This is a genomic window from Vibrio sp. SSH13-20, assembly GCF_040104475.1.
In the GTDB taxonomy this organism is placed as follows: domain Bacteria; phylum Pseudomonadota; class Gammaproteobacteria; order Enterobacterales; family Vibrionaceae; genus Vibrio; species Vibrio harveyi.
The window spans coordinates 460,535-691,220 of sequence record NZ_JBECOU010000001.1 but is presented as its reverse complement, the minus strand read 5'-3'; the positions used below and the strand labels follow the sequence as shown (position 1 = coordinate 691,220).

Genomic DNA, 230,686 nt, shown 5'->3' with positions numbered 1-230,686 from the left:
GTCATCACCTGCGTTTTTGGTCAGTAATCCCCAATCAGAAATCCATCCATTTCCATGCAAGAAAAACATATCATCGATGGCACGACTAACCGGCAGCACGACTTTATTCCCACGCCAAACAAATTGATTTCCGCGAATACGATTCGCCATTGGCAGCATGGGAAACATACTTGAATCTCCGGCAAAGCCGTTGGAAGTATTGACTCTGGCTCTCAACACATCAAAGGTGAATCCGTTAATATGCTGAAATGAATCAACGCACCCTCCAGCCTCATTCACGACCAACTTCAACTTGCCATTATTCAGAGTGTGAGTAGCCATCGATAAACCTTCACTTCATTATGATATGTTTGTTTATAGCTACTTTATGCAGTTAGATATTCAACAACTGATAACAAAGTCACAGAGATAACTAAACAGAATTTAGTTAGCGCCTTCTACGTTAAATCATCCAAGAGCCATGTTCGAACAATGCCTAACAAACCATTTCAATCTGGCGCCCATAAGGGGTTGAATAATCAAAAAGTTCGACACTACAACTGTCGCCTTGTGATGGCATTGCTGTATAAAAGCAAAGGCATGACCAAATCAGAGTTAGCTCGTGAAACGCAACTTAGCATTCCTGCTATTAGTAAGATTGTTGATGCTTTAGTTGAGCAAGGTCGAGTAGAAAACTTCAGTGTATCCAAAGCAACAAAGGGTAACTTTGGCGGCTTGTACAAAGTATCAAGTGATCGCCCTTACACCGTGTGCATGAGTGTTTCTCCTACCCGTATCCAAGCGGTAATGGTCGATAATGAAATGACGCCCTCTTCGGACTTTATTGATCAAGCCATTACCCCACAAACACCTGACGAACTAATTGAGGATATCGTGACGGCTATTGTTGCTTGCCGTCAGTCCAAGCCAAGTACCAGTTATCGACTCTCTATTGCCGTACACGGACAAGTGGATACTCATGTAGGATCTTCCATGCGAATGCCGCAAGCTCCTTGGACACAACCTATCGAGCTAAAATATCTTCTTGAACAACGCTTGCTCGTTGAGGTCCTCGTCGACAATGATTGCGTCATGCTAGCCTTAGCTGAAAAGTGGTTAGACGGGCATCACGGTGAAGATTTTTGCGTACTCAACGTTGATTACGGTATCGGTTCTTCTTTCTTGATCCACAATGACATATACCGAGGAAAGATGTTTGGCAGTGGGCAGATTGGTCACATTAAAGTCGCGAATAACGGCATCATTTGTGGCTGTGGTCGAGAAGGTTGCTTAGAGACGGAAGCCAGTTCCACAGCGCTTTGTAAGCAATACCTTTCCCGTCAGGAAAACGCATCCAAGCTTGTGCATATCGATGACTTTGTATTCGATGATTTTGTTAAGCTGTATCAAAACGACGACCCAATTGCACAGGAAGTTGCAATGCACGCAGCCACAATTCTTGGACAATCTCTCTATAACTTTCTTATCACACTCAACATCAACAAAATCATCTTGTATGGAAACACTTGTGCTCTAGGTGAATGTTGGTTAAAGACAATCACACAACAAACACTCATTAATCCATTCGAAGACGAGAATGCTCGTAAACAAGATCTCACCGTAGTCTCGTTCGGGCATTTAACGCAAATTGAGCGAATAGTCGGGATGAGCTACCTATGGGTTGAGCAAGAGTTAGATAACCTCTATACGTAACTCCCAATTTAAACGCAAAGAAGGTCACCTTAATAGCGACCTTCTTGAAGCTTACTCTGTTATTTTCACTCTATAGAGAGCACTGAGTGAGTTATGCGTTCACCTCTTTACCTACCGCAGCTTCACGAGTAACAAGGATTTTTTCCAGTTCTTCCAAAGAGCGCCCTTTCGTTTCTGGAACGCGTTTGTAAATGAACACAAAACCACAGGCACAGATAACACCGTAAAGTAGGAAGGAACCTGAAGCACCTAACCCCGCATTAAGCAGTGGGAACGTATAAGTGAGTGCGAAACACGCGACCCAAAGTGCCAACGTGCTGACCGACATCGCGGTGCCACGAACCTTATTCGGGAACATTTCAGAAAGAAGAACCCAAGTCACTGGTGCCAACGTCAAAGCGTAGATAGAAATCGCGATAAGGACGAGCATCAATACCGGCAAACCAAGCATTCCATAGGCATATGCGGCTGACATCAAACCATAAATCACCGTCAAGCCAGCCGACCCGATAATCATCAACTTACGTCGACCAATTTTATCAACAAAAGGAATCGCCAAAATGGTGAACACGAGATTGATCAATCCTGTTGCAACGATCGACTTCAAGGTATCGTTGATATCAAAGCCTGCAGAGGCAAAGATTTCCTGTGCATAGTTAAAGATGACGTTGATACCACACCACTGCTGGAAAGCAGCAAGAACAACACCGATCACCAAAATTGGCTTCACATCTGGCTTAAACAACGCACTAAACGGAAGTGAACGAGTTTCTGCAGACAAGGTACTTTCGATCTCTTGCACAGTGCGAGACGCATAACTTTCGCTACCAATACGCAGTAATGTAGCTTTCGCTTTGTCTACCATGCCCATTTTTACTAACCAACGTGGAGATTCAGGCACAACAAACATGAGCAGTAAAAACGCAAATGCAGGCACAAGTTCGGCGCCAAACATGTAACGCCAACCCATTTGACCATTCCATGATTGCAAAATATCCGCTTGCGCTGCATTGGAAGCAACAGGCTCCGCAATCAATAAGTTAATGATTTGAGCAGCAAGCACACCAATAACGATGGTCAGTTGGTTTATCGCGACAAACTTTCCTCGTTTATCAGCAGGTGCAATTTCAGCAATGTACATCGGTGACAATGCTGACGCTAAGCCAATACCAACACCACCTATAATTCGGAACACCACAAACGCATTAAAACTATCGGCAGCGGCCGTTCCCCATGCAGAAATAACAAATAACAGTGCCGCTAAAATTAACGGACGTTTACGCCCATATTTGTCAGACACGGTGCCGGCAATAAATGCCCCAACCATACAGCCGATTAACGCTGAGCTCATTGCCCATCCAGACAATGACGCATTCGTAATGTTGAAATAAGCCTCATAGAATGGTTTGGCACCACCGATTACGACCCAATCATAACCAAATAATAATCCACCACAGGCGGCCACCAGACTGATGAGCCATATGTTTCTCATATTGAGTTGATCGCTTGTTTTACGCATAGTAAATCCTTGTAGAGGTACATATCTATTAAAGTTATTGTTTTAGAGTCACCCCAGGTGATAGGTCACCCGGAGTGACCTATCCATTAATTTTGACTGTTACAGCCAAACGCATAGCGATGTTGTGCGATTTCTTTTAATAGATTCGCTTTTGTATGAGCAGGCGCTTGTCCTAACAGTGCCTGCAATGTAAGTTCAAAATCTTCAAATCCATGACGTTCATCTATCAAAGCTAAGCCAAATTGACCCATTGCTTTTACAAATAAACAGTGTTGCTGATGTTCTGTTGTTAAATTGCTATCAAAGACAATTAACGATGGGAGTGATACAGCAAAAAAGTCGACCTCTACGGGCGCATTCCATTCTGAGTCCGCCCAAGACACCATATCCTCAAACAGTGATACTGCTTGTGCGGTATCTCCCAATTGGTGCATTGCAGCCGCTTGATAGAACAAGTAATCAGCGGGTTGATCGTTATAGTAACGGCTTTGGTTAATCTCTTGTTTACCTTGAGTTGCAAGAGCAAAGTGCTGATTGGCACACTCTCTTTCGCCTAACTCTTGGTAGCAACGCCCTAAGAAATAGTGGATATCATTGTCAGTTTGACCAACGAGGCGACCTTCACCCAAATTTGTTGGATAAGTCAGAGCGTCATTCAATAACTCAAGCGCGTTATTGAAGCTTCGTTGTTGCATAAACTGCAATGCGTATCTCAGCTTATTGACGATGAACTGCCCTGTCACCTTGCCTTCTCCCCCTTCCCAAGGGTGGAACTGCCTTGTAGATAAGCATGTCTGTGCAAGTTCGAGCTCACCACAGATGTTATACAAATTAAGCAGCTCTGCAGTTAAGTCATCTCGCTGATTGACCACTTCTAGATTTGCCCTCAAGAAAGCAAGTCGCTCTAATGGCGTATCACCCGCCGCTTTTTTCAAGTAATCCAGTTCATAGAGAACTCGGGCATCGCTCGGAGACAATTCGAATGCTAACCCCATCAAAGAAATCGCTTTATCCAGCTCTCGACGCTTGTTATAGGCATGGACAGATAGATTTCGAAGTACGGGCGCATAGTGTGAGTTGAGCCTTAGTACTGTTTCCCAATGATATACCGCTCTTGAATAGCTTCGTTTCGCATAGAAGAAGCAACCCAGTAGATATTGGGTAAAGTAATGCCCTGAAAAAGCACTTAAAACTTCAACTTCGGCTAAGGTATTCGGAAATAAAACATTGTCGTTAAATCGATCGGCAGCGACATCTAATAAGGCTTCCGCCTGTTCGGGTTCATCGACTAAATACGCTTTATAAATCAAACTCATTGAACCTGTGCTCTCGTTCAGAGCTAAGACCGCTTTAGCGCGTTCTTTTGCATCAATCGAAAGATAAAAGTTAACAAGATGAATCGTGTTAGCTTCTCTTTGATTCATGAGTTGCTTAAACGCCAATAAGTCAATATCAGAGCGAGTTAACTGATACTTTTCGAATGAAATACCATAACCAAGAGGCTGCATCTCACTTTGTTCATCAATAAAACGAAGAGCCTCTGCGTGTCGGTTCAATGCACTAAGCAAAAACACCTTCAATGTTGCAGCTTGGTAGTGAGTACCATTCAGTTCCAGTGCTCTTTCCGCGTATTCTAATGCTTCATTTAAACGGTCTTGCTTTGTGGCAATGCGAGCAGCGGCGAAAAAGCCAGTATCACGACAATTACTACTCCACGTTGCTTTAAATACATCGCTAAAGGCAGAGTCAAGACGCCCCAGTTTTTCATTTGCACAGCCACGAAGGTAGCTTGCTCTGCCGCATAAAGGGTTTTTGTTGAGCTTGTGAGCACGCTCCAAAGCGGCATCAGAATATTTAAGTGTGCCTTGATAATCCGCACGATCATAAGCAAGCGAAGCCATCGCGACGTTGGTTGCATAATGATTTGGGTCGCGTTTGAGGGCTTCTTGGTAGTAGTCCGCAGGATCACTCGTTGCATGGTGATATTGCTGTAAATGCTGTCCAATGAAATACAGTTCTTCTACGCTCGATACATCTTCAGGTTTTTCTGGTGCGGAGGCAGGATCGGGCGTTGGTTCATCTTTAGCGTCAATATGCTCTAGATAGGACAGGCATACTCTCCCCTCCTCATTCAAGATTGTGATGGTTAAGCGCGTGCTCTCAGCAAGCTCTATGCTTTCTTCAACCACATCACCTGGAGTCATTGTCAGTTGGTGTTTAGCAAGTACACTCGCTTTGTCCGAAATAACCACCTCGTAGTTGGCAATCTCAGAAATAGCGTAAACTGCCCATTCAACGAAACTCCCGCTTCGATCCAACTTAATCGCGACTTCCGTGTTCGCATTATGAACGTTGTCTAAATTGCTATATGGAAGGAAATGTTGAGTGAATTTTTTCTCTTCATGACTATCAATCCAAGTAAAATCCGGTTGGTTATCGGTGTAAACCCCAGTCATCAATTCGATGTAAGGTCCATTGCTGTCGGTCAACTGGCGATCCCAGGCTAATCCAAAATCACAGTTTCCCCATGTCCATTGCTTTTTGCCAGGAGAGACATGGTGATTAGCCACATGCAACAACCCTCCTTTCTCATCATGACTGTAAGCGCCAACAAAGTCATAAGCGGACTTATCTGCCATATAAGAAGTAGGAACAGGCAAATTCTTGTAGCGCGAGATGTCCGTACCCGGCGAATAGTCGACTTTGTAATATTCCCCAGTCGCTATTGGGAAATCCGAAACATCTCGTTTGCCATGGTCATATACCGCAGTGACATCTGGTGGGAAGATACTTTGATGATCATCACCACCTTTTACCGCTGGGTTAGACCACCATAGGAACTGTCGAGGAGTATCGTTGCCGTTATATACCTTGCCTGTTATCTCGACAAGCGCCTTGTTCGGATAAAGTTTGAAGCCAGCGGTTACTTGCAAACCGTACATATGTTCAACTTCACCAATCCAAACGGTAACGGCTCCATCTTCATGCTCTTCAATCTTAAAATCTGTAGGCATGAACGTTGTCGGACGATGATGTTGAGGCCAGTTAAACTCGATGCCACCAGAAATCCAAGGACCAAGTAGTCCAACTAAAGCTGGCTTAACGACTTCGTTGTAGTAAATAAAATCGCGCTTTTTCATCTTGTCATACGCACGATGAATGCGCCCACCAAGCTCAGGCAATAGCATGATTTTTATATAATCATTTTCGATATATACCGCTTGATATGTCTGTTCTATTTGATGATCAGATATACTGTCGATCACGCCGTAAGGGTATACGGAGCCAGAAGAGCCTTGATAAACACGGTTTTCCAAAAATAACGGATTCGAGTCAACTTTGCCCGTCGGGTAAGTCGGTAAAACAATCTCTTCTACCCATGCTTTTGCATTCGTACTCATAATCTAAAACTACCTGTAAGTCGTTGTGATTGATTTACAGGCAGTATAAAAAGCGAACAGCAAAAAGGATGTATGAAGCAATCACGTGGTTAACTAAACGAAGTTTAGTAATAAATGTGACACTAAGACACTGGCTTTATAGAGCAACGTATATAGTATTTTTATTCATAGGTATTAAAAAAGCGCCTTTCGGCGCTTTCTATACATCTCTTACCCAAACGTCTTTGACATCTTTTTTAAGAAGGTCAATCACACTCTGATGAATAAACACTAAACCAAAGTCTTCTTCTAGCTTAAATATTAATCGTTCTTCTAAAGGAACATTGTCTAGTTTAGAAAAATCAAACTCTGTTGATTCAATGTCTAGCCAGTTTAACTTGCCGTATTGTTTTTCTTTGTCCGTCAATTTATAAGTTTGATGGATGTAAGGCATACGATAATCTTCATAAACTTTAATTTGATCATCTGTTGGTTGGCTTGGAGAACAATCGACACGAGCATCTAACCACTCTACTCCGTGTACGACCAGTTCCTCCACTTTTGACGCAATATCACTGATGATAAATAGCTTTGGAGAAAAGGTTATTTCAAGCAGTAAATCAGGCTCAACTGGCACTATTGGCTTAGGGCTTTGTTGGAATGGAAAGTTAGTTAAGCTTTGCTTTGTTAAAATAATATAGTCTTCTTTCATTATTTTTCCCTAAAACTTAGGTGCACGCGTAGATGTATTCTTCTTCATTTTCCTAACTAGAGAAAATCTTGAATCATTACTAATCAAATCATAGATTTCTGGTGCAAAAAATACTGCAGTATCCGCTCCTTCAGCCCTATACACCACCCGTTTATGGAAAGGGATATTTAATATTTTTTCTGGACTTAAAAACAATCGGTGGACGATTAGGTTCCCACTGTTTGGTGATACTTCTATAACGCTTCGTTCAAAGTCGACAACATCTTGAATGTTGTTTAAAGCTAATATGTATCGCTCAGTGATTTCTCCGTCTTTAGTCAATAAGGATGCCGGATAAAACTCAACGCCATAAGGGTCAAAACTCATTACAAGTTCTGCAAGTTCTTTCGAAACACATATGTCGCCATTATCCGATATCGGGTGAACCATGGAGGAAGTTATGTTTTTGTCCTCCCATCTTATTGGATTCTCCGAACTCGTTGGGTGAAAATTATTTGTACTATATAGAAACTCTCGGTCATCCACACTTTGGAATGCCGATGAACTTCTCATAAAGTCCTCAGAGATTACCGAAAATTCCATCTTATACCTCTTTATTATTTGGTAATTATCTGGCTTTGCTCTCTTACACTCATCAGGCGATATTTTCCAGGTATATAGCTAAATGCATCTACCGTTTCTTGTTCAGGAACTCGCTTTTTGAGCTTAAAGAGTGATCTAAAGCGCTTTGTGTAATGCGTATGCCGGAAACCTTTTTTAATACAACGCACACACCCTTTATCACCCTCTTCCATTAGTTTCCCTTTACTTATTAACAAAAGGTCAAAACTTGCTATATCACCGAGGATTTCAATAGAAACATCATCTATTGTATCAATATAGCTTTTAGGTAACGTGTCACAATTGATTGATTTGAGCCTTAAAGCCAATTTTTTAGCAACAACTTTATGGTATCCGAGTGCACCATTAAGTGATTGAACATCTTCTATAACGGACTCTTCAGTAATATTTTTTCTCGGCTCTCTTTTTAATCTCGCTGATTTGTTTGCTCCTTTCAAGTAGGTGCGAAATTAACTATATAGTTTCTCGCACTCTTCATCCGGGATTTCTTTGGGCTTAGCTGTACTTATCTAAAACGAAGTCGTAATCAAGACCTCGTTTGTGATTGGAGCGATGAACATGTGTTTCTACTTGGCAAGCAGCAAATCAGGCTCAACTGGTCCTATTGACTTAGCGCTTTGTTGGAACGGGAAACTAGTAATGTCCTGCTTTGTTAGTACATGATATTGTTCTTTCATCTTAAGCCTCAAAACTTTGGAGCAAGGTCATCAGTGCTAATCTTAGCTTTTCTCAAAGAGTCAAATTCTGCCATAAAGTCAATCACATCAAACAATTCTTCACAAAAAAACATCGCCGTTTCAGCACCTTTTACTCGAAATGCTACTCTATTAGATAACGGAATTTGCTTTAACTTTTCTTCAGAAATAAATAATTCGTGGACTATCAGTTCACCGCTTCTTGGAGAGATTTCGATATCTGAACGCTCTTCATCTAGTACATCTATAATATTATTGATAGCTAAAATGTATCGATTCTGTACTTCTCCATCCTCCAACTTCAGCTGAGAAGGATAATATTCAATACCAAAAGGGTCGAAACTCATTAAGATTTCAGCAAATAGACGACTTACCGATAAATCACCACAATCAACTATCGGTCCAACGTTTTTTATACTTCCTCCTTCACTATCCGCCCACACAACAGGGTTTATCGATGAAGTTGGATGATAATGGTTTGTACTGTACAACAACTCTCTGTTATCTACAGAAGCAAAGTTAACACTTGAAGAGAAGTAGTTTTCGGAGATCAATGAAAAATACATATATACCCTACTTTATTTTTTCCAGCGACGACTACTATAGAAAAATGCTTTTACTTCTATAGTACTGGGAGCATTATCTTAGCTATTAAAATGGTTTATTTTCCTACCTTTAGACTCCATCTTGTAACAAATGAAAAAGCGCCTTTCGGCGCTTTCTATACATCTCTTACCCAAACGTCTTTGACGTCTTTTTTAAGAAGGTCAATCACACTCTGGTGAATAAACACTAAGCCAAAGTCTTCTTCTAGCTTAAATATTAATCGTTCTTCTAAGGGGATATTGTCTAATTTAGAGAAGTCAAACTCTGTCGATTCGATGTCTAACCAGTTCAACTTACCGTATTGTTTTTCTTTGTCCGTCAATTTATAAGTTTGATGGATGTAAGGCATACGATAATCTTCGTAAACTTTAATTTGTTCATCTGTTGGTTGGCTTGGAGAACAATCGACACGAGCGTCTAGCCACTCTACTCCATGTACGACCAGTTTCTCTACTTTTGACGCAATATCACTGATGATAAATAGCTTTGGAGAAAAGGTCATTTCCAAAAGCAAATCTGGCTCTACTGGCACTATTGGCTTAGGGCTTTGCTGGAATGGGAAGTCAGTCAAAGATTGTTTAGATAAAACTATGTAGTTAGTCATTATTCTATTTACCTACTTACACTAGACTCGGGGCGTCTCTTCGGATGTATCAAATGAAAAGGCAACGATACTAGTACTTATTTTACCCTCCTCATCTAAACGGACAAGCGCTTCAAACAACTCGATTGAGAAGAACGTTTTTGTCATTCCGACAGGTTTAAAAACGTGCCTCTTGCTATCCGGAAGTTCCTTAATCTTTTCATCAGATAAGTAAAAACGGGTAGTTACGTCAGTCACTTTTATGCTTTTATCATAATCAACGACATCTACTAAGTTATCTACTGCTATTATGTAGCGCTCAGTTAACACTCCGTCTCCGGAACAGGTTAATTTTGCGGGATAAACTTCAACACCGTATGGGTCGAAACTCATAATTAGTTCAGCAATAGGCTTAGTGACATTAAAAGCACCACCTCTGATTAAATCTAATGCTTCAATTTCATAGATATCATCATCTTTCCACACAATCTCACTTATACAAGAAGTGGGAGTGAAATCATTATCATCATAGAAAGACGACCGACTATCAACGGCAGTAAATAATGATTCACCCTCGTTAAAGTCCTCATTTATGTATGCTATTTCCATCTTAAACCTATAATTTACTAGCAACCTTTAGATAATTGAACTTAAGGGCTTTCTTATAAAAAAGTCCACTCCATATTTCTTCTATCTCCGGCCAAGTCGTATTTTTGTGTGTTCTTTGCTGACAATCTGAGCTTCTACAACCATTTCCTTTTGGAGAAAAGTCATCTCCTGTATTGTGAAGCAATATCGTAAATTCACTTATCATGTCACAAATTCTTTCCGAAAGATCATTCAGTTCTTTTCGATATACAGGAGGTGGCATTTCACAGTGTAGCTTTTCCAACGTCTCTAGCAATTCTTGCTTTACAAACTTATGATAGGCTTTAGAAGGATATGCTTTAATCTTATTTTTGTCTCTGTTCAGCATACTAGCCCTCTTCATTGGATTCCCCCCATTTAACATCGAGGTAGGCTTTGAATTAGAGTACACTTGTTCATCACTCTTAAGATTCAGTTTACTTACTGTATTTCTACCCGTATGACCACTAGAATGCCAAGGCAAACGATACTTGCACGCAACCTTTTTAGCAGTACCTTTGTCACTGCTGGGAAGTATTACTATATTGTCTAAACTGTTCCAACTGTATTCTTTGTTTCGCATCTGTTCTGTTCGCTGAGTTGATAGCTTTTCGAACAAATTAAAGCTAATCAGATGATGTCCAGTAAGAGGACAATCACATTTTTCAGCTAATATATGATTGGCCTTTAATAATGCTTCACCAGAAACATGTCGAGAAAAACCGTTATTGCTCATACTCATTTTTTCCTTCCTGGAAGGACACATTTTTTCTTATGTCGTTTATCGGCAATTGCCCGCTTACACACTCTACAACGAACTGTTTTAGTCCCTTTCTCCTCATTTGCCTTCGCAGAGTTCTTTCCTGACTGAGCAGACTCACCGGTATTATGTTTTACTTTTGCTGGATACGTTTTCTCGCCCTTACCTAAGATGCGAGCAAAAAGATCATCAAACTCGCCCATCGCTTCTTTAAGCTTATCCGGTACCATCTTATCGATGATTTTTACCTCATCCGCTAGCTTCAAGAAATACGCACCAAGCTCATCTGCGCCCATTCTGTTTGCGTATGAAGCCAACTCAGTTGCCACTTCAATACAAGGTTTTAGAACATCGCTAACAATCTGGCTGGTTTGCTTGGCGTAATCCATCCAATCTAACGTACGCAAGAATTTTTCTGGATCGCCTTTACCCATGCCTCTTAAAACAGCTAACAAAGTATCTTTTGATGTTCCTTTACCGCCTTTTAGCGCAACTTTACACGTACCTTTTACTGCACTACCAAATGTAGGAACACAGCCGACAAGGGTAAGTGAAAGCGCTAACCAGTTTTCAGGCTTATCGCGCTCTTCTTCAGTCAACAAAGTCATAATGTTCGCAGATAAATCGCGCACGTCAGCGGCTTGGTCTACAACAGGGATCATTGTCAGCGCCGTATTGGCGATGATCTGCTCAACGGAAGCATCATCGTTGAAATCACCAAGAATCACGCCCCAAATCCAACTGGCGGCACCAGACATTCGCGTCCAAGCATTTTCCCAGAAGCCAACTTCACCTTTCTTTGTTTCTTCAATGATCAGTTGAGCGTTCGCACTTGGATTAAAGTTTGGATTGGTCTTCGTTGGGACATTCGGCATAAAGTCTCGGCTGTCCTCGCCGTACTCTATGGCAAACTCACCCGGAGCAACGCCACCGACCGAAGCCTTACCGTTGTTGTCTAGTGTTCCTTCAAATACGGCGCCAGATTGATCTGTGAGAGTGTAAGTTGCGCCTTGAACGGGTTCACCGTCTGAGTAAGAGAGGTACAAATCAACCGTATACGTCCCTTCCTGATCTTCCGTAACAGAAACCGATGGGTTTTGTGCGCCACCCAAACACATAGTGTTGGCTTTGTTCATGGTCATTTGGTCAGACAGACGACATACGCCCTTGCCTTCAAACTTAACCGTTGGTGAGGCTGAGATGAATTTTGCTTCGGCTTCTATAGTGCCGGATGCGACGCCTTTTTTATCGCCGCCCGCATCACCGGTACTTTTTGAGAACGTACTGCCTTTGATTGCGACACTGTTGCCGCCATCCATTGAGATAGTCGTTGTGCCACCAGCAAGGTCTGCTGATTTAGCATTGTTGCCATAAGGGATAGGAACGATCGGCTTGCCGACCTTCGTTAAACAAACATCTGGGAGCGTTGCATTCGCTTCACCACCTGAGCCTTTATGAACTATCGAAAGTCCATTTGCACCAACTGTTACGCCCATAACCAATCCATTTGAATTTTGTTGATTGAATAATAAAAGAGATCGCATATTGCAATCTCTCTAAATACCTAGTGAATTTCACTAATAAGCTAGTAATACTCACGATAAAGCTGAAAACTGGCAGAAGATCTCATTTTGAGATCTCCTTTTTATCGATACACTTCAAGCAGTTGCTGGAATTTTAAATCGATGACGATGTAGGTCGCGGCATACATGATTGCGAAGGTAATCGCGCTGATACCTAAAATCAGCTTGGGTGAGACAACCCTTTTTAACGGCTTCTTAAGATACTTGGCCTTAAGGTTAACGAGAGAGACTTTCTCTTGCTCTGCCAAGCGTTCGTCTCGTACCAAGCGATAAATGGTATTGCCAATTTCAGCGAGCTTTTCGTTACCGCGTTCTTCACGACCGTATTTTCCCTGAAAACCGAGTTGAAGCAGTAAGTACAAAAATTCAATAACGTGACGGTATTTTCGTGGGTCGGCTTTTAAACGTTCGAGAATGACGAAAAACTTATCACCGCCAGATGTTTCATTGTGAAACTCGGATAGCAAACTGTTCTGGCTCCAATGACTGTTAGCGCCCCACTCTTGTCGGCAGACCGACTCATCAATCGCGGCACACAAACAGTAGCGGATGACCAAAATGGATGCGCGATCCAATTCCATTTCATTGAGCTTACGCTCGCCTTTTCTTATCTCACGAGCCACTTGCTCACGAAACGGCATTGGGTCATCAAGCCAAGGAATCGAAGACATACAAGATAAACTGGCGATCAACCATGAGAACTGGTCGACCAAAGGGTTGATGCCCATGTTTTCGATGTTTAAGTCTTGTACCGCGATATTACGAGACAGGTCCGGCGCTGGCATCACCTCCATAGGTTTGCCAGGCTCTGGTTGGAATAAAACTACGGTAACGTCGGTTTCTGCGTAACTCATAGACGAACAGCCCATAGTTGCAATGATAAGTTAGCAAAGTCGCCGGCTACGTGAACCGCTATCGCAGCAGTGTTTTTCAGTGCCGCCCACTCTTCACCTGTCTTATCCAGTTCGAAATAGGTGTAGCCAGCGTGGTAAGGCAACGCACGAGGCACAACTGGCATTGGTTTTATCTCGATACCTGGCAGTTGCAGATTGATCAAGTCACGAATGTTGTCGATAGAACCGATCTTCGTTTGGCTAACAAACTGGGTGTGAAGAACATCCAAAGTAACATCTGCTTTAACCGCAAGGATAAAGGTCGTTGTGTCGATGATCTTACTGTCTGGAATCGCTGCAGTTCTAATACCGTAGTTTTGGTCTTTCAACGTCAGTGGGATTGCGCGTTGCTCTGACATCACACTCAATGTCATTTTTGCGCTATCAAGGGTTCGCGATAGACAGTTGGTCAAATCGCCGTGATTGTACTTGGTAAACTCAACTGGTCGACGAGATGCCGAACACAAAGTTGAAAGCTCTCCTTCTGCTTGAAGAAGAATGCGGTAAAACGATTCAGGATGAACGCCTTCTGCACTCGCAAAATGCCAGAATAATGGCTCGTATCGGTTTAAAGCTTGGAGCAGCATGAAATCAGAAACTGAAGATACGCCTTGTTGGTCGACAACACCTAGTCGTTGAACGATAGACTCTGCACGGTGTTTCAGCATAGAAGCAAACTCGGTTGCGAACTTGTTCAGTACGGTCGAAGCATGGATATCAATACAAGTCGGAATAAAGCTCTCATCTAGGATAACACTGCCGTCTGGCTTCACTTCTGAAATCTTTAGAATTGGGATCGATGTGTACGCACTCTTGTCTTCGTGGTCGTACATCAAGCAAAAGTTAAGCTTACCGACTACGATGTTTGCCATGTCTTCCGAATCATAGCAAGCGTCAACCGCTTCTTGCGATTCCATCGTGTAACGTGCGCCGTCTTTCTTGGTGCCGAATAGCTCTGAACGTTCAGAAGGTAACGGACAGCAAAGGTAAACCACTTTATCGGCGATTGAAGGATCGACATCTTTTACTTCTGGTAGTTCAGCGAGCAGTGGCAGATCAAAAGGGGTTCGGTCTTGAAGAATGCCTTCAGCGCGAGTAATACCAATTTTACCCAACGCCAGCAGTTGCGAGTTAATATCTAAACGCTTAATTCCCCAATGCAAAGGCGATGCATTAGCGCTCAACATACTCGACAGTTTACTTTGCGAACGATCGAGTTGCTGAAAGTGCTGCGGCTTCATGAACATTCCATCTTGCCAAACAACTGGATTGTATAAAGACATGATTTTATTCCTTAAAAGTAAACTTGTTCAATGCCGCGAGTGTTGTCAGAAATTAACTCACTGCCTTCTAACTTAAGTTTGATGTAGTACTCACTCTTCTCTTCAATCACTTCAACTTTGCGCCAAGAAGAGCCATCAATATCGCGAAACGCTACCGAAAATCCGACAGCGCGAGTGGCAGGGTCAAGCTCCAAAAATTCATGGATTTTGTCACCCGGTTGCATTTGGTATTCGTAACGTTTGATGTATTCATCGCCTAACGACGCTTTGTCGTTTTCAAACAGTGCGAAGAAATCTAAGCTGCGAAATAGCACTGGTGATGTCAGTTCATGAACACGCAAAATAACTGGGGAGGATTGACCACCTTCACGAACATTAAGCACAGAAGATGCCTCAATCACTAATTCGACTGAGGACGTTTCGGGTGTAATTCCCGTTGACTCTTTAAATTGGTCCCACATGGAACAACCGGATAGCAAAGCACATCCGAGCAACATCGCAATACTACGCATGACTTCCCTTAATCGCTTTGGTGTAGTTTTTCTTGATCAGACCTTTCAATGACATCTCATTCATCTGGCGACGGTTATTGGCGTAAAACTCCACATATTCACCCCACAACTTTGATTTAGTGGTGAACATAGATTTACTTGCCACATCGCTTGCAAACGTGACAGGGTCATTCGTCTCTGACTGCTCGATCAGCAACTCATTGAGTGCCTTATTAAAAATAATTTGATGGTCGTTGAGCTCATCCAACATTTGCTCTACCAATTCGTTAGGAGATAGAAGGTTCTGGCTGTTTAGCGTCAACATCAGTTCCGCAAGATTCGAATCCGCTTCACTTAATCCCTGTTCACCTTTAAGTGATTCCACCTCATGAAGGTCTTTTTGCAAATTGTCGATACACAGACGAAGACACGTTCCCATTTGCTTAAACAGCAAGGCTTCGTCGCTGATCAAATCTGGATTACTGATCCCTAAACCTTCGTAGAAGGCTTTACTAATGTCAGAGGAAGCGCCTTCTTTCTCTGGGTTCAACGATTCATTGCTAACAAAGCCCACTTTCGTTTCTGTAGTTTTCACTTCTTGTTGAGACGATTGTGTCGAAGGAATAAAGGCTTGTGTTACCTCTTCCCACTTGTGACCGGCAGGCTCTGATCTTTGTGGAGACGGCTGAATTGAGGGATTAGCGCGTTGCTCGAATGGTTGCGAACCAGACTGATGGATTTCAGGTCGCCCCCTCTCTGCTTGAGATGCAAGAGGTTCGGAGTTGGCAAAATCCTCTGGGATAACTGTGCGATTTTGAGCGGACACTATTTCTGGTCCAACTGATGCCTGGCTCGTCTCTGTACCTGCCATCCAATCTTCTGGAATCAAATTAGGGATATCGAATTCTGAGTGAATGCTAAAGCTATCATCAACAACTTGTCGTGTATTTCCGATTGGTTTGGAATGAGAAGCATCTGGCTTTTCGACGTCACGAATAAGATGGTCGTCGTCGCGTTGCATCGAAAACTTCAGGTGAGCGATCGGGTCATCACTGTCCACATCGTCTTGTTTTGTTTCCATGAACAAATCTTCCAATGCACCGACTTTTTCCTCTTCCTCGACCACAGCCTCGCCAAGATTAACAAGAGGGTCATTGGAAACACGCTCTGGAGCAATATCCGCAGCAATGTCTTGAGCAGCCGAAACATGCTCCAATGCCACACCAATCTCGTATTGACCAAGAGAAATCACATCACCGTCCACAATCGAAACCGGCTGGTTCTTGAGGATCTTGTTACCGTTGACCATAGTGCCATTTGTAGACACATCACTGATGTAAAAAGTGTCTCCGTATACGCTGACCAAGCAGTGTGTACCAGAAATAAAACGGTTGTGATCTGTCAAAGCGAGAGTACAGCTTGGCGCTCTACCTACTGAACCGCCACCTTCTGGCATTTCAATATGCTTGGCACCCGTGTATTCCTCTGGACATTTTGAAATGAATAGGACTAGCTGATGTGTTTGCATTGCTAAACCTTAAAATAGTAAAGAGACAGAAAGCTCTACCCCACCAACTCCGTCATTGACTACCGGAAGAATGTAGGAAGCTTGAGGAATAATCTGAATATGTGCATCTGGGTTACTGCCCAGTTTGATTGCAGTGCCGAGAGTAACAACTGCACCAAGTTCGAATTGGTCGATGTCATCAATACTTTCGTAACGAAAGCCATCCGAGTCTACTTTCCAGCGATTCGAATACTGCGAGTAACCAAGAGAAAGCCCGGCGCCAACGTATGGAGTAAAGATACTCCAAGAGCTCAGTGCGTATTGAGGAACGACACGAAGCTCATAGTTTGTGACCTCTTGGTAAATCCCATTTGAAGGAGCGTCAACATCCTCTGTAAGGTAATTAAGACCAAGCCACCAGCGCCAGCGGTTGTTGTTTTCGTCGATCGGACGTGTGTGCACAAGACCATACCGCAACGTATCTACGTCTCCGCTAGAACCTTCGTCATAGTCAATGCTCTCAATCGTAAGCATACTGACCGAGCCACCATACCGCTCACCTTTCGCGACAGCAAAAGTAGAGAACAAACACATGGCTGAGATTAGCCCAACTTGACTTGGTTTTAGCATTTCATCCCTCTTGGAAAACCTAGTAATAATATTCAGGGACGAAAGATATCAAGTCTCTTTTCTTTTTCAATATGGTTAAAAATAGCCCCATTAAATAAGGCAAATTACCTATAAATAAAAGCAATATAACTACTGATATATTCATAAAATCGGCAAAGGTTATTTGTACAGATATTGTGGTCACAATCAAAACAACTAAATTAGCGCACTCTTAATTAGAAAACCCACTATCATCTAGATTCAGAAATGTTAAACAAATGATTAGTTTTCGATATTGAGACACTTTCGAGACCGACATTGTCTTAATTTTAATAATTTGATCTTAATTCAAAAAAATAACTTTTCTCATAACTACGCTTAATATTAGGAAATCCATTAATTTCATTTTTTGTCTCAACAATTGGAATATACATCACTAAAGCTAATACCAAACAAATCAACATAACCGACTTTTTTTGTGAAGGAACATCACACTAAGTTAATTTATATTGATTTAGATATTATTTAAGATTCAAATTCTTTCTTTTGCCTATAAAATCCCTCAAAAAAAAGATGATAGCAGTGCATTTATAATTAAATGGTCAACTTCTGCCTTCCATATAATCAGTTGGAATTAAAAAAATATGTTTTTCAGCGACTTCACTCGAAGACCGATCGATGAAAGTAACCCTAGTGGATCAAATCCTAATGGCTTAGATGATTTTGACGAAATAAAGCGTCAAATAAATAACTTAAATAAAGTAACCGGAAGAGTCTCATGGAAGACTGTTCAGACTCTGTCAAAGAAGATTCTTAGCACTCAAGGTAAAGACTTTCGATGTAGCTGTTACTTTACGGTAGCCGCCACCCACAACGATGGCTTAAAAGGCTTAGTTGAGGGTTTGAACTCGTTGCTTGATTTGTGTGTCGTGTATTGGTACACCGCCTACCCTGAACACGCAAAGGCTAATGCTCGTATCAGTGCCATCGAATGGATGGTTGAATACACCGAGAAACGAATCAAAAAACAACGAGTTTTACCAGAAGAACTTCCTCTCATCGAAGCGGCACATCAATTATGTTTACGCATCGAGGAAGAGTTGCGTCTTCACTATGGCATTAAGGCTCCATCTTTTGGTCGTATTCGTCGTATCTTGAATCAATGGATTGAAGAGATTAAGGAAGCGAAAGCCAAAGAAGTCATGGCATTAGAAGCGAAGCAAACTAAGCCAGAGCCGCCTAAACCGGTCGCTGGAATTAAAGTTGATATCGCACCACCACCGAAGACCAATGCGAAACATATACCACCAGCTCAAGAGCCTGAAACATCCAAATCAAGCCGCGTTGTGCTGCTCTCCGTGGTTGGACTACTGGGTGCGGCTTTGGCTTCTCACTTTATTTATAAGCAACATCAGTTTCAGACACTAAAAGTTGAGATTGAGCATGCCTCTTTGACAGAGCTGACGAACATCGTCGGCTCATTTAGCGTTGAAAACAAAGATCACTCCCTCTCTTTACGTTCAGCAACGATAGAACGATTAGATACGTTGATGACGGATTGGACGCTCGATCCTGTAAAAGTAAGCAGAGTAAATACGATTGATGAGCTCACTCATGAATTGACGGAAATCTACCCTGACTCATCTTCGGCTCAACAACTTCGTGAGAATTTTTTAGATCAACGTTCTCGTTTCGAAAATGAATTCGATGTCATATACAAACGCTTTACCTATGCTAGGACGGTATTCGCTAATGTCGCTAATCAGAATTCAGATAAAGACTCTAAGAAGGCGTATGAGTATAGCAATTCGCTATTTCCCCTTCTGGGTCGAATAGAGTTTGCAGAAAAAAATGCGCAGCAAAAGGAAATTGAGCGCTCCCTCCTTTTACTGAACACCTACCTATATAAGATTAATCAGTTAAAAACTGCGTCAAACGACAATAAATAACAATACAAGTAAAGAAGTTATAGGCTTATGTTCAAACAAAAAATACTAAGAAACCCGATCGTGGTTTCTACCATAGTGGCTTTAATCTTGGCTGTAATATTTGCAGCAGTATATTTATTCTTACTCGAAGATGCAGATAAGCTTTATCTATGGATTGGTCTAGGAGTCATTGCTACCTTTTATCTTATATTCCAGTTTTCACTGTGGCTTAAGAAAAAGAACAACTCAAAAGCACAACGTTTAGAAACCGAAGAAGAGGCGCTTTCAATGGTGATTCGCCCTCTTCTTTCTAACGCTGGAAAAAAGCCAATTTATCTAATGATTGGTAATAAAGGTTCTGGACGACGCCAATTTTTGTTTAATTCCAGTGCGATTAAACCGATGGACCGTTCTCGTACGGCAAAAAATGACTTCTTTGAATGGTATGAGTCTGACAGTGCCGTTTATGTCAAACCAGACCAACGCCTCGTATTTCAAGAGGTATCCAGTAGCGACGCATCACTGTGGAATACATTCGTTGATGAAGTTATTCGTCATCGCCCAAGAAAACCATTTTCTGGATGTCTATTCTTTACAGACTTTGAATTCATGATCGTTTCAGAATCAGAACAAAAAGACTACACGATTACTGCCCTGTTGCAGAGACTAAGCTCTATCAGCGAGAAAACGTCTTCAGCACTGCCTGTTTACATGATGATGTCTAAGCTTGATAAGCTAGATGGTTTCAAAGAATACGTTCATTTCAGTTCTCTTAAGACTCGAGTAGAGTTTCTTTCCATTCCTTTAAAAGAAGCGAAAGGCGTAATCACTGAGTACTATCGTGACGGATTCCGTAACTTAGTGAAAGTGCTGGAAACGAATGCGTTAGACGCATCCGCAAACTCAGCGGATATCGACGAAAAACAAGCCATTCTTGCTTTCCCAAAACAGTTTGAACTTTGCCAAGCAGAAATTAGTTATGTACTTGAACGCCTTTGTGATACAAACAGTGGTGTTTACTCTCTCGATATTCGTGAGATCTTCTTCTGTTCTAGCTTGCAAGGCGGTCGTAAGTACAACTTGTTGGCGAAAAGCTGCAGCAATTACTTCAATTTGCCGATCATTGCTTCTGAGCACACACAACTTACAGAAACCCCTTACTTCTCTCGTTTCTTGATTGATTCTCAGATCTTACCGGAGAGCGACTTTGCGGGAGAAAACAAAACGTATCTGCGCTTGATTCAGCGCCAAAGCCATTTAGCTATGCTGGCATCAGTTATTCTATTAGCTGGCGGCGGCTATTTCTTTGTCACAACACTAGATAGCAACTTGCGTGTGATTAACCAACTGCTCGGCATTGACGACAAAGGGCAGGTAGAACAAGAAGCAAGCTTTAATCAGCTATTAGTGAGTGCGACTCGTGCAATTCAACCTTCATACAGCGCATGGTTAGAAGGTTCTCGTGCGCTTGATGAAGAAGTACTACCTTTGAACATCAGCCGCTTGGACCAAACGACAAGACTGGCCTACGAAGCACTGCTCAAAGAAGTCTCACAACAGCTCATGCCAGTTGTTGAGAAAGGCTACCGTCTGGAACTGACTCATAATCAGCACGACATTACTGCGACACTGCCTTTACTCAAAGGCTACTTAATGCTGAATGATCCATCCAAGCGCGATATTCAATTCCTACGTCGTCAGACGCTACAAACACTGAACGATTTGAGTGACAAACCAGATGTTGTGAATCAGGCAATGCGTTACTTGGATGCTTATTTCCGTACCCAGTTTGCCCCTGTCGACATCAACATGGACATTGTTCGCGCTACTCGACGCTCATTGCTTGCTCACTCTAACGTAGATCTTGTTTATGCTGGTATATTGAACCAAGCAGATGCCATCGACCTTGGCACGCTCGATCTTCAACGCGCGGTTGGCTTCGAATTCAATAACGTTTTCAACGAACCACTCGACGATAACCGCTTGGTCATCGATAAGGTTTACACTTCAACAGGCTTTAGTACCTTCTATCGCCCTCGTGTGGATTTGATGTCACAACAAGTGATCAGTGACAACTGGGTTCTTGGTTTATCTAACCATGTGATCCCCACGAAACAAGAACAAGAAGCGTTCAAAACTCAAGTCCGTAAGAAGTACACCGATGACTACATCAACTACTGGCGTAATGCACTGAGTGAACTGAAAGTCCACCATTACAACAATGTCGGTGATCTAACCAATGCTATCGACTTAATTTCAGGTCCATCTTCGCCGATGACCACAGTGTTAAAGCAAGTCTACGCCAACACTCAGTTCTCCCCTGTCGGCGAGAAGAATGCATTGATTGCTAAAGTAAACCCGAAACTGGCAGAAGCAGCAGATTCGGCATCAGAAGCGGTAGAAGAAGCAGTGAAGCCTGACTACTTGTTAATGAAGCGTGTCGAACAAGCCTTCCACCTGTTGAACCAACTTCAAGTCAGTGAAACACCTAACTCCCCTACTCCGTGGGATGAAACGATTGCAGCATTAAGCCGTGTTCGTACTTACATGAAAGACATCGCTGATGCGCCAGACCCGCAAATGGCCGCACTTGCTGCAGCCCAGCACCGAATGAACAGCACTGAAGCCGATCCATTGATTAAACTTAAGCAGATTGCTCAGAAATCGCCAGAGCCAGTGCGCAGTTGGTTACTTGATGTCGTTCAGCAAAGCTGGTCAGTGATGATCAAAGAATCAGCAAAAGGCATTCAAACCCAATGGTACAGCGAGATTTACACCAAGTTTAAAGAGCTAGGGCTTGGTAAATACCCATTTGATCTGAACGCGACAGAAGAGATCTCAATTGAAGACTTCGAGCTGTTGTTCGCATCAGGTGGTTTATTAGACACGTTTATTCAGAAGAACTTCGCACCGTTCTACGATACTAACTTGTGGACACCAAAACAGGTAGATGGCGAAACCATGCCTCTTTCTCCTGCCCTATTGGTGCAATTGCGCAACTACAACGTTATCCGCGATACGTTAATCAATAAGAGCACAAACCGAGTTTACATCCCGTTCAGTGCGAAAGTACTAGACCTTGATTCGAGTGCTATCAGAGCCAGTCTGAAAATTTCAGACACTGATATCAACTACTATCATGGTCCGAGCCGAATTCGTGAAATGGAGTGGCCGCCGCAGAACGGTGACTTCAATATAAGAATCACGATCCAAGATGTGACAGACGAAGGCAAACAACACGTTCTAAATAAGAGTGGTCAGTGGGCGATATACAGATTGCTAGGTGATTCGACCCTGACAAACACTCATAACGGTAGCTTCGTCAGTGACATAAAAGTGTCAGGAAGGGATTTGAGCCTTCGTATCACCCCTTTGACACAGAAAAACCCATTCACTCTAGCTGAGCTGTATAACTTTACACTCCCAGAGTCGATTTAATAACAATATAAAAACCAGAATAGGCAGAACACATGATTTCAAACATGACTTTACAAGGCTTAGACAAGTTAGATCGTAAAATACTTTCCAGTCTGTTATCTAACGGGCGAGAGTCGATTGCGAATCTATCTCGAAATATCGGTTTGTCTCGTACTGCTGTTGCAGAAAGAATTAATAGATTGGAAAAAACGGGGATTATAAAAGGCTACACTGCACAAATCCGCGTTGAAAATGAAGGTCGCAAAGCTGCCAGCTACCTGCTGATTTCTTGCGAAAAGGGCAAAAAAAACGACGTAACAAATGCCCTTAAAGAAATTCCAGAGGTACGACTGACAAGCGTTGTAGGTGGTAGCTTCGATATTATCGCGCTTATAGAAGCACCAGACCTTCAGTCTATTCACCATCTATGTAATGAGATTGAATCTTTTAGCGGTATTCAGAAGCTCGACACGACGGTTGTTCTTCATCAACCAATCAGCCGATAAGTTTTTGGTTCCCGCCAAATATTCTATACAGACGAAAAAGCCGCGAACAACTCGCGGCTTTATTGTAACTGGCGTTTTCCCCATCATAAGCTAAGCATTAGATGCTGCCAATCAGGCGAATCTTGGCGTCTTTGTCACCCGGATTACCAAGCCAAAATGTTTGCCCTAACTGGTTCCCTTCCCCATTCCCCAGTTGGTTTTCAGGGATAGTATCGAGGTTAACCGTTAACTTAAGATCCCAAGACATCGGGTCACGCAAAATAAAACGCATCAAACCTACTAAGGTTTTATGTAACTCACCATCGTAAGAAAACTGCTTAAAAGTTTCAAAATCAATGTTGTCGATGCACAAATTAAACTTACCGTTTAAGTCTGCAATGCTTTGCCCTAAATGTAAGCTTTGACCCAACACACAATTGGAACGATTTAGTTTGTTTCGCTGACTCTCAGCAATTTCAACACGCCTATATACCCACTCTTCGATACGGACACTAGGTAACGAAAAGTAGTGTGAAACTATACCAGAAATCAACTTAGGAGAACGTGTGCGTGTGGACAGTTGGTTCACGTAAGAGAGAATTTTCGCTCGATCTAACTCAGCGACGTCGCAATCTTGCATTACGCCGGATAGACCAGCCAAATGCAGTATACGCCCGGAAAAAGCGTCGTTCGCACCACTTTGATACTGTACATGGTAACGGTATTTCTTCCATACGCGATACAGCAAACTGGTATAGCGATTATGGAAGAAATCAAAAAAGTCTTTTACCGGATTGTCATCTGGGTCTCGCCCTGCAAGTTTCTCAGTATAAGAAGCTGGCAGTGGTGAGCTAGAACCATGCAATCCAAGAAAGTTCGTTTCTACGCGTGAATACTGCTGCCCGTTTCTTTCCATATGGGTGATAAATTCCATATCGCTCTTTGGAAAGCAAAGGTTTGACGACACACTGAACTCGATACGTTCTTGATGAAAGTATTTGTTCTCACCGACTGCGATAAAGTTAGAATTTGGTTCAAGCTGGTAATGCTTCTCAAGCAGCAACACCGCTTGGTAGAAGCTAAACTCATTCGACTTATCAGAAAGTGTATTAATCATAGAATCGTCTGCTGCCCAATGAGGCTTGCCCAGTTGTAAACTTCCCCGGTTGCTTCATCAAACACTTCCAGCTCGGTAAAAGAGTTCACACTCGAATACAGACGAATGAACTCGTTCAGTACCGTTGCCATGAGAAACATATCGCCTTCGTTTACGAAGAATTGAGAGTTAGTAACCAACTTAAATTGATTACCACGTACTGAAACGCCTCTGAACACACGGTCGATTGGTTTCATCTCTGAAGAAATAATGCCATCAAGCCGATGAATCGACGCGCGATGTGCTTGCCTGTCTACACGAGAATGAAAGTCGTAAGTAGAGAGCAGAACTTTCAACACATCGATATTCGCTAAAGACAAATAGTTGAGCGACATATTGGCGATCAGCTGCCATTGAAGCTCGCCGTTTACCTGAGGGTTGACCGATTGGGTCGGTTTTGTGATGTTTCTAAACGTCGCATAGGTTGGTGATTTATGGGTTGCATAAGTGATGTCACCGACCGACAGACGCTCGGCTAGGTCCGCGTTACTGCATTGCAGTTTCATCAATACTGTTTCGGTACCTAAATCCGCAATGTCACCATTGTGAGTATGGAACGAGATATAGCGCTCTAAACCCCTTCCGCTTACTCGCTCACCTACCTTCGATTTATAGAACTCTCGTTTGTCACGTTGGTTGATTTGGTGCTCAAAAGACTCGAATTCGATAAGCGGTTTGCGACGGCGCTCATCTTTACTCCAGCTCTCTACTTGCTCAATCGAATACACTTCATAGTGTTCTTGGGTGCTGCTCTGCGGGCGAACTTTGTATTCATTCCGGCGGTGCTCTAAACGAATTGGGTCCCCATCCTTTTGGAACAAGTTTACGGCGGGTGTGCAATGCAGCCTTAAATGTTTATCTTTAAGCACGACTTCTGATGGCAATGCGCGCTTAAAGTGGAATTTGATTTTCACCGTACTGCGCTGTGGGATGCCTTTTAGCCACTCGAGTCCTTTAATATCGAAGAACATAAACTTATCTGGCAAAGAAAAGAACTCTTGCAGCAAACGATAACCCGCAAATGAGTTTTTGCTATAAGGCAGCAGCGCCTCATCTTCTTCATGCCCTACTGGCTTAACGTATTCTGGACCAAGACAATGTTTGTAGCCGCCACCGACATCCAGTTCAACGTAATCCAAATAACGGAATAACCATAAAAACACTGTGCGAGTGATATGAATCTCACCATGCAGGTGTAGACGCAACGTATCCAAACCGATGCGGGACAATTCAAGTCCATGCTCGGTTGACACCGTGACATCAATCGCCGAGCTGGTGCGACTGTTGGTTTGTTCAATGTTGGCAATCGTGATTGGGTATAGATTTACATCGTAACAAGTGCGGAAAAGGCACTGAGTACCTTCCACCTGTTCGCTTGCCATCTCTGCGCCCCGTTTTACTAGGGTTTTCTCAGTAACACTGCCCGTATGTGGTTTGAGTTCACTGATACACAAAGACGGAATCGAGCGCATGTAGTGGGGCCAAAGCAACGTCATTAACGATTGTGTTAACTCTGGTAGCTCATCGTCTATCTTTTCTCGAATACGCCCGGTCAGAAAAGCAAAACCTTCAAGCAGTCGCTCGACATCTGGATCGAAGGTTCCTTCAGAGAGAAAGTGAGTTAACTTCGGGTGATATTTGGCAAACTCACTCCCCGACTCGCGCAAATACGTGAGTTCATCTTGAAAGTATTTACTGTTACTCAAGTGGCACCTACTAAACGTTAAATTGACCGTCGGTTCCCATGTAGACATCGATCGACATTGGGACTTTACCGCCGTTATGGGAAACTTCGCCGTGAATACCAAAACCGAGTTGTAGTGGGTTATGGTGATCTTCACGGTAATGAACCTCGACATTCAGAAGCCTCGGCTCAAAGCGTTCTATGGTTGATGTGATGTTCTTTTGAATATGACGAACGAGGTTCGTATTGTTGGAAAGCACGTCGTTAAAATCTGGCAGCCCATAATCACTGTCTATCATCGCGTTACCAGAATGCGTGTTCAGCAAATCAGCAAGATGAGAATGAATGGACTCGATCAAATGCTTGTGAGACATCACTTTCTCGTAGCAATTCTTTGGTTCACCTAGCTCGATCCGCTCTAAAAGACGATAACCTTTTTCCATGTTCGGTCCTACGAAAAAAGCAGCCAGTCTTCACTGGCTGCTTGTTGGTTTAAGCAAAGGGCTATTGGTCTAGTTTACCAACTAGAGACAAGTCGAAGCTTGCGCCCATGTACTTAAAGTGAGGGCGCACAGACATTGATACTTTATACCAGCCTGGGTCCCCTTCTACGTCTGATACTTCAACCTTAGCAGCACGCAGTGGACGACGACCACGAACTTCCGCTGGCGGGTTCTCCTGGTCAGAAACGTATTGACGAATCCATTTGTTCAGTTCGATTTCTAGGTCAGAACGCTCTTTCCAAGAACCGATTTGCTCGCGTTGTAGCACTTTGATGTAGTGTGCTAGACGGTTGATGATGAACATGTAAGGAAGCTGAGTTCCCAGCTTGTAGTTCATCTCTGCTTGTTTGCCTTCTGGCGTATTCGCAAACACTTTTGGTTTTTGAACTGAGTTTGCAGAGAAGAATGCTGCATTATCAGAACCTTTACGCATGGTTAGCGCAATAAAGCCCTCTTCTGCTAGCTCATACTCACGACGGTCAGAAACAAGGATCTCGGTTGGGATCTTGGTTTCGATTTGACCCATTGCTTCAAAGTTGTAAACCGGTAGGTCTTGAACTGCACCACCACTTTGAGGACCAATGATGTTAGGACACCAACGGTACTTAGCAAAAGATTCACTGATCTTAGACGCCATTGCGTACGCTGAGTTACCCCATAGGTAGTTGTCGTGGCTATCTGTCACTTGCTCATCGTAGTCAAACGCCTTAATTGGGTTATCTTCTACAGAGTAAGGCGTACGTAGCATGAAGCGAGACGTACATAGACCTAGATAACGCGCATCTTCGTGCTCACGCAGACCACGCCATTTCGCGTACTGTGGTCCTTCGAATACAGATTTAAGATCTTTTAGGTTTGGTAATTCTTCGTAGCTGTCTAAACCGAAGAATTTAGCCGATGCTGACGTGATAAATGGAGCATGAGACATTGCACCTACGTTCGCCATGTATTCCATCAGTTTGATGTCTGGCGACGACGCTGACATGTCGTAGTCACAGATTACCGCACCAACAGGTTTACCACCGAATTGACCGTATTCACGCGTGTAGATTTGTTTGTAAAGACCAGACTTCACCACTTCTGGTGCGTCTTCGAAGTCATCAAGAACTTCATCTTTCTTCGCTGAGATCAGTTCAATTTGAATGTTCTCACGGAAGTCGGTGTGGTCAACAAGGTACTTAAGACCACGCCACGTTGATTCAATCGCTTGAACTTCTTCGCTGTGAAGAATCGCATCAACCTGCTTAGACAATTTTTGGTCGATTTCAGAGATCATCAAATCAACTAAAGATTGATCTACTTTCTCTGTGTTCGAGCTGCTTAGTAGCTCACTGATGAATGCTTCTACGCCGCGTTTCGCAACGTCAAAACCTTCATCACTTGGCTTTAAACGAGTTTCGTTAAGAATGCTATCCAGAAGTGAGCCTGATTCAACTAAGGCTGCTTCTTGTTCTGGCGCTTGTGCTTCTGCAGACATGGTATCCCTTACTCTTCTTTCGCTTCTTGGTCATCGCCAATGCTTAGTTCATCCAACAGTTTCTTTCTCGCTTCTTCATCTTGAAGAACCGATGCAATCTTCTTACGGAACGCTGGAACGTTACCTAGAGGACCTTTAAGTGCAACTAAGGCCTCGCGAAGCTCAAGCAGGCTGTTTAGCTCTGGTACGCTTTTCGCGATCGCTTCAGGAGAGAAGTCCTTCATGTTTTGGAACGTCAAATCAACGCCGATTTGACCACCTTCTTCATCAGAAAGACGGTTTTCAACGTTAACTTTAACGTTTGGAGACATGCCTTCTAGCACTTCGTTAAAGTTGTCTTTATCGATATTGATTGGAGTACGTTCTTCGATTGGTGTCTCATCTGCACGTGCAGTAAAATCACCAACAACCATCATGCTCAGCGGCAGCTCTACGTCATCTTGCGTATCACCAGTTGCTGGAACATAACGGATATTAATTCGCTCTTTAGGAGCCACCGAGCCGTCACGTGACATAATTAGTTCCTTATTTAACTCTTTAATTAGTCATAAATTGCTTTCCACTCTTCATACTTCTCAGGCAAAAGGTCCTTACTTCTGAATAACTGATGGAGTGTTTTTCGAATCAGGTCTTCTAACTGTGACGATAAGTGGGGTTCCCAGCTCGCGAGATTAAACGCTTTTTGTACTTCCCAACCCTTCTCAAGATAAGGCAGACACAACGGGTATAATCCAACAGACTGGTAAGCTGCTATCAATTGTAAATACAGCATGAACTGTCCACGTCCCGAGCTATCCAGCTCAAGTTTGCGGGCAAGTTCAGCGGCATATTCCCCTAGATTTTCTAGAGTGATATCCTCCATCGGCAGCGAATCTTCTTCAGAAATCACAACCGTTTGAACAACGGGTTGAGAAGACGAAGAAGTTGCATCTTGAGTCGATAACCAGCTCAAGGTAGCTTCATCTGCAAATGGCAAAGAATTCTTAAATGTGAGGTACTCGATGCCCTCTAGCGAATCAACAAAACGCTTCACTTCCTGTTTCACAGCAATTGCTGCGTCATCAAAACCCAAGTTATTGAGCATCAAAGACACCAAGTAGTGACCCGTCAGCCAAAACGGCGCATCAGTTAATGTGCGCTCCAAGCGTTTGATGGTGTCGATATCGCTTTCTTGATTGGCTTTATCTCGGTATTCCGTTTGTTGATCGGACGATACCGCCAAACTCAAAGGCGTTTGATTGTTTTGATGATCAGGCAGACCGTCAATGTCATCCCACGTTAGATGACGATAAATTCGGTAAGCCAGAGGATCACTTGGGTTGGCATGAAGCATCACTTCCGCGACTTTCTTCAAGGTGCGTTTCGAAGCAGTTGGCGACGAGAAGTCCGTATCGATATCGACTTCTTTTGTGACGGCTTTCTTAACTGGTGCAGGTTTAGAAGTTTGCAAAACCGTGTTAGATGCCGTAGTTTGCACATCACTCTGCGCTGGCGTTTCTACCACTTCGGCTTTGGCAGGCTGTGCTGCTGGTGTCGCTTGTTCTATAGCTGCTGTTGCATCGTCGCTCTGATTGTCGACAGCAACTTGTTGAGACAACACATTTAACTGCGTACGAATCTCGAAGAAGTCCGCTTCCGAGTCTTGATAAACGTCGTCGTACTGACGCTGTACATCTTCGATGGTTGAAATACAACTTGAAACTAATTCCCAAGACTGAGGGCTTTCAGCCAACTTGCTGCTCACCAACTTAAATTGATGGTTCAGCCACTCCACTGCGCCATCTCTACCTCGCTTTCGCGACGGATACAGTTCAACACCAAAACGATTTAACGCCTCACTAAGCAGCTTCAGACCTTGTTCAAAGCCTTGCAGTCCAAACTCTTCTGTTAGAGCGCGAACGAGGTAACAAATTGCTTTTAAATCTTTGCTGTGATGCTCTAGAACTTCAGTGGCATGTGTTTTTACGACGCTCCAATCTACCGTTTCACCAAACAATGAGCCGAATTTCTTTACTTCGGATTCCATCATTTCATAGCAAAATTCGTAGCGAGCATCCTCACCTACAGGTGCGGAATCAGAGATGGGAGCGAGCAAGCGTTCAATTTCAATGACTGACATTAACTTCTCCCCTCTGCTAAGTAGTCTCTCAGAGCGCGTTCAACCGCGATTGCACCACGCGCAGGACGAGAAAGTTGATGACTTTTATCAATGGAGTCTCTAGCCATGCTCTCAAGCAGGTCGGTAATTTCGCCAAATTTCTTTGGGGCATTTCGCTCAAGGTCGGATAGTGAATCGTGCAGCTTTTGCTTATCAAATACGGATTGCTCAGTGACGGTACTAAACAAAATGAACTCGCTTCGAGCAACAATGAGATCCGTCACCTTTTTGTTGAGCTCTGGCGTATTACCAAAGTAAGCTTTAGCGGCTTTAGCCTCTTCAATGGCTTTGGTATAAAAGTGATCTTTTGCGTGTGAATCGATAGACGCATTGATATTTTCCATCACTTTGTTTGGCAAGACTTGGCTATAGAAATAAGCTTCAGATTGATTTAATAACCAAGCAGCTTTCATTTCTTCGTCTGCAAGCTTTGCTTCGCCATCGAGGATTAAGTTCGCAATCTGTTCGTCTTTACTTCCTGCAACAGCAGAGATCTTCATTGAATCTATCGAAGCAACATTCAAACCAGCCATCACTTTGGTCAAGGTTTTGTCTGCGTATGGGAATAATGCTCCATCATCAACGAGTTTTTCTCGCAGCGTGACCAACTCTTTGCGTAAATCCACCAGCGTTTTTGGTAACTCATCCGCCAAAGCTTGATAAGACGTCAATTGAGTCTGATTCTTTTTGTACAACTTAGACAGTTTCATTTGTTGTACTTGGTAAGCTTCACGATAAGGCGCAGTCGAAATCACGTCTTTTTCCATATCGTTAAGTGCAGTTTCAATCGCCCAAGGGGGTTGAGCCAAAAAAGAAGCCGTTTGCGCTGGTTTAATGGTGCTCACCAGTGGTGTTTCCGTTTGCGAGATAGGCTGCGACTTAACGATCGTTTTCCACTCTGGCTGATTCTGCTGGTACAAGTAATGACCCGTTACTGCCACCACACTCAATACCAAACTCGCTTCTAGCACTTTAAAGCGACCGTAACTCGCTTTATCTTGAGGTTTACAGTGTGTCAGTAATAAATCGGCATTGCGTAAACTGCTAAAAATAGGTGCATTCGATTGTGAATCAATAGATTGAGTGTCAATACGTGCAAGTTGCTGGGCAAAGGAAATTGCCGTGTAGCCGTGCCCTCTTGGGTTATTAATCACCTGCTTAAGCAGTTTCCAAATATGGTTTGGAATTAATGCCGGACGTTTGCGATCTTTTAACTGTTTGTGCCAAGCATCACCAAAGATCGAACCAATAAATAGATGACCAGTTAATAGCGCGAGCGAATAAACATCGTCTTGTGGTTCTGTCGTACCTGTCTCGAGATACAGGGGTGACGCATAACTCAAACTCGCTTCAGCATGAGACTCGTTTTCACCGATGTAGCGCGCGGCACCAAAGTCGATCAACTTAACGTAGTCGCCCTCACTAACAAGAACATTTGACGGCTTAATATCAAGATGGCAAATACCTCGGGTGTGCATAAACTCCAGCGCACCCGCAAGTTGGTACACTAACCAAGCAATGTGGTCGTGGCGAAAACCTTTAGAGGAATGGCGTTCCATCTTCTCTGCCAGTGATTCACCTTGAATCCACTCGTACATTAAATATGGGCGTTCGAATTCGTTACCGATCTTAATAAAATCAGCGACGCTTGGGTGCTGAGAGAGCTCTAATCTGCTTGCTTCATTGACCAACATTTTATTGGCAATATCTGGGGCGTCTTCATTGACGACTTTACAGCAGATTTGTTTTTCTGGTTGACCCTTTTTGGCGAGATGATAGACGGTCGTCCTACCATTTTTCGATAACAGTGTGTCTAGCACATCAAATTGTGAAAAAAGTACATACTCAAGCTTTGGCTTATTTTTTTGCGCCAATCTTTGCTCGTTCTGTTTCTTTTTCTCAATGGCTTTAACAACCAATTGATCAATATAACCTTTGGCTGCTCCCTGCTTATCTGACACTTTGCACTCTTTTATCGAACAAATATTATTAGGCCGAAATAATATTTGCTGAAACATCCTTGTTTCAAGGCTGGTATTTAAAACGAACGGTAAACCTATTACTTTAGTGATAATTACTAAGTTATTAGACTCATTAACTTACGCTTTCACTACATCAATTATGTTGTTTTTATCGAGTAAAGGTTCTTGAAAAGACTTCAAGGATATTACTTTAAGAATCACACTAGCATGCCAATAATTGAAGCATCCCTTTGTCGCCATTAAAATCAAACATTAATAACGATGCCGGGTGGTTAAAGTGATGATTCTTAACCGTAAACGCAATCAGCGCAAGTGACGAACAACTGCCCATCGTTCCCCATAACTCATTGATAAGATTAGGTTGTTCTGGATCAATGAAGCGTTCTGCTTTAGCACCTAGAGCAAAACCATAATCTTCCGTATGCGCGCGCAGGTTTGTCATGTCTGAATAAACTTCACCAAACGAATCAAGTTTTTTACTCACTCGCTGCACAAGTCTAAACATGCCTCTTCGGTCTGCGGTATTCAGTTCTGTGTCGATATAACCAAGCTGTGCTTGAGGCTTAAGTTTCAGTGTTTCTAAAGTATTTCTTCTGCAAAGAATTAACCCCGCTCCCCCCTCACTCGGAATAACACCCCATGGGTTATTCGTACTCATTACCATCGCATCGTCAATAAGCTCTTGCATCGAACTCACCGTAGAGTCCACGCTAATGCACATCATGGCGTCGTATTTATCCATAGACTTCATTGCCTGTAGCACGAAGCTAGGACCGCTTGCATGCACGGCTTCAACCACAGAAAGAAAGTCAGAATAGTCACTTTCACCGAGCCACTCTTGTATCTTCGCTAATGAAATTGTCGTTGGCACAGAAATAAGTAACGGAATCGGCTTCAAGGAGCGAGGTAGTTGGACCAAAAGGGAATCCAGTAAGTGAGCCGTTAGCTCACAGGTTTTTCCAAATAATTCGCTCTCTTTCGTATATTCGATTGTGGCAAACGTAAATCGTTCAATACCGTCTTTACCAACCATTTGATCAAACCTAGCTAAGTCCGCCTTTGCCACGCTAGTAGCAACGTCCAGGTTCATTCCTGTAGGCGTCATGACTTCCATGCCTAACACGTAACGACCGGTTGAGTTAGGCATGCTCGCTTACCTCTTCTAATTGGGTGATAGACGTAGAGACCAACAAATGTTCTTTGTTCTGACAAGGAAACGCGGCTGTATAACTGATTGATACGGCTTTCTTTTCAGTATCAACGAACAAGGTATACATCACCATATCGACCTGGTAGCTGCCGTCTTTGAAAGTGGCGGTTGCACGATACTTCTCTTTAGGAATGCGAAATGAAAGCGTGTCATCATGACAAAAGCCGCTCATCATTAAACGCTCGCCTCCATGAAGAAAACCTTTGCATTGTTGGTCGGTGGGCGCGCTTTGAAAAAAGCGCCTATCGAAGTCCAGCGGTAGCATTGGTTTGCGATTTTCAATCCAATCTTCATCAAACGTACCAGCCAGTTTTTGGCGAGACTCAAAAAATGGGGGAATAGGTCCAAAGCCCGCCACTCGCAGATTTTTTGAAGTAGCACTCCACTCTTCTCTCGGGTAGAAAACCGAGGGCACTTTCTGCTCAAGTAACGCTTTATTGGAATCAGCGACACCACCGCCAATTCGGTTACGTAAGTCACCACCGATCGCGCAGGTGTAATCAATATCTCTTTCTATAAAGGGCGTCGGTTTACTGAGTGTGATACTCCCCCCGTGTTCAACCCACACGCGCTCTCCGTGGATAGCGAGAGTCTTATCGATATGACCATCAATCAGAACTCGGCACTCTTGGTATGTCACTGGCTTTTTCGCGTAGCTGCGCGCTTTGCCGTAAACAAGTACATCTGTGTTGTCTTTGGTATACGCAAACTCGTGGTCAACTTTCATCGCAGAGAAGCCTTCTTCGCCCAAATATTGGGGATCATCGAAGATTTCACTTTCACCTAATTCGTGCCAAACCACACCATCGAATTGCCAAGTACGTTTAGCGACAACAACCCACACTTCATCGCCGTTTTCATCACGTTGAAAACGCCCTTTAAGTGATAGCTCTGGGTTGGCTTCAATATCCCATAACTGCATTGCTATTCCTTAAGTTGAATCGTTCGATCGCCGAAGGTGCGGCTTTTAAATTGTTAAAGTTCCAGTCTTGCTGATGGATCGGCATAGCCATATCCCATGGCACATAAGCTCTTGATTGAATACAGATTTGACGCCATAACCAATCGCGGAACATGACATCAACATTGGCATCTTGCATCGCCGCTAAAGTAGATTCGAAGCTCAATGCATAACCCATACGACTGGGTAGGTTTTGGACATACTTTTCATCTTCCACCCACTCGTTAAGCAAATCGATAATCTCTCCCCACTCATGCTCAACGCCAATGTCTTGCGGAGTCAGGGGAAGAAGTTTTCCGTAGACCACATACAATGCTTGAATCCAAACTTCGCCTTCATCTTCTTCTAAACTTTGCAAGTGATCGATGATTCTAGGTACTAGCCTGTGATCCCCACTCAGTGCAAAATCGACAGGAGCTAACGAAGAAGAAATATCAAACACTTCAAACTCTCTAAGCTCCAATAATTTTGCAAAAGTGAGTATTTGATCAGAAGGCAACTGACTCCGTTCAGTACAAAAATACTGACGGAACCAAGTGCCTCGGTCGCGTTTAGTAATCAAACGTTCAAACAGATACTGTTCGCCATTAGCATTGTCGTTGATCCATTCAATACCCTCTTCCACATCCTGCAACGCCAGTAATGGCAAAGCGATATTGGAAAGGATGATTTCCGCTTTGTGCCAACGTTTAATCAACGCAACACTCAATGCTTGGCGGACACGTAGGCACTCAAAATAATACGCGCTGGCTTTCACTTTACCTTCGATAAGTTCAGACATCACACTATCGATATGCTCTACTGGCGATTGCGTAACAATCACCATAGCGGTATGCCTGTCTAGCTCTTCGAGTAAACTCAGACCACACAAAAGGTTATCAAGCTCTGAGCCTAACTCTCCTTGAAGCATGATCCAGGTATAGATTTCTGGCTCTTGGTTTCTTAATTGATGAATCAACCCCGGTGCTAATCGATAAAACGATAAGTAAACCTGCTTGAGCTCAGCAATTTGGCGCTCAATGAGCTTGAGATACTCCAATTCACGACTTGGATAACCACGTTTATGAATTTGGACTCTTTGCCTAATTAAGAATCCGAGGCTCTCTGAGGCGATAGAAAGCTTTTCGTTGCAAAAGGTCAGCCATGTTGCTGGCAGTTGGGAAAGGTCGCTCACTGCACGTTCGGCTTTCGCCAACGCACCTTCAACGTCTTGATTGGTTATAGGTGCCTTTAGGTGCTCGACACCGATTCTTTGTCGCATCTACTTATCCATTGTTAGCGTACGAGAACGCGATAGCAGTCAACTAGTAGCAATTAGTTAGTAATGGTTAGTTATTAACAATCAGCTCATTGTGCTCAGTTAATTGCTATCGTTCCACCTTGAATTTTTTGTGCTTTTTCTGCTTGAGAGGTGACGTACTTAGCCTTTGTGGTGATACGACCATCGCGCCCGCTATAACGAGTTTCTGTCTCTCCGCTTTTAACGATCAGCTCCTGTTCTGTCTCAATCACCATCTTTTTGGCTCTTAATACAAATTCGTCAGAATCATCCAAAATGGAAAAGAATATGTCCGTCACGAATGGCAAGCTTAAGTCTTCGTTCAGGAATTCAATTCGACAACTCAACTGGTTATCGATGGCCATTTGTAACTCAGAACGACGAAAGCCACGCCCTAACCTTGCGGTAAGTGGCTGGTTAAATGGATTTCCATCAAAATCAACTCGAACACTGCCTGTGGATTCGTTGATGGCGACTATGGTTCCAAAGCGCGAAAAGCAAGCCGGAGTATCGGCTTGCTGTTTCGTGATAGTTTCTGTAGTAAGTGGTTGTTTTTCCATCATTAGTTAATCGCTACGTTACCACCCTTCACGACGACTTTATCGCTGCCCTCAATGGTGATTGAAGAGCCAGACAGCTTGATTGAGCCATCACTGTTCATCACTAATGAAGAGCCGCCTGTTTTCAACACAATCTTGTCACCACTGATGATTTGCGTCGCACCGTCGGCTTTGTATGATGTGTTACCTTTGACCGATACCGTTAAATTGCCGCCTACGGTTTGATTGTCATCGGCACCGATGTCCGAACTCTTAGACGCCCCTACCGTCAGGTTACTGTTTTCACCCACGTCCAAATCGTCGTTTTTACCGATCTTAGTTGTGCGGTTATCGCCAATTTCTAAATCAGAGTTATTCTTTACATACTGAGTTTCGTTGGCGTTGTAAGTGACGGTTACATCTTGCTCTACGGTCTCGGTAAATGTGCTGTTTACTTGCGTAGTCTTATGACCATCAATGGTTTCTTTGTGGTCACCATGCACTTCGTTGGTTTGATGACGCGCTACCTTTAAGAACTCATCCTGACCGATATCGCGGTAACGGTTGTTGAGTACTTTAGTCGACATATCTTTTTGAGCATGAATGTAAACTTCTTCTTGGTTTGCTTCGTCTTCAAAACTCAGCTCGTTGTAGCCTGTCCCCTTGTGTGTTTGGGTTCGGAACGTAGTACGCGTTTTGTTCTCAGGTAGCGCATAAGGAGGGAAATGCAGACCGTTGTACACAGCCCCAGTCACTAACGGACGATCTGGGTCACCCTCAAGGAACGTGACGACCACTTCATGACCAATACGCGGCAAATACACAGCCCCCCAAGTTGGCGCTGCCATCGATTGACTTACACGAATCCAACAGCTTGAGTGCTCATCGTTATCACCATAGCGATCCCAATGGAACTGAACTTTAATTCGTCCGAGTTTATCGGTGTAGATCTCCTCACCAGCAGGACCAACCACAACAGCGGTTTGTGGACCATCAACAACAGGTGCAGCCAATTTAGGCGCTCTAAATACCACATCGCGTGGAATACAAGAGAACTGGTTGTAGTAAGTGGTTGGCATACCACTCGTTTCGTCTTCATGCACCTGTGGATCTTGCCCTGTGTGCATGACAGATAACATGAGGTAGTCACGGTTGATTTCAGCGCGAGGATGTTCACTGACATTAAAGCTGTAACCAGATGCTAAACGCATCACATCACTGCTCGCTTCAACCTGTTGATTATCAACAATATGTTCAGACATCCATTCCGTCGTTCTTACCTGCCCCATCGCAGGGTCCACGTAACGACCAGGGTAATCAAACTGCTTCAAGTCTTGGTCAAGATCGCCCGCATGCGTCATCTCTTGCGGGATCTTTGGTTGCTCATAGTTATAATCCGTGTACGTAACCTGACCCGTTCGCACCCGGTTAACTAACTCTAGATCGGAGATGTGCTCACGATCGGCAACGCCACCACCATCAGCATGATAAACAATCGGCCCAATGTAAGAAGCATTGATTGGCGAACTCACCAAAGGTGCAATCGCATCATTACTATCCACTATTACCATGGTGTGATTTGCATCAGTATGGTCAAAGTAGTACCACATACCGTGCTCAGCCATCATGCGCTGAACGAAATGCAAGTCCGATTCACGATATTGAAGAACGTATTCTTTGGGAGGATATATGCCTGAAAGCTCGAAGCGATAATCGGTGACTGCTCCATCATCCAGCACTTCAGTAATAATATCTTGCGCAGACTTCTGCTGGAAAATTCGACAATCTTGACGCTGAGATAAAAACCAAGCTTGCGGCACCAAAACCAATTGGTATCGAGAGAAACGGCGCCCAGTCCCCAAATAGCGAACTTCATTCACGACACCGTTAAATACACGTGCAGCACCAACACCTTGTCCATAAAGGGTTAATGTGCCCGCTTTTCGTATTAACGCATCAAAAGAGATATCTGGATCAAGTGAAAGTAATGAGAGACTGATGTGAAAAGGTTTCGAAAGCTCTTCATTCACTTGAAAACTTTCTACTCGAAATTCATGCCCACATCCAGGCACTTCAAATTTAAATTCTACGTCATTCACCATATCTTTTACCTGATACAAATAATCGGATTAGGGCCAACAATTGTTGGCCCTGAATCTTTACGCAAAGAGCAATTAAGCTTCGCGTGGAGCACGCCAGTCGTCGTTACCCGCTGTACCACAGTTTTCGTGAGTCACTTCAATTGCACGGTAAGTGAACTTAAGTACTTCTTCTGTCACACGGTCTGCGGTTGCTGCGTCTTGACAGTGGTTCATACGAGTTTGGATATCTACAAGTAGCGCATCAATCAGTTTGATTGAGTAGTAGTGCTCTTGCTTACCTTGAACTGAAGTGCGGTAGAAACGAATCACACATTCAGGAAGTTTTTCACCAGATACTAGTGCGTTGAATAGTAGTGGAGAAGAACGGTCTTGAACTTTAGTTACAACAAGTGGGCGGTGTACACGCTGACCAGTTGGCTGACCGCTTTGTGGGTCACGTGGAACAGTTAGCACGTGATCAAGCTCTTGCACTAGGAACTCATCAACGTGAGCTTCTTGCCATGTGTTACCTACAGAGTCCGCAGAGTAAGTATCTTTTGTAATGTGACCTTGAGTTTCACCGTTGATAGACATATATGCTGGAGTTGGCATCGCTATTTCCTTTTCTAAAATCTGTTTTGTTTAATCACCAAATCGCTTATCACCGCGACTACTTGGTATATTCAAACTCCATGCCAACTAAAATAAACAATAAAATACAATAACTTACAAAAAATCAGCCATTGTTTACCTATTTGTTAAGTACAATTTATTGGTTGAAAAACCAAAAAATTGGATTCAAATAATAATAAATTGTTTCGAATATAAAAAGTGGAAATAACCATATAACAACAAGACAATAAAGTTAATAAACCTAGCCTTTTAGTTATATTAACTAATAATTAATTCAAAATAACAAAGTATGATTCGCCACGATAAATATTACCACTAATACTCTCATTAAAATCACCAATAAACGCTAGTTAAAATATCTTGATAAAAAAAGAACATTGTCACTTTTAGTATAATAGCTATTACATCTTTTCCTCTAAAGAATTAAATGGTCATGATAAATATAAACCTTTCCTCATTAATTCAGCGTCTACACCCGATAGCAAAAGTTGCACTAGAAGACGCAGCTGCACTTGCAGTTTCTGAAAAAGCAAACGAAGTTCAAATTGAGCACTATTTATTGAGTCTATTAGAAAGGCCAAATAGTGATTTTGACGTCTTATTAAGTCATTTTGATTGTTCAGAGAACTTATTAAGACAATCGGTTCGATCTACTCTCGATACCAACGCCAAAGGGAATGGCAGCAAACCCGTTTTTTCTGCTTTATTAATTGAATGGTTACAAGAAAGCTGGCTGGTTTCTTCTTTAGATCTGTCTGAAACACAAATCCGCTCCGGTGCTCTGCTCCTTACTCTTGTTAGCAACCCTCTACGTTACGGTCAACACGGTTACGCCTCTATCCTTGAAGCCCTAAATCCTGATAGTCTCAAACGCAACTTTGCAGAGCTAACGAGCCACTCTATCGAAGCGCAAGTCGCCACGTCAGAAAACACTCAAGCTCGTGAAGATGGCTCAGCACTGAGCAAGTTCACGACCGACTTCACTGGTAAAGCACGCAAAGGCGAAATCGATCCAGTATTCTGCCGTGACCAAGAGATCCGCCAAATTGTGGACATTCTTGCCCGTCGTCGCAAAAACAACCCTATTGCGGTTGGTGAGCCTGGCGTTGGTAAAACAGCCGTCGTTGAAGGACTAGCACTTAAGATCGTGCAAGGCGATGTGCCTGACAACCTAAAAGGTGTCGAGCTTTATGGCTTGGATATGGGACTTCTACAAGCCGGGGCAAGCGTAAAAGGTGAATTCGAGAAACGCCTAAACGCTGTATTGGATGAAGTGAAAAACTCGCCAACCCCTATCATTCTTTTCATCGATGAAGCACACACACTTGTTGGTGGCGGTAACCAAGCAGGCGGCAGCGATGCTGCAAACTTGCTAAAGCCTGCACTAGCCCGTGGTGAAGTCAAGACAATCGCAGCAACAACCTGGTCGGAATACAAAAAGTACTTCGAGAAAGATCCTGCCCTTGCGCGTCGTTTCCAACTTGTGAAACTCGACGAGCCTTCTCCGGAACAAGCGGCATTGATCATCCGTGGTTTGCGCCCTGCTTACGAAAAATCACACAATGTATATGTTCGCGATGATGCCATCACCGCAGCTGCAGCGCTCTCTGCTCGTTACATTTCGGGTCGCCAACTGCCAGATAAAGCCATTGATGTTCTAGATACAGCATGCGCGCGTGTGAACATCAGCCTAAATGCCATTCCGGCGTCTGTAGAAACACTTCAACAAGAGCTTGCTGCACAACAGCGCGAGCTCGAAGCCCTTGAGCGAGATGCGCTTCAACAAACGGGCGATAAACACAGTCTTGCTAATATTCCAGACCTAAAACTGGCAATGGAAGCAACAAAAGAAGAATTAGCAGAACAAGAAGCACAATGGCACAAAGAGAAAGAGCAAATCGAAGAAATGATTGCACTACGTTCTCGTTTACATGAGTTAGTGTCTGCTGAAACCGACGAAGAACAGCAGATTACTGATGAAGAATCAGAACATGAGCAAGACATTTCTCCATGCGCAGAAATGGATGAAGAAGCGGTTCGCATTGCAATTTCAGCCTGCCAAGAACAGCTAGACGCAATCCGCAATGACAACCCACTGGTTCACTTTGAAGTGGGTCCAGATGAAGTCAGCCACGTGATCTCGGACTGGACTGGTATCCCAATGGGTAAGATGCTTCAAGACGAAGCAGAAACCACTCTTAAACTAAAAGAAAGCCTAGCACAAAGCATCAAAGGTCAAGAATACGCTATCGATGCACTGTCTGAAGGTATCCAAACTGCAAAAGCCGGCCTAGGAAACCCAGACGCACCGACAGGTGTATTCCTGCTCGTTGGTCCAAGCGGTGTGGGTAAAACCGAAACCGCTCGTGCAATTGCCGACCAAATGTTTGGTGGTGAGCGCTTCATGACGACCATCAACATGTCTGAGTTTCAAGAGAAGCACACGGTATCTCGCCTAATCGGTTCACCTCCGGGTTATGTAGGGTACGGTGAAGGAGGCATGCTCACAGAAGCCGTTCGTCAACGTCCATACTCAGTTGTGCTGCTTGATGAAGTTGAAAAAGCCGATCCAGAAGTGTTGAACCTGTTCTACCAAGTGTTCGATAAAGGTACACTGAACGACGGTGAAGGTCGTACTATCGACTTCAAGAACACGCTAATCATCATGACTAGCAACCTTGCAACGCATGAGATTGAATCTTTGGTTCATCAATCAAAAGACATTGATGCCAACATCATCGCAGAGGCTATCCGCCCTACTTTGAACCAGCATTTCAAACCAGCGCTATTGGCACGTATGTCGGTACTCCCGTTTGTGCCTCTGTCTGACGAGGCAATGACAGAAATCATCCACCACAAACTCAACAAAGTCTCTCAGCGTCTACAGAGTCATCATAAGTTGTCTTTGAGCTACGAAGATAACTTGGTTGAGTTCGTACTTGGTAACTGTCGTCTTGCTGAAACAGGTGCGCGTAACATTGATGCGGTCATCAACCGTCAACTACTGCCTCAGCTATCGACTCAGCTACTAGTGCATGACAAGGATGATTCACATACGCAAATCGAAGTGTCTGTCGATGAGCAAGGAACACTAACCTATGCGTTCAGCTAACCATAGCGAACTTAGCAACGCCCTACTTGCGATCAGTCAATCTTTGGCTGATCGCAGCCAGCTTACCCAAACCTTAGATGCCGTGTTGACTGCTGCGAGACAAATGACCCTCGCAAAGCACGGCATCATTTATGTTTTGGATCAGACTGGCCAGGCGTTGATTCCAAGTACCGCTCACCATAACGATAAAACGATTGTTTCCCACCCTTGGGAGGCATTGCAGATAGATTCCGCTAGTGAGAACGACCCATTTAACTTTGCCATTCGCAATGGTGAGGTGGTGTTGATTAACGAGTTGTATAAGTACAACGGCTACGACTGTGACAGCATTTATCTAACTGAGCAGACGCTTGGATTAAAGAGCGAGAATTTACTGGCTTGGCCTTTGATTGATAGCGAAAGTAAGACCATTGGACTCTTGGTCTTGCTCGACTTAAGTGTTATCGACAACGAAGCCGCACTCACCGAGTTCTGTCGCATGGCCGCAAGCAATATTCGCCAAGCGGTTTGGTTAGAGCAATATGGGCAAGTGATCAAAAGCCTGAGTGCCGATAACCAAGCACTGCTTCGTGAGAACACTCAACTCAAAAAGCGTAGCCAAAAAACCTATCAGGGTCCTATTGCAGAGAGCGAAGAAATGCTCAATGTCTTGAATCGACTTGATAAGGTGTTATCCCTTCCTGTCGATGTTTTATTGCGTGGTGAAACGGGCGCTGGTAAAGAAGTGATCGCGAAATACATTCACGAAAACTCTAACCGAGCAGAGCAACCTTTGATCGTTCAGAACTGTGCCGCAATCCCAGAGCAATTATTAGAATCGGAACTCTTCGGTCATAAGAAAGGCTCATTCACTGGTGCAGATAAAGACAAAGTCGGTCTGTTTGAAGCAGCCAATGGTGGTACGCTTTTCTTAGATGAGATCGGCGATATGCCAATGCTACTGCAAGCAAAGCTTTTGCGTGTGCTACAAGAGCGTAAGGTTCGCCCTATCGGTGCTAGCAAAGAGATTGAGGTAGACGTTCGCGTAATCGCGGCCACCCACTGTAATCTCATGCAGCAAATCAAAGATGGTCGATTCCGTGCCGATTTGTTCTACCGTTTGAATGTATTCCCGATTACCTTACCGCCGCTGAGAGCACGTCAGTCGGACATTATTCCACTTGCGGAACATTTTGTTCAGCACACGACTAACACGTTAGGTTTACCACAGGCACCAGGCTTAAGTGCCAACGTCCGTAAACAGCTTCTTGCTTATCCATATCCAGGTAACGTGCGCGAGCTTAAAAACATCATTGAACGCTCGGTGCTGCTGTCAGATTTTGAAACCATCACTCACATTGAGTTTGGTGAACAAATACTAGAAGATGTGCCAAGCTTCGAAGTTAATGCTGTCTCCCCTGTTACCGAGCAACCTGAACAGCCAGTCCAAGAACCAAGGCGTTCTGATTCTGACGATGGCTTGATGGGTCTTAAGGAAGTGGTCAGTCAGTACGAGCGCACAGTGATCATCGACTGCTTAAATGCCTGCAACTGGCACACCAAGAAAGCCGCCGAACAGCTGGCTCTACCAATGAGTACCCTCAACCACAAAATGAAGAAATACGATATTTCTGCAGCGGGTTGATTGGAGAAGCGAGAACTCCTACTTCAGTTTTCATTGATAAGAAAAGAAAAACCGCCCGAAGGCGGTTTTTTTATATTTGTTATTTTGCCTGTAAAAGAGCGATTTCCGGAGCATTAAGTGAAGACGCTTGTTTCGTTATCCAGTTCTCAACATATCTTTTCTGCTCGTTCTGTACCTCTAGGTTTTTCCAGTGTAAGTGATTCGCCTCACTTGTCGCCTTTTCCTTTTCAACCGTTTCTATCCATGGCTTACCCGTCATGAAGTCTTTCACCGCAGGAACTCGAAGCTCAAACTTCGGTAGTTCATAACCTTCACTCGTATCCATTTGTTCAAATGAAGCCAGCTCGAGTCTGATAGGTTTTAGATCATTACCATCTAGAACATCACCAAAAGGTCTTAAACCATTAACTAATTTGCCTGTAGGCGACACATAAGAGTACTCAAAGCGAATGATATAAAGGTGCTTTTTCTCGCTTGAAGTTAATAAACTTGAGAAATTAGCGTCATTTTGATCAATAAATTGAACGGCGCTTTGCTCCAGACCTGTACGCTTAGTAGCGTCGCTATCGTCAAGCTCTAGATCAAAAACGGTTCTTGTTTCTATTCCGTTATACCCAGAATTTGACTTCTCGGTAACAAGACGAGAACGAATGTTGACCACTCCAGCATAATGCATCACGTCATGTTTAACTGGACCATCTTTGATCTGCAGTTTCACCCCACACTCAATGGCGTTGAGTAACATTGTATCGTAGTCGTCACTCGCACGATCATCCCCTAACACCGCAAAACAAAGTGAGAACCTTTGCTCTTTCGACCAATCAAAGTTGTTACTTATCAGTTTATTCGCATTGCCTTCACTCCAAGCAAGATCACCGTCAATTTCAATACCAGGCAAAATAATAAGGTTGCCATCGATCACCTTCGGTGTACTGTCTCGAGATGACGCAGACTCACTCATGACAAACTCTTCGATCAAAAAGTCAGTGTCTGTGAGTTTCGTCTTTTCCAATGTTCGACCGTTAAAGTTTTTCGCTTCTTGTGCAGGGCTTTGACCATCGACCCCAAAGTTTACTTCAGTAATATCTAGAGTGTAATTTTTATATGTACCCAAGCCCTCTAACTTACCCACTAGCAAATCATGCCCTCCTAGTGAGAAGACATATCTCATCTGCTCAAAAGCACCGGTGTCTCGAACATATTCAAACACGCTTTGACCTGTAAAGAAGGCTTTCACCTCATCTATCACTTTAACATTTGGGCATAACGGCTTGATGCCATGGATTAAAAACTCACCAAATCCATATATTGGCTCAAATTCAAGACCATGCAATTCCTTATCCTTAGCACCTTTACTATCAAAGTGTTTTTTAATCGCTCCATCAGGATCTTCGAATTGAGAGGCATCCATTTTGGTGAACAATACATCAAAGGTTGGCCCGTGAGAATCCAAGCCAACAACGGCTGCGCGATAAGCGACCTCCTGTAAAAACAGTGTTTTAGATGAGACATTGTCTTTTAAAACCACCTGTAGTTTCACGCGAGTTTGTGGGCGTAGTTTTCGTCCATTCTGCGCAAATGCCCACTCTACATATGGCGTCCATTTCTCACCGTCCCGAACCAGCAAGCGGCTGAACTCTATATCATCATGCCCAAGTTCTACTTTAGCTAAGTTGAAGTCGTGACAAAATGCCTTTAGGCCTTCTCGGATAGAAGCTCTTTCTTGCAAGGAGTCATCTGATTTTCGGTCCAAGAATAGGCGTGTCTGTACAGGGAACCCCGTATTAAATGCGCCACCTATTTTTTCACCATAGCCCCATTGTAGCGAGCTATTGGCATCTGAGTTAGAGAACAAACCAGATTTTTTAAAGCGGTTTACCCAGTTCAGGGCCAGTGTATTACCATCATTGACTGGTATTTCCCAGTTATCACTCATGACATACAGCTGAATAAACTCGTCAACTCGATAATCCTCAATGAAATCATCAAAGTCACCCGTCAGGCTCCACTTAGCGCGGAGAAGCGTTAATAACTCAATCAAAGAATTCAAAGCATAGGATCGCAACAAAAAGCGCTTCAACAACTCATCATGATTCACCTGTTTTTTGAGAAAGTCAGCTAAGCCAACAGCATCAATGACCTGAGGTTGAAGATCTTGACTGATCCCCTTATACAGAGAGATAAGCTCTTTATTGATGCTACTGAGTGTCTTTAGCATGCTTTTGTTGTTGTACTGAGCTTTGATCTCCTTAAACGTGGCATCACCAAAAAGGTCGCCATAGAAATCAGTTGCTGCGCCCAAAAGATCTGCACCCACTTTACCGGCAAAATAATATGCAGCCACTGGTGCGGCAGGCGTCCAGATTGCTACGCTTGCCATTGCATCAACGGCGGCAAGAATCATCTTATCTTCAGCTTCCTTTGCCGCAAGCTGATACCCTTCCCAAATTTGATGCGCGCGATTTAATGCCATCGTCCCAGACCGACTCGGTGGTAGAGAAACTGCGAAGTCAGGGATGATCAACCTTACCTCTACACGTCGGTTCACAGCGATATCCGCATTATCTGATCGGTCATTAACATCGGCATAACCGTCGATATCATCAATCAGTTGTGACTTACCCTTAAATTCAATCAACAACCTTGATTCTAGGTTCGCTCGTTCTTCTCCGCTTGCTTTGGCAAGGATGGCATCTTTAACTACATCCGCACGCATTTTAGATATCTTTAAGTTATTTTCATGCGTTCCTATTGGTCCCGCATGGCCAATAATGGCGACTTGGTAATCCGGGTTTTGTGATAAAAGATGGCATAATTTTTTACATACTTTTATATAGTCGATATGCAGCACTTGAACTTCGTTCTCAAACTCAGCGGAGTTAAACTTGAAGTTCATTCGAACAACAACCCCTTGACCATCAGCAAAGATCTGAGCATTCCCCTCTTTACCAAGTGCCTCCTGCACCTTTTCTGCCTTATCTTGCCACTGTTCTTTGTTATCAAAGCGGCGAACAAACGTCAAAGAAGAAAGATAATTCTCAGCATACTTACCCAAAGTGTCTTGCGCTTCTTTCGCATTTTTAATTTGTTCTGTGAACGCCGAATATTGGTCGAGCGTTTCCTTACCACTTGCGATCACACCGATTGCTGGCAGTGCGCGATTTGTTCCGCTCAAAAAATCACTGCTTAATCGTCCAACGCCACGCATGATTTTTGACTCTGGGTCTGCCGTTTTAAAAGCACGTTTGATATAAGGAATATCGATGACATGCTTTCTAAACACTAACGCTTGTGCTTGTTTCAGCGTTAGCTCTTTACGCGCAAAAATCTTTGCAAGGCTGACGCTCTTTTTAACACCACTGGTTGCGGCAAGTGCCGAATGTAACGCGATACCACTCATCAGAAATGGAGGTAAGGACCCCGATTCACTGTTTTCCCATAGCGCCTGCCCGATGGTTTTCGCCATTTCTGCAGGTGGGCCATAAAGCTTTGCGCCCTCAATAGAGAGAAAGTCACTGCTCAGCGATTCGTAGGTTTTGTTGATCGCAGCATGCAAAGATAACGGTGCGACGCCCGGTTTTTGCTTAGTTTGATAGGTTAGTCCCTTTGTCGCGTAGTCTGCATAAGATGGCAGCTGATTAGGGAATTGTTGGATAAGCGCTTCCTCTAAGGTGATCATATCACCACATACGCACGCCATTTTGCCAATACCTGCTGTCTCAATAAATATTAGCTTTTCATGCAGCTCATAGGTATATACATTCTGCTCCCTACCTGTTTGAGGGTGTTTCATGAACTGCTTTGTGGCATTAGCCTTCAGCACACTTTCAGGTAACTTTTTACGTGTGTTATCGAATGCTAACCATTCATTTTCCCAAAACTGGACACGAAGCAAGTAAAAACCATCTTCAACTTGGCTAGGGTCAAGATGGAACAGTACGCTTGGTAAGACATCGTTCTCTTCAAGATCATCACACCAAATAGGAGTCTGTTTTTGTATGGTTAGATGACCTAGTTTTCTCTCTGATGCATTCTCTAAATCGCCAGCTTTAATATCTTTAACTGGGCGAATCAACGAAACCTCAGCGCCACCATAAAGCTTGTCTGTGAACAGTACCGCACAACTGTGCATTCTTGGCACGACGAAACCTTTCAGGGGTAGATTTCTTTTTTTCTGGCGTTCCAACCAATTATTGTAGCGTTCTTCCTCTGGCGTAAGCTCCCCCCCAACATAAGCAGGTGCAAGTTGACTCAGGGCAATTTCAGTAAGTTGGAACTGCACACCAGTTTGGTTTGTTTCGTTAGACCCATCATCAATGTACTGAGCAAAATGCTTAATGTTTTCAGCAAAGCTTGCCAGATCTTTTGCGCCCCCCGTACTTTCTGGATCATTCTGCGGCGCAATCATCTGCGCCAGCAAACGCAATGGCGGAAAGCTTAATTCATAGTTTGTCCCTTTGCGGATCCCTTCCGGTCGGTTGCCCAGCTTGAGTACTTCAAAATTGTCGGCATCGCTCGGTACTGAACTTTCAGAATCGACTTTTTCTCCCGATAAAGGTTGCTTACCCGTTGCTCGTGGTGGCTCGCCTAAACCTAACTCGACTAATTTCCCCTCTTTGGTGGTGCCCCACAGTGCGGGCTCGCCTCCCGACATGGCATTGACCATTACTGGGGTTAAAGGAATGGGACGAATCTTACCCGTTAACTCATTTACTTGGGTGAGATCGGGCTGGGTATGCCAGTCTGGGAATTTATCCACACCATCTATCTTTATTGCAGTAAAGAAGGCACCAAACAGATAGACTTCATTATCGAATATACGAGCCATTACTCACCCTCCTTAAACCAGTTACCTTGGTTTGCGGAAAGGTTATACACAATGGCCGGATCTCTTGTGCGGCTATAACCCAACGGAGACCAGCTCCACGCTTGTTTAGTCAGGTTATTCTGCACCGACATCAGCATCGCGTTGTAATTCGTTAAAGAGAAGCGATTATTCAGGCCAATGGCGTATTGCATTGCCCCATCACGTTCAATCTGTTTACCATTTGCTAGATCAACAACAAACACATTGTGATAGTTGCGATTAGCTGCCCAAACAATGTCCCCCTCAGGGCTTATCGCTTTGTAATGCGCTTTAGATTTGTTCGTCGCTAACTCCTTATCCCAATAAACTATTTTTTCTTTTTTGTTTGTCTTTGCATCGTAAACAAGTGCGGCATAATCATTTACCTGATATCTTTTCCCGTCCTTTATAAAGCCAGTATCGCTGATGTAAAGATCAGTCTTTTCCGCCTCACCTTTAGCAAGGTCCCACTTATAAACCACACGACCAACCATACCCGTACGGTAATAAACGTAGCTACTGTCTTCAGCCCACAGGAAACCGGCAGGCCCTTTTCTCTTATGCGGTAGTTCGATCATTTGTTGAGTTTTTATGTCGAAAAGTTTGTTAAAACTTCCATAACCTACTGCAACATAACGATTGTTTGGCGAGCGACTAGTTTTACCAACACTTGAATCATCCTTACCCAACCAAGGCAAATCGGTAACCAAGCGGAGATCCGTGCCATCGGTCTTCATACTCCAAATCTTTTTACGCCCTTCGTATTCATTATACATAGGGTCTGGCTCATAGCCTGAGTCGTTTGATAAGTTGGCCCAGGTAAACTGAACGCGTGGCAAATCGTAAGAGCTCGCGTCATTTAAGTCTTCCCTTGGCCATTCTTTAGCACGATGGATGAAGTAACGAGGAAAGTCACGTTGTTGATAAGTCGCAAAGTCAGATTTAAAGAGCTCACTTGGCTCTAGGGTGTAATAGTTGTGTTCACCAATGTAAGTGCGGCCGTCATCCTTACAACCCGCTATCGATAAAGCAGCAAGCAACAGTAATAGTATTTTCTTCATGGGTTAACCTAGCAATTCTGAAATGGGTACATTTTCTTCTACAACGACAAGACGTTGGCTACCGGTGGAGAGGCTCGAGTGGACACCTCGAATAATATCGACGTTCTTGACCTCCTCCGGCGGGAATGCAAAACGCAGCGTCATATAACCATCGTCGTCTTTCATTGCTGAACGAAAGTACGATTTGTGAATCCAATCGTGTTCTATGTTACGAAGCCCAAAAAAATCGTCCGGCTGATCTGTCAAAGGCTCGTGAAGGTAACGTATAGAAGGCAAAGCGCCTCTTGGAGCCAACTTAAGACCCGCAATATTGCTTTCTTTATGTTCGTTGATGATTCCACTGCCAACCCCTGTTGATGCGGTACCGGAAACTGGAATAATATTCTCACCCGCATTATCAAAGCTTTGAGATGAGGAGTATATTTGTAACTCTGAAAGAGGCTTAGCAATTGAAGCAGGATCACTCTCTAGCTCAGACAGTTCCGTGTTTGTCAAAGCCAACTCGGAATAATGGATATAGCATTCTTGTGCCTCTCCCGCGACTTTATATGGCACCCAAATATGCGGTAGAGGAACACCTTGTGCAATACGCAAACCATCTTTACCAGCTTTATAGGGGCTTAATACCGTTTTAACAGTGATAGGATCAATATCTAATTCTGGAAAAACAACATCTACTTCATCATCTACAAGTCGGAATATCCTAGCACCTTGATCAAGGCTTAGGTGTCCCGAATATACTTTCTGTCCGGATTGATAAATCTCAAATGCTTCTTCGCCAATATAATAGTCTGGTACAAGGTTTGCTCCATCAATATTGACATGCCGCGTTTTCATCGAAGATTCAGGATCATTATTTCTGTAGTACTCTAAATCAACATCAGCAAAGTAGCCTTTTGGTGTAACTTCAACCTCTCGCCAAACTTTGTTATTCCAGATTACATAGAAATAACCTTCTGCAACTAACTCATGTCCATTTGTGCCTTCTAGCATAGGTAACACAGGCACCAACACGTTATCCCACTCATCCATCTGAGTTTCTTTATCAACGGGCTGAAGGTCTTCGGCGAGTTTAAGCAAGATTGGCTGAGGCTGGTCGGAGCAAGGGATTTTGATATAAAGCGTTTTGCCTTCAGCATCGAGATCTTTAAACGTCGCGAGGCTGCGGTGTTTATTCTCGGTATCGGCCTTGCCTACAGTCACTTTTTCTTTTTGAGCTTCGGTTTTACCCAACATCAAACATGCTGCATTGCTAGACCACTGCCCTGCAAATTCGACAACGATTTTTTGTTCTGGGCTTGGCTCAGAAGGTACATGCGTGTAACTGCGGACTAGAGCTACATCATCAGTAACCTGCTTATAACCCGCTTTGAAAACTTTGCTTTCATTCGAAGCAGAAACAGAGTCAACGAGTGTTTTAAGCCTAGGGAAACTTTGCAACTGAGAATCCGTTAATGGCGACCTACGAGCGAAGGAAGATAATGGAACCCAGCTACCTTTGCCCAATTCGATTCTGATCGCAGCTAACAATCCGCTGGTCGTTTTCTTGGCAGAGAGAGAAATCTTTTGCGCAAACTCTTTAGGGAGGTTTCTAAGAATGTCATCTGAATTTCGCAAACGCGAAAGCTGCCCTATACACTCGTCTGGCGTAAGAACATAAGATAGCTCGTTGGAGGATAGCTTCGAGCTAGGTATAAATTTGCAAACTAAATGCATTTGGATTCTCCACAACCAACATCGTAAATATGGTTGCGGTGACATTTAAGCTGATAAGGCTTACAAGTACGATTTGGTGGCTCAATGCTACTAATTAAATTTATAACATTCAATCAGATAGAGAAAACGACGAAAAGGTTAAAACCATTAAAAACAACAGAAAAACAGGCTTATTGGTAATTATCACTAGCAATAAAGACACAATAACCACCCAAACCTTTCAAAAGTTATATTTTCAGAAATCGGTTTTTTTTCGTTTTTGGGCAGAAGTTAACAATTTCAATAGACCAAAATATAGCGGCAAGCCAAGGCTCTAAAGGGAGCAGCTTCCCCAGTAACAATACGTTGGTTAATTACTACTGAGAAAGCGTGAATAAAAAGGTGAGTGCTTATCACACCCACAAAAACGCATAACCGTTTTGACGTGATGCTAGGTTGGTGTCACTTCAATACGATTACACAAGTGATAGGTTGTACCCTATCGTTTGCAGAACTCTATACTTGGGGTATAGCAATCAGCCGTAACTATATAATATTGCGACATATTCTCAACGTGGCATATTCACCATTACATATCTAAATTGACCACCACAATCACACCAACACCATCTAAAAACAAAATACTTATAGGTATTCTAGATAATTCACCTTGTAGAAAGACCATTGAATCATCCGGTTAAATTATTATAAAAAGCGAATCGTTTGATTTAGATCACTTAAATCTAGGTAAAAAAAGCGAGCTAAGAGCTCGCTTTCAATTAGGCTGCATTGAGCAAGGGGATATCACCATGATGTTTATCCCAAGACGTTGGAATAACAAGAGCCGTCGTACTGTCGTAATTGAATGTTGTGCTCTCCTCATCAGCTGTCGCAGATAACGCGTTAGTGCCTTTTGCGGAGACAGTAATGACACCATCTTTTAGGGTTGAAAGGTCTAAATCGATCGTCCATGCTCCGCCGACAAGCACAAGTGTATTCCCTGTTACTTCTACGCCAGCACTATCAACAGCTTTGATTTCGATTGTGTCATCTACCTCAAAACGAGTACTGGTACCATTGACGGTTACCGTTGTCGCACCTGATACATCATTGATGGTTTTGAGCATAATAGTTGGCGTGATAGCTAACGCTTTGCTTGATGTGAACGATTCACCAGCATTGCCAGTTGCATCCTCAAAGCCTTGCAGCGTTAACGACACGCTCTTCACTGAATCGGCTACTGCTGCCACTTGGACAGAGCCTACCCATTGGGTGTGAGTGCCAACCTGTGGCGTCCAGTTGATCGCCGCAGTACCTAGAGTTGAACCTGTTGGAGTCATCACTTCTTTATCGAATGTAGCTGTCACTGTGACGGTCTCACCCGCCGCAGCGTACTGCGGTGAAATAGTCGTTTGGCTATCATCAACCGTTGGTTTGGTTTGCGTCAAAGTGAACGTTGTAGACACCTCTTTCGCCACGGCTTTCAAATCGTTCGTGCCATTAACAGTCACGGTAATAGTGCCATCTTTTAGACTTGTGACATCCAAGGACGTATTCCATTGACCTAGAGCATTCGCAGTAGTGGTTTTCGTGACTTCTTTACCGTCCATATCAACCGCTTTGATGGTTAATGTGTCGGTGGTCGCGAAGCGCGTGCTACCGCCACTGACTGCTACTGTCGCAGCGCCAGTTGAATTGACATCACGGATATTCTCAACCGTTAAAGTTGGTGTCATAGCTAACGCCTTACTCGATGTGAACGATTCACCAGCATTGCCAGTTGCATCCTCAAAACCCTGAAGTGTTAACGATACGCTCTTCACTGAATCGGCTACTGCTGCCACTTGGACAGAGCCTACCCATTGGGTGTGAGTGCCAACCTGTGGCGTCCAGTTGATCGCCGCAGTACCTAGAGTTGAACCTGTTGGAGTCATCACTTCTTTATCGAATGTAGCTGTCACTGTGACAGTCTCACCCGCCGCAGCGTACTGCGGTGAAATAGTCGTTTGGCTATCATCAACCGTTGGTTTGGTTTGCGTCAAAGTGAACGTTGTAGACATCTCTTTCGCCACGGCTTTCAAATCGTTCGTGCCATTAACAGTCACGGTAATAGTGCCATCTTTTAGACTTGTGACATCCAAGGACGTATTCCATTGGCCTAGAGCATTCGCAGTAGTGGTTTTCGTGACTTCTTTACCGTCCGTATCAACCGCTTTGATGGTTAATGTGTCGGTGGTTACGAAGCGCGTGCTACCGCCACTGACTGCTACTGTCGCAGCGCCAGTTGAATTGACATCACCGATATTCTCAACCGTTAAAGTTGGTGTCATAGCTAACGCTTTGCTTGAAGTGAACGATTCACCAGCATTGCCAGTTGCATCCTCAAAACCCTGAAGCGTTAACGACACGCTCTTCACTGAATCGGCTACTGCTGCCACTTGGACAGAGCCTACCCATTGGGTGTAAGTGCCAACCTGTGGCGTCCAGTTGATCGCCGCAGTACCTAGAGTTGAACCTGTTGGAGTCATCACTTCTTTATCGAATGTAGCTGTCACTGTGACGGTCTCACCCGCCGCAGCGTACTGCGGTGAAATAGTCGTTTGGCTATCATCAACCGTTGGTTTGGTTTGCGTCAAAGTGAACGTTGTAGACACCTCTTTCGCCACGGCTTTCAAATCGTTCGTGCCATTAACAGTCACTGTAATACTGCCATCTTTTAGACTCGTGACATCCAAGGATGTATTCCATTGACCTAGAGCATTCGCAGTGGTGGTTTTCGTGACTTCTTTACCGTCCGTATCAACCGCTTTGATGGTTAATGTGTCGGTGGTCTCGAAGCGCGTGCTACCGCCACTGACTGCTACTGTCGCAGCGTCAGTTGAATTGACATCACGGATATTCTCAACTGTTAAGGTTGGAGTTATTGGCAATGCGTTTGAGGCATTGTTTTCGCCCACATTACCCACTAAGTCTTTATATTGACTGACAACAAGACCAACGCTAGCTTCCGGTACATTCGGAACCTCAACTGTGCCTGTCCACACCTTCTTATTTGCGGTCACCGCTAGTGATGTAACGTTATTACTTCCTAGTGATGCAGTCGCTTCTTGCAACTCTTTGTCGAACTCAAGCTGGATGTTGACAGATTTGCCGATTTCCTGATGTATCGGGTCAAACGTTACCTTAGTCAGTGTTGGCAACACACCTTCAACCCCTAGAAGCAAACTATCCCCAATTCCGGGGATAGTATTGACGCTCTCATAGCTACCATCATCGACCCGTATGGTTATATCTTTATCCGCCCTTTCTGGAGTTAAGTAGTTGACAGTCCATGTTTTGTCATCAGTTTTGTTCCAAGATAGAAGCTTCAGCTCTCCAATATCACTTCCATCACTTGCTTCGAGTTTTACATCAGAGAACTCAAAGTTTTTGACGTCTTCCGTAAACTTAAACGTAAGCTGAACTTCAACACCACCAGCTAATGGAGCACTCCCAGAGCTCGATATTGTGAGTTCAGGGACACTTGCAGCTTCCACTGTCGGCGTTATCGTTTCTTCAGCCTTATGGTTGACGAGGTCCGACGCCACTACTTTTATCGTGTAGTCTCCTTTTGATAATAGGTAGTGCATTACATACGGGTCGCTATCGTTGGCAGGCTGTGTGATTGATTGTGGACCAACAATTACCCCTGCCCCATTATCAGCCGTTGATGTGACTGAACTTAAGTTTTTATCTGAAACATAAGCGGTTACATCCAAATTGTATTTATCACCTGTCGGAGTCATAGAAACTTGATCAGCGCGAACACCCGTGATAACTGGTATCTCATGGTCAACAACAGAGTCGAGACCTTTGGCATCATAAGATTTATCGAAAAGCTCAAAGTCTGTAATCGAACGTCCTATGGAATCTATGACAGTGACTTTGTACGTGTACTCAGCCTGGTCATCGGCATCAAACACCATAGTGCCTGACGCCGTTGATGACGTTATATTTCCCTTGAAATTAAGCGTATCCCCAACCTTCGGAATCATATCTACAGAGTAGCTAGAAGCCTTGACGTGCTCACTATCTTTAGAGGTAATCGTAAATGATTGATTCTCATCTACAAATGCTAGCTTGTTTCCTTGCAAGCCAGCAATGCCATCAAAAGCAAGTGTTACTGTTGGCGCTTTTAAATAAACAGTTTTTGTTGCGGACTCAAAGTTTTCGACAGCATCAGTCGCGATAACCTCAACTCTGATTTCATCACGACCTGCGATCTGATCTTTAGGCAACTCGAAATAGGTCACATTCTCCGTTTTTTCTTCTTCAAAGTTGAGCACACGCACTGTGTATTTAACCGTAGCGAGTCCACTGACTTCATCTCTCATCTCATCAAAAGTGAACCTAACCTTATCGTTTGGTTGCTCTGAAACCGTGATCACATCCCCAATAATTGGGGCAGTGTTATCGAATCGAATGTCTTTAACTGCTGCACTTCCACGGTTATCCCAAACATCTGTGGCAGTCACATTTACAGTCAGTGCTTTGTTTTCTAGAGAGCTTTCTAATTGGTCACTATGGAAAATAGAACAACGATATTCTCCATCAACACCACAAGGCTTGAACTTTTCAAAGTTATCATCCGTTTTGAGATTGTAGGACTCGTCACCGAAGGTGACTTCTACGTTTTCTAGTTCTGAATTTTTACTCAGTTTCACTCTAAACTCTACATCAAGAGTTTTACCATTTAGAACGTTGCCTTCACTTGGGCTGATAATTTCAACGATTGGATCTTCAGTCGGTAACAAAAATTCAAACTCATGATCTAGGGCTAAATTACCTGCATTGTCTTTAATGTTTGTTACTTTGTAATCATGTGTAACTGCGGTCTTTTGGATAATGTCGGAGTACTTTTCCTTGTAGCGACACACAACCTGACCATCCGCATTTAATACACAACTTTCTGCGCTAAAAGGAATCGCTCCCGCTTTCCGAATTATTTTAGGGTAGTTGTCTTCATTGGTGATGTTCACTCCTGATAATTCATCTTTAAACATAAGCTCGAACGCTAGAAACTTCGTGTCATCACCAGGGTTGTGGGTTACTTCACCACCAGAGAATTGATAAGTATCAGTAGCTGGTTGAGTGACTACTGGGGAATCTGAGTCCATCATTTTAAAGTCAAATTTCTGAACCGCTACCGCGCCATTCGTCCCCTTAGTTTGAACAATCAATATTGCCGGTGACAATGAGGTACTTTCAGAGTCAACGGTACAACTAGGTTCTTGTCCTGGAGATATATTCTTCTTGCCAGAAGTTGGCTTTTCGTTCTCATCAGGGGCTTCATTACCATCGTACTCTTGACGAACCCAGCACTGAATTTGCTGCGCTTTAACTTCACTTAGCGTTGTGAATGTGACATCCAGCACACCATTAGAGACATAGTTTTGAAAGTCTTGAGTTGGTTTTAATACATCAAGAGCAACACCATTACGCTGAACACTAAGCGTGTGGTTTATCTTACTGACTAATGGATTATCGTCGCTGTTATGTTGGACATTGTTGTAAACACTAATACTGAGTTCATAGTTACCATCAGCTTTTAACTCAGACTCTTTCAAGGTAGCAGTCCACGTACCCTCTTCACCCACAACTTCATCGAATTGAAAGTCCGTAGCTTTGCTCTCACCGGAGTATTTATAAGTAGAAACAATGTTCTTTACACCACTCACATCCGTTACTTTTAACGTCAGCTTTATGTCACCTTCGTCATATACGACGCGATCTATTGTTTCACCGTTCGCAACGTTAGTAATTTTTAAATCCAGTTGAGGAACCTTGTTACTTACATTAAACCGGAAATCTTTTTGGGAAGAGTTACCACGAACATCAAGACCTTTGATCCTAATAGTATGCTCACCATCACTCAAACCACCTAAAGGAACCTTTAGAGTTTCGGCATTAACTATGTCCGTACCTTGCGTACCAAAAGGCGGCTCTGCATCCTCAAATATCCAGAACTCTAGATTTTCTCTATCAACACCTTCAACAGAAACATTACCGCTTGCGCCCAAGTCAACGGCTCTCAGCTCAAACACATAATCGTTGACGTAATAGCTACTTTCATCGTGACCAACCAAGTTAAAATCTGGACCTTGATTGTCAAAAATGACGCTATTTGTGTTGGATTGACTCTCAAAGCCATGAATATCTTTCGCTTTGACGTAAAGGCTGACACTGTTCCCTTCACCCGGCATATCAATTTTGTCAGTATCACTCTCGACAAGTGGCATTGGAAACTTTTGGCTTGGTTCTGCGGGTTTGAATGTTTTCAGCGCATCTGCTTGTCCAACTTGGAATAACGAGACCTCCGTGATTTTCGAATCATCTGTCACTCCATCAAAAAGCACGTTGAAATTACGACCAACGACTGCATTTTCCTTTGTTAAAGCGTCTTCAACCCAAGGGGTAGAAAGTAAAATAGTTGGTCCTTCATTATCAACTTTGAAGGTAAACGTACCTTTTCTACTTTCATTTTTCGGATACGCTTTATCTGTCGCCGTCACGTAGAATTCATTGGTAGCATCATAACTAAAGGCATTTGCAACCAACTGAACTTTAATATCTGGCTGCTCGCCAATAAGGTACGGTTCATCACAACTACTTGCTACAGGGTCACACGCCTCTAATGTCTGGGTCTGACCCGAACCTTTGCTCAACTCAATCTTTACGTTACTTCCCTGACTGAGTTCGCCCCAATCAATGATCGGTGTCCAAACACTGTTGCCACCCAATCGTTCAGCAATATTCGCATCATTAACAACTGGAGCTTCAGAATCGATGTAGATGCGGAACCTTGGCGCACCGCTATCAGCATCAGATACGACATTGCCCAAGTTATCTTCTGCGCTAGCGACTGCGAACCAGTTACCATCCCCTGGGTTGATGGTGACTCCTTGACCCGAACAGTCTTTCTGGCTGCATAGTCGTACTACAAATCGTTTTGTTTCATTCTTATAAAACTGCTCATACGAAACTGGATATTTTTCGCCTGAACTTTTGTAAAGTAAAAGACTACGCTTATCGAGCTTATCGCCAACGACATCATCTAAGATAAAAGTCAGATCGTGAATGTTATTCTTAACGCTTAGATAAACACCATCTTTGATTTCTTCATCATTGATGTCTTTGGGAGGCTCATAACTCGCCTTCGGATAATCGTTATCTACATAAAGGCGTTCTACATGTGGGTTGGACTCAGAATAACCATTGCCTTTGGTATCAAACGCACTTATCTCCAGTGCAAATTCAATAATATCCTTTAAGTCTGATGACTCTGAGTTAAGCGTAAAGAAGTACTCTTTTTTGAACTTCCCACTCTCGCCTGACTCTTCTATGTTTAGATCCAGTGGAATAGCCGTATTTGGATTGCTTCCCGCATACCACATACTTTTGAATTTAGGTGCATTATCGCCCTTTTCGACAATACCTGATGGGTCTTCCAAAACGACTTGGGAAACCACTTCCCCCGCGACATAACGTTTGTTACCAACCATCGTTTGGCGACCAGTTACTATCTTCAACGTTTTCTCCGGTGGATATACATCAATACTTCCACCTTCACTATCAAAAATACTGTCACTGCCAAGTTTTGGGTTTGCCTGTGAAATATCATCAGCATATAGCTGAGCAATATTATCAGGAATCTGATACTTACCCGTCATGATGTTGTAATACGACTGAGCAAGGTCTTTCCTGTAAGTGTCAGAACTGAACTCATAATCATCTAGTTTGATTTTGTTACCACCAGCTCCAAGACCATTTGCTTTACCATCGTAGCTAAGATCATCATAGATAGCAGAGGCAAAATCAGAAGAGTTGTTTCTCGGCAGGTTTTGCGCCAAACCATCGATGGCCTCAACAAGGAATCGATGTAAGTAGTCATTGGTCAAAACATTAGGTATTGGTTTCTCTAACATCTCGTTCGTGGCATAAGCCGTCACGGTCGGGTCAAAGCCAAAGAATGAGCTGTTGTTACTGTTGGTACCCGACAAAGCGTATTTCACATCAGTAAGAATTTGCGATGCACGTTCTGACGTTTTATCTCCTGCTTCTACTTGGTTCCAACGATAATCAAACAAACCCGTTTGGTAGGTTGCAAGCTCAGTGATGTAATAAGTGTTTGAGCCATCAAGCTCAAAATATGCGCCTATATTGGCGTTGTTTAAGTTTACACTTGCCTTTTTACCCTCATCATCTTTCCATTGGTAGTAATGAGGACCCATCCCTTCTACACCGATTAAACGTACGCGCATGAATTCGTAATTCACCACATCAGTTGTGGTTTCACACACCGCGACGTCAAGCGCGGTTGTCTGATCACTTTCAGGTTGCTGGATGGTGGTACAACTAGCTAAAGATGTGAATTCGCCATTGGGGTTCAACCCTTCTAATTGCACTCGCGCACCAATAAAAGGCGTCACGACAGTCATTGTCGGCAAGTCAAAACTGCTTCTGAAGTAAACGACTTGCGCAGCACTCACGTTTTCAGATTCATCGATGGTTTGGATTTCCAGCTTTTGGCTCGCATTTTCAGAAACGTTCTTAAAGCCTTCACCAAGGATTTCTCTTACGAAAGGAACATAATAGATAACTTCGCTGACTCGACCGTTGCTGTCCATGATCGTTTCGTGAGGAATATTTGCGGTAACGTCTTCTGTTGAGGCTACTGTTTGTGTTCTCTCTTGGAAGGCATATTGACCATCATTGTTTGGGCTTACATAGTACTTGACCACTAGCTTCAGTTTGTCAGCACTCGTTCCCAAGACAGTGTCTGAACTCACATCGGAAACTCGAACCTTTACATAAGGAATTTTCTTTTCTTTTAATAAGTTAACGTTAAAGTTTGCGAAGTCGACACCATCAAGAGATTTCAAACCTGAGCTTGCGTAGACGTAGTCGATCTTCAAGTAGTCACGACTCGACTGCACGTTATCGGAAGTATAAGTATCTTGTGTGTAAACCCCCTCGTATGTCGATCGCTCCCCATCAAGGTTTACATTGACGTAGTTCATCGACGCCCCTTCAGGGTAAGCAACGATCTGAGCTGGAGCTTGGTCATCGCGACTGACGGTAAATGTTAGCTTACCGACATTATCTTTAGTGTCCTTCGCCGTAATATCAAACGTGGTCGTAGATAAGAATTCTTCTGTCGAATATGGTTTACTTGTGAATTCACAAGCACTGCCTGACTCAGTGATAACCGGAGTACAACTGAGATCTTCTGGTAAACCGTTTTTGAAGGAGACGTTAACCGATTTAATGTCTTGAGATGCCTCTTTAACAGTCCCTTTTAACACATATTCGGGAAGCTGCTTGTTGATCGCGCTCGCTGAACTCACCGTAATAACAGGCGCGTCATTATCCCAATAAAAATTAACGTAGTGACCTTTGTTACTGCCAGGAACAAGTTCATTACCTAAAACGTCTGCAGTGTAAAAGACCAAACGAGCATCCGATACATTAGAAAGACCAGTATCCGAATCACGCTCTACAGCATCAATCGCATTGGTATCAATGCTTACTTTGATGTTTGTTTCACGAACACCAACTTCAAAACCGCTAGCATCTACCGAACAGAACTCACTGCCGGAAGTTTGCTGGTCACTACATTTAAATTCTCCTGACCAAATGCCGTTTAGCTTGTATTCAACATAAGCAGAAATAGATTGAACGCCAATATCGTCGTTGATTCTGAGATCGACGTTATCTGTGCCAGCTAAAACGTCACTATCTGTGCGAGTAACAGTTGGCGGAATTGTGTCAATTTCCGTCTCGTCGCGAGGCGGAATAACGCCATCAGCCTGACCATGAGTCCCCAAATCATTGACTTGTTGGCTAAACGCCACGTAATCATCAGCATCGGTTCCAGAAACATTGAGCTTGGGATCGTTCACCACAATTAAAATTTGCTGCGAAAGATCTTGCGTATAAACGTCACTGGTGACTTTCTGTTGACCGAACGTAAGTGGAGTAACGGCACCTGTAGACTCACTAATTTCTAAGCCATCTAAAAGACCGTCTGCAATAACATCGCGGAATTGAATGTCTGCAAGATGCATTGAGGTATATATATTGTCTTTAGACTGACCGTATTTCTCTATCAAATCATAAGAGTAAGAAGAATAAGCCGTTAGCAACGCACCGTACTGATGTCCGGGTGTAGCAAAGCTACTCTGACCGCCTTTAGTTATGTCAATCGGTGTGGTTTCATTGACATTGAACCCATACATACCATTGATACTACTCAATGCTTTAGAAATAGCATCCGCCCCAGATGCCCCTTCTGCAATTTTGTACTTTGCCAAACCAGAAACAATATTAGTTAAAGGCGTCAGCATTAATGTCTGGTTGCTGCCTTCACTAAAGTTGACGACACCTTCTAGGCGCAAAGTCTTACCTGCACTTGACGACACGATCTCTTTCGTAAGCGGATCGGTATAGCTTCCTTGTTGCGCAACTACATACAAAGGCATCGATGAAGATTCGAATTCAAGCTTGTAATCACCGAAGGCGTTAGAAGTCGTGTTGGCAAGCAACCTGCCAACTTTTCCGTTCTTGTATTCAAACACCTCGATCTTCGCACCATTGACGGGAGCGTCAAAAACGTTTCCTGAGATACTTCCTGTCTTCCTAGCTGGCGGCGTGCTGTCACCCCCACCCCCACCGCCACATGCACTCAATAATAGTGAAGCAGCCATGAGACCTAACGTTGGTTTTAGCGTATTTTTAGTGATCATAGTAATTTGGCAGAGTATATTTTGCCGCGATTATATTATTGTCTAGAATTTTCTCAACGTGACAAAATAACCATAAAATCAAACATAAACGCTAAGGAAATAGGCAGTTTTCAATCTCTTTAGCAGCGCCACTTCACATCTATCGTTATTTAATTAGTAAAAACACAGGAATTGCCCTTAACGGCGTGTAAGATTTTATTTTAAATATTATACTCCCCTCAATTTTTCGCCTATGAGCATAATTTCGATTTAATGACAAGTTTAATATTAAGACAGCAGACTCAGCATATTGCTTTACCCCTTGTTCTTATTGCATTCGTTATCATTGCTGGCGTATCTTTGACTCATTACTTTCTCACCCCAGAACTTCAGACCACTCCCACAAAATCAACTGCAAAAACAGAAAGTTACAATAAGATAAATAGTAATAGTATCGAGCAGACTTATGAAGCACACTTTCAACGCACCAAGATCACCACAGGCATTATTGATTACTCCTTTGTTGCCTCTTTAATTAATTCCGGATTATCCCCGCATGAGATCAAATCTTTGTTCAGGTTAATCGAAGATGAGTTCAACATTATTGGTTCAGCACAGAAAGGCGACCGATTTTCAGTAAAAATCAAAACCAATAGTTATAATGAAAGATACATTAGTTCTTTTTACTACTCAGGTAGTAAAAGAGACTTTTTCATTATTAATGATGGTAAAGACAATGCTTACGATGAATATGGAAATAAGCTAATTCAAAAGCCTTATTATTCATTTCCACTAGCGAAAGCTTACAAAATTAGCTCCGGCTTTAATTTAAAGAGAAGACATCCAGTAACCGGTTTGATTGTTCCTCATTTAGGGACAGATTATGCAGTCCCAATTGGAACGCCGATAAAAAGTATTGCAGACGGTGTCGTCATCAAATCACGCTACAATCGTTTTGCAGGCAACTATATAAACATCCGTCACACAAATGGCTCTATATCCCGCTACTTGCACTTATCACGCAGCAACGTTCGCGTAGGTGACCACGTAACGAAAGGACAAGCTATTGGTCGCTCAGGTAACACAGGCAGAACAACCGGACCTCACCTGCACATAGAGTTGATCGTTGATGGCGTTCCTGTTGATTACGCACAATACATCAGAAAAGCACCCTCTCCTCTGGTGAACATGCAAATGATGTTAGCAGCAAGGACTGAACGCGCAGAGCTGATCAGAGAATTAAACAAACATGCCTCATAACGCACCTTGTTGGTCTGACGCTCGAATCACCCAGATGTCATTTTCTTTATCGTGATAAGGCACATCATTACCGAGGCATTGATATTCGATTCGAAACTAACCAAAGCCAAAGCAACGCTCAAGCCCTTAAATATCGCGATGTCAGCTTGCTCTAACATTTCCGCCCATCCAATAAAGTGTTAAGATCCTCACATGACTCGCTGTAGTGGTATTGAGTGGGGAAACATACCCCGCTCCCCTTAACATCCTCGTTAGTGATGTAGGTAAATTGATTAACCCACCAGCATAACCATGAAACAATAAGGCGATTTTTCAGATGGTTAACAACTCTATCCAGTGGTTTCCTGGCCACATGCACAAAGCGCGTAAAGAAATCGAAGAAGCAATCCCGCAAGTGGATGTGATCATCGAAGTACTGGATGCTCGTATTCCTTTCAGTAGTGAAAACCCGATGATCTCCCAAATTCGCGGTGATAAACCAGTAGTAAAGGTACTGAATAAACGCGACCTTGCTGATCCGGAGTTAACTCAAGTGTGGATTGATCACCTTGAGAAAGAGCAAAACGTAAAAGCAATGGCAATCACTACGTCAGAGACGAGTGAAGTACATAAGATTATGGAGCTTTGCCGCAAGCTAGCGCCTCACCGTGAAGAAATTGGTAAGAACATTCGTACCATGATCATGGGTATTCCAAACGTTGGTAAATCGACCATTATCAATACTCTTGCAGGTCGCACGATTGCCGTAACAGGCAACCAACCAGCGGTCACTCGTCGTCAGCAGCGTATTAACCTACAAAATGGCATCGTACTTTCAGATACCCCAGGAATTTTGTGGCCAAAAGTTGAAAACCCGCACAGTGGTTTCCGACTCGCAGCAACAGGTGCGGTGAAAGATACCGCAATGGAATACGATGAAGTGGCATTTTACACGGTCGAATACCTAGCTGCTCATTACCCAGAGAAGCTTAAAGAGCGTTATCAAATCGAAGAGCTTCCAGAGTCTGATATCGAAATCATGGAAGAAATTGGTCGTCGTCGTGGAGCACTTCGTGCGGGTGGCCGTGTTGACCTACACAAGGTATCTGAAATCCTTCTACACGAACTTCGTCAGGGCACCTTAGGGCAAATCACCCTTGAGTTGCCAGAGATGATTACTCAAGAGCTGATCGAAGTAGAAATCGAAACCGCTCGTAAAGAAGAAGAGAAAGCAAAACGTAAAGAAGAACGTCGTAAGCGTTACCTACGAAACAAACGATAGTTCCTATTCAATCACTGTTTTAAAGCGCGTTTTATACGCGCTTTTTTTCGCCTATTTTCCAGGTTTATAACAATCTGAAAAGAGCTTGATACTCCACTTGATGGTTGTACTTGCTCTCAAATCCATGACAACACTCTGAAATCCTCATCTTGAAGACATCATCGCGAAGTCACGTGGGTATATCTTTTTTATCAGCTTGAAAATCCACAGACTCGTTAACCACATTAAATGGAACGAACCACTCTAAAACGCCACAAAATGGCGTTGTGATTTGACATCTATTCGTTAATTTTTGTAGAAAAAACCAAACAAATTCATAGTGATTTACTATGTATTTTAACGGTTATTTTCTAAGCTCCATCATAGTTAGACTCCCGAAAGGTAAGGAATTCCAAACCGCACCCAACCCTTAAATACCGAGTTTGCAAGCGTACGCAAACTTATGCAACATTGGCAATGACACATCTCTCATATCAGTTAAAACTATATAACTGTCAGCGCTGGCGTTTTTCGTATTACTAAGAGAAATTATTATGAGTGATAAACTGAAAACGAAACCTCTTCCTTCTTTTGTTGAGGAACGCCTAGACTTTTATATTCAAGACTTGATCGAACAAAACGAGAACCAGAAACACTTGGTTTTGGGTAAGCGACCACAATCCGGAGCGGTGGTCATGCAAAGCAACGACTACTTATCGTTATCCCACAACCAACTGATTCAAAAGGCACATCGTGATGCAATTACCGAGCATGACGACAACGTAGTAATGTCTGCAATCTTCCTGCAAGATGATACTTCCAAGCCTGCATTTGAAACCCAACTCGCCGATTACGTGGGAATGGGAAGCTGCTTGATCTCACAATCAGGATGGGCAGCAAACATCGGGTTGTTGCAAACGATTTGCCCACCAAATACGCCCGTCTATATCGACTTTTTTGCGCATATGTCGTTATGGGAAGGCATTCGAGCAGCGGGAGCACACGCGCATGCATTTATGCACAACAATATGAACCACTTGCGTAAACAGATCCAACGTCATGGCTCTGGTGTGATTGTTGTCGATTCAGTTTATAGCACGATTGGTACTATCGCCCCACTTCACGACATCTACGAAATGGCACGTGAATTTGATTGTGCATTGGTCGTCGATGAATCCCACTCACTTGGAACTCACGGTCCAAATGGCGCGGGTCTTGTAAAGGCGTTGGGGTTAACCGATCAAGTTGATTTCATTACGGTAAGTTTGGCTAAGACATTCGCATACCGTGCGGGGGCTATTCTTGGTCCTGAAAAGCTAGCCAAGACACTCCCATTTGTCGCGTATCCAGCGATTTTTAGCTCGACGGTATTGCCGCAAGAAGTGATTCGCTTAGAAAAAACGCTTGAGGTGATTAAGGGAGCTGACGATAAACGAACCTTACTGTTCAACCGAGCTAAAGAGCTAAGAACAGGATTAAAACAAATTGGCTTTAATATCCGTAGTGAATCTCAAATTGTCGCTTTGGAGTGCGGTAGCGAGAGAAATACGGAACGTGTACGTGACTTTCTTGAAGAACGTAATGTGTTTGGTGCAGTATTCTGTCGCCCAGCAACAGGTAAGAACAAAAACATCATCCGATTTTCAATCAATGCAGATATGACTTCTCGCGATGTGGACCACGTACTTACCGCTTGTCAGGAAGCATTTAACCATCCAGAACTAGAATTCGCATAACGAATCGATAACGGCACAATTGAATGGAAGCTTGTCGCTGCCGAAAAACAAAGAGCTCAGCACAATGCTGAGCTCTATCGTCATTCCGTTCTTCAATAATGATGGTAGGCAATGAGTACGTTAGGCGATGGAATTAAATCCAGTTCGCTATCTTATCGAACAGTCTGTTTTTATCTGCCGGTTTGACAATAAAATCTGACATGCCAGATGAGCCAATTTTATCGAGAGTCACTGGTGAACTGTCTCCCGTATGCGCAATGATAGGCACGGAAGCATAAGGTTTGTTTGACGCTCGAATTCGACGAGATGTCTCTACCCCATCCATCACTGGCATTTCGATGTCCATTAAGATGAGATCGATGTCATTTGTATCTAATGCGCTTATAGCTTGCTGACCGTCTTCGGTTTGGATCACTTCAAACCCTTGCTTCTCAAGCAGCATTGCCGTGAACTTACGCAAGGATTCGTTATCATCAACAACCATAATCGTTCGTTTGTTCGTTGCATCTAGCGGCTTCGTTGATACCTGAGGAACCACATAGTTGGCGTCGTATAGCAAACGATCAATGGTTGCTTTTGTGTTGAGTAACCATGCTTGTGTTTCCACCCAAATCGGCGCAAAAGATGCCTTTCTGGCTCTCTGAATTGGGTGGTGCTCAAACAGATAAACAATACGAGCTTCAGTGAATGAAAATAGTGACTCCACTTTGTCCATATGACTGCCTCGGGCGTCTAGGCTTTCGATATCGACAAAGATCAAATCGTATTCAAATTCATATTCTTTCTTCTTGAGCAGAGCATCAACGTCTAACACCGTAAGGCTAAAGCCCATAAACCGAGCAATGTCCGTCATTTTAGACACTAGAATGTTTTGCTCACTCACAAAGAGTGTGGTTTTTAGCTTGGTTAACTCACTTTTGATCTCTTTGACTTCATTTGAGTTAATCGCCGGGAAGGTCATTGTAAATTGCGACCACTCGCCCACTTCTGACTGACACCGAATGTCCCCCCCAAATGAACGCATCACCTTTTTACAGAAAGGCAAACCTAAGCCGTAACTACCCGATTTGCCTGTAGTGTAGAAGTCTTGGAAAATGCTTTGCAACACATCAGGCGCGATGCCTGAACCATTATCCGTAACCACAATTTGATTGCTGAAATCGTCACTGTACATGGTGACGTGAATATGAAAATCTTCCGAACTTCGGTGGTGAAATGCATTCTTAAACAAGTTGTACATGACGTACTTCAACAGCGTATCACTGCCCAAGAAATCAAATTCACTACGCACATCCAACGAAATGGCAAAACGGTCAGTCGCTCGTTTGTAGCTAAAACTTTCAATTGCACTTTCAACGACAGATTGAGCCGAGTGTTTCTGGAACGTCGAACGCGACACTCGGTTTTCATCAATTGAAGTTAGCAGTAAATCAATGGTCTCATTACCTGAGTGAATGATTTTCATTGCATCATCACTGACTTCACGCAATAAGGTCACATCTTCGTCACTCAGCTCGTATTGCGCTTTTCTTCCCTCTTTCGGGTTGGGCAACACTGATTGAATCACATCAATTGAAGTCAACAAGCCGCTGAGTGGGTTTCGCATTTCATGGGCGATGCCCGCACCAAAAGACTTAGCCAAGGAAACTTTTGCTTCGTGCTCCACTTGATTTCGGAAGTAGAACAAGTTACCAAATAGATAAATGAACAAGAAGATTGGTACATGCGTCCAATCCATGGTGAGCTCAATATGAAAGCCTTGAGCTACCCAAGCGAAAAACGTCGCCAAGCCAATACCAGCAAAGGTCTGGGCAAACATAACCCAAGTAATATGAACCAACAAAATATGAAGGAATATCGCCGACATAAACGACATTACCCAAACATTTGACCAGTTGTTCATCAACAACATATAGAAGAAGAAACAAGGTAAACAAAGGGTAATTGCGACTTGATAAAAAGCCGGCAGATACTTTCGCCACTCGAATGGTAGGCGGTTACGATAAATGATACCAAAGAACAAGAAAGAGCAGAGAATTCTCAGTGGCAAGTTTTCGTACGGTTGTGGGAACATGAATTCCCATACCACGTAATAAATTGGGAAGCCCACAAAGCCCATCCACCCTACTAAGGTAAGGTTTGGCTCTGCGTACTGATAAACTTTGCGAATCGCGTCCATATTATTACTTAATTAACTCAGCCCTAACGTTTAACTGTCTATTACATTGTTTTCTTATAATTATATATTAGTTATCGCACATAAACAGCGAGGTGTTGTTCAAAAGTTTATGACGGTCTGCTTTAAATTCAATCCGTTACATTCATAAAGGTGATAATTAGTCAAATAACATCGAAAAGTATTTGAAAAACCGGATTATACGCAACAATTTTTACATAAACATATTGCAATTAAGATATTGCCGGAATTTGAACACGTACCTAATCAAATTAACCCAAGGATACCTATGCAAGCTAACTCAATTAAGAATGTCGTATTTGATATCGGCAACGTCATGGTGAGATGGTCACCTTTAGAAATCGTCAGATTGACATTGGGCAACCACGTTGATGCTGAGGCAAAAGCTAAAGCATTATTCGCAAACGATATATGGTTAGATTTAAACAAAGGCTTAATCACAGAAGCTGAGGCGAAAGAGCGTTACCAATCAGAGAAACAGCTGTCTCACAACGAATGTGAGCGATTCTTTTACTATGTTAAGCAAACACAACTTCTGATCTTTGGCAGCGTAGAACTCCTCACACGCATCAAAAGTGCTGGTTATTCCGTGTATGCATTAACCGATAATGTTGTTGAGATTGTTGAACACTTAAAAACAACCTATGAGTTTTGGCCTTTATTTGATGGAACGACGGTTTCCGCCGAGCTTGGTTTGCTAAAACCTCAGCCTGAGATCTATCAGAGCTTGCTTGATACTCATCAACTTATCGCCGCTGAGACGGTTTTTCTTGATGATATGCCTTATAACGTAGAAGGCGCTCGAAAACTTGGAATCTCTGCGATTCAATTTGAGAATGCTGAACAATGTGAACAAGAACTCAAAGCACTAGGACTCACCTTCTAAGTGGTATCCCTATGCAGACAAAAAAGAGCAGCGACGTGCTGCTCTTTGTATGCTTGAAGGAAACTCAATCTAAGTTACGAGTAAATGACATTCTCTTCAATGCCACTCACTAGTGATTGCGCGTTAGACCAACGAAACACTTTTTCGAGTACTTCATTTCCGCCCGGAGTTTTCCAGTTTCGCTCCTGACACTCTTGCCCGCCAATATGTTGATAAAACTCAACCGCAGGTTCATTCTGAGAGACGACTTCAAGATACAAACCACTGTCCTTAAAGTATTGCTGGTGCCATTCCGCTACCGCAAGAAGTAGCTGTTTGCCTATACCTCTTCCGCGATAACTGTCATCTACGTGCAATGCTTCAATAAAGCTGCCACGTTCAAAATCATGATTACCAAACACACAAACAAAACCAAGAAGAAGACCACCCTCTTCGGCTAAAACAATGTGTTGGTTGAATGGTGGATTGGTTAAGCGCGTTTGCCATATCAACAGTTTGTCGTCGATGGCTTCGCTATCCAAATAGCCATCACTCAACACACCACGGTAATGGCGCTTCCAACTGTCTGCGTGTAACTGCGCGATGCGTTCATAATCCTTATATTCCGCTAATCGTAATTCCATTACGTATTCCTATGTTCTTGTATTGCTTCTCTAACGAGCTTTGGCATTTTCCACCTCATTAACTGCATATTATTGGCAGATTTTACAAATCTATAGCCACAGCTCATTGATTAATACTACTCATTATTCGTTTAAAAGCAAAATATCCCACCAACGAAACCCAATTATTGCGAGTTTTCGCTTAACGATAGAAATGTCACAACTCGAAACAAAGTCATCGAACTTTAGTTTGACTTACACGTGTACGCTGATATTCTGGCGTACAGTTGTTAGCTCAAAGTTAGGGACACATTGTGAAGCATAATAAACCACCACTTATCTGGTTGAATATATTGATATTTTCCGCCAGTTTTATTCTCACCTTTATTGTACTGCCTTGGTATGCATACCACTTCGGTTTAGGCTGGGAGCATCTGATCTGGGGCATTATTGCCTTTAGTTTCACCAACCTCTCTATTACAGCGGGCTATCACCGCCTTTGGAGTCACAAAACCTACGAAGCTCACCCAGTTTTACGATTCATCTTTGCCATCGGTGGTGCTTTCTCTCTTCAAAACAGTGCAATGCATTGGTCATCCGATCATCGTGTTCACCACAAACATGTCGACGACAACGACAAAGACCCATACTCAGCAAAACGTGGGTTCTGGTATTCACATATCGGTTGGATGCTTCGTGATTACAACAAATCAAAAGAGAATGAGTACACTAATTGTCGAGATTTGAAGCGAGATAAAATCGTCGTGTGGCAGCACAAATATTATGTCCCTTTGGCTATCGCAACGAACATTGGTTTCCCACTGGCTCTTGGGCTTCTATACGGTGATATCTGGGGAATGTTCCTAATTGTCGGTGCTGCTCGTCTGTTCTTGAGCCATCACACCACTTTCTTTATCAACTCATTGGCGCACGTTTGGGGTAAACAAACCTTCACCGATAAAAACACAGCTCGTGACAATGGCATTTTGGCATTCTTTACCTTTGGTGAGGGCTACCACAACTTCCATCACATCTTTGAGAACGATTACCGTAATGGCGTTTACTGGTGGCACTACGATCCAACCAAATGGCTGATCAAATCTTGTTCTTGGCTGGGGTTAACAACGAAGCTTCGTACGACGTCAACGTTTCGCATAGAAAAAGCACGCGCGACGCAGTTATTGAAGAAAGCCAAAGAAAAACTAGAGAGTAAGCCAAACAGCCAGTCGATTCGTGATCAGCTTCAGAAGGAGTTCGACGCATTAGTACATCACATGCAGGAGTACTACGAAGCGCGCAAAGAAGTGCTTGGTGAGAAAACTGCAACAGTAGTGAAAAAGTACGAGCGATCCGTTTCCAAATTAAAATACCAACAAATTAAGGAAGAATTTGAACGTCAACAACGCAGTTGGAATCTCTTAGTGCGTCGCTACGCGTAACGTGTAACTCGCGCTTCAATATAAAGACGTCAAAACAAAAGCTCCGTTAATTCGGAGCTTTTTTGTTCAACCAAGCTCCTTTAACGTGATCTAGCTCGAACTATCGCTTTTCTCACTTTTTAATCATTTAGTACGATTTTTATTCGATTGAATGTTCATATTTTCGTTTCTTTAAAATCCAGAAAACTAGTACATAACACCTAAAAAACGTAATTTAAACAATATAATCCAATGCAATTATTTATTAATCTATTATTTGTTTTAGATCATACTAGCTCTAATTTAGTCTCGTGCCACAGGAAAGAATTCTGTAAATTCCCAGACATAAACTGAAACAGTTTCTTTCTTTTTTTCATAATATCTGGAGACAACCCTATGTTAGAGCTCTTAATTGGCTTGGTAGTGACCATTGCTGTGGGTTATTTCATTGTCAAAGGCTACAAAGCTGCTGGCGTGTTATTAACCGCAGGTATTAGTTTGCTTCTTATGACTGGCATTCTTGGCCATGACGTTCTGCCATCAAAAGTAACCTCAACGGGTAATATGGTGACGGACGCACTAGAGTACGTAAAATACATGCTTCAATACCGTGGCGGCGGTCTTGGTATGCAAATCATGCTACTTTGTGGTTTTGCGTCTTACATGACACATATCGGCGCAAACAATGTTGTTGTAAAACAGTTCTCTAAACCGCTTTCTGTTATCAAGTCTCCATACGTCCTTTTGGTAGCGGCTTACATCGTGGCATGTTTGATGTCTCTTGCAGTGAGTTCAGCAACAGGTCTGGGCGTGCTATTAATGGCTACCCTATTCCCTATGATGACGGCAATGGGTATTTCTCGTCCAGCGGCAGTGGCAGTGTGTGCTTCACCAGCGGCAATCATTCTTTCGCCAACATCAGGTGACGTGGTTATCGCAGCAGAAAAATCTGGTCTCGCGCTTGACGTATTTGCGGTTCAAACCGTACTTCCTGTTTCTATCTGTGCAATCATCGTAATGGCGGCAGCCGCTTTCTTCTGGAACAAATACCTAGATAAGAAAGACAACACACCAATGGAAAGAATCGACGTATCTGAGATCAAAGCAGATGCTCCAGCATTCTACGCTGCGCTACCTTTCCTACCTATCATCGGTGTTTTCCTATTCAACGGTCGCACAATCCCTGGCCTAAGCCTAGATATCTACACGATCGTGGTTGGCTCGATTTTCTTAGGTGCGGTTATTCATTACGTTGTTAATAAATTCGACGGTAAGAAATCTCTTGAAGATCTAGACTCGTGCTACACAGGCATGGCGGATGCGTTTAAGGGTGTAGTAATGCTTTTGGTTGCTGCTGGTGTGTTTGCTCAAGGTCTTATGTCTATCGGTGCGATCGACAACCTTCTTCACCTTGCGGATAACGCAGGCGCAGGCGGTATCGCACTAATGCTTATCCTAACAGGTCTAACCGTGGCGGCAGCAATTGCAACGGGTTCTGGTAACGCACCATTCTACGCGTTCGTTGAACTTGCTCCTTCACTGGCTGCAAAAATGGGTTTGAACCCTGCGTTCCTAATCATCCCAATGCTACAAGCTTCTAACCTAGGTCGTACTATCTCGCCAGTATCTGGCGTAATAGTTGCTACTTCAGGTATGGCAAACATCAGCCCATTTGAGGTAGTAAAACGCACATCAGTGCCAGTTCTAGCGGGTCTGATTACTGTGATCATCGGTACTATGGTTCTTGTACCAATGTCAGCGTAAGCGCTAATCACAATCATCTAGTTCGTAAAAGCTCGGCAGTTTTGTCGGGCTTTTTTATTTGTATTCCACAGACCTTGTCACCACCTTTCCCCTCTTTGATACCTCGTACTGAATACGCAATACGTCCCATAATTACAAAACATTGCACATTATAAGTAAGTCTAATTTGCTTAATATCTCAACTACTTATATAAAGTCCAAATACATTCACAAAATGGAACTTACTATGACTTCACTTATTGTTTTCATCGTCATCATTTTGCTTATCGCGGTGTTTGCGGTCAGCATTTACAACAAACTAGTGACGCTGCGTAATCGCTTTAAAAACAGCTTTGCTCAGATTGAGGTTCAGTTAAAACGTCGTTACGACCTGATCCCAAATCTTGTCAGCACAGCGAAAGGTTACATGGAACACGAAAAAGAAACCTTCGAGCGAGTCATCCAAGCGCGTAACCAGGCAATTTCGGGTTTGAAAGCAGCAAGTGACGCGCCAGACAGCGATGCGGCAATTAGCCAACTGGCACAAGCAGAAGGCATGCTACAAAATGCACTAGGTAAGTTAAACGTCGTCGTTGAAGCTTACCCAGAACTGAAAGCCAACGAAACCATGACTCAGTTGCAAGAAGAACTAACCAGCACGGAGAATAAAGTCGCTTTTGCTCGCCAAGCTTTCAATGATGCTGTTACCAGCTACAACACTTACAAACAGACTTTCCCACCAGTCTTGTTTGCCAATATGTTTGGCTTCCAAGATGGTAAGTTGCTGGAGTTTGCAGACAGCGAAGCAATCCAAGAAGCGCCAAAGGTTGAGTTCTAATGGATTTTTTCGACCATCAAGATACCGCACGTCAGCGTACCGGGCTTTTGGTGTTTCTGTTCTCCTTAGCAGTATTAATCATCACAAGTTTGGTCAGCGTACTGTCCATTACTATTTATTACGTAGTAACCGGCGAGCCGTTTGATCAACGCACCGCGATTACTTACACCTTACTGTGCTTTGCAGGTGTGGCACTGGTCGTCGCAATCAGCTCTATGTTCCGCCTATCTGAGCTTTCTTCCAATGGCGGTCGTGGCGTCGCTGAAAGTATTGGAGGTAAGCTTATTTCCTCAAATACAACGGACACAAAACACCGCCAATTGCTTAATGTGGTAGAGGAGATGGCGATTGCTTCTGGCATTCCTGTCCCTCCTGTTTATGTGATGCCAGAAGAGCGAGGCATTAACGCTTTTGCTGCAGGTATGAGCATTGATGATGCCGTTATAGGTGTCACGCAAGGTGCGCTCGACAGCTTTTCTCGTGATGAACTGCAAGGCGTCATTGCCCACGAGTTCAGCCACGTATTGAATGGCGACATGCGCATGAACACGCGCTTGATTGGCGTCTTGTTCGGCATTACTTGTATTGCGCACTTGGGTCACTTGGTTCTCGACAATACACACTACACTAGTCGTTCATCAAGAAGCTCTTCCGATTCCGATAAAGGCTTCGCTGTCATCATGCTGATCGCGGTTGTGTGTTTGGTGCTCGGTTGGGTTGGTACTTTATTTGGCTCAATGATCAAAGCAGCTATCTCACGGCAACGTGAGTTCTTGGCGGACGCGAGTGCAGTTCAGTTTACTCGTAATGACCAAGGTATTTCAGGTGCGTTGAAAAAGATTGGCGGTCACGCATCTGGCTCTAGCTTGGATGCGCAAGCGAGCAGCCAAATGAGCCACATGATGTTTGGACAAAGCAGCTTGTCTGGCTTCACCGGTTTCTTTGCTACTCACCCGCCTCTTGAAGAACGAATCCGTCGCATTGAACCCAACTGGGACGGCAGTTTTTCGCGCAGAAATCATAGCCAAACTTCGACGTTTGCTCATGAACAAGTCAGCGGATTTGCTTCGGATGCCGATTTCGGCTCTCAAGACCATGAACCACAAAGTGTCACTCCAACTTCCTCAGAACTAAGTGACACAGGAAAACAACTGATCAGCCAATTGCCCCAAGACTTGGTAGACATTGCGCGTGAACCCTACAGTTCGCGCTTTATTGCATTGCTCCTGATCTTTGATGGCAGCGATGTGCAACGTGAGATGATCAAAGGTCATATTCCAATGGTCTCGCACGCAAAGCTGTTACCATGGCTGGATTACGATTTGCCCCTGCACTTAAGACTTCCTCTGCTAGAGCTCGCCATCCCAGCACTTAAATCAATGAGTGAAGGTCAGAAAAACAGACTTTGCCAAGTGTTGCGAGAGTTGTCTCAAACGGACAATCACTACTCACTGGGTGAATGGTGCGTCATTAACTTGCTGGAAAAGCAGCTTCTTGCGCCTTTTGGCTCTACTCGCCAAAACAAGACATTCAAGCAACTCCAAGAAAGCGTGCACTGGTTGCTACGTGAATTGGCGTGGGTCACGCATTCAGAACGAGAAGGCGCACAACGCGCATTCAACGCTTCGCTCACCTCGCTAGGATTTGCAGAAACGACATTGGAAGCGCCAAACAACAACTGGCGTTTAAGTCGCGCTGCATTGGAGCTGTTGTTGCAACTTAAACCCCTTCAACGGCGACAGTTCGTTAAGGCGTGTCGTTTAGCAATTGAGTCTGATGGTAAGATCACCGTCGCGGAAGGCGAATTGTACCGCGTGATAGCGTGTTTCTTGGAAGTTCCAGAACCGCCGCTTACCGTGACGCTTTAACTGCAAAAAGTAAAACGCCAGCGATGATCGCTGGCGTTTTTGTATTCGGCTATAAGTGACGCTGATTAAGCAGCTTTAAAGCGCTCTGGAATCTTAGTGATGCTTTGACGATAGCTGAACCACAAGTAGGTTACCGCTAATGAGAAGAACAAGTAAGACAAAGCAAACACGATTGGAGATGTAATCAGCTCGGCTGACATACCCCACATTACGCCAATTACCGTAATCGTCAATTTAGATAACATGCCACAGATCAGTAAGAACAAAGCAAGCTGTGGGAAACGCGAACTACGGAATGCGAAGAAGTAGCAGCTACCTACTGCAAGCGATGCAATAGAAAGACCTAGCATGAATGAATGGATGTGATCTGCTGATGCGACACCTGCAGAAACAGAAGCCATAAGTAATAGGAACAATTTCATAAGTCACCTCACTACGAGTAGAGAAAAGCATCCTTTCATTAATGAAAACTCATTTTGCGCCCTATTTTGCTTATCTATTTAGCAATTACAAGCACATTTTTCGCTCAATTTATGTTCACTCCCTCCTTTTGAATCAAGTTATTACAAGCAGTTAACATTCTCTAATTTATAAACCCTTTAGATCCTGCACTTACAGAAAACAGTCTCTATTTTGCCCACTTTTGTTACAGAACATTAACACTAAAATATTTTGAAACTTTTTGCTTAAACTGTGAGCCAAATACCCATGCTCTAGCTATAAACCTTGTTTCACTTAGGATCTCACTACCAAACCAACGATTCTTTACGTTAGATCAACATTTCCTTCATATATAAAACGCTCTCATTACAACCATTTTTAATGCTTCGAATTATTTTTAGTAATAGGGGTAAAAAGAGATTCCAATCACACATTTATTGGTTATAATCCGCGCTCATTACGTTATGCGTTGAAAAATGCAAACTTATTTTGAGTAAACCCTATCTTTAAACCGACTCCTCTTTGCTATCTGCCAAGAGGTATTACTGAGAACAAAAATGAGCAAGATTGATAAAGCTATGCGCATCCTGCTAGCAGGATTCTGTATCAACCTTTGTCTTGGCATCCTGTATGCTTGGAGTGTATTCAACAAAGCACTAGTGACTGAGTCAGGCTGGAGCGCAGCAGAAGCATCTGCACCTTATGCGACTGCAACTATTACTTTCTCTATCTGTCTTCTTGTTGCAGGTATTCTTCAAGACCGTATGGGTCCACGTTTGATCCTTATTCTAGGTACTGTTCTAACAGGTCTAGGCATGATCGCGTCTGGTTTTGTTAACTCACCACTAATGCTGAACATCACTTTCGGTGTGATCACTGGTGCAGGTATCGGTTTTGGTTATGCGTGTCTTTCTCCTTCAGCAATGAAGTGGTTCCACGCATCTAAGAAAGGTATGGTTAACGGCATAATCGCAGCAGGTTTCGGTCTAGCAGCTATCTACCTAGCTCCTGTGACTTCTGCGCTGATTGACAGCATGGGCATCCAAACGAGCTTCCTAGTTCTTGGTGTTGGTATCCTTGCTATCGCAGTTCCTCTAGCTGCAACAATCAACAACCCACCATCGGATTACACGCCAGCAGAGCCTAAAGTAAAAGAAGGTCAAGCGCCTAAGGTTGTGAAGAAGTCTGACGACCTAACTTGGAAAGCAATGCTTAAAACGCCACAGTTCTACTCTCTATGGATCATGTACGCGTTCGCAGCTTCTGTTGGTCTTATGATCATCGGTAACATCACTACTATTGCAAGCGTTCAAGCGAACCTGCCAAACGCGGTTTACCTAGCGTCTATCCTTGCGGTATTTAACTCAGGCGGTCGTGTAGCAGCAGGTATGCTTGCAGACAAGATCGGTGGCGTTCGTACTCTTCTTCTAGCGTTCGTTCTACAGGGCATCAACATGGTTCTGTTCGCAACGTTCAAAACTGAGTTTACGCTGATCATAGGTACAGCAATCGCAGCAGTAGGCTACGGTACGCTTCTAGCAGTATTCCCTACTCTAACGGCTGAATTCTACGGTCTGAAGAACTACGGTACTAACTACGGCGTGCTATACACAGCATGGGGTATCGGTGGTGCAATCGGTGCTGCTGTTGTTGGTTTCTCAATGACTAACGGTGACGGTTACACGCTTGCTTACACTATCTCAGCGGCAATGATGGCGGTATGTATCGTACTGGCGTTCATCACTAAGCCACTGACTGAAGCGAAAGTAGCACAACTGAAAAACGCTTAATTGCAGTCCAGTTCTATTTATCTAGTAGATCTGCAGAAATTGATTCGAAAAAGGCTTAACCTATGGGTTAAGCCTTTTTTATTATTAGTTGGTTATGGAAAACACCGTCGAACTCGCGCCAGATTACTATCTCGATAACTTCTTTAAGCTCACACAGCACGCTACCAAGTGGTACAGCGATTTACTTAGCCAAGATGAACATCAATGGCTATCCGCGTTTGAGAGCTTAAGCAAACCTGCGCAGTGTCTTCTTGTTCGTCTATACAGCCGTAAAGGGTGCTGGTTTCGCAGCGACAAACTCAACTATCAAGAAATCGAGAATATCCAGTCTGCTTTGGATGAATTGGCAGCTCATGATTTTGTCTCGCTCTCCCCTGACCTAACAACGCAAGAATTAGCAGCGAATCTACTGACCAAGCCAGAGATCGTCACGCTCTATCCTGAGCATCTTAAATCCCTCAAGAAAGAGGCGTTAGTGGCATGCCTAAGTGAAGAGCGTTTCGAGCTATTTGAGGCTCTGGATTTCACGGTGATTAAGCTGAACTCCGCACACATGATTGATGTTTTGCTGACGCTGTTTTTTGCTAATACCCATCAAGACCTCAGCCAGTTCGTGCTCGATGATTTAGGCTTACACCAATTCGAACAATACCAGTTAAGTAAAGCGCGTCGATTTTTCGAGAGCAGAGAGCAAATCGACCGTCTTATTGAGCTCAGCCAGCTCTCCAACCTTTATTGGCAATGCGACAGAAAACAAAAAGCGAATCTCGATGTTCTTATCGAAGCGATGCCAGAACGGGTTGAACATCGCTACGTCGACCGTAAACGTGAACACATGATTAACGACATTGCCCGTGATTACGAGCGCATAAACGAACTTGAGATTGCAATTGCGTTGTTTGAGACGACCACACTCGCCCCAAGCCGAGAGCGTCGTGCTCGCATCTACGACAAATTAGAACAAAACGATTTATTTAGTGACATTGTCACGGAAATACTCACCCACCCTATTGATGTCTCCGAGTTTGAAGTGGCACAAAAGCTTGAACAACGCGTTAAACGTAAACAGGGCTTTAAAGTCCCGAGAGCCTCCAAGCCTAAATGCAGCGAATACCACATCGAATTGGATCTATCACAGCAACGTGTTGAACTGGCAACCAAAGCACATTTCGAAAGTTTAGGTTGGACCGTTTTCTATTCTGAGAATACCCTACTCAACGGCTTGTTAGGCTTAACTTTGTGGGATGCGATTTTTGCACCAATAGAGGGGGCATTTATTAACGCTTATCAACATCGACCATTGGATTTGTATCACGCCGATTTTGCCGACAAAAGAAAGCAACTTATCGACAATGCGCTTGAGCAAGTTCAACAAGGGAAGACGCAGGCGTTGTTTGATACATACCGGGATAAAGTTGGGATCAGTAATCCCTTCGTCAGTTGGGCATACGTGAACGAAGAGCTGATATCCCTAGCTCTTGAACACATCCCTAATGACCTGTTGGTCGAACTGTTTAACGTGCAGTTAAGTGATCTGAAACTCTATCGAAACGGCATGCCGGATTTGATTGCATTTAAAGAAGGGAAATTTGAATGGATAGAGGTGAAAGGCCCAGGCGATAAACTCCAAGATAACCAATGGCGTTGGATCAAGGAGTTCAATCGCCTCAATGTACCGTTCTCGGTCTGTTATGTATACCCAAGTGACTTCAAGATGCAGGATTCAGAGCGTTGTCATTGATTCGAGGTCAAGGAAAACGACGCCGCGTAATAGCCAGCTCTTTCCAGGTTGTTTGACGCAGAGATCGGGGCAATGACACGCTCCCGAAGGGCGAGCTGTCTTGGCTTGTATACTTTGTTGTCGATTCTTGATTTAGAGTGACTAGATCTTTAAATCGCCGCCGCGTCTACAAACCAAGTCATTCTCGCTGAACCTAGCATCTTGAGGTTACTTGGGTATAACAGCACAAGCTTAGAAAAGAGCCAGAATGGTCTTAGCTACTTACTTTGGCGTTCTTCTGCCCTTTCTTCTCTTTCAATTGATCAATCACGTAGCTTGGTGCGACTTTCTCTAGTTCGCCCAAGCACTCGTCTGTTTTCGGGTTGTCGTAGCGAACATAAATGTCACAAACCGCATAAAGTTGCTCCGGCGCGCCAGAAATCAAATACGCTTGCTCAAAAGACTTCACCGATTTGTCTAGGTTGTACTCTTCTTGCAGTACACCATTGAGGTACCAGAAGTAACTGTTATCTTTCGCCATGTTGGCTGCTTTCTCAATCTCTAAAGCTGCACTCTTCTTGTCATCAAGACGCACAAGCGTTAACGCTTTCGAGTAATGCAAAGATGCGTTGTCAGGATGAAGCTTAATTGCAGAATCCAGCGTCTTTACTGCATCGGCATCGCGTTGCTGCGCTCGGTAGTTGTCCGCCAAGCTTAACCAGATTTGTGGATTCTCCGGCTGATTGATCACCAAAGCTTGATAGATTTTATCCGCTTTATCCCATTCATGATGCCAACGATAGACATCCGCCAATAACAGTTTGGAACCGTTATCTTGCTTGTTCTCTAAATAGCTGATCAGTTCAGCAACCGGGGCTTCAAGCGTTTGCTTCTGCTCGCTGCTCACGTTAGAAAAGTCACGCACTAAGTTGGTCGCCGCAGTAATGCGAACCATGGTTTCTTGGTCACTCAATAATGGCTCAATCATGCGCCAACGATGTTCAATCGTATATGGCTCTGCTCCAACAATCGCGGCTTCACGAACCGCAGGATCTTGGTCTTGAAGGCTGCGTGCAACCGCTACCAGCGCGTTTTGACTTGGGTAATTCGCCAACTCGTGCAGTGCTTCAATACGCTTTTCAACGGGTTGTTTGATGTCCTGCGCTTGGTAAGACAGCTTCGCAACCATTTGCTGTGGCGACATCTGCGCTGAGTTTGCTTTTTGAGCGCTTGTCACGCTCGCTGATGAGACTTGGTCTGGTGCGAGCAAGGTTTCATCTTGTGCAATGACAGATTGGCTTACGGTGATACCTAAAGCGACAACTAACAGTGTTTTTGAGAATGTCATATCAATCCCCTTAAAATTTGGTTTCGAATACAGGACGCTTCGCCGCTTGTTGGCGTAGCACTGAATCACTGTATTTGCCATGTGCCACAGGGTTACCCGTTGCACGAAGAATGTATGCCATTGCCTTATCAGCATGAGAGAAGAACTTTTTCCAACCTGCACACAGGTAGTTCAACCCGGGTTCACCGTCTTTGGTGCGGATGAAACGGTTTTTCGGACACTCACCGTAGCAAGCAAATTGGTAATCACACTGTTGGCACTGCTTGGTTAACGAGCGAGTCTTGGCAAAGCCAAACTTTTGCTGCTCAGGACCATAGGCCAACTTGTCTAATTTTTCGTGGTGGATGTTGCCAATCTTGTACTCTGGATAAACGTAGTGGTCACAAGCAAAAACATCACCGTTTGGTTCCATTGCCAAGCCTTTGCCACAAATCTCGCCAAGTGTACAAAGTGGGTTTTTGCGCCCCATCCAAGTCTCTACACTCGCTTCAAAGTACTGCACAAACACTTTGCCAATGTCGTGTTGAATCCACTCATCAAAAATCGCGATAAGGAAGTTACCCCACGCCTCGTCTGCCACACACCAAGGCTCTACTACAGAGTCTTTGTGACCAGGAATAAGACGCTTGTCGCCTTGTTTCAGTTGCTCTTGCGGCTGCCATGTTTGAGGTGCGGTAGTACGGAACGTTTTTTGTTCCACGATGGGAATGAACTGCATTTGCGGTGAGCGTACTTCATCACGCAGGAATCGGTATACCTCAAGAGGATTGCGGCTGGTTAGATTGTTTACACAAGTCAGCGTTGCGAACTTCACGTCGTGTTTGTGCAGCAGTTCAACAGCCTTCATCACTTGGTTAAAGGTACCACGACCTGCGCGGTTGGTTCGGTAAGCGTTGTGCATCATTTCTGGGCCGTCGATACTCAAACCGACCAAGAAGTTATTTGCTTTCAGAAATGCACACCAATCGTCGTTGAGCAATGTGCCATTGGTTTGTAGATCGTTAGAAATGACCACGCCTTCAGGCTTGTACTTAGATTGAAACTCAACAATCTTTTTAAAGTAATCCAAGCCCAACATTGTTGGTTCACCACCCTGCCAAGAGAAGATGATTTCCGGCGTGTTCTGCCCTTCAATGTACTGACGAATGTAGGTTTCTAGAGTCTCTTCATCCATCACAGGCGTGCAGCCTTTTTTGTACTCAAGTAAGTCCTGTTTGCTGAGGTAATAGCAGTAAGTGCAATCAATGTTACAAGCCGCCCCAATAGGTTTTGCCATGACATGTAAACGCTTAGAGGCTTTACCGTTGAACTGAGGACCTTGAGTAATGTGCATACGTCACCTTTTTCGTTATGAAATGCAGCTGAGAACGCTCATAAGCGTGCCATTCTCACCTTGATGACCTAATCATAAATCCCATTAATACAAGAGGCTTGTTATACCGTTTATAACCTTTTTTCATAGCGTTTATTGCTAATATTTATCGTGACTTTTTTGGCGAGAAACTATTGATGAAATCATTTAAAAGCAAATCGTTAACCGCACTTTCCATTCTATCATTCAGCGTATTAATGAGTGGTTGTGCAACTCAATCACCGCACCCTATCGCGCTCAACATTGATCAAAACATGGTGTTGGTGGAAGGCGGTTCATTTGTCATGGGATCGGACAGCGACTCCGCCAAGAAGGCAGAAACCCCAGCACGCGAAGTAAAGGTAGACGGCTTCTACATTTCCAAATTCGAGGTCACTCAAGAATTGTTTGAATCTGTCATGGGTTCTTCAATGAGTTACTTCCAAGGTGCAAACATTCCGGTTAATAACTTGAGTTGGCAGCAGGCAAATTACTTCATCGAGAAGTTGAACGAGCTGACCGGTGAAAGCTACCGCTTACCGACAGAAGCGGAATGGGAGTTTGCCGCGAAAGGCGGTAACAAGAGCCAAGGTTTCACTTACGCAGGCTCGAACAACATTGCTGATGTGGCGTGGTATGCCGACAACTCTAAAAACCAAGCTCACCCCGTTGGTCAAAAGCAACCCAATGAACTCGGTCTTTATGACATGACAGGCAACGTTGGTGAATTTGTTATTGATGCTTATGACGACACCTTCTACCGCTTTGGTCCAACCGAAAATCCAAACAACGCTAAAGACGAAAAAGCAGGCTTAGCACACAAATCCGTACGAGGCGGCAGTTTTGCCTATGATTCTGATGAATCAGAGAATTTCCGTCGAGACTTCGCCAGCCAGTCTATAATTATGTCGGACATGGGACTTCGCCTTGCGAAAGATGCTGATTAAGCACGACTACGCATGAGAAACGACGTGACTGCCCCTTTGCGCATTCTTACCAATTAAGACGTCTCTTGGTTAGGGAAATGGTTAGGGAAAGAGGCTAAATCTACGTTGTTCTCATTTAACCTCAAATGTATACAAACAATACATTCAAACTTAGGTAAATAATAATATGAAGAAACACATCTGTGCCCTTGCAGTCTTATCTGGTTTATCATTCTCAGCGATGGCTTTAGATTGCGATCCAAACTTACTACCTTCTTGGAAAGATGGCGCGAGTAAATCCGCAATTGTTAACTATGTTGATCAATCTACTGATGCTTCGAAAAAAACCTTCATTGCGGAACAAGACCGCATCGCGGTGTTCGACAATGACGGTACGTTATGGTCAGAAAAACCGTTTTACTTCCAACTGGCGTATGCGCTAGACGAAGTGAAACTGATGGCAAAAGACCATCCAGAATGGAAGACGCAAGAACCGTTTAAATCTGTACTGAATGACGATATTGAAGGTGTTTTCAAAGGCGGTGAAAAAGCACTACTTGAGATCGTCAAGGTCACTCATAGTGGTATGACGGTAGAGGAATATCAGCAAAAAGTCGCCGATTGGCTGAAAGTCGCGAAAGATCCACGCTTTGGCAAAGCTTATACCGAACTTACATACAAACCAATGCGCGAAATGGTCACCTACCTGCAAGAGCATGGTTTTAAGACTTACATCGTATCAGGTGGCGGTGTGGACTTTATGCGCGTTTGGGCACCAGAGGTGTACGGTATTCCCGAAGAGCAAATCATTGGCAGCGCGCTAAAATACAAGTACGACTACAACGACGGTAAGCCAACCGTGACCAAGTTAGGTGAAATCCTCACGATTGATGACAAAGCCGGTAAAGTTGAGAACATTCAGCACATCATCGGTAAGAAACCCGTTCTCGCGATTGGTAACTCAGACGGTGACCACGCGATGATGCAATGGGCAACCAGTCAACCAAACTCTATGGCGATGATCGTTCACCATACCGACGAAGAGCGTGAGTGGAAATACGACCGCAAGTCCAGTGTGGGTCATTTAGATAAAGCAATGGATGAAGCCAATCAGCGTGATAACTGGCACCTCATTGACATGAAAAATGAGTGGTGCACGGTGTATTAACCATACCTTTGCAACTGACAAACTCCTCCTTAGTGAGGAGTTTTTTTATTAATTTTCAAACGTTAGTCTTTTCTTCACGAACACTTCACGACTCTTCACACAAAATGCCTCCCATCGAAACGAAGAGGTAAATATATAATGAAAAAAACAGTCCTGACGATTCTCGCAGCAAGCTCATTTTCGGTTGCAGCAGCACCTTACGTGGGTTTGGAATACGGGTTCGGCACCACAGTTCACGATTTTGAACCATCTTTTCAAGCTGACGGTGTGAATCTGAATCCTGAATTGGAAGACGGTATTTTTGGTGGCTTCATTGGCTACTCTATCAATGATTCTTGGGCTGTAGAACTGGGTTATAACCAATTTGATCTCGATGACAGTCGTTCACGATTTGATAGCTTTGATTCTTCAACCGGAATCAAAAAAGAGATGGAGTGGGATTCGTCGATTAAGGCAAAACAAATTACGTTAGCACCAGTATTTAACTACACATTAAACCAAAAATGGTCTGCTAAAATGAAAGCCGGTTTGACTTACACACAATACAAGGCTCACGCAGGTAAATACTTAGAGACAGAAAATGAGCTAACCGACCACGAAAGTTCAGTTGCTCAAGGACCTGTAATCAAACATGACACTAATGAAGTGGGCGCGATGCTATCTATCGGTGCGGAGTACAAAATCTTCCCTCAATTGACCATCGGCGCGAACGCAAAATACCAGCTTGATAGCTACGCAAACACAGCATCAATCAACGTAGGCTCTACTTACTACTTCTAACTTAGGAAGCCATTAGCATGAAAAAACTGATTATTACGACAACATTAGCCCTAATTTCTGGCTCTGCATTGGCTGCCTTCAACGGTCCTGAAACCGCAGCAATCAGCACTGTAAAAGCGGCGCAAAATGCATCTGATGATAGCTATGTACTGTTGACAGGTAACATCGTTCAAGCACTTGGTAATGAGACTTACCTATTCAAAGACAACACAGGTGAGATTCAAGTCGAGATCGATAACGAAGACTGGATGGGTCAAGACGTATCACCGCAAGATCGCGTTGCCATTCGTGGTGAAGTAGACTCTGAATGGACAAAGACTCAAATCGACGTCGATACGATTCAAAAGCTATAAGCCACACGTTCAAACGAGATCCTTACTCTTGTTAAGTACAAAGCCACCGCATTGGGTGGCTTTTGTGCGTCTCTTAACAAACGCTCAAGCATGGGCAATTGGGCGGAAGGACCAAGCGAATACTTTTAGATCTAACATCAAATCGAATTTTACGGGAACGATAAGGCTCACCATCAAGATTTAAAGGCAGTGCTTTAGGGAAATCGATCTCCAACCAACTCGCCTGAGTATGCTTAACAAACTGCCCAGTCTCAGTTGGATTTTGAATTTCATCAATGACCTGAGGTAGCTCATGGGGCAAGAATGGATGCACCAAAGTAATGTCCATTAAGCCATCATCTATCAATGCATTTGGCGCAAGCTCTTGACCTCCTCCCGCAAGGCGACTATTACAAAACGCCCCAACCAAGATCTCCCCTTGATAACTGCCCTGCTCAATTGTGAGGGAGCCATCATAAGGTTTAAAGCCAAGCGCCTTCACTAGACCGGTTAATGTGTAGGCACCACCACCCAAAAAGTTTTTCAGTTCAACTGGTGTTTCAGCGGTAATTTCTGCTCCAAAGCCAGCTGCAGCAATGTTCATAAAATAGCGATCATTAGCTTGAACGCAGTCTACCGCAACAGCGTCACCATTGACGGCAAGTTCGATGGCTTCTCGAATCATGATTGGGATTTTCGTAGCAGTCGCGAAGTCATTCGCCGTACCCATTGGGATAATGGCCAATTCTGGACGAACGTTCGCCTCAATCTCATTCAAAGCCGTTACCGCTTCGTTAACGGTGCCATCGCCACCAGCAACAACAATACGTTTCATTCCTTGATTGACCGCTTCACTCACTAAACGAGTCATGTCTTGTGATTCCCAAGTGACCCGAACTTGCAGATCCACACCTTGTTCTCGCATTCGCATGATCTCACTGCGAAGCTCAGGCGTTCCGGCTTTCTTACCGTTTAGAATGGCTCGTATTGTCTTCATACTGGTCCTTTACTCTTCGATTGCTTTCCCTGCTTGCTTGAGTTGAGCTCTCAACCATTGATGCGCACTTTCATTGTGACGACTAGAATGCCAGATTGCACAAAGGTCATGAATTTTGTCACTAAAAGGAAGCGGGACGGCTTTAATATTATACGTTTTTGAAAAGTGTTGAATGGTCGACAACGGCAGCATACCGATGTATTCACTACCATTAATGACTGGCAGCATTTCCATTGCACCAGATGCGCGATACACGATATTCCTTTGCGCTAGGTCTGCAATATCTTCCTCATTCATCAAACTTTTACGCGCATGCCAACGCGAAACCACGACGTGTTCTTCCGCCAAAAATTGTTCTACAGAACAAGCATCATGAATTCGTGGGTGCTCGGCACTGCACACGACCATCAAACGCTCGGAAAACACTGGCTCTACTTTGAGGACAGTACGACCACGCGGTGGCATATCGATAATCAAATCATATCGTTGTAAACGCAGATCGCTTTCGTAATCTTCCGTAAACAAAGGATGCACTTCCAAACCGACATTCGGTGCGTTTTTACGGATTTGGCGCAGGAGCTGCGGCATTAACTCATAACTGGCAACTGAGACGCAGGCGATGGAAAAAATACGATTGGATACTTTAGGATCAAAACTGCTCGAGGCGGATAAGGTAGAAGTAAAGTTTTTCAGCGCAGCGACCATCGCAGGATAAATATCCATAGCAAAACTGGTCGGCTCGACACCCGATGTGCTGCGGTGGAACAGTGGCTCATCATAAATGTCACGCAAACGAGCGAGTGCTTTGCTCACCGCAGGTTGGCTGATATCAAGACGAGCAGCAGCCTTAGACAGGTTCTGCTCTTCATAAATCGCCACGAAAATGGGGATAAGGTTTAAGTCGGTGCTCTTCATTTTGCAAACATAAAACAGGACATGACCTTATTTTAGCTAACAGTATGATAGTTAACGACTCAGAACTCTAGATTTGAGCGTCTATGCATGTTTTCGCGAGTTTTAACCTTGCATTGACGAAGAATATTCTGAAAATCACTCAGGATTTTCCTAGGTAAGGGGTCAAGAATGCACTCGCCTCTTCACCGCATAAGCCAACTTCTACTTCAACGCCACCTTCTTTTAGGATTTCGATACCGCGACCAGCATTACGAGGATCAGGATCAAGCATAGCAACCACTACTTTTCTGATACCACAAGTCACTAAGGTTTTAGCGCAAGCTGGCGTACGACCCACAAATGAACATGGCTCTAGTGTTACGTACGCAGTGACGTCACTTAGGTCTCCGTTGTATGCGTTTAGGGCTTCCACTTCTGCATGATTACCACCAATCGCTTGTGTGTGCCCTTCTGATACGATTTCACCGTTTTTGACCAGCACACATCCGACAGGCGGGTTTGGCTGACAGGCAGGCAGCGCGTTGCGTGATACTTCCAACGCACGAAGCATAAATTGTTGGTTCATTTGAATTTGATACTCGTTATTCAGAATTTGGGTGATGGATTCTAACGCCAGCATGCTTTCCTCGCTATATAAAAGTGTTTGCAATACTGATACGTCTTATCTCAACAAACGACTCATTGCTAAACCTAATCCCCATAAAAAATAAAAAAACGGGGCAAACCGTAGTTGCCCCGTTTGGTTACCCTTCAGACCGCATTCCGAAGTGTTGACTAACGAATTCTCATCGTTAGTTCAACTGCACGAAGCTGAGCCAATGCTTTGTTCAACTCCATGTGTGCCTGTGCAAAGCTGATATCGTCTACATGAGCACGAATGTTTTCTTCCGCTGCTCTACGAGCTTCTTCAGCCCTTGCTTTGTCGATGTCTTTACCGTGAAGCGCAGTATCCGCTAATACAGTAACCACATCAGGTTGGACTTCGACCAAACCACCAGAGACATACAGGATCTCTTCAGGCTTGGACAAGTCACCAGTAATACGAGCAACGCCCGGCTTGATTTTACTGATAAGCGGTGAGTGACCCGGACGAATACCTAACTCACCATCCGCACCCGCTACCGCGATAGCATGTGCCGGACCTGAGTAAAGAGTGCCCTCCGCACTTACCACATTTAGTTGAAACGTATTTTGTGAAACCGCTATGGCCATATTGCCTCCCGCGCTTTACAGTTTCTTCGCTTTTTCAAGCACTTCGTCGATGTTGCCACAGTACATAAATGCCTGCTCTGGGATGTCATCGTACTGACCATCAAGCAGCGCTTTAAAGCCTGCAATGGTGTCTTTTAGTGGAACAAATACACCCGGTTGGCCCGTAAACACTTCAGCTACGTGGTAAGGCTGAGTTAGGAAACGTTCGACTTTACGAGCACGAGATACCAAGCGCTTATCTTCTTCAGACAGTTCATCCATACCTAGGATGGCAATGATGTCTTTTAGCTCTTTGTAACGTTGCAGCGTTTGCTGAACTTTACGCGCCACATCGTAGTGCTCTTGACCAACCACTTGAGGGTCAAGCTGACGTGATGTCGAATCCAATGGGTCAATCGCTGGGTACAGACCCAAAGCAGCGATGTTACGAGATAGAACAACGGTCGCATCCAAGTGCGCAAACGTGGTTGCTGGTGAAGGGTCAGTCAAGTCATCCGCTGGTACGTAAACCGCTTGGATAGACGTGATAGAGCCATTTTTAGTCGACGTGATACGCTCTTGCAGCACACCCATCTCTTCTGCCAGCGTAGGTTGGTAACCTACTGCAGATGGCATACGACCAAGCAGCGCCGATACCTCAGTACCTGCCAATGTGTAACGGTAAATGTTATCCACGAATAACAATACGTCACGACCTTCATCACGGAAACGCTCTGCGATGGTCAAGCCTGTTAGCGCAACACGTAGACGGTTACCCGGTGGCTCGTTCATCTGACCGTAAACCATGGCTACTTTGTCGAGAACGCCCGCTTCCTTCATTTCGTAGTAGAAATCGTTACCCTCACGAGTACGTTCACCTACACCGGTAAATACCGACAAACCTGAGTGAGCTTTAGCAATGTTATTGATAAGCTCCATCATGTTTACCGTCTTACCTACACCCGCACCACCGAACAAACCGATCTTACCGCCCTTCGCGAACGGACAAATCAAGTCGATAACTTTAACGCCCGTTTCCAGTAGCGCAGTGCTGTTAGATTGCTCTTCATAGCTTGGGGCATCACGGTGGATCTCGTAAGACACTTGCTCACCGATTGGACCACATTCATCGATTGGGTGACCCAACACGTTCATGATACGACCTAGGGTTTCTTCACCCACAGGTACCGTGATTGGGTTGCCCGTAGATTCCACTTCTAGGCCACGTTTCAGACCATCCGAAGAACCCATTGCGATACAGCGAACCACACCGCCACCCAACTGTTGCTGAACTTCCAGCATCAGTGAGCCGTTGCTACCATCGTTGATTTTCAGTGCGTCGTAAACTTTCGGACCTTTGCCTTGTTCGAACTCGACGTCGACCACCGCACCGATGACTTTGACGATTTTGCCAATACTCATAATTTAAACCTCAAATTCTCTCTCTAAACCGCTTGTGCGCCGGATACAATTTCACTCAACTCTTGAGTAATCGCCGCTTGACGCGCTTTGTTGTAAACCAACTGTAGGTCTTCAATCAGTTGCGCTGCGTTATCCGTCGCGGCAGACATTGCCATCATCCGCGCGGCTTGTTCACAAGCGATACTCTCAACCACCCCCTGATAAACCAGTGATTCCACATAGCGTTGAATCAGGTGGTTGAGAATGTCTTGAGGAGACTGCTCGTAGAGGTAATCCCAACGAGCCTCTTTATCACGTGAAATGTCTTCTTTCGGGAACGGCAGCATTTGCAATACCGTTGGTTTTTGCACCATGGTGTTTACAAACTGGTTGTAAACAAGGAACAAGCGGTCGATTTTGCCTTCGGAGTAGTGCTCCATCATAGCGTTAACCGCACCCAACATATCTTCCAGTTTTGGTGCATCACCAAGCCCAGAAGTCTGCGCCATTACTTTCCCGAGGGACTGGAAAAAGCTGATTGCTTTCGAACCAATGAGCGTCGTATCTACTTCAACGCCCTTCTCTTGCCAGTCCTGCATTTCTGCCAATACTTTTTTGAACAAATTACTGTTCAGGCCACCACACAAACCTCGATCGGATGAGATGATGATGTAAGCCACTCGCTTCACTTCGCGTTCTTGAAGGAAAGGATGGCTGTACTCCAGCGTACCGGACGAGACGTGACCGATAACCTTACGCATGTTCTCCGCGTAAGGACGGGACGCCTGCATGTTCTCCTGCACTTTGCGCATCTTGCTGGCGGCGACCATTTGCATCGCACTCGTAATCTTTTGCGTGCTACTCACGCTAGCAATTTTGGTGCGAATCTCTTTGGTATTTGCCATAACGGACTCCTGTTAGTGGTCCTACGATTGCAGCGCAGTGAACTCTTTCAGCAAGCTGTGTAGCTCACTCTCGATCTCGTCGTTGTAATCACCGGATTGGTTGATCTTGTCCAGTAGCGGCTGCGCGTTTGTACGACCAAATGCCATCAACTCATCTTCAAAGCGAGATATTTGGTTTAACGCCACATCAGTGAGGTAACCCTTCTCTGCTGCAAAGATCGCCAGTGCTTGCTCAGCAACGGTCATTGGTGCGTACTGCTTTTGCTTCATGAGTTCCGTTACTTTCTCACCGTGGTCAAGCTGACGACGTGTCGCTTCATCTAGGTCAGAAGAGAACTGAGCAAATGCTGCCAATTCACGGTATTGCGCCAACGCGGTACGAATCCCCCCCGACAGCTTCTTGATCACTTTGGTTTGCGCTGCACCACCTACACGAGATACCGAAATACCTGGGTCAACCGCTGGACGTAAGCCTGAGTTGAATAGCTGAGTCTGTAGGAAGATTTGACCATCGGTAATCGAGATAACGTTGGTTGGTACGAACGCCGATACGTCACCCGCTTGGGTTTCGATGATTGGCAGTGCGGTTAGAGAACCGGTTTTGCCTTTCACTTCACCGTTAGTGAATCGCTCTACGTATTCTTCGTTAACACGTGCTGCACGTTCTAGTAGGCGTGAGTGGAGGTAGAAAACATCACCTGGGAAGGCTTCACGACCTGGTGGGCGTTTTAGAAGTAGTGAGATTTGACGGTAAGCCACCGCTTGTTTTGATAGATCATCGTATACGATCAACGCATCTTCACCACGGTCACGGAAGTATTCGCCCATGGTACAACCTGCGTATGGCGCTAGGTATTGCAGCGCTGCCGCTTCTGATGCTGACGCAACCACCACAATAGTGTTTTCTAGTGCACCATGTTCTTCTAGCTTGCGAACCACGTTGGCAATCGTCGATGCTTTTTGACCAATTGCGACGTAAATACATTTAACGCCCAGTTCTTTTTGGTTGATGATGGCATCAATCGCCATCGCGGTTTTACCTGTCTGACGGTCACCGATGATCAACTCACGTTGACCGCGACCAATTGGCACCATGGAGTCTACCGCTTTGTAACCAGTTTGGATTGGTTGGTCGACAGACTTACGGTCGATAACACCAGGGGCAATAACCTCTACAGGGTCCATACGATCGAATGACACTGCGCCTTTACCATCGATTGGTTGACCTAGCGTGTTCACTACACGACCTAGCAGACCGTTACCAACTGGCACTTCAAGAATACGACCGGTGCCTTTTACTTTCATTCCTTCTGACAAGTCCGCATATGGACCCATCACAACAGCACCGACTGAATGACGCTCTAAGTTCAGAGCCAACGCAAAGCGGTTATCTGGCAGTTCTAGCATCTCGCCTTGCATAACGTCTGCAAGACCGTGAATTGTGATGATGCCGTCACTCACAGAGACGATAGTACCTTCATTTCTCGCTTCACTTTCGAGGTTGAAGTTAACAATTCGCTCTCTGATTAATTCACTGATTTCATTTGAATTTAATTGCATTTCTATACCCCGTTACACATGTAGGTTGGTCGCCAATCGGCTCAGGTTGGTGAGGACACTGCCGTCATACACGGTCTGCCCTGCTGTGATCACCACACCACCTACAAGGGATGGATCCAGTTGTGTTTCTAGTGTGATGGCTTTACCGTACTTTTCGGTTAACGCTTGTTTAAGCCTTGCCATCTGTTCCTCATCCAGAGGTTCTGAAACACGCACTGTTACTGTCATGGTTCGTTCGTAATCCGCTTTCATCTCTTGGAACTGAACGTTTACTTCACTGAGCGCTTTTAGACGCTTGTTCTCTTCCATAATGCGAAGAAAATTCTCGAAGTTTTGATTCAACCATTCACCACCAGCATGAAGAATCAGATCCAACAATGGTTGTTCAGAACCGTCTTCATCGAGGTCATTCAAGACCAGAAGCGTGTTAGGTTGTTCCAAGACCACTTGGGTAATCGCAAACATTTGTTGCCAATCGTCCAAGCATTCTGCGTCGCGTGCGTAATCAAACGCCGCTTTTGCGTAGGGTTGAGCTACCACTGTCAATTCGGACATGTGCCCTCCTACATTTCGTTGATGAAGCGGTTCACCAAGTCGCGGTTAGCCGAGCTATCCAGATTGCGATTGATCAGCTTGCTGGCACTTTCAATCACCAGATCCGCCATTTCATCTTTCAGCTCTTGGCGAACTTTACTGCGTTCGCTTTCCACTTCTGCTTTGCCTTCTGCGACAATGCGCGCTTTCTCTTGATTTGCCAGATCAACCGCTTCCGCAACCATCTGTTCTTGACGTTGCTTACCTTGGTTGATGATAGCTTGAGCTTTTGAGCGAGCTTCTGTCAGCAGCGCTTCACCGTTCGCTTTTGCCAGTTCTAACTCTTGTGCTGCTTTTTCTGTTTGCTCAAGACCTTGGGCAATTTCAGCACGACGCTCATCAAGCAGTTTTACAAGTGGTGGCCAGACATATTTCATGCACAGCCAAACGAAAATCACGAAGGAGATCGCCTGACCAAACATTGAGGCATTTAAGTTCATAGCACCCTCTCTTCTATAACGTTATGAAAATTATTAATTCGAATTACGCTACAGCGAAGATGATGTACAAGCCGATACCAACACCGATCATTGGCACCGCGTCCACAAGACCCATCATGATGAAGAATTGAGTACGAAGCATTGGGGTCAAATCAGGTTGACGAGCCACACCTTCAAGGTATTTACCTGCAAGGTTACCGATACCTGCTGCGGCACCCGCTGCACCAAGACCGATCAGTAGTGCACCCGCCACGTAAAGAACTGCGCTAACGATATCCATAACAACTCCTAGAATTGAATTTTTTAATTAAGAAACAAGATTTTTGAAATTAATGCTCTTCAACAGCCATGCCGAGATAAACCACGGTCAGTACCATAAAAATAAATGCTTGAAGAACAACAATAAGAATGTGGAACAGTGCCCAAGGAACACTTAGTGCCCATTGCATCCACCACGGCATTAATGCAATTAGAATGAAGATCATTTCACCTGCATACATATTGCCAAATAATCGAAGACCTAAAGATATTGGTTTAGAAATTAACGTCACCAATTCAAGAACTAAGTTCACTGGATATAACAACGGATGTGAAAATGGTTGAGTAGTTAACTCTTTAATAAAACCTTTCACGCCTTTGTTTTTAAACGTATAACCTAACACCAAAATAAATACGCCTAATGCCATCGACATCGTAATATTGACGTCAGCGGATGGTAAGTCACGGAAGTGTTCAACCCCTACAGCACGAGTAAGTGCAGGAATTAAATCAATCGGTAACAAATCCACGGCATTCATTAATAACACCCAAACAAATATTGTCAGTGCCAAAGGACCAATTAACTTGTCCTTCGCTTGAAATATTTCTTTTACAATGTCATCGACGAACTCAAATATTATCTCGATCAAACACTGGAATCGTCCTGGTACTCCTTTCGTTCCTTTCGTCACCGCATAACGGAATGAAAGGATGAAAACGAGCCCCGTCAACCAGACCATGATCATGGAATCAAGGTTAATTCCAAACCAACCGTCGCCGGCGGTGAGAAAGGTCAAGTGGTGCTCAATATATTCATGAGCGGACTGGACAGTCTCCATTTATGCCTTCCTTTCGAAGCGGTCTCTGAACAGCGGCGTTAAGAAGTGACCAAACATCGTCACACAAAAGCCTATCAGGACCACGATGTTGCGAAGAGCCATAAATCGAAACGTCAAAACAAACATCACTATGGTGTAAATGACTTTGATATTTCGACTCAGATGCATGAGGTCACGCAAACTCTCTTCTGGTTTCACCCTAGATTTAATGGACGCGAATACCATGCCAAACAGAGATGGAAGAATCGCAATCAGTACCCCAGTGATTGCTGATTCAGCGCTTAGAGTCCCGCTTCGCATGTACTCATACGCGATGAATACCAGACCCAAAGCTGCTTGAGCAATCAGAATCCTCTTGCCTGCCACCAATATTGGGTCGTCGTGAATATTAGCTTCCATAAATCACCCTTTAAAATAATATCGAATTAAAACTTCTGATAATTAAACTTCACAAAATAAAGCTGCCTAGTGACGATGAATTATATTAAGATAAATTTAATACACAGAATCAAATTTAATCTGATAATTATTATTCACATATTTAAAAATCAAAACGGAATCACTCCGTATTTCCGTTTCCCCAGAAATATACACCGATAATTTTAATAATCTAAATCGAAAAACTTGCAAATTATCATTCCATTTTTGAAGTGTTATTTTATTTGAACAAATCAAAAATGAAATATACATTGAATAAGCCGTCTTTATCAGGGTTAAGACGAAAAGCTTGTCACATGGAAGTGACACTCCATCACGAAAGGAATTAAAGTGATTTATTGGTTATATAATCTTAAATATACTATTTTTAATATATAGCCGATTAATAAACCTGTTTAATATAAAGATAAAATAGATCAAAAGCAGAACGTCGAAGTGACAAGAATTAAATATATGTAGAATATATTATTTTGTCACGCTCATTGTAGCACGCAAAAATAACAACATGACGTTTATTAAAGGATATAAAAACGGACGCTTTACTAGCGTCCTTTTCGTTTTTATTTCTTATTGCTTGCCTGCTTATCGAGTTGTGGCAAGGCTTTAGGTATCACCCACTTGAAGCGTTTTGGCTTCAACGCTTGTATCCCTTTCCAAAGAGCATTCATCAAGCTTACGTCCTCCTGCCCCTCTTGTAGGCGCTGTGAACGCTTCTGCCAAACGTCAGAGTCACTGGCTTTACTCATTTCAAGACCACCTGTGTTGCTTCTCAACTGCTTATACAAGCTTGCTCGAACATCACCCCATCGGTTTGCTTTCACCATTCGTCTGAACACTAACCAAGGAGGCGTAGGACGAGAACGATAATAACGGTGAATGCTCAAGACGGCGATAACGAGAACAAATAGCGTCACTGCGCAGCCAATCAACCAGCCAGAATAAGCTCGAACAAAGGATTTGAATGTATGCTTGGCTTTGAAGGTCTTACCCTCAATCACCACCGTTTCCAGCTGTTTACTCTGGCTATTCCACCATTGGAACGTATGCTCAGGCAAGGTGAACTCACCACCCTGTTGGATCACATACACGCTTTCTTCGATACGACTCGATTGGTAATCGCCACGCGTTTGCTTATCATCTAAGCGGTTTGGTTGAGGATAGGCTTGATAACTGGCAGTAGAATCATTGGATAACAAGTCTGGAAGCAATACTGACAGGCTGTCTTGTGCATTGATCGTAATGGTGCGAGTGATTGCATCGCCGACTTTCAGCTCATCGTTAGACGTTGTCCATTTCTGATCCACACTCACCTTAGTCGCAGTAAACCATGCAGACTCATCACTGAGCAATCCAGAAGGCATAGACGCTTCAAACTTAATTGGCTGCGTATAAAGCGTACCAGCGACCTTCGAACCATCAGGCGCAGAGACTTGCACACCAACAGCGACAGGTGGAATCACAAACTGACCCGAGGCTTGCGGATACAAAGTTATTTCCCAACGCTGACGAGACCAAGTCTGTCCCCCTTTGCGCTCGGTATAGTTGGTTGCTAATTGGTTACGCTGCTTTGCAATCACGTTAGGGATTTCTACGCTGCCAATGCGTGTACCACCTGTGAACCAACGAGGCGTTGCGACTTCGATGTACAAAATCACCTGCTCATTCACACTGAACTTAGGTGCTTCCTTCCTATCGGTCCCTGCTCCCTGCTTACCAACCCATGCTAACAATTCAACATTATCGCTGCGCTGCAAGTCTTGAATGTCTTGTGCGTTCGCCAAACCAGTAAAAAACAAAGTAAACACCATCAAGATAGTGCTTAGACGCCCAACAATAGAGTCAGCGCCAAGCTTGAATACATTCATCATTGTGCTTGCTCCTCTTCTTGTTGTCGTTGCGGTCGTGGCTTCGGCTCCGTTTTCACGGGCTCACGCAGTTGAATTTGGAACTTAGCACGCAAGAAGTACTTGGGATCAGCCTCTACGCGTTTTAACCACTTATCCGCCAGCTCTTGGCTGCCAAGAATTTCGTTCGCATTGAGTTTCTCTTTCAGCATTAACTCAGCAGCGGTTTTTTCGTCTGCCCCATCTGCCGTTTGCGGGTTGTCACCCAGTTCAAATGACTCTTCGGGTCCATCCGTTGTCCCTGCTTGACTTTCACTGGTGCGGTTAATCTCTTCAACAATGCCGCCGATGACTTTTAGGTTATGTTCAACGTCTGGTCGCAATTGATCGCTCAAGGTGTCTTTGTCTGCCAGTGTTTGCAATAAATTACGCGCTGCCAAGTACTCACGTTGACGCGCCAACGCACTCGCAGCGTTGTACAAGCCATAGTCTTTTACCGCATCTGATGGATCGTTTTGCATCTCCAAGAAAGCCGTATGAGCCAGTTTGTATTCGCCAGCGTAGTAATAAGCCGTCCCTTTTCGCAACGGATCCGTAAAGTGCTTTGCTGCCTCAAGGTATTCGTTTTTGTTGAACAGGCGCTGCCCTTGTTGGTTTGGCGTGAGCCATAAATCCCACCACCATTGAGACGCTTTATCCCAGACCGTAACCTCTTGCACCACTTCAAGCTTATCCGCTTTGAGCGAGACGGTTTCCGCCATGACTTTTGGCGTCATAAACAAAGACGTTGACACCATCGCGACAACACACCATTGCACTAACCACCCTTTGCGGAACCAAAGCATCATGATGAGCGCAATTGGGAACAACAGTTGATAACCCATGTCTTTCCAAGGCATTGAGGATTCACCATTGAGTTGCATGTTTCGCTCAACAAAACGATTCAGCTTCTCTATGTCACTATTGTCTACCGTCACTTCCACAAGGCGTCCACCAGTCGCGCTGGCAAGATTATTTAACGAGTCCAAATCGACCGGGTTGTTAGAAACAATGTCTGAGTTACCCGCAGCCAAGATAAGCAATTGATAAGGCTTGTCAGCGAAGTAGTTTTTGTAAGCGGTAATAGTTGCAGGATTAACCCCATCCGTGACCAACAGAACCGTCGAACCCGGTTGGTCTTGTAATTGTCGGTCAATCAAAGGCAGCGCCGTTTCAGCAAGTTTACCTTCAACCGGCATGATTTCTGGTGTTATCGCAGCAAGAAACGGTTCGAATACTTTACTGTCCTGCGTCACAGGCATCGCAACATGAGCAGACCCCGCATACACAACTAGCCCAGTACTGCCTCCTTTTCTTGCTGCCAAGAGGTCTCGGATCTTTTGCTTAGAGCGCTCCAAACGGCTTGGCGGAAGGTCTTTTTGCAACATCGAATCGTTGTTATCCAACACCACCAGCATGGAGGCTTTATCCTCGCCAAATGGAGAAGCTTGGCGCTCCCACGAAGGTCCAGCACAGATGATGATAGCAATCGCCACTATCACCATAAGTAGCTTGAGCGGCAGTTGCTTTCGCCAACCATAATCACCAATCGTTAAGGCTTTACGTAAGTGCTCTGGAAGAATGTCTTTCCAGCTAGGTTTGGCTTCTTCTCGCCACCTTAACCAAAGCAAAAGAAACATTGGGATGAACGCCAATAGCCACATTGGACGAATGAAATGGAACTGTGTGAAGAACTGTTCTAGTCCCATGCTAGAGAAAGGAGAATCAAACATGGCGCTCTCCTTTTCCGTTTTCTGCTTGCGTGGAAGCTCCACTAGTCACTGATAGTCGACGACGCTTAAATGTCGCTAACGTGAACGCGGTCAAGTACATCACAACGACTAAAGCCATTAAATAGTGATGCAAGCTTTGCTTGGGGCGATACGTGGTACTTTCATAAAGCTGGGGCTCTAACTTACCAATCTCATCATAGGCTTTAGCAAGTTCGTCACGGTTGAGCGCTTCAAACGCCTCACCGCCGGACTCCTTCGCAATACGTTTGATCGTATTCATATCTAGCGCAGTTTCACCCACGGTTTGTGGATCACCCATGGCAATCACGTGGATACGTACATCTTTCGCTTTCGCGACTTTCGCCGCATCAATAGGCTCAACGAAGCTTCCAGTGTCATTACCGTCCGTTAGAACAATGGCGACTTTCTCTTTGTTCTCTTCTACGTCGGTACGCGACTTTTCGCTTTGCTCAAACACCTTAATCGCTAAACCAATTGCATCACCTAAATGAGTGCTTTGCCCTGCCATCGCTACATCCGTTTGGTTAAGCAGCTCTAACCACACTTTTTGATCGGGGGTGAATGGAGTTTGGACAAATGCTGCGTCGCCAAACAAAATCAGACCTAAACGGTCGCCTTTGCGCGTTTTGGCAAAGTCACTCAACACTTCTTTAGCGGCGTCAAGGCGAGTGATCTTTTCTCCGGTTTGGGATGTAAAGTCTTGCTCTGCCATTGAGCCAGACAAATCAACTACAACCATGACATCACGCCCTAAGCTTTCACGCACCTGTGGCTCGCCAAGTACTGTCGGTTTTGCCATTGCGGTCACGACCAAAAGCCAAGAAATGATGAGCGTTGCACGCTGCCACCAGCTCGGAGTCAGTTGACTTGCACCTTCTGATGGCGTTTCACCTATGGCATCCACAAGCTGACTAAAAAACGGCACTTTGATGGCCATTTGTTTGGTGCGGTAAGCTGGAACGAGGAAATACACTACCAAAGGCAGTGGCAAGATGATGAACCAAAGCGGATGCTCAAACTCAAAACTGCTCATGCCCAGCCATGAAGCCAGAAGATCACCCATGGCGACCTCCTTTTAATACACGCGCTTTGTAGGCAAGCGTGCGCTTTTCAATATTTTGAGCGTTCTCATCATGCTCTTTCACCCACTTAGTGGCGCGTTCAAGAAGTTGTAAACACTCTGTTTTTTCCAGTTCAACACTTGGGTCAACGATACTTTGCAGCCATCGCTTCGAGACTTCGTCATCAAACATTTTATGCTTAGGGTTAAGCTCATCTAACTTGCGCAGGAACGCCGTATCAAACAAGCGAGCATGGGAGCTATCAAGATGAATCAATACAATTTTCAAAATCGAGAACAGGGCTTTGGGCATACTCGCGTCATCTGGATTCAAACGAGAAATGGCTTCAATAGCTTCTTTACGGTAGCGGTTATCCCACCAATGGTGCAGCAATCGGTAACCCAGATACATAAATACAATCGCACCAATGACGGCAAGGATCTTCCAACCAATGGTTTGTGGTACCCAGCTTACGCTTTCTGGCACCGCAACGTCATGCAGCTCACGCAGAATATACGTGCTTGGAGGCGTGTGTAAGTCTGTCATTTATCGACCTCCAACGAGTTTTTGGAATTGAGTAATGTGGTCACCTGATGTATCGATTTCGATATGAGGCAGCTTTTTCATCGCCATTAGTTGCGCCAGTGATTGACGTTTTAACTGCGCTTTCTCAACCAAACTGGCACTGGCGGCGTCGACTTTGGCTTTGCTGTCTAAGTTGAGCTGGTAACGACCGTCACCAATCACCCATTTCACTTTTGCCAAATCTTGAGGAAGCGACTGCTCTAAAGGGTCGCTCACCATTACCGCGAGAACATCGTTGTGCTGTTGAAGCTGCTTAAGGTGATCTAGGTGGTGCTCTTCGCAATCACGCCAATCACTAATAAAAATTAATGTGGATTGTTTTAGTTTCATGCGTTTGATGAGTTCTATCCATTTACTGAACGTCACGTTATCTGCATCAATCGAGTCCACATTTAAGCGCTGGTTGACTTGAGAGAGTCGTTTCAGTTGTGCAAGCAGATCGTTTTGCGAACGCTGGGCTTTGCTGTGATATAGAGCGGAGTCAGAAGCGATAACAAATCCCACTCGATCACCGTCTTTCAATACTCGCCAACCACACATAGAAGCGACTTCAGCAGCGACTACGGATTTCATGACCTCGGTAGAGGCGAAAAACATCGCACTGCGCTGATCAACGCAAACAATCACATTGCGGTCTTTTTCTTCGGTGTAACTGCGCACATGAGGCTTGCCTGTGCGCATGGTGACTTTCCAATCTAGGTTTCGGATGTCGTCCCCTAGTTGGTAGTGACGCAGCTCTTCGAAGTTCAGACCACGCCCACGGAATAATGAGTTGTGACGTCCAGAAAGCACACTGCCCGCTTTTAAGTGAGGCAGCAGGCTAAAGGATTCGGCTTGTGCTTGTAAACGCACTAAGCGAGCGTAATCACAATACAAGCGAGGATCGAGCCCTTGGGATTGAGGAGCAAGCGTTGGCTTTGCCATAGTCCCTCCTGCTTATCCGATTTCTACACAATCAAGCAGCTCTTGCACCACTCGCAGGTGATCAACACCATCGGCAAGTGCATCGTAAGAAAGTGAGAATCGGTGTCCAAGTACCGATGGCACCATCGCACGTACGTCATCAGGCGTTACATAGTCACGCCCTTGTAACCATGCGTAAGCACGAGCACATTTGTCCAACGAAATTGATGCGCGAGGACTTGAGCCGATTTCGATCCATTTTTGTAGCTGGGAATCGGCGTAACGCTCTGGTTTACGTGTCGCCATCACAAGCGCCACAATGTAGTTCTCAACCAAATCGGAAACCGCAACGTTTGGCAGTTGACGTCGCGCTTCAATCACAAGCTCTGGCTCAATGTGTTTTGGCGTCACTAATTCACTACTGGTTTCTGAGCCCAGCTCTTCACTGCGCACTAAACGAATAATGTCACGCTCAGCTTCATCTTCTGGATAGTCCACGGTCACTTTCATGATAAAGCGGTCCATCTGCGCTTCTGGCAATGGGTAAGTGCCCTCTTGTTCAACTGGGTTTTGCGTAGCAAGCACCATGAACAACTCTGGCAAGACGTGCGTCTTATCACCCACTGTAATCGTACCTTCTGCCATCGCTTCTAGCAGTGCAGCTTGTACTTTTGCTGGCGCACGGTTTACCTCGTCCGCCAATACGATGCTGTTAAAGATTGGACCTGGTTGGAAGTGAAGTTGAGGCTTGCCATCTAGTTCTTGGTACACTTCGGTACCTGTAACGTCTGAAGGTAACAAGTCGGGGGTAAACTGAATACGACCAAAGCTGGTATTAAGTAGATTGGCAAGCGATTTCACCGAGCGCGTTTTTGCCGTCCCCGGTAAACCCTCTAGAAGTACGTGACCATTGGTCAGTAACCCTATCACCAAAGCCTGAACCACATGGCTTTGTCCAATGACGCTTTTTTCAGTTTGTTCGATTAATTCATTAATGGCTTGTTGTGCGTGGTTCATAATGTGCCCTCAAAATGCGTAATTTTTGCTGTGTACATCCTACTCACAAGCCCTATAACTATTGGTTATAAACTTAATACCCAACTTATTTGTAACCATTTATAGCCAATAACTTACCGCCAATTTTAATTTGAAATTGTAGCTCGTAATTGTTGAATAACCTCCGCTGGAGCCACTTCTGCAAGCTGCTTAATACATTGTTCAAAAGCAAAAGCTACGGCGCCTTGTTTATAGTTGCGCGCTAACACTTCACACTCGGCGTACAAATGCTGCGGATTTCCACCCACTTGGTAGGCTGTGCTCAGTGCTTTGCTTGCCGCGAGTATGTCACTCTTCTCTAACGCCAAACCATACACATACCAATACTGCGGGTTGTGTTCTGCCGTTTCAGCCGCTTGTTTCAAATATTGGTTTGCCTTAACGCCATCTCCAACACGAAGCCATGCCAAACCAGCGCTGTAAGGCAAAGCACTCGATTTAGGTTGCGCTTCAATCCCTGCCATCAAGGTTTCTAGTGCTTTTCTGTCGTTACCTTGTGTACGGTACAAATCCGCTAAGTTGGCGTAGCTGTTTTCAAAGTAAGGCTCTATTTCAATGGCTTTTTGATAAGACGCAATGGCTTTACCTGTTTCTCCAAGAGCTCGATAGACATTTGCTAGGTTGGTTCGTCCAAAACCTCGATCCGCATTGAAACGCTGGATTGCCATGTAGTCTTCCAACGGCTGTTTGATCTTGTCGCGTTGCAGCGGATTCATTTCTGGATAATGACGAACCAAAGCAGCCGCGGCTTCAGCGCGAACGGACAATACTGGGTCAGTTAGTAATGGTTCGAGAATTTGCCAACGATCGCTAAATTCATAACCAGAAGAACCAGCAACGGCACCCAAACGGATCATATCGCTTTCATGTTTTACTGCCCTCGCTAATGAAACCAAAGTGTTCTGTCCGGCATTGCCACCCATACGTTCTAAAGCAGACGCACGAATAATATCGCTTAACGATGCGTCTTGAGCCGAATATGCTAATGCATCAGGCGCACCACGATGACCAATAGAATCCGCGTAAAATGCGACCGCGAAGTGTTGTTGGTTTCGGTATTTTGAATTCGGGAACCATTCGCCTATTTTCTTATCTGCCCACTGATTGGTTTCGTCTTCATGACAAGACGTACAGACGTTTGGCGTATTAATATGCATACTCAAATCTGGGCGCGGCACATGCCAACTGTGATCACGACGCGGGTCCACTTGCATGTAAGTCGTTTCTGGCATGTGACAAGTTGTGCATTGCGATGCCTCAGTATTTGCCTCATGGAAAGTGTGATTTTCCGGCATGTAGCCAGACGCAATATGGCACTGAGCACAAACCGCTTCTTCTGGGATCTTCAACTCTGCGGTATGCGGATCATGGCAGTTAGTACAAGTAACGCCTTTTTCTGCCATGGCAGATTGCAAAAATGAACCGTAGACGTAATCTTCATCATAGATTTGACCATCGTGATAATAGAGCTCTGGTGTGATTAAGCTAAGACGATATTTATCTAGGAACGAACCTTTTACGTGATCTTCAGTTTCGTTGAGCTGCGTACGACGACTATGGCACTGCGCGCACGTTTGAACTTGGTGCGTCATCGCTATTTCTTTTGGCTGGAGCGTACTGTGCCCTTCTTCGTAGACCCATTCTTTTACAGCCAGACCTAAATCTCGGTCAAAACCATAGTGATTCGCTGAGACGATGGTATTTCCAGATTTTTCCGCTTGTTTGGCAAGCTCTACATGTTCGCTGGCAGGACCGTGGCACGCTTCACAACCCACATTGATCTCAGACCACGTGGTTGAATACGTATTGGTTTTGGCGTCGTAGTTCTTTTCTAGATTCGTTGAGTGGCAATCGGCACACATGAAGTTCCAATTCTGCCCCGTATTCGTCCAATAGAATTCATCTTTTGGCGTGGTATCTGGATATAGGTGAAACCAGCGCTGACCACCTTGTTGCTTGGTTCTCGAATCCCATGCAAAAGGAATGAGTTGGACTCGCCCATCTTCAAACTCCACCATGTATTGTTGAAGCGGTTCCCATGCAAAGGTGTAGCTAATTTTGTAGTCGTGCCACTCTCCGTCTGGACCTTGGATATTGACCCAATACTCGTCCCCTTTTCGATAAAAACGGTTTGGCTTTCCTTCGAATGTAAACGTGTGCTCGTTAAAGTCACCCAATACGGACTGTGCATCAGCATGCCTCATCGCCATATCATGATGAGATCCTTGCCACGCTTTGGTTTCTTTTTGGTGACAATCTACGCAAGCTTCACTGCCTACGTAAGTTAGCGTTGATGATTCGGTTGATTGCGGTGTTTCCTGCGCAAACAGAGAAAAACTGACGAGCGCTGCAAGACCAGTTAAGGTCTGCTTCCAACTTGCCCACTGAGTCATAACTGTCCTTGTGTGATTCTTTTTATTCTCTGATCAAAGATAGAAGTGTTTTTTCTTTTTAGACAAGCAATTACATAGGTTTTAAGAAAAACTCAAACGAGGCGCAAAAAAAGAGGCTCCGAAGAGCCCCACATTTGGTTGCAATCAATCTATTTATTGTGACTTTCTTGCAGTTTCTCCATCACCTGATCAAGTGAGAAGCTCGCAGCTTTCTGCCTTGGAGGGAATTCTTGGAATGTTTCTAAGAACTTGCCCACATAAGCCTGTGCAGGAACAAGCATATACGCATGGTCGATCAACCAATCGTAATACGTGTTCGACGTAATATCTGCGACTTCGTATGGGTCCATGCGTAGATTGAAGATCTTAGGCACACGCAACGGTGTAAACGGTTCAGCCCAAATTTGCAACGTACCTTTCGCGCGCTGCTCTAGGAATACAATCTTCCAGTTGCGGAAACGCAGTGAGCTCAAATCACCATCGTCTGTAAAGTAGAAGATTTCTTCACGTGGCCCTTTGTCCTCTTTACCAGTTAGGTAAGGCAGGAAGTTGTAACCATCAAGATGGTTTTTGAACGTCTTATCTCCTGCTTTATAGCCTTTCAGGAGTTTCTCTTTGATTTGATCATCGCCTGCTGCCGCTAGGAATGTTGGCATCCAGTCCATATGATGCATGATCTCGTTAGACACGCTTCCCGGCTCAATTTTACCCGGCCAACGAACCATAGCGGGAACACGGAATGCGCCTTCCCAGTTAGTATTTTTCTCACCACGGAATGGCGTTGTACCTGCATCTGGCCACGAGTTCATGTGTGGACCGTTATCAGTGGAGTAAAATACGATGGTGTTATCTTGAATGCCAAGATCATCCACTTTCTTCAATAGCTGACCAACATGGTTATCGTGCTCAACCATGCCGTCGGCATAAAAACTGATGCCAGTTTTGCCCAAGTTGTCTTCTTTGACGTGAGTGCGGAAATGCATGCGTGTGGCATTCCACCAAACGAAGAACGGTTTGTCGGCTTTCACCGCCCGATCCATAAAATCAAGTGCCGCATCTAGCGTTTCTTCATCTACGGTTTCCATTCGCTTACGAGTGAGCGGCCCCGTATCTTCAATTTTGCCATCAGCAAAGGATTTAATGACACCACGAGGACCAAATTTCTTACGGAATTCTGGGTCTTTCGGGTAATCAACATTTTCCGGTTCTTCCTCGGCGTTCAAGTGATAAAGGTTGCCAAAAAATTCGTCGAAGCCATGATTGGTTGGAAGATGTTCGTCTTTATCGCCTAAGTGGTTTTTACCAAATTGCCCCGTCATATAACCTAAAGGTTTAAGCATTTCTGCAATCGTTGCATCTTCTGCTTGCAAGCCTAGGTCAGCCCCCGGAAGACCAACTTTACTCAAGCCGGTTCGCAGCACTGTTTGACCCGTAATAAAGGTGGAGCGACCCGCGGTACATGATTGTTCGCCATAGTAGTCGGTGAACATCATACCTTCTTTTGCGATTCTATCGATGTTTGGGGTTTTGTAGCCCATGAGGCCGAACGTATAGGCGCTGATATTCGACTGACCAATATCATCACCCCAGATAACCAGAATGTTCGGTTTTTCTGCTGCGATACTGCTACTTGTCGCGCCGATAAAAGCAGCGGCAAGAATCGCTAATCGGCGTTTAACGCCATAATTCGCTGTCATATAAACCTCTGTCTGTATTAGAAAAGTGCATCCTGCACACAAACGTATAGCTCACAAAACAGACTAATGCGAATCCAATAGCATAATTAAAATTAAGTTAAAACTAAGGTCTTATAAGCTCTAAACCAAAGGGGAATTAACGTGACCCAAGTCTCGCTTCAGTTTTCCATACAAAAGGTAAGGTTTGAATATTAAACCAAGAAAACAAAGAGTTACGCGTCTGCATAACTTATGGTTATAAACACTATAAAGCGACATTCTTCAATTGCATCATTAACTTAATAGCCAACGAAGCGTAGGCGGTCCCTAAGCTTCTCTTCCAACTTTCAACCAATTTGGAGTTTTTATGGCTAACCAAATGAGCAAGCTGGCTGTCGGTCTCGGCGTACTGGCAACCTCAAGCGCAGCAGTGGCGGCAGACAAACCGAATATCCTAGCGATTTTTGGTGATGATGTTGGTTACTGGAACATCAGTGCATACAACCAAGGTATGATGGGTTACGAAACCCCGAATATCGACCGTATCGCAAACGAAGGTGCACTATTTACTGATCACTACGGTCAGCAATCTTGTACTGCAGGCCGTGCAGCATTCATCACAGGCCAAGAACCGTTCCGTACTGGCTTGCTTACAATTGGTATGCCAGGCTCAACTCACGGCATCCCTGATTGGGCACCGACCATTGCAGACTTGTTAAAAGAGCAAGGCTACATGACGGCTCAGTTCGGTAAGAACCACTTGGGTGACCAAGACCAACACTTGCCAACTAACCATGGTTTCGACGAGTTCTTTGGTAACCTTTACCACCTAAACGCTGAAGAAGAGCCAGAAACATATTACTACCCGAAAGACCCTGAATTCCGTAAAAACTACGGCCCTCGCGGTGTAATCAAGTCATTTGCTGACGGTAAGATCGAAGACACAGGTCCTATGACACGTAAGCGTATGGAGCATGCCGATGAAGAATTCCTAGAAACGTCATTGGCGTTCATGGAAAAAGCCGTAAAAGCGGACAAGCCTTTCTTCATCTGGCATAACACAACACGCATGCACGTATGGACTCGCCTTCAAGAGAAATACCAAGGTAAATCAGGCATCAGTATCTACGCCGATGGCATGTTAGAGCATGATGATCAAGTGGGTATTCTACTGGACAAATTGGATGAGCTAGGCGTCGCAGACAACACCATCGTTATCTACTCAACCGATAACGGTGCAGAGACTGTATCGTGGCCTGACGGCGGTGCAACACCATTCCACGGTGAAAAAGGCACGACATGGGAAGGCGGTATGCGTGTTCCTCAGCTCGTTCGTTGGCCTGGCGTAATCGAACCAGGTACTAAGATCAACGAAATGATGGCGCACCAAGACTGGTTACCAACACTGATGGCAGCAGCAGGCGTTCCTGACGTGAAAGAGAAACTGGCTAAAGGCTATAAAGCAAATGGCAAAGACTGGCGCGTACATATTGATGGCTACAACTTCATGCCTTACTTCCAAGGTAAAGAAGAGAAAGGTCCGCGTGAATCACTACTGTACTTCACAGCAAACGGTGAGCTAAACGCAGTTCGCTGGAACGATTGGAAACTGCATTTCGCAACACTAGAAGGTAACATTACGGACGCGGTACGCTTCGCACCAAACTGGCCGAAGATCATCCACCTACGTGCTGACCCATTCGAGAAAGCGCCTCACGAGTCTGGTATGTACTTGCGCTGGATGGCTGACAACATGTGGTTGTTTGTACCTATCCAAGACGTGCTAGGTGAGTTCTTCAAGACACTACCGGATTACCCAATGCAGCAAGGTCAAATGATGAACCCTGCATCAATTAGCTACCAATCTCTTGGTCTACAAGGGAAAATGAAACAGCTAGAACAACTTCAGCAAGAAGTTAAGAAAATGAAATAGTTTCTTTTGCTACTACCGAAAAAACCCGCCAGCCTTGGTGGGTTTTCTTTTTTCACTTTTATCCGTTAGCCGCTTGTTCTTTACTAATTGACCGACCTATATCACACGTTCGCATCACCTCCCTCTCAGATAACGAAACTTCTAATTAGGTCGCACTTTGACGCTCTATTACTAATAACTGATAGCTTTCTCATTCAGCACATTGATTTTCACTAGTTGATTTTTGATAATAGTTCGCATTATCAAATAATGAGTAATGCATCAACATGTTCAGTCCAACGTCAGCCGCTAGCACTTCTCATCAAAACTGGTCGTCTAGTGCTCCCTCAACTGCTCCTTCTATTTTGTTAGTTGAAGATGATCCCGACCTCAACCTTCAACTCACAGAACTACTCAAAGAGCAAGGTTACAACGTGAGTTCTATGTACAGTGGTGACGATGGAGTAAGCGCATTTCATCAACAAACGTTCGACTTGGTGATTTTAGATGTGAACCTACCTAACCTTGATGGATTTGAAGTGCTCAATGTGATTCGATCTCAGTCGCAAACCCCCGTTGTCATGCTCACCGCTTACGGTGCGGAAGAATATCGAATTCAAGGTCTTAAATGTGGTGCTGATGATTACATTACTAAACCCTGTAACTTCACCGAGGTTAGCTTACGTGTTGAAGCGATACTGCGCCGAACCCAACTGATTCAACAACCTAACTCTGCCACAAAACTCACTGATAGAGAGCTTCTTCTCAGTAAGCAGACGCATTCCGTTACGCTTCATCACCGCCCAGAAATGGAACCTGTTCAACTCACACCGATTCAGTTCAAGTTACTTTGGACTTTAATCGAACATCGCGGTGAAGTGTTAAGTAAACCCTTTCTCTATCAGACCGTTCTAGAGCGTCAGTTCAGTCAATACGACCGTGCTCTTGATATGCACTTAAGCCGAGTACGCAAGCGCCTCATCGCAGAGGGAATGTCTAACGACCGCATCCAAACCGTTCATGGCAAGGGATACATTTTTAAATGAAAAAAATGCTGTTTTGGCGGCTATTTATCGTCTTATCCCTTGGAGTGGTGATCTTTTTCTCTCTGATTCATAGTGCTGCCATCCTCTCTAACGAGAAAATGAGCTATTTAAAGAAGTCTCATCGTCAACAAATTTTAGATTGGGGCAATACCGCACAAACCTTCATTGACCAACAAGATTGGCACGGACTTGATGTTTGGCTGGAAGAGCTTGCTATCAAAGAATCAACTTGGGCAACCGTGTTGCAATCCCATCTTGACGTAAAAGGAGGGAACCCGCTCAACCAACGTTTTTGGCAAGGTTATGGAATTGGTCGAAGTGTAGAGTGGAAGATTCACCTCGATTTCCCAGACAACCCAATTATGGAAGTCCCACTCTCTCCATTCGGATACCACTTTTTGATTCTGCTACCAGATCGAATGCGACCGGGAACCTACATGTCTCACGCGTTTTGGTTGTTTCGCTTTGTGATTCCCTTTCTTTCTCTACTAGCACTGACTGTGTATTTGTACCGTTATGTCATGCGCCCCTTGCAGCAGTTTCATCGTGCCAGTCAAGCTTTTAGTCAGGGCGATTACTCTGCCCGTATTGGGCATACCATGAAACTAGGCAACGACGAGATTAGCCAAGTCGCTCGTACTTTCGACAAAATGGCGGAACGAACGTCAGATGTGATTCAGCACAACCGCAACCTTATTGCGGACATGTCACATGAGATACGTACCCCACTCGCTCGAATTGAGATGGCAATTGACTGCGTAGATAAAAATATCGAACGCGAGCAAATGCTAGAACGAATCAAAAGCGATACTCAAAAAATGCGAGCGACCGCCGAAGACACACTGACCCTTGCGTGGATTGAAAATGAGCAACCAAACTTAAGAACCGAGTCGTTTGATCTCGCCGAGCTAATTGAAATCATCGTAGAAGATGCGCGTTTTGAATACCCGGATAAACAGGTTTCATTGCTGCAAGATCATTCTCTTCCTCTACAAGATTCGAACCAAATGGCGCTCAGCCAATCTTTGGAGAACATCATTCGTAACGGCCTGCGATACACGCAAACAAAAGAAACGTTAGACATTCGTGTTCTCACCAAATCCAATCATTATCAAATCTTGATTACTGATTCAGGTCCGGGTATCGACCCTAGTCTGTATCGACAAATCTTCAAACCCTTCTTTAAAGCAAATAACCAAGTCACATCCCGAAAAGGCTTTGGTGTAGGTCTTGCGCTCGCCAAGCGCCACATCGAAGCAGTAGGCGGCAAGATCACCGCTTACAACGCAGAACCAAAGGGATTGACGATGGATATTTCATTACCTAAACGACGCTAACTCCAGCTCACTGCAAGGATTGTAACAGTTGTAAAAGTCGTTTACTCAGAGTGTAAGAATCACCAAAATCTCACTCGATAATAATTCTCATTAACAATGGAGGTTACGGTGTCTGCTTCAACCGTATTTAAGCTAAGCCCACTTACCATCGCGCTTTTGGTTGCATCACAAGCGACATACGCCAAGGATGACATCGAAATTGTCGAAGTTACTGGGCACACGCCTGAAGGCGTCGATATCACAATCGATTCCGATCAGCTCGCTAAATCCCAAGCGCAAGACTTGAACGACATTTTCCGTAAAGATGCAGAAGTTAGCGTCGGTGGCTCTTCTGGCGTTTCTCAAAAGGTCTATGTCCGTGGTCTGGAAGATACCATGTTGAATGTATCTATCGACGGTGCGGAGCAATCCGGTAACCTATTCCACCATCAAGGTCGACTCTCTATTGAACCTGAACTTCTCAAGCAAGTTGATGTGAGTGCTGGTACAGGTCGTGCAACAGACGGACCAGGTGCACTCGGTGGCGCGATTAAGTTCACCACTAAAGATGCACACGATCTCCTTGCCGCAGGTGAAACCTATGGTGCGATGCTAAAAGGCGGTTATTACACCAATAATGAGGGTTACAAGGTTTCAGCAAGTTTATACGGAGAAGTCGCTGATCAGCTTGGTCTTCTGGCTTCATTTGGTTACGTCGACGGCGATAACATCGAAGACGGTAAAGGTCAGGAACAACCCTACACAGCGTTAGAGCAACAAATTGCGCTTCTAAAGCTTTCTGGTCAGTTGAATGACGAACATTACTTATCTATCAGTTACGATTACCGCAATGATGATGGTCGACGTTTAAATCGCCCTCACTTCCAGCCAAGCTTTAAAAATGCGCCTCTCGATCAAGAAACCGATCGTTCTACTTTTACTCTGAATCACAAATACACAGCAAGCGAATTGTTTAATTTAGACACCACGCTCTACTACACCGATAGTCGCTTAGCTCATAAAGATCACCCCCGCTGGGGCACCAGTGATGGTTCGATCCAGACTACTGGTATAAAGATATTCAACACGAGTAAATTGACTGACCACACTTTGGTCTATGGCTTGGATTACAAGAAAGACAAATCGGAATTTGAAACCAACTACGATGGTAAAAAGGATGATGAAGAAAAAGGCACAGTCTATGGTCTGTTTGTCCAAGATGATTGGATGTTAACAGAAACCATCATTCTAACCGCTGGTGCTCGTTACGATTGGTACGAGTTAACCGATAACAAGGACCAAGACTTCGACTCAAACGGTTTTAGCCCTAACGTAGGTATTAATTACAATGCATTGGAAGGCTTGAACCTATTTGCTAGTTATGCGGAAGCGTTCCGTGGTCAACAAATCAAAGAACTGTTTGTTATCGATTACCGCGAAAATGACCCAAATCGTAAACCTGAAGAAGCACGCAACTTAGAGCTAGGGGCAAATTACCAATACGATGATTTCTTTGCTGGCGTCACCTTCTTCGATAGCACAATCAAAGACGTGGTAACAAACCAAGGCGCGGTTTACACCAACGTGGGCGATTTAGATAACCAAGGTGTTACCGCTTACTTAGGCTATGCAATTGCTGATGTATCAGCTCGATTGAGTTACAACCAATCCCGTCCAGAGCTAAACGGCTCACCGCTTTCTGATGAAGATTCCACATTGGGAACATCGATTGGTGATACTTGGGTACTTGATCTTATCTACCAACCAATGGAAACCCTTGAGTTTGGTTGGAATGCACGATTTGTTGAACGCTTGACCGATGTAGCGGATCCAACCGTCCATCCAGAAAAGCCAGGCTATGGTGTGCATGACGTTTACGCATACTGGATGCCATTAGCTGATGAAGAACTTTCCTTAACCCTATCGGTGAAGAACGTCTTTGATAAGTACTACTTCGACCATGCCTCATACATGGCATACATCGGAAGCCCAGTAGCACAAGGGTATGCGAGCCCAGGTCGAGACTTCCGATTTAACGTCACTTACGCGTTCTAGATTCGAGTGAGTACATTGCCATTGACCTAACGATAACAACTCAGAAATCGGGGCGAATTGCTCCGATTTTTGGTATTTAGCGGCGTATTTTGCTTTAATTAACGCAAATTCAATTTACTCAAAATAACTCAATGAATTTACGTTTAATTTTTACACTGTCTATTGCCACTCTATTTGCGGGTTGTGCGACCTATGCAGGACTAAACTACGATAAACTGTTTGGTCCTGAGCAAGTTCGCGAGCGAACCGCAACGATTGATACGCCACAAGCGGATTTCTTTCAACATGACGTCAAACCTATTGTTGATAATCGCTGTGTGGTTTGCCATGCCTGCTACGATGCCCCTTGTCAGCTCAAACTTTCTTCCGTAGAAGGCATAGACCGCGGAGCAAGCAAAGCTTTAGTATATGAAGGCACTCGCCTCACTGCCGCTGCCCCAACTCGTCTATTTGAAGATGCACAAACCACTCAGGAGTGGCGTGACGCTGGCTTCCATCCTGTGCTTAACGAACGTGAGCAGAGCATGGCGGCTAACATGGATGCGGGTCTAATTGCACGAATGCTGCAACAAAAGGAACGTCACCCTCTTCCCGACCAAGTTCAGTTAGAAGGCTTCGATTTTTCTATCGATCGTGAACAAACCTGTCCGACCATTGAAGAATACGCGCAATATGAGCAAGACAACCCAACATGGGGAATGCCTTTTGGTATGCCGAACTTAACTTCAGCGGAGTATCAAACATTGATGCTTTGGTTAAAGAACGGCGCGATCATGAACGCACATGTACCGTTAACCGAGCAACAACAAACAGAAGTAGACAAGTACGAAGCGTTACTCAACAAGGGCTCTCGTAAGAATCAACTTGCTGCTCGTTACATTTACGAACATCTGTTCTTATCTCACCTATATTTCTCTGAATTAGATGGAGAACAACCTCGATTCTTTATATTAGTTCGCTCTGCGACGCCTCCCGGCGAGCCTGTAAAACGCATTACCACACGTCGTCCATATGATGCCCCCAAAGTGGAACGCGTTTACTACCGTATTATTCCAGAGCAAGGCACTATCGTGGATAAGACCCACATGCCGTTTGCCTTGAATAAACAACGCATTGATAACTGGAAAAAGTGGTTTATTGATGCCGATTACAAAGTGGCACAACTGCCAAGCTACGAGCCAGAAGTCGCTGCTAACCCAATGACTGCATTCATTGACCTACCAGTGAAATCTCGCTTCAAGTTCATGCTGGATAATGCACAAAACACCATTATGGCTTACATCAAAGGTCCGGTGTGTCGCGGTCAATTAGCATTGAATGTAATTAACGACCGTTTCTGGGTGTTCTTCCTCGATCCAGACAAAGCGGATATTCCCGAGGTGAACGAGTTTTATCGTTCACAAGCAGACAATTTGAAGCTTCCGGGCGAGTTAGAAAGCAATACTGTACCAGTAACAAACTGGGTGAAGTACTCACGCCAGCAAGCTCGTTACCTAGAGGCTAAATCAGACTTCATCAACAAATGGTTCAAAAACGGCGAGCATCTTTCTACGGATGTGATTTGGGATGGTAACGGCACCAATCCGAATGCAGCGCTAACGGTATTCCGCCACTTTGACAGTGCATCTGTCGTGCAGGGTTTAGTCGGAGAACAACCAAAAACAGCTTGGGTGCTGGACTATGCCCTACTTGAGCGAATTCACTACCTTCTCGTTGCTGGGTTTGATGTTTACGGCAACTTTGGTCATCAGTTGATCACTCGTATGTTCATGGACTTCCTTCGTCTTGAAGGGGAGAGTAATTTTATTGCCCTATTGCCTGCCGATATGCGTCATCAAGAGCATTCAAGTTGGTACCAAGATCAACCGCGTCAGCTAAGCGACTTCTTGCAGCGTAATGTCGCACCATTTAGCCAACCGACTAGCGTTGTGTACCATACTGACGACCCGAAATCCGAACTGCTCGACATCTTGCACAAGCAGGTTTCACCTATCCTGTTACCACGTTATGACATTGTAGATACCTCACTAACGGTGGAGAGTGAGCAGCAGTTGGCAAGCATCAACCAAGTTCGTGGAGAGGGACTCCAAACTGTGCCGCAAATCACCATACTGATGGTGCGCAGTAATTCCGGTCAAGATGAGCTGTTTACCCTGCTGCATAATAACGCGCATATCAATATTTCTAGTTTGTTTGATGAAGAAAGTAACCGTGACTTCGCAAATGATGATATGACCATCGTTCGAGGTGTTGTTGGCAGTTACCCAGCTGCGTTTTTCTCAATTGACGAAAATCAGGTAAAAGAATTTGTCGATCAATTTAGTGCTCTAAAATCCGAGTCAGATTACGTTAAGTTACTGGATAATTTTGCGATTCGCCGAAGCTCAGAAAAGTTCTGGCCGTTTAGCGATCGTATCCACGATTGGTATCGTACAAATCAACCGATCGAATTTGGTTTACTTGACTATAATCGTTTTGAGAATCGATGATGATTTAAGGGGGTTCTCATGAGTATCCGAGACAACATTGCCGCTCTCGAGCAACAGATTTACGTTGCTTGCTCAGAGGGGGATTACGATACGGTCAACATGCTTGAGCACCAACTCGAATACTTGCGTGGCAGAATGGAGCATCCGTTCGAAGATGATCCTTATGCATTAGACACTCGGTTTGAGTGGGAAGATGATCTGACCGAATAGAAAAAAACCTCCGGCGTAAACCGGAGGTTTTTGTTTATCGGCATTGATCTGCTTGCTCGAATTTACCTTCTGGCTCAAGCAGGTAGCAAAATAGACGTTTATTCAGCCATCAGGTTATCAAGGGCATGAATCGACTCATCAACTTGCTCTTTTAGTGCACCTTGGTGTGTGGCGTACGCCTCCAATGGCTCAGCGGCAATTTCAACACATTGGCATGTATTCATTAATGCCGTCAGACCTAAACTGCCTGCGCTGCCTTTCAATTTGTGGGCAAGATCTTTCACGCCTCGGCTGTCACCACTTTCTGAAGACGTTTCCATTTGGCTTAGTACATCAGCGCTGGTTTGTCTGAACAAATCAATGATGTGCAGCATCTTTTCTCTGCCCAAAATCTTCATGTCTGACTGAATCACATTAGGGTTGATGATAACCATTGCTGGCTCCTCTGCTATCGTGTCTGTTGTGACCGCCGATTCGTTGTTGTCGGTCGTTGTTGTTATTTCATCATGTGGGATGCATTCCCCGCTTTGAGGAAGCAGCAGCTGTTTGCCATCCAACATATCTTGGATGAGCGCAGCAAGAGCTTCTTTTTCCATAGGTTTTGGTAAGTAGCCATCAAATCCCGCCGCCAAATAGCTTTCCACTTCTTCAGCAAATACATGAGCAGAAACCGCCACCATTGGCGTTGGTGCAAGTGCTTTATCCGCTGGTTTGTTGCGCTCTATGCGTTTAAGGCGGTGGATTAAATCAGCACCGTTACAATCTGGCAAGTTGATATCGACCAGTGCAATGTCGAAATCGTGCTTGTCAATGATCTGCTCCGCCTCTAAGCCATTTTCTGCCATGATAACTTGGTGTCCCATGCTCTCTAAGAAACCTTCCGCCACAACACGGTTTACAGGATTGTCTTCTACTAGCAGAACTTTCGCTTTCACTTTACAACGAGCGCTCGCGATGGAAACCGTCTCTACAGGCTCACTCTCTTCTAAAGGAATGGAGAACCAGAAACGGCTACCATGTCCTTCATCCGAATCCACATCCAAACGGCCCCCCATTGCTTGAATAATACGGCGGCTAATAGCAAGACCTAACCCGGTACCACCAGTTTGATTCAAACCGCCTTCAGCTTGTGTAAAGGCATCGAATAAGGTTTTTTGGTCTTTCTTTGCAATACCAATACCGGTATCCGAGACTTCGAACAGAACTTGCGATTCATCTTCTGGGTTCAAGCTGACATAGATGTCAATCTCACCTTGTTCGGTGAACTTAATCGCATTACCCACTAAGTTATTTAGAACTTGATTGATGCGCGTAACATCCCCTTTCCAGTAACGCCCTACATCACTTTCGATATGGTAAGAGAACAGCAGTTTTTTCTCTTGCGCTTTGCCGTTCATCAACTGGAATGTGTCTTCTATCATTTGGTGCAAGTCGAAACCTAAACTGCGGATCTCCAAATGTCCGGCTTCGATTTTCGAGTAATCAAGAACGTCATTCAAAATCGCCAGCAACGTTTTACCACTGCGGTTGATGATTTCTGCGTAACGCTTTTGAATTGGGTTCAGGCCGGAATCAATCAGCAGACGTGCCGTACCAAGCACACCATTCATCGGCGTACGAATCTCATGACTCATAGTAGCAAGGAAGGCAGACTTCGCTCGGCTGGCTTGTTCTGCTTGCTTACGTGCTTTCGCGTGGTTCAACACCTCTTCATTCAAACGGCGGTTTGCTTGTTTCAGCTGAGAAGTTCGTTGCTCAACCAGCTCTTCGAGGTGCTCTTTATGCTCTTCCAATTCACGCTTGGCTTTCGCTTCGCCCTCAGCAACCACCTTGAGGGCTTGCGCCGTATTACGAGCAGTAATGATGGCTTGCCCCATATGCGCCAGCTCATCTTTTCCTTTCACTTCCAGCTCTACCGCTAGGTTGCCCTGCGCAACAGAAAGCAGCGCCGAAGAGTATTCTGTCAAGCGCTTCACGACCGACACGTAAACCACACGCCAAAGAATAAGCACAACAATGATCAAACCAATGATCGAAATGACCGTCAGCGACCACTGAGCAAATTTCAAGGTACTTGTCAGTTGTTCAACCGCAATACGGGTAGTCTGGTTAGAATCATCCACCAGCTTGTTTACGGTGCTGTTTAACTCAGAGAAAAGCTCAAGCGTTTTTTGCATTAGTTGCTGAGACTGCTCGTTGTTCTCATATTGTTGAAGCAAAATGGTGAAGACAACTTGACGTTTACCCAGTTCAGTAAGAAGTTGGCTCATTTGCTCTGAGCGCGTTGGGTCTTCTACCGCTAACACTCGGCGTTTCATGATTTTTAGGTTGTCTTCGAACGCTGTTTGGATCTGTTGAATACGGTCTACGTTAGTCAGTGTGCGCGCTTCTTCAATTTGGTTGAGCATCTTGAAGGCGAGTAAATGCAGCTCGTGAAGTCGTTCGGTCAGGTCTAGGTCGACTTCCACTAACGCATCTAGCGCTTGATACACTTGATCTTTCTTGTTGGATTCAAGCAAATCATAAATATGCGTCACGTTCGCAACGGCAATGGTACTGGTGTTTTGCACTTGAGTACGCGTAAGTTGCTCCAACTCTTCACTCAATAAGCGCATTTCTTCTACACGCGTATCGATCTCTTTCGCTAGCCAAAGCTTGCGTTCTACCGTGACACCTAACTCCGCCAGGTTGTTAATGACGTTCTGGACGTTATTTTCCAATGCCTCTAGCAATTGTGAATCAAAAGACTCTCCACCCAGCTCTTTGATGTGAGTAAGTAAGGACTCAAGCTGATCAAATAAGACGCGCCCCGCCTCTTTACGCTCCTGTTCGTTTTGCGCATTGGACAACATTTGAACCGATGAAATGATGCGGGTACTGAGCTCTGACACTTGTCGAGCTTCAATCATTGCTGGTATGGCAGCATCTACCACGTTCCTTTCCGTTTTTGCCACCAGAGAAAACCCTGATACACCGATTAATGCTGATAACATCACCAACATTGCCATCGCAATGAAGGACAATAACAGTTTACGACCGATGCTTGCGGTAGCTAGCAACATATTTTCCTGACCTTAATATTCGTGTTCGGCGACATATTACGTTATATTTTGCAGTGTTTACTTAATCTATGCCAACGAACTTCATTTCATGGTTATAAATCAGCGTTCATTTCGCACAATTTTCAAACAATCTGCGCTAGCAATGACACTTTTCGCTTCAGTGCCGAGTTTTGCAGCAGAGAAAATCTGTGCCATTTACCCTCATTTAAAGGATTCATACTGGCTATCAGTAAACTATGGAATGGTTTCCGAAGCGGAAAAACTGGGTGTTAACCTGCGCGTACTTGAGGCAGGCGGTTATCCCAATAAAACGCGCCAAGAACAACAATTGGCTTTGTGCACTCAATGGGGTGCCGATGCCATTATCCTTGGTACCGTTGATCCACAAGCTTATGAGCACAACCTGAGAAACTGGGTTGGTAATACGCCTGTATTTGCTACCGTAAATCAACTCGACCTTGATGCAGAGCAAACCAAACTGCTTAAAGGCGTAGTTGGTGTGGACTGGTATTGGATGGGCTATGAAGCCGGCAAATACCTTGCAGAAAAGCACCCTAAAGGCTCGGGTAAAACCAATATTGCCCTACTGCTTGGTCCAAGAACGCGTGGTGGTACCAAACCGGTTACCACAGGTTTCTACGAAGCAATAAAGAACAGCGATATTCACATCGTGGATTCTTACTGGGCTGACAATGACAAAGAGTTACAGCGTAACCTAGTTCAGCGTGTTATTGATATGGGCGATATCGACTACATTGTCGGTAGTGCGGTTGCGATCGAAGCCGCGATCAGTGAACTACGCAGTGCAAACAAAACCAAGGACATTGGTTTGGTTTCCGTGTATCTCAGTCATGGTGTGTATCGTGGACTATTGCGTCATAAGGTGTTATTCGCTCCAACCGATAAAATGGTAGAACAAGGTCGTTTGTCTGTCCTTCAAGCGACGCACTATTTGCGTCATCAACCGTATGAAAAACATGCGTCTCCACAGATCAAACCATTGACGCCAAAGACACTTCACGACGATACAATTGAAGAATCGTTATCTCCGTCAGAATATAGGCCGACATTCAGCGTTAAGGCTGTTGATTGATAGGCAAAAAGTGTGTTTTATTGAACCGTAACAACTTTAAAATCATAAAAACGGAAATAACTTGATGCAAAAAACAACTCGTACCATGCCTGCGCACAAACATGTGGCATTGGTTGCCCACGATAATTGCAAACCTGAACTGCTTCGCTGGGTAAAAGAGAACAAAGAAAAGCTACAAAGCCATTTCTTGTATGCGACTGGCACAACGGGTCACATGCTAAGCAAAGAAACGGGCTTAGCGATCAAGAGCATGATCAGTGGTCCAATGGGAGGCGACCAGCAACTTGGAGCGCTGATTTCTGAAGGCAATATCGATGTTCTTGTGTTCTTCTGGGATCCGCTAAATGCTGTACCACATGACCCAGATGTAAAGGCACTACTACGTATTGCAAGTGTTTGGAACATTCCTGTAGCAACGAACCGCGCGACAGCGAAGTTCCTATTCAACTCTCCACTGATCGACCAAGAAGTGGATATTGAAGTGCCAGACTACGACGCATATATAGCAGAGCGCACTTAATTCCTCTGAGCGGATCGACTCGTCACAAATAAAACTCATCACAAGTAAAACAAAGGCGATACTGAGTATCGCCTTTGTTGTAATCAGATAACAGGTATACCTTATCTTGACGTCACGATGGGATAATCACCATTTACCAGTTCTTGTACAAATGAGGACCCAGCTCCCGTGTGCGTGATCCACACTTTTTCCTTCGCACGCGTAATTGCCACATAGAATAAACGACGTTCTTCTGCGTATGGATACTTGTCTTTCGACTCACATAGCGCACCATCAATATGAGCTTGTTTTTTCTTCGCAGGGAATTGCCCTTCGTCCACAGATAGAATAATTACAAAGTCTGCTTCTCTACCCTTACTCGCGTGACAAGTCATAAAGCGAATATCCAAGTTCGGGAATCGCTTCAACCAGTCATCGTATAAGTCTGGTTTGTGGTAATGATTACGTCCTAACAACAACACAGATTTGGTTTTCTTCGCCTGCTGGTTAAGCTGGTCAAGAATCTTCTCAACTTGGTTGCTTGGTGCTGTGTGAACGCTTTTCTGCTTACGTTGTTTGTGACTATTTAGTGTCTTCGGTAATTGCGACGGGTTTTCTTGCACAAAGGTATTTGCTACATCACCAATTTGATTGTTGAAGCGATACGTAGTATCCAAGTGGTGCACCGTTGAATGAATGAATCTATCTTGGAATCCTGTCGTCAAATCCACATCTGCGCCCGCAAATTGGTAGATCGCTTGCCAGTCATCACCTACAGCAAACAAGGTTGCACCTGCTTGCTTCTCTGTGGATTCACATAGAGCCTCAATCAACGCCAAGCGATCAGGAGAAATATCTTGGTATTCATCCACCATAATAAAACGCCAAGGTGAACTGAATTTCCCTTTCTTAACGTAATCGGTCGCACGACTGATCATGGTTGGGAAGTCCACTTGATTGGTTTCTTTGAGCATCTTTTGCCACGCACTAAAGCACGGCCAGCAAAGTGCCAACTCACTGTTTAAACGAGTGTAGTCTTGGTGATTAACGAGCTTTTCTTGTACTTGTTTCTTGGTTAAACCAACCGATGCAAGTTGAGACAATTGGTTATCTAACCAAGCAATCAGTTTAGGATTTTCCGAGTGACTGCCGAGCTCATCGTCACCTTTCAAGTACGCAATCGGCCATTTATCTAGATGCTTTTGCCAACGCTTAAAGTTTGTTGGCGTCATCCAATGTTTCTTAAGCCAATCAATACACCAGGCTGAGCGCTGATTATCATCAAGCGCTAATGGGCTGATTTCCACGGGTTGAGTCTCAACTTGATTTAGGATGCGCAAACCAAGTTGATGGAATGTATTAACGCGAACACTTTCTGCCGCCAAGCCAACTTTGTCGACCAATCGCTCTTTCATCTCTTTGGCAGCATCACGACCAAAGGCCAGCATCAGCAGCTCTTCTGCTTGCGCTTGATGGCTTTGTAGAAGGTACGCCACACGCGCTGTCAGCACACTAGTTTTACCTGAACCAGCTCCGGCTAGTACCAAGTTATGGTCATCGTTAAGGAGCACCGCATGCTGCTGAGAAAGGTTAAGCGGCGAAGATTCAATTCGACTAAACAACACTTCCCAGTTTGGGCGTTCGTTCTCTAGCCACTCATGGTTACGCTCACTCAACGTCTGCGAGGTTTGTGCAAGCCATGGTTCAATCTCCGCCATACGTTTAGGCATGCGCATTTTCGCTTCTGCCAAACTGGTTTTGATTTCAATGAGCTCTTCGTTCAGTTGAGTCACCCAAGACTGCACTTTTGAGTGAGGTAAGTAGGCTGGAAGATGTTTGAGTTGATACAGCTCATCTTCCCACTTGGGTAGATATTCCGCGAGTTTACGACATTGGGTGTTATGCCAATCTTGATACTGACGCACGGCTTCGACCGCAAACTTACGACACTGCGGCCAAGGTAAACCTTGCACAAGCCAGCTTTGTTGCTTGCCATCTTGCTCATGAGCAAAAAACTGAAGTGAGCTCCAGAGAAGACCACGTTTCACGCTAACTTTGCCATTCCAAATCGTAAACGGGATGTGTTCTTCACTACCCACTGAGCTTAATAAAACACTGTTTTCTTTTATTTCGACTTGGTAATACTCATTTTGAATAAAAAACTGTGCTTTATTAGAGGCAGTAAGCTGCATGAAAGGTGCGCCTTTTGATATAGAAGTTCCCGTTTTATATCATTTTAGACCGCTAAATTGTAGCGATGGATGAAGCACAAATCGCCTTCTGTCTGTATTCTTAATTAAAATTCACATTACTGTTGAATTTGTGAACAACGGTATATTCTTTCATCCGTGTAGATTCGTTAAGTCAATGACAAATCTGTTGATTTCCTGAGCAAGTGACGATTTTTATTAAATTAGGTCATAAACGCGCTATAGTGAGTTTGTTAAACTTCTCTCGTTTTCCACCGGCAACGAAAGGCGCATCGTGCAAGCAGCTTTAAAATTCCGCCTCTTTTGGGCAAACAAAACTCTCAACTACAGCATTCTTATTCTGATCACTTTACTAGGCGTCGTGATCCCCGCATGGTACTTCCAGCAAAACACATTAATCACGCCCCTGATTCTAGGTGTCATTGCCGCTGCACTTGCAGAGAGTGATGACAGCTTTACAGGTAGGATAAAAGCCCTCTTTCTCACCTTTATCTGTTTTGCGGTCGCTGCTTTCTCAATAGAGATCTTATTTGATACGCCATGGGCATTTGCGATCGGTCTGTTTATCTCGACATTCGGCTTCATCATGCTAGGAGCAATCGGACCTAAGTACGCTAGCATTGCATTTGGCTCATTGTTGATCGCCATCTACACCATGCTTGGGGCACATGAGAGTACCAATATTTGGTTCCAACCATTGCTGCTTTTAACGGGCGCTGCGTGGTATTACTTTATGTCGATGATTTGGCAGATGTTTTGGCCAATGCAGCCTGTTCAGCAAAGTCTGGCAACTGTGTTCCTGCAAATCGCCAATTACCTTGATGCGAAAGCCAAGCTGTTTCATCCAGTAACGAACTTAACCCCGCAGCCGATGCGTATTGAAGCAGCAAGATTAAACGCAGCCACCGTAAATGCATTGAATGCTTGTAAGGCAACCCTGCTTAGCCGCTCCAAACGCGGGCATATTGATGGTCCGAGTGACCGCTTCCTCAATATCTACTTTATTGCACAAGACATTCACGAGCGCGTGAGTTCCAGCCATTATCGCTATCAAGATTTGGCGACGGAATTCGAACGCTCTGACGTCTTATTCCGCTTTAAGTATTTGCTTGAGTCTCAAGCCCAAGCTTGCCGCGATATCGCTCATGCGATTCGGTTGGGAAACGAGTACACGCACACTGATCAATCCATATTGGCATTAGCGGAATTACAAAACTCATTGGGTTATTTAGAAGAACAACAGCAAAGTCACTGGAAGCGCTTATTGGCTCAGTTAACGTACCTGTTCAATAACCTTGCGACCGTGGAAAAGCAGTTGAGTAACATCAACAACCCAGATGCTGAACGATTGGAAGAAGACGTACTGGATGACACCAATCCGCACACGCTTAAAGCAATGTGGCAACGCATTTCAGCTAACTTGAACAAGGATTCAATGTTGTTTCGTCATGCCTTGCGCATGTCGATTGCGCTTACTGCAGGGTATGGGATCATTCAAGCGTTCGATATTGATCGTGGATACTGGATATTGCTGACCACGTTGTTTGTCTGCCAGCCAAACTACAGTGCGACAAGACAGAAGCTTACTGCGCGCGTAATTGGCACGTTAGCGGGCTTGTTGATTGGCGTACCACTGCTCACCTTCTTTCCTTCCCAAGAAAGCCAGTTGGTCTTCATTGTGATATCCGGCGTGATGTTCTTTGCGTTTCGCATCAACAACTATGGTTATGCGACAGGCTTTATCACCTTACTCGTGCTGTTCCTATTTAACCAATTGGGCGAAGGCTACGCTGTGGTGCTCCCTCGCCTTGCAGATACCTTGATTGGCTGTGTGTTAGCGGTTGGTGCTGTTATGGTGATTCTGCCTGATTGGCAATCAAAACGTCTGCATAAAGTCATGTCTGATGCAATCGACGCCAACAAGCAATATCTTGGACAGATCATCGGTCAGTACCGAATTGGTAAGAAAGATAACTTGAGCTATCGAATTGCTCGTCGTCAGGCGCACAATACCGATGCCAACCTATCTTCAGCCATCAGCACTATGCTGGCTGAACCGGGTAAGTACCGTACAGCCGTGGATGAGAGTTTCCGATTCCTTACGCTAAACCACGCGATGTTGAGTTACATTTCAGCACTGGGCGCACACCGGACAAGGATTGAGGATGAGTCAATTCACCAACTCGTTCTGGATGCACACCGTTGTATTCACCAGCACCTAGACGTACTGCACCGACAACTGCATCAACACTGTGAAGAATGCGATTTGTCCTCGATCGATGACACGAATTTGGAACAACGATTAAATGAGTGGCGTGATGAAGATGATCATTCTGCACGAATGGTGCTTCAACAGCTTCACCTAATCTATCGCATGTTACCCGAGTTGCATTCACTGGCTTCTAAGTTTGCCGTGCGCGTAAACTGATTAAGAACACTGTTCCAGAGGAGTAGGTTATGATTCTACTCCTTTATGATTAGCAGACTTATTCATAAGAATATTCTTACATGTCATTTGACACCATCTGACATTTCTCGGACAAAAAATCACCACTCAAAATCTAATCTAGCCATATTAGAACACTGTTTGATTGTGACCATGAGGGTTGCTGAGGTGGGTTGATGAAGGAGAAACCCAAGAAATGTGGGGAGGTCACGATGACTACTCAAGAATTTTATGAATTAAGAAAGAAGATTAATGAACTGACGGCTTCTCAGTTAAAGTCACTTCAAGGTGAAATTAATCTATCCCTTAATAAAAAAGAGAGTCCGCTTCTTTCTTCGGAAGAGCGTGATATGCTTTCAAAACTGTTTGCGTAATCAAACAGTTCAAATAAAGCACTTGCACGAATTATCAACACTTCCTATGCTAACAAAAGCATAAAAAGTGAGAGAGTAACCATGCCAGTATCAGGAATACAGTCCGGATATAATATGATTCAGCTATCGCATAAGATGGCTGAAGGTGCTGCGCATGAAATTCAGCAAGACTTCATAAAAGAAAATGATCTCGCCTTCAATAAAGTCGATTTAGTAAAAGGCAACGAACTTGAGTTCAATAAGGCTTCTGATTTGCCTTCTAACCCAATCGAACCCTTGGTAAATCTCACCCAAGCCTCAACCTACAATCGCATTGGTGCTTCCGTTGTTGATAAAAACAACGAAGTCATCGGTAGCTTACTCGATATCCACGTTTAAGCCACTCCTAATTAATACCTGCGAGCAACGGTAATCTACCAGCAGTCAGCGGTCGAACAGCAACAAACTGAACACAAAAAAGCGCGATAACTCTATGAGCTATCGCGCTTTTGCTTTTACACTCGTTTAACCATTGGCAAGAACGTTATTATTCAACAATGACTCAACAATTTCATTAGAGGTTAACCCATTGAAATCAATTGAATCACCTAGATGTTCAACCACGATAGTTTGATGAACATTGGCATCGGTCGTGATGTTCAATGACACAGCCTCTGTTGACGCATCGTAGTCTGCAGAGATATGACTCAACAAATCATCCATATCGATCATTGGGCTACTTAGGTCAGAAATTACTTCGCGTAGGTCGATACTGTCTTCGTTAAGGGTGAAGTCCGTAATGGTATCAATCGCCCCCTCATCTACAGAATCGATTGTCCATTTAAAGATATCACTACCATCACCACCAGTGAGGATATCGGAACCCAAACCGCCGATAAGGACGTCATCACCATCACCACCAACGATCAGGTCGTCACCGTCACCACCAGTTAGGCTAATGCCCGTATCGCCACCAGCGAGGTAACTGTCATCCGATGCGCTCGATTGATCAATGTCGTCTCCATCGCTACTAACATCTAAACTAATTTGAACGGGTGATGATTGCGCTTCATCCCCATTAGATTCGGTTGATACCGCCGTTACGGAGATATCGTAACTACCCACATCGATACCGCTGTTTGTATCCGTTGCGACAATTTGCAGTGTATCAATCTCATCACTTGGAACCGTCCATGTTGTGCCATCAAACGTAATGTTTGACGGTGCAATACCACTGGTCACGTTCGCACTCGCGGGTACGCCGGTCAATTCAAGAGATAGCACTTCATCAATATCCGTCAGTGCCGCCATGATACCGACAATGGCTAAACCTTGAGCACTCGCCGTTTGGCTCGCCGCAATTTGACGAATGTAGTTAAACTGAGGGTCAATACCTAATGTCGGAGCGTCAGCTACCGGTGTCACATTGATAGCAAAGTCCTGGTTTGCCTCTAGCGCCGTGCCCGCTGTATTCTCAAAGTAGACGCCATTATCTTCGACTTTGACAGACAACGAGATAGAAGCCGCGTTAACGTCTCCTGCATCCACAAATACACCTTCAGCAGCATCCGTTGCCCCAAGAGCGGCATTAATATTGTCAGGCGTCCCCATAAGAATAACTTCACCCGCCATCCCATTTCCAACAGTGACACCACTGCCCGCAGGTGGCTCAACACGAACATCGCCTTCGGTCAAGCTGAGTGTTACGGTCATAATTTCGTTCGCTTGTGCACCTGTAAAATCGATATCACTGACACTGATACCTGTGATTTTCTGTCCATCTGCTTCATTAATGGTATCCGTAACCGATGTTGCCATAATTTGTGGTGCATCATTGGTAGCTTCAACATTAATCACTGCTGTGCCAGCGACCGTCATTGGGTCTGGTGAACCATTGGTCGTACCATCGTCGGTGATTTCGTAGGTAAAATTCACATCTCCGAAGAAGTTTGAAGCAGGTTCAAACGTCCATTCCGTTGCGCTCACTTGAGTTAAAACGCCGTCAGTAGGATTAGCGAGAGCAAGGTTACTAATGGTCAGGTTGTCCGATTCAGGATCCGTGGCATTACTTAACAATTCTGTCGCCGTAATTGTCACGGTACCGCCATCTTCTTCCGCACTGCTCAGCGTCACTTCAGAAGTCACTGGTGCATCATTGACTTCCGTCACCTCAAAGGTTGCTGTTCCTGACGCAGTCTGTGGGTCAGAAGCACCATTGGTTGTACCATCATCGGTAATGTCGTAAGTCAGATTTACTGTGCCGTTGTAACCTGGCGCTGGTGTAAAAGACCATGTACCCGCAATGCTATCAAAGGTGAGTGAGCCACTACTTGGATCAACCAATTGCACGTTACTTACAGTCAAGGTGTCGTTTTCAATGTCAGATGCGTTAACGAGCAGATCGGCTTGAGTAATTTCGACCGCCGCACTGTCTTCAGCTATGTCAGAGAGCGCAACTTGTGATGTGGTTGGTACATCATTCACTTCCGTTACATTGAATGAAGCGGTGCCATTTACCGACTTAGGATCCAATGCGCCGTCTGTCGTACCATCATCTGTTATCGTGTAAGTGAGCTCGACTGGACCGTTATAATCCGACGCTGGCGTGAACTCCCACTCTCCCGTCACATTGTTAAAATTCACGCTACCAGCGTTTGGATCCGTCACCTGCACATTACTTACTGTGAGGTTGTCGTTTTCAATATCCGTCGCGTTCGCAATTAGGTCTGCTTCAGAAATAGAGAATACGCCACTGTCTTCTTCGATATCCGGCAAGGTAACTGGTGTTGTCTCTGGTGTATCATTGACCTCAGTCACTTCGATATTAAAGCTAGTGCTGTTGGTATTGAGTGTGTCATCGACGCCACTGATCACTAGACCTTCGTTACCTTGGTCATCGACAGTAACGCCAACGGTAACGTCACCAAAGAAGTTCAAATCAGGGTTGAACTCTATCAAACCATTGGCAATAGCATTGTTGAGATCAGCCACTGTCCCTTTCAATTCAAGAGTATCAGAGCTATCACCTTGCACGGTTAAGTTGTAAGTAGTGACAAGCGCAGGGTCCAGAACCAACGTACCGCTATCGACCGTCACATCCAATACGTACTCAGCACTCGGATCATCCAGAACGGCATCAACATCCGAAACACTAAAACCATCAAGGAGTAATGGTGTGTCTTCCGGCGTTTCAACGTCTACGGTATTAAGGAATTCAGGACGATCGTTAATCGCCTCAACCTCAACATTTACATCAAATTGCTGTGGAGTGCCTAAGCTTTGGCTTCCATCTAGACCGGTATCCACGGCTTGAACTTTAAACTCAAGCGTACTATTCCAAGAGTTATCGTTGCGATCACCCGAATTGAAGACCACTTTATCCAAATCTTGTGCATCGATTTCTAGGACGAATACACCACTGCCTTGGTTCACAAACTGAGTACCATCTGCCAGTGCAATGGTTGCGCCATCTGGCACGTTTGAAATTTCGACGCGAAGTGTTTCTGGGTCATTTTCTTGATACGTTGCACCATCACCAATCGACTCTTTATTGTCGACCACTAGAGCATTTATGTTGATATCGATGTCTTCGCCTTCGTTACCTGACACAAGTGTATCTGGGTTAACGTCGACATCATCACCAATTGGGTCAATCACAACTTTGAAATTACCAGTATGTTCAGTAGGAACTTTAAGTAATTCTTCCTGCGTAAAGACTGTAATTCCGATCTCCGCTTCACCACTGAAGTTTTTCGGCGGTTGAATTTGAATAGCGCTGAGATCAACTGACGTTTGCGTCAAGTCTTTCAACTGAATACTCCACTCTCCGCCGCCATTGTTCTTCACGGTGTAATCAGGAGAATTTGAAGTGACGATAAAGTCAGTCGGTAAACCCGTCAGTTTCAGCGATACAAACTGTTCCGAACCATCATTGTCATTCAGGCTCACTGACACACCAGAGCCTGATTGCGCTAAGGAAATCAACGTATCTTCATCACCCGTCACCACTATAGGCTGAGTTGGATCGGCACCGCTAATAGTGATGTCATCCACAACAGGAGTGATTTCAAATGACACACTGTCGGTGAAGTTGCGTACGTCCGTATCATCACCCGGGTTTGCCAATGTAGTCTGGTCAATAACTGCAGTATCGGTGATCTCGCCTTCAATATTGATTTGAACCGTATTTTGACCACCACCGACAGGGTAGTTTTCTTTCGGTTTAAACAACACCTCATCAAGTGCACCTGCCGCAATCTCAGTAGCATTAAACTCAATGCTTGTACCAAGTGGATTGCCATTTGCATCAACAAACTCACCCAGTGTTGTATCGGCAACCGTAAGCTTCACGTTAGTGAGCGTTTCTTGTCCTGCTTGAAGATTGTTACGGTCGTCAGCAAAATCAACGTTCAAATTCAACTGAATCAAGCCATCTTCGTAGCCAACACCATCGTTCGTTGGAACATCGCTATTGAGGTCATTAACCGGTTGTTTGTTAGCATCAAGACCAAGTGTGCCAGTGATGTCGACCGTCACATCCGGAGTGACGTCGCTATCAAGAGGTTGATCAACAGAGGACCCTGGTACGTCTGCAACGGGTAGGATCTGAACAGGAAGTGACTCAAGCGTTGAGTTTTCGTCACCGGACTGCGTGTCAGTCGTTACAAATAGTACTGGTAAGGTAAAGTCTCCCGCCCAGTCTTCTGCCACACGTAGAGTGAGACCGTCCAAACCAGTGATATTTCCACTTGCATCAACCGTCGCTTGGAACACATATTTGCCATTAACAAAGTCGACATCGGTACCACCAATAACAAGACCTGGCGGTACACTTGGGGATGTTGGGTCTATCACTAACGTCAGCACGTCTTCTACTGTATCGCCATTCATAGTGCTGACTTTCGATGCCAACTGAACACCTAAATCAATGACATTGTCTTCGCTACCATCAATTTGGACCGTGTTATCAAGCTCTATATCAGCCGCTACACTAGTTTGAGGCGTGATATCAGTTGGGAACTCCAGTGTGATATCGGTTTGTCGCGTCACGGTTGCGTCGACTTCTGACGCATCTTCACCTAAATCGTTAACTTGAGCATAGATGGTAAGGCCAATCGAAGAGATACCACCGTTTGCTCCGTCATCCGTGTTGTCGTTTGGCGTCAAATCTAAACCAGCAGGCGCAATGATTGAGAAGTTCTCTTCATCGGTAATAGTCCAACGACCACCGCCTTCGTTAGAAGCACCAATAATAACTAATTGATTCAAGATCTCTGGAGAAGTATTACTAAACTGCACCACAAGTTGGGTGACCACTTCATCTGAAGAGTTATCGAACTCCTGATACTTGATAATGTTTGCATCAGCAGAACCACCAGCCGCAGTATTAATAGTGAAATCAATTCGTCCCTGAGTATCGGACTGTACCGTATCAGTAACAGCACCGCCTGTACCTTCAACAAGAAGACGTGTTTGACCTGAAACTGGACCAGTTAAATCTTCTGGCTCAACCACTGGGTTAACTTGAACCTTGACCGTACCATTGATGACCGTTGATGCTATGCCCTCGCCCGGATTACCCGAATCTACGTATTCAGCATCAATTTCCTTCACCGTCACTTGCGTGCTCAAATCAAAGTCTAGACTAGAGTCTTGCTCCAATTGCACCTGAATATATCCGTCTTGGGTTATTCGCGCCGAGAAATCTTGCTCTGACTCATTGGTTCCCGGCGTCAACGTGATGCTGCCACCTGTTACCGTTTGAGCAACACCACCAACATATACGGTGCTGCCATTCGGGAAGCCACTGATGGTTAGTTCGGCAAAGAATTCGTCCGCATCCGGACTTTGTGTTGCAGTTGGCTCCCAATCGATATTGATGCGAGTATCTTCATTACCTTCAGAGTTCACCACATAGTTGTCTTGAGCATCAATAACTGGTGCCACTTTAACGCGGATCTCACCCGCCACAGAGCGAGTATGACCATCGTTTTCTGTCACGATAGTGGTCGCCGTGATCGTGATATTTTCCGTAGATGAGGTTTCAGGTCGAATCACAATACCTGAATTCACATTTGCGTCCGTAATGTTCGCTTCGTAAATCGGTTCACCAGCACCGTCGTATCCAACAAACGTCAAATCGATGGATGAGCCATCACTATCAAACAGTTCAACACCGTTTGGAATGTTCGACAGAAGAACCGTAATGGTTTCTGAGCTGTCTGCAGGGTTATCCTTCAGTTCTCCGGAAACCACGCTAAATGCAAGATCGACTTGACCATTTTCGTCAATGGTTGCTTCGATACCACGAACGTTACCATCATCAAAAACATTCCAAACCCCAGTTTTATCGTTCAGCTCAATGTCCGGGATATCGGCAACACCTTTGACTGAAACGATCACTGACTGGGTACCTAATGAGCGGATATCCTGCGCGGCGCCAGAAGAAAGTGATGCGTTGTCTTTCACAATACCTTCGACATTGAAAGTGAAGTCTTCATTGCTGTGAATTGGAGGAAGCACCTCAACATCCGCTAGATTCGCTTCTGGAATTTCGTAATACAGAACATTGCCACCAGAGTCAGTAACAACGTTGATTTGGCTTGGGTTACCGCTATCAAGCCACACTAAGGTGACACCATCAATTGAGAAGTTATCGATGCGTACAAACAGCTCTTCCGAGCCATCTATATCTGCAGAAGGCGTCATCTTAATCACTTCACTGAGTTGAAGTGGATCATGATCTGTCACTGGGTCTACGGTGTCTTGCGTTCTCGCATTATCCTCAAAAATATTAATGCGGTTAACAGTAAAACTACCGGCATCAGCAACCGGATTCACGTCAATCACAATTTCTTCTGTCACAGAGCGAGCGGTATCTTTACCAGCAAGCGGGTTATTCCCTTCCGTCGTAATCGCTGTCACATCGATTTTGATCTGACCGGAGAAGTTATCTGCAGGATCAACCTGGACTTCACCAATTCGGTTTGCGTCAACAAGATATTTACCACCCACTTCTGGGATAGCGGAACCATCTGAGTACACAAGTGTTGCGCTCGCACCACCTTCAGTAAATACAAACTCATAGGCTATTGCTTCTGGATTACTGTTATCTTGCGTTTCAGCTTCAATGTTTAATGAGACGTTGTTAGCATCCTCATCAACCGTATACGCAAAGTCACTGGTCCCTTTCCACGTAGCAATATCCGCAACAGCATCCACCTCAATATCTAAACGACCATCAACAAAGTGATCTCTTACGCCGTTGTTGAGGATTTCAATACGAATACGAGGGTCAACACCTGCTGCATCTGTTGAAGCATGGCGGTCAGGAACGAAATATAGATTATCGAGTGACACAAGTTCGCCGTTGAACGACTGCTCGACATTCGCACCATCCAAAATAACATTGTTACCGCTAGTCGTTAGCGCCACATAGCTACCGGTAGCACTATCTAGGTAGAAGAAAGTACCTTCGTAACTGTTCGCGTCACGAATAATGATATCGCCTAAACTCTCATTACGATCGATATCATGCAGATCAATAACGAGGTCCACTTTTGCAGGAGTGATATCTAACGTTGACAGGTTGTCTTGTGTATTCGCTGAATCAACACCAGCGACAACACCACCGCGCCCTTGGTCCTCAAACGCGGTTACTGTCGACGTTTTAATTTCAGCATTTCTATCTCTTACCGAAATATCTACATCTGCATCACTTGTATCACCATCACCATCGGTAGCAACAACGTTGACAGTGAAATCAATAGAATCTGTTTCGGTATGATCTAAGTCGTCGTTAGGGCGGAATGTCACACGACCATTAGTGCGAACAATCAAAACACCGATTTCGGCATCGACACCATCTAATACTTTATGGACTGAGACGGTTTGATTACTACCATTGAGGTCAACTGAGCTGGAGTCAACACCATTCTGCTTGAAGTAAATTCCGGAATTGTCCGCTGAGAAAGAGGTAATTTGCGCACCATCAGCGCCAAGATCATCGTCGCCTTCTACTGGGTCTCTAAACAAGCGAACCGTGCGTCCACTTTGACCTTCAACACGTGAAATCGATGCGTCATATAACGTTGGGACGTCATCGGTTATGGTTACAGGTAAATTAATGCCCGCAGTATCTCCATCCACGTCTGTAGCAAAGACAGGCAGGTCGAGGATTAAAGTGTCTTCACCCTGCACAGAATGGTCAAGGACACCTTCAAGCGTAAACTTGTAAGAGCCGTCTGCATTGAGTACCAAGGTGAACACGGAGCTGCCATTTGGCGTTTGTCCTTGATAAGTGTAGTTATTATTGCTTACCCCAGTCTGTACCAGAGTCACCGCTAACCCACCCGAAGTGACACCAGGAATAGGATTCGAAGTCAGATCAAGCTGATAAGAAACAACCGTATCTGCCCCCTCAACCGTATCAAAATTGCCAGTTGCTTCTAAGCTATCTTTACCCGTTGCTTGAGAGCCATTGGCTAAGTCGTCTTCATCCACGGCAAGCGCATCCGCCGATTTAATTTCTGGAATGTCATCCACTATGGTGATCGGTAGATTAAGTGAAGCAGACGTATCACCGTCATAATCGGTGACCGTGATTGGAATATCGATCGTTAGCGTGTTCTCACCTTGAACCACCGCATGATCGAGCGGACCCAATAACTCAAATTGATAACTGTCGTTATTCGCATCGAGTGTCAGCGTGAAGATTTGCGTTGAAGTTCCCGCAATGACGGCTTCATAACCTGTCACACCACCGGCAGAAGGCAATGGCTTCAGCTCAAGATCTAAACCGTTCGAAGTTAGTCCAGATACCACCGCATCAAGATCTGAGATTTGATAACTAACAATCTCATCCGCACCGTCGACAACGTCAAAACCACCATTAAGTACGCGAGAATCACCACTAGTGGTATCCGAGCCTCCTGGCAAATCATCTTCATCCACTGTTTGTTCGCTTGTGTCCGCGACTTTGATAATCGCCGGGACATCATCCACAACGGTGATTGGTAAGGTAATGTTGTTTGAGACATCACCATCAAAATCGGTCGCATTAACAGGGAAGTTAATCACTAGCGAGTTTTGGTCGCTGCCTGATGGATGGTCCAAAGCCCCCAATAACTCGAATTCATAACTGTCTGCAGAGCCATTAAGCGTCAGTTTAAATACTGTGTCGGTTGTCCCTTGGACGTAAGCACGATACTCAACGACACCGTTAGCGTTAGAGAATTCAACCAACTCAAGGGATTGACCTCCTGATTTTAGTCCTGAAACAGGCGATGTTAAGCTATCTAATTGGAAACTCACGATAGAGTCAGCGCCGTCAGTAACATCGAAGTTACCGCCAATAACATTGGATTCAGGCGTGGTATCTGAACCTTCACTTGGGATGTCATCTTCATCCACTGACAAGATGCTACCAGGACGAATGGCATCAATCGTTGGCTTATCATCCACAATGGTAACAGGCAACGTTGCTGTAATCGTATCGTTATCGCCATCTGTAATTTGAACAGGAAGATTCAATAGTATTTGGTCTGAGTTAACCGCATGATCAAGTTGACCAGACAGTTCGAAGTCGTATTTACCATCTTGGTGGAGTGTTAAGGTAAAGACCGTTGCTCCATTCGCAGTTTGACCAATGTAGACAAGTGCATCTGCCGTTGACGCGCTTGCATCCGGTGAAATGGTGACATCCTCCCCACCCGATTTCAGGTTTGGAACTGGATTCGTGCTCAGATCCAAAACAAACGAATCAATACCATCGGCACTGGTTACTTCAAACTCACCGGATACGGTCAAAGGCTCTTTCGGCGAATCTGAACCCAAAGGAAGGTCATCTTCGTCAACTTGCAAACTATCAATTTGCGTAACGACTGGAACATCATCCACTACCGTAATCGGCAACGTAAACACTGGTGACGTATCGCCATCGTTGTCTGTCGCTGTAACAGGAAGGTCAATAACAATGGTGTTTTGCTGATTACCATCTGGATGATCAAGTGGTTTTTGTAGGTCAAACTCATAAGAGTTATCTGTCGCATCTAACGTCAGCTCAAATACCACCTCTGCTGGGTTACCAGCAATGCCTTGGTAAACATTGACCCCATTGAGACTTGAACTCAACACAAGAGAGATAGGCTGACCATCAGACATTAATGATGCAACCGGCGTGGTCAAATCGCTAAGCTGGATAGAGGCAACTTGATCTGCGCCTTCATTGATATCCAGCGTGCCTGTGATGACAGTATCTTCGGCACTTGCCGCGTCAGTGCCTGCCGGCAAGTCATCTTCATCCACCATCTGCTCGCTGCCAGCCACTACGCCATCAATGATTGGAACATCATCGACAACCGTAATCGGTAGCAATTGCGTATTAGAAACATCACCATCAAAGTCGGTCGCTTGGATAGGTAAATTGATGACGAGCTGGTTTTCTCCGTCCGCATCAGGATGGTCTAGCGCACCAAGCAAATCAAACTGATAGCTGTCATCCGATGCATCAAGCGTAACGCGGAAAATTGGTGTCGTGGTCCCATCAATACGCGCTTCATAAACAGAAACACCGCCTGAATTAGAGACTTCAACCATCACTAGGTCTTGCCCTCCAGACTGCAAACCTTGAACTGGAGAATTTAGATCGGACACCTCATACTCAACGATACTGTCAGAACCATCATTCGCGATAAAGTTACCCGTAATGCTATTCGATTGAGCACCATCAGATCCTATCGTTGGAATGTCATCTTCATCCACTGTTTGCGTGCTGGTATCAATAATACCGCCAAGTGTCGGTTTATCGTCCACAATCGTGACAGGAAGCGTTTCAGATGATGTATCACCATCAAAGTCGGTCGCAATGATCGGGAAGTCAATCTGCAAACTATCACTGTTGGTCGCATGGTCAAGTGGACCTTGCAAGGTGAACGTATAGCTACCGTCAGGCTTAACAACTAATTCAAATACAGCACTACCATTAGCCGTGGCTGTGTAGGTATAACTGCCATCAAGATTAGCGGTCTCAGCAAGTGTTACGTCATTACCTTGAGATTTCAGCCCTGCAACCGGATCTGCCGTCGTATCTAATTGATACTTCACTACGCCGTCAGAACCTTCTGTGGTCGTGAACATGCCTGACATAAAGGCGTCGTCGTTTTGGTCAGAACCAATGGTTGTGATGTCATCTTCATCGACAGTGAGTGCATCAACATCAGTAACGGTTGGCTTGTCGTCCACAATCGTAACAGGAATGGTTGCCGTTGAAGTATCGCCGTCAAAATCCGTAGCGACGATTGGGAAATTGAGGATCAATTCATCACTATTCGGCGTATGGTCAATCGGACCTTGCAACGTGAAGTTATAGCTGCCATCAGTATTAACCGTTAGCGTAAATACTGCATTCACCCCAGCTGTCGCCACATAAGTGAAGCTGCCATCAGGGTTAGCGGTTTCATTGAGAGTAACGTCAACACCTTGCGATTTCAGTCCAGCGACAGGGGTTGCAGAACCATCTAATTGATAGCTCACCACACCATCTGAGCCTTGAGTCGTCGTAAAGTTGCCATCAATGGAAACCGGATTACTTTGGTCGGAACCGATACTCGCTAGGTCATCTTCGTCCACACTGATTGCATCTACATCAGTTATGGTTGGTTTGTCATCCAAAATCGTAACAGGGATCGTTGCTGTCGAAGTATCGCCATCAAAATCTGTCGCAATGATTGGGAAATTGAGGATCAACTCATCACTGTTTGGCGCATGGTCAATCGGTCCCTGCAACGTAAAGTTATAGCTGCCGTCAGCATTAACGGTAAGCGTAAATACCGCGTTAGCGCCTGCTGTCGCTTCATACGTAAAGCTACCATCTGGGTTTGCTGTTTCCGCTAGTGTCACGTCGACACCTTGCGATTTCAGTCCAGCGACAGGGTTTGCAGAACCATCTAATTGATAGCTCACCACACCATCTGGTCCTTGCGTCGTCGTAAAGTTACCATTGATTGAAATTGGGTCTGAACCATCCGAACCAACACTCGCCAAATCGTCTTCATCGACAGAAATCACATCAACATCAGTGATGGTTGGCTTATCATCGACGATGGTGACTGGGATACTTACCGTTGACGTATCACCATCAAAATCGGTCGCAATGATTGGGAAATTGAGGAGCAACTCATCACTGTTTGGTGCATGGTCGATTGGACCTTGCAGCGTAAAGTTATAGCTGCCGTCGGTATTAACGGTAAGCGTGAATACCGCGTTAGCACCGGCTGTCGCTTCATAGGTAAAGCTGCCATCTGGGTTTGCAGTTTCCGCTAGTGTCACGTCGACACCTTGCGATTTTAAACCATCAACTGGTGTTGCAGAGCCATCAAGCTGATAGCTCACCACACCGTCTGAGCCTTGCGTCGTCGTGAAGTTGCCACCAATTGAAATTGGGTCTGAACCATCCGAGCCAATGCTCGCCAAATCGTCTTCATCCACCGAAATCGCATCTACGTCAGTGATGATTGGCTTATCATCGACGATGGTGACTGGGATACTTACCGTTGACGTATCACCATCAAAATCGGTCGCAATGATTGGGAAATTGAGGAGCAACTCATCACTGTTTGGCGCATGGTCGATTGGACCTTGCAGCGTAAAGTTATAGCTGCCATCAGTATTAACGGTAAGCGTGAATACCGCGTTAGCGCCTGCTGTCGCCTCATAGGTAAAGCTACCATCTGGGTTTGCAGTTTCCGCTAGTGTCACGTCGACACCTTGCGATTTCAGACCATCAACCGGTGTTGCAGAGCTGTCTAGTTGGTAACTCACTACTCGGTCTGAGCCTTGCGTCGTCGTAAAGTTGCCATCAATAGAAACCGGATTACTTTGGTCTGAGCCAATACTCGCTAAATCATCCTCGTCCACACTGATCGCATCAACATCAGTGATGGTTGGCTTATCATCGACGATGGTGACTGGGATACTTACCGTTGACGTATCACCATCAAAATCGGTCGCAATGATTGGGAAGTTAAGGATCAGCTCATCGCTGTTTGGCGCATGGTCGATTGGACCTTGCAGCGTAAAATTGTAGCTACCATCTGGGTTTACCGTCAGCGTAAAGACCGCACTGGTCCCTGCTGTCGCTTCATACGTAAAGCTGCCATCTGGGTTTGCGGTTTCCGCTAGTGTCACGTCGACACCTTGCGATTTCAAACCATCAACTGGCGTTGCAGAGCCATCAAGCTGATAGCTCACCACTCGGTCTGAGCCTTGCGTCGTCGTGAAGTTACCATCAATGGAAACCGGATTACTTTGGTCTGAACCGATAGTCGCTAAATCGTCCTCGTCCACGCTGATTGCGTCAACGTCAGTAATGGTTGGCTTATCATCCACAATCGTGACTGGAATGGTTGCCGTTGTGCTATCACCGTCAAAATCAGTAGCGATGATTGGGAAATTGAGGATCAATTCATCACTGTTTGGCGCATGGTCGATTGGACCTTGCAGCGTAAAATTGTAGCTGCCATCGGTGTTGACCGTTAACGTAAAGACCGCATTGCTCCCAGCGGTCGCTTCATACGTGAAGCTACCATCAGGGTTTGCAGTCTCGTTCAGAACGACGTCGACACCTTGTGATTTCAAACCATCAACTGGTGTTGCAGCGCTGTCTAGTTGGTAACTCACCACGCGATCTGAACCTTGCGTCGTCGTGAAGTTACCATCAATGGAAACCGGATTACTTTGGTCTGAACCGATAGTCGCTAAATCGTCCTCATCCACGCTGATTGCGTCTACATCAGCAATCGTTGGCTTGTCGTCAACAATCGTAACCGGAATCGTTGCCGTTGTGCTATCACCATCAAAATCGGTCGCGATAATTGGGAAATTGAGGATCAACTCATCACTGTTTGCAGCATGGTCAATCGGACCTTGTAACGTGAAGTTATAGCTGCCATCTGGATTCACCGTCAGAGTGAATACGGGATTTGCCCCTGCTGTCGCTTCATAAGTGAAGCTACCGTCTGGGTTAGCCGTTTCGTTTAGACTAACGTCGACTCCTTGCGACTTCAAACCATCGACTGGCGTTGCAGCGCCATCAAGCTGATAGCTCACCACTCGGTCAGAGCCCTGCGTCGTCGTAAAGTTACCATTGATTGAAATTGGATCTGAACCATCCGAACCAACGCTCGCCAAATCGTCTTCATCGACAGAAATCGCATCGACATCAGTAATGACCGGCTTGTCGTCCACAATCGTGACAGGAATCGTTGCCGTTGTTATATCGCCGTCAAAATCGGTCGCAATAATCGGGAAATTAAGGATCAACTCATCGCTGTTTGGAGCGTGATCGATTGGGCCTTGCAGCGTGAAATTGTAGCTGCCATCGGTGTTGACCTTCAGCGTAAAGACTGCATTTGCGCCTGCTGTCGCTTCATAAGTGAAGCTACCATCTGGGTTTGCCGTTTCATTCAGAACGACGTCGACACCTTGCGATTTCAAACCACCAACTGGTGTTGCAGAGCTATCTAGTTGGTAGCTCACCACTCGGTCAGAGCCTTGTGTCGTCGTAAAGTTACCATCAATGGAAACCGGATTGCTTTGGTCTGAGCCAATAGCCGCTAAATCGTCCTCGTCCACGCTGATTGCGTCAACATCGGTAATGGTTGGCTTATCATCAACGATGGTAACTGGGATGCTGACTGTTGACGTATCCCCATCAAAATCTGTTGCTGTAATTGGGAAGTTAAGAACCAACTCATCACTGCTTGATGCATGGTCGATCGGACCTTGCAGCGTAAAATTGTAGCTGCCATCTGCGTTGATCGTTAACGTAAAGACCGCATTAGCGCCTGCTGTCGCTTCATAAGTGAAGCTACCATCTGGGTTTGCCGTTTCATTCAGAACGACGTCGACACCTTGCGATTTCAAACCATCAACTGGTGTTGCAGAGCTATCTAACTGGTAACTCACTACTCGGTCTGAACCTTGCGTCGTCGTAAAGTTACCATTAATGGAAACCGGATTGCTTTGGTCCGAGCCAATACTCGCTAAATCATCTTCATCGACAGAAATCGCATCAACATCAGTAATGGTTGGCTTATCATCAACAATCGTGACTGGGATGCTGACTGTTGACGTATCCCCATCAAAATCTGTTGCTGTAATTGGGAAATTAAGGATCAACTCATCACTGTTTGGTGCATGGTCGATCGGACCTTGCAGCGTAAAGTTGTAGCTGCCATCGGTATTGACCGTTAACGTAAACACCGAGTTAGCACCCGCTGTTGCCTCATAAATAAAGCTACCATCTGGGTTTGCAGTTTCATTCAGAACGACGTCGATACCTTGTGATTTCAAACCATCAACTGGTGTTGCAGAGCTTTCTAGTTGGTAGCTCACTACTCGGTCTGAGCCCTGTGTGGTAGTGAAGTTTCCGTCAATTGAAACCGGGGCAGAGCCATCTGAACCGATCGACGCTAAATCATCTTCATCAACAGAAATCGCATCGACATCAGTAATGACCGGCTTGTCGTCCACAATCGTAACTGGGATAGTCGCGATTGTTGTATCACCGTCAAAGTCTGTCGCTATGATTGGAAAGTTGAGGATCAACTCGTCACTGTTTGGAGCGTGATCAATTGGACCTTGCAGGGTGAAGTTGTAGCTACCGTCAGTGTTTACCGTCAGCGTAAAGACCGCGTTAGTGCCTGCTGTCGCTTCATAAGTGAAACTACCGTCTGGATTTGCGGTTTCCGCCAATGTGACATCGACACCTTGCAATTTCAGACCATCGACAGGAGTTGCAGAACCGTCTAACTGGTAGCTCACCACCCGGTCAGAGCCTTGCGTCGTCGTGAAGTTGCCATCAATTGAAACTGGGTCTGTGCCATCTGAACCAATCGTCGCTAAATCATCTTCATCAACAGAAATCGCATCTAAGTCAGTAATGGTTGGCTTGTCGTCTACAATCGTGACAGGAATCGTTGCCGTTGTACTATCACCGTCAAAGTCTGTCGCAATGATTGGGAAGTTGAGGATCAATTCATCGCTGTTTGGCGCATGATCGATTGGTCCCTGCAAGGTAAAGTTATAGCTACCATCGGTATTAACGGTAAGCGTGAATACCGCATTTGCACCCGCTGTCGCTTCATAAGTGAAACTACCATCTGGATTTGCGGTTTCCGCCAATGTGACATCGACACCTTGCGATTTCAGACCATCGACAGGTGTTGCAGAACCGTCAAGCTGGTAGCTCACCACTCGGTCAGAACCTTGTGTCGTCGTGAAGTTACCATCAATTGAAACTGGCTCGGAGCCATCTGAACCAGTACTGGCTAAATCATCTTCGTCAACAGAGATCGCATCGGCATCAGTAATGGTTGGCTTGTCATCTACGATGCTAACTGGAATCGTGGCTGTCGAGGTATCACCGTCAAAATCGGTCGCAATAATTGGAAAATTGAGAGTCAACTCATCACTGTTTGCAGCATGGTCAATCGGACCTTGCAATGTGAAGTTATAGCTGCCATCGGTATTAACGGTAAGCGTGAATACTGCATTTGCACCCGCAGTTGCCTCATAAGTAAAGCTACCATCTGGGTTTGCAGTTTCCGCCAATGTGACATCGATACCTTGCGATTTCAGACCATCAACTGGTGTGGCAGAACCATCAAGCTGGTAGCTCACCACTCGGTCGGAGCCTTGTGTCGTCGTGAAGTTACCATCAATTGAAACTGGTTCGGAGCCATCTGAACCAATACTTACTAAGTCATCTTCGTCAACAGAGAGCGCATCAACGTCAGTAATAGTCGGCTTATCATCCACAATCGTGACTGGGATGCTTAAGGTAGAAGTATCCCCATCAAAATCGGTCGCAATGATTGGGAAGTTAAGGAGTAATTCATCACCGTTTGGCGCGTGATCAATTGAACCTTGCAGGGTGAAGTTATAGCTGCCATCGGTGTTCACCGTCAGCGTAAAGACCGCATTCGCACCTGCTGTAGCCTCATAAGTGAAGCTACCATCTGGATTCGCGGTTTCCGCCAATGTTACATCGACACCTTGCGATTTCAGACCATCGACAGGAGTTGCAGAACCATCAAGCTGGTAGCTCACCACGCGGTCGGAACCTTGTGTCGTCGTGAAGTTGCCATCAATTGAAACTGGTTCGGAGCCATCTGAGCCGATACTTGCTAGGTCATCTTCGTCAACAGAGATCGCATCAACATCAGTAATGGTTGGCTTATCGTCCACAATCGTGACTGGGATGCTTACCGTTGACGTATCACCATCAAAATCGGTCGCCGTAATTGGGAAATTGAGAACCAACTCATCGCTATTTGGCGCGTGGTCAATCGGACCTTGCAGGGTGAAGTTATAACTGCCATCGGTTTTAACGGTAAGCGTGAATACTGCATTTGCACCCGCTGTCGCCTCGTATGTGAAGCTGCCATCTGGGTTCGCAGTTTCCACCAATGTCACGTCGACACCTTGCGATTTCAGACCGTCAACTGGCGTTGCAGAACCATCAAGCTGGTAGCTAACCACTCGGTCGGAACCTTGTGTCGTCGTGAAGTTACCATCAATTGAAACTGGTTCGGAGCCATCTGAGCCGATACTTGCTAGGTCATCTTCATCGACAGAAATCGCATCTACGTCTGTGATTATTGGTTTATCATCGATGATAGTCACTGGAATGCTTACGGTTGACGTATCACCATCAAAATCGGTCGCCGTAATTGGGAAATTGAGAACCAACTCATCGCTATTTGGCGCGTGGTCAATTGGACCTTGTAGCGTAAAATTGTAGCTGCCATCTGGGTTCACCGTCAGAGTGAATACGGGATTTGCCCCAGCTGTCGCTTCATAAGTAAAGCTACCGTCTGGATTAGCCGTTTCGTTTAGACTGACGTCGACTCCTTGCGACTTCAAACCATCGACTGGCGTTGCAGCACTATCTAATTGATAACTTACTACTCGGTCGGAACCTTGTGTTGTCGTAAAGTTACCATCAATTGAAACTGGATTGCTTTGGTCTGAGCCGGTACTCGCTAAATCATCTTCATCGACAGAGATCGCATCTACATCAGTAATCGTCGGCTTGTCATCCACAATCGTTACTGGAATGGTTGCCGTTGTACTATCACCGTCAAAGTCTGTCGCAATGATTGGGAAGTTGAGGATCAACTCATCACTGTTTGGCGCATGATCGATTGGACCTTGCAGCGTGAAGTTGTAGCTACCATCGGTATTAACGGTAAGCGTGAATACCGCGTTAGCACCTGCTGTCGCTTCATACGTAAAGCTACCATCTGGGTTTGCTGTTTCATTCAGAGTGACGTCAACACCTTGCGACTTCAAACCATCAACTGGCGTTGCAGCGCTATCTAATTGATAACTTACTACTCGGTCAGAACCTTGTGTCGTCGTGAAATTGCCATCAATGGAAATTGGATTGCTTTGGTCTGAGCCGATACTCGCTAGGTCATCTTCATCGACAGAAAGCGCAACGACGTCGGCAATGGTCGGCTGATCATCTACGATGGTAACCGGAATTGTTGCTGTAGAGGTATCGCCATCGAAGTCTGTCGCAATGATTGGGAAATTGAGGATCAGCTCATCGCTGTTTGGCGCATGGTCGATTGGACCTTGCAGCGTAAAATTGTAGCTGCCATCTGGGTTTACCGTCAGCCTAAAGACCGCACTGTTCCCTGCTGTCGCCTCATACGTAAAGCTGCCATCTGGGTTTGCGGTTTCCGCTAGTGTCACGTCGACACCTTGTGACTTCAAACCATCAACTGGCGTTGCAGAGCCATCAAGCTGATAGCTCACCACTCGGTCTGAGCCTTGCGTCGTCGTGAAGTTGCCATCGATAGAAACCGGATTACTTTGGTCTGAGCCAATACTTGCTAAATCATCTTCATCGACAGAGATGGCATCGGCATCAGTAATCGTTGGCTTGTCGTCTACAATCGTGACAGGAATCGTTGCCGTCGAGGTATCGCCATCAAAATCTGTCGCTATAACTGGGAAATTGAGGAGCAATTCATCACTGTTTGGCGCGTGGTCAATTGGACCTTGTAGCGTGAAGTTATAACTGCCATCGGTGTTGACCGTTAACGTAAAGACCGCATTGGTCCCAGCGGTCGCTTCATACGTGAAGCTGCCATCAGGGTTGGCAGTCTCGTTCAGAACGACGTCGACACCTTGTGATTTCAAACCATCAACTGGCGTCGCAGATCCATCAAGCTGGTAGCTCACCACTCGGTCGGAGCCTTGTGTCGTCGTGAAGTTACCACCAACTGAAATTGGTTCGGAGCCATCTGAACCAATTGACGCTAAATCATCTTCATCAACTGACAAGGCAACTACATCATCAATCGTAGGTGTGTCATCTTGGACTTGAATGACAATCTGAGCAGCTTCAGGTGTATTCGAGCCAGCGGTAATAGATGAGCGGTCTCCGTCGGCGTCCACTGCATAGACTGGCAAAGAAAACGTTAGAGAATCATTATTACTGCCAGTGTGATCCAACTGTTCATATAGATTAAACTGGTATTCACCAAGATCCGGAGAGTCAACCGTCACATCAAAGACCGTGATGCGATTACCACCCAGTTCGATATACCCTTCATAAGTACGAACGCCATTGCTCTCGGAGGTTTGTTCCAGTTGAACAACTTGCCCTTGAGATTGCAGCTCTCCAGAGTTATTAAATTCGCTCGGTTCTAATTCATAATGGTCGACAATGTCACTGCCAACAGAAGTCGTAATAGATCCAGCACCACTGGTAATCACAGCCCCTTCTTGAGAGCCTTGATCTACGCCCGCTTCGTCTAAAGATAGCCCTGTCACGTTTTCGATAACTGGATTGTTGCCATCAGAAATGGTCAGGCTGAAAGTATTAGCAGTGATGTCCTGGTCAAAATCAACAATAGTGGTAGGCAGAGAAAGCACAATGGTATCGTCGGCATTACTCTGCTCTAGCGGTTTGAACTGCTCGAATTGATACGTACCATCTGTGTTGAGACTTATCGATAAAACCGTTTCGTTAGAACCGGCGATAGATAAAATAATGGTGCTACCGTCATCGGATAGTGTTACTTCTGTTGCTTGGTTGTCACTAAGCAAACCATTAAACTGGCTCAAGCCTTCTTGGTTAAAAGAGACAGAAGATAGCCGATCACTGCCAATATCGACAAAGCTCCCTGTAATAGGTGTTGAAGAAGACTCAACATTTTCAAACGCGATGTCTTGCGAACTTGGGTTATCACCATCAATCACAGTGGTTGTAAAATCCACTGGAGCTAGAATACTGTTACCACCTACATCTGCACCCGTAATATCAAATGCAATGCTAATTTGGTCGCCAGCGATGGAGACTTGTCCATCCGCTATCGAAGGTAAATGATCAATACCTTGGCTAATTGTCGTGGTGACTTCAAGTTCTGCATCTAAACCTAACGACGTTGCATCAATTTCAATACGAAGAACTTCGTTACTACCTTGAGTACCGATGATCGCATTTTGGTTTTCATCATAGACAAATGAAACGGCAACACCACCGGAAGTGATATCCGCGTTTAACTCTGCCAGTAAAGATGCAAGAGATGCGGCTTCAGGTACAAAGGAGTCTGTATCAAGTGCGAGATCAGCGGCGCCAACCACCACAGTTGAAGAAATAGTTTGAGGGTAAGTAGAGAGAGAAATAGAGCCTTCTGTTACTTGAGAAGACAGCGTTTGACCGCCATCAGCAAAGATGGTGACATTAATGCCATCCAAATCTTCATCAGTTTCAGTGTCGGTTGTTGGAGCGGAGGTTTCAAAAAAGGTCGAAGCAAGAATTTCAGGGTTATTGTATTCAATGGTGACAAAACCCGCATTTGCCGACCCCGCACCGCCACCACCACCTGGACCAGCAGCAGTAGCTTCAAGAATAGCCGTTGGGTCGGCGCCTTCTAAAATAGCTTGTTGAATCGCAGCGACATCTTCTTCACCGAATTCAGCATCACCAGTTGCGGTTGGGTCAACGTTAACCTTGCCATCAACAGGCGCAACGACAAGCGCATCACTAGAGTCTTGTTCAGGACTTGAGGTTGGTATGCAAGCAACACAATTCTCATCAACGAGATAAAGTGCCCCCTCAGCAATAACCTCCAGAGCAGCACCATTTTCCGTGATGACCACCTCATCAGGAAATAAAATATCCCCAACTTTTACTTCTCTAACATTCCCTTCTGGGGTTAAAGCGTAAACACTACCTTTGACAGCATCAACAACTACTTCCTGCGGCACAGTTTGTGTACTCATCTGACCCCCGCTCATTGCCTAACGTCTTTACGAAAGACCTTTATAAATTATTTTAGTTTATCGAAATGTGATGCGCATTAGCTCACAATGCTGATTTAACTAACAATCAACTCAATAAACAATCAAATTTTGAACATTCAATACGCTTTAGACATGTTATCTGTGTTTCATCACAACAATGGCATTTGTCACCATGGCAATACATTACATAACCATATGAAAACATAAGCCTATTAATTAAAGCTTAGACCTTAATTGTAAAAAGTAGAAACCAGCAGATTTTAAGCGGTAAACATCATCCCGCCAGTACCGATAAGAAGCGGTAAAAAGGCAAATAAGATGTCATAAGAAGAGGAGCGTTTTGCAAGTCGAATAAGGAATGGAGAAGAGAAAAACATCACCATAAGGTATTGGACAACATAGTCAGAAGGGATAAGAAGTAGCATCAACACATGTGTTAAAACGTGAAGAATCACGCCCCATGTATGAGGTTTAGTACGCATCATTAGAGCAAACGAAAACAAGAAACTGATGGCTACTGGCATAATATCGACTTAATTGTAAATAATTCTCATTTGCAATAGTATGCGATAATTCTTATTTCTTCAACTTTGTTTTATCTATTGGTGACATCGTTATTATCAATCAACATAATAAGTAAAATTATCAATGATTTTTTTCCTAAACGTTTGCGTAATCGCTAACCTTCTCTTAACCTTGATTTGAGGCTTTCATCACGGTTTTTCCATTGCTATAGTTCACCCATCAAAACGAACAAGACCATTCGAGGCATGGAGCTTCCTCGTTAATCTCAAGATGAGAAGAAGTGGTACCGACAGAATTCGGCAGATTTAAGAGGGTCAAATAATGGAAATGAATATGGTTGAGATTCTAGGCTACGCGGCTTCAATCATGGTTGCAATCTCACTAACTATGAAAGATATCGTTAAGCTTCGTATCCTTAACTTTATCGGCTGTGCGCTTTTCACAGCTTACGGTTTGATGATTGATTCATGGCCAGTAGTACTAACAAACGGCTTTATTGCATGTGTTAACGTGTACTTCCTTGCGAAAATGCAACAGGAAAAAAAAAGCCTAGCGCCTGAAAAAGCCTAGTTAAAACGAATTAAGAAAGCCCGTAAGCGTGATGCTACGGGCTTTTTTGTGCGTTCTAGATCGCGAAAAAGTATCAAAGAAGCCAATAAGCCAGACATAAAAAGCCCTGCTCCATTCGCTTATTACTTGGACTGGAGCCCCGTCTTCTGCGCAAACTCTTGCATTGCCTCAGCAAACGTTGTGGTTCCGCCTTTAGCTTGGACCTGAATCACCTTATACCCCATCTTTTCCAACGCTTGGCGTTCTGCCAAAACCGCTTTGTCATCTTGCTGACTGCCCTTTGCAGGTTGATGAAGGTAGCACCCTTCTAGTTGACCATCTTCGACCAGTTGGTGGTGTTTCAGTGCATTAATATCAAAATTCATGGTAATTCTTTAAATCAAAAATAGGGAGTTTCTGTGGCAGGCTACATGCGCTTTAAAGGCTTAACAACACTGTCCAAGCCTTCAATTTTAAGTGCGAGGCAGAGCTTTAGCAGTTCGCCTAACTCCCCTTCCGGAAAACCTTTTTTATCAAACCAGAGTAGGTATTCTTCTGGAAGATCAATAAGAACACGCCCAGCGTATTTGCCAAACGGCATTTGCATTCGAGCGAGTTTAATAAGGTTTTCTTTTTCTAACATATACTACGGAGTCTGTTGGGATAAATCTTGGCTAAGAGTAACACCCAAGCGATCGACCCACCAGTTAATTGCGTCTTTAGCATCGTCTAAAGAGTCAATCATGGTTGAGAAGTCTTTGTTTCCTGCTTGACGATCAATCGCCGCGAACAAAGGCGCATCACTCTCAGAATCGCTCACCAGTAACTCCACCGTCGCTGAGCCTACATTGGTGTGCTCACCTGTCGTTATTTTTGAGATGGTAGAAATCCCCAAGCCAACCGGCAGAATGCTTGAGGTGACAGCAAGAACGGGATTCGGCGTTTCCACATTACTTACCGCAATGCTCAAGCGAAGTGTTGTTTCACCGGGTTGGTCGACAATCTTTTTGACAGGAGAGATGCGCGCTTTTAACTGCTCAACCATGTAAGTCGTCAATTCATTGATTTCTTCATCATCGAGCTCAGATTCTTGAACCACAACCATCACTCGATCAATTACCACGCTGTCGTATTCATCCATTTTCTCTTTCAAACGAGCAGCATCGCGCAAGCCTGCTCTCGCCCAAACGAGATCGACCCCACCCTCTGGACCAGGACGAAAATCTTTATAACTGGTGAATTTCGTCGCACTGACGACGGGGCCACCAGCACATCCACTCAAGATGAAACCCAGAGATACAACTACCGTCGCCTTAAACAAGCGCTCAACCAATGACTTAAACATACCAACTCCTCAAACTTTGAATATACAGTTTATCATTCCATATAAATTTGACCAGTATTTATTCACTCAATAGCTATTTTGTTGAGTCAAGGATAGAGATTCGCGAAGTATCATTTCATGTTAAAGTACGCCGCTTACTGGAAAGCATAACGAGAAAAATAATGAAGTCACCTTGCCGCGCAGCCTGTAAAAATAACGGCGGAATCTGTTCTGGTTGCCACCGAACCATGGAAGAAATCGTGCTGTGGAAAGATAAGTCTGATGCTCAACGAGACGCGATCATCGAGCAATTGGTTGGAAATGACTCAACCCACTCTTGCCCTGAGTGTGGCACGAATGCGCACTGCGATATTGCTGCGGGGAAAGAGACGTGCTGGTGCTTTGATATTGAGACCAGAGATCTACCCAAGCCAGAAGCGGGACAGCTTTGTTTGTGTCGTAAATGTTTGGAGAAAAAGCCAGTCGCCTAGCCTATCGAATATAGGACATAACGGACTGGCTATCATTGAAATGAAGGTAAGTTCTGCGAACTATTTCTGCGCTAACGCTTGGGATTCGAACTTCACGCCATCCCAGCCTGTCACCATAAAGTTACGAATGTTTTGATGGTCGTTGTTCTCTGGATGTGCCAATACGTCATCTCGGTAGAAGCGACCAAAACACGCCAACGTTGCTTCTTTGCTTAGGTTATTCAATTGACCAAACGCGAAGATCTTGCACGAGCCGTTATTCTCACCTGCATTATTGTGCGTTTCACCATTCACAAAAGCCGCTGGCGTAAACGCGTAGTTTGCCTCTATCGCTGCCATTGTCGTTTCAAACTCTACTGTCTCAGGTGATGCCGTTAGCGCATCCAAAAATTCTTTAAGTTCCATTATTTCTAGTTCCTAGTGTCTTTTCATCTCAAGTGTTCGACATACGTTCTGATTAAAACTGACACATTTGTTTCATCAAAAGCCAATATAAGAGTCATAAATCATAAATATATTCAGAGCCTTATTTAGGGGCTGTTGACCTTTCGAGCTGATTTTTGCAGCGAATTGTTGGACATTTATACAAGGCAGAGACTTTGCTATGTAGCTAGCCTACATGAGAAGTCGATAACGCGGTAGAAATGACCAACAAACGCTGCCCGGAGGGTTCGGCTAAAATCGTTTCATGCTTTGTTAAGGAGTATTTGCTTAGAACGACTAGGCGACACACTCCTTGCCTCGCCTAAAACGATTTTATCTCGAACAAAATTTAACCGCGAAAGATCAACAGCCCCTCATAACACTTCAATCAATGCACTATTCCTCACTGTTGTAGTGAATGAATAGATATCTAATTTAGGTGCATTGAGCAACATTGTATCTGCTTAATAAGGAAATATCATGACCACCCCATTTAAGGCAATAGGCGTATTGGCATTATCTTCACTTGCCATCGCATGTTCATCTCAACCTGACGATTCTCTCTCTTCGTTTGCAGCCCAATGTAAAGCATCGGTAGCACCTGTTGCTGGGGAGACATCCATCCAAGGTTTGACCTTTATGGGAACGTCTATCGCTGACGCACCGTTCGATACATCAGCAGCAGAAATCGTTCAATATGATGCGTGTACTGACAAGCTTTACGTGGTCAACGCTCAAGAAAAGCGTGTCGATGTGCTTTCTATGGATGACAACAGCGCACCAACGCAAACCGCATTCATTGATCTCAACAGTGCAGGTGAAGCGGCAGGCGTTGAAATTGGTGCGGCAAACAGCGTTGCTGTCTTTAATGGTTTAGTCGCTGTAGCGATTGAAAACAGTAATAAGCAGGCGAATGGCATTGTTGGCTTGTACCGCTCGGATAATTTGTCGCTAATCACCACCTTCCCTACTGGCGCATTGCCGGACATGGTTGGCTTCTCAAAAGACGGCAGATACATTGCGACAGCAAACGAAGGTGAGCCAAATGGTGACTACAGCGTCGATCCAGAAGGCAGCATCACATTGATCGACTTGAGCCAAGGCGTAAACCAAGCAGAAGTCACGCAGATTGGTTTCAATGAGTTTGATGGTACACGTAAGTCTGAATTACCAGCTGATGTTCGAATCTCTGGTCCAAATGCCACGGTGGCGCAAGATCTTGAACCGGAATACCTCACTTTTGCAGACAATGGAAAAATCTACGTTGCACTGCAAGAGAACAATGCAATGGCAATCGTAAACCCTGAAAGCAAATCGGTAGAGAAGATTGTGGGTCTGGGCGAGAAATCTTGGTCTGATTCAAAACTGGATGCTTCGAACAAAGACAAAATCATTGGCAACTTTAAGAGCTACCCTCAACTGGTTGGTCTATACATGCCAGATACCCTCGACAGTTATTCGGTAGATGGCAAAACTTACATCCTCTCTGCCAACGAAGGTGACGGTCGTGAATATGGCTTCAAAACAACACAAGCTCTATGTGACCAAGCAGGCTTTAAGTGGGATGAAGACGATTACCTCGGTACAGATGAATATACTTCTGAACAAGGCACCTGTTTAAGCCATGTTGATGAAGTGCGCGGTAAGAAGCTGAAAGTTGCGGCAGATCACCCGCTGGCAGAGGCGCTAAAAGACAACAAGCAACTCGCGCGTCTAAAAGTGATTAAGCCAGAAAAAACGCTTTCTGCGCAAGACAATGTTCAAGCCTTTGGCGCGCGTTCGTTCTCTATTTGGGATGAAAACGGTGAGTTGGTTTTCGATAATGGTGACGATTTCGCGACCATCGCATTAATGAATGAAAGTAAGAACTTCAACAGCACCAACGATAGCAATGACAGTGGCGATGACCGCAGCGACGACAAGGGCATTGAGCCAGAAGCGATTGAAGTAGCACAAATCAATGGTCGTCATTATGCGTTCATCGGTTTGGAGCGCCAAGGTGGCATCATGATTTATGACATCACAGACCCGAAACAAGCGCAGTTCCTGCATTACGTAAACCGTCGTGATTACAGCCAACCAGTTTGTACAGAGGTGGAAGATGGCGAATGCACGAACGACACTTACAATCCAAAAGCAGGTGATTTGGCTCCAGAGTCAATCAACTACTTTGCTCGTAACGGACAACACTTTATCGCGGTTGGTAATGAAGTGTCAGGTACGACATCTGTGTTTCGAATTGAGCTTTAATACCCACTCTTCAAGAGAACAAAATTAAAAGTAAAGCGCCCGAACTTCAGTCCGGGCGCTTTTTGTTTATAACGAGTGAGCATAATCACTCAGCTCTATTCCTCAATCACCAATGCATCGCACTTCGAAGCACAGATAAAGTCGTTCTTATGCAGACCTTTAATAGAATGGCTCCACCACGTGATGGTCACTTTGCCCCACTCCAGCAAGATAGATGGGTGATGGAATTCATCTTCTGCAAGCTCGGCAATCTTGTTGCTAAACGCCCACGCTTGTTTGAAGTTCTTAAACTTATAGACCTTCTCAAGTTGAGGAATCTCATCTCTCTCAATGATCTGCCAATCTGATAATTGCAGCAGCAAAGACTGTTGTTCCTCTATACTAAGTGCAATGGCATCGATACTACAAGCTTCGCATTTTTGTTCATTCAACATGAGCAGGTTCCTTTGGTTCAAAAAGTGGTGGAAGCAATCCGGCTTCAATCGCTAGATCGGCTTGTTTCAATAAATTCAGTTGGCTAATTTGGAAAAGCTGGGACAAATCTTCAATCACGTAGTATTTCGGCTGCATGATATCGATGCGGTAAGGGGTTCTTAGCACAGTTTGCAGGTCAAACTCGTCTCTAATCGCGATGTCGCTTTCCAATGAATAGATGGTTTCTCCCGGAGATGAAAGGATGCCGCCACCGTAGATCTTGGTTTTGTTACCCTCTTGAACCAAGCCGAACTCGACTGTAAACCAATATAGACGCGCAAGGTACCCTCGCTGCTTTGGTGTCGCGGCTTGTCCGAGCTGTCCGTAATGCTCGGTAAAGGCGGCAAAATCAGGGTTGGTGAGCATGGCACAATGACCGAAGATCTCATGGAAGAAATCTGGCTCTTGTAGGTAATCAAACTCTTCTCGTGTTCTCAAAAACGTCGCGACTGGGAAGCGTTTATTGCCAAGCAAATTGAAGAAACGATCAAAGTCGATCAACGCAGGTACTGGCTCCACTTGCCAGCCCGTTGTTTCCATCAAAACACGATTGATTTCGGGCAGTTGTGGCACGCGGTCATGAGGCAAATCGAGTAGCTTGAGTCCATGTAGATACGCGTTGCATGCACGGTCTTGAGTCACGCTCATTTGTCTTGTTACCAAGTCGCGCCAAATGGCATCCTCTTCATGGCTCCATTCTACCCTTCCATCCTGATCGACGGGTTTTGAATGATACTGAGTCATTGCACATCTCCGTTAACAAATCCTTTACATTAAGCCTATCTACACTCTTTTGTCCTTCCAATCCCCTGACCATTTTCCACTCAAAATTCAGGTGTAACATTTTCTTTACATTAACGCCTAACACATTGATATACATAAGGAGCTAGTTTCTCCAACGAGTTTGACTTTATTTCTTGTTCACCTCAGACTGAAAACGTTAAAACTTTGTTATAGAGGGAGCTATGCGCGAGAGCAACAAAGTCTGGCAGCCGACGAAAGATCGAATCGAGCAAGCCAATATCACGCAGTTTATCGAGCACATTAATCGGCAGGGTTTCAAGCTCAAAAACTACTCTGATTTGCACCAATGGTCTTTGGAGCATAACGAACATTTTTGGAAAGAGGTTTGGCAGTTTTGCGACCTAATTGGGACGCAAGGTGAAATGGTCAAAGCAGTAGGCGAAAGCCGTTGGCAATCACCAATGCAAAATCGAGATGCCGTGTGGTTCCCTCAAGCTCAAGTTAACTACGCAGAGAACCTGCTTAGTTTGGCAGAGCAACAAGCCGATGAGCTAGCGATTTGGTTTGAAAACGAGCGCGGCGACAAACAGACTTACACATGGAAACAGCTTTGTGATGAGGTCTCGAGCGTTCAGCAATGGTTAGTCGAATGTGGCATCAAGCACGGCGATGTGGTTGCAGGTTATTTACCACATATGCCACAAACCGTTATTGCAATGCTAGCCACCACCAGCTTAGGCGCGACTTGGACGTCCACCTCCCCTGATTTTGGCGTAGAAAGCGTTATTGAGCGCTTCGGGCAAGTGAAGCCAAAGGTTCTCTTTACCTGCGATGGTTATACCTTTAATGGAAAAACCTTCGATATGTCGGAGAAGAACCACCACATCGCGGATCATCTCGATGGACTGAAACAAGTGTGCCAGATCGGATACCTCAAACCGCATGTGTTCGAATGCGATGTTTGTACTCACGATTGGCAAAACATCATTAATCAGTATTCCCCAGCTCCGTTGCATTACACTCGCGTGGAATTCAATAGTCCGCTGTTTGTGCTTTATTCCTCTGGCACGACGGGCAAGCCTAAGTGCATCGTGCATTCTGTTGGCGGTACGATTCTTAATCATCTTAAAGAACATCAACTTCATTCAGATATTCAGCCTAAAGACCGCGTCTTTTACTACACAACTTGTGGTTGGATGATGTGGAACTGGCACGTATCTGCTCTAGCGAGTGGCGCGTGCTTGGTGATTTTCGACGGGAGCCCGGTTTATCCAGCACCTAATGTGTTGTGGGATTTAGCTCAGCGCGCCGAGGTGAGTCTCTTTGGTACTGCCGCCAAGTACCTAGAGGCGATAGAAAAAGCCGGACTGTCACCAATCCAAGATTACTCTCTCCCTGCTTTAAGAACTTTGTGCTCTACGGGCTCAGTGCTTTATCCAGAGCAGTTTGATTACGTGTATCAACACATCAAGCAAGATTTGCACTTGGCTTCTATTTCAGGCGGAACAGACATCTGTGGCTGCTTTGTATTAGGCAATCCTATCTCGCCTGTTTATCGTGGTGAGTGCCAGTACGCCGGCTTGGGTATTGATGTTCAAGTGTTTGACTCGCAAGGTCAAAGCGTGAGTGTACAACGCGGTGAGCTCGTCTGTGTCAATTCCATGCCTAACTTCCCTGTCGGCTTTTGGAACGATACAGGGGAGCGCTACCACAACGCGTATTGGGACAAGTTCGATGATATCTGGCATCACGGTGACGATGTCGAACGCAGCGCCAAAGGTGGGTTTGTTTTTTACGGTCGTAGCGATGCATTGTTGAATCCTGGCGGTGTGCGCATCGGCACAGCGGAGATTTATCAGCAGGTAAATGCCATTGAAGGTATCGTCGATTCCATTGCCGTTGGTAAAGAGATCGAGCGAAACGAACAAATTTGGCTGTTTGTTCAGACCGTTTCTGGCGTCACTTTAGATGACAGGTTAGTAGCAGAGATTAAGTCGCGCCTCAAAACGTCCTGTTCGCCAAGGCACGTGCCAAGCCAAATTTTCGCCATCAGCGACATTCCTAAAACACGCTCAGGAAAGTTGGTAGAACTTGCAGTCAAACAAGTCATAAATGGTAAGGAAGTCGAGAATTTAGGTGCGATTGCGAACCCGGATGTTTTAGAAGAAATTCGACAACTCACGTTTGTCTAGCTAATCAAAGAAAACAAAAAAGCGAGCTAAACAGCTCGCTTTTCTTATGTTCTTTGTCGGAGATTAACGGCGACCTACACCCATTAATACTGACATTGTGTGACCGTCTGATGTGATTTCGAAGACCTTCTTCGTTTCTACCTCAGTAAAGCCGGCTTTGATAAGTGCGTTTTCTGATTTCGCTAGCGTGAAGCCTTCTTTTGCTGAATCTGCGATCCAATCAAAATGCACGAAGTGACCACCAGCGTTAAGTAACGAGTGAGCAATCTCTAGAGACGTTTCGTAGTCTTCGATAAAAGCCAGAACTGAAGAAGCAACGACTAAGTCAAACTGACCACGGAATGCTGGGTGCTGAGCAACTAGACCACGCGTCAATGCGTCAACAACTGGTTCTACATTCTCTAACTCTTTCTTATCAAGCTCTTCAATCATGGCTTCAGATGCATCCAGCGCCACAATCTCTTTTGCGGATGGCGACAATAGTTGGCTTAACTGCCCTGTCCCACATCCAAAATCCAATACTTTAATGCCATCAAGCTGAGTAAGCTGTTGTAACTGTGCAAACACCGACTGAGCAAATTGATCTGTTGCTGGGTTAGATTCCCAATTCTTTGCTAAGCCGTCCCAATCTTGTGCCATCGTGGCCTCCATGTTCACTTCTTGTAACCCCCATAGATTACCGCAAAAACGCCAAAACACCATAGACTTATCTGGCGAATCCGTGTTTTTTTCGATAATCTTTCTAAGCGTCAGTACGCTCATTCATCTACGTTATCGATTCTCATCTTTTTAGTTTAGGTCTTTTTTAATCATGAACTTAACTCAAGTCGAAGCTTTTTGTACCATCGCCGAATATGGCTCCGTATCGGAGGCTGCGCGTCAACTCGATTGCAACCGCACCAAACTCAGTATGGCAATTAAAGCGCTTGAGAAAGACTTAGACGTCGAGCTATTCACTCGCACAGGCAATCAACTAACGCTCTCGGAAGCGGGGAAAGCCATCTTCAAAGACTGCGAAAACCTGCTCGTAACCGCACAACGAATCAAAAAGACCTGCGCTCAAGTTTCTGACGGCTTCAACGCTGAGGTCTGGGTGGCACGTGACGACTCGCTGCCAGACGAACTGTGGCAAGAGCTATCTCATACTCTAAACAATCGCTTCCCATCGACAACCTTCAACTTAATATTGGCGTCCAGTGGTGACCTTTCAAATTTAGTCAGTACACAACAAGTCGACTTTGCATTTGGCGTGGACTACGAACGTGTCGACGATCCGCATATTGTCTACAACCCTCTAGGCAAAATTCGCATGATGTCAGTATGCAGCTTCGATCACCAACTCAGCAAAATGCGTCGCGTCACCGATGAAGATTTGCGTAACCAGATGCAAGCTTTGATGGTGTATTTGAATGAGAAAGACAACCCCGAGCTACAACCCTTTTCTACTCGATACATTGGCTTCTCCAGTTTTGACTACATGCTGAACACCATTTTAGAAGAAGATGCATGGGGCGTATTACCAGAGCCATTGATCCGACATTACTTGAGACATCAGAAACTTGCGGTGATCAAACACACCTATGGTTTGACGCAAGAAGACTACTGTATGTTCGTACCAAATGGACAAACAGAGCATCCTGCAATGAGTTGGTTGGCCGATAAGTTAAGCGAGTATTTATTCGACTTCTAAACATATTGCAGTGAGCGTCAATTATATTGACAGTAAAATTCAATATTAAGTCATTGAAAATAAAAACATAATTCAAAATCAACATTTTATCGTTTAAATGTCACACAGTTTTCATTTGCTTAAATTTGCCCTAAGGAGAAGAATGTAAGGGTGTAATAATTTAAGGCATCTTATATGTGTGACAGGACAAGCAAAAACGAAAACCGTATCCTAACCTTCTCAGCCCTTTTAGCATCTGGGTTTGCAATTGGAGGGATGGTACTTGGCTTGCTTGTTGGGTCGATCGTCATCGTTTTTGACGGTGTTTATTCTCTAGTCAGTCTGCTGTTAACTTTATTGTCACTGGCAGCTTCTTACTACATCAGCAAGCCATCAAAATCTATTTTTCCTTTCGGCAAAGCTGTACTTGAACCTATCGTTATCGCTATTAAAGCCGCTGTTATTTTAGTGGTGGTTTCTTTCTCATTATTTTCAGCGGTAACCGCGTTGATGACAGGCGGTCGTGAAGTAGACGCTTCCATCGCAACCATCTTCGGTGTCGTTAACGTGATTGGTTGTGGTTACGCTTGGTGGTTTATGGCGAAGAAAAGTCGTCGTTTCTCATCAGGTTTGATCGAAGCCGAGAAAAAACAATGGCAAATGGATACGTTGTTAAGCGTGGCAGTAACGGTTGGTTTTATCGCTGCATGGTTGGTATCACTAACACCATACGCACACTACGCGGTCTATGCAGACCCTATGATGATGGTCTTGATGGGCTTCTACTTCCTTAAAGTACCATTTGATATGCTAGTTGGTGCCCTACGCGAACTGTTAATGATGACACCAAGCAAAGAGTTGTGTCAGAGCGTTGGTAAAGACGTTCTTGAGATTGAAAAAGTGACTGAGCACCAATTGAAACTGGCTGGCGTAACTAAAGTTGGTCAAGAACTGCGAGTAAATGTGGACGTGCATGTGGATGACGACACGCTAGAGCTTGATACGCTAGAACACACTCGTAAGCAACTTACTAAGCGACTATCGAAGCACAGATTCAAGCTTCAACTGAACTTGAACGTCGCTTATTAGAGCGCCACCAAACAATCATTAGAACTCAAAAGAAAAGCTCCCAATCTCGGGAGCTTTTTTCTTGCTTTGATTTGAACCTGAAAGACACTCAAGCGTGCTCTACATATTTCTATACCAGCGTTCATCCCGCCGCTTCGCGCTTCTCTTTGGTGACCAGCCAACACATCAGCGAACCAACCGTTACCATTACGACTCCTTGCCAGAAGCTGTGGCTTAGAGTGACGCCTAGAATAAGAGAGGAAAACAGAGCAGAAAAAATCGGCGTAAAGTAAGACAAGGTTGCGAGAAACACCATATTGCCGCCCACAATCGCGATGTTCCACAATCCGTAACCACCCGCCATTAAAGCCGCAGACGCAATTAAGTACCCCATCGCTTCCCAACTGAATGCCATTGGCGGCTCATCAGTAAAGGCGTATTTGATCCACAAAGACACCGCGGTCGCGATAAAAAACAAAGTAATCGCGTTGTGCTTCGATTGTTGTCTTTGAGTCAGATTGCAGTACACCGCCCAGATGACTGCGCCTGCAAATGCCATGAAGTAAACAATCGGATTGCTACTGATGTTCGCCACTAACTGCGTCGGTGATAAACCGCTATCACCACTGACCGTCCACGCCACACCAATGAATGCCAACATAACTGCCGGGTACAGTAACCAGTTCGGCTTTTTGTTACTGCCCAATACCGCAAACAAAACGGTTAGTGCCGGCCATAGATAATTGACGATCGAGACTTCAATCGCCTGAGAACGAGAATTGGAGTAGCCCAATGCCAGCGCGAGGAAGATCTCGTAGCAAACAAACATCGCTCCACCCAGAACTAAATACTTGGGTGAGAAATATGACAGTTTTGGGATGCCAACCACAATCAACAGAAAAATGGAGCTCAGAGAATACAGCATGGCTGATCCACCCACGGGTCCCAAACTTTCTGTCACCAATCTTGCGATGCCTAGCAAACAGCTCCAAGAGAGAATGGCGATACAACCATAAAGGGTGAAACGAAACTGATAGGATTGCATGTTATCTATGTGACCTACTGCTCATGAATGCCAAAGGAAACTGCAGCTTAACTCAAAAATGATCCGCTTCAACGTACTCTTTTTCCAAAATCGGTATAAAAACCACTCTATTAAGCGGTTGGAGTCGATATGAAACATTTTCTGCCTTCGAGTGTCATGCTGACACCCTTTGTTGTGCGCTACTATGAAGAAGACGACGAGAGTGAAAACGTTGAAACACATTCGGAAACGCATGGTCTAGATAGTGAAGAACAATCTAAGGAACGTTCAGAGTAAAGGAATCCAATCATGAAAAAAGTCGCAGTCATTTTAAGTGGTTCAGGCGTTTACGACGGTTCTGAGATCCACGAAGCAGTATTGGCGCTCTACGCCATCGAGAAGGCAGGTGCAACTTGGCACTGCTTTGCACCTAACATTGACCAACTCCACGTCATCAACCACCTAACTGGTGACGAAATGGATGAAACACGCAACGTCTTGATCGAATCAGCTCGTATCGCTCGCGGAAACATTGACGATGTCGCCAAACTTAACGTTGATGAATACGATGCCCTACTACTTCCAGGTGGATTTGGTGCCGCGAAAAACTTAACCGACTTCGCCGTTTCGGGTGCGGAGTGTTCGATTAATACTCACGTTGCCCAAGCGTGTCGTGCATTCGCTCAAGCGGGCAAACCTGCAGGTTATTTATGCATCGCACCAACTATTATCCCTATGATTTACGATCAAGGTGTAAAAGGCACAATTGGTAACGATGAAGCCACTGCAGCAGCATTCGGTCATATGGGGGGGGAGCACGTCAATTGTCAGGTGGATGAAATCCATTTCGATGAAAAACACAACGTGCTTTCAACACCAGCTTATATGTTAGCGGAGAATATCTCCCAAGCCGCGTCAGGCATTGAAAAACTAGTAGATAAGTTAGTTAAAATCTCCTAAATAGAAAACGTTTGCTTAAAACACACCATTCCAATCCCCATTGATAGACTACATATTAATGGGGATTTTTTATACTTTAGTCTAATTGAGAGATAAACCGTACGAAACTTGTTATTTTTACCAATCGTTTGCGTAATAAATAAATCATTTCCTATCTGTTGCTTTAATGTTGCACCAACAGGGTGTGCAACAAGATCCATTTCACACTTTAACTCTTAACACTACTACTTAGGGGGTAAAATTGCGCTAGATCAAATAGGAAACTTCGTCAGGTATGCAAGAGTAAATGACAGATTAAGAAAGATTATTAAAAATAACGACGGAGCAATGTTATATGACAAGTGCATTTTTTATCCCTACTGTAAACCTAATGGGCGCTGGTTGTTTGAAAGACGCAGCAGACAGCATCCAATCTCAAGGCTTTAAAAAAGGTTTGATTGTTACGGATAAGATTCTTAACCAAATCGGTGTAGTAAAGCAGGTTCAAGATCTACTAACAGAACGCGACGTAGCAACTGTTGTGTTCGATGGCACTCAACCAAACCCTACTATCAGCAACGTTAACGACGGCTTAGCACTTCTTACTGATAACGAATGTGACTTCGTTATCTCTCTAGGCGGCGGTTCACCACACGACTGTGCGAAAGGTATCGCGCTTGTGGCTTCTAACGGCGGCAAAATTGCAGATTACGAAGGCGTAGACCAGTCTGCAAAACCAATGATGCCACTTATCGCAATCAACACGACTGCGGGTACTGCATCTGAAATGACGCGTTTCTGCATCATCACTGACGAAGAGCGTCACATCAAGATGGCTATCGTTGATAAGCACACAACACCGCTTATCTCAGTAAACGATCCAGAGCTAATGCTAGCTAAACCTGCTTCGCTAACTGCGGCAACAGGTATGGATGCCCTAACTCACGCGATTGAAGCTTACGTATCTATCGCGGCAACACCAATCACTGATGCGGTAGCAATCAAAGCGATTGAGCTTATCCAAGCGTACCTACGCACAGCAGTGAAAAACGGTGAAGATCTAGAAGCTCGTGAACAAATGGCATACGCACAGTTCATGGCGGGTATGGCGTTCAACAACGCGTCTCTAGGTTACGTACACGCAATGGCACACCAGCTAGGTGGTTTCTACGACCTTCCACACGGTGTTTGTAACGCGATTCTTCTACCTCACGTACAGCGCTACAACGCGCAAGTATGTCCTGAGCGTCTACGTGATGTAGCAAAAGCAATGGGTGTAAACGTAGAAGGCATGTCTGCTGAAGCAGGTGCAGCGGCAGCAATCGACGCTATCGTTACTCTAGCGAAAGATGTGGGTATCCCAGCAGGTATTAAAGAGCTTGGTGCGAAACTAGAAGACATCCCAACACTAGCAGACAACGCACTGAAAGACGCTTGTGGTTTCACTAACCCTAAACAAGCAACTCACGAAGAAATCTCTAAGATCTTCGAAGAAGCGATGTAATCTCGCTACATAAACAATTCTCTAGCCTTAATTCAATCCCCGATCTCGTATCGGGGATTTTTTACATTCTTATACAATCCATGCTCTGCAAAACGTTCTCTTTTAGTGTTAGCTTTTAAGCATTAATGCGATTCATATTGGAAGGAACCATGAGAACGATTGCTGCAGCCCTACTCGCTTGTTTATCCTTTTCTGCCAACGCTGCCGAATACCGCGCTAACGAAGTGGCGAATGGATTTCAGATCCCTTGGGGGATCGAGTTCTTAGATAGCCAACGCGTAATCGTCAATGAAAAGAACGGTACGGTTTCGTTGCTAGATATCACCACAGGCAAACCTCAAAAGCTGTTTAACGTTCCCGATGTGAATACCAGTGGGCAAGCTGGCTTATTGGATGTCGCGCTCGCACCGAATGCCGATACGCAAAATCCGCAACTCTTCTTTACCTACAGCAAGCGTACGAGCAAAGGCAATACGGTGGCGTTAGCGACGGCGCAATTGCAAAACAATCATCTTGTGGGTTGGAAAGATCTCTTTGTTGCTGATGCCATCACCGATACAGGTCGCCACTACGGCAGTCGAATTTCATTTATTGACAACAAAGTTTACTTCTCAATCGGTGACCGTGGCGAACGTGATAATGGGCAAGACACTCAAACCCATGCTGGCAGTATTCTGCGCCTTAACCTTGATGGTTCGGTTCCACAAGACAACCCATTCAAATCTTCCGAAGCTCGTCCTGAGATATGGAGTTACGGGCACCGCAACCCACAAGGTATGTTTTACGACGAAGCAACAAAACAGCTGTGGTCGATTGAACATGGACCACGCGGCGGCGATGAAATTAATTTAATCAAGAGAGGCGCGAACTACGGCTGGGCAAAAGTCTCTCATGGTAAAGAATATTGGGGACCGTTGGACGTCGGGGAAGCTAAGTCGTTACCGGGAATGGAAGATCCAAAGTTGGTATACATCCCTTCTATCGCACCCAGCAATATGATTTTGTACCGTGGCGATAAATACCCAGAGTTGGACGGAAAAATCCTCGCCGGTGCATTGAAACTGGCGCACATCAACGTGGTTTCTATTGAGAATGGCAAGCTCACCGAATCAAAAAGATTGATGGAGAATCTTGGTGAGCGAGTAAGAGATATAACCATCAGCCCCGATGGTTATATCTACTTTTCTACCGACAGCGGCAAAATCTTTCGTCTTGAGGAGAAATAGTTTTCTCTGACGAACGAGTCAAAAAAAGCTAGCTCTTTAAACTCACTGCCACCGTTTCATTGTCAAAATCGAGCGTCATGGTCGAGCCCAATGGAACGGTGAGCATTGGGTGGGTATGACAGCTGTCAAAGTCATACAAAATTGGCAGTGGTTGACCGTTAAGTACTTCTAGTAACACGTCTATAGGTGCTCGTCCTGTGCCTTTATCATTGAACTTTTCATGCTTGCCTAGCACAACCGCACCAACTTTATCAAACACACCAGAGAGCTTGAGCAGCGCAAAAGAACGTTCGACCGTTTCAATGCCCTGCAAACAATCTTCCACTAGCAAAATATCGCCTTGTTCGATACTCGGCATAAACTCACTTGCCCAAATACCCGTCATGGTATTAAGGTTGCCGCCAATCAAACGCCCTGTGATCTTGCCTTCACCTTTGAAGTGCCAATGGTTTCGCAAGGTTTGCTTTGCGCGGTCTTGTTCGCCCCACTCTATCCATTCATCCGTCCACCCTTGAGGCATTGCGTATTGATGCTCCAAGCCATCTAATGTATTCACTATCGATTCGAACGAAGCGAAGGTCTCGTCCACCAATGGCGGGAATTCACCCAGAGATGCCACCAAAGCAGGACCATAGAAAGTGACGATGCCAGTTTGTGCGTAAATGCCCATAAGCAAAGCTGTCACATCCGAATAGCCAACAATGATCTTAGGATCTCTCTTCAATGCCTCGTAATCAATGTAAGGCAGCAAAGAGTTACTGTTGTAACCGCCAATGGTCGACATAATACAGCGCACTTCAGGATCGCGAATCAGCGCATTCAATTCTTCTACTCGCTCTTGAATCGAACCCGAGCGGTATTGGTCAGTTTTACCCGTTAAGCTGCCTGCTTTTAGCTGGTAACCATGGGATTCCACATACGCTTTGGCACGCTCAAAACGCGCTGGTGCAAATACCGTGGCTGGGGAGGATGGCGAGAAAAAGCCGATGGTGTCGCCTTTTTGTAATGGTTTAGGAATGATCATGCGCGTCCTTGTTTTGTGATACATGGTTGATTTATTTTCGTACAATCTAAGCAGAAGAATCTAAACTTAACAATAACCTTTTGTTTTTTAAAACGATAGTTCGGTTAAGTTGTACGAGGTCATTATGATTCCATTCCCTTTACAGCTCGATAAAATTAAAGCCGTGGTGTTTGATTTAGACAACACCTTGGTGAGTTCTGATATGAACTTCGGCGAATTGCGACAACAGCTGGGTTGTCCGCAGAGTGAAGATCTATTGGATTTTGTCGACGCACTTGAGCATCCTCATCATCGAGAGCACGCTCATAACGTGATATTTGATTACGAGATTTCTGATGCTGAGCAGTCTGCTCCAATGATTGGCTGCCATGAATTGCTCGCCCACTTGCATCAAAATGAAATCAAAACCGCTATCGTGACACGCAACTGCCAAATCGCCACGCAGCGCAAACTAGAGCACAACCAAATCTCTGTGGAGCGAGTCATCACTCGTGAATGCTTCCCGCCCAAGCCAGATCCATTGTCTTTGCAGGTGTTGGCGAAAGAGTGGCGTTTGATGCCGGATGAAGTGCTTTATGTCGGCGATTACCTTTACGACTTGCAGGCAGCGTATAACGCTCAGATGCCCTCTTGCCTTGTTCATCACGGTAATCAAGAAACCTTCAATGATTCAGCCTCGTTGGCGCTTAATGAACTCAGTGATTTATTGAGCCATTTCGAATCCTTACCACGTAAATAAAGCACACATATAAAATACGCAAACAAAAAAAGGGGCACCAACGTGCCCCTTATGACTTATTCCCGATTGTTTCATGCGTTCCCAAGGATTGCTTGAGTGATGCGCTGCTTAGCCTTGTAGGTAAGCGTTAAGCATCCACATTAATTTTTCTTGCTCACGGATGTAGTCACCCATCAATGCCGCTGTACCTTCGTCATCTGCTTCACCCGCGTTTTGTAGAATCTCACGCTGTTTTAGAAGTAGAACGCTAAAGCCTTGAACTAGGCCTTGTACACACTCCTCACCAGAAGTCGCGTTTTGATGTTCTTTAATTTCACTTGCTTCCAAGTAGTTGCTGAATGCGTGCGCTGGCGTGTGACCCAAAGTTAGAATACGCTCTGCAAGCTCATCGATTTTTGTTTGTAGATCAGTGTAAATCTCTTCAAATTTTACGTGCAGTTCGAAGAATTGCGCACCTTTAATGTTCCAGTGGTAACCGCGAGAGTTCATGTACAACACTTGGTAATGCGCTAGCAGTTGATTTAACTGTTGAGCTAGTTGTGCTGATTGTTCGCTGTCTAGACCAATTAGGCTTACTTGTTTGTTCATAATCTTGCTCCTAGAAGGATGATACCAATCGTAGTAACGAACGATTCTCTTACCGGGATTGGTATAAAGTTTAAAAATTCTTTTGCAGTATTTGCTGCCGATGGAGTCATATTACGACTCCGGCTCGGTGAAGAAAATTTGGTTTTAACTATGATTTAAATAGCTAAATCCAATGAGCAAATAGACGAATATCGGCGTATCATCCAACAAAAAGCCCCAACCCTTTTTGTGTAAAAAGGATTGGGGCTTTTTTACTATTTGGTTAACGTTCAAAAGTAGATGAACAGACGTAAACCTTATCTACGCCGTTTTAAAAGTTGCCATCTGTTGATTCAGCTCAGTAACTTGTTCTTTTACTTGCAATGACGTCTCTGATGCACGTTGGCTGTTATTCGAAACCTCGTCCACTGATTGTGTAATATCAGACATCAATCCAGTGATCGAATTGGTTGCATGCGATTGCTGCTCTGCCGCTGCAGCAAGTTCTGCCATTTGTTCATTCAAAGAACCGATTTGCTCAGTAGTAGCGAGCAAACGAGTGACCGCTTTTTCAATGTGCTCTGCCCCCTGCTCTGCAAGTGATTGGCTGTGTTCAATCTCCTCAACCACCGAATTAGTCGAACGTTGAATCGCATTGATGATGCCGTTGATTTCTGTCGTCGATTGAGTAGTGCGAGTCGCCAGCATACGTACTTCATCCGCCACAACCGCAAAGCCTCGTCCTTGGTCACCCGCACGCGCTGCTTCTATCGCCGCATTCAATGCCAGTAAGTTAGTTTGTTCTGCTAAGCCTTCAATCACCTCTGTAACTCGACCAATGGCTTCGCTCTCTTTGCTTAACTGCGTCACTTGCGTGCTCGCGGTTTCAATGCTGCCATGTAAGCTTTCCATGGTGACTTTGTTTTGCTCTAGTGCATCGCGACCTTGTTCAATCTCGCCTTTTGAATCAGAAAGCTTCTGCACCGATTGATTGGCTTGATCTAGGGTGTTACGTGCGGCTAAAGCGATTTCATCCAATTGGCTTCCCATTTCAACAATGCTGGTCTGTTGCTGCTCTACATTCGATGACGTGACTTGCGCCGATTCCAATAAAGCCCCCATGCTGGTATCCACTTGGTGCGCTTTCTCACTCACCCCTGCCACGATGCTCGCTAACGATTGGTTCATACGGTTAATCGAATCGGTAAGGTCTGCCAATTCATCTTTCCCAACAACGGTGAGCGGAGGCTGAGAAACGTCTCCTGAAGCGATCGTCTTTGCTCGTTCCGACAAGTTCTTCACTCGGCGCCCAATGGTATTACCCATGTATTTTGAAATCGCTATCGCGGCAAACAAAACCAACGCTGCCGCAATCAACATAGTGGTGAGTACGTTCTTGATCGATTGATTGATACCCTGTCCGCTTTGATCTGCACGACTTTGTTGAGCCAATACGATCGTCTCTAAGCTTTGGTCTAGTGCATCCGCTGCTGGCAACAGTTCATTCGCCATTAACAAGTTTGATTCATTCCACTCTGGCGATTGACGCAATGCAATTACCTGCTCTGCTAAAGGAAAGTACAGCTGCTGCATTTCCTTAAACAGGGACCACAATGATTGGTCGTTATCAGTCAGTCTGTCGAGTTTACTGTCGATTTCCGCCACGGACTGATTGTGGTACTTAATCAAGTCGTGGTATTTGTCCAAATGATCTTGCTGCCCGTACAACAGGAAATCTCGCAAAGCAGACAGAGCATTGGCGAGCGAGGTATAGCTGTCGGCGTAGACTTTAAACAGACGCTTTCTGTCTCCACCAAATGGGTTTCCTGACTCTTCATTGATTAAGCTTTGAAGCTGATCAAGTGCCACTTCTGCAATTGGTGCCGCTTCGTTAATAAAGAGGTTGTGCGCGGGTAAGTTCTCGTCACTGTGGCTAAGTTCAATCAGCTTGTTCAAAGAGACTTTGACCGCATCCCACTGGCTTTGAATCGCTTGAAAATCCTGTTCAGAGATCAAAGCCTGCAACGTTGGAAGCGACTCGTCTGTAGATGCCATGATATTGCGCACGTCCTCACTCAGACGTGCGCTCGCCTCTTCATCGCCACCTAGTAACATGTAGGCTCGAATAGAAGACAGCGACGCTTGAACGGACTGTTGGATACCGCGACTGGTGTCGACGGTCGGTAAATCGGATTTAAGTAATGAAGAGGCGTATTGCTCTACGGTGGTGACGTTGCGATACGTGAATACCGCTGATGCCATAAAAAGTACGGCTAGCAGCACAAAACTGAGCTGCAACTTCCCTGATATCGTAAGGTTCATCCATAAACTCCTGACAACGATGAGCCTTAAATATAACGATGTTTACAAAAATGTTAAATACAAGTATCAAAAGTTACTAAGAAAACCATGTAAACCACTATTTCAAGCCAATAAATGGGACTTATTCGAAGTATGGTATGCGCTCACTACGTAAAATCAGATAATTAACGTAAGTGGTTTCTAAGCAGTCTTGCTCCCACAACGAGAGAATCCGCTTGGTGGCGAAGTAGTAATCTTTATTACGCAGTAGCACGCCCACCGTACGGCTGAGCTGCTCAAAGCGCTGTTGCTCATTAGCAGAAATGTAATTATCTTCATTCTGAATGATGGGCGCCAATCCATCGGCAAACCAATTGTTCAGAATTTCACGCATCTCTAGTTCTGACTCCGGCACATCGATACTCGACAACTCACGATGCTGTGGTGGTGGCACTATGTACTTCGATGCTTTTGGCGAACTAACATAACGGTACATGTCGCTCCTCCTTGTAAATGACTCTTATACCCAAGTGACTTCAAGATGCAGGATTCAGAGCGTTGTCATTGGTTCGGGGTCAAGGAAAACAACGCAGCGTAATAGTCAGCTCTTTCCAAGTTGTTTGACACAGCCATTGATTCAATAAAGAAGCGAGTCAATGACACGCTCCCGAAGGGCGAGCTGTCTTGGTTTGTATACTTTGTTGTCGATTCTTGATTTAGACCCACTAGACCTTTAAATCGCCGCCGCGTCTACAAACCAAGCCATTCTCGCTGAACCTAACATCTCGAGGTTACTTGGGTATAAACTAACTAAGAATACTTTTTTCAATTTCCAAGTTTTTTCTACAGCTCACAGAAAGAAATCCAACAAAAAAGCCATGCAAAGTAGACTCTGCATGACTTTGGTTTGGGCAGCAATGACACTGCCCTAGTCTAGGACTGGTTACATTGAGCTTTGATCGAAATCGTTGCCTTGGTCAGTACCCGTTTGAGTATCCGAGTCGAAGCTGCCAGAGTCATCCGTGAAGTCAACACCTTGATCTTGACCTCCCGCACTTGTCCAGTCGCTGCCGCCAGATTCCATACCCGCCATGTCTGGTTGCTGATCTTGAGCAGAACCTTGCATGGTGTATTGATCATCGACTTCAACTTCAACTGTGCCACTCGCACCTTCTACTGCGCTGCCCAATTCATCGTAACCTTGGAATTGGATTTCGCTCGTACCTTCGTAACCTTCTGGTAAGTCAACCGATACTGGTTGGTTCAGGTTGCCACTTAATGTGAAGCTGCCATCGCCATTATCCAGTGCGTTGCTTACTGATGCACCATCAGGTAGACCGGACATTTCTGCATAATCCACCGATTCGTTGCCACTGACCTCATCTGGAACCGAGATAGAAATGGTATCGCCAGGTGCTGCAGTCACATCAGCTGCGCTCTCCTCTTCACTGTCTGCACCGTTTGCTGCTTGCTCTTCAGGCTGTTGCGCTTCGCCAACTTGCTGCTTGGATGATGCTTGAGCAGTTTGAATTTGTGGCTCGTCGCTTTGCGCTGAATCGTCCGCAACTTGGATGCTCAGATTCTGAGTCGATACTTCACCGTTTTCGTTGACCTGAACATCCATAGCCAAATTGCCATCGAAGTCATCGTTCGGCCAGTACGTCCACTCTTCATCACCTGATTTCGCGAAGAAACCAGCATCGTTTGCATCGGCGACATCCAACACTTCTGCAGAAGGGCTAATGCCAAGCTCATCAATCAACTGTGCTTCCGTTAGTGTTAGTGAACCATCATCAGCCAGTGCATAGCCTTCGCTGGTTGTGGTTTCACCTTCACCTTGGATGTCGACATTAAAGAAGCTCTCAATGCGGTTTTCACCGTCAGTTGCAATAAAGCCTACTTGAACATCTCCGGTGTAGCCTTCTGCTGGTGTGAATTGGTAGTTACCTTGGTTATCGGTCTCTATCACACCTTGACCTTCCATTAGGCTCACTGACTCAATGCTCAAGCTGTCACCTTCTGCATCGCTCAAGGTCGATAGCATGTCATCATTGGTGAACGACAAGGTGCCATCCGCTGCCATTTCTGTGGTAGAAATGCTGTCGATTTCTGGAGAAGCATTCTCTTGTGGTGCGTCTTCTTTCACGACCACACCTGTTTGCTCATCATGAAGCACACCGTCTTTATCAATCACATAAGCGATATCCGCTTCACCAGTAAAGCCTGGTGCTGGATTGAATGTCCATGTGCCATCACCGTTATCGACAATTTCACCTTGGCTGCGATCAGCTAGGTGCACGAATTTCACTTCATCACCCGCGTCAGCGTCTACGTTCTCTGCCAATCCGATTAGGTCATCTGCGGTTAGGATAACAGGTTCACCCGCTAGGGTTTCGAAGTCACCTGAATCGATGCCATCTTCGAACTCTTCTGGCTCGTCACCATAATCCACCGTTGTTGCGGTCACGGTTACGAAGAACTCGCCATTAAAGTCAGCCGGAGGCGTCATTTGCAGATCTGAAATATCCCACTCGTTCAAGTCGATGTATTGACCCGGTTCCGTAATGGTAATGGTGTTCACACCATCCGTAACTTCGAAGCCAACAGGGAAACCAGTCATCACTAGGTTACTCAGCGTTTCTGAATCGTCGATCAGACCAACATTCAAGCCTAGGTGACCCGTTTCGTCCTCACCAAACACTAACGGACCATCATGGTCGGTTGTGATGACCGCGCCATCCGCAACAGGGCGAACAAACACTGGTACATCAAGTACCGTCTCAAACTCACCGTCACTTACCACAACTTGCAAGTCAGAAACCCCTGCAAAATCGCCAGTCGGTGTGAATGTCCAAGTACCGTCACCGTTATCTGTTACCTCACCACCATCTTCACCTTCTGCGGTGATAATGCGTGATACGACTAGGTTTTCAGTGTCAATGTCGCCGAACAAGTTCATCAGGTCGCCAGCGTCGAAGGTGAATGCGCCATCCTCGTCGGTTGCCATAAAGGCATTACCCACATTGAATGGAGCATCGTTGACTGGAATGACATCCACATTCAACGAGCCTTCAACCACTTCTTCACCATCCGTCGCGGTGTAGCCCAGTTCCACCAAACCATTGAAGTCTTGAGTGGTTACCAAGTGGTACATACCATCTGGTTGCTGAGTTAATGTCGCGTTTGCAGGAGCACGAACCGTGATGCTTTCTACGCTGATTTCGTCACCATCAAGATCCGAAACTTGATCAGCGATGTAAGCTGGGTCAATCACCATGACCACATCTTCTTCGCCTTGCATCTGGATGGTTGGCGCTTCCGGTGCATCGTTAACCGCTTCGATGTTTAGATTGCCTTCAACCGGCGTCACTAAATCACCATCGCTGACGCCGAACGACATTGGCACATCACCATTGAAGTTCTCAGCCGGAGTGAATGACCAAGTACCATCACCGTTGTCTAGCAAGTCACCGTATTGCTCATCAATCACTAGGTCGACAGCAGACAGTTCATCGTAGGTGTTGTCGATGTCTGTCGCGTTAGCAAGCAACATGTCCTGCGTGATAAGAATGGTGGTATCTTCGGTGCCAGCAATATTCACTGGCGTTGATTGCGGCGCATCGTTAATTGGGTTCACCGTTAGGTCGACGCCCACTTCCACGCTCGCACCATCGTTATCAATCAAGTCGAAACTTAGGTCGATATCGCCATTGAAGTTCGCATCAGGCGTAATCGTGAAACTACCATCTTGGTTCTCAACAACGGTCGCATTGGCTACCGCGGTTAAGTTCACCGCTTCTAGATTATCGCTGTCGACGTCACCCGCTTGAGCCAGTAACTGCTCTTGACTCAATGTGATTGAACCGTCTTCATCGACGCTGTAAGCCAAGTCGCCAGATACCGGAGCATCGTTGACTGGCAATACATCAATGTTCGCGTTGGTTGTCGCAGTTGCACCGTCTTCATCAGCGATGACTACATCGAGACTTACGCCACCGTTGAAATTTTCATTTGGCGCGAAGCTGTAAGTGCCATCGTCATTCGCCGTTAAAATACCGTCGCTACCACTGTAAGAGACGCTTTCTAGGCTCACGTCACCTTCCACATCGCTTGATTGCGCTAGCAGTTGCTCTTCCGTGAAGATAATGACTTCGTCTTCATTGACAGAGTAACTTGTCGCACCTGCAATTGGTGGATCGTTCACCTCAAGAACGGTAATACCCGCTGTTGTTGTATCAACCGCGCCGTCCTCGTCAACCACGACAACATCTAGGCTAACATCGCCATTGAAGTTTTCGTTTGGTGAGAAGGTGTAAGTACCATCGCCATTAATTTCTAGCACACCGTCGTTACCGCTGTAGCTCACGCTATCAACCGCGACATCTCCTTCGACGTCTGATGAATTCGCGAGTAACTGCTCGTCACTAATGGTGATCGAGTTGTCTTCATGCACTGTGTAAGACGTGCTGCCTGCCACCGGTGGATCGTTCTCTGGCGTCACACTCACATCAATGTTGGCAGAGGTTGTATCCGTACCGTCTGATACATCAAACGTGAAGTTCACGTCACCATTGAAGTTCTCGTTCGGTGCGAAGCTGTAAGTGCCATCACCATTATCGGTTAGGACACCGTCCGCGCCAGTGTAAGTCACACCTTCAACTGTTAGGTTGTCACCTTCTACATCCGTCGCGCCTGTTAATAGGTCTGCATCTGTAAAGGTAAGAAGACCGTCCTCACCCACGGTGAACGCTTGATCTTGTGGCTCTGGAGCGTCATTGACTGGTGTTACTGTTAAGTCGAGACCAGCCGCAACCACTTCTTCGCCATCCGTGACATCGTAACTAAACTCAATGTCACCGTAGAAGTTCTCGCTTGGAGTAATGGTGAAGCTGCCATCCTCGTTCATTTCAACCGTCGCATTTTCATCATTGGTGCTCAGGTTGATTGCACTTAGGTCGTCACCATCGATATCAACAGCGTGTTCAAGTAACTGCTCTTGAGTCAGCGTAATACTGTTGTCTTCGGCAGTGACTGCGCTGATGTCACCCGTCACTTCTGGTGCATCATTAGTTGGCGAGATATGAATCGTCACATCTTGCGTCGCTGTCGCCGTGGTTCCGGTATCCACATCTGTAGAGATTGCGTTCACGGTTAACGTCACATCGCCGTTGAAGTCCGCAGAAGGGATAAACTCTAGTCCGTCTAGCTCGCCTGGTTGCAGTGACCAAGTGCCGTCGCCATTATCAACACCTGCTGATAGTGAGCTGCCTTCTGGCACATCTTCAATCAAGATAGCGAGGTTTTCTGAGCCATCGGTATCGGTTAACGCCGCATCAATATCAAGCGGCACTGGCGTATCTTCGGTACCAATGATTTGGTAATCCGCGTCCGCTACCGTGATTTCGATGTTGTCGATGCCGAACGACTCGTCAGGAATACTTTGGTTTAGCGTAGAACCAAAGCCTAACTGAAGCTGACCGTCTTCCACCGGAACGGTTAAGTTCACTTGGTGGGCCTGATCATTCCAGAAGCTAAAGCCTTCGCCTTGTGAAGAGCCGTGGACAACTTCACCTACTTCGTTACCGTTAGAGTCGTAAAGCGTTGTCGTACCATCTTGAGTACGGAACGCGGAGTTCTCCAAGGTGGTTAGCTGTTCACCGCCGACAAAGATTTGGAACGACTCGCCATCCCAAGAATCGATTTCGTAGAAGCTAAACGAAATATTCACTTCATTGACATCGCTTGGGATCTCGTAGGTTTTGCTGACCGCTTCATCACCGCCAGTGCCACCAATACGACCCAGCATATCGCCCGTTTCGAAGCCTTGAGAGCTTTCAGTGTTCGCGTTCCAACCGTTCGAGCCAGACTCGAAGTTATCAGAGGCAATCACCAAGTCCGAAGCAATCGACAGCTCTGGCATATCAACCACAGATTGAACATCAATGTTCGCTTCTGCTGGAACCGTTGCGGTGCCATCGTTGACATCAAACGTCACGTTGACGTTGCCATCGAAGTTTTCGTTTGGTGCGAAGGTGTACGTGCCGTCACCGTTATCGACTAACGTACCACTGTCAGAAGCAACGTTTTCAACCGTTAGGTTATCACCATCGATATCACCTGCATTTTGCAGCAGTTGCTCTTCGGTAAAGGTGAAGCTGGTGTCTTCTTGCGTGACGAACTGTGGCTGACCAACCGTTGGTAGGTCGTTTACTGGATTCACAGTCAGATCGGCAGTCGCTTGAATAGTTGCATCGCCGTCCGTAATGTCGAAGCTCAGATCAATGTCGCCATTGAAGTCCGCATCTGGTGTGATAGTGAAGCTGCCGTCATCGTTCGCAACAACGGTCGCATTGCCGTCAACAGTGAGGTTCGCTGCGGTTAGGTCATCGCCATCTACGTCGCCTGCTTGCGCAAGAAGCTGCTCTTGGCTGAGGGTGATAGAACCATCTTCATCCACGCTGTAAGCCAAATCACCTGATACTGGAGCATCGTTGACTGGCAATACATCAATGTTTGCATTGGTTGCTACCGTTGCACCATCTTCATCGGTCACGACAACATCTAGGCTGACATCACCGTTGAAGTTTTCGTTTGGCGCGAAGCTGAATGTGCCATCGCCGTTGTCAGTAAAGATACCATCAGAGCCGCTGTAGCTGACGCTATCAATCGCCACCTCACCTTCAACGTCAGAAGCATTCGCCAATAGCTGCTCAGAGCTGATGGTGATGACTTCGTCTTCGTTCACTGAGTAGCTGGTCGCGCCGGCGATTGGTGGATCGTTCACCTCAAGTACCGTGATACCTGCGGTGGTTGAATCCGTCGCACCGTCTTCATCGACAACCACAACGTCAAGGCTCACTTCACCATTGAAGTTCTCGTTTGGCGAGAAGGTGTAAGTGCCGTCACCATTGTCTTGGAACACACCATCTGCGCCACTGTAGCTCACGCTATCAACCGAAACATCGCCTTCAATATCTGACGAATTCGCTAGTAATTGCTCATCGCTGATGGTGATCGAGTTGTCTTCGTGCACGGTGTAAGACGTGCTACCTGCCACCGGTGGATCGTTCTCTGGCGTCACGCTTACATCGATGTTTGCGGTCACGGTATCCGTGCCATCAGAAACATCGAAGGTAAAGTTCACGTCGCCATTGAAGTTTTCGTTTGGCGCGAAGCTGTAAGTGCCATCACCATTGTCGGTTAGAACACCATCTGTGCCAGTGTAAGACACACTTTCTACCGATAGGTCATCGCCATCGATATCCGTTGCGCCATCAAGCAGATCTTCATCAGTGAACAGCAAGACGCCATCTTCACCAATGGTGAACGCTTGATCTTCTGGCTGTGGTAGGTCATTAACTGGGTTAACCGTTAGGTCAGCCGTTGCAACAATAGTGTCGGTGCCATCGTTGATGTCGAACGTGATATCAATGTCACCATTGAAGTTCGCATCAGGCGTAATGGTAAAGCTGCCATCATCATTTGCCGTAACCGTTGCATCACCGTCAACCACTAGGTTAGTCGCGGTTAGCGCGTCGCCTTCTACATCCGATGCTTGAGCAAGAAGCTGCTCTTGGCTTAGCGTAATTGAATTGTCTTCATCGACACTGTAAGCCAAGTTGCCCGATACTGGCGCATCATTGATTGGTAAGACATCGACTGTGATGTAAGTATCGACCTCAGCGCCGTCTTCATCGCGAATGGTTACATCCAACTGCACTTGACCGTTGAAGTTTTCATTCGGTGCAAAGCTACATGTGCCATCGCCATTTACTGAGAAGATGCCATCTGGACCGTCGTAGCTGATGCCTACTAGCTCAACGTCGCCTTCAACATCCGAAGCATTCAATAGCACTTGCGATTCACTAAAGGTTAGAACTTGGTCTTCATCGATAGTGTATGCGGTAGGACCTGCGATTGGTGGGTCATTTACCTCAATCACAGTAATGCCAGCAGTGGTAGAGTCCGTTGCACCCTCTTCATCGACAACGACAACATCTAGGCTCACCTCGCCGCTGAAGTTCTCGTTTGGTGAGAAGGTGTAAGTACCATCACCGTTAATTTCTAACACACCATCGTTACCGCTGTAGCTCACGCTATCAATCAACACATCGCCTTCAATATCCGATGAATTTGCTAATAGCTGTTCGTCACTGATGGTAATCGAATTGTCTTCATGAACGGTGTAAGCCGTGCTGCCTGCAACCGGTGGATCGTTCTCTGGCGTCACTGTTACATCGATATTTGCCGTCACGGTATCCGTGCCATCAGAAACATCGAAAGTGAAGCTCACGTCGCCATTGAAGTTCTCGTTTGGAGCGAAGCTATACGTGCCATCACCATTGTCAGTAAGAACACCGTCCGCGCCTGTGTAAGTGACGCCTTCAACAGATAGGTCATCCCCTTCAATATCGGTTGCGCCTGTTAGCAGATCCGCATCAGTAAAGGTCAGTAAACCATCTTCGCCAACAGTGAACGCTTGATCTTGTGGCTCTGGTGCGTCATTGACTGGTGATACCGTTAACTCAAGGTTCGTTGAGACAACATCATCGCCGTCAGACACATCGAACGTAAAGGTGATATCACCATTAAAGTCCGCATCTGGCGTTAAGGTGTAAGTACCGTCGCCATTGTCTGTGATGGTGATGTTTTCATCATCCGTTGCCAGATTCAGTGCTGTCAGTTGGTCTCCATCTAAGTCACTCGCATTCGCTAATAAGTCGTCTTGAGTGATCAGAATAGAACCATCTTCTTCAACCTGAGCAGATACCGGCAGCGCTTCCGGAGCATGCTCAATCGTTGCCCCAGTTGCGTTAATGTAGATGGTTTGGGACACGGTTTCAGAATCGTCATTCGATAATTCTGTTGCGGTCGCTGTCACGTGAATCTCAAGCTGTTCTGAGAAGTCTTCAGGCAGTTGAATTTCAATTTCTTTATCAATCGCCGTGGTTGGTATTGCAACTGAACCATCAGGACCAACGGTCACTTCACCACTGTAGATTTGACTGTTTACTTCACCGACATCAATAGTGAAGTTAAAGTCGGTGTAATCGGCATCGCCGCCACCGTAGAGATCTTCAAAGCCGTAAACCAATTCACCGTCTTCGTTCACGGTAGTTCGGGTATGTTCAATACCATCTTGGTTGAGCTCTGAGCTTGAACCACCATGGAAGACTGCATCACCGAATTGGCTTTGAATCACGGTTTCAGAACCATCAGCGCCAACAAACACGAGTTGTGGGTCAACTGTATCCATGTTCGCGGGAGAGCCATCTGCTGCACGAAACTCGTACTGACCATCTTGCATAGATGCAAAGTCATTGAAGTTGTGACCGTTAGGAATCAAGAATAGGTTGAAGCTTTCCCCTTCCGAGATTTGGAAGCTGAACTGATCTTGTCCCGAAATGAGGTCACCGCCTCCGCCAACTTGAGAGGCATTTTCGTACACCACTTCAACGCCCGTGATGTTGCCATCTTCATCGACTTTGTAGTAACCCGCTGTGTTTTGGTAACCCGCGGTTTCACCTTCAAACGTAACCGTGATTTCAGTATCGCTGTAACTGGTGATACCGTTATCTTGGTCGTTCAGTACACCTTCGTTGTCGTAAGTAACAACGGAGCCTTCTGGAACACCATCAACGGTCACGGTCAGCGTTTCTGACAAGTCTTGGTCAACCAAAGCTGCAGCAATATTCAACTCGACAACACCACCCGGATCAACGATGATCGCTTGGTCATCCACGATGGCACCATCACCATCTCGAATGACCAAATCAGGCGCATCTGCCACGGCTTCAATGTGAACATTAATGTCTTGCTCGACTTCATCAGTACCGTCAGAAACCGTAAAGCTGAACTGCAAATCTCCACTGAAGTGCTCTTCTGGTACGAAGCTAAACGTACCGTCACCGTTGTCTGTTACAGTACCTTCATCACCCGAGTAGTTGATGCTAGTAACAGATAAGTCATCGCCTTCAACATCAACTGCGCCACTCAGTAAGTCCGCCTCTGTAAACAAGATACTGCCATCTTCTTCGATGCTATACATGGCTGGTGCGACAATTGGGATATCGTTGACGGGATTAACCGTCAGTGTCATATCAGTTGAAGTGCTTAGTTCGCCGTCGTTCACTTCATAGGTAAACGCAATTTCACCATTAAAGTTCTCAGATGGCGTCACAGTGTAGGTACCGTCACCGTTGTCTACAATCGTTGCGTTAGGATCATTGGTTTCTAATGCCGTTGCGTATAGGTCATCACCATCTTGATCGCTGGCGTTTTCAAGCAGCATTTCTTGTGTCACGAGGATAGATCCATCCTCGTCCACGTCTGCCACGATTGGCGCTGCTTCTGGTGCGTCGTTGACGAACTCAACTTTCAGGTCGATGTTTGCCGCCACCACATCGGTGCCATCGCTCACATCAAACGTGAGGTCAACATTACCAAAGAAGCCCTGCTCTGGCGTTAATGTGTAAGTGCCATCGCCATTGTCTGTTACTTGAACCGTATCGCTTAAGCTCGTCACGTTCACAACAGATAAGTCATCGCCTTCGATGTCCGTCGCTTGAGCCAGCAGCTCTGCTTCAGTAATCGTGATGGCTTCGCCGTCTTCTGTGGTGAAGGACAAATCAGGTACATCTGGCAGGTCGTTCACTGGGTTAACGGTGAGGTTTAGATCCGCAGCGACGGTTTCAATCGCGTCAGTTACGTCATAAGTAAATTCGATTTCACCAAAGAAGTTTTCGCTCGGTGTAATCGTGAAGCTACCATCAGCGTTCTCAACGATCGTTGCATTAGGATCGTTGGTCGACAGGTTCACCGCTTCAAGGTTGTCACCATCCACGTCCGTCGCATTCGCTAACAAGTCTTCTTGAGTGATGGTAATTGAGCCATCTTCATCAACGACCGCATCAACTGGACCGCTAACCTCTGGACCTTCGTTGACGATCTCAACATCGATCTTCGCAGTGCTTGGTGCGCTTGCTTGACCATCGCTGATGTCGAAGGTCAGGTTCACTTCACCGTAGAAGTTCGAAGTTGGCTCGAAGGTAAAGGTGTTGTCGCCGTTGTCTGTCAACGTACCTTGTGACTGGTCAACAAGCAGCAGATTCTCGATATGCAGAATGTCGCCATCCACATCGGTCGCACCTGATAACAGGTCTTTTGCTTCGATGATGATGGTGCCGTTTTCTAGCATTTGAGTATGCAGCGGCGCACCAGGAACTGGCACATCGTTGACCGGAATAACGGTCAGATCTAGATGGGTATCGACTTCATCGGTGCCATCGAAGACTTTGTAATCGATATCGACTTCACCATTGAAGTTTTCATTCGGCATAAAGGTGTAAGTGCCGTCGCCATTGTCGACAAGCTCACCGTTATCACCGCTGTAAGAGATATCAGAGATAGACAGCGCATCGCCTTCCACATCACTTGCATTGGCAAGCAAATCATCCGCGCTAAACGTAATGCCCACATCCTCATCAGTCGACAACACAATCGGACCAGAAACAATTGGCGCATCGTTTACTGCTTCGAAGTTGATGTTGATGATGTTGTCGTCGGTGAGTTCACCATCTGTAACTTGGTAACCAAGCTCAATCTCACCGTAGAAGTTCTCATCTGGTGTGACTGTCCATGTACCATCGCCGTTGTCGGTTAACGTAGCGTGCTCCGCGTTATCCCCCACCAGCTCTAGATTTTGAATATCAAGAACGTCACTATCGATATCACTCGCTTGTGCGAGAAGCTGCTCTTCTGTGATTACCACAGAGGCAAACTGCGTAGAACCTTCGGTATCGATGGTCACATTTGGCAGATCAGCAGTCAGTTCGATTTCACTGTCACCTTCTCGGATATTCAGTTCTACCGTTTCTGTGATTTCCGTGCCGTCCACGCCGATAGATGTGAATACCGCTTCATCATGACAAGTTTGCGAAACCGTCATGTTTTGAACCACGTAAGTACCGTTACCTTGAATCGTTCCTAGCTCAAAGTAAGACACTGGCTCGTTCACCGTTAGGGTGTAATCCGTCTCATAACTACCACGATCTTCTTTGTGGTAAGTCATCGAGTCGATCAAGTCACCATCGGAGTTGAATGCTCGAATTTCCACTTCTGTAAAGTGGCGAGACTCTTCCATAAACCAGCCGCCTAGACCATCTAGGTGGAAGCTGATTTCGTTGATGTCTTGACCTTCAACGGTTACAGTCAGTTTTTCATCGCCACTCAAACCTTGGCGGTCAGTATCGCCAATACCATGCCCAATGTGCGTGTTACCATTCCAAGCACCAAGAGGGTCGTCGTTACTCTGCACCGTTACGGTCAAATCACCATCAGTGAACTGGCGAGTATATGGGTCAATTTCATCACCCCAATCATCAACACTCGCATTGTCATCAAACGTACCGATTTGAGTGGTATGCGTACCGTTCGCCAACGCATCATCATTTGGAATGAAGCGCACTTCCGTATCTGCAGGAACCTCCTGCCCGACTTCTAGCTGTACCCATTCGTCATTTAGATTCGCTTCAATGATGCCGTTTTCAGGGGCTTGGTCGAGACGTAACGCAGGCTCTTCACGCAGAGAAACACCCACGGTTTGATCTTCTTCCGCTTGAATAAAGATCTCGTCGCCCGCTTCTGGCGCATCGTTGACAGGGTTAACGGTCAGATCCAGCGTGGTCAGAACATCATTTTCGCCATCGCTGATGTTGTAAGTGAAGTCCAACTCTCCGTTAAAGTTTTCCGTATGCGTAATGGTGAATGAACCATCATCGTTGGCTACGATCGTCGCATCTGGGTCATTGGTTTGTAGATTGCTGGCAACAAGGTCATCACCTTCAATGTCTGTCGCATTCGCAAGCAACTGTTCTTGCGTGATGGTGATGGCATTATCTTCATCCACCTCAGCTTGAATACCTGACGTTTCTGGTGCGTCGTTCACCGCAATAACATCAATACCTGCCGTTGTCGTATCCGTTGCACCATCTTGGTCGATAACCGTAACGTCGAGCGAAATGTTACCGTCAAAGTTCTCATTTGGCGTGAAGGTATATGTGCCGTCGCCATTGTCCACGAAGCTACCGTCGTTACCAGAGTAGCTAACATTCGCCAAGGCTACATCGCCTTCCACATCAGAAGAGTTGGCTAACAACTGCTCGTCACTAATGATGATTTGACCATCTTCTTGAACCGTGTAAGACGTAGAACCTGCCACCGGAGGATCGTTCACTGGTGTCACGCTGACATCAATGAATGCTGGCGTTGAACCTGTGCCGTCAGACACATCGAATGTGAACTGAACATCACCGTTGAAGTTCTCATTCGGCGCGAAGCTGTAAGTGCCATCGCCATTGTCGGTAAGCACACCATCTGCACCTATGTAGAGAACGTTTTCGATAGACAGATCATCGCCGTCAATATCCGATGCGCCTTCCAATAGGTCTGCATCCGTGAACAGCAAGGTGCCATCTTCTTCTACCGTGAACTGTTGATCTTGCGCTTGTGGCAAGTCATTCACAGGATTAACCGTAATATCCAGACCAACTTGTACCGAACCACCATCGTTATCAATGATATCGAAGGTCAGATCTAGGTCGCCGTTGTAGTTTTCATCCGGTGTGATGGTGTAGCTGCCATCATCGTTGTATTGAATTGTCGCGTTGTCATCTGTCGATAGATTGATGGCTTCAAGGTTCTCACTATCAATATCGCCTGCTTTGGCAAGCAACTGCTCTTGGCTTAACGTAATTGAGCTGTCTTCGTTGATGGTGTAAGCCAAATCGCCCGATACTGGTGGATCGTTGATTGGTAAGACATCGACATTGATGTGTGTATCAACGGTTGCCCCATTCTCATCTTGAATGGTCACATCCAACTGAACTTGACCATTGAAGTTCTCGTTTGGTGCAAAGCTGCAAGTACCATCACCATTGACGGTAAAGATACCATCCGAGCCTTCATAGCTGATGCCAACAAGCTCTACATCGCCCTCGATATCAGATGCGTTGGCAAGAATTTGTGACTCACTGAATGTCAGTACTGAATCTTCGTCAACCGTGTAAGACGTTGGACCGGCAACTGGAGGGTCATTCACTTCAATGACCGTAATGCCTGCAGTCGTTTCGTCAATCGCATCTTGCTCATCCGCCACAATCACATCAAGGCTGATATCACCGCTGAAGTTCTCATTCGGCATGAAGGTGTAAGTGCCGTCACCGTTGTCTTGGAATACGCCATCGGTGCCTGAATAGGTCACGCTATCGATGGACACTGCTCCTTCCACATCCGAAGAGTTAGCCAGAAGCTGCTCGTCGGAAATGGTAATCGCATTATCTTCATCAACCGTGTAAGACGTAGAACCCGCAACCGGAGGATCGTTCACTGGAGTGACGCTCACGTCCACATTTGCAGGTACGGTCTCAGTGCCGTCAGAAACACCAAAGCTAAAGCTGACATCGCCGTTGAAGTTTTCATTTGGTGCAAAGGTGTAAGTACCATCACCGTGGTCAGTCAGCACACCATCGCTGCCTGTGTAGCTAATGCCATCAACCGTTAAGTTATCGCCATCGATGTCGGTCGCGCCAGCAAGTAGGTCTGCGTCGGTAAACTGCAGCGTGCCGTCTTCTTCAACACTAAACTGCTGGTCTTGAGGAACAGGAAGATCGTTAACCGGATTAACCGTTAGATCCGCCGTTGCTTGGATAGTGTCTGTGCCATCTGTAATGTTGAATTGGATATCAATGTCACCATTAAAGTCCGCATCTGGTGTAATCGTGAAGCTGCCATCATCGTTCGCTGTGACGGTTGCATTTCCATCTACAGTCAAATCGCTAGCAGTCAGGTCATCGCCCTCAATATCAGACGCTTGAGAAAGAAGCTGCTCTTGGCTGAGTGTAATCGCTCCATCTTCATCAACGCTGTAAGCCAAATCACCCGATACTGGCGCATCATTGATTGGCAATACATTCACATTAATGACGGTATCAACTTCTGCCCCATCTTCATCTCGAATGGTCACATCAAGTTGAACTTGTCCGTTAAAGTTCTCGTTTGGCGCGAAGCTGCACGTGCCATCATCGTTAACGGTGAAAATGCCATCCGGACCATCGTAGCTAATGCCAACAAGCTCTACATCACCTTCCACATCAGAGGCATTCAGCAGCACTTGCGACTCACTGAAGGTCAGAACAGAATCTTCATCAATAGTGTAAGAAGTTGGTCCTGCGACTGGTGGGTCGTTCACTTCCAGCACCGTAATGCCAGCAGTGGTGGCATCCGTTGCGCCTTCTTCATCAGCGACGACAACATCAAGCGTCACTTCACCATTAAAGTTTTCATTTGGAGAGAAGGTGTACGTACCGTCACCATTGATTTGCAACACACCATCGCTGCCAGAGTAGCTCACGCTATCAATCGAGACATCCCCTTCTAAATCCGAAGAATTTGCCAACAGTTGCGCGTCAGAAATGGTAATAGAGTTGTCTTCGTGAACCGTGTAAGACGTTGAACCAGCCACAGGAGGATCATTCACCGGCGTGACGCTCACATCTACATTCGCTGAAACCGTATCTGTGCCATCAGATACGTCGAAGCTGAAGTTTACATCGCCATTGAAGTTCTCATTTGGCGCAAAGCTATACGTGCCATCGCCATTGTCAGTTAGAACGCCGTCGGTTCCTTCGTAGCTGATTCCCGTTACAGAAAGGTCATCGCCTTCAATGTCGGTAGCACCTGCAAGCAGATCCGCATCAGTAAATTGCAGTGTGCCGTCCTCTTCCACACTGAATTGTTGGTCTTGAGGAACAGGCAGATCGTTGATTGGATTAACGGTTAGGTCAGCGGTTGCTTGAACGGTATTAGTGCCATCTGAGATATCAAAGCTAATGTCGATATCACCATTGAAATCTGCGTCTGGCGTGATGGTGAAGCTACCATCATCATTTTGAGTCACCGTCGCATTGCCATCTACCGAAAGGTTAGACGCCGTCAGTGCATCACCTTCCACATCGGAAGCTTGCGACAACAACTGCTCTTGGCTCAAACGAATCGAGCCATCTTCGTCCACCGAGTAAGCAAGATTGCCAGATACTGGTGCGTCATCGACAGGCGTGACGCTTACATCAATGTTGGCAGAAACCGTATCTGTGCCATCAGATACATCAAAGCTGAAGTTCACATCACCATTGAAGTTTTCATTTGGCGCAAAAGTGTAAGTCCCATTACCGTTGTCGGTCAGGATGCCGTCACCACCGTCGTAGCTTACGCCCTCAACTGTTAGGTTATCGCCTTCAATATCCGCTGCGCCAATAAGCAGGTCTGCATCGGTGAAGATCAGAGTGCCGTCTTCCTCCACGCTGAACTGCTGGTCTTGAGGAACAGGCAAATCGTTGACTGGGTTAACGGTTAGATCAGCGGTTACTTGAACGGTGTTCGTGCCATCTGAGATATCGAAGCTGATGTCGATATCACCGTTGAAGTCTGCGTCCGGCGTGATGGTGAAGCTGCCATCTTCGTTTTGAGTCACCGTCGCATTGCCATCTACCGAAAGGTTAGACGCCGTCAGTGCATCGCCTTCCACATCGGAAGCTTGCGACAACAACTGCTCTTGGCTCAAACGAATCGAGCCATCTTCATCCACCGAGTAAGCAAGATTGCCAGACACTGGTGCGTCATCGACTGGCGTAACGCTTACATCAATGTTGGCAGAAACCGTATCCGTGCCGTCGGACACATCAAAGCTGAAGTTCACATCGCCGTTGAAGTTTTCATTTGGCGCAAAAGTGTAAGTCCCATTGCCGTTGTCGGTCAGGATGCCGTCACCACCATCGTAGCTCACGCCTTCAATTGTTAGGTTGTCCCCTTCAATATCCGTTGCGCCAGCAAGCAGGTCAGCATCGGTGAAGATCAGAGTGCCGTCTTCTTCCACCTCAAAGGTTTTATCTTCAGGCACTGGTGCGTCATTGATTGGACGAACGGTTAAATCGATAGAACTTGAAACGGTTTCTTGACCATCACTGATATCAAACGTTAAGTCGAGTTCACCATTGAAATCAGCGTCCGGAACCACGGTGAACGTGCCGTCACCATTGTCTTGAACCGATGCATTCACACCTACTTGGACGTTAGACGCAACAAGGTCGTCGCCATCAACATCACTTGCGTATTCGAGTAATTGTTCTTGCGTGAAGGTAATGGTGCCGTCTTCATCCATGATGTAAGCCAGATCTTGTTCTACCTCTGGCGCATCGTTTTCACCTTCGACTTTGATTTGGAACGTTTCGCTCGTGGTTTCAGAGTCGAAATCATCTTCTACTTGCGTCGTGGTCTCTTCACTGGTGTCTTGAATGTCCACCGCAAAGGTTTCTTCTGTGGTTTCTGAATCTAGGTTATCACCACCTTGTGAACCTTCAGAATCGGATGAAGAGGCACTTGGCGCAGCCGAAGTTTGTACAGCTTGTCCTTGTGCTTCATTGCCTTCTGCGTCCGAACCACCTTCAGAGCCAGAGGCATCACCGCCACCAACAGCTTGTGCACCCGCACCGGAAGCCGCACCGCCGCTGCCAGACGCTTCTTCACCAGACCCACCGTCTGATGCCACGCTGTCTACCACGTTCGATTGAGCGGCATCCGAACCACCGCTACTCTCTGGCGAGTCTTCTTGTACCGCACCACCGGACGCCGAGGCTTCTTCCTCGGCACCTGCACCACTTGGGTTGTCTTCCATCGCCTGATTAGCTTCGTCTGCTGCATCGGTATTTTCAGCACCCGTCGCTACGGTCGAAGCAATCGTATTCTGTTGGTTTTGTTGATTCTGCTGCTGGGAGGGCGTACCCGCGTCATTGGTTTCCGTTTGTTCTACCGCGTCGTTTAGGTCTTTGTTTTGGTTATTTTGATTGTTGTCACCTGCCATTACAGCCTCCGTTGCCATTAGCTAACTGATCGTGTTTAGAGGCAGTAAAGGACACCATTCTGGAAAACCAACTTTTTTATCCAACTTTTTTCATACTCATGTTGTTTAACCAGAAAGAGGTAAAAAAAATTTGAAAACGCAATTTAAAGATCCTTAGTTATTGTCATTAAAGCAATTAGGGCGGTGGAACAATGATAAACATGACGAATCTGTTGCGCTCAGTCGACAACAGCCACAAAGGGCTGCAATTGCTATTGGGAGATTTTTATAAGGATTTCAGCAGCGCGGCGATCAACATCGAAATGCTGCATAAACAAAACCGTTTTGAAGAGCTGAGCGGCTACTCAAAAAAGCTGAAGACTATTCTCGTATTGCTTTGTGATGATGATTTACCACCCAAGATGGCAAAGCTGGAACATTTAAGTAAGCACCGCTTTCCCGCACCTAATGAACTGATTGAGGACATCAAAACTGAGCTCAATAACGTGAACAAACAAATAAGCCAGCTGTTAGATATCGAAAACTCTATCGATAACAACACTGATGATGAATAACAGAGGTGGATCATGAGTAACAAGCAGATCGAACACCACCTCAGAAAAGCACTCGTTTCCAATAACGAGTCTTCGAAGGTGACCGCAGACGATACGATCGTGCTAGCCAGTGCGATGACCAGCGTACACAAAACATTGCTGGTTATCTTTTTGCTTTCAATGGTGGCGATCGCCGTGGCGTCTCAAGCTCGTATCGACATTGTGGTGTCGGTGCGCGGTGAGTTATTGCTGGAATCTGACGTAGAAAAAGTGCAACACCTTGAAGGCGGTATTCTCGAAGAAATGTTAGTGCGCAAAGGCGAAGTGGTTTACGAAGGTCAACCCATTGCGCGAATTCGTTCTTTGGATAGAAACACTCAACTCGATACGGTGAACACAGAAATCATTCAGCTCGAGTTAGACAAACTCCGTTATGAAAGCCTGCGCGATATGGTAGAGCCCGATTTCTCTGCCTACATCGAAAAATACCCAGAATTGGTTCAGGTAAACATGAATACCTGGCAGCAAGAGTTTTCCAAAAACCGATCTAATGAAGAGTTGATCACTCACGACATCAATCACAAGAACTCGTTGATTGATTCTATGCTTAAGCGCCGCAAAAGCTCCGAGAACCAGCTTTCTTTGATTCGTAAGCAGCTCAATATCAAGAACACCTTGTACAAAGAAGAAATGGCATCTTATGTCGATGTTCTGAATATGCAGGTTCAAGAGTCAAACATGGTGCGTGAAATTGAAAATCTCGATGAGTCGGTCATGAATGAGCGCTTCCAACTCGACAAGCTAGAGAAGCAATACCGAGACTTGGTGGAAAATCGCAACTCCGAATACCAAGCGCAAATCATTCAAGCGAAGAAAGATCTCAAGCTGAAACGCATTCTTCGTCCTCAACACTCAGACAAAGTGGATCGCCTTGTGGTCTACGCCCCTATTGATGGCGTGGTGGATAAAGTGCATTTCAACTTCCGTTCTGCGGTGATACCGCCGGGGGAAAGTATCGCGGACATTGCGCCGATCAATAACTCCCTTCATGGCGAAGCGAAGATTCCACGTAAAGACATGGGCTTTGTTGAAATCGGGCAGGCAGTCAAAGTGAAGATGGACACCTACAACTTTGCCAAATACGGATTTTTGGAAGGTCGAATCGCGTCGATCAGCCGTTCGTCCTATGAAGAAGAGGACGCTGAATTCTACCTCGCTGAAATCCAAATCAGCCAAAACTATCTAGAGCGTGGAGGCACACAATACAAACTGTCCCCTTACATGGAGTTTACCGCCGACGTGAAAACAGGGTCACGTCGGGTTATCGAATACGCTGCGAAGCCGGTTATGTCGGCTATCGAAGACGCGTTCGATGAGAGGTAATGGATGAGTAACAAACCTTCCTACAATATTTCCGTTCCTGTTATGCGCCTAAGCATTGCTTTCAGCTTGGTGCTGGCTGCCCTCGCCTTTTATTTGTATGTATCTTGGGAAAAAGTGGATTCAGTGGAGCAAGTGCAAAACGCGCCTCTCTTGGTTCAAGCTCAACAACTCAACCAAACCATCGAACTTGATATCCAAACGCTTCAACGCTGTTTAGCCGCGCGTTATTGCAGTACAACAGAGCTCGATTTTGAGGTTCTGAAGAACGAAATTGACCAGTTTAAATCTCTCGCGTCACTCAACAAAACCGAGTTTAGCTTGGTGGGCGCGACCGAATATACGCAACTTGAATTGGCGATTAATCGCTTCTCGGACAGCTCAAAAACGCGTGACGATGTGTTGGCACTGTATCTCTCGCTCACCAATAACTACCTACAAATGGACGACAACTATCGCACCATGTTTAACAACCATGCGAGCGACCTAATGATGGAGAAAAACGAGTTCTTCATTTGGTTGTTTATGGTTGTTGTCGTACTGGTTGGTATCGCCGTTCTATCGAATTTGGTGGCAATCCTTAAACTGAGAAAATCCAGTTCGAATGAGCGCGACATTGACCAAGAGTTCGATGGGCTTTATCAAGAGCTCAAACAACTGGATTTACAAAGGCTGGAAGAGTTGCTGAACGAAGTGAGCATCAATCCGAAGCAGCGTCAGATCTACTCTCACCTAAAACTGATTTTCAGCAAACTCGAAGAGCAAAAACGCAATAACGATCTCTACAAACAGCTCTATGCTCTTATTGGTTACGAGATTCGTGGCATCACCAACACCATTAACGGCGGCGTGCAATACCTCGTACAAGAGACCGATGAGAGCGGCGTGTTGATGGCACAAGATATAACCTCGGCGGCCAATACCCTGTCTGAATTGGCAGAGAACTACAACCGACTCATTTCACAAGGGACCGAGAGCAAATCGAAAGAGTTTTCACTGCTTAATGTGCTGTCTGAATTGATGATTCACATCAGTTCAAAAGTACAACGAAATGAAGGTGAATTAGACTGCTTTATCTCGGATAACCTACCAAACCGTGTTGAAGGGCAATCCACCAGCTTATTCTGGGTGTTGTTCCTACAGCTATCGAACGCCATCCAACTCAAAGCCGACAAGAAACTGTTTGTCACCATTGAATCTGGGGCGGCGTCAGACATTGAAAACACTCGCTTGACCATCAATCTAAATTTCTTAACCACTCTGGATGTGCCGTTTGCCAAGCTCAATACCCTACACTGGAGCGACCATAAACAGCACACTGCAACCAAAGACGATTTGGCGAAAAGCGTACTGAAAGATTACGGCTATTACGAGAGCCATTGGTATCAATCGGGCAATCAGGAACGTTTTCAAATTCAGCTCGATTTGAAAGCCAAAAGCTTCCACACCGAGAAAACTCGCTTCGACAATAAACGTTTGTTGCTGTGTGCCAACTCTCAGCTGCGCATTGATGTAATGAACAAAATGTTAGTCAACTTGGGCTTGGAGATCACGCCAATTCGAACGCCGAACGAGCTCTTCTCTGCTGCAAAAACCTTTGGCGAATACGACGCCATCATGCTGACTGACACGTTCGAGCCAAACAAGCTGCCCTCACTGAGCAAAACGGTGAAATCGCAACTGCGCAATCACCCGAATACTAAATTGCTGCTTTCAGTTACTAGCACTCAGCAAGCACAAGAGAGCCATACCTTTGTCGACAAAATTCTGAACTCTCCTGCGATTCCGTATGAGTTCATCCCCAATCTGTTAGCAATCATGGAAGCGGAAGCCTCTGAAGATCAGATGGAGAACAGCTCATTCCTGATTGTTGAGGATGACCGTGTTCAACAGATTCTACTCAAACGTATTTTGAGCAAGCAAGAATACGAAGCCGACACCGTTGGCGATGGCGCAGACGCCGTTCAGCACTTCATGAACCAGCGCTCGGATATCATTTTTATGGACTGCATCATGCCGGGCATGGGCGGTATTGAAGCAACCAAACGCATTCGACAATACGAACAAGAAAGCGGACAGAACCCTTGCACCATTATAGGTGCGACAGCATTGACCAGTAGTAATGAACACCAAGCTTGTATCGAAGCTGGAATGGATTACGTGATCAGCAAACCTTATAAAAACGACGAAATCATCAAGGTGATCAACAAGTATGTGGCGGTACAGAAACTTAACTAGCTGCGTATTGGCAGCGCTTACATTGAGCAATGCTCCTTCGGCAATGGCGACCACCTTGCTTGAGGCGGTCAAACTCGGCTTGGAAAACAATTTATCTCTGCGCGCTAGTGACAAAGGCGTGGAAGAAAACGAATACAACATCGACATTAGCCGTTCTAAGTTCCTGCCCTCTTTAAACGGTGCCGCTGATACCACATGGAATGAAAACGAGACCATATTAACGGGAACACCGGATACGCGTTCTAGCTACAACTCAAACAGCTACAGCGTGTCTTTATCTCAATCGGTGTTTAACCTTGGCGACATCTTCAAATACGGCACCGCAAAGCTTGATTTCAACATTGAAGAAATCAAGCACGAGAACAAAATCCAGAGCACCATTTCTGAAATCGCGACGCAATATTTCGAGTACCTGAAAAACAACGCGCAAATCAAAGCCACCAAAGTCGAGCTTAAATCGTCTGAAACACGTGAGCGCCAAATGCGTCGCAACGTGGAGCTTGGCAACACTGCGGCGAGCGAGTTGTATGAGGTGATTGCTCAGAAAGAAGGCATTGCCAATCGCTTAAGAACCTTAGAGAAAGACCGACGCGTAATTTTGAACGGTTTGGAAATTCAAGTTCAATATCCAGTCACCCCATCGCAGGACATCTACGAAAGCGTACCCTTGGCAGAAATCAGCGAGTCCGAACAACGTGCGATTCTTGAACAAGCTTTGAAGCTCAATAACGATTTATTGGTTGCGAAGAAAACCGTAGAACGCAGCCGAAGAGGCTTGAAAGAAAGCGGTTCAAACTTTGTGCCGACCGTATCGCTTTCTGCCAGTTACCGTTACGACGACGCGAACAACTATGACCGAACCGACCCAACCGCAACAGGAGACAGTAACTCCACCAGCGTCGGTTTGAACTTGAATGTGCCGATTTTCTCCGGCGGCTCGGATTACTACGGTTATCAAAAATCGTCGACTGCCATCGAGCGAACCGAGCTACTGTACCAAGATTCGTTGTTCACGACGCGCAATAGCGTTAACACCTCGGTACTCAACATCAATGACTTCTCCCGCGCCATCAGCAGTTACGAGAACATCATTCGTGCAAACTACGCTTCCTACAAAGGCATTCAACGCGCTTACCAGCTTGGTACGCGAACCATTACCGACTTACTGGCAGCGGAAAGTAAACTGTTTAGTGCGCTACGTGATTACGAGAGCGCACGTTATGACTACATCATTGAATCGATCAATCTTGAGCAAATCAAAGGCATGCTGTCGGTGCAATCCATCGAAAGCATCATGCAGTTGATGAGCGATATCGAAGGCAGAAGCAATCAAGACTTAGTTCCAAAACACCTTCTCTCCAAACCATCGATTAAGAAAGGAGGTCGCAATGCAAACTGAGCATTTTTCCCAGAAGATTAACTTTGCTGACAAGTGTTATCTGACTTTCTCAACGGTCATCTCAACGCTGTTTGGCTTAGTACTGCCCTTTTCGATACTGATTATTTTTGACCGAGTTTTACCTAACCAAGCCAAAGATACGCTGTTTCTTCTGTTTGCCATTATCTTGATCACCATCTTCCTCGACTATCACTTAAAGAATCAGGAAGAGAAGATTTCGTCTGTGATCATGAAGCAATTCGAAACCAACTTAACCAACAAGGTGTTTCAATCCATCTGTTTGGCTGAGATATCGAAGTTTCGTCACCTAGAACCCGGTGAATACTTAGAGCGTATTGCCACCATTCCAGAGATTAAATCCTTCTTTGGCGGAGAATCTGTACGGGCATTGATCAACCTTGCCGTCAGCATGCTGACCATTCTGATTATTGGTCTGATCAACATCTGGGCAGGGGTGACCATCTTGCTCGCCTCCATCGTTTTGGCGGTGTTCGCACTCAGTCTTTCCAAGCAAAAAATCAACAGCCTAGAAAACAAATCCGACATCGAGGGCTTAACCACCTCAAAAATCATCGAGATCATCTCTAGCCCACTCGATATCAAAGCGCGCAATATGGAATATCGCGTTGAGAGCTTGATGACACAAATGGTGGAAGAGCGTGAAGTCGAGAACATCAAATACGAGCAGATCGAATCAAACTTCAGCCTTATCTTGTCGCTCATACAACAGCTCTCCATCGCTTGTGTGGTGGTAGTTTTAGCAACGGCAGTTATCAACATGCAATCTAGCCAAGGCATCATGGCAGCCATCATCATGCTTACCAACCGCTACTTTGCCCCATACCAGCAAGTGATGCGCACGGTGAGCCGCTGGGAGTTGAACAAGCTTCACATTCAACGTATCGCCGAACTGCTTGAGCTTGCGGCATCTGTAGAACAACAAAATGACACGACAGAAGTCGAGCGTATCTCGGTGAAGTATTCGCAAAAACAACGCATCGAGTTTGAACGCGGTCAGGCTTACTTGCTGACGGGGAAAAGCGGCGCAGGCAAAACCCACCTCGCCAATTGCATTACGCGGCAAAACACCGACAGCAAACTGGACATTCAAATCAACGAGACACCGCTCGATGACGTTAATTACAACGTCTGGCGCAATAGCGTGCTCATGGTCGACAAAACCAGCTCGTTCGTCGAAGGGACCATCATCGACAACCTGACTTGTTTCCGCCCGAGCTTAAACAACACCGCATTTGCGCTTTGCGAAACCATGAACATAAAAGCACAAATCGATGCCCTTCCCGCGGGTTTTTACACCGAGCTCAAAGGGCATTTACGCAACCCATTCTCGCGCCAAGTTGCTTATGCCTTGCTGCTAGTGCGTGCCTTACTTGCGAACAAACGTGTGTTGATCTTCGACGACATCGACTGTGTTTATGACGACGACTTTGCTCGATTGGTTTTGACCAGTACCGCCTATCGCGCCAACGACAAAATCCTCATCATCGTCAGCAATAAGATGGACAAACTCAATCATCGCCTCAAACGCGTCAAACTTACCGGAGGTGACCAATGAGTATTTTGGTTGATTTTAATAATGTCCCTCAGCGCTTGTTGGACTTTGAGGCTCGCAGCTATGACGAGCGATACAATCAGTCACCTTTGATTCGTGGTTTAGCTTACACCCTCATTGCACTTGAATGGGAAGGCACACCTTCTATCCTCAGTGATGCTTTTATCCCTAAACCAAAAGACAGCGACAGTTTTATCGCCACCATTGAACGCCTTGGTTACCGTTGTGACGTCACTAAATTAAAAACGTTGGAGCACATCGAGGGGCACCCTCATCCTTGTTTTATCGAGATAGAAAACCTCACTGCGATTTTCTTGGGCACTAAAGACGGCAAACTGATCCTGTTTGATTACACCAATAACAACACCATTGAATACCCGCTTTGCAAAAAGCCATGTTTGTTAGTCTCGATCAGCGAATACTCGCGCTTGTTCCGAGAGCCGCCACCTGAATCTCAAGACCGCAGTAACTGGATTAAATACGCGTTTTATCGCTACAACAATGAACTCAAAAGCTTGATTATTCTGAGCTTTGTCATCAGTATCCTGGGCGCGCTCCAACCCTTCTTTATCATGAGTGTGTACAACTTCGCCTTGACGTCTAGCTCCCAAGCCACGCTCTATTGGCTCACGTTGTTTGCCGTGATTGTTGGGTTCTCGGAATACTTTTTTAAGAAGATGCGAGTCAACATCATTGCCACGTCAGGTAAAGACTTGGCGGTACACATTTCTCAAGCGGTTATATCCAAGCTGCTATGGCTCCCGTATGCGATGACATCCACCGCCGGCGTGTCTTCTCAGTTAGCGCGTTTAAAAGACATCGACACATTTCGCCGATTGGTAACGGCAGAGTCGACCTTGAGCTACTTCGACATGCCGTTTGTTATCGTGTTCATTGTCGCGATTGCCATCATGTCAGGAACCGCAGCATTGGTCGTCATGGCGGGTTTGATTCTGATGTTGGTGTTCTGTGTTTATTCTCGTTACATCTATTCACAAGCCACGTCTAAGAGCTCTCGCGCTAACGCCATGGTTTCTTACCAATGGAATGAAATTCTTCGCGGCATCAAAACCATCCAAGGCTTGCCACTGTTGCGCGTTATTCAATCTCGCTTCAGTGCTTCACACATGCAAAGCACCAACGATGCTGAAAACGTTGCGGTGACCAACAGTAAGGTTCAAGCCGCAGGTGGCAGTTTGATTCAGGTGATCGGTACCGCAAGTATCGTGACCGCGGTTATCGGCGTAATGGATGGCACATCTGATGCCGGCGCCATGCTTGCCACCGTGATTTTAGTCTGGAAGGCGTTAGGTCCGATAATGGGTATCTACAACTCCATATCTAAATTCCAATCCATTAAGGCGTCCTCTGCGCAAATCAACAACCTTATGGCGATGAATGATGACAAGCTAACGTTGGAGAAAAGCCCCCCTATTCGCCTCTTCCAAGGCAGCATTGTCGGCAGCGGTGTAAGCCATCGCTACACTGGCGCAGCAACGGGCTTAACCAATCTCGGGTTTAAAATTGCCCCAGGGGCGAAAGTGGTGATTTGTGGACCGACTGGTTGCGGCAAAACCACGCTAATCTCCATTCTTGCGGGTTTAGAGGATAGATACCAAGGCGCAGTGTCGGTAGACGGCTACAACATCAAACAGTTCAACAGTTATCGCTACCGAACCTCGATTAACTACATCCCGTTTAATTTGCATATTTTTGAAGGCTCTCTGGAGACTAACTTCATCTTGCATAATGGACTCATCCCTACAGAAAAGATGCAAGAGATGGTGAGCTTTTTCGAACTCGATGCGTGGTTGCCAGAAGGATTGAACACTCAGCTAAGCGTAGATAAATGCAAGAACTTACCTAACGGTATTCAACAGAAATTGCGCCTCGCGCTGGGGCTTGGAAGCTGTGAACAATCACTGATCATCATTGATGAACCATTTAATGGCGCTGAGCAAGAAAATGCTCAGTACTTCAACCGCTTGTTCACCGATAAATTGCTAAACAAAACCGTGGTGTTCTCTACCAATGATCCGGGGTTGATCGCCACTTCGAACATGAGTTTGGTATTAGAGCCGGACGGCAACTTGAAATATTTTGGCTTAACAGACAAATACTTAAACAGCTTAAGTTAATACTGTGGCGCTTATTCACAATTAACTCTTTAATCAGACAGATACAATTGACAAAGATATAAACCAGAGAGATGATTCGACCGAGATATAGAGGTATTTAGGATTCAGATGTATACATTTGTTGCTGATAAATTGGATGTGGTTTATTTATCAGCGATACCGGAAAACCACGCATTACAGGACTTTGATGTGCCTGAAGAAGAACTCGAAATCCGCGAGATTGTCGAGGTGTGGTACGAGTGTGCATTTTTGCCTGATTTCAATCTCGAGCAAATAGACATCGCAAACAAAGCGGAGCTAGTGGCAACACAAACTCAAGTGGTGAACAACTACACGAGTACTCTAGCTTTCTTACTCAAGAGCAGAGTGTATCGAGCAGCCCTTAACCGCATGTTGAGCATCTGGACACTGGAACCCTCCGCAAAAGCACAACTTGAGTTACTGCTTTTTGCCGAAGAACAAGCAAAGACCAACTGAGCAACACGCAGATAGAAAAAAGCCAGCAATGACGCTGGCTTTTTAGAAGCTATTGAACTGGTATTACACCCATCCATCAAACTGAAGACGTTTCTGTATTCGCTCTACTGCCTCTTTCTGCATTTGTCTCACGCGTTCGTTAGAGATATTTAGTAAGTCCCCAACTTCAGCTAATGTTTTCACGTTGTGTTCAAATAAGCCGAAGCGATGAATTAACACTTGCTGCAACTTCACAGGCAATGTGTTAACGACGTGCTCCAGTGCTTGAGTAAAGCAATGGTCTTCGCAATCTTGCTGTGGATCTGTTGTGTATTCGCTTTCGCACTGTTCGAGCACAAATGGCGCATGATTAAGGTCGACAGTTGTTGAAACATCGATAAAGCCGCTCAACGCGACTAACTCATCAACACGCTCTACCTTTACGCCTGAACAATGGGACAACTCTGAAATGGAGATGTCTTTGCTCATGGTTTTGCTCGCATCGTGCTTTTTCGACGCAAGGCTATTTATCTCTTTACAAACGTGAGCAGGTAGACGCACCGTACGACCGTTGTTCATTAATGCCGCTTCAATGTTTTCGCGAATCCACCACACTGCGTAAGTTGAAAAGCGATAACCCGGCTCAGGATCATACTTGTCGATGGCTTTGATCAAGCCAATGTTGCCCTCTTCAATCAAATCAAGCAGCGTGAAGTTATTACCAGTACGTTTTAAGTAGCTTTTGGCAATCTTCACCACTAAACGCAAGTTGGATTCGATCATCACCTCGCGCGCTTCTTTGTCCCCCGCTCGATTGAGTTTGGCATAATGCAGTTCATCTTCTCGAGAGAGTAAATCAATCCCCACGATGTCTTTTAGGTAATGTGCATAAGGATCTTTACCTGCAGAAAACGTTTCTTTCATTGGCATCTCATCCGTGACACCTCGGGACCTAGCAAAACACTCGTTGTTCATTTCCCCGTCCTTATCAGCCAACTTTACTTGTGTAGCTCTTTGGCTACTTTTCTCCGCGGCTCAATTAATATGCCACCCAACGAATAACATTCGTTTTACGTTGAGTGTAGACAAGGCTTTTTAGCTTTACCAAGAAATTGCATTTAATTTCATATCAACTCTGCACTCAACTGTCAAAGCGTGAGCGGGTTGGGATTTATGGAGCAACATTCAGTATCGTATTTACATCAGAGTTGATAGAAGAGTTTCACTTACTAACAGTTAAATAAATTCACTTTTAAAACATACATTTAAAAACTGTACTTTACATTAGCAAACAACAAAGTCGCAGGTACTTCGCCAAACAAGCTGCCACTGCTACCGTTAAAGCTTTGGATTACCGTGAGCAACTGCCAGTCATTAGCGAGAGAGTAGTTACTCGATATCCCAAGGAAATAGGAATGATCGTCGTAGTAACTGGTTGAGAGCGTGACGCGGTTTAAAGGCGTTAAGTCAAAGCTCACATCGGCATACCATGTATTTCGTGTAAAGCTCAACGTTTTTGCATCAAGAGGAAGATTCAAATACGCCAATGCGCTTGATGCATCTTGCGGTTCAGAGATAAATAACCACGCTGCACGCCCCATCCAGCTGCGTTTGCCGCCAAAGCTGTAATCCGATTCAATACTGGCAACTGTAGTCTTTTTGGTCGGTTCACCCTCAAATTCTGGATCAATGGGATCAAACCACGTGAGCTCTCCACGAAAACCCGCATCAAACACATCCGTTGCAAAACCAGCACCGAGTACGTAATCCATCCGAGCTCGCCCTGCAATAAACTGATAATCCCATCCCGATTGATTGGCGAAGTAACGCAGTGAGGCACTGTCTTGTCCTGACTGACGAGCTGGTGAAAACACCAAATCTACCCCATCGGCAAAACCTAATTTTCTGCTCAACATGACCGCATCCGTGCCTGCCCGCTCTTCATAGTCAAAATCGTAAATCGAATACGCATTATAGATATCGTTTGGATTCCATATCGTATTCATCGACCAATTGATACGAAAGCGCCCTAGTTGCGCTCCCCAGTCATCTTGCTGCCAAGTGAGATATAGACGATCAAGCTGACTGTTAATGACCACATCATCTTCATGCCAGTTTTTGCTCAAATCCATGTAACCAGAATCCAACGCAACCAAATCGGCATAGCCAGGAAAGTCGGTAGAATCGCCCCAAAGTGCTCGATTTCGTAGCCCAACATTCACACGCCAGCTAGAGGAAAAACGGTATTCAAAATTCAGCCGATTATGTATCAGATTATCGAACGTATTGGCAGTTCCATCAGGAATACTGTAGGTTGCCATGTATTTGATGTAGCCATCCAAATCCCATGACTTTTGAGGCTCTAATCCGGGAACAGCAGACAAGGCAGAACCAGCTTGAAGACTAAGCAATGAAAGATTTAACGCCTTAATAAACACTGCATTTACTTTTGTGCAGGGCAAGCAAGTATGTAATCGGAGAGTTTTGGTGCAAGTCGCAGACAAATAGGAAACAGCTCTATGCATGCGACCTCTCTGCGCGATTATCGATATTGCTGAAATCACGCGCCAAACGACCGTCTTCAAACACGATAATTCGGTGTGCACGTTTTATCACTCTCGGGTCATGGGTCGAGAAGATAAACGTCGTCCCCTCTTGTTCGCTAAGTTGCTCCATAATGTCGAGCAACTCCGCGGTGCTTTTAGCGTCTAGGTTGGCAGTAGGTTCGTCCGCCATGACAAAACGAGGCTTCGGCGCTAAAGCACGCGCAACCGCAACACGCTGCTGCTGACCGCCGGACATTTTACCTGGCACCTTATTCATTTGTTCCGCTAAGCCCACTTGTTCAAGCAAGGACGTCGCACGTTCACGGCACTCTCGCTCAGTTTTACCTTGCAGCTGCATGACGAATTCCACATTCTCAAGCGCGGTTAACACAGGTAACAAACTGTAGTCTTGGAAGATGAAGCCTATATTATCGCGACGATAGGCAATCAGTTCTTTTTCTGACATCGATGAAATCATGCAACCATCGATTTCCACCTTGCCAGAGCTTGGGGCATCAATACCGCCAATCATGTTCAGCAACGTCGTTTTTCCCGAACCAGATGGTCCCATGATCGCAACAAATTCACCCTGCTTAATCTCTAAGTCTACCGACTGCACTGCGTGCACAGGGTAGTCACCATCGGCGTTGTAAATCTTAGTTAGGTTTTCTAGTTTGATGGTCATTAGTTTTTCTCCGCCATGGCATCCACAGGTCGATGCTTCAAAATTTGTCGTGCGGGATATAGGGCTGCGATAAGGCTGGCAACAAAAATCGCGACAATGATCATTTGATATTCCGCTATTGATACCCGTGGATAAAGCAAGGTATCCACGCCATAAGCCCCTAGCCCTTCCGCCATACCAGCCAGCGACAATCCGGTAATACTCAGCACCTTGAGCATAATTGCACTCCCGAGCAACCCAAGCGCACAACCGCTTAATCCGAGGAACAAGGTTTCAAAAACAATCAACAAGCGTATCTTGTGTTTTTGCATGCCGACAGCCATTAACACACCGAACTCTCGTGTGCGTTCAAACACCGACATCAGCATGATATTGATGATGCCAAGGGTCATCGCCAGCACAAAAACCACCAGCATTACTTGGTTGGAAACATCCATCGTGCTCATCATGGTCGAGAGCAAAGGTTGGATCTCCTGCCAAGGTCTCACACTGAGCAAACCTTGACTTTCCGGCGGCAAAATAGAGTGAGTGAACGCCAGTAACTGCTTAAGCTCAGCATCGTTATTAGAAGTAAGGAGTATCGCGATTTCGTGCGTGCCACTCAGCCCCGCGACCTTTTCTAGATCGTTTTTTCGAACGTAGACATTCCCGTCATCAAACCCTGTCGATGGTGTTTTGAATATGCCTCGAACACGAAACGCCGCACCAGCGACCTCTCCATTGACATCAGACAGAGTAAGTACCACTTTGGAGCCGACACGTAGCTTCAATCGTTCGGCGATTTTGCTCGACACCAAAATCGGATTTCTGCCTTCTTCGCTCAACCATTCACCGTAGACAATATGTTTCGAGAGTGGCGTGATGTTTTGCTCTTGATCGATATTAACGCCATTGATGCGAATACCTCGTGTACTGCGCGCCGACGCTATCATGCCATCTGCTAGAAATCGCTCAGAGATGGCTTTCACTTCTCGGTTACTCGCCAGTACTTTGCTAATCTCATTCGCATCGGGAATCACATCTTTTAGCTCAGGATTGACCAAATAGGACTTTTGCTGGATCTGCAAATGACTGGTTTGCCAAGAGATGGCGTTCTTAATCATGCTATCGACCAAGCCATTCATGAATCCCATCATGGCAACCACGCCCATCAAGCCAAATACCATAGCTCCGAGCATGATTGAGGTTCTCAACTTGTTGCGCCACAAGTTACGCCAAGCCAACTTAACCAGCATAAGCACCTCCTTTTAACCCTGTCGCAATGGGCATTCGAAGCATACGAATCATTGGGTAAAGCAAACACAACAAAAGAATAAACAGCACGACGGCGATTTGATTGAGCAGTAAGTGTGGATCGAGCGAAACTGGCACAATAGGTTCAAAACCACTTTCGCGCATGAGCTTGGCAGCATCGCCGGTAATTTCGATTGGATTAAAGTAGAAATACCCCAACACGGGAGCACTCACAATAAGCCCAATAATGATGCCAATAACGGACATAAACAGAGACTCTATCGTGAGCAGAAGGACGAGTTTGGAGCGCAGCATTCCGGTTGCCAGCATGACAGCGAACTCACGCTGACGTTCTAATGTCGTCATTAAGATAGTCGCAAACAAGCCAAAACCAACAATGCCGTAGAGAATGTAAATCAAGAAAATACCGCCCGCTTTATCCAAGGCGATTTGCTGTGCCATTTCTGGCGACAGCTCTTTCCAATCTTTCACGGCAATATTTTTGCCATACTCGGCTTTAAGCTTTTCAACGGTATCAGGTAAGTCTCTTAAACTCTCAGTATTTAAAACCCACGCGGTGACTTGATCATCCAATGAATACAGGTTTTGCGCGGTATCGAGCGGCATGTACACCAACTGAGAATCAAGCTGCTGCAAAGGGAAATGAAGAATGCCCGAGATTTGATACAAACCTGCCGCGGTCTGTCCTCGATAACCGGCACCGTAAAGCACCAATTCATCGCCAACCTTGAGTTGCAAATAATTGGCTAAACCACCACCGACTAGCACTGATTTTTGCCCTGATTGGATGTAGCTTCCCTCAATCAATTTGTCGCTGATATTGGAGTACTGATCTTCAGCTTCAGGCTCAACGCCTAGTACCATCACGCCTTTTGAGCGTTCGTCTTTTGCGGCTAAAGCAAAAGATTCTACCCGAGGTAATACCACATCAATATTGGGATTGTTTTTCGCCGCCGAAATGAAGGTGTTGGTTTGCGGCAAGACATCATCAATGCTGGAAGAGTCACCAAACTCGGGGTTTTGCAGTTGAATCAACCCGGTATAAAACTTGGCGGCATTTTTGATATTGGACGTATAACTCCCTTCTTGAAACGCTCGCGTAATCAGCGAAAGAAACAGCACCAATGCCAACGCAGACGCCGTCAGTAGTGTCCTGCGTTTTTGTCGCCAGAGGTTTCGCCAAGCCAGTTTCACAAGCATTGATTCGCTTCCTTCCGTTGATGTTTGATTATCCGTTTCTTCTTTTAGCCGCTCATTTATCCAAACTTAGTCGCGCAGCGATTTCATCTGTTGCTGAGAAAAAAAGCTGTCATCGATATCGAAATCAAACTGCGCTTGGTGGGTGATGAGTACGGTTTTGTTGTCTGGCTTATCAAGCGGCTGCATTTCCATTCTGGTCGCTAATTTTCTCCCGCCGAGCTCTTTCACGTCATAAGTCGTCATCACGTTCACTCGCTCATCAAACTCATCGTAGAATTCCACTTTGCGCTGCAGGTAGGTCGATTTGGAAATCCACAACGTTACTTTGCTCCAAACCACGGGAGCATCGGGCTTCGCAACGGCGTCTATCACCCAAACCTTGTCGCCATCAAACACATCCTCACCTTTCAATTGGTGCTGATAATCGACGACGATAGAAGACTGGTTGATCAAGTCATCATTGGTGAAGTCTGAGCCCATCCACGATTGGCTCAACATAGATGGCGCAATTTTGATGACGCGTTCAATACTCGGCACCCAATTCCACATTTCTCTTTGTCGTTTTAGAGAAGCGCTGCCCTTATCTTTGGCTGGCGCCGTAACTAACACCAAAGACAAATCCGTCCCTTTGGTCCAACTCTTCATGGTCATCGACCGAGTCCAATCAGGACGAATGATCTCCATGGTAGATTCGGTATAACTGGAATCACCGCGCATTGCCTGATCTGACTTTTTCACAATATCAAAAGCACTTTCAGCCACGGCAGCAAATGAAATGGACCAACACAATAGAGATAGCAAAGCAGTACGCATAACCGTCCTCGACACTGAAATCCAACACTATTCGCGTCAGAAATAACAATAAAAACAGGGAGTTCAAATCAGTATAGCAAGGAGAGGATGAAGGTCAGCGAGAACTCGCTCAAAGTTTTACTGAGCTTTACGAAGTAATGGTTCCACTCTGTTTCTGTTAATGATTTGGAACACCGCGCGATTCTTCCCATTTGCCTTGCCATGGTACATAAGTTGATCAGCATCTTGCAGGCTTGGTTGTTCATCAAATTTTGGATAATACGCGCACCCTAAACTGATACTCACGCTAATCGTTTGTCCATCTAAGGTCACTGGTGCGCAATTTACTTGGGTGCAAATTGTACGAGCAAGAGCTTCTGCTTCCTCAGCAGAGAGCGAAGCCGTTACTAAGGCAAACTCTTCACCACCAATGCGCGCTAAAGTCATTCTTTCATCGATGACAGATCTTGCTGTATTCGCGACAGCAACAATAGCTTGATCCCCAACCAAATGTCCAAATTGATCATTGATGGATTTAAAGTCATCAATATCAAACACCATCACGGTCAGGTTTCTTTTTACTGTACTTAACGTCGCTAACCTTTCTATCAAGTGACGTCGATTATAAAGCTTAGTGAGAGGGTCAGTCAGGGTGAGCTCAAAAAGCTGTTGATTCGCCATAGTGAGTTGCCGAGTACGCAAAGCAACCGTACGCTTAAGTGAAAAAATATGGAACATGGCAGCAATAATCAGCGCAAAAACAGCAAGTGGAGCAAGATACGCTGGATAGACGGTTTTAACATGAATCCAACGACTGAGGATCCGGTCCTTATTTGCCTCCATGACTATCTCAAAATTCCTCGATACCTCTTCAATCGACTTTGCACTGCCGTCACCCGTCGCGATTCTTAAATCTTTGCTGTAAAGATGCAATGCAGGTAAGAAAGTCACCGAGTCAGGTGTTGTTGCCATGTAGAAATTGGATACCTGGGTATCAGCGACAAACAGAAAAATTTGCTTATTCGTAACCGCTTTTAGCAACGCATCATTATTCGAAAACAACCGTATTGCCGCGTTCGGGTAGTGTTTACGAACGAAAGTCTCTTCGTATCCTCCTTTCACCAAACCAACTTCCATTGCCGATTCACCTTTCAGCACCGATTCCACGTCAATTCCTAACAGGTCACTGTTGACATAAAGTTGAGTATCGATAGGCATAATCACTGTGCCAAAGTTCAGATACTGGCTGCGCTCTGCAGAAAATATCAATCCAGCATGGATATCTGCTCGTCCCTCTTTTACTGCTAGTAAAGATTCTTCCCAGTCAAGCAAAAGAAATTTCACATGAACATCATTTCGAACGGAGTACTCGCGCCAGAAATCAATCAAGATGCCTTGCGGCTCGCCGTCTGGCGTAAGGTATGAGAAGGGTTTCCATGCTTTTGAATTAGCAACAACTAAGGTACCTTGCTTAGTTTCGTGCCCGTAGACTGCGCTGGAATGGAACGCAACAATAAGCAGCAGAAACATGCCAAATATTGTGTTTTTCCAATCATTAGTACTATAACGCATGAAGGTCATACCTACTTCTCACTAACCTACCCTACAGGGCTATCTAAGACTTAAATAGAACTAAAGGTATAGCAGAGGTTCTTTCTTTATGTAGCAACTCTTATTGATATGAATCTAAATTAGTACCTTTACACTGAAAAATGGTACTTTTACATTAGATTATTTTATGGAATCATCACGAATTGTTATGAATTTAATATGAATAAAAGTTCGAAACTCCGGATTTCTCTGGGTTGAGCCTTTTAGCGACATGAGTAACACCTGACACAGTCCACAAAATCACACAAAAAAGTTAATGATTATTCGCTCGACAAGAATCACTTTGTTAACTTACGCGCAATTTTTTTGTGACTCGAAATTTTCGCTTTCGCCATGCCTTCTCAATATAGAATTAACAAAATCTTCGAAATTGGCGATACGCTGCATCGTAGTGGCTGTGCGCCATACAAAGTAGAGAAATACACTCAGCACTACGCGCAAAAACATGGCGTGGATGTGATGATTCAAGCCACGCCAACCGCGATCAATTATCAATTTCCAGATGATAACAATGCAGTGGTACTCAAGCGCTTGAAACCAGCTTCAATCAACTTAAGTTTGCTAGCTAACACCATCATTCGAATCAACCAACCGAGTAGCGAACCCGTCCCAGAGCCTGCTGGATATCCTTCATGGGTTATTGCATTGGCGAATATGGGCATTCCACCCGCGTACTTGATGCTGGTCGGCAGTACTTTAGAAGCGGTCGGCTTTGCTTTTATTCTTGGTTTTATGGTCTGGGGATGCCAGCAAGTTTGCCGAGCGAGACGTGCAATTGCAGTTGAGTTCATTGCAGCTTTGTTCACAGGTATTATTGTTGCGTACCTGTCCAGCACTGGACTGCCGATCCCTGTTTGGGCGCTATGTATCGCAACGATTGTCTTATTTGTACCCGGACTCTCCATCGCTAACTCCCTTGAATGTCTCGCGTTTAATGATTTGGTATCAGGGACCAGTTTATTGGGGCAATGCGCTCTCACGCTGATCAAACTGTTTGTTGGTATCACGATGGGTCTGAACATTGGCGAAGCGATTTGGGGACAAGCGCAATCCATCGACTACACCAATGAAATCCCGATTTGGATGCACATTAGCGGGCTATTCTTAATTTCCGCCAGCCTTGGAGTGATCTTTAACGCTCGCCCTATCGACATTCTGCTTGGCTTACCCGTTGCAATGCTGGGCATGTGGGGACCTTTTTATCTTGGTTTCGAAAGTGGCTGGGTTGTGGGGACTTGGGTAACTACAGTTCTAATTACATTGTACGGAACTTGGATTGCGAAAAAGATGGAACTGACTGGCTCTATCTACATTGTTCAAGGCATCATCATTTTGGTTCCGGGTAGCCGCGTCTTAGTAAGCGCAAGCCAATCCGTGTTTGAACAATCTATTTTACCCATTCCAAGTATTGGTCTGTCTGCGCTGTTTATGTTCTCTGCTATCGTTGCGGGGCAAATCACGGCTTACTCAATTTACTCTCCAAAAATAGAACGCTAAAACCCCCTCTCGCCATCACCTTCAGATAAGAAAAAAGCCCTATTCAAAATCCACTTTAGTGAGAACTTTGAATAGGGCTCTTTGCCTCTATGTTTTGCTTTCCGATTGAAGCTGCCTTTGCCTTTTTTGGCTTTCACAACCCGCGTTCTAAACAGTTGACTAGTGACGACAGCTTTAAGTGCGTTGTCTTTGATTTCCCCTCTGCCAAACTCGGTATCTTGATTCAATTCATTTGGCTGAGGATTAGATTTGTTCTTTACCATACTTCCTCCTTAATGGTCGAACCAGATTGGACAATAATTAGGGAAAATAGTCAAATTTGTATAATAAAATTCATTTTATTCTCCAAAAACTTCACAACAACGTCATTTATTTGAAAATTCATCAAAAATACACCGTATAAAAAGTGACTAGATACAAATATTTGCCCTTGATGGGTCGATATATGTTGACTATACCCGTAATTAACCTAGACTCGAACACGGCTAGAAAGAAAGTTCTTTGTTTTCACATTTCGTTGGATTACTCGTAACTCCCCCGTCCTGTGGTACGCAATAGCAATTTATTTTTCCACGCTATAAGCGCCGATTAGGCGAAGATTTACATAAAATTAGATATTTAGGAAATAGACATGTCTAACAAAGCTACTGGTACAGTTAAGTGGTTCAACGAAACTAAAGGCTTCGGTTTCATCCAACAAGAAAACGGTCCTGACGTTTTCGCTCACTTCTCTGCAATCCAAGGTGACGGCTTCCGTACGCTTGTTGAAGGTCAGAAAGTAGAATTCGAAATCACTCAAGGTCAAAAAGGTCCACAAGCTGAGAAAATCACTCTAGTTTAATCCTTTAAGATTTTGATATGGTAGCCAGCTTTTAGCTGGCTATTTTTTTGCCCTTCATTTATCGATACTTCCTATGGCTCTAAAACCAACAATTTACAAGTTTCGTATCGCAATCTCTGATATGAACAACGATTACTACGATTCAAAAAATCTTACTATCGCCCTTCACCCTTCTGAAAAGCCACAGCGCATGTTGGCTCGTATTTTCGCCTACTGCTTGAATGCACAAGATGATCTTGAGTTCACTAAGGGTCTATCTACAACAGAAGAGCCAGATTTGTGGCATGTAGAGGACGACCAATCTATCACTCACTGGATTGAGATTGGCGAACCAGAACCAGATCGCATCAAGAAAGCGACCCGTTTGGCTAAGAAAGTAAAAGTCTATACCTACAACACCAAAGCCTCCGTTTGGTGGGATAAGATGGCGGGCAAATTTGGCATGCTTCCAGTGGATGTGGCAAGCCTTGACTACGATGCTATCGACTTGATTTCACAACACCTTGACCGTGGCACTAGCCTATCTGTTATGATTACCGGCACCTCTATTTTCGTTGATATTAACGAACAACACGTCGAAGTGACGGTGAAGGAATTGCAAAGTAATGACGCCTCTTAATGAACTGATCCAAGAAATGGGGTTCAAAAACATTCCCTTCGTTAATGAGCATAAGGCTGCAAGGCGACGTTGGACAAAAGAACAAGCCCCATTGTTCATTAGAGTATGTGAAAACAAGCCTGACACAGCCCCTGCGCTGCATATGCTTGGGCTTTTGACTAAATCTCACATCGAAGCCAGCGCCCTGTATGAACAACATGCCACCTCCACTCACCACATGCAGCAAGTGTTGAACGACACGCTTGGTGAAGAGCACGCGGAAAAGTTCACCAATCAGTCGGCCGAAGACTTAGTACTGGTGACGCATTTATGGCTATACACCCAAGGCTATCTAAATATGGATTTTAGCCTTGCTCATGACCATGCAGAACAAACGCAAAATATCCTGCAACATGAGTTAGTGATTAAGCGCATGGATTTGGATGCTTTTCGTACCGATTTAATGCAGAGTTTCTATCTTGGTAAAGAAGCTAACCCAGTAAAAGCAAGCGGGCTATTGGGTTGGGTAAAACGTCTGTTTTCCTCATAAAATACATGGTTTTGTCCAAACCGAACACCTGATAGACTACGCCCTTTCATGCAACGGTTTTCTACGCTCAACGACTTCGTTACGTAAGTTCGTTGCATGACATACAAGGACACTCATCCACTGAACATCAAGGGATCATTATGAAGTTTATCCGTTGGATTTTGGGAAAAATCATTCTACTTCTCAATGCAGTATTCTCTCCCCGTGGCGTTAAACGTTCGGCAGAAGCACAGGAAAGCGTTGATGATAAAGCCAAAAACTACGCACTGTACCAATTTGAAGCTTGTCCTTTCTGCGTAAAAGTTCGACGTGCTATGAAACGTCAATCCGTGAACATTGAATTACGTGATGCGAAAAACGACCCAGTACATCGCGAAGCACTTGAACAAGGTGGCGGTCGTGTAAAAGTACCTTGTCTGCGTATTGAAAAAGATGGCGAGACGCAATGGCTTTACGAGTCTTCAGACATCGTCGCTTACATTGAAAAAGAATTTGCCTAGTTCCCCCTAAGAACATTGGCGGATGCAAAAGAGGCACCATACGGTGCCTCTTTTCTTTTATCTCAATTCAATGATATAGGCGCTTACTGATCGACAATCAGCATCAGTTCCACTCGACGATTACATGCCTTACCGCTTGCTGTGGTATTACTGCACTGCGGCACATATTCGCCAAAGCCACGAGAGAACACTCTTTGACGAGGCAAGCTGGTTGCAAGTAGTTGCTTTTCTACCTCACGAGCACGCTTTTCCGATAACGAATCATTAAAACTCTCTGCGCCTGTACTGTCTGTATGACCGTCTATCACCACATCAACATCAGTACGCCCGGCAAGATAATGTCCAAGATTGCGGATCCAGTCTTGAGATTGCGATGATAATCTCGCAGAGCCCGTTTGGAAATGCACTTGTTCTTTCAAACGCACCATAAGGTGGTCGCCACTGATGGTTTCATGGGCGATATGATGTCTATTTAAAAACATCTCCAGTGACGTCACGCCCTGTGACTTTTTTCCAGCTGTACTCGGAGTCTGAGCAACATAACGTGGAGTTGACACGTAAGATTTCGCGTAACCCCACTCTGGATGTCTTAGCTCTGAGTTAGTTCTCGGGGCAGTATCGAGAATATTACCGCCCGGAACCATATCTGAATTAATACTCGTGCACCCGGCTAATAGACCGCATGCCACTAAAAACCAATGCTTCATACCGTTACCAACGTAGAATGAATTCCTGTTCACTGTGTCGGCTTAAATCGCCCAAACTTTAGTGCCTATTACCATATTTTCTTCAATACACAAGCACAGTTCATGCCAACGATTTAAGTTGGGCATTCATTTTTATCAAACATTATTTGGTAGATAAGAGAGCAAAGAAAATCTCGTTAACTAAACTGTCGCTTAATGGCGTTTCACTTCACGAATTTTCAATAGCTGAGCGCACTAAACACAACGTCATTGCCATGTTTTGTCTAAACTTTCTTCGATTGTCTCACTTTAGTGTAACAAGCCGTATTAATGGTTTTCGTCGATACCGTTAACCGATAAACTAGCACCAATTTTACTATTTAGAGCCTTACCCATGTTCAAAACCATTTCTAAAGGCGCTGCACTTTTTGCCGCAGTTTTTGCCCTAACAGCTTGTGACAACGGCAATAGTCAGCCACAACAAGGCAAGCAATACGAAGTTCTGCCAGTTTCTCTTGCTGAATACAACTTAGCACCAGTAACTGAAGCGTTTTCTCTCACCTGTGGTCATTGTCGTACGATGGAGCAGTTCGTTCCTCAAATTGAATCGTTGACAGAACAGAAAGTTGAGAAGATGCACGTTACCTTTAACGAAAGTGCGCAAATCAGCGCGATCATTTTCTATACAGCGGCAATGCAAGTTAACGGCACTCCGGACAAAGCGTTTATGGAAGAACTGTTTGCTGCCGTTCAAATGGGTGCAGATGCAACAGCCGATGAGCGCCAAGCAGCGGTAGAGAAAGCTTTTGAGTCTCGTAACCTAGTAAGCCCTTACCAGCTAGACGACGCACAACAAGCGAAACTGTTTGAATATATTACTAAAGCAGAAGAGATCACGACTCGTGGTCAAATCAACTCAGTTCCGGCCTTCATCGTAAATGGTAAATACCAAGTAATCACTGGTGGTCACGAGACCGTTGAAGCAATGGCTGACACTATCAACTACCTGCTAAAACAACCAAAATAAGACAAGGAGCTACTGTGTCTAAATTTCTGTTTCCTCTTATTATTTTCGTCCTAGCGGCATTCTTTATCTACCGTACTTGGACAAACCACAAAGCGGCAGACGAAAACTTTGCAAAAGGGCAAGAGTTCCTGCTAGAAAACAGCAAGAAAGAAGGTGTGATTACCACAGAGAGTGGTCTGCAATACCTTGTTCTTGAGAAAGGAACGGGCGACGTTCATCCAACTGCAACTAGCAAAGTGAAAGTTCACTACCATGGCACGCTTATCGATGGTACGGTTTTCGATAGTTCAGTAGAACGTGGTGAGCCGATCACATTCGGTCTAAATCAGGTGATTAAAGGCTGGCAAGAAGGTCTGCAATACATGGTTGTAGGCGAGAAAATCCGCCTGTTCGTGCCAAGCACACTTGGTTACGGTAAAAACGGTACTGGTCCTATCCCACCAGCAAGTGTACTGATCTTTGATGTGGAGCTATTGGACATCCAATAATCCTCAGCAAGAACAAAAAAACGCCGCATCAATTGCGGCGTTTTTTATTCGTCTCAACTTACGTTAGTCAGTAGGCAATCAAACTAATGGTCATCTCATCTTCATATAACCCTGCAGCAGCACCTGGCACTGCCTTATTTTCAAAAGCCATATTGAAGCGAGTTTGGTTCCCACGGTGAGTATTTAAAAACACCGGACTATCCAACCCAAGAGTCTGACCTTGCAAAAATGTGGTGTACGGAACTTTATGACTCGGTTTCCTCGTATTGACAAGGTGCCCATGATTCAACGAGTCGAGCTCAAGTTTTACGGAAGCGTTGCTCACCACGACAATGTCCAAATCCCTTCGGTTTTGCTTGGTTAAATTCCCCATATCCACCGTTACTCTTGCCCCAGAAACAGACACATTGGAACTTGAATTTGCCTCTATGCGTGCTCGTACGAATGGCTTTATCGTGTAGTCGAGCCCTGCATTCCTCACACCAACTTCAACTTGCTTGCCAAGTAACGAAAATTCAAAATCTGCCCGATAATTGCCCGGTTGCATGGTTTTTCCTTCGGGCACTTGCACCCAAAAATCGACCTGCTTACTACCACGACTTGGTAGTAAAAAGTCTCCTTGAGGGGTTCTATTTAGGCTTTTTCTTTGCGTGTTAAGGACGGTCGAATTGATCTTACCTTGAGGGCCAGAAACAACCTGCTGCCAACCATTTGAAGGTTTGATGACAATGCCGCTCATACAGTTAACTAGTTGGCTATCTAACTCTATTTTTCCTTGAAACCACAAGGTATCAGGTTGCGTCACATGAGGTTTATAAGGTGTATCATTGATGCTTACCCTAAATGTCCCCTCACACTGCGCTTCGCTGGCATCATTCGCCAACAACGGTGAAGCAAAAGCAGTAAGAAATAGCACGGTTGCGAATGTTAAGACATCACTGCGATTAACTGTTTTCATCCTATTCTCCTTTTCCTTTACCAGTACAATGCGCTAAATTATTTGTCATTGTTCGGCATTACTGTGATTTCACCTAAATCGATTAAGCTCGTATCAGACTCAGGAATCGAGATAACGACAGGGCTAGTCTGTAGTCCATAAAGCTCAAGTGTATATATGCCAGGACGTAGACCTTGAATGAAGAATCGTCCTTGCTTGTTGGTAAAAAACTCAATTTGTTCATCATCAACCAACACACGCCCTTGTCGGTACTCGATAGGTTCACCGCTAAGACGCTTCAAATAACCACTCGCCGTATATGACGCATCGGAACCTATCGTCAACAAATATCCGGTGGCCGCCGCCGGCATTAGCTCAAGTTTGCCATCTCCCCAGTCATAACCAACGGGAGAATCCATCACGTTATAATCCATCGCATAGCGAGCATAAGGTTGGGAGATCGAGACAAGACCATTAAGATGCTTTGTCGCTATTGCGGTTGGTCTTCCTTGGGAGTCTACATCTAGGTTCGCAGTCGCTTCACCCAACGTCGGGTGCATTTCTGCCAAAACAAAAGGACCACTGGTCGCACGTCCCCACCCCCAATCACCGTCAACCATACCAACTGCAGTCGCTAGGCGCAGTGAAGCTTGGTATTGCTCGGTATCTTCTTTTCTCACTACATCACGGCTTACTTCGGACTCTGCTCTAAAACGATTTGCGGTGTAACTCAATTGAGCTCGTTGGGTATCACGAAATTCGTCCTGCTCAGCTTCGATTCTTACGCCATAGTCACCAACGTAGTTCAAACCTTCATTACTAAAATACGCTCGGCTCCGTTCATTCTCACTGTTGTAAGATAGACCTATACGATTTCCATGCTCATCCGAATACCAATTGTATTCAAAGGTAAACAAGAAACGCGTATCCGGTTCGTTATAACGCTCGGATTCTTCGTATTCGCTGCCAACCCCTACCGTAAAACCACCATGTCGCCAATTTAGCAAGACCGAACCACGTAACTCATCGTCATCAGGAGGGAGCTGAGTCAGGCGTCCTGTTAATGTCAGATCAAATTTACTGTTTATCTGCCAAAAGTAATTTGCGAGATATTGTGTATATGAGTTGCCTTCTTGGGATTCTTTCCAAGGTTTGTTTTGAAAATCATCCGATTTTTCAATCGCAAAACGTAGGTTGGGAGATTGGCTTTCCCCACTTCCAAAAATGCTGTTTTCATAATCAAGGGAAGCTATCCAACCGTCTTCTCCCGAACTTGCAGAGCTTAGCGAATAACGAGCAGTCACATTCCCTACACCGCTTTTGAAAGTAAACAGAGCCCCAAATATCGAACCATCTTGAGCATATAAGCCGTTTGCACCTGCGGTTAACCAGTCAGTGACGCCATATTCTAAGTAACCTGTCGCTACCCATTCCTCTTCGTATTCTACTTGACGGTTGTCATAGATGATTGGCTGCCCAACGGAAAACGAGTAATCAATCAGACCTTTTTTCAACAGCTTAGCGTTGTAAAATTGAGTAAAGCGCAATACTTCTTGCTTACCAGAAACGTAGTTGACGACAACCGTAATATCGTTAGCACCGTTATCTAAGATAAGATTCTTGAGGTTGTAACGTCCCGGCTCCAATCGCCCACCAGAAATTCGTTCACCGTTGACATAAACTTCCACTTCAGCGGATTCGAGCAGAACAAGTTGTTGGCTACTCTCAGGGCTTGTCTCACGATCCGGTTGTAAGTCAGCGTATCGACTCTCAATAGAAAAACCACCCAAGGACATGCCATAAATATGTCCGGATTCACCGCTGATAACATCCCCTGTGGAAGCACGCATCGGTAAGTTTGGATCATCATAGAAAGCAATCCACTCACCTCGGGAAAACTTTGTGGTTTCGTTATCCGCTTCAAGATAATTGGCTAAAAGAAAATTCACACCACTGGCACCACCGATATTGCCTTGTGACAACCAATCCAGTGACGTGTCCCAAGTCTCAACATCCTCTTGCCAATAATTGTTATAGGCGAAGCTAAAACTGTTTAACCAGCTTATCGAGCCACTATCAGAGGGAATAAAATCGGGATAGCCAGACGACAAAGTAATGTCTTGTTCGCTAAGAATTTGTGCCGAGAGCCGAACATCAATAAACAAGGATTCAGTATTAAGTGTCACCTCGATACCTCGCTCAGCGAGTGTTTCGATATCAACGAATGTTGACGGCTCTGAACCAAAAAACTGCGACCACCATTCCGGACTCACGCGCGTTCCGAGCAAATCTTGGAGGGCATCGACAGACACTCGCTCAAGAGCCATGCCGTTTATTTCAACAGGGAGTTCGCCAAGCTGATTTTGTTCATACACAAGGGGCAAGGAGAGGCTGTAAGAGCTTCCCCATACAGCCCCAGAAATAAGGACAGCGATCGATACGACGAATGCGCGCCACATTGTAACCTTCCGTGTATGTCAGCGACGTTATGAAAACTGGGTGTCGTTAGTTCACAAGAAGTGACTCGACGTTCACCTGAACTTTCTGGTTTGGTACGAGATATTGCATCGGCAGAACCGGCTCTAGTTGCTCCCAACCCCAACGCTTAGTTTGACCCTGCCAATCAACCGAGTAAGTGTGTTTGTTTAACTCAATAACACTTGAACCTGTATTGCTAATTTTCAGGTTTGGCTTGTTGTCATTGGATACAATGATTTCGCTAGAATATTGGTCTTGCGCATCTTGTGGAGAGACAAACACAAGCGCTCCGATTCGGAACAACATTTGTATGGCATCTTTCTCAACTTCATCCGCTTTGAGTGGCAATTGGCTCACGATCAAACGATAGGACTCTGCTACACCCTTGGGTGCGCCAATGTATTGCACCTTAATGGTCTGAGATTTCCCCGGCTGAATAAGTACTTGCGGTGGAAAGATCATCAAGTCATCGGTTTCAAGAAGCGACTCTTCGTTGTTGAATTCAACTAATCGCTTAACGCCAGTCACCTCAATAGGCAAAGGTGCAAGAGAGGTATTGGTTACCTTGAAAAATACCGTTGTCTCTTTCCCTGAATCGGAAAGAAATTGCACCATTGGGAAAAGCTCAAAAGCCAACACTTGTGCTGGCATGTAAATCAAGATGAGAAATAATATTCGAAGTGTTTTCATACAACATAATGGCTGAGGGATGGACGGGACCTCCCTCAGCGCATTCCTTCCTACATGTGGAATAGAGTCACATACATCGCGCCGCTGTATTCACCCCAACGCGCACCAGCTTGAGGTTTAGAGGTAATTGAAAGTTTGTGCTCATCAGTCATCGTTTTATCTAGGTTGTTACTAATTTCAACCACTTGATGGATACGAGCAACGGTAGTGTCAATCCCTTTGTCTTTTAGCTTAGTTTCACCATTGAAGCTGTACTCCATTGGAATTTCATCTTCATTGCTGTTGGTAAAACCAAATGGGTCAACTTGGACGATACCTTTTGTGCCGTATGAGTTGCACCACGTTTTAAAGCCAAATTCTTTTGTATCAGATGACTTAGTTAAGTCGAAATTGATGACATCCAAGTTGCCGTAAGTCATCATTTCACAACGCTTAGGCACTTCACCTTTGAATTTAACGTAAAAGTCTGCGCGACCTTCGTCAGACCCAACGACCCATGGATTCGCAACTGCACCAGCCGATACAAGCAACGCCATTGCTGCAAAACCTGCTAAACGTTTCATGATTGTTCTCCTTTACATTTTTTCCTGCGGTATAGACCAAAAGTTGAATTAAGTAGACGAGTTAAATGTACGCCTTATTAACTTTTTTCCTATCGGTCATCTGACCAAAAGAGCTACATAAAAGGATGAGTAAAGGACAACCAAATAATTAATTTGAACTAGATCAAAAATCACTCAACCATTAAAGATCCTAACTGAGAACGGCTTTGCTTTCCTGTTTTAGATAATATATGGGAGACATGTGTTTTTACCGTGCTTAAACTTACACTCAGTTGACCTGCTATTTCTTTATTTGAATAACCTTGAACTAAATACATAAATACTTTCTGTTCTTTAGTAGAAAGTTCGTATTTAGCACCTAGAACTTCCGCAGATGAAGAACTATGAACTTGTCCCCTAACAATATTCTTCAATGAAGAAGACATGGCTTCTCGACTAAACCATAACTGACCAGAAGCCACCATTCGGACGGATTTGTGAAGCAGTTCTAAGGTAAAGTCATTCTCTAGTAACCCACCCCAACCCAGAGATATAAGCCCTTGAACTCCCTCTAAGTCTTGCTTACTCGCATTGGCAAGCAACCAAGCGCCGCCACGCGAAAGTGGTGAGATTAAGTGCAATGATGGATTACCTAAAGTAAGGCGATCATAAATAACAATATCAGTATTTTTTAAATTCCATATATTATTGACAGTTTTCTCAGTGTAAAAAGTGTAGTTTTTAAAAGAATGAGATAAACCAGCAATAACTAACCCTGACCAATCTGAGTCAGAAGAAATTACATAAACATTTTGAGAGCGTGTCATGATCCTTTCCTGTAAAAATAATTTAGTAAAAGGAATAAATAACTATAGCGAGTGTAGATTATTAATACTTTATAATTAGATTAATAATTTGATTAATTTCACAATAAACATTCACATTCTCATTATGAGAATTATATAAATTCACTGAGGTTATACAAAAAGACCACGATAATATCGTGGTCTTTTAAATGACAATTAACTTATTAAGTTAAGATTTTGGATAAAATACTAGCTCATTACCCTCGACCATCACACAATCCATTCCTGCGGCATGAGCGGCTTTTTTTCCTAACTCGGTATCTTCAAACACCACACACTCTTGTGCAGACAAACCAAGCTGTTCGGCTGCCATAAGAAACGTATCTGGGAAAGGTTTGTGATTTTCTACATCCGTTGCCGTAACGACAGCATTTAACTTCTTCAGAATGCCCGCTTTTGCTAACAGACGCAGTGCGCTATCACGTTGACTGCCTGTTCCAACAGCAATCTTCTTATTACCAAGATGTTGGTCCAAAACCGTATTCGTGCATGAAATAATTTCACCGTGTTGTTCCATTTCTGCAAACGTGTCCATTTTGAAACGAGAAACAACTTTTGGGTCGAGAGATAAACCGTGTTGACGATTCACTTCGCCAACAATTTTGAAGCTTGGCATGCCCCCTAAACTATGCAACCACTCTTGGTTAAAAGGGAACTCGAAACGGTCTGCTGTCGCTTGCCATGCAGCTAAATGCGCTGGCATCGTATCAATCAAGGTGCCGTCCATGTCGAAAATTAACCCTTTATAGGGGCTTAAATCTATTGTGTTCATGTCAATTCTTCTATTTGTACATCTCTGATGGTAATTTATCAGCCATCGTCACATTCCTTATTGGCATTTAGTAATCATGCTCAAAATTTCGAACTCCGTCACAATTCAAGATTGGGAAATCCAATTATTGCCTATCCGGGCTCAAGGAAATGGTGGGCAGAACGTTAATAAGGTATCGTCCGCAATACATCTGCGCTTTGATGTACGTCATTCCACACTGCCGGAATTCTATAAAGAGCGACTCCTCGCCCTTTCGGATAGTAGGATTTCAAAAGAAGGGGTGATCATCATTAAAGCTCAGCAGTTTCGGACGCAAGAGCAGAACAAAGAAGACGCACTAAATCGATTACAAGCGTTGATACAATCTGCCAGCCGACAGGAAAAGAAGCGTATTAAAACGAAACCAACTCGCGCTTCACAACGTCGCAGACTTGATAGCAAAACCAAGCAAGCGACAAAAAAACAGCAACGCCAGAAAGTGCTGTACTAACAAACGTCAGAGCTAGCCATTGGAAGCCTCTTTGGGTTTCTTAACTTAGTCAATTCTTCAGGACAAACTATATGACTATTAGGCACAAGCTCTACTCCCTAGGAGTAATTGCCATTCTTGGCATTGTGACCCTATTGGGTACCTCGTCACACTTCGCTAACCAAAGCCAAGAGCTCAACCATGCAATCAAATTGGTTGGCGATCTCGAAATTCGTCTCCTTAACCTGCGCCGTAATGAAAAAGACTTCTTGTTACGCAGCAACATCAAATACCTCGATAAATTCAATGCTAACGTCGACAAATTTTTGGGTACCGAACAAGAATTGGCTGGCATTCTCAACCTTTATGAACTTCCTTCTAGTCATCAATTCAAGCAAGATTTACTGGCTTACCAAAAAGGATTTCAAAAATTAGTTGCTGCTTACGAACGCTATGGTCTCGATGCAAACAGTGGTCTATTAGCGAGCTTTGAACAGGCTTTATCTGAAGCCGAGCAAAATGCAAACCACCAACAAGTAATGGCACTGACTAAGTTCGCACAACGAGTTAAAGCCGGACAAATGGACGAAGGCCTGTTGCAAGGTTTGTATGTTCCTTCATTAATCGAAAATGCGCGCCAACTTGCGACGCAGAAACAGACGATTGGAGTCGCGTACAACAAAGGTCTACTGGGTGACACTCGTGCCCTATCACACACAGTTGAAGAACAATTTAAGACCTTCTCATCTGCGTTGAGTAATGCAGCGACCGAACGTGATAGTCAAAACACCATGGTGAAACAAGTTATCACTGCGGTAGTATTTATTATTATCTTAGCTCTGATTTCGCAAATCTCACGCTCAATCAATGCACGCGTTAGTAGCCTGCTTGCGACCATAAAGAACATCAGTGAAAGTAATAACATGGGTTTACGTTCAGAGTTGGCAGGTAAAGATGAACTGGCGGACATCAGCCACCACTTAAACGATCTGTTGGATAAGCTTGAGCACCTGATTCACGGCACACAAGAGAAGTCAGCACAGCTATCAGCAAGTACTGACAACATGCATCGCGAACTAGAAGGTGTGATGGAACAGTTCCACACTCAGGCAGACCATACCTCATCAATGGCAACAGCAGTTCAGCAAATGGTCGCCACGATTGGTGAAATCTCTGAAAGTACTTCTGTGGCAGTAGAAGGCGTTCACCAAGCTGCAAACAATGCGGAGCAAGGTCGTACCGTTGTTGAAACCACAGTAACAAATGTCGGTCAATTAACTGGTATTCTCTCGAACAGCCAGCAATCAATTGGCTCTTTAAACGAACATGTAGCGAAAATTGGCGGTGCAGTAAACATCATCCAAGATATTGCAGAGCAAACTAACCTACTCGCGCTAAACGCAGCAATTGAAGCAGCACGTGCCGGCGAGCAAGGTCGTGGCTTTGCCGTCGTGGCGGATGAAGTACGCGCACTCGCAAGTCGTACTCATCAATCGACAGAAGAGATCACTCGCGTGGTATCAGACATTCAGTCACAAATGTCGATGGTCGTATCTGATATCGACCAATGTAACGATCAGGGTCAGCAAACCCTACAAGCATCGGAGAAGCTGGATTCAAGCCTTCAGCAAATCATTGCAGACATGCATGCAATTCAAGGCAACTCTGAACGCATCGCATCAGCAATTGAAGAGCAAGGCATCGTGATGAATCAGGTGAGCGACTCGATTACTGAATTGAACGTGATTTCAGAAAACAACATGCAATCTGCACAAGAGTGTCTGCATGAAGTCGACTCTGTCTCTGCTCAAGCCCATGACATGGACGAAGCGGTTGCGGAATTTAAAACTCGCAGCGCGTAGCCCAAGTTCACTTACTCGGTTTAAATGAGTACCAACAAAAAGCCCGAAGCACTCTCATGCCTCGGGCTTTTCTATTTAAAGTTACTTAGTGCTTATTCATCATCTAAAGGAACCAGTTTGGTATTACCACCGTGGATCTTCTCACGTTTTCTCTGTACCAGAGCGTAGAAGCCCGGAATCAGGAAAGTACCTGCTAGGAGCACACACAGCAGACCACCAATTAGGGAAATACCCAATGAGTTCTGACTCACATGACCCGCACCAGCGGCGAAGATCAATGGGAAAATACCCAAGATGAACGACCAAGACGTCATGTTAACAGCACGGAAACGAAGCTTACCCCCTTGTACTGCTGCACTGTCGATATCCACATCTTTTTCTTCACGCTCTTGCTTGGCGAATTCCACAATTAGGATTGCGTTCTTCGCCGCGAGCGCTATGAGCAGGACGAGACCTATCTGAGCGTACAAGTTGAGTGGCGTTCCGGTTAAGTTCAATGCGAGGAAGGAACCCAACGTTGCCACTGGCACCACTAGGATGATCGCTAAAGGAATACTCCAACTCTCGTACTGCGCCACCATGAACAAGTAGATAAAGATCAATGCCAATGCGAACGCGTAAATCGCTTGGTTACCTGCCAAGACTTCTTGATACGCCATACCCGTCCACTCGTAGGTGTAACCTTGTGGCAGAACTTCAGCCGCAACACGTTCCATTGCTGCAATCGCGTCACCACTTGAATAACCCGGAGCAGGTTGACCTTGGATGATGGCACTGCGGTACATGTTATAACGCCATGCAACATCCGGCTCAAACACCTGTTCGTAGCTCACTAATGTACTCAGTGGCACCATATCGCCGCTCGAAGAACGAACGTGGAAACGCTCAAGATCTTCCATACTGCTGCGGTGTTCACTGTCTGCTTGCATGGTCACACGGAAGTTCTTACCAAACATGGTGAAGTCGTTCACGTATAGCGAACCAAGGTTACCTTGCAATGTTTGGAAGATTGACGACAGTGGAATACCTAATTGTTGCGCTTTCTCACGGTCAATATCGACATAGTAATGCGGTACATTTGCACGGAAGGTACTGAAGGTATATGCGATTTCTGGAGCTTGGTTAGCCGCCTGAATCATTTCACCCATTACCATCGACAAATCAGTACGGCTACGACCTAACGTGTCCTCAAGTACAAATTCAAAGCCTGAGGCTGCGCCCATACCCGGAACGGCAGGAGGTCCCATCGCAAATACTATCGCTTGCGGCAGTTCCATCGCAGCACGACCGTTGATGCGGTTTGCAATTGCGTTAGCAGCATGTTCACCGTCAAGTGAGTTACGCGTATCCCAATCATGCAGTTTGATAAACAGAGACGCACCATTTGATGCTGCGGCACCCGTCATGAATGAGTAACCATTCGCAACCGTCACGCCATCAACACCCGGTTCTTGCTCAACCATCTTCATCAGTTCATTGGTCACTTCTTCGGTACGAGAAAGTGACGCAGAGTCCGGAAGTTGCACGTTCACTAACAAAATGCCTTTATCTTCTTGAGGTACAAACGCCGTAGACGTTGTTTTCGCGAAGAAAGTTACTGCGGCAACCGCGACGAAGAAGAAAGCAATCAGCAACATAGACTTCTTGACCAAGAAGCCAGCGATCTGACCGTAGCGCGCTGTTACACGCTCTAGACCACGGTTGAACGCTTGGAACCAGTTTGCCGTGTTGCCACCACCCTGCTTCAACACCAATGAACATAGAGCAGGTGACAGTGTTAGTGCGTTAATAGACGAGATCACAACCGAGATACAGATCGTCAATGCGAACTGACGGTACATGATGCCGGTAATCCCCGGAAGCATGGCTACTGGTAGGAATACCGCCAATAGAACCAAGGTCGAGGTAATGATTGGACCCGTTACTTCTTTCATCGCCAGCAAAGTCGCTTTACGCGGTGAAATGGTTGGGTCTTTCGCCATGGTGGTATCGACGTTTTCGATAACTAGAATCGCGTCATCTACCACGATACCGATGGCGAGGATCAAACCGAATAGGGTTACCGTGTTGATGGTAAAACCCGTCGCCTGCATGATAGCGAATGTGCCGATAAGGGATACTGGAATCGCAACAACAGGAATTAAGGTTGCGCGCGCACTACCAAGGAACAGGTAAGTAACTGCAATTACCAACAAGATCGCTTCAATCAGCGTTTTCACTACACCCTTGATCGACTCAGCAACGAACACGGTTGTGTCATAACTGGTTTCGTAAGCCATGCCTTCAGGGAAATTCGTGCTCAAACGTTCAAGCAAGTCCATGACCGCTTGCCCACTTTCCAATGCGTTTGCGTCTGATTGTAGTGACAACGCGACGATAGAAGCATCTTGACCACGGAACTTACCGTTACCATCATAGAACTTCTTACCAAGCTCAACGCGAGCGACGTCTTTTAGGTATACAGTAGAACCATCTGGGTTTGCACGAAGTACTACATCCTCAAACTCGCTCACGCTCTCAAGACGACCTTTGGTCACCAAGTTAAACTGAACTTCTTGAGGGTTGTTGTATGGCGCAGCACCAATACGACCGGCCGCTACCTGTACGTTCTGCTCTGCCAACGCCGAGTACACATCAGTTGTTGTGAGGTTCAGGTTAGCCATTTTTTCTGGATCTAACCAAACACGCATCGCGTATTCACCACCACCGATAACGTTAACTTCACTGATGCCCTTAACACGCGCCAGTTGGTCTTTTACGTTCAGGTTGATGTAGTTGATAAGGAACTTGTCATCGTACTTACCGTCAGGTGAGTAGAAGTTCAAAACCATCAACAAGTCAGGAGAACGCTTTTTCACCGTTACGCCTACCATGCGCACTTCTTGAGGCAGTTTTGACTCAATCTGCGATACACGGTTTTGCACGTTAACCTGCGCCATGTCTGGGTCAGTACCCACATCGAAGGTGACGTTTAGGCTGTAAGAACCATCGTTAGCACTCTTTGAAGACATGTAAATCATGTTTTCAACGCCGTTCACGGAGGTTTCTATTGGGTCGGCTATCGCTTGCTCCACAACCTCAGCACTTGCACCCGTATAGAATGCCGTCACGCTCACCGATGGTGGACTGATTTTAGGATATTCAGCAACAGGCAAGATCGCTAATGAGATGGCACCTGCCAACGTCAAGATGATCGAAATAACCAGTGCGAATTTCGGTCTTTGAATAAAGAAACGACTTAACATGACGCCTCCTACTGTTTCTGTTCAGCAGGTGATTGAATACGCACTTCTACACCGTTGCGTACACGTTGTAGACCTTGTGTAATCACAGTGTCGTCCTTGTTCAAACCTTCTTTGATGATGATACCCTGCTCTACTTGCGCACCAAGTTCAACGTTACGGCGCTCCGCAACATTGCCTTCTGCCATCACCATGGCAAAGTCACCTTCTAGGTCCGTTTGCACTGCACGACGAGGAATCACGATGACGTCTTTTGCATTCTTATCGCGAAGGTTCACTTTAATGTGCTGGCCAGGAAGTAGCTTTTGCTCAGGGTTTGGTACCACTGCGCGCATCGCGATCGTACCGGTTTGCGTATTAATCCGATTACCTAAAAAGTCCAATTGACCTAGATGTTCGAAGTACTCTCCGTTTTCCAGTTCAAGCTGAACCTCAACGCCACTCGACTCTGCACTACCGTCGCCTTTAATACCGTCCATACCAAGGTTTAAACGTTCACGTTCACTCACGCTGAATGAGGTATGCACTGGGTCTAGGCTAACTAATGTCGTCAAAATGCCAGAAGATGGGGAAAGCAGATCACCAGTACTTACTTTACTGTCACTGATGCGACCACTAAATGGAGCACGAATTTGAGTGTAAGAAAGGTTTACTTCCGCAAGCTTAAGCTGAGCGTTTGCTGCTTCAAGCTCTGCTCGCGCGCCAAGTAACGTCGCCGTCAAAGCATCGAACTCTGATTGGGAAATACTGCCACGTGGCAACAAGTTTTTACCACGTTGGTGGTCGAGCTCTGCTTTCTTAAGTGCCGCTTTTGCCTGAGCTAGCGCTGCTTTTGCACTCGCCACTTGCGCTTCAAAAGAAGAAGGCTCGATGGAGTACAACAACTGCCCTTTCTCTACCATCTGACCTTCGTCAAAATGGCGAGCTTCAAGATAGCCGGAGACTTGTGCCGTAATATTCGTATCTTCTACTGCTTCAATGCGACCGATGTAAGACTTGCTCGGTTGGTAGTCGATAATTGTGACATCTTGAGTCACAACAAGAGGAGCTTGCACCCCCTTCTGGGCATTGTTTGCTTCTCCGCATCCCGCGAGGATAGCTGTTGCCGCCATTAGTGCGACGAGTGGTTTCTTTTGCATGTATATACCGTCTTTATAGAACAGGATTCGTTTGACAATACCCTAACCTTACAGGGTGCTTTGTCCGAAAACTTCAAGAGAAACCGGGGAAAGTGTATCAAAGTGTAAGCCGATGAAACGACTCGCAAACATCGTAATCAACAGGCTAAATTTGTTGCGATCATGTACACGAATCACGCTGAAAATTGATGTGAAGTAAGCAATGAGAATATGGCGTCATCATCACTTGGAAATCAAAGTCTACATAGGAAAATAGAATCTTCATGATCGCTAGACATGTTTTGACTATTTTTTTAAACAGAATGCGTTATCATGCAGATAATTCAAAGCTTTCGACCGAGAGGATGAGTATGATTTCTAAATGGGAGAAACGTTTTTACCAAATGGCTGAGCTGGTGGCATCTTGGAGTAAAGATCCATCGACACAGGTAGGTGCGGTTATCACAAAACAAAACCGCATTGTTTCTGTTGGCTTCAACGGCTACCCACATGGTGTTTCTGACAGTGTGGATACGGATGAACGTGAACTGAAATACTTAAAAACACTGCACGCAGAAGAGAACGCGATTTTGTTTTCAAAGCGCGACTTAGATGGATGTGATATCTGGGTAACGCACTTCCCTTGCCCAAACTGTGCGGCAAAGATCATTCAGACAGGTATCGCTCGCGTGAGTTGCCCAGAACAGTCTGAAGATTTCTTGTCTCGTTGGGGTGATAAGATTCAAGTAAGCCAAGATATGTTCGACCAAGCCGGAGTCGAAGTGAACTGGCTACCAATTAGTGAAATCGAAGAAAAAAGCGTTCGTTAAACCACCTCTTGGATGGCTAATAAACGTACAGAATTCATTTCACTCGAGCAAAATTAAAAAGCCCAGACACGTGTCTGGGCTTTTGTTTACTTGAATGGTGAGATTACTCAGCAAATGATATTAACCGTGCTTCTTCGCCGTTAGCTCAGCAATCTTAACGATCACTTGAACCGATTTCTCCATCATCTCAACTGAAATAAACTCGTGGATACCGTGGAAGTTATAACCGCCAGTGAAGATGTTTGGACACGGTAAACCCATAAATGACAAACGAGCGCCATCTGTTCCGCCACGAATTGGTTTGATCAGAGGTTCCACATCACAATCTTCCATCGCTTGTTTCGCCAAGTCGATAATGTGCGGGTATGGTTCAACCATTTCACGCATGTTGTAGTAGCTGTCGGTGAGCTTCAACTCAACAGAGCCATGCTTCAACCCAGCGTTCATATCATCGACAAGTTTCTGCATGAAGGCTTTACGGCTTTCCAGACCTTCACGATCGAAGTCACGGATGATGTAACCTAGCTCACTGCGAGCCACACCAAGTTCACCTGATTTAAGATGGAAGAAGCCTTCGTAGCCTTCTGTGGTTTCTGGCGTCTGATCTTCTGGCATTTGCACTTGGAATTTTGCCGCCAAGTTCATCGCATTAACCAATTTGCCTTTTGCTGTACCAGGGTGAACACTCACGCCATGGAAAATGACATCTGCACTGGTTGCATTAAAGTTTTCGTATTCTAGCTCGCCTTGAGGGCCACCATCGATAGTGTACGCCCATTTCGCACCAAACTTTTCAACATCAAACAAGTCCGCACCACGACCAATTTCTTCATCTGGTGTAAAACCAATGCAAATATCACCGTGTGGGATTTGAGGGTTTTCAATCAGCATCGCAACCGCGGAAAGAATTTCTGCAATACCGGCTTTGTTGTCAGCACCAAGTAGTGTCGTACCATCAGTCGTGATCAGGTTGTGGCCATGAAGATCGTGCAAATCTGGGTATTGGACTGGTGATAACACTTCATCGCCCAAACCAAGTGCAATATCGCCACCCTGATAGTCCTCAATAAACTGAGGATTTACATTTTTACCAGAGGCATCTGGTGCAGTGTCCATATGCGCGATAAAGCCAATAGCAGGTACATCGTAATCAACGTTAGATGGCAGTTTTGCCATCAAGTAGCCGTTGTCACTTAACGTCACATTGCTTAAGCCAAGCTCAATCATCTCTTTTTTAAGTTGCTGAGCAAACACCAGTTGCCCGCTGCTGCTTGGGCAAGCTGATTCGTGGGGATTAGATTGAGTATCGAACGTGACGTAGCGAAGAAATCTTTCAACTAAATGTTTCATAATTATTCTCATTGTTTTGGGCGAAGGATGCCACGCACAGGGATGCTTGGTATGCGAGGATCCTATCCAACATGGTTCGACAAACCATGTTACGCTCATGAGGCGATAAGAATTTGCTTTGAATCAGTTTTTCATTAAAAAGTGCTGGCGCACTCCTATAGCACTCACATTAAGAATTTGATTTATCGAGTTTTAATTCAATAGGTCTTCGGCAAGTTCTCGCCACTCTCGGATTTTGCCATGGAAGTGTTTCCATTGTTTATCACTCATGGATTGAGCTATATCTAGAGTGAATTGATCCGTTAGTGCGATATTTTGATCAATATTCTTAGTCAATTGATCACTATAATAACTTTCTGGTTCAAATAAGAGCTGCATGAATACCTGCTGGTAAACCACGCTGTTGGTTTTATTTTCGAAAAGATATTCTAATTCTTGAATAATGGAAGATCGATAATCACGCCATAAGGGACTATTTATAATCACTTGCTGAGAAAGCTGTTTGGCTCGCGCTTTTTGTTGGCTAGATAATTTCCCCAACCATTCTTCCATCCACTCCTCTGTATTCTCTAAGACAACTTCTCTCAGTTCTTGTTCCGTTTTTCCTACATATTTTTCATCTCTCTCCTTATAACGTTCTCTTACGCTATCAATAAACTCTGCTTCTTGTTGATTATCGAGCTGCATACTTAACGAGAAGAGATCTGGAGCGGCTTTCGAAACAAGACGTTGATAGTGTTCACGCATTTGGTCTCGATTCGCTTGCAATGCTTCCAATGTAATGCTGTCTTTATTCAGTGCCTCCAATTGTTTTAAGTGATCGATATATAAAGGTAATTCTTCTTTCTTGTGCCAATCGGCTAATAATAAGATTCGCTCCTCTACCAGAGCTTCTTGTTCACCATCTAAAGACACATAGTCATCTAAATATTCGATCACTACCCAATCAATATTGCTGTATAAAAACTTCTTTGCACAACCAGCAAGCGCCAAAATAGATAACAAGATACATCCATATCGAACCGCTTTATTAGATAAACTTTTTAATTTCATCACCGATCCATATTCCCTTTTCCATTGATTAAGTTCTATACTCAATCTAAATCACTTATTATTGCGGCAAACTTACGTCAGTCTGGCAAAGTGACATTGCCACCCTAGTAGTATATAGAGTTTGAAATTAACTTTTTTATCACAACTATCCGCAAAAAAGTGAGTTAGTGCGCAATTATTAGCCAAAACTCGAACGATATAGCGTTCCTTAAAGTGGCATATAAATTGCTTCAATAACATCAGGATAGTTTATGGAGGCGTAGCATGGCTGCTGCTGAGCAACTTGATACGAGTGTAGAATACGAAATTCGCTACTTTGAACAGGGGAAAATGCACAGTATGAGAGTCGTCGCGGAAGATAAGAAAGCGGCGCATCGTTACTATTTGGAGTGTGGCAAACACAATAGTGATTTGTACTCCATTCGCCCAGACCAATAAAAAACCGCCCTTGTTTGGGCGGTTTTTTCTATTTGGCGTTTCTAGAATGGGCGTCTAAAGTGTTACTTAATTTCGCCGAATCGCTCTAGATAAAGCACTGTTGCTGCAGTACGTGAAGGTACTTTCAACTTTTTCAGCAAACTCTTCATGTGCACTTTAACGGTCGATTCAGAGATAAACAGGCGATCGGCAATCTGCTTATTGCGAAAACCACGCGCCACCTCTTGGAGGATTTGCGTTTCACGGTCAGTCAATGAGTCAAATACGTCTTCTTGACCTTCACGCTCATTTAGGTATTTCGCTACCGCTTGGCTGTAGGCTTTGTCCCCTTCGTGTGCTTGTTTTAGCAGTTCAACCAATTCATCTGGCTCTGTGTCTTTTAACAAGTAACCATCTGCGCCGCTACGCACGATAGCTTCGATGTCTGCCGGACTGTCCGATACGGTGAGAATAACAATGCGAGCTTCACAACCGTCAGCACGCAAAGCTTTTAGCGTATCTAGACCAGACATGCCTTTCATATTCAGATCAAGAAGTACTAAATCCAGCTCAAGTTCATGAGCTTTCGCAACCGCATCCGCACCGCTACTTGCCTCTGCGACGACTTCAAATTCTGGCTCAAAACTGAGTAACTGATGAATACCACGTCTCATGAGTGGGTGATCATCCACCAGCATTACTTTACACACTGTCAATGTTTACTTCCTTACTATGTTGGAATTCTAGTCTTACGATACAGCCGCTATTAGCTGCGGCTTCAATTTGCAACTCAGCGTGCAATCTGGCTGCTCGCTCTTGCATGATACTCATACCGTAATGATTTAATTTTTCGTCTTGCTGCTCAAAGCCTATACCATCATCGGTAACAGTCACTGTGACTTTCCCATCAGAATCAAGACATTGAATCTTAATATTGTTCGCTTGAGCATGTTTGATCGCATTTATTGTCGCTTCTCTGATCAACTGTAGTAGATGGACCTGCTGGTGTGCATCTAATTCAGTTGAAGAAAGCTCATTATCAAGCGAGATTTTCGCCGCTGTTTGATCATCAAGCGTCGAAACCATTTCTTGAAGCGCTTGACCAAAGCTACCCTCTTTTATTGTTAGGCGGAATGTAGTCAAAAGCTCACGAAGTTGGGTATATGCTGCTGACAGCCCAGTATCGAGTTCAGCAATGACTTGATTTGTCTGCTCTATCGCTTTGTCATCAGGAATATTCTTCACACTTCGTTTGAGTAGCGATACTTGGATCTTCAAATAAGACAATGCTTGGGCTAGTGAATCGTGTAACTCACGAGCGATAGTGGCACGTTCTTCCATCAAAAGCAGCTGCTCAGCTTGTCTCTGCGCTCGGTTGTAATATACCGCACGAGATAAAATTTGAACAAAGTTGTCAATAAGAGACTCATTAGGACACGGCAAACCCGCTTTCCAATGCAAATACCCAAGGTGAACACCGTCCAGCGTTAATATCTTCGTGTGGCATTCGCTATCACATTCGTGACGGCACTCTTCCCCCTCTGAGAGTATCCAATTTGGTTCCCCAATTTGATCAATTTCGAGCTTAACTGCACGAATTCCTTCCAAACTTGCAATATGTTGTAAAATCGCTTGGAAATTCTCCTGATGGATACGTGAAGCCGTCAGCTCTTTCGACGAATCATACAACACTCTCAGCGATTGGTTCGCATGTTGTAGCTTACGTGTTTTCTCGTCGACAGCTTGCTCCAACCCTCGATATAGCTTACCAAGATCGTTCGCCATCCTATTGAAAGTTCGGGTCAAAATACCCATTTCGTTGTCACTCGATACATTGAGTGACACATTAAACGAACGATTCTGAATTTGTTCACTTGCAAACACAAGAGCGCGTAAAGGTCTGACAACTTCTAGTCTCACAAAGTGCACGACAAACATGCTGACACACAGTATGCCGCCAAGCCCTAAACCACCAATCCACGCTAAGTTGATCAGTTTTTGTTCTGAGTAGTTCTGCAGTTTAAATACAAAAGCATCAATTTGTTGAACAAAACCAGCCACTAAGATCAGATATTTGTCTCTATCTTGGCTCTTTAGTACCGATTTCAGCTCGTGCCAGCGCAGAATCAACCGATAGTAGTCTTTTGTAATATCTTCTGGTACTGACCAATGCTGTAGTGCCAGCATTGAATGGGAGTAAATTGACTGCTCAAATAAGTCAATATGTGAAGAATAGTCAACAGATTCGCTTTGAATATCATGGGCTAAACGATAACTCTGCATTCGCATCGAACCCGCTACGTTGACCGCCTCCGCATCATTAAGGCTTGACGCAAGAGTGAATATAGCAAAGCCAGTCGTCGCCACCGATAGGAGTAAAATCAACATCATGGCAGACGCAATAGTGCGTGTTACTGACTTTTTCACATTTTTAAACAACTCTGAACTCCGCTCGTTTGATAACCACGTTTGTCTTTATACAACGCGCATTATCTTTCAACTTTATCAATATGTGATCACCTGCGCCGGAATTTATTGATCCAAAACAATATTGCATCCTAATTACCTCCTAAGAGGTATTTATACATATATGTCAAAAACTACAATTTCGTGTACTTAAATGACAGTTTATTAATGAAATTGTGGACTATGCTTAGTTTGGGTTTCAATTTTTGAGGTGACTAAGTGGTAGACCTTTCTAGACGAAGACTTTTTGCTCGCAAAGCGCAACCGGATAATTCGGTACGTCTTCCTTGGTTAGCAAAGCCAACTCAATTCACGGATGACTGCACTCGCTGTGGCAAATGCATCGAGGCATGTGAAACCAAAATTATAACCAAAAGCGACGGCGGTTTTCCTGCAGTCGATTTTTCTATTGATGAATGCACATTTTGTTACCAATGCGCCGAGGCTTGCCCAGAGCCACTGTTTTTAGCAGAAGCGGAGCAACCTTGGCAGGCAAAAGCGAGCATCACCGATAGCTGTTTAGCAAAACAAAATGTCGAATGCCGAAGCTGTGGGGACATGTGCGACCCGATGGCGATTAAGTTCAAGTTAGAACTTGGCAAAGTAGCACAACCAAATTTAGACCTTGATGAGTGTAACGGCTGCGGCGCCTGTGTTTCAGTGTGCCCTACTTCATCCATCAATGTGAGCAATATAACAGCCTAGCCGTTAGTGGTCGGCGCGATAGGCGATAAAACGAGAGAGATGTATGTCACTAAACGAAGTGCACATTTCGAGTCTGGTAGTCCATGTTCTGCCTGAACATCTGGCTGAAGTTAAAACCCAGATTGAAGCGTACGAAAACGCAGAAATCTACGGTGACAGCCCAGAAGGCAAAATCGTGGTGGTGCTAGAAACTGAGAATCAAGGTTTCATCACCGACACTATCGATGCGATTAATAATTTACCGAATGTCTTGAGCACAGTATTGGTTTATCACCAAATCGAAACTGGGCTTGAAGAAACGGAAGAAGAAGACACTGGAACACAACATTCCCAAATCGAGGGTGAAGTATGAAAATGACAAGACGTGCGTTTGTGAAAGCAAACGCGGCTGCATCAGCTGCTGCTGTCGCAGGTATTACACTACCAGCTTCTGCAACCAATCTGATTGCAAGCTCTGACCAAACTAAAATCACATGGGACAAAGCACCTTGTCGTTTCTGTGGTACAGGCTGTTCTGTTCTTGTTGGTACTCAAAACGGCAAAGTCGTGGCGACTCAAGGTGACCCTGAAGCGCCGGTAAACAAAGGTCTGAACTGTATCAAAGGCTACTTCCTTTCTAAGATCATGTACGGTCAAGACCGTCTGACTCAGCCTCTTCTACGTATGAAAGATGGCAAATACAGCAAAGACGGTGACTTCGCTCCTGTATCTTGGGACACCGCTTTCGATATCATGGCTGAGAAATGGAAAGCTTCTCTAGAGAAGAAAGGTCCAACAAGCATCGGTATGTTCGGTTCTGGTCAGTGGACAGTAATGGAAGGTTATGCCGCAGCCAAAATGATGAAAGCAGGCTTCCGTTCAAACAATATCGATCCGAACGCGCGTCACTGTATGGCATCTGCAGTAGTAGGCTTCATGCGTGCATTTGGTATCGATGAACCAATGGGTTGTTACGACGACTTCGAGAACGCTGACTCATTCGTTCTTTGGGGTTCAAACATGGCAGAAATGCACCCAGTTCTGTGGACTCGTATTACTGACCGTCGCCTAAGCCACCCTCATGTAAAAGTGAACGTGCTTTCTACTTACTACCACCGTTCATTTGAGTTGGCAGACCACGGCTACATTTTTAATCCTCAGTCTGACCTTGCGATTGCTAACTTTATCGCAAACTACATCATTCAAAACGATGCAGTGAACTGGGGCTTCGTGAACAAGCACACGAACTTTACCAAAACAGACACTGACATCGGTTACGGTCTGCGTGACGATGACCCGCTACAAAAA

General features: G+C 45.0%; 159 protein-coding genes (2 of these 159 cut by a window edge). 63 read left to right on the top strand and 96 right to left on the bottom strand.

The annotated features are described in order from the left end of the window. Positions 1-321, bottom strand: the 5' portion of a protein-coding gene (locus tag ABMY42_RS03030) for an aldose 1-epimerase (RefSeq protein ID WP_349265948.1). 552 nt of this gene lie to the left of the window's left edge; 321 of the gene's 873 nt are visible here — the first part of the coding sequence; the start codon lies at positions 319-321; its stop codon lies off the left edge, out of view. Between the two features lie 150 nt (positions 322-471). Between ABMY42_RS03030 and ABMY42_RS03025 the strand changes: the two genes are divergently transcribed. Then, positions 472-1,692, top strand: a complete 1,221-nt coding sequence (locus ABMY42_RS03025; protein WP_281187439.1) for an ROK family transcriptional regulator — start codon at positions 472-474, stop codon at positions 1,690-1,692. A gap of 91 nt (positions 1,693-1,783) precedes the next feature. Here the strand turns inward: ABMY42_RS03025 and ABMY42_RS03020 are convergent, their stop codons facing one another. From ABMY42_RS03020 to ABMY42_RS02950, 15 genes are all read right to left on the bottom strand, one after another. Further along, on the bottom strand, positions 1,784-3,211 hold the full coding sequence (locus ABMY42_RS03020; protein WP_005449432.1) for a sugar porter family MFS transporter: 1,428 nt from the start codon (positions 3,209-3,211) through the stop codon (positions 1,784-1,786). Between the two features lie 86 nt (positions 3,212-3,297). Then, positions 3,298-6,612, bottom strand: a complete 3,315-nt coding sequence (locus ABMY42_RS03015) for a DUF5107 domain-containing protein (RefSeq protein ID WP_349265947.1) — start codon at positions 6,610-6,612, stop codon at positions 3,298-3,300. 199 nt (positions 6,613-6,811) lie between these two features. Next, positions 6,812-7,303, bottom strand: coding sequence for a hypothetical protein (locus ABMY42_RS03010; protein WP_349265946.1), 492 nt, complete (start codon positions 7,301-7,303; stop codon positions 6,812-6,814). Positions 7,304-7,312: 9 nt separating this feature from the next. Further along, positions 7,313-7,885: a hypothetical protein gene (locus ABMY42_RS03005; RefSeq protein ID WP_005437957.1), complete on the bottom strand. Its 573-nt coding sequence runs from the start codon at positions 7,883-7,885 to the stop codon at positions 7,313-7,315. 14 nt (positions 7,886-7,899) lie between these two features. Next, on the bottom strand, positions 7,900-8,361 hold the full coding sequence (locus ABMY42_RS03000; RefSeq protein WP_349265945.1) for a hypothetical protein: 462 nt from the start codon (positions 8,359-8,361) through the stop codon (positions 7,900-7,902). A gap of 248 nt (positions 8,362-8,609) precedes the next feature. After that, a complete protein-coding gene (locus tag ABMY42_RS02995; protein WP_349265944.1) occupies positions 8,610-9,185 on the bottom strand; it encodes a DUF1629 domain-containing protein in 576 nt (191 codons plus the stop codon). A gap of 155 nt (positions 9,186-9,340) precedes the next feature. Next, on the bottom strand, positions 9,341-9,829 hold the full coding sequence (locus ABMY42_RS02990; protein WP_349265943.1) for a hypothetical protein: 489 nt from the start codon (positions 9,827-9,829) through the stop codon (positions 9,341-9,343). Between the two features lie 21 nt (positions 9,830-9,850). Further along, the gene (locus ABMY42_RS02985; protein WP_005449454.1) at positions 9,851-10,417 is read right to left on the bottom strand and encodes a hypothetical protein; all 567 of its coding nucleotides are present in this window, start codon (positions 10,415-10,417) and stop codon (positions 9,851-9,853) included. Between the two features lie 7 nt (positions 10,418-10,424). Next, entirely contained in the window at positions 10,425-11,171 is a 747-nt protein-coding gene (locus ABMY42_RS02980) for an AHH domain-containing protein (protein WP_100224515.1), read from the bottom strand. 2 nt (positions 11,172-11,173) lie between these two features. Beyond that, complete coding sequence (locus ABMY42_RS02975; protein WP_080993213.1) at positions 11,174-12,691, bottom strand: PAAR-like domain-containing protein; 1,518 nt, start codon at positions 12,689-12,691, stop codon at positions 11,174-11,176. A 149-nt stretch (positions 12,692-12,840) separates the two neighbouring features. After that, positions 12,841-13,632, bottom strand: coding sequence for a type IVB secretion system protein IcmH/DotU (gene icmH, locus ABMY42_RS02970; RefSeq protein ID WP_025505396.1), 792 nt, complete (start codon positions 13,630-13,632; stop codon positions 12,841-12,843). Further along, positions 13,629-14,954 carry a type VI secretion system baseplate subunit TssK gene (gene tssK / locus ABMY42_RS02965; RefSeq protein ID WP_349265942.1) on the bottom strand — a complete coding sequence of 442 codons (1,326 nt, stop codon included), beginning with the start codon at positions 14,952-14,954 and terminating at the stop codon, positions 13,629-13,631. The genes icmH and tssK overlap by 4 nt, the downstream gene beginning before the upstream one ends. A gap of 11 nt (positions 14,955-14,965) precedes the next feature. Beyond that, on the bottom strand, positions 14,966-15,466 hold the full coding sequence (tssJ, locus tag ABMY42_RS02960; RefSeq protein WP_005449460.1) for a type VI secretion system lipoprotein TssJ: 501 nt from the start codon (positions 15,464-15,466) through the stop codon (positions 14,966-14,968). Beyond that, positions 15,459-16,973, bottom strand: coding sequence for an FHA domain-containing protein (locus tag ABMY42_RS02955; protein ID WP_017188931.1), 1,515 nt, complete (start codon positions 16,971-16,973; stop codon positions 15,459-15,461). Before ABMY42_RS02955 ends, tssJ begins: the two co-directional genes overlap by 8 nt. A 9-nt stretch (positions 16,974-16,982) precedes the next feature. Further along, complete coding sequence (locus ABMY42_RS02950) at positions 16,983-17,582, bottom strand: hypothetical protein (protein WP_005449462.1); 600 nt, start codon at positions 17,580-17,582, stop codon at positions 16,983-16,985. 623 nt (positions 17,583-18,205) lie between these two features. On the opposite strand from ABMY42_RS02950, the gene ABMY42_RS02945 reads away from it, so the two are divergent. From ABMY42_RS02945 to ABMY42_RS02935, 3 genes are read left to right on the top strand one after another with little or no spacing between them, the layout of a single operon-like run. Continuing rightward, positions 18,206-19,510 (top strand): type VI secretion system ImpA family N-terminal domain-containing protein, encoded by a 1,305-nt coding sequence (locus ABMY42_RS02945; protein WP_239212197.1) that lies wholly within the window; start codon positions 18,206-18,208, stop codon positions 19,508-19,510. Between the two features lie 27 nt (positions 19,511-19,537). After that, a complete protein-coding gene (gene tssM, locus ABMY42_RS02940; RefSeq protein ID WP_050907148.1) occupies positions 19,538-22,927 on the top strand; it encodes a type VI secretion system membrane subunit TssM in 3,390 nt (1,129 codons plus the stop codon). A 32-nt stretch (positions 22,928-22,959) separates the two neighbouring features. Next, positions 22,960-23,412, top strand: a complete 453-nt coding sequence (locus ABMY42_RS02935) for an Lrp/AsnC family transcriptional regulator (protein ID WP_005449466.1) — start codon at positions 22,960-22,962, stop codon at positions 23,410-23,412. Between the two features lie 97 nt (positions 23,413-23,509). On the opposite strand, the gene tssG is transcribed toward ABMY42_RS02935, so the two are convergent. From tssG to ABMY42_RS02870, 13 genes are all read right to left on the bottom strand, one after another. Beyond that, a complete protein-coding gene (tssG, locus tag ABMY42_RS02930; protein ID WP_009696473.1) occupies positions 23,510-24,508 on the bottom strand; it encodes a type VI secretion system baseplate subunit TssG in 999 nt (332 codons plus the stop codon). After that, positions 24,505-26,253, bottom strand: coding sequence for a type VI secretion system baseplate subunit TssF (gene tssF, locus ABMY42_RS02925; RefSeq protein WP_349265941.1), 1,749 nt, complete (start codon positions 26,251-26,253; stop codon positions 24,505-24,507). The genes tssG and tssF overlap by 4 nt, the downstream gene beginning before the upstream one ends. 10 nt (positions 26,254-26,263) lie before the next feature. Then, positions 26,264-26,674 carry a type VI secretion system baseplate subunit TssE gene (tssE, locus tag ABMY42_RS02920; RefSeq protein WP_005449472.1) on the bottom strand — a complete coding sequence of 137 codons (411 nt, stop codon included), beginning with the start codon at positions 26,672-26,674 and terminating at the stop codon, positions 26,264-26,266. A 61-nt stretch (positions 26,675-26,735) separates the two neighbouring features. Further along, complete coding sequence (tssC, locus tag ABMY42_RS02915; protein WP_005449474.1) at positions 26,736-28,211, bottom strand: type VI secretion system contractile sheath large subunit; 1,476 nt, start codon at positions 28,209-28,211, stop codon at positions 26,736-26,738. An 8-nt stretch (positions 28,212-28,219) separates the two neighbouring features. Next, positions 28,220-28,726 carry a type VI secretion system contractile sheath small subunit gene (tssB, locus tag ABMY42_RS02910; protein ID WP_005449476.1) on the bottom strand — a complete coding sequence of 169 codons (507 nt, stop codon included), beginning with the start codon at positions 28,724-28,726 and terminating at the stop codon, positions 28,220-28,222. Between the two features lie 26 nt (positions 28,727-28,752). Then, positions 28,753-30,330, bottom strand: coding sequence for a type VI secretion system protein TssA (gene tssA, locus ABMY42_RS02905; RefSeq protein WP_256901603.1), 1,578 nt, complete (start codon positions 30,328-30,330; stop codon positions 28,753-28,755). After that, a complete protein-coding gene (locus ABMY42_RS02900; protein ID WP_005449479.1) occupies positions 30,330-32,330 on the bottom strand; it encodes a protein kinase in 2,001 nt (666 codons plus the stop codon). The genes tssA and ABMY42_RS02900 overlap by 1 nt, the downstream gene beginning before the upstream one ends. Before the next feature lie 223 nt (positions 32,331-32,553). Next, positions 32,554-33,498 (bottom strand): hypothetical protein, encoded by a 945-nt coding sequence (locus tag ABMY42_RS02895; protein ID WP_050907840.1) that lies wholly within the window; start codon positions 33,496-33,498, stop codon positions 32,554-32,556. Then, the gene (locus ABMY42_RS02890) at positions 33,491-34,483 is read right to left on the bottom strand and encodes a DUF2169 domain-containing protein (protein WP_349265940.1); all 993 of its coding nucleotides are present in this window, start codon (positions 34,481-34,483) and stop codon (positions 33,491-33,493) included. The genes ABMY42_RS02895 and ABMY42_RS02890 overlap by 8 nt, the downstream gene beginning before the upstream one ends. Beyond that, positions 34,464-35,783: a hypothetical protein gene (locus ABMY42_RS02885; RefSeq protein ID WP_349265939.1), complete on the bottom strand. Its 1,320-nt coding sequence runs from the start codon at positions 35,781-35,783 to the stop codon at positions 34,464-34,466. The genes ABMY42_RS02890 and ABMY42_RS02885 overlap by 20 nt, the downstream gene beginning before the upstream one ends. A gap of 95 nt (positions 35,784-35,878) precedes the next feature. Next, positions 35,879-36,364: a hypothetical protein gene (locus ABMY42_RS02880; protein ID WP_009696466.1), complete on the bottom strand. Its 486-nt coding sequence runs from the start codon at positions 36,362-36,364 to the stop codon at positions 35,879-35,881. After that, positions 36,364-38,442 carry a type VI secretion system tip protein VgrG gene (tssI, locus tag ABMY42_RS02875; protein WP_009696465.1) on the bottom strand — a complete coding sequence of 693 codons (2,079 nt, stop codon included), beginning with the start codon at positions 38,440-38,442 and terminating at the stop codon, positions 36,364-36,366. Before tssI ends, ABMY42_RS02880 begins: the two co-directional genes overlap by 1 nt. 72 nt (positions 38,443-38,514) lie before the next feature. Next, positions 38,515-39,033, bottom strand: a complete 519-nt coding sequence (locus ABMY42_RS02870; RefSeq protein WP_005449492.1) for an Hcp family type VI secretion system effector — start codon at positions 39,031-39,033, stop codon at positions 38,515-38,517. Positions 39,034-39,487: 454 nt separating this feature from the next. On the opposite strand from ABMY42_RS02870, the gene tssH reads away from it, so the two are divergent. Together tssH and ABMY42_RS02860 are read left to right on the top strand one after the other, a co-directional pair. Beyond that, complete coding sequence (gene tssH / locus ABMY42_RS02865) at positions 39,488-42,166, top strand: type VI secretion system ATPase TssH (protein ID WP_349265938.1); 2,679 nt, start codon at positions 39,488-39,490, stop codon at positions 42,164-42,166. Next, the gene (locus tag ABMY42_RS02860) at positions 42,153-43,790 is read left to right on the top strand and encodes a sigma-54-dependent Fis family transcriptional regulator (RefSeq protein WP_050926184.1); all 1,638 of its coding nucleotides are present in this window, start codon (positions 42,153-42,155) and stop codon (positions 43,788-43,790) included. The genes tssH and ABMY42_RS02860 overlap by 14 nt, the downstream gene beginning before the upstream one ends. A gap of 79 nt (positions 43,791-43,869) precedes the next feature. Here the strand turns inward: ABMY42_RS02860 and ABMY42_RS02855 are convergent, their stop codons facing one another. The 4 genes from ABMY42_RS02855 to ABMY42_RS02840 form a co-directional block, all read right to left on the bottom strand. Further along, positions 43,870-48,618: an OmpA family protein gene (locus ABMY42_RS02855; RefSeq protein ID WP_349265937.1), complete on the bottom strand. Its 4,749-nt coding sequence runs from the start codon at positions 48,616-48,618 to the stop codon at positions 43,870-43,872. Next, a complete protein-coding gene (locus ABMY42_RS02850; RefSeq protein WP_050908604.1) occupies positions 48,618-49,697 on the bottom strand; it encodes a hypothetical protein in 1,080 nt (359 codons plus the stop codon). Before ABMY42_RS02850 ends, ABMY42_RS02855 begins: the two co-directional genes overlap by 1 nt. 3 nt (positions 49,698-49,700) lie before the next feature. After that, on the bottom strand, positions 49,701-51,413 hold the full coding sequence (locus ABMY42_RS02845; RefSeq protein WP_349265936.1) for a hypothetical protein: 1,713 nt from the start codon (positions 51,411-51,413) through the stop codon (positions 49,701-49,703). 758 nt (positions 51,414-52,171) lie between these two features. Further along, on the bottom strand, positions 52,172-62,137 hold the full coding sequence (locus ABMY42_RS02840; protein WP_349265935.1) for a tandem large repeat: 9,966 nt from the start codon (positions 62,135-62,137) through the stop codon (positions 52,172-52,174). Positions 62,138-62,428: 291 nt separating this feature from the next. On the opposite strand from ABMY42_RS02840, the gene ABMY42_RS02835 reads away from it, so the two are divergent. The 3 genes from ABMY42_RS02835 (at position 62,429) to cqsA (ending at position 66,391) form a co-directional block, all read left to right on the top strand. Beyond that, positions 62,429-63,415 (top strand): peptidoglycan DD-metalloendopeptidase family protein, encoded by a 987-nt coding sequence (locus ABMY42_RS02835; RefSeq protein ID WP_069688168.1) that lies wholly within the window; start codon positions 62,429-62,431, stop codon positions 63,413-63,415. Positions 63,416-63,731: 316 nt separating this feature from the next. After that, positions 63,732-64,676, top strand: coding sequence for a ribosome biogenesis GTPase YlqF (gene ylqF / locus ABMY42_RS02830; protein ID WP_005447133.1), 945 nt, complete (start codon positions 63,732-63,734; stop codon positions 64,674-64,676). 533 nt (positions 64,677-65,209) lie between these two features. Continuing rightward, the gene (gene cqsA / locus ABMY42_RS02825; RefSeq protein WP_349265934.1) at positions 65,210-66,391 is read left to right on the top strand and encodes an alpha-hydroxyketone-type quorum-sensing autoinducer synthase; all 1,182 of its coding nucleotides are present in this window, start codon (positions 65,210-65,212) and stop codon (positions 66,389-66,391) included. A 133-nt stretch (positions 66,392-66,524) separates the two neighbouring features. Here the strand turns inward: cqsA and ABMY42_RS02820 are convergent, their stop codons facing one another. Then, a complete protein-coding gene (locus ABMY42_RS02820; RefSeq protein ID WP_005447137.1) occupies positions 66,525-68,570 on the bottom strand; it encodes a hybrid sensor histidine kinase/response regulator in 2,046 nt (681 codons plus the stop codon). Between the two features lie 286 nt (positions 68,571-68,856). On the opposite strand from ABMY42_RS02820, the gene ABMY42_RS02815 reads away from it, so the two are divergent. Then, positions 68,857-69,474 (top strand): HAD family phosphatase, encoded by a 618-nt coding sequence (locus ABMY42_RS02815; RefSeq protein ID WP_050940222.1) that lies wholly within the window; start codon positions 68,857-68,859, stop codon positions 69,472-69,474. A gap of 74 nt (positions 69,475-69,548) precedes the next feature. Here ABMY42_RS02815 and ABMY42_RS02810 read toward each other — a convergent pair whose 3' ends face one another. Beyond that, on the bottom strand, positions 69,549-70,097 hold the full coding sequence (locus tag ABMY42_RS02810) for a GNAT family N-acetyltransferase (protein ID WP_005447141.1): 549 nt from the start codon (positions 70,095-70,097) through the stop codon (positions 69,549-69,551). A 293-nt stretch (positions 70,098-70,390) separates the two neighbouring features. Here ABMY42_RS02810 and ABMY42_RS02805 point away from each other — a divergent pair, with 293 nt between their 5' ends. The 4 genes from ABMY42_RS02805 to ABMY42_RS02790 all read left to right on the top strand — a co-directional run bounded on the left by ABMY42_RS02805 (position 70,391) and on the right by ABMY42_RS02790 (position 75,943). Beyond that, complete coding sequence (locus ABMY42_RS02805) at positions 70,391-71,515, top strand: fatty acid desaturase (RefSeq protein ID WP_017188909.1); 1,125 nt, start codon at positions 70,391-70,393, stop codon at positions 71,513-71,515. 375 nt (positions 71,516-71,890) lie between these two features. Beyond that, on the top strand, positions 71,891-73,258 hold the full coding sequence (dcuC, locus tag ABMY42_RS02800) for an anaerobic C4-dicarboxylate transporter DcuC (RefSeq protein ID WP_005447145.1): 1,368 nt from the start codon (positions 71,891-71,893) through the stop codon (positions 73,256-73,258). 226 nt (positions 73,259-73,484) lie between these two features. After that, complete coding sequence (locus ABMY42_RS02795; protein WP_005447146.1) at positions 73,485-74,075, top strand: LemA family protein; 591 nt, start codon at positions 73,485-73,487, stop codon at positions 74,073-74,075. Continuing rightward, complete coding sequence (locus tag ABMY42_RS02790; RefSeq protein WP_274877616.1) at positions 74,075-75,943, top strand: M48 family metallopeptidase; 1,869 nt, start codon at positions 74,075-74,077, stop codon at positions 75,941-75,943. Before ABMY42_RS02795 ends, ABMY42_RS02790 begins: the two co-directional genes overlap by 1 nt. Before the next feature lie 65 nt (positions 75,944-76,008). Here ABMY42_RS02790 and ABMY42_RS02785 read toward each other — a convergent pair whose 3' ends face one another. Then, the gene (locus tag ABMY42_RS02785; protein WP_005447150.1) at positions 76,009-76,365 is read right to left on the bottom strand and encodes a hypothetical protein; all 357 of its coding nucleotides are present in this window, start codon (positions 76,363-76,365) and stop codon (positions 76,009-76,011) included. Between the two features lie 576 nt (positions 76,366-76,941). On the opposite strand from ABMY42_RS02785, the gene ABMY42_RS02780 reads away from it, so the two are divergent. Continuing rightward, positions 76,942-78,174, top strand: coding sequence for an OFA family MFS transporter (locus ABMY42_RS02780; RefSeq protein WP_045489753.1), 1,233 nt, complete (start codon positions 76,942-76,944; stop codon positions 78,172-78,174). A gap of 94 nt (positions 78,175-78,268) precedes the next feature. Next, complete coding sequence (locus ABMY42_RS02775; RefSeq protein WP_349265933.1) at positions 78,269-79,915, top strand: VRR-NUC domain-containing protein; 1,647 nt, start codon at positions 78,269-78,271, stop codon at positions 79,913-79,915. A 253-nt stretch (positions 79,916-80,168) separates the two neighbouring features. Here the strand turns inward: ABMY42_RS02775 and ABMY42_RS02770 are convergent, their stop codons facing one another. Both ABMY42_RS02770 and ABMY42_RS02765 read right to left on the bottom strand, forming a co-directional pair. Then, positions 80,169-81,242: a tetratricopeptide repeat protein gene (locus ABMY42_RS02770; protein WP_349265932.1), complete on the bottom strand. Its 1,074-nt coding sequence runs from the start codon at positions 81,240-81,242 to the stop codon at positions 80,169-80,171. A gap of 10 nt (positions 81,243-81,252) precedes the next feature. Then, positions 81,253-82,575, bottom strand: coding sequence for an anaerobic sulfatase maturase (locus ABMY42_RS02765; RefSeq protein ID WP_349265931.1), 1,323 nt, complete (start codon positions 82,573-82,575; stop codon positions 81,253-81,255). 176 nt (positions 82,576-82,751) lie between these two features. On the opposite strand from ABMY42_RS02765, the gene ABMY42_RS02760 reads away from it, so the two are divergent. The 4 genes from ABMY42_RS02760 (at position 82,752) to ABMY42_RS02745 (ending at position 85,820) form a co-directional block, all read left to right on the top strand. After that, positions 82,752-83,540 carry an SUMF1/EgtB/PvdO family nonheme iron enzyme gene (locus ABMY42_RS02760; RefSeq protein WP_047515549.1) on the top strand — a complete coding sequence of 263 codons (789 nt, stop codon included), beginning with the start codon at positions 82,752-82,754 and terminating at the stop codon, positions 83,538-83,540. Positions 83,541-83,706: 166 nt separating this feature from the next. Then, entirely contained in the window at positions 83,707-84,687 is a 981-nt protein-coding gene (locus ABMY42_RS02755) for an HAD family hydrolase (RefSeq protein ID WP_005447159.1), read from the top strand. A 138-nt stretch (positions 84,688-84,825) separates the two neighbouring features. Continuing rightward, positions 84,826-85,467 carry an AcfA family outer membrane beta-barrel protein gene (locus ABMY42_RS02750; RefSeq protein ID WP_349265930.1) on the top strand — a complete coding sequence of 214 codons (642 nt, stop codon included), beginning with the start codon at positions 84,826-84,828 and terminating at the stop codon, positions 85,465-85,467. A gap of 17 nt (positions 85,468-85,484) precedes the next feature. Beyond that, the gene (locus tag ABMY42_RS02745; RefSeq protein ID WP_005447161.1) at positions 85,485-85,820 is read left to right on the top strand and encodes a NirD/YgiW/YdeI family stress tolerance protein; all 336 of its coding nucleotides are present in this window, start codon (positions 85,485-85,487) and stop codon (positions 85,818-85,820) included. A 73-nt stretch (positions 85,821-85,893) separates the two neighbouring features. Here ABMY42_RS02745 and yegS read toward each other — a convergent pair whose 3' ends face one another. From yegS to ABMY42_RS02645, 20 genes are all read right to left on the bottom strand, one after another. Continuing rightward, entirely contained in the window at positions 85,894-86,796 is a 903-nt protein-coding gene (yegS, locus tag ABMY42_RS02740; protein ID WP_038899131.1) for a lipid kinase YegS, read from the bottom strand. A gap of 9 nt (positions 86,797-86,805) precedes the next feature. Continuing rightward, on the bottom strand, positions 86,806-87,711 hold the full coding sequence (locus ABMY42_RS02735; protein WP_038899130.1) for a LysR family transcriptional regulator: 906 nt from the start codon (positions 87,709-87,711) through the stop codon (positions 86,806-86,808). A gap of 139 nt (positions 87,712-87,850) precedes the next feature. Continuing rightward, complete coding sequence (locus ABMY42_RS02730) at positions 87,851-88,276, bottom strand: bifunctional diaminohydroxyphosphoribosylaminopyrimidine deaminase/5-amino-6-(5-phosphoribosylamino)uracil reductase RibD (RefSeq protein WP_009697242.1); 426 nt, start codon at positions 88,274-88,276, stop codon at positions 87,851-87,853. Positions 88,277-88,485: 209 nt separating this feature from the next. Beyond that, positions 88,486-88,923 carry a F0F1 ATP synthase subunit epsilon gene (locus ABMY42_RS02725; protein WP_005431788.1) on the bottom strand — a complete coding sequence of 146 codons (438 nt, stop codon included), beginning with the start codon at positions 88,921-88,923 and terminating at the stop codon, positions 88,486-88,488. 15 nt (positions 88,924-88,938) lie between these two features. Beyond that, on the bottom strand, positions 88,939-90,324 hold the full coding sequence (atpD, locus tag ABMY42_RS02720; RefSeq protein ID WP_017188899.1) for a F0F1 ATP synthase subunit beta: 1,386 nt from the start codon (positions 90,322-90,324) through the stop codon (positions 88,939-88,941). Positions 90,325-90,347: 23 nt separating this feature from the next. Then, positions 90,348-91,208: a F0F1 ATP synthase subunit gamma gene (gene atpG, locus ABMY42_RS02715; protein ID WP_005431811.1), complete on the bottom strand. Its 861-nt coding sequence runs from the start codon at positions 91,206-91,208 to the stop codon at positions 90,348-90,350. A 21-nt stretch (positions 91,209-91,229) separates the two neighbouring features. Then, positions 91,230-92,768: a F0F1 ATP synthase subunit alpha gene (gene atpA / locus ABMY42_RS02710; RefSeq protein ID WP_009699258.1), complete on the bottom strand. Its 1,539-nt coding sequence runs from the start codon at positions 92,766-92,768 to the stop codon at positions 91,230-91,232. 12 nt (positions 92,769-92,780) lie between these two features. Next, positions 92,781-93,323, bottom strand: a complete 543-nt coding sequence (locus ABMY42_RS02705; protein ID WP_005431763.1) for a F0F1 ATP synthase subunit delta — start codon at positions 93,321-93,323, stop codon at positions 92,781-92,783. An 8-nt stretch (positions 93,324-93,331) separates the two neighbouring features. Further along, positions 93,332-93,802, bottom strand: a complete 471-nt coding sequence (locus ABMY42_RS02700) for a F0F1 ATP synthase subunit B (protein ID WP_005431830.1) — start codon at positions 93,800-93,802, stop codon at positions 93,332-93,334. Positions 93,803-93,845: 43 nt separating this feature from the next. Continuing rightward, positions 93,846-94,082, bottom strand: a complete 237-nt coding sequence (atpE, locus tag ABMY42_RS02695; protein WP_004727739.1) for a F0F1 ATP synthase subunit C — start codon at positions 94,080-94,082, stop codon at positions 93,846-93,848. 49 nt (positions 94,083-94,131) lie between these two features. Next, on the bottom strand, positions 94,132-94,899 hold the full coding sequence (atpB, locus tag ABMY42_RS02690; RefSeq protein WP_005533315.1) for a F0F1 ATP synthase subunit A: 768 nt from the start codon (positions 94,897-94,899) through the stop codon (positions 94,132-94,134). Next, the gene (locus ABMY42_RS02685) at positions 94,900-95,298 is read right to left on the bottom strand and encodes an ATP synthase subunit I (RefSeq protein WP_005447171.1); all 399 of its coding nucleotides are present in this window, start codon (positions 95,296-95,298) and stop codon (positions 94,900-94,902) included. Positions 95,299-95,897: 599 nt separating this feature from the next. Further along, a complete protein-coding gene (locus ABMY42_RS02680; RefSeq protein WP_050908939.1) occupies positions 95,898-97,205 on the bottom strand; it encodes a BatD family protein in 1,308 nt (435 codons plus the stop codon). Continuing rightward, positions 97,202-98,953, bottom strand: coding sequence for a VWA domain-containing protein (locus tag ABMY42_RS02675; RefSeq protein ID WP_038899128.1), 1,752 nt, complete (start codon positions 98,951-98,953; stop codon positions 97,202-97,204). Before ABMY42_RS02675 ends, ABMY42_RS02680 begins: the two co-directional genes overlap by 4 nt. Continuing rightward, positions 98,946-100,037 carry a VWA domain-containing protein gene (locus tag ABMY42_RS02670; protein ID WP_038899127.1) on the bottom strand — a complete coding sequence of 364 codons (1,092 nt, stop codon included), beginning with the start codon at positions 100,035-100,037 and terminating at the stop codon, positions 98,946-98,948. Before ABMY42_RS02670 ends, ABMY42_RS02675 begins: the two co-directional genes overlap by 8 nt. Then, complete coding sequence (locus ABMY42_RS02665) at positions 100,030-100,581, bottom strand: DUF4381 domain-containing protein (protein WP_038899126.1); 552 nt, start codon at positions 100,579-100,581, stop codon at positions 100,030-100,032. The genes ABMY42_RS02670 and ABMY42_RS02665 overlap by 8 nt, the downstream gene beginning before the upstream one ends. Further along, entirely contained in the window at positions 100,582-101,544 is a 963-nt protein-coding gene (locus tag ABMY42_RS02660; protein ID WP_349265929.1) for a DUF58 domain-containing protein, read from the bottom strand. A 12-nt stretch (positions 101,545-101,556) separates the two neighbouring features. Continuing rightward, positions 101,557-102,540: a MoxR family ATPase gene (locus tag ABMY42_RS02655; RefSeq protein ID WP_349265928.1), complete on the bottom strand. Its 984-nt coding sequence runs from the start codon at positions 102,538-102,540 to the stop codon at positions 101,557-101,559. A gap of 125 nt (positions 102,541-102,665) precedes the next feature. Continuing rightward, positions 102,666-104,972 carry a multiheme c-type cytochrome gene (locus ABMY42_RS02650; protein WP_349265927.1) on the bottom strand — a complete coding sequence of 769 codons (2,307 nt, stop codon included), beginning with the start codon at positions 104,970-104,972 and terminating at the stop codon, positions 102,666-102,668. Between the two features lie 149 nt (positions 104,973-105,121). After that, on the bottom strand, positions 105,122-106,669 hold the full coding sequence (locus ABMY42_RS02645) for an arylsulfatase (protein ID WP_005447192.1): 1,548 nt from the start codon (positions 106,667-106,669) through the stop codon (positions 105,122-105,124). Positions 106,670-107,015: 346 nt separating this feature from the next. Between ABMY42_RS02645 and ABMY42_RS02640 the strand changes: the two genes are divergently transcribed. From ABMY42_RS02640 to ABMY42_RS02615, 6 genes are all read left to right on the top strand, one after another. After that, positions 107,016-108,581, top strand: coding sequence for an arylsulfatase (locus ABMY42_RS02640; protein ID WP_005447193.1), 1,566 nt, complete (start codon positions 107,016-107,018; stop codon positions 108,579-108,581). A gap of 266 nt (positions 108,582-108,847) precedes the next feature. After that, positions 108,848-109,606 carry a response regulator transcription factor gene (locus ABMY42_RS02635; RefSeq protein ID WP_349265926.1) on the top strand — a complete coding sequence of 253 codons (759 nt, stop codon included), beginning with the start codon at positions 108,848-108,850 and terminating at the stop codon, positions 109,604-109,606. After that, the gene (locus ABMY42_RS02630; protein WP_038898244.1) at positions 109,603-110,943 is read left to right on the top strand and encodes a sensor histidine kinase; all 1,341 of its coding nucleotides are present in this window, start codon (positions 109,603-109,605) and stop codon (positions 110,941-110,943) included. Before ABMY42_RS02635 ends, ABMY42_RS02630 begins: the two co-directional genes overlap by 4 nt. A gap of 108 nt (positions 110,944-111,051) precedes the next feature. Further along, positions 111,052-112,977 carry a TonB-dependent receptor gene (locus ABMY42_RS02625; RefSeq protein ID WP_349265925.1) on the top strand — a complete coding sequence of 642 codons (1,926 nt, stop codon included), beginning with the start codon at positions 111,052-111,054 and terminating at the stop codon, positions 112,975-112,977. A 131-nt stretch (positions 112,978-113,108) separates the two neighbouring features. Continuing rightward, positions 113,109-115,466, top strand: coding sequence for a fatty acid cis/trans isomerase (locus tag ABMY42_RS02620; protein WP_349265924.1), 2,358 nt, complete (start codon positions 113,109-113,111; stop codon positions 115,464-115,466). An 18-nt stretch (positions 115,467-115,484) separates the two neighbouring features. Beyond that, on the top strand, positions 115,485-115,676 hold the full coding sequence (locus ABMY42_RS02615; protein WP_005447215.1) for a hypothetical protein: 192 nt from the start codon (positions 115,485-115,487) through the stop codon (positions 115,674-115,676). 98 nt (positions 115,677-115,774) lie between these two features. On the opposite strand, the gene torS is transcribed toward ABMY42_RS02615, so the two are convergent. Beyond that, positions 115,775-118,738 carry a TMAO reductase system sensor histidine kinase/response regulator TorS gene (torS, locus tag ABMY42_RS02610; protein WP_009697255.1) on the bottom strand — a complete coding sequence of 988 codons (2,964 nt, stop codon included), beginning with the start codon at positions 118,736-118,738 and terminating at the stop codon, positions 115,775-115,777. Positions 118,739-118,781: 43 nt separating this feature from the next. Between torS and torT the strand changes: the two genes are divergently transcribed. Together torT and ABMY42_RS02600 are read left to right on the top strand one after the other, a co-directional pair. After that, entirely contained in the window at positions 118,782-119,831 is a 1,050-nt protein-coding gene (torT, locus tag ABMY42_RS02605) for a TMAO reductase system periplasmic protein TorT (protein ID WP_080573709.1), read from the top strand. 64 nt (positions 119,832-119,895) lie between these two features. Further along, positions 119,896-120,351, top strand: coding sequence for a methylglyoxal synthase (locus ABMY42_RS02600; RefSeq protein ID WP_005447220.1), 456 nt, complete (start codon positions 119,896-119,898; stop codon positions 120,349-120,351). 101 nt (positions 120,352-120,452) lie between these two features. Here the strand turns inward: ABMY42_RS02600 and helD are convergent, their stop codons facing one another. Next, the gene (gene helD / locus ABMY42_RS02595) at positions 120,453-122,522 is read right to left on the bottom strand and encodes a DNA helicase IV (RefSeq protein WP_009697256.1); all 2,070 of its coding nucleotides are present in this window, start codon (positions 122,520-122,522) and stop codon (positions 120,453-120,455) included. Positions 122,523-122,814: 292 nt separating this feature from the next. On the opposite strand from helD, the gene yccS reads away from it, so the two are divergent. From yccS to ABMY42_RS02580, 3 genes are all read left to right on the top strand, one after another. Further along, positions 122,815-124,968, top strand: coding sequence for a YccS family putative transporter (yccS, locus tag ABMY42_RS02590; protein WP_017188884.1), 2,154 nt, complete (start codon positions 122,815-122,817; stop codon positions 124,966-124,968). A gap of 230 nt (positions 124,969-125,198) precedes the next feature. Continuing rightward, positions 125,199-125,360 (top strand): hypothetical protein, encoded by a 162-nt coding sequence (locus ABMY42_RS02585; protein ID WP_009697258.1) that lies wholly within the window; start codon positions 125,199-125,201, stop codon positions 125,358-125,360. 114 nt (positions 125,361-125,474) lie between these two features. After that, on the top strand, positions 125,475-125,738 hold the full coding sequence (locus ABMY42_RS02580) for a hypothetical protein (protein WP_005447226.1): 264 nt from the start codon (positions 125,475-125,477) through the stop codon (positions 125,736-125,738). 126 nt (positions 125,739-125,864) lie between these two features. On the opposite strand, the gene ABMY42_RS02575 is transcribed toward ABMY42_RS02580, so the two are convergent. Both ABMY42_RS02575 and ABMY42_RS02570 read right to left on the bottom strand, forming a co-directional pair. After that, positions 125,865-146,642, bottom strand: a complete 20,778-nt coding sequence (locus tag ABMY42_RS02575) for a retention module-containing protein (protein ID WP_349265923.1) — start codon at positions 146,640-146,642, stop codon at positions 125,865-125,867. Positions 146,643-146,923: 281 nt separating this feature from the next. Beyond that, positions 146,924-147,187, bottom strand: coding sequence for a hypothetical protein (locus tag ABMY42_RS02570; RefSeq protein WP_005453751.1), 264 nt, complete (start codon positions 147,185-147,187; stop codon positions 146,924-146,926). Positions 147,188-147,509: 322 nt separating this feature from the next. On the opposite strand from ABMY42_RS02570, the gene ABMY42_RS02565 reads away from it, so the two are divergent. Continuing rightward, complete coding sequence (locus ABMY42_RS02565; protein ID WP_009696088.1) at positions 147,510-147,758, top strand: YgjV family protein; 249 nt, start codon at positions 147,510-147,512, stop codon at positions 147,756-147,758. Between the two features lie 122 nt (positions 147,759-147,880). Here the strand turns inward: ABMY42_RS02565 and ABMY42_RS02560 are convergent, their stop codons facing one another. From ABMY42_RS02560 to ABMY42_RS02550, 3 genes are read right to left on the bottom strand one after another with little or no spacing between them, the layout of a single operon-like run. Further along, the gene (locus ABMY42_RS02560) at positions 147,881-148,123 is read right to left on the bottom strand and encodes a hypothetical protein (protein WP_009696087.1); all 243 of its coding nucleotides are present in this window, start codon (positions 148,121-148,123) and stop codon (positions 147,881-147,883) included. A 41-nt stretch (positions 148,124-148,164) separates the two neighbouring features. Beyond that, on the bottom strand, positions 148,165-148,380 hold the full coding sequence (locus ABMY42_RS02555; RefSeq protein ID WP_005433583.1) for a DUF3820 family protein: 216 nt from the start codon (positions 148,378-148,380) through the stop codon (positions 148,165-148,167). 3 nt (positions 148,381-148,383) lie between these two features. Then, positions 148,384-149,082, bottom strand: coding sequence for a DUF3313 domain-containing protein (locus ABMY42_RS02550; RefSeq protein WP_152164169.1), 699 nt, complete (start codon positions 149,080-149,082; stop codon positions 148,384-148,386). Between the two features lie 161 nt (positions 149,083-149,243). On the opposite strand from ABMY42_RS02550, the gene ABMY42_RS02545 reads away from it, so the two are divergent. Further along, positions 149,244-149,552 carry a cysteine-rich CWC family protein gene (locus tag ABMY42_RS02545; RefSeq protein ID WP_045418186.1) on the top strand — a complete coding sequence of 103 codons (309 nt, stop codon included), beginning with the start codon at positions 149,244-149,246 and terminating at the stop codon, positions 149,550-149,552. 60 nt (positions 149,553-149,612) lie between these two features. On the opposite strand, the gene ABMY42_RS02540 is transcribed toward ABMY42_RS02545, so the two are convergent. Continuing rightward, a complete protein-coding gene (locus ABMY42_RS02540) occupies positions 149,613-149,957 on the bottom strand; it encodes a HopJ type III effector protein (protein WP_050908828.1) in 345 nt (114 codons plus the stop codon). A gap of 498 nt (positions 149,958-150,455) precedes the next feature. Here ABMY42_RS02540 and ABMY42_RS02535 point away from each other — a divergent pair, with 498 nt between their 5' ends. Further along, positions 150,456-152,225, top strand: coding sequence for a choice-of-anchor I family protein (locus ABMY42_RS02535; protein WP_349265922.1), 1,770 nt, complete (start codon positions 150,456-150,458; stop codon positions 152,223-152,225). Between the two features lie 95 nt (positions 152,226-152,320). Here the strand turns inward: ABMY42_RS02535 and ABMY42_RS02530 are convergent, their stop codons facing one another. Together ABMY42_RS02530 and phhA are read right to left on the bottom strand one after the other, a co-directional pair. After that, positions 152,321-152,659, bottom strand: a complete 339-nt coding sequence (locus tag ABMY42_RS02530) for a 4a-hydroxytetrahydrobiopterin dehydratase (protein ID WP_349265921.1) — start codon at positions 152,657-152,659, stop codon at positions 152,321-152,323. Continuing rightward, positions 152,649-153,443 (bottom strand): phenylalanine 4-monooxygenase, encoded by a 795-nt coding sequence (gene phhA, locus ABMY42_RS02525; protein WP_349265920.1) that lies wholly within the window; start codon positions 153,441-153,443, stop codon positions 152,649-152,651. Before phhA ends, ABMY42_RS02530 begins: the two co-directional genes overlap by 11 nt. 221 nt (positions 153,444-153,664) lie before the next feature. On the opposite strand from phhA, the gene ABMY42_RS02520 reads away from it, so the two are divergent. Continuing rightward, the gene (locus ABMY42_RS02520; protein WP_349265919.1) at positions 153,665-155,635 is read left to right on the top strand and encodes an acetoacetate--CoA ligase; all 1,971 of its coding nucleotides are present in this window, start codon (positions 153,665-153,667) and stop codon (positions 155,633-155,635) included. Between the two features lie 63 nt (positions 155,636-155,698). On the opposite strand, the gene ABMY42_RS02515 is transcribed toward ABMY42_RS02520, so the two are convergent. Continuing rightward, positions 155,699-156,397 carry a class I SAM-dependent methyltransferase gene (locus ABMY42_RS02515; protein WP_005453728.1) on the bottom strand — a complete coding sequence of 233 codons (699 nt, stop codon included), beginning with the start codon at positions 156,395-156,397 and terminating at the stop codon, positions 155,699-155,701. A gap of 49 nt (positions 156,398-156,446) precedes the next feature. Between ABMY42_RS02515 and ABMY42_RS02510 the strand changes: the two genes are divergently transcribed. Then, positions 156,447-157,325, top strand: coding sequence for a LysR family transcriptional regulator (locus ABMY42_RS02510; RefSeq protein ID WP_017188876.1), 879 nt, complete (start codon positions 156,447-156,449; stop codon positions 157,323-157,325). Between the two features lie 174 nt (positions 157,326-157,499). Beyond that, a complete protein-coding gene (locus ABMY42_RS02505; protein WP_050938438.1) occupies positions 157,500-158,393 on the top strand; it encodes a cation diffusion facilitator family transporter in 894 nt (297 codons plus the stop codon). A gap of 121 nt (positions 158,394-158,514) precedes the next feature. On the opposite strand, the gene yddG is transcribed toward ABMY42_RS02505, so the two are convergent. Next, entirely contained in the window at positions 158,515-159,417 is a 903-nt protein-coding gene (gene yddG, locus ABMY42_RS02500) for an aromatic amino acid DMT transporter YddG (RefSeq protein ID WP_272760408.1), read from the bottom strand. 129 nt (positions 159,418-159,546) lie between these two features. On the opposite strand from yddG, the gene ABMY42_RS02495 reads away from it, so the two are divergent. The 4 genes from ABMY42_RS02495 (at position 159,547) to ABMY42_RS02480 (ending at position 163,065) form a co-directional block, all read left to right on the top strand. Continuing rightward, positions 159,547-159,693, top strand: a complete 147-nt coding sequence (locus tag ABMY42_RS02495) for a hypothetical protein (protein ID WP_005453721.1) — start codon at positions 159,547-159,549, stop codon at positions 159,691-159,693. A 12-nt stretch (positions 159,694-159,705) separates the two neighbouring features. After that, complete coding sequence (gene elbB, locus ABMY42_RS02490; RefSeq protein ID WP_050923462.1) at positions 159,706-160,356, top strand: isoprenoid biosynthesis glyoxalase ElbB; 651 nt, start codon at positions 159,706-159,708, stop codon at positions 160,354-160,356. 334 nt (positions 160,357-160,690) lie between these two features. Beyond that, a complete protein-coding gene (gene yiaY, locus ABMY42_RS02485) occupies positions 160,691-161,839 on the top strand; it encodes an L-threonine dehydrogenase (protein ID WP_005442614.1) in 1,149 nt (382 codons plus the stop codon). Between the two features lie 149 nt (positions 161,840-161,988). Then, the gene (locus ABMY42_RS02480; protein WP_349265918.1) at positions 161,989-163,065 is read left to right on the top strand and encodes a PQQ-dependent sugar dehydrogenase; all 1,077 of its coding nucleotides are present in this window, start codon (positions 161,989-161,991) and stop codon (positions 163,063-163,065) included. A gap of 28 nt (positions 163,066-163,093) precedes the next feature. On the opposite strand, the gene ABMY42_RS02475 is transcribed toward ABMY42_RS02480, so the two are convergent. After that, complete coding sequence (locus ABMY42_RS02475; RefSeq protein WP_349265917.1) at positions 163,094-164,089, bottom strand: S66 peptidase family protein; 996 nt, start codon at positions 164,087-164,089, stop codon at positions 163,094-163,096. 124 nt (positions 164,090-164,213) lie between these two features. Between ABMY42_RS02475 and ABMY42_RS02470 the strand changes: the two genes are divergently transcribed. After that, the gene (locus tag ABMY42_RS02470) at positions 164,214-164,828 is read left to right on the top strand and encodes an HAD family hydrolase (RefSeq protein ID WP_005442617.1); all 615 of its coding nucleotides are present in this window, start codon (positions 164,214-164,216) and stop codon (positions 164,826-164,828) included. A 108-nt stretch (positions 164,829-164,936) separates the two neighbouring features. Here ABMY42_RS02470 and ABMY42_RS02465 read toward each other — a convergent pair whose 3' ends face one another. The 4 genes from ABMY42_RS02465 to ABMY42_RS02450 form a co-directional block, all read right to left on the bottom strand. Continuing rightward, entirely contained in the window at positions 164,937-165,416 is a 480-nt protein-coding gene (locus ABMY42_RS02465; protein ID WP_005388254.1) for a Dps family protein, read from the bottom strand. Between the two features lie 300 nt (positions 165,417-165,716). Next, a complete protein-coding gene (locus ABMY42_RS02460; protein WP_349265916.1) occupies positions 165,717-167,717 on the bottom strand; it encodes a methyl-accepting chemotaxis protein in 2,001 nt (666 codons plus the stop codon). Positions 167,718-167,838: 121 nt separating this feature from the next. Beyond that, positions 167,839-168,192 carry a hypothetical protein gene (locus ABMY42_RS02455; protein WP_005375589.1) on the bottom strand — a complete coding sequence of 118 codons (354 nt, stop codon included), beginning with the start codon at positions 168,190-168,192 and terminating at the stop codon, positions 167,839-167,841. A gap of 447 nt (positions 168,193-168,639) precedes the next feature. Continuing rightward, positions 168,640-185,610 carry a tandem-95 repeat protein gene (locus ABMY42_RS02450; protein WP_349265915.1) on the bottom strand — a complete coding sequence of 5,657 codons (16,971 nt, stop codon included), beginning with the start codon at positions 185,608-185,610 and terminating at the stop codon, positions 168,640-168,642. A 200-nt stretch (positions 185,611-185,810) separates the two neighbouring features. On the opposite strand from ABMY42_RS02450, the gene ABMY42_RS02445 reads away from it, so the two are divergent. From ABMY42_RS02445 to ABMY42_RS02415, 7 genes are all read left to right on the top strand, one after another. Next, entirely contained in the window at positions 185,811-186,164 is a 354-nt protein-coding gene (locus ABMY42_RS02445; RefSeq protein ID WP_349265914.1) for a hypothetical protein, read from the top strand. A 12-nt stretch (positions 186,165-186,176) separates the two neighbouring features. Next, positions 186,177-187,526 carry an HlyD family type I secretion periplasmic adaptor subunit gene (locus ABMY42_RS02440; protein WP_009704725.1) on the top strand — a complete coding sequence of 450 codons (1,350 nt, stop codon included), beginning with the start codon at positions 186,177-186,179 and terminating at the stop codon, positions 187,524-187,526. Positions 187,527-187,529: 3 nt separating this feature from the next. After that, entirely contained in the window at positions 187,530-189,761 is a 2,232-nt protein-coding gene (locus tag ABMY42_RS02435; protein ID WP_039839709.1) for a response regulator, read from the top strand. Further along, the gene (locus ABMY42_RS02430) at positions 189,736-191,160 is read left to right on the top strand and encodes a TolC family protein (protein WP_017821589.1); all 1,425 of its coding nucleotides are present in this window, start codon (positions 189,736-189,738) and stop codon (positions 191,158-191,160) included. The genes ABMY42_RS02435 and ABMY42_RS02430 overlap by 26 nt, the downstream gene beginning before the upstream one ends. Beyond that, positions 191,150-192,736 carry an ATP-binding cassette domain-containing protein gene (locus ABMY42_RS02425; RefSeq protein WP_349265913.1) on the top strand — a complete coding sequence of 529 codons (1,587 nt, stop codon included), beginning with the start codon at positions 191,150-191,152 and terminating at the stop codon, positions 192,734-192,736. Before ABMY42_RS02430 ends, ABMY42_RS02425 begins: the two co-directional genes overlap by 11 nt. Further along, the gene (locus tag ABMY42_RS02420) at positions 192,733-194,871 is read left to right on the top strand and encodes an ATP-binding cassette domain-containing protein (RefSeq protein WP_005442632.1); all 2,139 of its coding nucleotides are present in this window, start codon (positions 192,733-192,735) and stop codon (positions 194,869-194,871) included. The genes ABMY42_RS02425 and ABMY42_RS02420 overlap by 4 nt, the downstream gene beginning before the upstream one ends. Before the next feature lie 108 nt (positions 194,872-194,979). After that, a complete protein-coding gene (locus ABMY42_RS02415; RefSeq protein WP_005453700.1) occupies positions 194,980-195,348 on the top strand; it encodes a hypothetical protein in 369 nt (122 codons plus the stop codon). A 63-nt stretch (positions 195,349-195,411) separates the two neighbouring features. Here the strand turns inward: ABMY42_RS02415 and ABMY42_RS02410 are convergent, their stop codons facing one another. The 7 genes from ABMY42_RS02410 to ABMY42_RS02380 all read right to left on the bottom strand — a co-directional run bounded on the left by ABMY42_RS02410 (position 195,412) and on the right by ABMY42_RS02380 (position 203,385). Next, positions 195,412-196,302, bottom strand: a complete 891-nt coding sequence (locus tag ABMY42_RS02410; RefSeq protein WP_049537012.1) for a sigma-70 family RNA polymerase sigma factor — start codon at positions 196,300-196,302, stop codon at positions 195,412-195,414. 290 nt (positions 196,303-196,592) lie between these two features. Further along, positions 196,593-197,852, bottom strand: a complete 1,260-nt coding sequence (locus tag ABMY42_RS02405; protein WP_349265912.1) for a hypothetical protein — start codon at positions 197,850-197,852, stop codon at positions 196,593-196,595. Continuing rightward, positions 197,845-198,558: an ABC transporter ATP-binding protein gene (locus tag ABMY42_RS02400; protein WP_009704729.1), complete on the bottom strand. Its 714-nt coding sequence runs from the start codon at positions 198,556-198,558 to the stop codon at positions 197,845-197,847. Before ABMY42_RS02400 ends, ABMY42_RS02405 begins: the two co-directional genes overlap by 8 nt. After that, positions 198,558-199,793 carry an FtsX-like permease family protein gene (locus ABMY42_RS02395; protein ID WP_349265911.1) on the bottom strand — a complete coding sequence of 412 codons (1,236 nt, stop codon included), beginning with the start codon at positions 199,791-199,793 and terminating at the stop codon, positions 198,558-198,560. Before ABMY42_RS02395 ends, ABMY42_RS02400 begins: the two co-directional genes overlap by 1 nt. Then, the gene (locus ABMY42_RS02390; RefSeq protein ID WP_349265910.1) at positions 199,783-201,012 is read right to left on the bottom strand and encodes an FtsX-like permease family protein; all 1,230 of its coding nucleotides are present in this window, start codon (positions 201,010-201,012) and stop codon (positions 199,783-199,785) included. The genes ABMY42_RS02395 and ABMY42_RS02390 overlap by 11 nt, the downstream gene beginning before the upstream one ends. Positions 201,013-201,078: 66 nt before the next feature. Beyond that, a complete protein-coding gene (locus tag ABMY42_RS02385) occupies positions 201,079-201,825 on the bottom strand; it encodes an outer membrane lipoprotein-sorting protein (protein ID WP_272760396.1) in 747 nt (248 codons plus the stop codon). Between the two features lie 117 nt (positions 201,826-201,942). After that, a complete protein-coding gene (locus tag ABMY42_RS02380) occupies positions 201,943-203,385 on the bottom strand; it encodes a sensor domain-containing diguanylate cyclase (RefSeq protein WP_349265909.1) in 1,443 nt (480 codons plus the stop codon). A gap of 363 nt (positions 203,386-203,748) precedes the next feature. Between ABMY42_RS02380 and ABMY42_RS02375 the strand changes: the two genes are divergently transcribed. Continuing rightward, positions 203,749-204,912: a threonine/serine exporter family protein gene (locus tag ABMY42_RS02375; RefSeq protein ID WP_349265908.1), complete on the top strand. Its 1,164-nt coding sequence runs from the start codon at positions 203,749-203,751 to the stop codon at positions 204,910-204,912. On the opposite strand, the gene ABMY42_RS02370 is transcribed toward ABMY42_RS02375, so the two are convergent. Beyond that, on the bottom strand, positions 204,909-205,175 hold the full coding sequence (locus tag ABMY42_RS02370) for a ribosome alternative rescue factor ArfA (protein ID WP_005453679.1): 267 nt from the start codon (positions 205,173-205,175) through the stop codon (positions 204,909-204,911). The genes ABMY42_RS02375 and ABMY42_RS02370 overlap by 4 nt on opposite strands. Positions 205,176-205,543: 368 nt before the next feature. On the opposite strand from ABMY42_RS02370, the gene ABMY42_RS02365 reads away from it, so the two are divergent. The 4 genes from ABMY42_RS02365 (at position 205,544) to ABMY42_RS02350 (ending at position 207,401) form a co-directional block, all read left to right on the top strand. After that, positions 205,544-205,753, top strand: a complete 210-nt coding sequence (locus tag ABMY42_RS02365) for a cold-shock protein (RefSeq protein ID WP_005433440.1) — start codon at positions 205,544-205,546, stop codon at positions 205,751-205,753. 73 nt (positions 205,754-205,826) lie between these two features. Then, positions 205,827-206,372: a YaeQ family protein gene (locus ABMY42_RS02360; protein ID WP_281187495.1), complete on the top strand. Its 546-nt coding sequence runs from the start codon at positions 205,827-205,829 to the stop codon at positions 206,370-206,372. Continuing rightward, entirely contained in the window at positions 206,359-206,901 is a 543-nt protein-coding gene (locus tag ABMY42_RS02355; RefSeq protein WP_050907326.1) for a hypothetical protein, read from the top strand. Before ABMY42_RS02360 ends, ABMY42_RS02355 begins: the two co-directional genes overlap by 14 nt. 140 nt (positions 206,902-207,041) lie before the next feature. Continuing rightward, positions 207,042-207,401, top strand: coding sequence for a glutaredoxin (locus ABMY42_RS02350; protein ID WP_349265907.1), 360 nt, complete (start codon positions 207,042-207,044; stop codon positions 207,399-207,401). An 83-nt stretch (positions 207,402-207,484) separates the two neighbouring features. On the opposite strand, the gene ABMY42_RS02345 is transcribed toward ABMY42_RS02350, so the two are convergent. Next, positions 207,485-208,108, bottom strand: coding sequence for an OmpA family protein (locus ABMY42_RS02345; protein ID WP_017188748.1), 624 nt, complete (start codon positions 208,106-208,108; stop codon positions 207,485-207,487). Positions 208,109-208,481: 373 nt separating this feature from the next. Between ABMY42_RS02345 and ABMY42_RS02340 the strand changes: the two genes are divergently transcribed. Both ABMY42_RS02340 and ABMY42_RS02335 read left to right on the top strand, forming a co-directional pair. Next, positions 208,482-209,114: a thiol:disulfide interchange protein DsbA/DsbL gene (locus tag ABMY42_RS02340; protein WP_005453670.1), complete on the top strand. Its 633-nt coding sequence runs from the start codon at positions 208,482-208,484 to the stop codon at positions 209,112-209,114. A 14-nt stretch (positions 209,115-209,128) separates the two neighbouring features. Continuing rightward, positions 209,129-209,602 carry an FKBP-type peptidyl-prolyl cis-trans isomerase gene (locus ABMY42_RS02335; RefSeq protein ID WP_005453668.1) on the top strand — a complete coding sequence of 158 codons (474 nt, stop codon included), beginning with the start codon at positions 209,129-209,131 and terminating at the stop codon, positions 209,600-209,602. Between the two features lie 67 nt (positions 209,603-209,669). On the opposite strand, the gene ABMY42_RS02330 is transcribed toward ABMY42_RS02335, so the two are convergent. The 6 genes from ABMY42_RS02330 to ABMY42_RS02305 form a co-directional block, all read right to left on the bottom strand. Continuing rightward, complete coding sequence (locus ABMY42_RS02330; RefSeq protein WP_256901637.1) at positions 209,670-210,560, bottom strand: hypothetical protein; 891 nt, start codon at positions 210,558-210,560, stop codon at positions 209,670-209,672. 38 nt (positions 210,561-210,598) lie between these two features. Continuing rightward, complete coding sequence (locus ABMY42_RS02325) at positions 210,599-212,998, bottom strand: fimbria/pilus outer membrane usher protein (RefSeq protein WP_349265906.1); 2,400 nt, start codon at positions 212,996-212,998, stop codon at positions 210,599-210,601. A gap of 46 nt (positions 212,999-213,044) precedes the next feature. Further along, on the bottom strand, positions 213,045-213,707 hold the full coding sequence (locus ABMY42_RS02320; protein ID WP_349265905.1) for a fimbria/pilus periplasmic chaperone: 663 nt from the start codon (positions 213,705-213,707) through the stop codon (positions 213,045-213,047). Positions 213,708-213,757: 50 nt separating this feature from the next. Next, on the bottom strand, positions 213,758-214,270 hold the full coding sequence (locus ABMY42_RS02315; RefSeq protein WP_005453662.1) for a hypothetical protein: 513 nt from the start codon (positions 214,268-214,270) through the stop codon (positions 213,758-213,760). A 170-nt stretch (positions 214,271-214,440) separates the two neighbouring features. After that, a complete protein-coding gene (locus ABMY42_RS02310; RefSeq protein WP_005453657.1) occupies positions 214,441-215,076 on the bottom strand; it encodes a response regulator transcription factor in 636 nt (211 codons plus the stop codon). 208 nt (positions 215,077-215,284) lie between these two features. Beyond that, on the bottom strand, positions 215,285-215,887 hold the full coding sequence (locus ABMY42_RS02305) for a beta-phosphoglucomutase family hydrolase (protein ID WP_005453655.1): 603 nt from the start codon (positions 215,885-215,887) through the stop codon (positions 215,285-215,287). Positions 215,888-215,963: 76 nt separating this feature from the next. On the opposite strand from ABMY42_RS02305, the gene arfB reads away from it, so the two are divergent. Further along, positions 215,964-216,377 carry an alternative ribosome rescue aminoacyl-tRNA hydrolase ArfB gene (gene arfB, locus ABMY42_RS02300; RefSeq protein WP_017819300.1) on the top strand — a complete coding sequence of 138 codons (414 nt, stop codon included), beginning with the start codon at positions 215,964-215,966 and terminating at the stop codon, positions 216,375-216,377. Positions 216,378-216,448: 71 nt separating this feature from the next. After that, complete coding sequence (locus ABMY42_RS02295) at positions 216,449-218,218, top strand: methyl-accepting chemotaxis protein (RefSeq protein ID WP_349265904.1); 1,770 nt, start codon at positions 216,449-216,451, stop codon at positions 218,216-218,218. A 92-nt stretch (positions 218,219-218,310) separates the two neighbouring features. Here the strand turns inward: ABMY42_RS02295 and vmeZ are convergent, their stop codons facing one another. Both vmeZ and vmeY read right to left on the bottom strand, forming a co-directional pair. Then, positions 218,311-221,463, bottom strand: a complete 3,153-nt coding sequence (gene vmeZ, locus ABMY42_RS02290) for a multidrug efflux RND transporter permease subunit VmeZ (RefSeq protein WP_005453652.1) — start codon at positions 221,461-221,463, stop codon at positions 218,311-218,313. 8 nt (positions 221,464-221,471) lie between these two features. After that, positions 221,472-222,599 (bottom strand): multidrug efflux RND transporter periplasmic adaptor subunit VmeY, encoded by a 1,128-nt coding sequence (gene vmeY / locus ABMY42_RS02285; protein ID WP_045489863.1) that lies wholly within the window; start codon positions 222,597-222,599, stop codon positions 221,472-221,474. A 350-nt stretch (positions 222,600-222,949) separates the two neighbouring features. On the opposite strand from vmeY, the gene ABMY42_RS02280 reads away from it, so the two are divergent. Beyond that, on the top strand, positions 222,950-223,408 hold the full coding sequence (locus ABMY42_RS02280) for a cytidine/deoxycytidylate deaminase family protein (protein ID WP_005453645.1): 459 nt from the start codon (positions 222,950-222,952) through the stop codon (positions 223,406-223,408). A 120-nt stretch (positions 223,409-223,528) separates the two neighbouring features. On the opposite strand, the gene pepT is transcribed toward ABMY42_RS02280, so the two are convergent. Both pepT and ABMY42_RS02270 read right to left on the bottom strand, forming a co-directional pair. Then, positions 223,529-224,758: a peptidase T gene (pepT, locus tag ABMY42_RS02275; RefSeq protein WP_005453643.1), complete on the bottom strand. Its 1,230-nt coding sequence runs from the start codon at positions 224,756-224,758 to the stop codon at positions 223,529-223,531. A 192-nt stretch (positions 224,759-224,950) separates the two neighbouring features. Then, the gene (locus tag ABMY42_RS02270; RefSeq protein WP_005453642.1) at positions 224,951-225,811 is read right to left on the bottom strand and encodes a DUF6279 family lipoprotein; all 861 of its coding nucleotides are present in this window, start codon (positions 225,809-225,811) and stop codon (positions 224,951-224,953) included. A gap of 264 nt (positions 225,812-226,075) precedes the next feature. On the opposite strand from ABMY42_RS02270, the gene ABMY42_RS02265 reads away from it, so the two are divergent. Further along, on the top strand, positions 226,076-226,249 hold the full coding sequence (locus tag ABMY42_RS02265; protein WP_005453640.1) for a hypothetical protein: 174 nt from the start codon (positions 226,076-226,078) through the stop codon (positions 226,247-226,249). Positions 226,250-226,311: 62 nt separating this feature from the next. Here the strand turns inward: ABMY42_RS02265 and ABMY42_RS02260 are convergent, their stop codons facing one another. Together ABMY42_RS02260 and narQ are read right to left on the bottom strand one after the other, a co-directional pair. After that, a complete protein-coding gene (locus ABMY42_RS02260) occupies positions 226,312-226,944 on the bottom strand; it encodes a response regulator (protein ID WP_005453637.1) in 633 nt (210 codons plus the stop codon). Further along, the gene (gene narQ / locus ABMY42_RS02255; protein ID WP_005453635.1) at positions 226,931-228,667 is read right to left on the bottom strand and encodes a nitrate/nitrite two-component system sensor histidine kinase NarQ; all 1,737 of its coding nucleotides are present in this window, start codon (positions 228,665-228,667) and stop codon (positions 226,931-226,933) included. Before narQ ends, ABMY42_RS02260 begins: the two co-directional genes overlap by 14 nt. Positions 228,668-228,913: 246 nt before the next feature. Here narQ and napF point away from each other — a divergent pair, with 246 nt between their 5' ends. The 3 genes in view from napF to napA are tightly spaced (at most 43 nt apart) and all read left to right on the top strand, a layout consistent with a single transcriptional unit that may run on beyond the window. Then, positions 228,914-229,399 carry a ferredoxin-type protein NapF gene (napF, locus tag ABMY42_RS02250; protein ID WP_009701993.1) on the top strand — a complete coding sequence of 162 codons (486 nt, stop codon included), beginning with the start codon at positions 228,914-228,916 and terminating at the stop codon, positions 229,397-229,399. Positions 229,400-229,442: 43 nt separating this feature from the next. Next, entirely contained in the window at positions 229,443-229,751 is a 309-nt protein-coding gene (locus ABMY42_RS02245) for a chaperone NapD (protein WP_005453631.1), read from the top strand. Beyond that, a protein-coding gene (gene napA, locus ABMY42_RS02240; RefSeq protein ID WP_349265903.1) for a periplasmic nitrate reductase subunit alpha crosses the window boundary here: on the top strand, positions 229,748-230,686 show its 5' end (the start). 1,551 nt of this gene lie beyond the right edge of the window; only the first 939 of its 2,490 coding nucleotides appear in the window; its start codon is at positions 229,748-229,750; its stop codon lies beyond the right edge, outside the window. Before ABMY42_RS02245 ends, napA begins: the two co-directional genes overlap by 4 nt.

What these genes read in the sequence shown, in the direction of transcription:
- ABMY42_RS03025 (WP_281187439.1), top strand. Translation starts at nt 472, where the DNA reads ATGCCTAACAAACCATTTCAATCTGGCGCCCATAAGGGGTTGAATAAT.
- ABMY42_RS03020 (WP_005449432.1), bottom strand. Translation starts at nt 3,211, where the DNA reads ATGCGTAAAACAAGCGATCAACTCAATATGAGAAACATATGGCTCATC.
- ABMY42_RS03015 (WP_349265947.1), bottom strand. Translation starts at nt 6,612, where the DNA reads ATGAGTACGAATGCAAAAGCATGGGTAGAAGAGATTGTTTTACCGACT.
- ABMY42_RS03010 (WP_349265946.1), bottom strand. Translation starts at nt 7,303, where the DNA reads ATGAAAGAAGACTATATTATTTTAACAAAGCAAAGCTTAACTAACTTT.
- ABMY42_RS03005 (WP_005437957.1), bottom strand. Translation starts at nt 7,885, where the DNA reads ATGGAATTTTCGGTAATCTCTGAGGACTTTATGAGAAGTTCATCGGCA.
- ABMY42_RS02995 (WP_349265944.1), bottom strand. Translation starts at nt 9,185, where the DNA reads ATGTATTTTTCATTGATCTCCGAAAACTACTTCTCTTCAAGTGTTAAC.
- ABMY42_RS02990 (WP_349265943.1), bottom strand. Translation starts at nt 9,829, where the DNA reads ATGACTAACTACATAGTTTTATCTAAACAATCTTTGACTGACTTCCCA.
- ABMY42_RS02985 (WP_005449454.1), bottom strand. Translation starts at nt 10,417, where the DNA reads ATGGAAATAGCATACATAAATGAGGACTTTAACGAGGGTGAATCATTA.
- ABMY42_RS02980 (WP_100224515.1), bottom strand. Translation starts at nt 11,171, where the DNA reads ATGAGCAATAACGGTTTTTCTCGACATGTTTCTGGTGAAGCATTATTA.
- ABMY42_RS02975 (WP_080993213.1), bottom strand. Translation starts at nt 12,691, where the DNA reads ATGGGCGTAACAGTTGGTGCAAATGGACTTTCGATAGTTCATAAAGGC.
- icmH (WP_025505396.1), bottom strand. Translation starts at nt 13,632, where the DNA reads ATGAGTTACGCAGAAACCGACGTTACCGTAGTTTTATTCCAACCAGAG.
- tssK (WP_349265942.1), bottom strand. Translation starts at nt 14,954, where the DNA reads ATGTCTTTATACAATCCAGTTGTTTGGCAAGATGGAATGTTCATGAAG.
- tssJ (WP_005449460.1), bottom strand. Translation starts at nt 15,466, where the DNA reads ATGCGTAGTATTGCGATGTTGCTCGGATGTGCTTTGCTATCCGGTTGT.
- ABMY42_RS02955 (WP_017188931.1), bottom strand. Translation starts at nt 16,973, where the DNA reads ATGCAAACACATCAGCTAGTCCTATTCATTTCAAAATGTCCAGAGGAA.
- ABMY42_RS02950 (WP_005449462.1), bottom strand. Translation starts at nt 17,582, where the DNA reads ATGCTAAAACCAAGTCAAGTTGGGCTAATCTCAGCCATGTGTTTGTTC.
- ABMY42_RS02945 (WP_239212197.1), top strand. Translation starts at nt 18,206, where the DNA reads ATGTTTTTCAGCGACTTCACTCGAAGACCGATCGATGAAAGTAACCCT.
- tssM (WP_050907148.1), top strand. Translation starts at nt 19,538, where the DNA reads ATGTTCAAACAAAAAATACTAAGAAACCCGATCGTGGTTTCTACCATA.
- ABMY42_RS02935 (WP_005449466.1), top strand. Translation starts at nt 22,960, where the DNA reads ATGATTTCAAACATGACTTTACAAGGCTTAGACAAGTTAGATCGTAAA.
- tssG (WP_009696473.1), bottom strand. Translation starts at nt 24,508, where the DNA reads ATGATTAATACACTTTCTGATAAGTCGAATGAGTTTAGCTTCTACCAA.
- tssE (WP_005449472.1), bottom strand. Translation starts at nt 26,674, where the DNA reads ATGGAAAAAGGTTATCGTCTTTTAGAGCGGATCGAGCTAGGTGAACCA.
- tssC (WP_005449474.1), bottom strand. Translation starts at nt 28,211, where the DNA reads ATGTCTGCAGAAGCACAAGCGCCAGAACAAGAAGCAGCCTTAGTTGAA.
- tssB (WP_005449476.1), bottom strand. Translation starts at nt 28,726, where the DNA reads ATGTCACGTGACGGCTCGGTGGCTCCTAAAGAGCGAATTAATATCCGT.
- tssA (WP_256901603.1), bottom strand. Translation starts at nt 30,330, where the DNA reads ATGTCAGTCATTGAAATTGAACGCTTGCTCGCTCCCATCTCTGATTCC.
- ABMY42_RS02895 (WP_050907840.1), bottom strand. Translation starts at nt 33,498, where the DNA reads ATGCCTAACTCAACCGGTCGTTACGTGTTAGGCATGGAAGTCATGACG.
- ABMY42_RS02890 (WP_349265940.1), bottom strand. Translation starts at nt 34,483, where the DNA reads ATGCAGTTATGGGATATTGAAGCCAACCCAGAGCTATCACTTAAAGGG.
- ABMY42_RS02885 (WP_349265939.1), bottom strand. Translation starts at nt 35,783, where the DNA reads ATGCGACAAAGAATCGGTGTCGAGCACCTAAAGGCACCTATAACCAAT.
- ABMY42_RS02880 (WP_009696466.1), bottom strand. Translation starts at nt 36,364, where the DNA reads ATGATGGAAAAACAACCACTTACTACAGAAACTATCACGAAACAGCAA.
- tssI (WP_009696465.1), bottom strand. Translation starts at nt 38,442, where the DNA reads ATGGTGAATGACGTAGAATTTAAATTTGAAGTGCCTGGATGTGGGCAT.
- ABMY42_RS02870 (WP_005449492.1), bottom strand. Translation starts at nt 39,033, where the DNA reads ATGCCAACTCCAGCATATATGTCTATCAACGGTGAAACTCAAGGTCAC.
- tssH (WP_349265938.1), top strand. Translation starts at nt 39,488, where the DNA reads ATGATAAATATAAACCTTTCCTCATTAATTCAGCGTCTACACCCGATA.
- ABMY42_RS02860 (WP_050926184.1), top strand. Translation starts at nt 42,153, where the DNA reads ATGCGTTCAGCTAACCATAGCGAACTTAGCAACGCCCTACTTGCGATC.
- ABMY42_RS02855 (WP_349265937.1), bottom strand. Translation starts at nt 48,618, where the DNA reads ATGGCTCGTATATTCGATAATGAAGTCTATCTGTTTGGTGCCTTCTTT.
- ABMY42_RS02850 (WP_050908604.1), bottom strand. Translation starts at nt 49,697, where the DNA reads ATGAAGAAAATACTATTACTGTTGCTTGCTGCTTTATCGATAGCGGGT.
- ABMY42_RS02845 (WP_349265936.1), bottom strand. Translation starts at nt 51,413, where the DNA reads ATGCATTTAGTTTGCAAATTTATACCTAGCTCGAAGCTATCCTCCAAC.
- ABMY42_RS02840 (WP_349265935.1), bottom strand. Translation starts at nt 62,137, where the DNA reads ATGGCTGCTTCACTATTATTGAGTGCATGTGGCGGTGGGGGTGGGGGT.
- ABMY42_RS02835 (WP_069688168.1), top strand. Translation starts at nt 62,429, where the DNA reads ATGACAAGTTTAATATTAAGACAGCAGACTCAGCATATTGCTTTACCC.
- ylqF (WP_005447133.1), top strand. Translation starts at nt 63,732, where the DNA reads ATGGTTAACAACTCTATCCAGTGGTTTCCTGGCCACATGCACAAAGCG.
- cqsA (WP_349265934.1), top strand. Translation starts at nt 65,210, where the DNA reads ATGAGTGATAAACTGAAAACGAAACCTCTTCCTTCTTTTGTTGAGGAA.
- ABMY42_RS02820 (WP_005447137.1), bottom strand. Translation starts at nt 68,570, where the DNA reads ATGGACGCGATTCGCAAAGTTTATCAGTACGCAGAGCCAAACCTTACC.
- ABMY42_RS02815 (WP_050940222.1), top strand. Translation starts at nt 68,857, where the DNA reads ATGCAAGCTAACTCAATTAAGAATGTCGTATTTGATATCGGCAACGTC.
- ABMY42_RS02810 (WP_005447141.1), bottom strand. Translation starts at nt 70,097, where the DNA reads ATGGAATTACGATTAGCGGAATATAAGGATTATGAACGCATCGCGCAG.
- dcuC (WP_005447145.1), top strand. Translation starts at nt 71,891, where the DNA reads ATGTTAGAGCTCTTAATTGGCTTGGTAGTGACCATTGCTGTGGGTTAT.
- ABMY42_RS02795 (WP_005447146.1), top strand. Translation starts at nt 73,485, where the DNA reads ATGACTTCACTTATTGTTTTCATCGTCATCATTTTGCTTATCGCGGTG.
- ABMY42_RS02790 (WP_274877616.1), top strand. Translation starts at nt 74,075, where the DNA reads ATGGATTTTTTCGACCATCAAGATACCGCACGTCAGCGTACCGGGCTT.
- ABMY42_RS02785 (WP_005447150.1), bottom strand. Translation starts at nt 76,365, where the DNA reads ATGAAATTGTTCCTATTACTTATGGCTTCTGTTTCTGCAGGTGTCGCA.
- ABMY42_RS02780 (WP_045489753.1), top strand. Translation starts at nt 76,942, where the DNA reads ATGAGCAAGATTGATAAAGCTATGCGCATCCTGCTAGCAGGATTCTGT.
- ABMY42_RS02775 (WP_349265933.1), top strand. Translation starts at nt 78,269, where the DNA reads ATGGAAAACACCGTCGAACTCGCGCCAGATTACTATCTCGATAACTTC.
- ABMY42_RS02770 (WP_349265932.1), bottom strand. Translation starts at nt 81,242, where the DNA reads ATGACATTCTCAAAAACACTGTTAGTTGTCGCTTTAGGTATCACCGTA.
- ABMY42_RS02765 (WP_349265931.1), bottom strand. Translation starts at nt 82,575, where the DNA reads ATGCACATTACTCAAGGTCCTCAGTTCAACGGTAAAGCCTCTAAGCGT.
- ABMY42_RS02760 (WP_047515549.1), top strand. Translation starts at nt 82,752, where the DNA reads ATGAAATCATTTAAAAGCAAATCGTTAACCGCACTTTCCATTCTATCA.
- ABMY42_RS02755 (WP_005447159.1), top strand. Translation starts at nt 83,707, where the DNA reads ATGAAGAAACACATCTGTGCCCTTGCAGTCTTATCTGGTTTATCATTC.
- ABMY42_RS02750 (WP_349265930.1), top strand. Translation starts at nt 84,826, where the DNA reads ATGAAAAAAACAGTCCTGACGATTCTCGCAGCAAGCTCATTTTCGGTT.
- ABMY42_RS02745 (WP_005447161.1), top strand. Translation starts at nt 85,485, where the DNA reads ATGAAAAAACTGATTATTACGACAACATTAGCCCTAATTTCTGGCTCT.
- yegS (WP_038899131.1), bottom strand. Translation starts at nt 86,796, where the DNA reads ATGAAGACAATACGAGCCATTCTAAACGGTAAGAAAGCCGGAACGCCT.
- ABMY42_RS02735 (WP_038899130.1), bottom strand. Translation starts at nt 87,711, where the DNA reads ATGAAGAGCACCGACTTAAACCTTATCCCCATTTTCGTGGCGATTTAT.
- ABMY42_RS02730 (WP_009697242.1), bottom strand. Translation starts at nt 88,276, where the DNA reads ATGAACCAACAATTTATGCTTCGTGCGTTGGAAGTATCACGCAACGCG.
- ABMY42_RS02725 (WP_005431788.1), bottom strand. Translation starts at nt 88,923, where the DNA reads ATGGCCATAGCGGTTTCACAAAATACGTTTCAACTAAATGTGGTAAGT.
- atpD (WP_017188899.1), bottom strand. Translation starts at nt 90,324, where the DNA reads ATGAGTATTGGCAAAATCGTCAAAGTCATCGGTGCGGTGGTCGACGTC.
- atpG (WP_005431811.1), bottom strand. Translation starts at nt 91,208, where the DNA reads ATGGCAAATACCAAAGAGATTCGCACCAAAATTGCTAGCGTGAGTAGC.
- atpA (WP_009699258.1), bottom strand. Translation starts at nt 92,768, where the DNA reads ATGCAATTAAATTCAAATGAAATCAGTGAATTAATCAGAGAGCGAATT.
- ABMY42_RS02705 (WP_005431763.1), bottom strand. Translation starts at nt 93,323, where the DNA reads ATGTCCGAATTGACAGTGGTAGCTCAACCCTACGCAAAAGCGGCGTTT.
- ABMY42_RS02700 (WP_005431830.1), bottom strand. Translation starts at nt 93,802, where the DNA reads ATGAACTTAAATGCCTCAATGTTTGGTCAGGCGATCTCCTTCGTGATT.
- atpE (WP_004727739.1), bottom strand. Translation starts at nt 94,082, where the DNA reads ATGGATATCGTTAGCGCAGTTCTTTACGTGGCGGGTGCACTACTGATC.
- atpB (WP_005533315.1), bottom strand. Translation starts at nt 94,899, where the DNA reads ATGGAGACTGTCCAGTCCGCTCATGAATATATTGAGCACCACTTGACC.
- ABMY42_RS02685 (WP_005447171.1), bottom strand. Translation starts at nt 95,298, where the DNA reads ATGGAAGCTAATATTCACGACGACCCAATATTGGTGGCAGGCAAGAGG.
- ABMY42_RS02680 (WP_050908939.1), bottom strand. Translation starts at nt 97,205, where the DNA reads ATGATGAATGTATTCAAGCTTGGCGCTGACTCTATTGTTGGGCGTCTA.
- ABMY42_RS02675 (WP_038899128.1), bottom strand. Translation starts at nt 98,953, where the DNA reads ATGTTTGATTCTCCTTTCTCTAGCATGGGACTAGAACAGTTCTTCACA.
- ABMY42_RS02670 (WP_038899127.1), bottom strand. Translation starts at nt 100,037, where the DNA reads ATGGGTGATCTTCTGGCTTCATGGCTGGGCATGAGCAGTTTTGAGTTT.
- ABMY42_RS02665 (WP_038899126.1), bottom strand. Translation starts at nt 100,581, where the DNA reads ATGACAGACTTACACACGCCTCCAAGCACGTATATTCTGCGTGAGCTG.
- ABMY42_RS02660 (WP_349265929.1), bottom strand. Translation starts at nt 101,544, where the DNA reads ATGGCAAAGCCAACGCTTGCTCCTCAATCCCAAGGGCTCGATCCTCGC.
- ABMY42_RS02655 (WP_349265928.1), bottom strand. Translation starts at nt 102,540, where the DNA reads ATGAACCACGCACAACAAGCCATTAATGAATTAATCGAACAAACTGAA.
- ABMY42_RS02650 (WP_349265927.1), bottom strand. Translation starts at nt 104,972, where the DNA reads ATGACTCAGTGGGCAAGTTGGAAGCAGACCTTAACTGGTCTTGCAGCG.
- ABMY42_RS02645 (WP_005447192.1), bottom strand. Translation starts at nt 106,669, where the DNA reads ATGACAGCGAATTATGGCGTTAAACGCCGATTAGCGATTCTTGCCGCT.
- ABMY42_RS02640 (WP_005447193.1), top strand. Translation starts at nt 107,016, where the DNA reads ATGGCTAACCAAATGAGCAAGCTGGCTGTCGGTCTCGGCGTACTGGCA.
- ABMY42_RS02635 (WP_349265926.1), top strand. Translation starts at nt 108,848, where the DNA reads ATGTTCAGTCCAACGTCAGCCGCTAGCACTTCTCATCAAAACTGGTCG.
- ABMY42_RS02630 (WP_038898244.1), top strand. Translation starts at nt 109,603, where the DNA reads ATGAAAAAAATGCTGTTTTGGCGGCTATTTATCGTCTTATCCCTTGGA.
- ABMY42_RS02620 (WP_349265924.1), top strand. Translation starts at nt 113,109, where the DNA reads ATGAATTTACGTTTAATTTTTACACTGTCTATTGCCACTCTATTTGCG.
- ABMY42_RS02615 (WP_005447215.1), top strand. Translation starts at nt 115,485, where the DNA reads ATGAGTATCCGAGACAACATTGCCGCTCTCGAGCAACAGATTTACGTT.
- torS (WP_009697255.1), bottom strand. Translation starts at nt 118,738, where the DNA reads ATGTTGCTAGCTACCGCAAGCATCGGTCGTAAACTGTTATTGTCCTTC.
- ABMY42_RS02600 (WP_005447220.1), top strand. Translation starts at nt 119,896, where the DNA reads ATGCAAAAAACAACTCGTACCATGCCTGCGCACAAACATGTGGCATTG.
- helD (WP_009697256.1), bottom strand. Translation starts at nt 122,522, where the DNA reads ATGCAGCTTACTGCCTCTAATAAAGCACAGTTTTTTATTCAAAATGAG.
- ABMY42_RS02585 (WP_009697258.1), top strand. Translation starts at nt 125,199, where the DNA reads ATGACTACTCAAGAATTTTATGAATTAAGAAAGAAGATTAATGAACTG.
- ABMY42_RS02580 (WP_005447226.1), top strand. Translation starts at nt 125,475, where the DNA reads ATGATTCAGCTATCGCATAAGATGGCTGAAGGTGCTGCGCATGAAATT.
- ABMY42_RS02575 (WP_349265923.1), bottom strand. Translation starts at nt 146,642, where the DNA reads ATGAGTACACAAACTGTGCCGCAGGAAGTAGTTGTTGATGCTGTCAAA.
- ABMY42_RS02570 (WP_005453751.1), bottom strand. Translation starts at nt 147,187, where the DNA reads ATGCCAGTAGCCATCAGTTTCTTGTTTTCGTTTGCTCTAATGATGCGT.
- ABMY42_RS02565 (WP_009696088.1), top strand. Translation starts at nt 147,510, where the DNA reads ATGGAAATGAATATGGTTGAGATTCTAGGCTACGCGGCTTCAATCATG.
- ABMY42_RS02560 (WP_009696087.1), bottom strand. Translation starts at nt 148,123, where the DNA reads ATGAATTTTGATATTAATGCACTGAAACACCACCAACTGGTCGAAGAT.
- ABMY42_RS02555 (WP_005433583.1), bottom strand. Translation starts at nt 148,380, where the DNA reads ATGTTAGAAAAAGAAAACCTTATTAAACTCGCTCGAATGCAAATGCCG.
- ABMY42_RS02550 (WP_152164169.1), bottom strand. Translation starts at nt 149,082, where the DNA reads ATGTTTAAGTCATTGGTTGAGCGCTTGTTTAAGGCGACGGTAGTTGTA.
- ABMY42_RS02545 (WP_045418186.1), top strand. Translation starts at nt 149,244, where the DNA reads ATGAAGTCACCTTGCCGCGCAGCCTGTAAAAATAACGGCGGAATCTGT.
- ABMY42_RS02540 (WP_050908828.1), bottom strand. Translation starts at nt 149,957, where the DNA reads ATGGAACTTAAAGAATTTTTGGATGCGCTAACGGCATCACCTGAGACA.
- ABMY42_RS02535 (WP_349265922.1), top strand. Translation starts at nt 150,456, where the DNA reads ATGACCACCCCATTTAAGGCAATAGGCGTATTGGCATTATCTTCACTT.
- ABMY42_RS02530 (WP_349265921.1), bottom strand. Translation starts at nt 152,659, where the DNA reads ATGTTGAATGAACAAAAATGCGAAGCTTGTAGTATCGATGCCATTGCA.
- phhA (WP_349265920.1), bottom strand. Translation starts at nt 153,443, where the DNA reads ATGACTCAGTATCATTCAAAACCCGTCGATCAGGATGGAAGGGTAGAA.
- ABMY42_RS02520 (WP_349265919.1), top strand. Translation starts at nt 153,665, where the DNA reads ATGCGCGAGAGCAACAAAGTCTGGCAGCCGACGAAAGATCGAATCGAG.
- ABMY42_RS02515 (WP_005453728.1), bottom strand. Translation starts at nt 156,397, where the DNA reads ATGAGCGTACTGACGCTTAGAAAGATTATCGAAAAAAACACGGATTCG.
- ABMY42_RS02510 (WP_017188876.1), top strand. Translation starts at nt 156,447, where the DNA reads ATGAACTTAACTCAAGTCGAAGCTTTTTGTACCATCGCCGAATATGGC.
- ABMY42_RS02505 (WP_050938438.1), top strand. Translation starts at nt 157,500, where the DNA reads ATGTGTGACAGGACAAGCAAAAACGAAAACCGTATCCTAACCTTCTCA.
- yddG (WP_272760408.1), bottom strand. Translation starts at nt 159,417, where the DNA reads ATGCAATCCTATCAGTTTCGTTTCACCCTTTATGGTTGTATCGCCATT.
- ABMY42_RS02495 (WP_005453721.1), top strand. Translation starts at nt 159,547, where the DNA reads ATGAAACATTTTCTGCCTTCGAGTGTCATGCTGACACCCTTTGTTGTG.
- elbB (WP_050923462.1), top strand. Translation starts at nt 159,706, where the DNA reads ATGAAAAAAGTCGCAGTCATTTTAAGTGGTTCAGGCGTTTACGACGGT.
- yiaY (WP_005442614.1), top strand. Translation starts at nt 160,691, where the DNA reads ATGACAAGTGCATTTTTTATCCCTACTGTAAACCTAATGGGCGCTGGT.
- ABMY42_RS02480 (WP_349265918.1), top strand. Translation starts at nt 161,989, where the DNA reads ATGAGAACGATTGCTGCAGCCCTACTCGCTTGTTTATCCTTTTCTGCC.
- ABMY42_RS02475 (WP_349265917.1), bottom strand. Translation starts at nt 164,089, where the DNA reads ATGATCATTCCTAAACCATTACAAAAAGGCGACACCATCGGCTTTTTC.
- ABMY42_RS02470 (WP_005442617.1), top strand. Translation starts at nt 164,214, where the DNA reads ATGATTCCATTCCCTTTACAGCTCGATAAAATTAAAGCCGTGGTGTTT.
- ABMY42_RS02465 (WP_005388254.1), bottom strand. Translation starts at nt 165,416, where the DNA reads ATGAACAAACAAGTAAGCCTAATTGGTCTAGACAGCGAACAATCAGCA.
- ABMY42_RS02460 (WP_349265916.1), bottom strand. Translation starts at nt 167,717, where the DNA reads ATGAACCTTACGATATCAGGGAAGTTGCAGCTCAGTTTTGTGCTGCTA.
- ABMY42_RS02455 (WP_005375589.1), bottom strand. Translation starts at nt 168,192, where the DNA reads ATGTACCGTTATGTTAGTTCGCCAAAAGCATCGAAGTACATAGTGCCA.
- ABMY42_RS02450 (WP_349265915.1), bottom strand. Translation starts at nt 185,610, where the DNA reads ATGGCAGGTGACAACAATCAAAATAACCAAAACAAAGACCTAAACGAC.
- ABMY42_RS02445 (WP_349265914.1), top strand. Translation starts at nt 185,811, where the DNA reads ATGACGAATCTGTTGCGCTCAGTCGACAACAGCCACAAAGGGCTGCAA.
- ABMY42_RS02440 (WP_009704725.1), top strand. Translation starts at nt 186,177, where the DNA reads ATGAGTAACAAGCAGATCGAACACCACCTCAGAAAAGCACTCGTTTCC.
- ABMY42_RS02435 (WP_039839709.1), top strand. Translation starts at nt 187,530, where the DNA reads ATGAGTAACAAACCTTCCTACAATATTTCCGTTCCTGTTATGCGCCTA.
- ABMY42_RS02430 (WP_017821589.1), top strand. Translation starts at nt 189,736, where the DNA reads ATGTGGCGGTACAGAAACTTAACTAGCTGCGTATTGGCAGCGCTTACA.
- ABMY42_RS02425 (WP_349265913.1), top strand. Translation starts at nt 191,150, where the DNA reads ATGCAAACTGAGCATTTTTCCCAGAAGATTAACTTTGCTGACAAGTGT.
- ABMY42_RS02420 (WP_005442632.1), top strand. Translation starts at nt 192,733, where the DNA reads ATGAGTATTTTGGTTGATTTTAATAATGTCCCTCAGCGCTTGTTGGAC.
- ABMY42_RS02415 (WP_005453700.1), top strand. Translation starts at nt 194,980, where the DNA reads ATGTATACATTTGTTGCTGATAAATTGGATGTGGTTTATTTATCAGCG.
- ABMY42_RS02410 (WP_049537012.1), bottom strand. Translation starts at nt 196,302, where the DNA reads ATGAACAACGAGTGTTTTGCTAGGTCCCGAGGTGTCACGGATGAGATG.
- ABMY42_RS02405 (WP_349265912.1), bottom strand. Translation starts at nt 197,852, where the DNA reads ATGCATAGAGCTGTTTCCTATTTGTCTGCGACTTGCACCAAAACTCTC.
- ABMY42_RS02400 (WP_009704729.1), bottom strand. Translation starts at nt 198,558, where the DNA reads ATGACCATCAAACTAGAAAACCTAACTAAGATTTACAACGCCGATGGT.
- ABMY42_RS02395 (WP_349265911.1), bottom strand. Translation starts at nt 199,793, where the DNA reads ATGCTGGTTAAGTTGGCTTGGCGTAACTTGTGGCGCAACAAGTTGAGA.
- ABMY42_RS02390 (WP_349265910.1), bottom strand. Translation starts at nt 201,012, where the DNA reads ATGCTTGTGAAACTGGCTTGGCGAAACCTCTGGCGACAAAAACGCAGG.
- ABMY42_RS02385 (WP_272760396.1), bottom strand. Translation starts at nt 201,825, where the DNA reads ATGCGTACTGCTTTGCTATCTCTATTGTGTTGGTCCATTTCATTTGCT.
- ABMY42_RS02380 (WP_349265909.1), bottom strand. Translation starts at nt 203,385, where the DNA reads ATGACCTTCATGCGTTATAGTACTAATGATTGGAAAAACACAATATTT.
- ABMY42_RS02375 (WP_349265908.1), top strand. Translation starts at nt 203,749, where the DNA reads ATGCCTTCTCAATATAGAATTAACAAAATCTTCGAAATTGGCGATACG.
- ABMY42_RS02370 (WP_005453679.1), bottom strand. Translation starts at nt 205,175, where the DNA reads ATGGTAAAGAACAAATCTAATCCTCAGCCAAATGAATTGAATCAAGAT.
- ABMY42_RS02365 (WP_005433440.1), top strand. Translation starts at nt 205,544, where the DNA reads ATGTCTAACAAAGCTACTGGTACAGTTAAGTGGTTCAACGAAACTAAA.
- ABMY42_RS02360 (WP_281187495.1), top strand. Translation starts at nt 205,827, where the DNA reads ATGGCTCTAAAACCAACAATTTACAAGTTTCGTATCGCAATCTCTGAT.
- ABMY42_RS02355 (WP_050907326.1), top strand. Translation starts at nt 206,359, where the DNA reads ATGACGCCTCTTAATGAACTGATCCAAGAAATGGGGTTCAAAAACATT.
- ABMY42_RS02350 (WP_349265907.1), top strand. Translation starts at nt 207,042, where the DNA reads ATGAAGTTTATCCGTTGGATTTTGGGAAAAATCATTCTACTTCTCAAT.
- ABMY42_RS02345 (WP_017188748.1), bottom strand. Translation starts at nt 208,108, where the DNA reads ATGAAGCATTGGTTTTTAGTGGCATGCGGTCTATTAGCCGGGTGCACG.
- ABMY42_RS02340 (WP_005453670.1), top strand. Translation starts at nt 208,482, where the DNA reads ATGTTCAAAACCATTTCTAAAGGCGCTGCACTTTTTGCCGCAGTTTTT.
- ABMY42_RS02330 (WP_256901637.1), bottom strand. Translation starts at nt 210,560, where the DNA reads ATGAAAACAGTTAATCGCAGTGATGTCTTAACATTCGCAACCGTGCTA.
- ABMY42_RS02325 (WP_349265906.1), bottom strand. Translation starts at nt 212,998, where the DNA reads ATGTGGCGCGCATTCGTCGTATCGATCGCTGTCCTTATTTCTGGGGCT.
- ABMY42_RS02320 (WP_349265905.1), bottom strand. Translation starts at nt 213,707, where the DNA reads ATGAAAACACTTCGAATATTATTTCTCATCTTGATTTACATGCCAGCA.
- ABMY42_RS02315 (WP_005453662.1), bottom strand. Translation starts at nt 214,270, where the DNA reads ATGAAACGTTTAGCAGGTTTTGCAGCAATGGCGTTGCTTGTATCGGCT.
- ABMY42_RS02310 (WP_005453657.1), bottom strand. Translation starts at nt 215,076, where the DNA reads ATGACACGCTCTCAAAATGTTTATGTAATTTCTTCTGACTCAGATTGG.
- ABMY42_RS02305 (WP_005453655.1), bottom strand. Translation starts at nt 215,887, where the DNA reads ATGAACACAATAGATTTAAGCCCCTATAAAGGGTTAATTTTCGACATG.
- arfB (WP_017819300.1), top strand. Translation starts at nt 215,964, where the DNA reads ATGCTCAAAATTTCGAACTCCGTCACAATTCAAGATTGGGAAATCCAA.
- ABMY42_RS02295 (WP_349265904.1), top strand. Translation starts at nt 216,449, where the DNA reads ATGACTATTAGGCACAAGCTCTACTCCCTAGGAGTAATTGCCATTCTT.
- vmeZ (WP_005453652.1), bottom strand. Translation starts at nt 221,463, where the DNA reads ATGTTAAGTCGTTTCTTTATTCAAAGACCGAAATTCGCACTGGTTATT.
- vmeY (WP_045489863.1), bottom strand. Translation starts at nt 222,599, where the DNA reads ATGCAAAAGAAACCACTCGTCGCACTAATGGCGGCAACAGCTATCCTC.
- ABMY42_RS02280 (WP_005453645.1), top strand. Translation starts at nt 222,950, where the DNA reads ATGATTTCTAAATGGGAGAAACGTTTTTACCAAATGGCTGAGCTGGTG.
- pepT (WP_005453643.1), bottom strand. Translation starts at nt 224,758, where the DNA reads ATGAAACATTTAGTTGAAAGATTTCTTCGCTACGTCACGTTCGATACT.
- ABMY42_RS02270 (WP_005453642.1), bottom strand. Translation starts at nt 225,811, where the DNA reads ATGAAATTAAAAAGTTTATCTAATAAAGCGGTTCGATATGGATGTATC.
- ABMY42_RS02265 (WP_005453640.1), top strand. Translation starts at nt 226,076, where the DNA reads ATGGCTGCTGCTGAGCAACTTGATACGAGTGTAGAATACGAAATTCGC.
- ABMY42_RS02245 (WP_005453631.1), top strand. Translation starts at nt 229,443, where the DNA reads ATGTCACTAAACGAAGTGCACATTTCGAGTCTGGTAGTCCATGTTCTG.